The sequence below is a fragment of the Pseudomonas fluorescens genome (genome assembly GCF_902497745.1).
Taxonomy (GTDB): Bacteria; Pseudomonadota; Gammaproteobacteria; order Pseudomonadales; family Pseudomonadaceae; genus Aquipseudomonas; species Aquipseudomonas fluorescens_BM.
Genome location: NZ_CABVHJ010000005.1, coordinates 112,806 through 343,491, shown reverse-complemented (window position 1 = coordinate 343,491; position 230,686 = coordinate 112,806). Strand labels below are relative to the sequence as shown.

General features: G+C 59.5%; 200 protein-coding genes and 1 pseudogene (2 of these 201 only partly in view). 84 read left to right on the top strand and 117 right to left on the bottom strand.

Going from position 1 to position 230,686, the window contains the following annotated elements:
- A protein-coding gene (locus tag F8N44_RS10550; protein ID WP_007908835.1) for an S-(hydroxymethyl)glutathione dehydrogenase/class III alcohol dehydrogenase crosses the window boundary here: on the bottom strand, positions 1-478 show its 5' end (the start). Its footprint begins 635 nt before the window's first position; 478 of the gene's 1,113 nt are visible here — the first part of the coding sequence; the start codon lies at positions 476-478; its stop codon lies off the left edge, out of view.
- A 116-nt stretch (positions 479-594) separates the two neighbouring features.
- On the opposite strand from F8N44_RS10550, the gene F8N44_RS10545 reads away from it, so the two are divergent.
- On the top strand, positions 595-1,491 hold the full coding sequence (locus F8N44_RS10545) for a LysR substrate-binding domain-containing protein (RefSeq protein ID WP_038357927.1): 897 nt from the start codon (positions 595-597) through the stop codon (positions 1,489-1,491).
- 143 nt (positions 1,492-1,634) lie between these two features.
- Here F8N44_RS10545 and ispD read toward each other — a convergent pair whose 3' ends face one another.
- From ispD to rpsB, 23 genes are all read right to left on the bottom strand, one after another.
- Positions 1,635-2,342, bottom strand: a complete 708-nt coding sequence (ispD, locus tag F8N44_RS10540; RefSeq protein ID WP_150650256.1) for a 2-C-methyl-D-erythritol 4-phosphate cytidylyltransferase — start codon at positions 2,340-2,342, stop codon at positions 1,635-1,637.
- Positions 2,339-2,617 (bottom strand): cell division protein FtsB, encoded by a 279-nt coding sequence (gene ftsB / locus F8N44_RS10535; RefSeq protein WP_007908838.1) that lies wholly within the window; start codon positions 2,615-2,617, stop codon positions 2,339-2,341. Before ftsB ends, ispD begins: the two co-directional genes overlap by 4 nt.
- 171 nt (positions 2,618-2,788) lie before the next feature.
- Positions 2,789-4,078, bottom strand: coding sequence for a phosphopyruvate hydratase (gene eno, locus F8N44_RS10530; RefSeq protein WP_007908839.1), 1,290 nt, complete (start codon positions 4,076-4,078; stop codon positions 2,789-2,791).
- A 157-nt stretch (positions 4,079-4,235) separates the two neighbouring features.
- Positions 4,236-5,081, bottom strand: a complete 846-nt coding sequence (kdsA, locus tag F8N44_RS10525) for a 3-deoxy-8-phosphooctulonate synthase (RefSeq protein ID WP_016985082.1) — start codon at positions 5,079-5,081, stop codon at positions 4,236-4,238.
- A gap of 5 nt (positions 5,082-5,086) precedes the next feature.
- Positions 5,087-6,718, bottom strand: coding sequence for a CTP synthase (locus F8N44_RS10520; protein WP_034156321.1), 1,632 nt, complete (start codon positions 6,716-6,718; stop codon positions 5,087-5,089).
- A 274-nt stretch (positions 6,719-6,992) separates the two neighbouring features.
- Positions 6,993-8,321: a tRNA lysidine(34) synthetase TilS gene (gene tilS / locus F8N44_RS10515; RefSeq protein ID WP_150650255.1), complete on the bottom strand. Its 1,329-nt coding sequence runs from the start codon at positions 8,319-8,321 to the stop codon at positions 6,993-6,995.
- 122 nt (positions 8,322-8,443) lie between these two features.
- Positions 8,444-9,391 carry an acetyl-CoA carboxylase carboxyltransferase subunit alpha gene (locus F8N44_RS10510; RefSeq protein ID WP_038357918.1) on the bottom strand — a complete coding sequence of 316 codons (948 nt, stop codon included), beginning with the start codon at positions 9,389-9,391 and terminating at the stop codon, positions 8,444-8,446.
- Positions 9,392-9,530: 139 nt separating this feature from the next.
- Positions 9,531-13,052 carry a DNA polymerase III subunit alpha gene (dnaE, locus tag F8N44_RS10505; protein WP_150650254.1) on the bottom strand — a complete coding sequence of 1,174 codons (3,522 nt, stop codon included), beginning with the start codon at positions 13,050-13,052 and terminating at the stop codon, positions 9,531-9,533.
- A gap of 76 nt (positions 13,053-13,128) precedes the next feature.
- Positions 13,129-13,755 carry a ribonuclease HII gene (gene rnhB, locus F8N44_RS10500; protein ID WP_127930358.1) on the bottom strand — a complete coding sequence of 209 codons (627 nt, stop codon included), beginning with the start codon at positions 13,753-13,755 and terminating at the stop codon, positions 13,129-13,131.
- Positions 13,756-13,766: 11 nt separating this feature from the next.
- Entirely contained in the window at positions 13,767-14,897 is a 1,131-nt protein-coding gene (lpxB, locus tag F8N44_RS10495; protein ID WP_038357912.1) for a lipid-A-disaccharide synthase, read from the bottom strand.
- 2 nt (positions 14,898-14,899) lie between these two features.
- Positions 14,900-15,676: an acyl-ACP--UDP-N-acetylglucosamine O-acyltransferase gene (gene lpxA, locus F8N44_RS10490; RefSeq protein ID WP_038357910.1), complete on the bottom strand. Its 777-nt coding sequence runs from the start codon at positions 15,674-15,676 to the stop codon at positions 14,900-14,902.
- Positions 15,673-16,113, bottom strand: coding sequence for a 3-hydroxyacyl-ACP dehydratase FabZ (gene fabZ, locus F8N44_RS10485; protein WP_003222142.1), 441 nt, complete (start codon positions 16,111-16,113; stop codon positions 15,673-15,675). Before fabZ ends, lpxA begins: the two co-directional genes overlap by 4 nt.
- A 106-nt stretch (positions 16,114-16,219) precedes the next feature.
- The gene (gene lpxD, locus F8N44_RS10480; protein ID WP_150650253.1) at positions 16,220-17,275 is read right to left on the bottom strand and encodes a UDP-3-O-(3-hydroxymyristoyl)glucosamine N-acyltransferase; all 1,056 of its coding nucleotides are present in this window, start codon (positions 17,273-17,275) and stop codon (positions 16,220-16,222) included.
- A gap of 3 nt (positions 17,276-17,278) precedes the next feature.
- On the bottom strand, positions 17,279-17,782 hold the full coding sequence (locus tag F8N44_RS10475; protein ID WP_007908849.1) for an OmpH family outer membrane protein: 504 nt from the start codon (positions 17,780-17,782) through the stop codon (positions 17,279-17,281).
- Between the two features lie 45 nt (positions 17,783-17,827).
- The gene (gene bamA, locus F8N44_RS10470) at positions 17,828-20,203 is read right to left on the bottom strand and encodes an outer membrane protein assembly factor BamA (RefSeq protein ID WP_150650252.1); all 2,376 of its coding nucleotides are present in this window, start codon (positions 20,201-20,203) and stop codon (positions 17,828-17,830) included.
- Between the two features lie 74 nt (positions 20,204-20,277).
- A complete protein-coding gene (gene rseP / locus F8N44_RS10465) occupies positions 20,278-21,630 on the bottom strand; it encodes a sigma E protease regulator RseP (RefSeq protein ID WP_150650251.1) in 1,353 nt (450 codons plus the stop codon).
- A 54-nt stretch (positions 21,631-21,684) separates the two neighbouring features.
- Complete coding sequence (gene ispC, locus F8N44_RS10460) at positions 21,685-22,875, bottom strand: 1-deoxy-D-xylulose-5-phosphate reductoisomerase (protein ID WP_150650250.1); 1,191 nt, start codon at positions 22,873-22,875, stop codon at positions 21,685-21,687.
- Complete coding sequence (locus F8N44_RS10455; protein WP_150650249.1) at positions 22,872-23,678, bottom strand: phosphatidate cytidylyltransferase; 807 nt, start codon at positions 23,676-23,678, stop codon at positions 22,872-22,874. The genes ispC and F8N44_RS10455 overlap by 4 nt, the downstream gene beginning before the upstream one ends.
- Positions 23,678-24,433, bottom strand: a complete 756-nt coding sequence (gene uppS, locus F8N44_RS10450; protein WP_127926008.1) for a polyprenyl diphosphate synthase — start codon at positions 24,431-24,433, stop codon at positions 23,678-23,680. The genes F8N44_RS10455 and uppS overlap by 1 nt, the downstream gene beginning before the upstream one ends.
- A gap of 14 nt (positions 24,434-24,447) precedes the next feature.
- A complete protein-coding gene (gene frr / locus F8N44_RS10445) occupies positions 24,448-25,005 on the bottom strand; it encodes a ribosome recycling factor (RefSeq protein ID WP_007954771.1) in 558 nt (185 codons plus the stop codon).
- The gene (pyrH, locus tag F8N44_RS10440) at positions 25,002-25,745 is read right to left on the bottom strand and encodes a UMP kinase (RefSeq protein WP_003222124.1); all 744 of its coding nucleotides are present in this window, start codon (positions 25,743-25,745) and stop codon (positions 25,002-25,004) included. The genes frr and pyrH overlap by 4 nt, the downstream gene beginning before the upstream one ends.
- A gap of 208 nt (positions 25,746-25,953) precedes the next feature.
- Positions 25,954-26,817: a translation elongation factor Ts gene (gene tsf / locus F8N44_RS10435; protein WP_150650248.1), complete on the bottom strand. Its 864-nt coding sequence runs from the start codon at positions 26,815-26,817 to the stop codon at positions 25,954-25,956.
- Positions 26,818-27,007: 190 nt separating this feature from the next.
- Positions 27,008-27,745 (bottom strand): 30S ribosomal protein S2, encoded by a 738-nt coding sequence (gene rpsB / locus F8N44_RS10430; protein ID WP_003222119.1) that lies wholly within the window; start codon positions 27,743-27,745, stop codon positions 27,008-27,010.
- A 373-nt stretch (positions 27,746-28,118) separates the two neighbouring features.
- Here rpsB and map point away from each other — a divergent pair, with 373 nt between their 5' ends.
- From map to F8N44_RS10410, 4 genes are all read left to right on the top strand, one after another.
- Positions 28,119-28,901, top strand: a complete 783-nt coding sequence (map, locus tag F8N44_RS10425; protein ID WP_150650247.1) for a type I methionyl aminopeptidase — start codon at positions 28,119-28,121, stop codon at positions 28,899-28,901.
- A 41-nt stretch (positions 28,902-28,942) separates the two neighbouring features.
- Positions 28,943-31,645: a [protein-PII] uridylyltransferase gene (locus tag F8N44_RS10420; RefSeq protein WP_116028744.1), complete on the top strand. Its 2,703-nt coding sequence runs from the start codon at positions 28,943-28,945 to the stop codon at positions 31,643-31,645.
- A gap of 43 nt (positions 31,646-31,688) precedes the next feature.
- Positions 31,689-32,888, top strand: a complete 1,200-nt coding sequence (gene dapC, locus F8N44_RS10415) for a succinyldiaminopimelate transaminase (protein ID WP_150650246.1) — start codon at positions 31,689-31,691, stop codon at positions 32,886-32,888.
- A 166-nt stretch (positions 32,889-33,054) separates the two neighbouring features.
- Positions 33,055-33,789, top strand: a complete 735-nt coding sequence (locus tag F8N44_RS10410) for a M12 family metallopeptidase (protein WP_150650245.1) — start codon at positions 33,055-33,057, stop codon at positions 33,787-33,789.
- Positions 33,790-33,797: 8 nt separating this feature from the next.
- Here F8N44_RS10410 and F8N44_RS10405 read toward each other — a convergent pair whose 3' ends face one another.
- Positions 33,798-35,429: a Na+/H+ antiporter gene (locus F8N44_RS10405; RefSeq protein WP_150650244.1), complete on the bottom strand. Its 1,632-nt coding sequence runs from the start codon at positions 35,427-35,429 to the stop codon at positions 33,798-33,800.
- 293 nt (positions 35,430-35,722) lie between these two features.
- Between F8N44_RS10405 and F8N44_RS10400 the strand changes: the two genes are divergently transcribed.
- From F8N44_RS10400 to F8N44_RS10385, 4 genes are all read left to right on the top strand, one after another.
- Entirely contained in the window at positions 35,723-36,085 is a 363-nt protein-coding gene (locus F8N44_RS10400) for an ArsC family reductase (RefSeq protein ID WP_003222107.1), read from the top strand.
- A 33-nt stretch (positions 36,086-36,118) separates the two neighbouring features.
- Positions 36,119-37,153: a 2,3,4,5-tetrahydropyridine-2,6-dicarboxylate N-succinyltransferase gene (dapD, locus tag F8N44_RS10395; protein WP_150650243.1), complete on the top strand. Its 1,035-nt coding sequence runs from the start codon at positions 36,119-36,121 to the stop codon at positions 37,151-37,153.
- A gap of 149 nt (positions 37,154-37,302) precedes the next feature.
- Positions 37,303-38,508 carry an aminotransferase class V-fold PLP-dependent enzyme gene (locus F8N44_RS10390; protein ID WP_150650242.1) on the top strand — a complete coding sequence of 402 codons (1,206 nt, stop codon included), beginning with the start codon at positions 37,303-37,305 and terminating at the stop codon, positions 38,506-38,508.
- Entirely contained in the window at positions 38,505-38,909 is a 405-nt protein-coding gene (locus F8N44_RS10385; RefSeq protein ID WP_150650241.1) for a SufE family protein, read from the top strand. The genes F8N44_RS10390 and F8N44_RS10385 overlap by 4 nt, the downstream gene beginning before the upstream one ends.
- Before the next feature lie 89 nt (positions 38,910-38,998).
- Here F8N44_RS10385 and tcdA read toward each other — a convergent pair whose 3' ends face one another.
- Positions 38,999-39,817 carry a tRNA cyclic N6-threonylcarbamoyladenosine(37) synthase TcdA gene (gene tcdA, locus F8N44_RS10380; RefSeq protein WP_095119300.1) on the bottom strand — a complete coding sequence of 273 codons (819 nt, stop codon included), beginning with the start codon at positions 39,815-39,817 and terminating at the stop codon, positions 38,999-39,001.
- 213 nt (positions 39,818-40,030) lie between these two features.
- Between tcdA and F8N44_RS10375 the strand changes: the two genes are divergently transcribed.
- The 4 genes from F8N44_RS10375 (at position 40,031) to F8N44_RS10360 (ending at position 45,236) form a co-directional block, all read left to right on the top strand.
- Complete coding sequence (locus F8N44_RS10375; protein WP_150650240.1) at positions 40,031-42,619, top strand: glycosyltransferase; 2,589 nt, start codon at positions 40,031-40,033, stop codon at positions 42,617-42,619.
- Positions 42,620-42,822: 203 nt separating this feature from the next.
- A complete protein-coding gene (gene dapE, locus F8N44_RS10370; protein WP_150650239.1) occupies positions 42,823-43,974 on the top strand; it encodes a succinyl-diaminopimelate desuccinylase in 1,152 nt (383 codons plus the stop codon).
- Positions 43,974-44,783, top strand: coding sequence for a putative RNA methyltransferase (locus F8N44_RS10365; protein ID WP_150650238.1), 810 nt, complete (start codon positions 43,974-43,976; stop codon positions 44,781-44,783). The genes dapE and F8N44_RS10365 overlap by 1 nt, the downstream gene beginning before the upstream one ends.
- 75 nt (positions 44,784-44,858) lie before the next feature.
- Positions 44,859-45,236, top strand: a complete 378-nt coding sequence (locus tag F8N44_RS10360) for a hypothetical protein (protein WP_150650237.1) — start codon at positions 44,859-44,861, stop codon at positions 45,234-45,236.
- A gap of 91 nt (positions 45,237-45,327) precedes the next feature.
- Here F8N44_RS10360 and F8N44_RS10355 read toward each other — a convergent pair whose 3' ends face one another.
- Positions 45,328-45,537: a cold-shock protein gene (locus F8N44_RS10355; protein WP_007908870.1), complete on the bottom strand. Its 210-nt coding sequence runs from the start codon at positions 45,535-45,537 to the stop codon at positions 45,328-45,330.
- Positions 45,538-45,775: 238 nt separating this feature from the next.
- Here F8N44_RS10355 and plsB point away from each other — a divergent pair, with 238 nt between their 5' ends.
- The 3 genes from plsB to F8N44_RS10340 all read left to right on the top strand — a co-directional run bounded on the left by plsB (position 45,776) and on the right by F8N44_RS10340 (position 49,538).
- Positions 45,776-48,277, top strand: coding sequence for a glycerol-3-phosphate 1-O-acyltransferase PlsB (gene plsB / locus F8N44_RS10350; RefSeq protein WP_150650236.1), 2,502 nt, complete (start codon positions 45,776-45,778; stop codon positions 48,275-48,277).
- A 132-nt stretch (positions 48,278-48,409) separates the two neighbouring features.
- A complete protein-coding gene (locus tag F8N44_RS10345) occupies positions 48,410-48,808 on the top strand; it encodes a YbaY family lipoprotein (RefSeq protein ID WP_150650235.1) in 399 nt (132 codons plus the stop codon).
- A gap of 40 nt (positions 48,809-48,848) precedes the next feature.
- The gene (locus F8N44_RS10340) at positions 48,849-49,538 is read left to right on the top strand and encodes a DUF4197 domain-containing protein (RefSeq protein WP_116028733.1); all 690 of its coding nucleotides are present in this window, start codon (positions 48,849-48,851) and stop codon (positions 49,536-49,538) included.
- Here the strand turns inward: F8N44_RS10340 and F8N44_RS10335 are convergent.
- From F8N44_RS10335 to F8N44_RS10325, 3 genes are all read right to left on the bottom strand, one after another.
- Complete coding sequence (locus F8N44_RS10335) at positions 49,535-50,926, bottom strand: Fic family protein (RefSeq protein ID WP_150650234.1); 1,392 nt, start codon at positions 50,924-50,926, stop codon at positions 49,535-49,537. The two genes, F8N44_RS10340 and F8N44_RS10335, sit on opposite strands and share 4 nt — an antisense overlap.
- Positions 50,927-51,508: 582 nt before the next feature.
- On the bottom strand, positions 51,509-54,580 hold the full coding sequence (locus tag F8N44_RS10330; protein ID WP_150650233.1) for an efflux RND transporter permease subunit: 3,072 nt from the start codon (positions 54,578-54,580) through the stop codon (positions 51,509-51,511).
- A 6-nt stretch (positions 54,581-54,586) separates the two neighbouring features.
- Positions 54,587-55,687 carry an efflux RND transporter periplasmic adaptor subunit gene (locus F8N44_RS10325; RefSeq protein WP_150650232.1) on the bottom strand — a complete coding sequence of 367 codons (1,101 nt, stop codon included), beginning with the start codon at positions 55,685-55,687 and terminating at the stop codon, positions 54,587-54,589.
- Between the two features lie 94 nt (positions 55,688-55,781).
- On the opposite strand from F8N44_RS10325, the gene F8N44_RS10320 reads away from it, so the two are divergent.
- Positions 55,782-56,417 (top strand): TetR/AcrR family transcriptional regulator, encoded by a 636-nt coding sequence (locus F8N44_RS10320; RefSeq protein WP_095119312.1) that lies wholly within the window; start codon positions 55,782-55,784, stop codon positions 56,415-56,417.
- Positions 56,418-56,523: 106 nt separating this feature from the next.
- Here F8N44_RS10320 and F8N44_RS10315 read toward each other — a convergent pair whose 3' ends face one another.
- Complete coding sequence (locus F8N44_RS10315) at positions 56,524-57,303, bottom strand: class I SAM-dependent methyltransferase (protein ID WP_191630883.1); 780 nt, start codon at positions 57,301-57,303, stop codon at positions 56,524-56,526.
- A 95-nt stretch (positions 57,304-57,398) separates the two neighbouring features.
- Here F8N44_RS10315 and F8N44_RS10310 point away from each other — a divergent pair, with 95 nt between their 5' ends.
- On the top strand, positions 57,399-58,019 hold the full coding sequence (locus tag F8N44_RS10310; RefSeq protein WP_150650230.1) for an energy transducer TonB: 621 nt from the start codon (positions 57,399-57,401) through the stop codon (positions 58,017-58,019).
- Between the two features lie 3 nt (positions 58,020-58,022).
- On the opposite strand, the gene F8N44_RS10305 is transcribed toward F8N44_RS10310, so the two are convergent.
- The 7 genes from F8N44_RS10305 to ppc all read right to left on the bottom strand — a co-directional run bounded on the left by F8N44_RS10305 (position 58,023) and on the right by ppc (position 65,349).
- Positions 58,023-58,715, bottom strand: coding sequence for an extensin family protein (locus F8N44_RS10305; protein WP_150650229.1), 693 nt, complete (start codon positions 58,713-58,715; stop codon positions 58,023-58,025).
- Between the two features lie 2 nt (positions 58,716-58,717).
- A complete protein-coding gene (locus F8N44_RS10300) occupies positions 58,718-59,539 on the bottom strand; it encodes an isocitrate lyase/PEP mutase family protein (RefSeq protein ID WP_150650228.1) in 822 nt (273 codons plus the stop codon).
- A 32-nt stretch (positions 59,540-59,571) separates the two neighbouring features.
- A complete protein-coding gene (locus F8N44_RS10295) occupies positions 59,572-60,432 on the bottom strand; it encodes a DUF72 domain-containing protein (protein ID WP_150650227.1) in 861 nt (286 codons plus the stop codon).
- Positions 60,432-60,743, bottom strand: a complete 312-nt coding sequence (locus tag F8N44_RS10290; RefSeq protein WP_150650226.1) for a hypothetical protein — start codon at positions 60,741-60,743, stop codon at positions 60,432-60,434. Before F8N44_RS10290 ends, F8N44_RS10295 begins: the two co-directional genes overlap by 1 nt.
- A 256-nt stretch (positions 60,744-60,999) precedes the next feature.
- A complete protein-coding gene (tsaB, locus tag F8N44_RS10280; RefSeq protein ID WP_150650225.1) occupies positions 61,000-61,674 on the bottom strand; it encodes a tRNA (adenosine(37)-N6)-threonylcarbamoyltransferase complex dimerization subunit type 1 TsaB in 675 nt (224 codons plus the stop codon).
- A 93-nt stretch (positions 61,675-61,767) separates the two neighbouring features.
- Positions 61,768-62,418, bottom strand: a complete 651-nt coding sequence (gene adk, locus F8N44_RS10275; protein WP_008078383.1) for an adenylate kinase — start codon at positions 62,416-62,418, stop codon at positions 61,768-61,770.
- A gap of 300 nt (positions 62,419-62,718) precedes the next feature.
- Positions 62,719-65,349, bottom strand: coding sequence for a phosphoenolpyruvate carboxylase (ppc, locus tag F8N44_RS10270; protein ID WP_150650224.1), 2,631 nt, complete (start codon positions 65,347-65,349; stop codon positions 62,719-62,721).
- A gap of 213 nt (positions 65,350-65,562) precedes the next feature.
- Between ppc and F8N44_RS10265 the strand changes: the two genes are divergently transcribed.
- The 3 genes from F8N44_RS10265 to F8N44_RS10255 all read left to right on the top strand — a co-directional run bounded on the left by F8N44_RS10265 (position 65,563) and on the right by F8N44_RS10255 (position 67,532).
- On the top strand, positions 65,563-65,907 hold the full coding sequence (locus F8N44_RS10265; protein WP_038357825.1) for a hypothetical protein: 345 nt from the start codon (positions 65,563-65,565) through the stop codon (positions 65,905-65,907).
- A 377-nt stretch (positions 65,908-66,284) separates the two neighbouring features.
- Positions 66,285-66,689 carry a DUF4398 domain-containing protein gene (locus F8N44_RS10260; protein WP_034154861.1) on the top strand — a complete coding sequence of 135 codons (405 nt, stop codon included), beginning with the start codon at positions 66,285-66,287 and terminating at the stop codon, positions 66,687-66,689.
- 54 nt (positions 66,690-66,743) lie between these two features.
- The gene (locus F8N44_RS10255; RefSeq protein WP_016983302.1) at positions 66,744-67,532 is read left to right on the top strand and encodes an OmpA family protein; all 789 of its coding nucleotides are present in this window, start codon (positions 66,744-66,746) and stop codon (positions 67,530-67,532) included.
- 488 nt (positions 67,533-68,020) lie between these two features.
- On the opposite strand, the gene F8N44_RS10250 is transcribed toward F8N44_RS10255, so the two are convergent.
- From F8N44_RS10250 to F8N44_RS10180, 15 genes are all read right to left on the bottom strand, one after another.
- Positions 68,021-68,350, bottom strand: coding sequence for a hypothetical protein (locus F8N44_RS10250; RefSeq protein ID WP_150650223.1), 330 nt, complete (start codon positions 68,348-68,350; stop codon positions 68,021-68,023).
- Entirely contained in the window at positions 68,347-69,252 is a 906-nt protein-coding gene (locus tag F8N44_RS10245) for an alpha/beta hydrolase (RefSeq protein WP_150650222.1), read from the bottom strand. The genes F8N44_RS10250 and F8N44_RS10245 overlap by 4 nt, the downstream gene beginning before the upstream one ends.
- Positions 69,253-69,411: 159 nt before the next feature.
- A complete protein-coding gene (locus tag F8N44_RS10240; RefSeq protein ID WP_150650221.1) occupies positions 69,412-70,689 on the bottom strand; it encodes a flavohemoglobin expression-modulating QEGLA motif protein in 1,278 nt (425 codons plus the stop codon).
- 33 nt (positions 70,690-70,722) lie between these two features.
- Positions 70,723-71,277 (bottom strand): hypothetical protein, encoded by a 555-nt coding sequence (locus tag F8N44_RS10235; protein WP_150650220.1) that lies wholly within the window; start codon positions 71,275-71,277, stop codon positions 70,723-70,725.
- Positions 71,278-71,432: 155 nt separating this feature from the next.
- Entirely contained in the window at positions 71,433-72,146 is a 714-nt protein-coding gene (locus F8N44_RS10230) for a TetR/AcrR family transcriptional regulator (RefSeq protein WP_034154855.1), read from the bottom strand.
- A 105-nt stretch (positions 72,147-72,251) separates the two neighbouring features.
- Positions 72,252-73,754, bottom strand: a complete 1,503-nt coding sequence (lysS, locus tag F8N44_RS10225) for a lysine--tRNA ligase (protein WP_007908910.1) — start codon at positions 73,752-73,754, stop codon at positions 72,252-72,254.
- Between the two features lie 113 nt (positions 73,755-73,867).
- Positions 73,868-74,963 (bottom strand): peptide chain release factor 2 gene (prfB, locus tag F8N44_RS10220; RefSeq protein ID WP_102900567.1). Its coding sequence is split into 2 segments (ribosomal slippage): positions 73,868-74,890 and positions 74,892-74,963, totalling 1,095 coding nucleotides; the frame shifts between segments, so codons are not numbered across the junction.
- A gap of 442 nt (positions 74,964-75,405) precedes the next feature.
- Complete coding sequence (locus tag F8N44_RS10215; RefSeq protein ID WP_150650219.1) at positions 75,406-76,407, bottom strand: response regulator; 1,002 nt, start codon at positions 76,405-76,407, stop codon at positions 75,406-75,408.
- Between the two features lie 48 nt (positions 76,408-76,455).
- A complete protein-coding gene (locus F8N44_RS10210) occupies positions 76,456-77,466 on the bottom strand; it encodes a chemotaxis response regulator protein-glutamate methylesterase (protein WP_150650218.1) in 1,011 nt (336 codons plus the stop codon).
- A complete protein-coding gene (locus tag F8N44_RS10205; protein ID WP_150650217.1) occupies positions 77,463-79,751 on the bottom strand; it encodes a hybrid sensor histidine kinase/response regulator in 2,289 nt (762 codons plus the stop codon). The genes F8N44_RS10210 and F8N44_RS10205 overlap by 4 nt, the downstream gene beginning before the upstream one ends.
- A complete protein-coding gene (locus tag F8N44_RS10200; protein WP_150650216.1) occupies positions 79,748-80,431 on the bottom strand; it encodes a chemotaxis protein CheW in 684 nt (227 codons plus the stop codon). The genes F8N44_RS10205 and F8N44_RS10200 overlap by 4 nt, the downstream gene beginning before the upstream one ends.
- A complete protein-coding gene (locus tag F8N44_RS10195) occupies positions 80,428-81,699 on the bottom strand; it encodes a CheR family methyltransferase (RefSeq protein WP_150650215.1) in 1,272 nt (423 codons plus the stop codon). The genes F8N44_RS10200 and F8N44_RS10195 overlap by 4 nt, the downstream gene beginning before the upstream one ends.
- Positions 81,696-82,232 (bottom strand): chemotaxis protein CheW, encoded by a 537-nt coding sequence (locus F8N44_RS10190; protein WP_150650214.1) that lies wholly within the window; start codon positions 82,230-82,232, stop codon positions 81,696-81,698. Before F8N44_RS10190 ends, F8N44_RS10195 begins: the two co-directional genes overlap by 4 nt.
- Positions 82,232-83,854 (bottom strand): methyl-accepting chemotaxis protein, encoded by a 1,623-nt coding sequence (locus F8N44_RS10185; protein ID WP_150650213.1) that lies wholly within the window; start codon positions 83,852-83,854, stop codon positions 82,232-82,234. Before F8N44_RS10185 ends, F8N44_RS10190 begins: the two co-directional genes overlap by 1 nt.
- Before the next feature lie 292 nt (positions 83,855-84,146).
- A complete protein-coding gene (locus tag F8N44_RS10180) occupies positions 84,147-84,869 on the bottom strand; it encodes a tellurite resistance TerB family protein (protein ID WP_150650212.1) in 723 nt (240 codons plus the stop codon).
- Between the two features lie 178 nt (positions 84,870-85,047).
- Here F8N44_RS10180 and F8N44_RS10175 point away from each other — a divergent pair, with 178 nt between their 5' ends.
- The 7 genes from F8N44_RS10175 (at position 85,048) to F8N44_RS10140 (ending at position 93,424) form a co-directional block, all read left to right on the top strand.
- The gene (locus F8N44_RS10175; RefSeq protein ID WP_150650211.1) at positions 85,048-85,962 is read left to right on the top strand and encodes a LysR family transcriptional regulator; all 915 of its coding nucleotides are present in this window, start codon (positions 85,048-85,050) and stop codon (positions 85,960-85,962) included.
- A gap of 131 nt (positions 85,963-86,093) precedes the next feature.
- Positions 86,094-87,551, top strand: a complete 1,458-nt coding sequence (locus F8N44_RS10170) for a gamma-aminobutyraldehyde dehydrogenase (protein ID WP_150650284.1) — start codon at positions 86,094-86,096, stop codon at positions 87,549-87,551.
- Positions 87,552-87,634: 83 nt separating this feature from the next.
- A complete protein-coding gene (gene ydcS / locus F8N44_RS10165) occupies positions 87,635-88,786 on the top strand; it encodes a putative ABC transporter substrate-binding protein YdcS (protein ID WP_150650210.1) in 1,152 nt (383 codons plus the stop codon).
- A gap of 271 nt (positions 88,787-89,057) precedes the next feature.
- Positions 89,058-90,095, top strand: a complete 1,038-nt coding sequence (locus F8N44_RS10160; protein ID WP_150650209.1) for an ABC transporter ATP-binding protein — start codon at positions 89,058-89,060, stop codon at positions 90,093-90,095.
- Between the two features lie 16 nt (positions 90,096-90,111).
- Positions 90,112-91,032 carry an ABC transporter permease gene (locus tag F8N44_RS10155; RefSeq protein ID WP_412071510.1) on the top strand — a complete coding sequence of 307 codons (921 nt, stop codon included), beginning with the start codon at positions 90,112-90,114 and terminating at the stop codon, positions 91,030-91,032.
- Positions 91,022-91,831, top strand: coding sequence for an ABC transporter permease (locus tag F8N44_RS10150; RefSeq protein ID WP_150650207.1), 810 nt, complete (start codon positions 91,022-91,024; stop codon positions 91,829-91,831). The genes F8N44_RS10155 and F8N44_RS10150 overlap by 11 nt, the downstream gene beginning before the upstream one ends.
- 168 nt (positions 91,832-91,999) lie before the next feature.
- On the top strand, positions 92,000-93,424 hold the full coding sequence (locus F8N44_RS10140; RefSeq protein ID WP_150650206.1) for a gamma-aminobutyraldehyde dehydrogenase: 1,425 nt from the start codon (positions 92,000-92,002) through the stop codon (positions 93,422-93,424).
- A gap of 153 nt (positions 93,425-93,577) precedes the next feature.
- Here F8N44_RS10140 and F8N44_RS10135 read toward each other — a convergent pair whose 3' ends face one another.
- Together F8N44_RS10135 and F8N44_RS10130 are read right to left on the bottom strand one after the other, a co-directional pair.
- A complete protein-coding gene (locus F8N44_RS10135) occupies positions 93,578-94,135 on the bottom strand; it encodes a hypothetical protein (protein ID WP_150650205.1) in 558 nt (185 codons plus the stop codon).
- Positions 94,136-94,140: 5 nt separating this feature from the next.
- Positions 94,141-94,722 (bottom strand): ComF family protein, encoded by a 582-nt coding sequence (locus F8N44_RS10130; RefSeq protein WP_150650204.1) that lies wholly within the window; start codon positions 94,720-94,722, stop codon positions 94,141-94,143.
- Positions 94,723-95,204: 482 nt separating this feature from the next.
- Here F8N44_RS10130 and F8N44_RS10125 point away from each other — a divergent pair, with 482 nt between their 5' ends.
- Both F8N44_RS10125 and F8N44_RS10120 read left to right on the top strand, forming a co-directional pair.
- Positions 95,205-95,720 (top strand): Bro-N domain-containing protein, encoded by a 516-nt coding sequence (locus F8N44_RS10125; RefSeq protein WP_150650203.1) that lies wholly within the window; start codon positions 95,205-95,207, stop codon positions 95,718-95,720.
- A gap of 76 nt (positions 95,721-95,796) precedes the next feature.
- The gene (locus tag F8N44_RS10120; protein ID WP_150650202.1) at positions 95,797-96,003 is read left to right on the top strand and encodes a hypothetical protein; all 207 of its coding nucleotides are present in this window, start codon (positions 95,797-95,799) and stop codon (positions 96,001-96,003) included.
- On the opposite strand, the gene F8N44_RS10115 is transcribed toward F8N44_RS10120, so the two are convergent.
- Positions 96,000-96,185, bottom strand: coding sequence for a hypothetical protein (locus tag F8N44_RS10115; RefSeq protein ID WP_102357616.1), 186 nt, complete (start codon positions 96,183-96,185; stop codon positions 96,000-96,002). The two genes, F8N44_RS10120 and F8N44_RS10115, sit on opposite strands and share 4 nt — an antisense overlap.
- Positions 96,186-96,588: 403 nt before the next feature.
- Between F8N44_RS10115 and F8N44_RS10110 the strand changes: the two genes are divergently transcribed.
- Positions 96,589-98,217 (top strand): glucan biosynthesis protein D, encoded by a 1,629-nt coding sequence (locus F8N44_RS10110; protein WP_150650201.1) that lies wholly within the window; start codon positions 96,589-96,591, stop codon positions 98,215-98,217.
- Positions 98,218-98,423: 206 nt separating this feature from the next.
- Here F8N44_RS10110 and F8N44_RS10105 read toward each other — a convergent pair whose 3' ends face one another.
- The 3 genes from F8N44_RS10105 to F8N44_RS10095 all read right to left on the bottom strand — a co-directional run bounded on the left by F8N44_RS10105 (position 98,424) and on the right by F8N44_RS10095 (position 102,106).
- A complete protein-coding gene (locus F8N44_RS10105; RefSeq protein WP_095119340.1) occupies positions 98,424-99,530 on the bottom strand; it encodes an NADH:flavin oxidoreductase/NADH oxidase in 1,107 nt (368 codons plus the stop codon).
- Between the two features lie 268 nt (positions 99,531-99,798).
- On the bottom strand, positions 99,799-101,508 hold the full coding sequence (gene recJ / locus F8N44_RS10100; protein WP_150650200.1) for a single-stranded-DNA-specific exonuclease RecJ: 1,710 nt from the start codon (positions 101,506-101,508) through the stop codon (positions 99,799-99,801).
- Positions 101,509-101,563: 55 nt separating this feature from the next.
- Complete coding sequence (locus F8N44_RS10095; protein ID WP_007908961.1) at positions 101,564-102,106, bottom strand: YaeQ family protein; 543 nt, start codon at positions 102,104-102,106, stop codon at positions 101,564-101,566.
- Positions 102,107-102,252: 146 nt separating this feature from the next.
- Between F8N44_RS10095 and F8N44_RS10090 the strand changes: the two genes are divergently transcribed.
- On the top strand, positions 102,253-103,452 hold the full coding sequence (locus F8N44_RS10090; RefSeq protein ID WP_150650199.1) for a CaiB/BaiF CoA transferase family protein: 1,200 nt from the start codon (positions 102,253-102,255) through the stop codon (positions 103,450-103,452).
- Positions 103,379-104,359, top strand: a complete 981-nt coding sequence (locus tag F8N44_RS10085) for a TIGR02285 family protein (protein WP_191630882.1) — start codon at positions 103,379-103,381, stop codon at positions 104,357-104,359. The genes F8N44_RS10090 and F8N44_RS10085 overlap by 74 nt, the downstream gene beginning before the upstream one ends.
- A gap of 176 nt (positions 104,360-104,535) precedes the next feature.
- Here the strand turns inward: F8N44_RS10085 and F8N44_RS10080 are convergent, their stop codons facing one another.
- From F8N44_RS10080 to xerD, 7 genes are all read right to left on the bottom strand, one after another.
- On the bottom strand, positions 104,536-104,817 hold the full coding sequence (locus tag F8N44_RS10080) for a DUF3509 domain-containing protein (protein WP_150650198.1): 282 nt from the start codon (positions 104,815-104,817) through the stop codon (positions 104,536-104,538).
- A gap of 166 nt (positions 104,818-104,983) precedes the next feature.
- The gene (locus F8N44_RS10075) at positions 104,984-105,391 is read right to left on the bottom strand and encodes a response regulator (protein ID WP_150650197.1); all 408 of its coding nucleotides are present in this window, start codon (positions 105,389-105,391) and stop codon (positions 104,984-104,986) included.
- Positions 105,392-105,507: 116 nt separating this feature from the next.
- Positions 105,508-106,881 (bottom strand): transporter substrate-binding domain-containing protein, encoded by a 1,374-nt coding sequence (locus tag F8N44_RS10070; protein WP_150650196.1) that lies wholly within the window; start codon positions 106,879-106,881, stop codon positions 105,508-105,510.
- Positions 106,882-107,001: 120 nt separating this feature from the next.
- Entirely contained in the window at positions 107,002-108,411 is a 1,410-nt protein-coding gene (gene thrC / locus F8N44_RS10065) for a threonine synthase (RefSeq protein ID WP_150650195.1), read from the bottom strand.
- A gap of 66 nt (positions 108,412-108,477) precedes the next feature.
- Positions 108,478-109,782: a homoserine dehydrogenase gene (locus F8N44_RS10060; RefSeq protein WP_007908972.1), complete on the bottom strand. Its 1,305-nt coding sequence runs from the start codon at positions 109,780-109,782 to the stop codon at positions 108,478-108,480.
- Between the two features lie 131 nt (positions 109,783-109,913).
- On the bottom strand, positions 109,914-110,645 hold the full coding sequence (gene dsbC, locus F8N44_RS10055; protein WP_102900588.1) for a bifunctional protein-disulfide isomerase/oxidoreductase DsbC: 732 nt from the start codon (positions 110,643-110,645) through the stop codon (positions 109,914-109,916).
- Positions 110,646-110,899: 254 nt separating this feature from the next.
- On the bottom strand, positions 110,900-111,796 hold the full coding sequence (gene xerD / locus F8N44_RS10050) for a site-specific tyrosine recombinase XerD (RefSeq protein ID WP_102900589.1): 897 nt from the start codon (positions 111,794-111,796) through the stop codon (positions 110,900-110,902).
- Between the two features lie 108 nt (positions 111,797-111,904).
- On the opposite strand from xerD, the gene F8N44_RS10045 reads away from it, so the two are divergent.
- Entirely contained in the window at positions 111,905-113,713 is a 1,809-nt protein-coding gene (locus tag F8N44_RS10045) for a cation:proton antiporter (RefSeq protein WP_150650194.1), read from the top strand.
- Between the two features lie 118 nt (positions 113,714-113,831).
- Here the strand turns inward: F8N44_RS10045 and F8N44_RS10040 are convergent, their stop codons facing one another.
- The 6 genes from F8N44_RS10040 to ffh form a co-directional block, all read right to left on the bottom strand.
- On the bottom strand, positions 113,832-114,245 hold the full coding sequence (locus F8N44_RS10040; RefSeq protein ID WP_150650193.1) for an acyl-CoA thioesterase: 414 nt from the start codon (positions 114,243-114,245) through the stop codon (positions 113,832-113,834).
- A gap of 156 nt (positions 114,246-114,401) precedes the next feature.
- Positions 114,402-114,752, bottom strand: a complete 351-nt coding sequence (gene rplS / locus F8N44_RS10035; RefSeq protein WP_003175895.1) for a 50S ribosomal protein L19 — start codon at positions 114,750-114,752, stop codon at positions 114,402-114,404.
- A gap of 45 nt (positions 114,753-114,797) precedes the next feature.
- Complete coding sequence (trmD, locus tag F8N44_RS10030; protein WP_008081628.1) at positions 114,798-115,550, bottom strand: tRNA (guanosine(37)-N1)-methyltransferase TrmD; 753 nt, start codon at positions 115,548-115,550, stop codon at positions 114,798-114,800.
- Between the two features lie 2 nt (positions 115,551-115,552).
- The gene (gene rimM, locus F8N44_RS10025; RefSeq protein ID WP_150650192.1) at positions 115,553-116,089 is read right to left on the bottom strand and encodes a ribosome maturation factor RimM; all 537 of its coding nucleotides are present in this window, start codon (positions 116,087-116,089) and stop codon (positions 115,553-115,555) included.
- Between the two features lie 5 nt (positions 116,090-116,094).
- Positions 116,095-116,346 (bottom strand): 30S ribosomal protein S16, encoded by a 252-nt coding sequence (gene rpsP / locus F8N44_RS10020; RefSeq protein ID WP_016986371.1) that lies wholly within the window; start codon positions 116,344-116,346, stop codon positions 116,095-116,097.
- 311 nt (positions 116,347-116,657) lie between these two features.
- Positions 116,658-118,034: a signal recognition particle protein gene (ffh, locus tag F8N44_RS10015; protein WP_150650191.1), complete on the bottom strand. Its 1,377-nt coding sequence runs from the start codon at positions 118,032-118,034 to the stop codon at positions 116,658-116,660.
- A 210-nt stretch (positions 118,035-118,244) separates the two neighbouring features.
- Between ffh and F8N44_RS10010 the strand changes: the two genes are divergently transcribed.
- From F8N44_RS10010 to F8N44_RS09995, 3 genes are all read left to right on the top strand, one after another.
- Entirely contained in the window at positions 118,245-119,057 is an 813-nt protein-coding gene (locus F8N44_RS10010) for an inner membrane protein YpjD (RefSeq protein ID WP_034154823.1), read from the top strand.
- A 12-nt stretch (positions 119,058-119,069) separates the two neighbouring features.
- Complete coding sequence (locus tag F8N44_RS10005) at positions 119,070-120,311, top strand: transporter associated domain-containing protein (RefSeq protein ID WP_150650190.1); 1,242 nt, start codon at positions 119,070-119,072, stop codon at positions 120,309-120,311.
- A gap of 300 nt (positions 120,312-120,611) precedes the next feature.
- A complete protein-coding gene (locus F8N44_RS09995) occupies positions 120,612-121,928 on the top strand; it encodes an MFS transporter (RefSeq protein WP_150650188.1) in 1,317 nt (438 codons plus the stop codon).
- A 120-nt stretch (positions 121,929-122,048) separates the two neighbouring features.
- Here the strand turns inward: F8N44_RS09995 and purT are convergent, their stop codons facing one another.
- The 5 genes from purT to F8N44_RS09970 all read right to left on the bottom strand — a co-directional run bounded on the left by purT (position 122,049) and on the right by F8N44_RS09970 (position 125,515).
- Positions 122,049-123,230: a formate-dependent phosphoribosylglycinamide formyltransferase gene (gene purT / locus F8N44_RS09990; protein ID WP_007908992.1), complete on the bottom strand. Its 1,182-nt coding sequence runs from the start codon at positions 123,228-123,230 to the stop codon at positions 122,049-122,051.
- Between the two features lie 100 nt (positions 123,231-123,330).
- Positions 123,331-123,798, bottom strand: a complete 468-nt coding sequence (locus F8N44_RS09985) for a preQ0 transporter (RefSeq protein WP_150650187.1) — start codon at positions 123,796-123,798, stop codon at positions 123,331-123,333.
- A gap of 339 nt (positions 123,799-124,137) precedes the next feature.
- A complete protein-coding gene (locus tag F8N44_RS09980; RefSeq protein ID WP_150650186.1) occupies positions 124,138-124,347 on the bottom strand; it encodes a DUF1289 domain-containing protein in 210 nt (69 codons plus the stop codon).
- Positions 124,344-124,868, bottom strand: coding sequence for a gamma carbonic anhydrase family protein (locus tag F8N44_RS09975; protein WP_007954617.1), 525 nt, complete (start codon positions 124,866-124,868; stop codon positions 124,344-124,346). The genes F8N44_RS09980 and F8N44_RS09975 overlap by 4 nt, the downstream gene beginning before the upstream one ends.
- A gap of 47 nt (positions 124,869-124,915) precedes the next feature.
- Positions 124,916-125,515 carry a CoA pyrophosphatase gene (locus F8N44_RS09970; RefSeq protein ID WP_034154815.1) on the bottom strand — a complete coding sequence of 200 codons (600 nt, stop codon included), beginning with the start codon at positions 125,513-125,515 and terminating at the stop codon, positions 124,916-124,918.
- A 147-nt stretch (positions 125,516-125,662) separates the two neighbouring features.
- Here F8N44_RS09970 and F8N44_RS09965 point away from each other — a divergent pair, with 147 nt between their 5' ends.
- The 7 genes from F8N44_RS09965 (at position 125,663) to nagE (ending at position 134,257) form a co-directional block, all read left to right on the top strand.
- Positions 125,663-126,214 carry an NUDIX hydrolase gene (locus tag F8N44_RS09965; RefSeq protein WP_127925948.1) on the top strand — a complete coding sequence of 184 codons (552 nt, stop codon included), beginning with the start codon at positions 125,663-125,665 and terminating at the stop codon, positions 126,212-126,214.
- An 87-nt stretch (positions 126,215-126,301) separates the two neighbouring features.
- Entirely contained in the window at positions 126,302-126,817 is a 516-nt protein-coding gene (locus tag F8N44_RS09960) for a L,D-transpeptidase family protein (RefSeq protein ID WP_150650185.1), read from the top strand.
- Positions 126,818-127,099: 282 nt separating this feature from the next.
- The gene (locus F8N44_RS09955; protein ID WP_129389579.1) at positions 127,100-127,831 is read left to right on the top strand and encodes a GntR family transcriptional regulator; all 732 of its coding nucleotides are present in this window, start codon (positions 127,100-127,102) and stop codon (positions 127,829-127,831) included.
- Between the two features lie 29 nt (positions 127,832-127,860).
- A complete protein-coding gene (gene nagA, locus F8N44_RS09950; protein WP_150650184.1) occupies positions 127,861-128,967 on the top strand; it encodes an N-acetylglucosamine-6-phosphate deacetylase in 1,107 nt (368 codons plus the stop codon).
- Positions 128,948-129,970, top strand: coding sequence for an SIS domain-containing protein (locus F8N44_RS09945; protein WP_150650183.1), 1,023 nt, complete (start codon positions 128,948-128,950; stop codon positions 129,968-129,970). The genes nagA and F8N44_RS09945 overlap by 20 nt, the downstream gene beginning before the upstream one ends.
- A gap of 34 nt (positions 129,971-130,004) precedes the next feature.
- A complete protein-coding gene (gene ptsP / locus F8N44_RS09940) occupies positions 130,005-132,518 on the top strand; it encodes a phosphoenolpyruvate--protein phosphotransferase (protein WP_150650182.1) in 2,514 nt (837 codons plus the stop codon).
- Positions 132,519-132,541: 23 nt separating this feature from the next.
- Positions 132,542-134,257 carry an N-acetylglucosamine-specific PTS transporter subunit IIBC gene (nagE, locus tag F8N44_RS09935; RefSeq protein ID WP_150650181.1) on the top strand — a complete coding sequence of 572 codons (1,716 nt, stop codon included), beginning with the start codon at positions 132,542-132,544 and terminating at the stop codon, positions 134,255-134,257.
- Between the two features lie 357 nt (positions 134,258-134,614).
- Here nagE and F8N44_RS09930 read toward each other — a convergent pair whose 3' ends face one another.
- Positions 134,615-134,974: a DUF6124 family protein gene (locus tag F8N44_RS09930; RefSeq protein ID WP_150650180.1), complete on the bottom strand. Its 360-nt coding sequence runs from the start codon at positions 134,972-134,974 to the stop codon at positions 134,615-134,617.
- Positions 134,975-135,776: 802 nt separating this feature from the next.
- Here F8N44_RS09930 and F8N44_RS09925 point away from each other — a divergent pair.
- Positions 135,777-136,007 carry a hypothetical protein gene (locus tag F8N44_RS09925; RefSeq protein WP_150650179.1) on the top strand — a complete coding sequence of 77 codons (231 nt, stop codon included), beginning with the start codon at positions 135,777-135,779 and terminating at the stop codon, positions 136,005-136,007.
- A 369-nt stretch (positions 136,008-136,376) separates the two neighbouring features.
- Positions 136,377-142,103 (top strand): membrane-targeted effector domain-containing toxin, encoded by a 5,727-nt coding sequence (locus F8N44_RS09920; protein ID WP_150650178.1) that lies wholly within the window; start codon positions 136,377-136,379, stop codon positions 142,101-142,103.
- Between the two features lie 69 nt (positions 142,104-142,172).
- Here F8N44_RS09920 and F8N44_RS09915 read toward each other — a convergent pair whose 3' ends face one another.
- Both F8N44_RS09915 and purL read right to left on the bottom strand, forming a co-directional pair.
- Positions 142,173-142,484 (bottom strand): YqfO family protein, encoded by a 312-nt coding sequence (locus F8N44_RS09915; protein ID WP_150650177.1) that lies wholly within the window; start codon positions 142,482-142,484, stop codon positions 142,173-142,175.
- Between the two features lie 5 nt (positions 142,485-142,489).
- On the bottom strand, positions 142,490-146,386 hold the full coding sequence (purL, locus tag F8N44_RS09910; protein ID WP_150650176.1) for a phosphoribosylformylglycinamidine synthase: 3,897 nt from the start codon (positions 146,384-146,386) through the stop codon (positions 142,490-142,492).
- 285 nt (positions 146,387-146,671) lie between these two features.
- Between purL and mltF the strand changes: the two genes are divergently transcribed.
- Positions 146,672-148,132 (top strand): membrane-bound lytic murein transglycosylase MltF, encoded by a 1,461-nt coding sequence (gene mltF / locus F8N44_RS09905; RefSeq protein ID WP_081498726.1) that lies wholly within the window; start codon positions 146,672-146,674, stop codon positions 148,130-148,132.
- An 84-nt stretch (positions 148,133-148,216) separates the two neighbouring features.
- On the opposite strand, the gene pdxJ is transcribed toward mltF, so the two are convergent.
- From pdxJ to lptF, 8 genes are all read right to left on the bottom strand, one after another.
- Entirely contained in the window at positions 148,217-148,963 is a 747-nt protein-coding gene (pdxJ, locus tag F8N44_RS09900) for a pyridoxine 5'-phosphate synthase (protein WP_150650175.1), read from the bottom strand.
- Between the two features lie 47 nt (positions 148,964-149,010).
- Entirely contained in the window at positions 149,011-149,700 is a 690-nt protein-coding gene (gene recO, locus F8N44_RS09895; RefSeq protein WP_150650174.1) for a DNA repair protein RecO, read from the bottom strand.
- A gap of 167 nt (positions 149,701-149,867) precedes the next feature.
- A complete protein-coding gene (era, locus tag F8N44_RS09885) occupies positions 149,868-150,770 on the bottom strand; it encodes a GTPase Era (protein ID WP_016771562.1) in 903 nt (300 codons plus the stop codon).
- On the bottom strand, positions 150,763-151,452 hold the full coding sequence (rnc, locus tag F8N44_RS09880) for a ribonuclease III (RefSeq protein ID WP_016986099.1): 690 nt from the start codon (positions 151,450-151,452) through the stop codon (positions 150,763-150,765). The genes era and rnc overlap by 8 nt, the downstream gene beginning before the upstream one ends.
- 169 nt (positions 151,453-151,621) lie before the next feature.
- Entirely contained in the window at positions 151,622-152,476 is an 855-nt protein-coding gene (gene lepB / locus F8N44_RS09875; RefSeq protein WP_038357688.1) for a signal peptidase I, read from the bottom strand.
- A 5-nt stretch (positions 152,477-152,481) separates the two neighbouring features.
- On the bottom strand, positions 152,482-154,281 hold the full coding sequence (gene lepA, locus F8N44_RS09870; protein ID WP_038357686.1) for a translation elongation factor 4: 1,800 nt from the start codon (positions 154,279-154,281) through the stop codon (positions 152,482-152,484).
- Between the two features lie 173 nt (positions 154,282-154,454).
- Complete coding sequence (lptG, locus tag F8N44_RS09865) at positions 154,455-155,516, bottom strand: LPS export ABC transporter permease LptG (protein WP_141128896.1); 1,062 nt, start codon at positions 155,514-155,516, stop codon at positions 154,455-154,457.
- Positions 155,509-156,630: an LPS export ABC transporter permease LptF gene (lptF, locus tag F8N44_RS09860; protein ID WP_150650173.1), complete on the bottom strand. Its 1,122-nt coding sequence runs from the start codon at positions 156,628-156,630 to the stop codon at positions 155,509-155,511. Before lptF ends, lptG begins: the two co-directional genes overlap by 8 nt.
- A gap of 575 nt (positions 156,631-157,205) precedes the next feature.
- Between lptF and F8N44_RS09855 the strand changes: the two genes are divergently transcribed.
- From F8N44_RS09855 to rlmF, 5 genes are all read left to right on the top strand, one after another.
- A complete protein-coding gene (locus F8N44_RS09855) occupies positions 157,206-158,696 on the top strand; it encodes a leucyl aminopeptidase (RefSeq protein WP_150650172.1) in 1,491 nt (496 codons plus the stop codon).
- Positions 158,697-158,753: 57 nt separating this feature from the next.
- Positions 158,754-159,182: a DNA polymerase III subunit chi gene (locus F8N44_RS09850; protein ID WP_007909049.1), complete on the top strand. Its 429-nt coding sequence runs from the start codon at positions 158,754-158,756 to the stop codon at positions 159,180-159,182.
- 8 nt (positions 159,183-159,190) lie between these two features.
- Positions 159,191-159,586, top strand: coding sequence for a DNA polymerase III subunit chi (locus F8N44_RS09845; protein ID WP_150650171.1), 396 nt, complete (start codon positions 159,191-159,193; stop codon positions 159,584-159,586).
- 195 nt (positions 159,587-159,781) lie between these two features.
- The gene (locus F8N44_RS09840; RefSeq protein WP_123595006.1) at positions 159,782-162,628 is read left to right on the top strand and encodes a valine--tRNA ligase; all 2,847 of its coding nucleotides are present in this window, start codon (positions 159,782-159,784) and stop codon (positions 162,626-162,628) included.
- A 232-nt stretch (positions 162,629-162,860) separates the two neighbouring features.
- Complete coding sequence (gene rlmF / locus F8N44_RS09835; protein WP_150650170.1) at positions 162,861-163,880, top strand: 23S rRNA (adenine(1618)-N(6))-methyltransferase RlmF; 1,020 nt, start codon at positions 162,861-162,863, stop codon at positions 163,878-163,880.
- A 198-nt stretch (positions 163,881-164,078) separates the two neighbouring features.
- Here rlmF and F8N44_RS09830 read toward each other — a convergent pair whose 3' ends face one another.
- Positions 164,079-164,360, bottom strand: a complete 282-nt coding sequence (locus tag F8N44_RS09830; protein WP_003221909.1) for an HU family DNA-binding protein — start codon at positions 164,358-164,360, stop codon at positions 164,079-164,081.
- 395 nt (positions 164,361-164,755) lie between these two features.
- On the opposite strand from F8N44_RS09830, the gene yejK reads away from it, so the two are divergent.
- Both yejK and F8N44_RS09820 read left to right on the top strand, forming a co-directional pair.
- Complete coding sequence (yejK, locus tag F8N44_RS09825; protein ID WP_007909053.1) at positions 164,756-165,760, top strand: nucleoid-associated protein YejK; 1,005 nt, start codon at positions 164,756-164,758, stop codon at positions 165,758-165,760.
- Positions 165,760-166,110 carry a glutaredoxin family protein gene (locus tag F8N44_RS09820; RefSeq protein WP_128614614.1) on the top strand — a complete coding sequence of 117 codons (351 nt, stop codon included), beginning with the start codon at positions 165,760-165,762 and terminating at the stop codon, positions 166,108-166,110. Before yejK ends, F8N44_RS09820 begins: the two co-directional genes overlap by 1 nt.
- Before the next feature lie 83 nt (positions 166,111-166,193).
- Here F8N44_RS09820 and F8N44_RS09815 read toward each other — a convergent pair whose 3' ends face one another.
- From F8N44_RS09815 to F8N44_RS09795, 5 genes and pseudogenes are all read right to left on the bottom strand, one after another.
- The gene (locus F8N44_RS09815) at positions 166,194-167,129 is read right to left on the bottom strand and encodes a glutathione S-transferase family protein (RefSeq protein WP_150650169.1); all 936 of its coding nucleotides are present in this window, start codon (positions 167,127-167,129) and stop codon (positions 166,194-166,196) included.
- An 84-nt stretch (positions 167,130-167,213) separates the two neighbouring features.
- Positions 167,214-167,516, bottom strand: coding sequence for a GIY-YIG nuclease family protein (locus F8N44_RS09810; RefSeq protein ID WP_064364404.1), 303 nt, complete (start codon positions 167,514-167,516; stop codon positions 167,214-167,216).
- A 39-nt stretch (positions 167,517-167,555) separates the two neighbouring features.
- Positions 167,556-168,026: a nuclear transport factor 2 family protein gene (locus tag F8N44_RS09805; protein WP_077571232.1), complete on the bottom strand. Its 471-nt coding sequence runs from the start codon at positions 168,024-168,026 to the stop codon at positions 167,556-167,558.
- A gap of 238 nt (positions 168,027-168,264) precedes the next feature.
- Positions 168,265-169,569, bottom strand: a pseudogene (locus F8N44_RS09800) (CynX/NimT family MFS transporter).
- Positions 169,559-170,218: a FadR/GntR family transcriptional regulator gene (locus F8N44_RS09795; protein WP_150650168.1), complete on the bottom strand. Its 660-nt coding sequence runs from the start codon at positions 170,216-170,218 to the stop codon at positions 169,559-169,561. Before F8N44_RS09795 ends, F8N44_RS09800 begins: the two are co-directional and overlap by 11 nt.
- A 166-nt stretch (positions 170,219-170,384) precedes the next feature.
- Here F8N44_RS09795 and F8N44_RS09790 point away from each other — a divergent pair, with 166 nt between their 5' ends.
- Together F8N44_RS09790 and F8N44_RS09785 are read left to right on the top strand one after the other, a co-directional pair.
- Positions 170,385-170,696 carry a type II toxin-antitoxin system MqsR family toxin gene (locus F8N44_RS09790; RefSeq protein WP_077571229.1) on the top strand — a complete coding sequence of 104 codons (312 nt, stop codon included), beginning with the start codon at positions 170,385-170,387 and terminating at the stop codon, positions 170,694-170,696.
- The gene (locus tag F8N44_RS09785) at positions 170,693-171,181 is read left to right on the top strand and encodes a type II toxin-antitoxin system MqsA family antitoxin (protein WP_034154577.1); all 489 of its coding nucleotides are present in this window, start codon (positions 170,693-170,695) and stop codon (positions 171,179-171,181) included. Before F8N44_RS09790 ends, F8N44_RS09785 begins: the two co-directional genes overlap by 4 nt.
- A gap of 54 nt (positions 171,182-171,235) precedes the next feature.
- Here the strand turns inward: F8N44_RS09785 and F8N44_RS09780 are convergent, their stop codons facing one another.
- The 4 genes from F8N44_RS09780 to F8N44_RS09765 all read right to left on the bottom strand — a co-directional run bounded on the left by F8N44_RS09780 (position 171,236) and on the right by F8N44_RS09765 (position 175,396).
- Positions 171,236-172,000: an amino acid ABC transporter ATP-binding protein gene (locus tag F8N44_RS09780; protein ID WP_038357653.1), complete on the bottom strand. Its 765-nt coding sequence runs from the start codon at positions 171,998-172,000 to the stop codon at positions 171,236-171,238.
- Positions 172,001-172,011: 11 nt separating this feature from the next.
- The gene (locus tag F8N44_RS09775; protein WP_150650167.1) at positions 172,012-173,106 is read right to left on the bottom strand and encodes an amino acid ABC transporter permease; all 1,095 of its coding nucleotides are present in this window, start codon (positions 173,104-173,106) and stop codon (positions 172,012-172,014) included.
- A 10-nt stretch (positions 173,107-173,116) separates the two neighbouring features.
- Complete coding sequence (locus F8N44_RS09770; protein ID WP_150650166.1) at positions 173,117-174,298, bottom strand: amino acid ABC transporter permease; 1,182 nt, start codon at positions 174,296-174,298, stop codon at positions 173,117-173,119.
- Between the two features lie 66 nt (positions 174,299-174,364).
- Entirely contained in the window at positions 174,365-175,396 is a 1,032-nt protein-coding gene (locus F8N44_RS09765) for an amino acid ABC transporter substrate-binding protein (RefSeq protein WP_007914328.1), read from the bottom strand.
- 468 nt (positions 175,397-175,864) lie between these two features.
- On the opposite strand from F8N44_RS09765, the gene F8N44_RS09760 reads away from it, so the two are divergent.
- From F8N44_RS09760 to F8N44_RS09740, 5 genes are all read left to right on the top strand, one after another.
- The gene (locus tag F8N44_RS09760) at positions 175,865-176,521 is read left to right on the top strand and encodes an alpha/beta hydrolase (protein ID WP_150650165.1); all 657 of its coding nucleotides are present in this window, start codon (positions 175,865-175,867) and stop codon (positions 176,519-176,521) included.
- Between the two features lie 97 nt (positions 176,522-176,618).
- The gene (gene rhlB / locus F8N44_RS09755; protein WP_150650164.1) at positions 176,619-178,097 is read left to right on the top strand and encodes an ATP-dependent RNA helicase RhlB; all 1,479 of its coding nucleotides are present in this window, start codon (positions 176,619-176,621) and stop codon (positions 178,095-178,097) included.
- Between the two features lie 134 nt (positions 178,098-178,231).
- Positions 178,232-179,176: an ornithine cyclodeaminase family protein gene (locus F8N44_RS09750; protein ID WP_150650163.1), complete on the top strand. Its 945-nt coding sequence runs from the start codon at positions 178,232-178,234 to the stop codon at positions 179,174-179,176.
- A gap of 151 nt (positions 179,177-179,327) precedes the next feature.
- Complete coding sequence (locus F8N44_RS09745; protein WP_150650162.1) at positions 179,328-180,455, top strand: NAD(P)/FAD-dependent oxidoreductase; 1,128 nt, start codon at positions 179,328-179,330, stop codon at positions 180,453-180,455.
- A 93-nt stretch (positions 180,456-180,548) separates the two neighbouring features.
- The gene (locus tag F8N44_RS09740) at positions 180,549-181,175 is read left to right on the top strand and encodes a transcriptional regulator (RefSeq protein WP_150650161.1); all 627 of its coding nucleotides are present in this window, start codon (positions 180,549-180,551) and stop codon (positions 181,173-181,175) included.
- A 110-nt stretch (positions 181,176-181,285) separates the two neighbouring features.
- On the opposite strand, the gene F8N44_RS09735 is transcribed toward F8N44_RS09740, so the two are convergent.
- The 6 genes from F8N44_RS09735 to F8N44_RS09705 all read right to left on the bottom strand — a co-directional run bounded on the left by F8N44_RS09735 (position 181,286) and on the right by F8N44_RS09705 (position 186,621).
- A complete protein-coding gene (locus F8N44_RS09735) occupies positions 181,286-182,062 on the bottom strand; it encodes an ABC transporter substrate-binding protein (protein WP_150650160.1) in 777 nt (258 codons plus the stop codon).
- 292 nt (positions 182,063-182,354) lie between these two features.
- A complete protein-coding gene (moaE, locus tag F8N44_RS09730) occupies positions 182,355-182,807 on the bottom strand; it encodes a molybdopterin synthase catalytic subunit MoaE (protein WP_038357637.1) in 453 nt (150 codons plus the stop codon).
- A gap of 3 nt (positions 182,808-182,810) precedes the next feature.
- Positions 182,811-183,053, bottom strand: a complete 243-nt coding sequence (locus F8N44_RS09725; RefSeq protein ID WP_150650159.1) for a MoaD/ThiS family protein — start codon at positions 183,051-183,053, stop codon at positions 182,811-182,813.
- A complete protein-coding gene (gene moaC / locus F8N44_RS09720) occupies positions 183,050-183,523 on the bottom strand; it encodes a cyclic pyranopterin monophosphate synthase MoaC (protein WP_093437022.1) in 474 nt (157 codons plus the stop codon). Before moaC ends, F8N44_RS09725 begins: the two co-directional genes overlap by 4 nt.
- A 227-nt stretch (positions 183,524-183,750) precedes the next feature.
- Positions 183,751-185,145: a PhoH family protein gene (locus tag F8N44_RS09710; RefSeq protein ID WP_007914309.1), complete on the bottom strand. Its 1,395-nt coding sequence runs from the start codon at positions 185,143-185,145 to the stop codon at positions 183,751-183,753.
- Between the two features lie 336 nt (positions 185,146-185,481).
- Positions 185,482-186,621, bottom strand: coding sequence for a polysaccharide deacetylase family protein (locus tag F8N44_RS09705; protein ID WP_412071509.1), 1,140 nt, complete (start codon positions 186,619-186,621; stop codon positions 185,482-185,484).
- A gap of 313 nt (positions 186,622-186,934) precedes the next feature.
- Here F8N44_RS09705 and yaaA point away from each other — a divergent pair, with 313 nt between their 5' ends.
- The 13 genes from yaaA to F8N44_RS09640 all read left to right on the top strand — a co-directional run bounded on the left by yaaA (position 186,935) and on the right by F8N44_RS09640 (position 205,245).
- Positions 186,935-187,714 carry a peroxide stress protein YaaA gene (gene yaaA / locus F8N44_RS09700; RefSeq protein ID WP_150650157.1) on the top strand — a complete coding sequence of 260 codons (780 nt, stop codon included), beginning with the start codon at positions 186,935-186,937 and terminating at the stop codon, positions 187,712-187,714.
- A gap of 810 nt (positions 187,715-188,524) precedes the next feature.
- On the top strand, positions 188,525-189,841 hold the full coding sequence (locus F8N44_RS09695) for a nucleotide sugar dehydrogenase (RefSeq protein ID WP_007914305.1): 1,317 nt from the start codon (positions 188,525-188,527) through the stop codon (positions 189,839-189,841).
- Between the two features lie 87 nt (positions 189,842-189,928).
- Entirely contained in the window at positions 189,929-191,410 is a 1,482-nt protein-coding gene (alg8, locus tag F8N44_RS09690; protein WP_191630881.1) for a mannuronan synthase, read from the top strand.
- 35 nt (positions 191,411-191,445) lie between these two features.
- A complete protein-coding gene (locus F8N44_RS09685) occupies positions 191,446-192,615 on the top strand; it encodes an alginate biosynthesis protein Alg44 (RefSeq protein WP_150650155.1) in 1,170 nt (389 codons plus the stop codon).
- A 9-nt stretch (positions 192,616-192,624) separates the two neighbouring features.
- On the top strand, positions 192,625-194,136 hold the full coding sequence (gene algK, locus F8N44_RS09680; RefSeq protein ID WP_412071508.1) for an alginate biosynthesis TPR repeat lipoprotein AlgK: 1,512 nt from the start codon (positions 192,625-192,627) through the stop codon (positions 194,134-194,136).
- The gene (locus F8N44_RS09675; protein ID WP_150650153.1) at positions 194,133-195,614 is read left to right on the top strand and encodes an alginate export family protein; all 1,482 of its coding nucleotides are present in this window, start codon (positions 194,133-194,135) and stop codon (positions 195,612-195,614) included. Before algK ends, F8N44_RS09675 begins: the two co-directional genes overlap by 4 nt.
- Positions 195,615-195,640: 26 nt before the next feature.
- Entirely contained in the window at positions 195,641-197,212 is a 1,572-nt protein-coding gene (algG, locus tag F8N44_RS09670) for a mannuronan 5-epimerase AlgG (protein ID WP_150650152.1), read from the top strand.
- Between the two features lie 10 nt (positions 197,213-197,222).
- Positions 197,223-198,683, top strand: a complete 1,461-nt coding sequence (locus F8N44_RS09665) for an alginate O-acetyltransferase (protein WP_150650151.1) — start codon at positions 197,223-197,225, stop codon at positions 198,681-198,683.
- Between the two features lie 8 nt (positions 198,684-198,691).
- Positions 198,692-199,816, top strand: coding sequence for a mannuronate-specific alginate lyase (locus F8N44_RS09660; protein WP_150650150.1), 1,125 nt, complete (start codon positions 198,692-198,694; stop codon positions 199,814-199,816).
- A gap of 338 nt (positions 199,817-200,154) precedes the next feature.
- Positions 200,155-201,720: an MBOAT family O-acyltransferase gene (locus F8N44_RS09655; protein WP_064118394.1), complete on the top strand. Its 1,566-nt coding sequence runs from the start codon at positions 200,155-200,157 to the stop codon at positions 201,718-201,720.
- Between the two features lie 10 nt (positions 201,721-201,730).
- Positions 201,731-202,906, top strand: coding sequence for an alginate O-acetyltransferase (locus F8N44_RS09650; protein ID WP_150650149.1), 1,176 nt, complete (start codon positions 201,731-201,733; stop codon positions 202,904-202,906).
- Between the two features lie 14 nt (positions 202,907-202,920).
- Positions 202,921-203,577 carry an alginate O-acetyltransferase AlgF gene (locus F8N44_RS09645; protein ID WP_007914291.1) on the top strand — a complete coding sequence of 219 codons (657 nt, stop codon included), beginning with the start codon at positions 202,921-202,923 and terminating at the stop codon, positions 203,575-203,577.
- A 216-nt stretch (positions 203,578-203,793) separates the two neighbouring features.
- On the top strand, positions 203,794-205,245 hold the full coding sequence (locus F8N44_RS09640; protein WP_007914094.1) for a mannose-1-phosphate guanylyltransferase/mannose-6-phosphate isomerase: 1,452 nt from the start codon (positions 203,794-203,796) through the stop codon (positions 205,243-205,245).
- A 92-nt stretch (positions 205,246-205,337) separates the two neighbouring features.
- On the opposite strand, the gene F8N44_RS09635 is transcribed toward F8N44_RS09640, so the two are convergent.
- Complete coding sequence (locus F8N44_RS09635; protein WP_150650148.1) at positions 205,338-207,815, bottom strand: RHS repeat domain-containing protein; 2,478 nt, start codon at positions 207,813-207,815, stop codon at positions 205,338-205,340.
- Between the two features lie 180 nt (positions 207,816-207,995).
- Between F8N44_RS09635 and F8N44_RS09630 the strand changes: the two genes are divergently transcribed.
- Positions 207,996-208,460 carry a multidrug transporter gene (locus F8N44_RS09630; protein WP_150650147.1) on the top strand — a complete coding sequence of 155 codons (465 nt, stop codon included), beginning with the start codon at positions 207,996-207,998 and terminating at the stop codon, positions 208,458-208,460.
- 36 nt (positions 208,461-208,496) lie between these two features.
- Positions 208,497-209,321 (top strand): SDR family oxidoreductase, encoded by an 825-nt coding sequence (locus F8N44_RS09625; RefSeq protein ID WP_150650146.1) that lies wholly within the window; start codon positions 208,497-208,499, stop codon positions 209,319-209,321.
- A 117-nt stretch (positions 209,322-209,438) separates the two neighbouring features.
- Here F8N44_RS09625 and F8N44_RS09620 read toward each other — a convergent pair whose 3' ends face one another.
- Positions 209,439-210,320 (bottom strand): LysR family transcriptional regulator, encoded by an 882-nt coding sequence (locus F8N44_RS09620; protein ID WP_150650282.1) that lies wholly within the window; start codon positions 210,318-210,320, stop codon positions 209,439-209,441.
- 109 nt (positions 210,321-210,429) lie between these two features.
- Here F8N44_RS09620 and F8N44_RS09615 point away from each other — a divergent pair, with 109 nt between their 5' ends.
- Positions 210,430-211,800 carry an MFS transporter gene (locus F8N44_RS09615; protein WP_150650145.1) on the top strand — a complete coding sequence of 457 codons (1,371 nt, stop codon included), beginning with the start codon at positions 210,430-210,432 and terminating at the stop codon, positions 211,798-211,800.
- The gene (locus tag F8N44_RS09610) at positions 211,797-212,195 is read left to right on the top strand and encodes a DUF4440 domain-containing protein (RefSeq protein WP_150650144.1); all 399 of its coding nucleotides are present in this window, start codon (positions 211,797-211,799) and stop codon (positions 212,193-212,195) included. Before F8N44_RS09615 ends, F8N44_RS09610 begins: the two co-directional genes overlap by 4 nt.
- A 121-nt stretch (positions 212,196-212,316) precedes the next feature.
- Here F8N44_RS09610 and F8N44_RS09605 read toward each other — a convergent pair whose 3' ends face one another.
- The 4 genes from F8N44_RS09605 to F8N44_RS09590 form a co-directional block, all read right to left on the bottom strand.
- Positions 212,317-213,183: an HlyD family secretion protein gene (locus F8N44_RS09605; protein ID WP_134174716.1), complete on the bottom strand. Its 867-nt coding sequence runs from the start codon at positions 213,181-213,183 to the stop codon at positions 212,317-212,319.
- Positions 213,184-213,193: 10 nt separating this feature from the next.
- Entirely contained in the window at positions 213,194-213,394 is a 201-nt protein-coding gene (locus F8N44_RS09600) for a DUF1656 domain-containing protein (protein ID WP_007914106.1), read from the bottom strand.
- Entirely contained in the window at positions 213,384-215,576 is a 2,193-nt protein-coding gene (locus tag F8N44_RS09595) for an FUSC family protein (RefSeq protein ID WP_150650143.1), read from the bottom strand. Before F8N44_RS09595 ends, F8N44_RS09600 begins: the two co-directional genes overlap by 11 nt.
- 142 nt (positions 215,577-215,718) lie before the next feature.
- Positions 215,719-217,218, bottom strand: coding sequence for an efflux transporter outer membrane subunit (locus tag F8N44_RS09590; protein WP_150650142.1), 1,500 nt, complete (start codon positions 217,216-217,218; stop codon positions 215,719-215,721).
- Between the two features lie 294 nt (positions 217,219-217,512).
- On the opposite strand from F8N44_RS09590, the gene F8N44_RS09585 reads away from it, so the two are divergent.
- From F8N44_RS09585 to F8N44_RS09570, 4 genes are all read left to right on the top strand, one after another.
- Complete coding sequence (locus tag F8N44_RS09585) at positions 217,513-218,481, top strand: LysR family transcriptional regulator (protein WP_007914118.1); 969 nt, start codon at positions 217,513-217,515, stop codon at positions 218,479-218,481.
- A 381-nt stretch (positions 218,482-218,862) separates the two neighbouring features.
- The gene (locus F8N44_RS09580; protein ID WP_150650141.1) at positions 218,863-219,237 is read left to right on the top strand and encodes a DUF6124 family protein; all 375 of its coding nucleotides are present in this window, start codon (positions 218,863-218,865) and stop codon (positions 219,235-219,237) included.
- Between the two features lie 853 nt (positions 219,238-220,090).
- Positions 220,091-221,065 (top strand): 2-hydroxyacid dehydrogenase, encoded by a 975-nt coding sequence (locus tag F8N44_RS09575; RefSeq protein WP_150650140.1) that lies wholly within the window; start codon positions 220,091-220,093, stop codon positions 221,063-221,065.
- Between the two features lie 147 nt (positions 221,066-221,212).
- The gene (locus F8N44_RS09570) at positions 221,213-221,722 is read left to right on the top strand and encodes a DUF2165 family protein (RefSeq protein WP_150650139.1); all 510 of its coding nucleotides are present in this window, start codon (positions 221,213-221,215) and stop codon (positions 221,720-221,722) included.
- Between the two features lie 19 nt (positions 221,723-221,741).
- Here the strand turns inward: F8N44_RS09570 and F8N44_RS09565 are convergent, their stop codons facing one another.
- Positions 221,742-222,644, bottom strand: a complete 903-nt coding sequence (locus tag F8N44_RS09565; RefSeq protein WP_150650138.1) for a DMT family transporter — start codon at positions 222,642-222,644, stop codon at positions 221,742-221,744.
- 139 nt (positions 222,645-222,783) lie between these two features.
- Between F8N44_RS09565 and F8N44_RS09560 the strand changes: the two genes are divergently transcribed.
- On the top strand, positions 222,784-223,659 hold the full coding sequence (locus F8N44_RS09560; protein ID WP_150650137.1) for a helix-turn-helix domain-containing protein: 876 nt from the start codon (positions 222,784-222,786) through the stop codon (positions 223,657-223,659).
- A 329-nt stretch (positions 223,660-223,988) separates the two neighbouring features.
- Here the strand turns inward: F8N44_RS09560 and F8N44_RS09550 are convergent, their stop codons facing one another.
- The 6 genes from F8N44_RS09550 to F8N44_RS09525 all read right to left on the bottom strand — a co-directional run bounded on the left by F8N44_RS09550 (position 223,989) and on the right by F8N44_RS09525 (position 230,385).
- Entirely contained in the window at positions 223,989-226,418 is a 2,430-nt protein-coding gene (locus F8N44_RS09550) for a TonB-dependent siderophore receptor (protein WP_150650135.1), read from the bottom strand.
- Between the two features lie 198 nt (positions 226,419-226,616).
- Positions 226,617-227,606, bottom strand: coding sequence for a FecR family protein (locus F8N44_RS09545; RefSeq protein WP_150650134.1), 990 nt, complete (start codon positions 227,604-227,606; stop codon positions 226,617-226,619).
- Positions 227,603-228,169: an RNA polymerase sigma factor gene (locus F8N44_RS09540; RefSeq protein ID WP_150650133.1), complete on the bottom strand. Its 567-nt coding sequence runs from the start codon at positions 228,167-228,169 to the stop codon at positions 227,603-227,605. Before F8N44_RS09540 ends, F8N44_RS09545 begins: the two co-directional genes overlap by 4 nt.
- A gap of 1 nt (position 228,170) precedes the next feature.
- The gene (locus F8N44_RS09535) at positions 228,171-228,497 is read right to left on the bottom strand and encodes a DUF3325 domain-containing protein (protein WP_150650132.1); all 327 of its coding nucleotides are present in this window, start codon (positions 228,495-228,497) and stop codon (positions 228,171-228,173) included.
- Positions 228,497-230,083, bottom strand: a complete 1,587-nt coding sequence (locus F8N44_RS09530) for a PepSY-associated TM helix domain-containing protein (protein ID WP_150650131.1) — start codon at positions 230,081-230,083, stop codon at positions 228,497-228,499. Before F8N44_RS09530 ends, F8N44_RS09535 begins: the two co-directional genes overlap by 1 nt.
- Positions 230,080-230,385, bottom strand: coding sequence for a DUF3649 domain-containing protein (locus F8N44_RS09525; protein WP_016986986.1), 306 nt, complete (start codon positions 230,383-230,385; stop codon positions 230,080-230,082). Before F8N44_RS09525 ends, F8N44_RS09530 begins: the two co-directional genes overlap by 4 nt.
- 188 nt (positions 230,386-230,573) lie before the next feature.
- Between F8N44_RS09525 and F8N44_RS09520 the strand changes: the two genes are divergently transcribed.
- Positions 230,574-230,686 carry the beginning of a sigma-70 family RNA polymerase sigma factor gene (locus tag F8N44_RS09520; protein ID WP_150650130.1) on the top strand. 376 nt of this gene lie beyond the right edge of the window, so only the first 113 of its 489 coding nucleotides appear in the window; it begins with the start codon at positions 230,574-230,576; the stop codon falls past the right edge of the window.

Here is a 230,686-nt window from a genome sequence, read left to right as displayed (position 1 = left end):
CATCTTTGGAGATCTTGGCCACGGAGATTTCCGGCAACACGGTGTATTCCGAGAACGTCGACGTGCCCATGTAGTGGAAAATCGTTTCGCCCTTGTAGGAAAAACGCGAAGTGCCGTCCGGCATCAAACCTTTGCCCTGAGTGGCACGAATCGCCTGACACAGGTTGGTCTTGCCCGATTTACAGAATTTGCACTGGCCGCATTCGGGGGTGTACAGCGGAATCACGTGATCGCCAACGGCAACCGAAGTTACGCCCTCGCCGATCGCTTCAACGATGGCGCCACCTTCGTGGCCAAGGATCGACGGGAAGATGCCTTCCGGGTCAGCGCCGGACAGGGTGTAGGCGTCCGTGTGGCAAACACCGGAAGCGACTACACGCAGCAACACTTCACCGGCCTTGGGCATGGCGACATCGACTTCTACGATTTCCAGCGGCTTCTTGGCCTCGAAGGCAACGGCGGCGCGCGACTTGATCATGCTGACTCTCCAGTGAATGCATTGAATTAAAAACCAGACAAGGAGTGTAATACACAGCTTTACGATGAATAATCCGGGCAAAAGCAAAACATTATTGCCATACAGGGATAATCCCGATGTCCGAAAACCGCTGGGAAGGCATCGACGAGTTCGTTGCCGTTGCTGAATGCAGCCAGTTCACTGCCGCTGCCGAACGTCTTGGGGTTTCGTCCTCGCACATCAGTCGACAAATCGTACGGCTGGAAGAAAGACTTCAGACGCGACTTCTCTATCGCAGCACACGCCGGGTGACGCTGACCGAGGCTGGACAGACATTCCTGCAACATTGCCAACGTTTGCAGGACGGTCGCGAAGAAGCCTTGCGTGCAGTCGGTGATCTGACCAGCGAACCGAAAGGCATGCTGCGCATGACCTGTGCCGTCGCCTACGGCGAGCGGTTTATCGTGCCGTTGGTGACGCGGTTCATGGGGCTGTATCCGCAGCTGCGCATCGATATCGAATTGAGCAATCGCCAACTTGATCTGGTGCATGAAGGGCTAGATCTGGCGATTCGCTTGGGCCGCTTGCAGGACTCGCGATTGGTCGCTACACGCCTGGCGCCACGACGAATGTATCTATGCGCTTCACCGTCCTACGTTGAGCGGTACGGTCGCCCACACAGTCTGTCGGAATTGAGCCGGCATAATTGCCTGATCGGTAGCTCGGATATCTGGCAGCTTGAGCAAAACGGGCGGGAATTTTCCCAGCGGGTGCAGGGAAACTGGCGTTGCAACAGTGGGCAAGCGGTGCTGGATGCGGCGCTTCAAGGGGTCGGGCTGTGCCAGTTGCCGGATTATTACGTGCTGGAGCATCTGCACAGTGGTGCGCTGATTTCCTTGCTGGAGGCGCATCAGCCACCGAATACGGCGGTGTGGGCGCTGTATCCGCAGCAGCGGCATTTGTCGCCGAAGGTGCGCAAGTTGGTGGATTTTTTAAAGGAGGGGTTGGCTGAGCGGCCGGAGTATCGCGGGTAACTCACGCGTTGTCTGAGCAGCCGCTTTCGCGAGCAAGCTCGCTCCCACAGGGGACCCGCAGTGAATGCACATTGGGTTTCAGGCGCAAATCAAATGTGGGAGCGAGCTTGCTCGCGAAGGCTGCGCAATGGGCACTACAGCAATCAGTGGCGGTTAGCCCAACGCTGGCGCAACCACTCGAGGTCTTCAGGCCGGGTCACCTTGAGGTTGTCCGCCCGCCCTTCAATCAGACGCGGCTTCAGCCCCGCCCACTCCATTGCCGAAGCTTCATCGGTAATCACCGCATCCGCGACCAGACTGTCCGCCAACGCCCGATGCAACGCGCCGAGGCGAAACATCTGCGGCGTATATGCCTGCCAGATCACGCTGCGATCAACGGTTTCGAGCACACGACCATGCTTATCGACCCGCTTCAACGTGTCGCGCGCCGGCACCGCGAGCAAACCGCCAACCGGATCATCCGCCAGTTCATCCAGTAACTTGTCGAGATCATCGCGACTCAGATTGGGTCGCGCCGCATCGTGCACCAGCACCCAATCCTCATCATCGGCACCCTGCGCATGCAGATGCAGCAAGGCATTGAGCACCGAACCAGAACGCTCGGCCCCGCCTTCAACCCGCTGAATGCGCGGATCGCTGGCGCAGGCCAGGTTCGGCCAGTAAGGATCATCAACCGCAAGACTGACCACCAGCCCCTTGAGGCTCGGGTGATCGAGAAAACAGCCAAGGCTGTGTTCGAGAATTGTGCGCCCGCCCAGTAGCAGATATTGCTTGGGACGGTCCGCGGCCATTCGGGCACCGACGCCCGCGGCAGGAATCACGGCCCAGAAGGCCGGAAGGGAATTGATCATTGGGCCAACTGGTAAAGGGTTTCGCCGTCCTTGACCATGCCCAGTTCGTGACGAGCCCGTTCTTCAACGGTCTCCATGCCCTTTTTCAACTCGCTGACTTCAGCGTCCATCACTCGGTTGCGCTCCAGCAAACCTTCGTTCTCGGCGTGTTGATCAGCAATCTGCTGATTCAGCTCGGCGACTTGCGCCAGACTGCCATTGCCCACCCACAGGCGGTACTGCAGACCGGCCAGTAGCAAGAGCAAAACGAGAAACAACCAGTAAGGACTGCGCATCGAATATCAGGTATCCAGTGAAAAAAGACAGCCACGCCAAAACTTTGAAGCATCTGATAGCACGAAGCCTGGAAGACCCAGGCTTGTGCTGTTAAGGCATCAGATTAGTGGCAAATCCATCGCTGTCACGACTTTTTCGACACAATCCGGTGTCCTTCCATCGATTCGTACTTAGCCGCGGAACTCGCTGCGACCGTTGTACTTGGCCTTGCCATTCAACTGCTCTTCGATACGCAGCAGTTGGTTGTACTTGGAAACACGGTCGGAACGGCACAGCGAACCGGTCTTGATCTGGCCAGCCGAAGTGCCCACCGCCAGGTCGGCAATGGTCGAATCTTCGGTTTCGCCGGAACGGTGCGAGATCACTGCGGTGTAACCGGCAGCCTTGGCCATCTGGATGGCTTCGAGGGTTTCGGTCAGGGTACCGATCTGGTTGAACTTGATCAGGATCGAGTTGGCGATGTTTTTATCGATGCCTTCTTTCAGGATCTTGGTGTTGGTTACGAACAGGTCGTCACCCACCAGTTGAACCTTCTCGCCGATCTTGTCGGTGAGGATCTTCCAGCCAGCCCAGTCGGACTCGTCCAGACCGTCTTCGATCGAGATGATCGGATAACGTTCAGTCAGGCCCTTGAGGTAGTCAGCGAAACCTTCAGCAGTGAACACCTGGCCTTCGCCGGACAGGTTGTACTTGCCGTCTTCGTAGAATTCGCTGGCCGCGCAGTCCAGAGCCAGAGTCACGTCGGTGCCCAGCTTGTAACCAGCATTGGCCACAGCTTCGGAGATCACTTTCAGCGCGTCTTCGTTGGACGCCAGGTTCGGTGCGAAACCGCCTTCGTCACCAACGGCAGTGCTCAGGCCACGGGCCTTCAGCACAGCTTTCAAGTGATGGAAAATCTCGGTGCCCATGCGCAGACCTTCCGAGAAAGACTTGGCGCCAACCGGCTGCACCATGAATTCCTGGATGTCGACGTTGTTATCGGCGTGCTCGCCACCGTTGATGATGTTCATCATCGGCACCGGCATCGAGTAAACACCCGGGGTGCCGTTGAGGTTGGCGATGTGTGCGTACAGCGGCAGGTCCTGGTCCTGTGCAGCAGCCTTGGCAGCAGCCAGGGACACGGCGAGGATGGCGTTGGCGCCCAGGGTCGCCTTGTTTTCGGTACCGTCGAGCTTGATCATCGCGTGATCCAGGGCTTTCTGGTCGCTTGGGTCGGTGCCCAGCAGCAGATCGCGGATCGGACCGTTGATGTTGGCTACCGCTTTGAGCACGCCCTTGCCCAGATAACGGCTCTTGTCGCCATCACGCAGCTCGAGCGCTTCACGCGAGCCAGTGGATGCACCGGACGGCGCGCAAGCGCTGCCGATGATGCCGTTGTCGAGAAGCACGTCCGCTTCCACGGTGGGATTGCCACGGGAGTCGAGAACTTCACGACCTTTGATGTCGACGATTTTTGCCATTGTTGTAAACACTCCAAAGTTGACGAAAACGACGCAGCTAGAGGAAATCTTTTTACCGTCGGCAAGGGGTGTGCAGCGGGCAGACTTGCAGACGATAACGCTCATGCCCGAGGGCATGAGCGACAAATCGTGCGGTACTTTACCGGAGAATTGAGTCTTACGCGGTTTCTACCGTCGGAAAACTCTTCACCAGTTCGTCCAAAGCTTTGAGCTGGGCCAGAAATGGCTCCAGTTTGTCCAGACGCAAGGCGCAAGGGCCGTCGCATTTGGCGTTGTCCGGATCCGGGTGAGCTTCGAGGAACAGACCCGCCAGCGACTGGCTCATGCCCGCCTTGGCCAGATCCAGAACCTGCGCGCGGCGACCGCCGGCGGAGTCGGCACGACCACCCGGCATTTGCAGCGCGTGGGTCACGTCGAAGAATACCGGGTACTCGAACTGCTTCATGATGCCGAAGCCGAGCATGTCGACCACGAGGTTGTTGTAGCCGAAGCTCGAACCACGCTCGCAGAGGATCAGTTGGTCGTTACCCGCTTCCACGCACTTGTTCAGGATGTGTTTCATTTCCTGAGGCGCGAGGAACTGGGCTTTCTTGATGTTGATCACTGCATTGGTCTTGGCCATCGCGACGACCAGATCGGTCTGGCGCGACAGGAAGGCCGGCAGCTGGATGATGTCGCAGACCTCAGCGACGACCGCGGCCTGATCAGGCTCGTGGACGTCGGTGATGATCGGTACGCCGAAGGCTTGTTTGATGTCCTGGAAGATGCGCATGCCTTCTTCCAGGCCAGGACCACGATAGGAGGTCACAGAAGAACGGTTGGCCTTGTCGAAGCTGGCCTTGAACACGTAAGGGATACCGAGTTTTTCGGTGACCTTCACGTACTCCTCGCAAACCTGCATGGCCATGTCACGGCTTTCCAGCACGTTCATGCCGCCGAACAGCACCATGGGTTTGTCGTTGGCAATCTCGATGTCGCCGACGCGGATGATCTTCTGTGCCATCGGGGTTACGCCTTCTTCTGGTGTTGAGCCAATGCTGCTTTGACAAAACCGCTGAACAGCGGATGGCCATCACGTGGTGTCGAGGTGAACTCTGGGTGGAACTGGCAAGCGACGAACCATGGATGATCCGGAGCTTCGACCACTTCAACCAATGCCGCGTCAGCCGAGCGACCGGAAATCTTCAGGCCGGCTTCGATGATTTGTGGCAACAGGTTGTTGTTCACTTCATAACGGTGACGGTGACGTTCAACAATCACGTCCTTGCCGTAGCAGTCGTGCACCTTGGAGCCGGCTTCAAGCAGGCATTCCTGTGCGCCGAGACGCATGGTGCCGCCCAGGTCGGACGATTCGGTACGCACTTCAACGGCACCGGTCGCGTCTTCCCACTCGGTGATCAGACCGACAACCGGATGGCCGCTGGCGCGGTCGAACTCGGTGGAGTTGGCGTCTTTCCAGCCCATGACGTTACGAGCGAACTCGATGACCGCCACTTGCATACCGAGGCAGATACCCAGGTACGGAACCTTGTTTTCACGAGCGTACTGAACGGCAGTGATCTTGCCTTCCACGCCGCGCAGACCGAAGCCGCCCGGTACGAGGATCGCGTCGACACCTTCGAGCAGCGCAGTGCCCTGGTTTTCGATGTCTTCGGAATCGATGTAACGCAGGTTGACCTTGGTGCGGTTGCTGATGCCAGCATGACTCATCGCTTCGATCAGCGACTTGTAGGCGTCCAGCAGCTCCATGTACTTACCGACCATGGCGATGGTCACTTCGTGTTCCGGGTTCAGCTTGGCGTCAACCACTGCTTCCCACTCGGACAGATCAGCGCTGCCGCATTGCAGGCCGAAACGCTCGACAACGAAATCGTCCAGACCTTGCGAGTGCAGGATGCCCGGGATCTTGTAGATGGTGTCGGCGTCTTCCAGACCGATCACCGCGCGCTCTTCAACGTTGGTGAACTGGGCGATCTTGCGACGCGACGAAATGTCGATCGGGTGATCAGAACGGCATACCAGCACGTCTGGCTGCAGGCCGATCGAACGCAACTCTTTTACCGAGTGCTGAGTTGGTTTGGTTTTGGTTTCGCCGGCAGTGGCGATGTACGGCACCAGCGTCAAGTGCATCAGCATCGCGCGCTTGGCGCCGATTTCGAAACGCAGTTGACGGATGGCCTCGAGGAACGGTTGCGACTCGATGTCACCGACGGTGCCACCGATCTCGACCATTGCCACGTCAGCGTCACCGGCACCCTTGATGATGCGGCGCTTGATTTCGTCGGTGATATGCGGGATCACCTGGATGGTTGCACCCAGGTAGTCACCACGGCGCTCTTTGCGCAGCACGTGCTCGTAGACACGGCCAGTGGTGAAGTTGTTGTTCTGGGTCATGGTCGTGCGGATGAACCGCTCGTAGTGGCCCAGGTCCAGGTCAGTCTCGGCGCCGTCGTGGGTGACGAACACTTCACCGTGCTGGAACGGGCTCATGGTGCCCGGGTCGACGTTGATGTACGGGTCCAGCTTCAGCATGGTGACCTTAAGTCCCCGCGCCTCCAGGATGGCCGCCAATGAAGCCGATGCAATGCCTTTCCCCAATGAAGAAACAACACCGCCCGTGACGAATATGTAGCGCGTCATGAAAAACCCTAGAAGTCTGCGTTAAAGCGGTACGAGCCGCCGGGGAAAGCGAAGGAAGGCCGAAGCCCCCGATCACCTGCATTAATCACAGTGCACCTTTCAAAAAAACCGCCGCGTTGGGACAGACCGGCAGATGAAACACCGGTACGTTGCTCGCTACACATTTTTTGGAATCGCCCAGCAAAGACTGCTTGGTAATCGGCAACTCCTGCAATTCAGGCGAATCCACAGAAGTTGTATCAAGAAGGGAGCGTAGTCTACCGGAATGCTCCTTTCAGCTCAAACCTTGATCTTCGTCTGTTGGCAGCCAATGCAATTTCCAGCCGTGCTGCACATGGCCATCAAGTCCCGGCAGGTTCGCCACCGCGAGCAATTCATCGCCGCGAAACAGCAGCGGCAATCTGCCACGGACGAAGCCCGGCACCGCGCGCTCATTGAGCAGGCGTTTGAGATCGCGGTGGCCGCGATCCGCCAGATGCATGACTTCGCCACCCTGCCGATAGCGAATCTGCAAAGGCCCGACGGGAGTCTGCCCGCTGAACATGACACGTCCGTTATCGACCAAGCGTAGCGCTGACGCGAGGCTCTGCCAGTCGGCGCCGATCATTGGCGTGCGCAACCAGTTACCACTGAGCCACCAGAGGCGACCGGCACTGCGGTGCAACTCGCCATCGGCCAGACGCCAGATCGGTGAGGCATCAGGGGCGGCATCGCACAGATCCGTCCAACCCGACCAGTGGTCGGTGTCGGGTAGTCGGGTCAGTGGTTCCAGCCAGTGGCTGAGGGCGTTTCGCTGGCGGGCGGCAGACAACGCCGCCAGCGGCGCCAACTCCAGAGAGGGTAATCCCAGCCATTCGAAATCATGAGCGGCAGCAGCTTGCGTCAGATCGATCTGCGCCAGCTCATCCAGCAACCCTTGGGCTTCACGCAGATGCGCGGCACTGCGAGCCATGCTTGCCTGCGCTTGCGGCCAGCGCTCACTCAGCGACGGCATGACCTGATGCCGCAAGTAATTGCGCGAGAACTGCCGATCCTGATTCGACGGATCTTCAATCCAGCTCAATTGATGAGCTTGCGCATACGCTTCGAGTTCGGCCCGGGAAACATCGAGCAATGGACGAATCAGCATCCCCTGCCCCACCGGACGCTGTCCCGGCATCGCGGATAATCCGCGCACACCCGCACCGCGCAGCAGCCGGAACAACAGCGTTTCCGCTTGATCATCGCGATGTTGACCGGTCAGCAACACATCATTGGCTTGCGTCAGCGAACTGAACACGGCGTACCGCGCATCCCGGGCCGCCCGCTCCAGACTGGCACCCGACTGCACCTTCACACGTTCGATCAGCAACGGAACACCCAGCGCATCGCACACGGACTGGCAATGTTGCGGCCACGCATCGGCCGCAACCTGGAGGCCGTGATGGATATGAACAGCGCTTAACGGGGGGAGAGATTCGGTTTTTGCGAGATCGGCGAGCAGATGCAGCAGGACGGTGGAATCGAGACCACCAGAGAAGGCAATGCGCCAATGAGCGGCATTGCGCCAAGGCTCAAGGTGCGGCAGAAGCCGTGAAGGCAAATCACTCTTCGATGAATTCATGGAGAGGGCCGCTTCTCAAAGATCCCTGTAGGAGCTGCCGAAGGCTGCGATCTTTTGGTCTTGAAAAACAAAGTCAAAAGATCGCAGCCTTCGGCAGCTCCTACAGGGGTATTGCGCTCGACTTAGAGACCGTAGCTCATCAGTCGATCATAACGGCGCTTCAACAGCGCTTCGTTATCGAACTTCTTCAGCATCGCCAGTTGCGAGCTCAGCTCGGCACGGATCGACGCCGCTGCGGCAGCCGGATCACGGTGTGCGCCGCCCAGAGGCTCGCCAATCACCTTGTCGACGATGCCCAGACCTTTCAGACGCTCGGCGGTAATGCCCATCGCCTCAGCAGCATCCGGCGCTTTTTCCGCGGTTTTCCACAGAATCGAAGCGCAACCTTCCGGCGAGATCACCGCGTAGGTCGAATACTGCAGCATGTTCAGTTGGTCGCAGACGCCGATCGCCAGTGCACCGCCGGAACCACCTTCACCAATCACGGTGGCGATGATCGGGGTTTTCAGGCGCGACATCACACGCAGGTTCCAGGCGATCGCTTCGCTCTGGTTGCGCTCTTCTGCGTCGATACCAGGATAAGCACCCGGGGTGTCGATGAAGGTCAGGATCGGCATTTTGAAACGCTCGGCCATTTCCATCAGTCGGCAAGCCTTGCGGTAGCCTTCCGGACGCGGCATGCCGAAGTTGCGGCGAACCTTCTCGCGCACTTCACGGCCCTTCTGGTGACCGATGATCATCACCGGCTGGTCTTCCAGACGGGCGATACCGCCAACGATGGCCGCGTCGTCAGAGAAGTGACGGTCGCCGTGCAGTTCGTCGAACTCGGTGAAGATGTGCTCGATGTAATCGAGGGTGTACGGGCGTTTCGGGTGACGTGCCAGACGTGCGATCTGCCAGCTGGTCAGCTTGCCGAAGATGTCTTCGGTCAGCGTTTTGCTTTTGTCCTGCAGGCGGGAGATCTCATCGCCGATATTCAGCGAATTGTCATTACCGACCAAGCGCAACTCTTCGATCTTGGCTTGCAGGTCGGCGATCGGCTGTTCGAAATCTAGAAAATTCGGGTTCATAGGCGTCCGTCTTGGGTCGTGTCCCAAATGAGCTTGGGCCGGCCGGTTGTCTATTCGCGCCCTACCTTAAGGGAGAGGCGCGCTGAGGTCGAGATTAAAAATTCAGGTTGCGGGCAAGCGCCATGATGGCACTCGCCGGTCAACGGTATTGGAGGAAGACGTTGTCTCGCCCGAACTGGTCACGCAGAGCCTGAATCAAGGCATCCGCCGGATCAATTCGCCACGTCTCGCCGAACTGCAGCAAGGTCTTCGCATCCGGGCTGGTGTACTCCATGGTGATCGGGCACGCACCGCGATGACGCTTGAGCAAATCACCCAACCAGCGTAGCTGATCGCCTTTCAGGTCCTGGGTTTGCAGTTTCAGGCGCAGGCTTTCGGCGAGGTTGGTGCGCGCATCTTCCATGCTCATCACCCGTTTGACCCGCAGGCGCAGGCCGCCGGAGAAGTCATCGTTGCTGACTTCGCCTTCGACCACCACCATTGCGTCGGTCTGCAACAACGACTGCGCAGAATGGAACGCATCGGCAAACAACGATGCCTCGATCCGACCAGAGCGGTCGTCGAGGGTGATGAAGCCCATCTTGTCGCCTTTTTTGTTCTTCATCACGCGCAGGGCGATGATCATCCCCGCCACGGTTTGTGTATCCCGGGCCGGTTTCAGGTCGATGATGCGCTGACGGGCGAAACGGCGGATTTCGCCTTCGTATTCGTCGATCGGGTGACCGGTCAGGTACAGGCCCAAGGTGTCTTTCTCACCTTTGAGGCGTTCCTTGAGGGTCAGCTCCTTGGCCTTGCGATGGGACGCATAAACGTCGGCGTCTTCCTCGACAAACAGCCCGCCGAACAGGTCGGCATGGCCGCTGTCGTGGGTGCGTGCGGTCTGTTCGGCTGCCTTGATCGCCTCTTCCATCGCCGCCAGCAGCACGGCGCGGTTGCGGTCGATGTTGGCTTGATAAGCCTTTTGCTCGTCGTGGAAATACGGGCCCAGACGATCCAGTGCACCACTGCGAATCAGACCGTCCAGCGTACGTTTGTTGATGCGCTTGAGGTCGACCCGGGCGCAGAAGTCGAACAGATCCTTGAACGGACCGGCCTGACGCGCCTCAGTGATGGCCTCAACAGGGCCTTCACCGACACCTTTGATCGCGCCGAGGCCATAGACGATGCGACCATCGTCGTTCACCGTGAACTTGAACTCCGAGGTGTTCACGTCCGGCGCGTCGAGACGCAGCTTCATCGTGCGCACTTCCTCGATCAAGGTCACGACCTTGTCGGTGTTGTGCATATCCGCCGAAAGTACCGCAGCCATGAATGGTGCTGGGTAGTGGGCTTTCAGCCACGCAGTCTGGTAAGAGACCAGGCCGTAGGCGGCGGAGTGGGATTTGTTGAAGCCGTAACCGGCGAATTTTTCTACCAGGTCGAAGATGTTACCGGCGAGGTCGGCGTCGATATTGTTGGTCGCGCAACCTTCGATGAAACCGCCGCGCTGCTTGGCCATTTCCTCGGGCTTTTTCTTACCCATCGCTCGACGGAGCATGTCCGCACCGCCAAGGGTGTAACCGGCCATGACCTGAGCAATCTGCATCACCTGTTCCTGATACAGGATGATGCCGTAAGTCGGTGCCAATACTGGCTTGAGGCCTTCGTACTGATAGTCCGAGTGCGGGTACGCCAATTCGGCGCGACCGTGCTTACGGTTAATGAAGTCATCCACCATGCCGGACTGCAGCGGGCCCGGACGGAACAGGGCCACCAGTGCGATCAAGTCTTCCAGGCAGTCGGGCTTGAGCTTTTTGATCAGCTCTTTCATGCCGCGCGATTCAAGCTGGAACACCGCGGTGGTTTCAGCTTTCTGCAACAACGAGTAAGTCGGTTTGTCGTCCAGCGGGATAAACGCAATATCCAGCGGCGGCTCGTTGACCTTGGCGCGGTCGCGGTTAATGGTTTTCAGCGCCCAGTCGATGATCGTCAGGGTCCGCAGACCGAGGAAGTCGAACTTAACCAGACCGGCCGCTTCAACGTCGTCCTTGTCGAACTGGGTTACCAGACCGTCACCGGCCTCGTCGCAATAGATCGGCGAGAAGTCGGTCAGCTTGGTCGGGGCGATTACTACACCACCGGCGTGTTTACCGACGTTACGCACGACGCCTTCGAGCTTGCGCGCCATCTCCCAGATTTCTGCCGCTTCTTCATCGACCTTGATGAAGTCACGGAGGATTTCTTCCTGCTCGTAGGCTTTTTCCAGGGTCATGCCGACTTCGAACGGAATCATCTTCGACAAACGATCTGCCAGGCCGTAGGACTTGCCCTGCACCCGCGCCACGTCGCGCACCACCGCTTTTGCGGCCATGGAACCGAACGTGATGATCTGGCTTACCGCGTTGCGGCCGTACTTCTCGGCCACGTAATCGATCACGCGGTCACGACCGTCCATGCAGAAGTCGACGTCGAAGTCGGGCATCGATACCCGTTCCGGATTAAGGAAACGTTCGAACAGCAGGTCGTATTCCAGCGGATCGAGGTCGGTGATCTTCTGTACATAAGCCACCAACGATCCGGCACCCGACCCCCGGCCAGGACCTACCGGTACGCCGTTGTTCTTGGCCCACTGGATAAAGTCCATCACGATCAGGAAGTAACCGGGGAAACCCATCTGGATGATGATATCCAGCTCGAAATTCAGCCGGTCAACGTAAACCTGACGTTTGGCTTCGTAGTCTTCAGTGTTGTCTTTGGGCAGCAGCACCGACAAGCGTTCTTCGAGACCATCGAAGGAGACTTTGCGGAAATATTCGTCGATGGTCATGCCATCGGGAATCGGGAAGTTGGGCAGGAAGTGAGTGCCCAGCTTCACTTCGATGTTGCAGCGCTTGGCGATCTCGACGGTGTTTTCAATCGCGTCGGGAATATCGCTGAACAGCTCGATCATTTCCTCGGCGCTTTTCAGGTATTGCTGATCGCTGTAATTCTTCGAACGCCGCGGATCGTCGAGAGCGCGGCCCTCACCGATGCAGACGCGGGTTTCATGGGCAGCGAAGTCTTCCTGCTTGATGAAGCGCACATCGTTGGTCGCCACCAGCGGCGCGCCGAGCTTGTCAGCGAGGGCCACAGCGCCGTGCAATTGTTCTTCATCGTTGGGACGGTTGGTGCGCTGGATTTCCAGATAGAAACGATCCGGGAACACCGTCATCCACTCGCGTGCCAAGGCTTCGGCTTCGGCCGGGTTACCACCGATCATCGCCATGCCGATCTCGCCTTCTTTGGCGGCGGACAGCATGATCAGGCCTTCGTTGGCCTCAGCGACCCACTCGCGCTCGACGATGATCATGCCGTTGCGCTGGCCTTCGATGAAGCCGCGCGAGATCAACTCGGTGAGGTTGCGATAACCCTTGGCGTTCATCACGAGCAGGCTGAGCCGGCTCAGCGGTGCATCCGGATCCTTGTTCGACAGCCACAGGTCGGCGCCGCAGATCGGCTTGATGCCTGCGCCCATGGTGTTTTTGTAGAATTTGACCAGGGAACACATGTTGTTCTGGTCGGTGACCGCTACGGCAGGCATGTTCATGGCCGTGAGCGCCTTGACCAGCGGCTTGATCCGCACCAGCCCGTCGACCAGCGAGTATTCAGTGTGCAGGCGTAGATGAACGAATGAAGCCGGCATAGTGATCCTGTCCAGTTACATAGAGACAACAAGGCCCGGATTGTACCGGGCCTCGAACAAAACATCAGCCTTGCGACTAAACCTGTGTCAGGCCTTCGAGCGCTTCATAAGCCTGACGAACCGGGGCGAACGAGCGTCGGTGAATCGGCGTCGGGCCGAGCCGTACCAAGGCTTCCAGATGAACGGGCGTCGGGTAGCCTTTGTGGCCGCCGATGCCGTAACCCGGGTAGATCAATTCGAAAGCGGCCATTTCGCGGTCGCGACTGACTTTAGCGAGAATCGACGCGGCAGCGATGGCCGGCACCTTGCCGTCGCCCTGCACCACCGCTTCGGCGCGCATCGGCAATTGCGGGCAGCGGTTGCCGTCGATCATCGCCAGTTTCGGCTGAATGTGCAGACCAGCCACTGCGCGCTGCATGGCCAGCATGGTCGCGTGGAGAATGTTCAGCTCGTCGATTTCTTCGACTTCGGCGCGGGCGATGCACCAGCTCAGGGATTTCTCGATGATTTCGTCGTAGAGCTTTTCGCGCTTGGCTTCGGTGAGCTTCTTCGAATCGTTGAGCCCGAGGATCGGGCGGTTCGGATCGAGGATCACCGCTGCCGTGACCACGGCCCCGCACAACGGGCCACGACCGACTTCATCGACACCGGCGACCAGTTCGTCGACTTCGGCGACCAGGGTGAAATCCAGGCCCATCTGCATGCTTGTCTTGTTCATCGTGTCTGACCGATCAGGTTGAGGACGGCATCCGCCGCCTGATTGGAGGCGTCCAGGCGCAGTGTGCGATGGATCTCGTCGAAGCCGCGCGTCTGTTCTTCGCCACCTTCGATCAATGGCGACAGGGTCTGCGCCAGTGCTTCGACCGTCGCATCATCCTGCAACAATTCTGGCACCAGCAGACGCTGGGCCAGCAGGTTCGGCAAGGACACATACGGGCTCTTGACCATGCGCTTAAGTATCCAGAACGTCAGCGGTGCCAGGCGGTACGCCACCACCATCGGCCGCTTGTACAACAGCGCTTCAAGGGTGGCGGTGCCGGAGGCGATCAACACGGCGTTGCACGCGGCCAGAGCCAGATGAGATTTGCCATCGAGCAGGGTCACCGGCAGATCCCGGCCAGCGAGCAGCTCTTCAAGCTGCGCGCGGCGTTCCGCATTGGCGCACGGAATGACAAAGCGCAAACCCGGGCGCAATGCACGCAGACGTTCAGCAGTATCGAGGAACAGCGCGCCCAGTCGGGACACTTCGCCGCCACGGCTGCCGGGCATCAATGCCACCAGCGGGCCGTCGGGCAAGCCCAGTTCGGCACGGGCCGCCGCGCGATCAGCTTCCAGTGGGATGGTATCGGCCAGCGTGTGGCCGACGAACCGTACCGGTACGCCTTTCTCTTCGTAAAATCTGGCTTCGAATGGCAACAGCGTCAGCATCAGATCGCAACCTTCGCGAATCTTCAGTACACGCTTCTGCCGCCATGCCCACACCGAAGGGCTGACGTAATGCACGGTTTTGATCCCGGCCTGACGCAGCTTGAGTTCGATATTGAGGTTGAAGTCCGGCGCGTCGATGCCGATAAACACGTCCGGCTTCTCGGCGATCAGCGTGGCGATCAGATCCTTGCGGCGCTTGAGCAACTCGCGCAGGCGACCAAGGACTTCCACCAGCCCCATGACCGACAGACGCTCCATGGGAAAGTACGAAGTCAGGCCTTCAGCTTGCATCAACGGCCCGCCGACGCCGATGAACTCGACCGCCGGATGCTGTGCCTTGAGGGCGCGCATGAGACCGGCGCCGAGAATGTCACCGGAAGCTTCACCCGCCACCAGCGCAATACGCAGATTGGCCATGATCAGCGCGTGATGCCGCGAGTCGACGACTGGATGGAGTCGCGGAATATCGCCACTTCCGGGTACTGCGCAGCAGGTTCAGCCAGTTCGGCCAGCGCCTGTTCGACCGTCAGGCCTTGGCGATAGACGGTTTTGTAAGCGCGACGCAGGGTATGAATCGCGTCTTCGCTGAAACCGCGACGGCGCATGCCTTCGAAGTTCATGCTGCGCGCTTCTGCGGGATTGCCGAACACAGTGACGAACGCCGGAACGTCCTTGCCGATCGCGGTGCCCATACCGGAAAAGCTGTGAGCGCCGATGTGGCAATACTGGTGAACCAGGGTGAATCCGGAAAGGATCGCCCAGTCATCCACATGTACATGCCCGGCCAACGCGGTGTTGTTGACCAGAATGCAATGATTGCCGATGACGCTGTCATGCCCGATGTGCGCGTAGGCCATGATCAGGTTGTGATCGCCCAGCGTGGTTTCCGAACGGTCCTGCACGGTGCCACGGTGAATCGTCACGCCTTCGCGGATGACGTTGTGATCACCGATCACCAGACGGGTTTCTTCACCCTTGTACTTCAGATCGGGCGTGTCTTCGCCTACCGAGGAAAACTGGTAGATGCGATTGTGCTTGCCGATGCGGGTCGGGCCTTTGAGGATTACATGCGGCCCGATCACGGTACCCTCGCCGATTTCCACACCTGCGCCGATGATCGACCACGGGCCGACCTCGACGCCATCAGCCAGAACGGCCGACGGATCGATGATTGCGCGAGGGTCAATCAAACTCATAGCTTGCGTTCCGCGCAGATGATTTCAGCCGAGCAGACCGGCTTGCCGTCGACCGAAGCCTGGCATTCGAACTTCCAGATCTGACGCTTGCAGCTGATGAACTTGGCTTCGAGAATCAGCTGATCGCCCGGCAACACAGGCTGGCGGAAGCGCAGCTTGTCGGAACCGACGAAGTAGTAGAGCGTGCCGTCGGCAGGCTTCACATCAAGCATTTTGAAACCGAGGATCCCGGCAGCCTGAGCCATCGCTTCAATGATCAGCACGCCCGGCATGATTGGATGCGCAGGGAAGTGACCATTGAAGAACGGCTCATTGATGCTGACATTCTTGTAGGCGCGAATGCGCTTGCCTTCAGTGTCCAGTTCCACCACCCGATCCACCAGCAGGAACGGGTAACGGTGAGGCAGGTATTCGCGAATCTCGTTGATGTCCATCATTTCGGGGGGAAGCCTATGTAAAGATTGGGAGCGCGACTGACGCGCACTCCTCTAGCAAATCAAGGAGGCAGTCTAGCGGCTGTGCACACTTGATATGGAAATGGTATCAGCCATCTGATGAAGCATTGCCGTCAGGGGTCACTTCCCCTACGCGCTTTTCCAGCTGTTTCAAACGCCGCGCGATGTCATCGAGCTGACGAATGCGGGCCGCGCTTTTGCGCCATTCGGCCGCCGGTTGCATGGCTGTGCCGGAAGAATAGGCACCCGGCTCGGTAATCGAGTGGGTCACCATGGTCATTCCAGTCAGGAAAACGTTGTCGCAAATATCAATGTGGCCAACCAGCCCGACACCGCCGGCGAGCATGCAATGCTTGCCGATTTTGGTGCTGCCGGAGATCCCGACGCACGCCGCCATGGCGGTGTGATCACCGACCTGAACGTTGTGCGCGATCTGGATCTGGTTGTCGAGCTTCACGCCATTACCGATCACCGTATCGGCCAGTGCACCACGGTCGATGGCAGTGTTCACGCCAATCTCGACATCGTCGCCGATGGCCACGCCACCGATCTGGGCGATCTTCTGCCAGATACCCTTTTCGTTGGCGAAGCCGAAGCCTTCACCACCAAGCACGGCACCGGACTGAATCACTACACGCTTGCCGATGCGTACGTCGTGATACAGCGTCACGCGTGGAGCGAGCCAGCCGCCCTCACCGATTTCGCTACGTGCACCGATGACGCAATGCGCGCCCAGTGTCACTTGCGCACCGATCCGCGCGCCGGCCTCGATCACCACGAATGGACCGACGCTGGCGGTTGGATCAACCACTGCATCTGCCGCAATGACCGCCGAGGGATGGATACCTGCAGCGGCTTTTGGCTTGGGATCGAACAAGTGTGAGATGCGTGCGTAAGCCAGATAAGGATCAGGCACCACCAACGCATTACCGGCAAAACCTTCGGCATCGGCCTCTTTGAGCAGCAGTGCTGCTGCCTGCGAGCCTGCCAGGTATTTGCGATATTGAGGGTTTGCCAGAAAGCTCAACTGAGCTGGGCCAGCCTCTTGCAAAGTGGCTAGCCCAGTAATTTGCTTCTCAGGGTCGCCACGCAGGGTGGCGCCGAGGAACTCGGCCAACTGGCCGAGCTTGATAGTCACGGTCATGGGTTACTTCAGCTGATTCATGCGCTCGATAACCTGGCGCGTGATGTCGTACTGTGGTTTGACATCAATCACTGCGCCACGCTCGAACACCAGGTCAAAACCACCTTTCTTGATGACTTCTTCCACTGCGCTATCCAGTTTCGGCTTCAGTTGCTTGAGCATTTCGCGGTCGGCAACAGCTTTGGCTTCGTTCAGTTCCTTGGACTGGAACTGGAAGTCACGGGCCTTTTGCTTGAATTCCAGCTCCAGACGCTCGCGTTCACCTTGCTGCATTTTGTCGCCACCGGCCATCAGACGGTCCTGAATGCCCTTGGCACTGCTTTCCAGCGTTTTCAGTTTGGTCAGTTGCGGACCGAACTTCTTCTCGGCATCCACGGCGTACTTCTTCGCAGCGTCGGATTCGAGCAAGGCCATCTGATAGTTCAGAACGGCAATTTTCATGTCGGCAAACGCCGGGCCTGCCACCATCAAGGAGGCCAGGAGAACCAATTGAGTCAACTTACGCACGATGCACTCCTACAAAATCCATTGTCGTTATCTTGGGTCAGACGCTTAGAACGTCTGGCCGAGGGAGAATTGGAACACTTGAGTTTCAGCCTCATCCGGCTTCTTGATCGGCATGGCCAACGCGAAGCTCAGAGGACCCAGTGCGGTGACCCAGGTCACACCCACACCCACGGAACTGGCCATGTTGCTCAGGCTGATGTCGTTACACTTGGTGTTCGACGACGAGCCATTCGCATTGGTAGTGTCCTTGCACTGCGAGTCAAATACGTTACCCACATCCCAGAATACCGAAGTACGCAGAGAGCGCTGATCTTTCACGAATGGCAGCGGGAACAGAACCTCGACACCACCCTGGATCAGGACGTTACCACCGAACGGCAGCGGATCCTGGTCAGGGTCAGCGAGCGTGCCCGGGTTGGTACCACGGCTCGGCGTACTGCGTGGACCGAGAGTGCTGTCCTTGAAGCCACGAACCGAGTTGAAACCACCAGCATAGTAGTTTTCATAGAACGGCAAGCCATCGGTCCCGCCGTATCCGTCGCCATAACCCAGCTCGGTATGCAGACGCAGGGTGTAGTTCTCGCTGATCGGCTGGAACAACTGACCGCGATAATCAAGCTTGTAGAACGACAGGTCGCTGCCCGGCACGGTGGTTTCCAGGGTCAGGCTCTGGGAACGGCCACGGGTCGGCAGTACGCCTTTGTTCAGGGTCGACTCGGACCAGCCGGCCGACGCCTTGAAGTTCAGGTACTTGTCGCCTTCCTTGTTAACGAAGTCGAAAATTTCGTCAACGGTGTAGGTACCGGTCTTGATCTCGTCCTGCTGAACCGACAGGCCAAAGGTCAGACGCGAAGTTTCGCTGATCGGGTAGCCAACGTTGACGCCGGCACCCAGGCTGTCTACCGCATAGCTTGCTACGTCGACATCGAGGTCTTTGTAGTCAGTGGTGCGATAGAACGCGTTGTAACCCAGGCTCACGCCATCGGCGGTCCAGTACGGGTCAACGTAGCCGAAGTTGTAGCGGCTCTGGTATTCGCTGCGGGTCAGGCCGATGCTGACGCGGTTACCAGTACCGAGGAAGTTGTTCTGGGTGATCGAACCACCGAGGATCAGACCGGCACTCTGGGCGAAACCGACACTGGCGGTAATCGAACCGGAAGCCTGCTCTTCAACGGCGTAGTTCACGTCAACCTGGTCGTCGACACCTGGCACAGCCGGAGTTTCAACGTTGACTTCCTTGAAGAAGCCAAGACGCTCAAGACGAGTCTTGGATTGGTCGATCAGGTAGGTCGAAGCCCAGCCACCTTCCATCTGACGCATTTCACGACGCAGCACTTCGTCCTCGGACTTGGTGTTGCCACGGAAGTTGATGCGGTTGACGTAGGCACGCTTGCCCGGATCAACAGCAAACAGGATGTCGACGGTGTGGTCATCATCATGCGGCTGCGGTACGCCGTTGACGTTGGCGAAGGTGTAACCCTCGTTACCCAGACGGCGGGTGATCAGCTCGGATGTGGTGGTCATCAGCTTGCGCGAGAACACTTGGCCTTTCTGCACCAGCAGCAGGGACTTGACCTGATCTTCAGGAACTTTCAGGTCACCGCTGAGCTTGACGTCACGAACGGTGTATTTCTCGCCTTCGGTGACGTTGACAGTGATGTAGACGTGCTTCTTGTCCGGGGTGATGGACACCTGGGTCGAAGCGATATCCATGTTGATATAGCCACGGTCCAGATAGTAGGAACGCAGACGCTCGAGGTCACCGGAAAGCTTTTCACGGGCGTACTTGTCGTCGTTCTTGAAGAACGACAGCCAGTTGGTGGTTTTCAGTTCGAACAGGTCGGTCAGGTCTTCCTCGGGGAAAACCGTGTTGCCCACCACGTTGATGTGCTGAATGGCCGCAACGGTGCCTTCGTTGATCTTCACTTTCAGACCAACGCGGTTACGCGGTTGCGAGACCACTTCGGTATCGACCGTAGCCGAGTAGCGACCTTGCGCGACGTACTGACGCTGCAGTTCGTTACGCACACCTTCGAGAGTGGCGCGCTGGAAGATCTCGCCTTCGGCCAGACCGGATTGTTTGAGACCTTTCATCAAGTCTTCAGTGGAGATCGCCTTGTTGCCTTCGATCTCGATACTGGCGACCGACGGACGTTCGACGACCGTGATGACCAGAACGTTGCCTTCGCGGCCCAGCTGGATATCTTGAAAGAAACCGGTTTTGAACAACGCACGAGTGGATTCCACCAGGCGACGATCATCCGCCTGCTCACCGACGTTCAACGGCAAGGCACCAAAGACGCTACCCGCGGAGACCCGCTGGAGGCCATTGACGCGAATATCAGAGATAGTGAAGGACTCGGCGTGAACTTCGGCGATCATCAATACGGTGAGAACCGCAGTTAGCAGCAGACGTTTCATGAAGTCCTTTCTTATTCCAACTGGCAATAAACAAACTGCCGCAAAATGCGGCAGATTCGCAATTCAGCGAAGCGTTACAGTCGACCCAGATCGTTGACCAGAGCAAGCAACATCACCCCGACCACCAAACTGATACCGATCTGTATCCCCCAACCTTGCACCCGATCCGACAAGGGACGACCACGCGCCCACTCGATCAGATAAAACAACAAATGCCCCCCATCCAGTACAGGAATGGGCAGCAAATTCAGAACGCCCAGGCTAATACTCAGATAAGCAAGGAAATTCAGGAAATCAGCGACGCCCGACTGGGCAGAAGCGCCCGCCACTTTAGCAATGGTTATCGGTCCACTCAAGTTTTTTACCGAGAGCTCGCCGAACAGCATTTTCTTTAGCGAATCGAGCGTCAGAATGCTCATGGTCCAAGTGCGACGGGCACCCTCGCCAATCGCAGCCAGAGGCCCGTAACTGACCTCGCGAATCATCTCCGGCGGCCAGTCGACAGCTTTTACACCCGCCCCCAGATAACCGCTCGGCGATTTGCTTTCACCGCGCGCCGCCAGCGTCACCGGGACGTCGATTTGAGCACCGTCGCGCTCGATGCGCAGCATGATTTTGGTATCAGGACGCGTACGAACGGTGTCGACCACCTGCTGCCAGTCATTCAGCGCCTGACCATCGAGAGCCAACAGACGGTCACCGGTCTTCAGGCCAGCAGCCTGGGCCGGGCCTTTCGGATCAAGCTCGGCGAGCACCGGCGGCAAAGCCGGGCGCCATGGACGGATACCCAGCGAGCGGATCGGATCCGGCTCATCAGCGCCTTTGAGCCAGTTATCCAGCTTCAGCTCACGCGGCGAATCCGCAGTAGAACCCTGCTCACGCACCAGCAACTGCAGAGAACCGCTTTCGCCGAGGCGTCGGACCAATTGCAGATTGACGGCCGCCCAACCGGAAGTCGGCTCACCATCGACCGCGACAATTTCCTCACCTGCACTCAAACCGGCACTGGCAGCGATACTGCCGGGTTCAACCGCGCCGATGACCGGGCGCACCTGCTCGCTGCCGAGCATGGCCAAGACCCAGAAGAACACCAATGCCAACAGGAAGTTGGCAATCGGGCCGGCCGCAACAATAGCGATACGCTGACGTACGGATTTGCGGTTGAACGACTGATCAAGCTGATCGACCGGCACTTCGCCTTCGCGCTCATCGAGCATTTTGACGTAGCCGCCCAGCGGTATCGCTGCGACCACAAACTCAGTGCCCTGCTTGTCGTGCCAGCGCAGCAGCGGCATGCCGAAGCCTACGGAGAAACGCAGAACCTTGACGCCACAGCGACGCGCGACCCAGAAGTGGCCGAATTCGTGAAAGGTGACCAGCACACCCAAGGCAATCAGGGTGCCGGCAATCATATAGAGCGCGCTCATCTACTTTCTCCGCAATCCTGTTCAGTGTCGCGTGTAGCCATTGTGTTGCAAATTCTATCGATCGTGACGCTTCAACCATTGCTCAGCCAGAGCTCGCGCCTTGGCATCAGCCGTAAACACGGCATCGAGATCTGCCAGTGCAACGATCGGCTCGAGGCTCAAGACCTCCTCGATGATACTCGCGATTTCCAGGTAACGGACCCGTCCGTCGAGAAACGCTGCCACCGCCACTTCGTTGGCCGCATTGAGCATCGCCGGCGCACTGTTGCCAGCCTCTGCAGCTTGCCGTGCCAGACGCAGACAAGGGAAGCGCTCTTCATCCGGCGCTTCGAAGTCCAGACGCGCGACAGCAAACAGATCCAGCGGTGCCACGCCCGAATCAATGCGTTCCGGCCAGGCCAGGGCGTTGGCGATCGGCGTACGCATGTCAGGATTACCCAACTGCGCCAGCACCGAGCCGTCGACATAATCGACCAGCGAGTGAATCACGCTCTGCGGGTGAATCACTACCTCGACTTGCGAGGGCTTGGCATCAAACAACCAACAGGCCTCGATCAGTTCAAGGCCTTTATTCATCATGCTGGCCGAATCGACCGAAATCTTGCGCCCCATGGACCAATTCGGGTGCGCACACGCCTGATCAGGTGAAACATGCGCCAGTTCACTCATCGGCGTCTGTCGGAACGGGCCGCCAGAGGCTGTGAGCAAAATCCGACGAACACCCACCGAGCTCAATCCACGGGCAAAATCCTGTGGCATGCACTGGAAAATCGCGTTGTGTTCGCTGTCGATCGGCAGCAACACCGAACCACTCTTGCGCACCGCCTGCATGAACAAGGCGCCGGACATCACCAGCGCCTCTTTATTGGCCAGGAGAATCTTCTTGCCAGCTTCGACGGCCGCCAGGGTCGGACGCAAACCTGCCGCACCGACGATCGCAGCCATCACCGCATCGACTTCCGGAGCAGCAGCGACCTGGCACAGCCCCTCCTCCCCCACCAGCACACGGGTCGGTAAACCGGCGGCACGCAAATCGTCCTGCAAGCCGCGCGCGGCAGCAGCCTCGGGAACCACGGCAAACTGCGGCACGTGGCGCACGCACAAAGCGAACAGCTCACTGAGGCGCGTGAAACCACTCAACGCGAAAACCTGATAACGCTCAGGATGACGAGCAATGACATCCAGCGTGCTCAGACCGATCGAGCCCGTCGCACCGAGAACGGTAATCTGTTGAGGACGACTCACGGTGCAGCCATCCACAAAAGCACGGCAAACACCGGAATTGCCGCGGTCAGACTGTCGATGCGATCAAGCACGCCGCCATGGCCGGGCAGCAGATTACTGCTGTCCTTGATGCCGGACTGACGCTTGAACATGCTTTCGGTCAGGTCGCCGACGACGGAGATGAAGACGATCAGCGCAGCGCCAATCAAGCCTTTAAGCAGCTCGGCGACGGTCCAGTCACGCACGAGACCGACAATCGCTGTAATCAGCAGACTCAGCGCCAGACCACCGTAGACGCCTTCCCAGCTTTTACCCGGGCTGACTTGCGGGGCCAGCTTGCGCTTGCCGAATTTTCGACCAGAGAAGTAGGCACCGATATCGGCCCCCCAAACCAGCACCATCACCGCCATAATCAGCCAGTTACCCAGCGGGTACTGCTTGATCTGTACCAGACCTTGCCAGGCCGGCAGCAGAATCAGCAGGCCGATCACCAGTTTGGTGGCCGCCGTGGACCAGCGCTCGCTCGAACGCGGATACGTCAGCACCAGGTACGTTGCCACTGCCCACCACAACACCGAAGCACCCAACACCCAAGGGGCGAGGCCCGGCAGCACGTACATGACGAACAACATCAGCGCAACAACAGCGGCATAGCCGACACGGAACGACTGTGCGGCGAAGCCAGCCAGGCGCGCCCACTCCCAAGCACCCAGGCTCACGACCAGACCGATGAACAGCGCAAAACCGGAGCCTTCCAGCAGGAAAAACCCGCACAAGGCAATCGGCAGCAGGATCAGCGCAGTGATGATTCGTTGTTTAAGCATTAAACCCGGGCTCCAGCTTCGATCTGTTCGCTCGTTTTACCGAAGCGACGCTGACGCGAAGCGAAATCGGCCAGCGCAGTACGCATGGCATCGTGTTTGAAGTCCGGCCAGAACAGGTCGGAGAAGTACAACTCGGCGTAGGCCAGTTGCCACAGCAGGAAGTTGCTGATGCGGTGCTCGCCACCGGTGCGGATGCACAAGTCGGGCAATGGCAGATCGCCGGTCGCCAGACAGGTTTGCAGCAGATCCGGGGTGATGTCTTCCGGACGCAGGTGTCCGGCCTGAACTTCACGCGCCAGACGCTGAGCCGCTTGCGCGATATCCCACTGACCGCCGTAATTGGCGGCGATCTGCAGGATGAAGCGGTTGGAGCCGGCGGTCATGGCCTCGGCTTCGCGCATTGCCGCCTGAAGCTCAGGGTGGAAGCGCGAACGATCGCCAATGATGCGCAGGCTGATGTTGTTGTCGTTGAGGCGCTTGGCCTCTCGACGCAATGCCTTGAAGAACAGATCCATCAAGGCACTGACCTCATCGGCCGGGCGCTGCCAGTTCTCACTGGAAAACGCGAACAGGGTGAGCACTTCGACCTTGGCCTCAGCACACACCTCGATCACGGCACGCACAGCATCAACGCCCGCTTTATGCCCGGCGACACCCGGCATAAAGCGTTTTTTCGCCCAGCGATTGTTGCCATCCATGATGATCGCGACATGGCGCGGCACCGCGGACGGCGCAGTCTGCTTGGTCTTGTCCATTTAAAGCTCGACCCTTATACGGCCATCAGGTCTTTTTCTTTCTCGTCCGTGGCCTTGGTGATCTGGGCCTCGGATTCTTTGGTCAGCTTATCGATATCAGCGATGGCACGACGTTCTTCGTCTTCGCTGATTTCCTTGTCCTTGACCAGTTTCTTGAGCTCGCCCAAGGCATCGCGACGAATATTGCGCACGGCAACACGCGCGTCCTCAGCAGCGCTACGCGCCTGCTTGGTGAAACCTTTACGCGTTTCCTCGGTGAGGGCCGGCATAGGGATCAACAGCAACTCACCCAGGTTGGTCGGGTTGAGGTTCAGACCGGCGCTCTGGATTGCCTTGTCGACGGCTGCGAGCATGTTGCGCTCGAACGCCACGACCTGCAGGGTGCGCGAGTCTTTCACGGTGACGTTGGCAACGCCGCTCAGCGGGGTGTCAGTGCCGTAGTAAGGCACCATCACACTGCCGAGGATGCTCGGGTGAGCCTTACCGGTACGAATCTGGCCGAACGCGTGGTTCAGAGACTCCAGGGATTTCTGCATACGCGCTTGGGCGTCTTTCTTGATTTCGTTGATCATTGTTGGCCTTCCTCGATCAAAGTCCCTTCAGCGCCGCCGTGCACAATGTTCAGCAGGGCACCGGGCTTGTTCATGTTGAATACGCGCAGCGGCATCTTGTGGTCGCGGCACAGGCAAATAGCGGTCAGATCCATCACGCCCAACTTGCGATCCAGTACTTCATCATAAGTCAGATGATCGAACTTCTCGGCATGCGGGTCTTTGAACGGGTCAGCGGTGTAGACACCATCGACCTTGGTCGCTTTCAGCACGACGTCGGCATCGATTTCGATTGCGCGCAGGCAGGCTGCCGAATCCGTGGTGAAGAACGGGTTGCCGGTACCGGCAGCGAAGATCACGACGTCTTTGGAGTTCAGGTGACGCATGGCTTTGCGGCGATCGTAGTGATCGGTCACACCCACCATGGAAATGGCCGACATGACGATGGCCGAGATATTGGCACGTTCCAGCGCATCGCGCATGGCCAGGGCGTTCATCACAGTGGCCAGCATGCCCATGTGGTCACCCGTGACCCGATCCATACCGGCTTTGCTCAAAGCTTCGCCGCGGAACAGGTTGCCACCGCCGATCACCAGACCGACCTGTACGCCGATGCCAACCAGTTGGCCGACTTCCAGCGCCATCCGATCCAGCACTTTTGGATCGATCCCGAACTCTTCCGAGCCCATCAGGGCCTCGCCGCTAAGCTTGAGTAGAATGCGTTTATAGCGAGCCTGATAACCACTGCCCTGCTGAGCCATTGCGAATCTCTCCTGCGGCGTATTTAAAATTCTTTGCGAGCTGTTTACAGCTGGCGTTCACTCTAGCTTGACGCTGCTTCAGCGCCATCGGAACATGGCTTTGTAAGTCAGTTCCAAGTGGAAACCAATAAAAATTGGCAACCCCATCTGAAAAGAGGCTGCGCGCGTAAGCGGGCAGCCTCTTTCGGGCGACAGTTGAAAAACCGTCTTATTGCTTGGCGGCAGCCAGCTGGGCAGCAACTTCTTCAGCGAAGTTGTCGACCGGCTTCTCGATGCCTTCGCCTACTTTGAAGTAAGTGAAGGAAACGATTTCTGCGCCGGCTTTCTTGGCCAGCTCGCCAACCTTGACTTCAGGGTTCTTGACGAACGCCTGCTCAACCAGGCTTGCTTCTGCCAGGAACTTGCTGATACGGCCCTTGACCATGTTCTCAACAATGTTTTCTGGCTTGCCTTTGATCTTCTCTTCGTTCAGCTGCAGGAACACAGCTTTTTCACGCTCGATCGCTTCTTCCGAAACTTGCGAAGGCAGCAGGAACTCAGGGTTGCTTGCAGCTACGTGCATCGCGATGTCTTTGGCCAGCTCGACGTCACCGCCTTTCAGGACAACAGCAACACCGATCTTGTTACCGTGCAGGTAGGTGCCGACAACGTCACCCTCTACGCGGACCAGACGACGGATGTTGACGTTTTCACCAACTTTAGCAACCAGAGCTTCACGAGCCGATTCCTGAGCGGCGATCAGCGGAGCTGCGTCGGTCAGGTTCTCGTCGAAGGCTTTTTCTACGCTGGCAGCAACGAAGTTCTTGAAGTCATCTTGCAGGGCCAGGAAGTCGGTCTGCGAGTTGACTTCCAGCAGCACGGCTGCCTTGTCGTTCGATTTGATGGCGATTGCGCCTTCAGCGGCAACGTTGCCCGCTTTCTTGGCAGCCTTGATCGCGCCCGAAGCACGCATGTCATCAATGGCTTTTTCGATGTCGCCGCCAGCCTTTTCCAGGGCTTTCTTGCAGTCCATCATGCCTTCGCCGGTACGCTCGCGCAGTTCTTTAACCAACGCTGCAGTAATTGCTGCCATTTTCAAATTCCTCTTGGATAGGTTTTCAACCATTCCACCCGATCGAACGGGCGTTCAATTCTTCCCGAACCACCCTTGTTAGCTGCCGCACATTACAAACAGTGCCGTGGGCGCCGACAAATGGTTTTCGAGGTGGCAAAAAGGGGGCCAAGCCCCCTTTTTGCTTACTGAGTCAACGCCAGGGCGTTAATTACTCAGCTGCAGCCTGAGTTTCTTCAGCTGCGAATTCTACAGTGCCGCCAGCAACATTGTTGCGACCACGGATCACTGCGTCAGCCATCGAACCCATGTACAGCTGGATAGCGCGGATTGCGTCATCGTTGCCTGGGATGATGTAGTCAACGCCTTCCGGGCTGCTGTTGGTGTCGACAACGCCGATTACCGGGATGCCCAGCTTGTTGGCTTCGGTGATCGCGATGCGCTCGTGGTCAACGTCGATCACGAACAGTGCGTCTGGCAGACCGCCCATGTCCTTGATGCCGCCCAGCGAACGATCCAGCTTTTCCAGGTCACGGGAGCGCATCAGCGCTTCTTTCTTGGTCAGCTTGGCGAAAGTACCGTCTTCGGCTTGAACTTCAAGGTCACGCAGACGCTTGATCGAAGCACGAATGGTTTTGAAGTTGGTCAGCATGCCGCCCAACCAGCGGTGATCGACGTACGGCGAACCGCAACGTGCTGCTTCTTCAGCAACGATCTTGCCAGCGGAACGCTTGGTGCCGACGAACAGAATCTTGTTTTTGCCCTGGGCCAGACGCTCTACGAAAGTCAGAGCTTCGTTGAACATTGGCAGGGTTTTTTCAAGGTTGATGATGTGAATCTTGTTACGCGCGCCGAAAATGTACTTACCCATTTTCGGATTCCAGTAACGGGTTTGGTGACCGAAGTGCACACCGGCCTTCAGCATATCGCGCATATTGACTTGGGACATGATAGTTCCTTAATAAGTCGGGTTTGGCCTCCACGTATCCCAATGACCAACCAGTGGCATAAAGCCAAAAGCACCCAGGTCATCGTGTCGACACGTGTGTGGATTTAAGCTTTTCGGGGTATCCCCGGAAAGCGGCGCATTTTATACCACAGGGTGCGCAGAAACGGAACCCGGAATCTGTATTCGCACCAAGGACATGGGCGCAGCCCCCTTGGAATCGGCCCCGAACGCACCATTGTATAGAGAGAAGCGATGCACGCGGGCGCTGAATTGCGCCGTGCGTCTGTTAGAATCGCGTTTTTCAGGGTCGCAAAACGATCACCTGCCACCCTATTCGTATCAGCAAGCGCCGCCGAGCGCAGAGAGAGCCTGTATGACCGTCAACCTCAAAACCCCCGAGGACATCGCTGGCATGCGTGTCGCCGGCAAACTGGCCGCCGATGTGCTGGAAATGATTGCCGAACATGTCAAACCGGGCGTCACCACCGATGAGCTGAACCAGATCTGCCACGACTACATCGTCAACGTGCAGCACGCCATCCCTGCCCCGCTCAATTACAAGGGTTATCCGAAGTCGATCTGCACTTCGATCAACCACGTGGTCTGCCACGGCATTCCGAATGACAAGCCGCTGAAGAACGGCGACACCTTGAACATCGACGTAACCGTGATCAAAGACGGCTACCACGGCGACACCAGCCGCATGTTCCATGTCGGCGAAGTGCCTGTCTGGGCCGAACGCCTGTCGCAGATCACCCAGGAATGCATGTACAAGGCGATCGAGATCGTCAAACCCGGCTGCCGTCTCGGTGACATCGGCGAAGTGATCCAGAAGCACGCGGAAAAGAACGGCTTCTCGGTGGTTCGCGAGTTCTGTGGTCACGGCATCGGCAAGGTTTTCCACGAAGAGCCGCAGATCCTCCACTACGGCCGCGCCGGCACCGGCATGGAACTGAAGGCCGGCATGACCTTCACCATCGAGCCGATGATCAACCAGGGCAAGGCCGACACCAAAGTATTGGGTGACGGCTGGACCGCGATCACCAAGGATCGCAAGCTGTCAGCACAGTGGGAACACACCCTGCTGGTGACCGACACTGGCTACGAGATCTTCACCCTGCGCGCCGACGACACCATCCCGCGCATCTCGGCCTGATCCACACAACGCTCCCAGCCTTATAGAAGGAATGCCAATCGATGCCGCAGGTGGATCCCGAACTCTTCGACCGCGGCCAGTTCCAGGCTGAACTGGCCCTGAAAGCGAGTCCTATCGCGGCGTTCAAAAAGGCGATCCGCCAGGCTCGCGAGGTACTCGACACGCGTTTTCGCCAGGGTCGCGACATCCGCCGCCTGATCGAAGACCGTGCCTGGTTCGTCGACAATATCCTGCAAAAGGCCTGGGAGCAGTTCAACTGGAGCGAAGACGCCGACATCGCGCTGGTCGCGGTCGGCGGATATGGTCGCGGTGAGCTGCACCCTTATTCCGATATCGATCTGCTGATCCTGCTGGACAGCGCCGATCACGAAGTTTTCCGCGACTCCATCGAGCGTTTTCTGACGCTGCTGTGGGACATCGGCCTGGAAGTCGGTCAGAGCGTGCGCTCGGTCGATGAATGCGCCGAAGAGGCCCGCGCCGACCTGACCGTCGTCACCAACCTGATGGAAAGCCGCACCATCTGCGGTCCCGAACGCCTGCGCCAGCGCATGCTCGACGTCACCAGCACCGCACATATGTGGCCGGCCAAGGAGTTTTTCCTGGCCAAGCGCGCCGAACAAAAGGCCCGCCACCACAAATACAACGACACCGAATACAACCTGGAACCCAACGTCAAAGGCTCGCCCGGCGGACTGCGGGATATTCAGACGATTCTCTGGGTTGCGCGTCGCCAATACGGCACCCTGAACCTGCGCGCACTCGCTGGCGAAGGTTTCCTGGTCGAGAGTGAAAACGCCCTGCTCGCCTCCTCCCAGGAATTTCTCTGGAAGGTTCGCTACGCCCTGCATATGCTCGCCGGCCGCTCCGAGGACCGCTTGCTGTTCGACCACCAGCGCACCATCGCCGGGCTACTGGGTTTTGAAGGCGACGACGCCAAACAGGCCGTCGAAAACTTCATGCAACAGTATTTCCGCGTAGTGATGAGCATCGCCCAGCTGAGCGACCTGATCATCCAGCATTTCGAGGAAGTCATCCTCGCGCCGGAAGACGAAGCGCCGCCGCAGCCCATCAACTCGCGCTTCCAGCTCCACGACGGCTATATCGAGGCACGCAACGACAACGTGTTCCGCCGCACGCCGTTCGCCATGCTGGAGATTTTCGTGCTGATGGCCCAGCAGCCGGAAATCAAAGGCGTGCGCGCCGACACCATTCGTCTGCTGCGCGAGCACCGTCACCTGATCGACGACAACTTCCGCAACGATATTCGCAACACCAGCCTGTTCATCGAGCTGTTCAAGTGCAAGATCGGCATCCACCGCAACCTGCGCCGGATGAACCGTTACGGCATTCTCGGGCGTTACCTGCCGGAGTTCGGTTTTATCGTCGGGCAGATGCAGCACGACCTGTTCCACATTTATACGGTCGATGCGCACACGCTGAACCTGATCAAGCACCTGCGCAAATTGCAGTACACCCAGGTGTCGGAGAAGTTTCCGCTGGCCGCCAAGCTCATGGCAAAGCTGCCCAAGCCTGAACTGATCTACATGGCGGGCCTGTACCACGACATCGGTAAAGGCCGGCATGGCGATCACTCGGAGATCGGTGCGGTCGATGCCGAGGCGTTCTGCCAGCGCCATCAGTTGCCGGTGTGGGACAGCCGCCTGATCGTCTGGCTGGTGCAGAACCATCTGGTGATGTCGACCACCGCTCAGCGTAAGGACTTGTCCGACCCGCAGGTGATTCACGACTTCGCCTTGGCCGTCGGCGATGAAACCCGTCTCGACTACCTCTACGTGCTGACCGTGGCCGACATCAACGCGACCAACCCGACGTTGTGGAACTCGTGGCGCGCCAGCCTGTTGCGCCAGCTCTACACCGAGACCAAACGCGCCTTGCGTCGCGGCCTGGAAAACCCGGTGGATCGCGAAGAGCAGATCCGCCAGACCCAAAGCGCCGCGCTGGATATTCTGGTGCGTGGTGGCACCGACCCGGACGATGTCGAGCAGCTGTGGGCGCAATTGGGCGATGACTATTTCCTGCGCCACACCGCCGGCGACGTGGCCTGGCACAGCGATGCAATCCTGCAGCAGCCGGTCGACGGCGGGCCGCTGGTGCTGATCAAGGAAACCACCCAACGCGAGTTCGAGGGTGGCACGCAGATCTTCATTTATGCACCGGACCAGCATGATTTCTTCGCGGTGACCGTGGCGGCAATGGATCAGCTCAACCTGAACATTCACGACGCGCGGGTTATCACCTCGAGCAGCCAGTTCACCCTCGACACCTACATCGTGCTCGACAACGAAGGCGAGTCCATCGGCGACAACCCGACGCGAGTCAAACAGATTCGTGAAGGCTTGACCGAAGCCCTGCGCAATCCCGACGATTACCCGACGATCATTCAACGCCGCGTGCCGCGCCAGCTCAAGCATTTCGCCTTTGCGCCGCAGGTAACAATTCATAACGACGCGCAACGTCCGGTGACCGTACTGGAACTGACCGCGCCTGATCGCCCGGGACTGCTGGCGCGGATCGGCGGAATTTTCCTCGAGTTCGACCTGTCGCTGCAAAACGCCAAGATTGCGACCCTGGGCGAGCGCGTGGAAGACGTGTTCTTCATCACCGACGCGCACAACCAACCGTTGTCCGACCCGTTGCTGTGCAGCCGTTTGCAGGATGCGATCGTTGAGCAACTGAGCGTCAATCAGGAACCTGATATCAAATTGTCGCGCATCAGTATTTGATGGCGCCCCGGATTCAAATGGCTTTGCGAGAGACCCAGCCCCAATGAACAACGCTCTGAACCAGCTCCAGCCGTACCCGTTCGAAAAGCTCCGCGCCCTGCTCGGTACCGTGACCCCGAACCCGGACAAGCGCCCGATCGCCCTGTCGATCGGCGAGCCGAAACACCGTTCGCCAAGCTTTGTCGCCGAGGCACTGGCCAACAGTCTGGATCAGATGGCGGTGTATCCGACTACCCTCGGCATCCCGGCCCTGCGCGAAGCCATCGCCGGCTGGTGTGAGCGTCGTTTCGGCGTACCAGGCGGCTGGATCGATCCGGCGCGCAACGTGTTGCCGGTCAATGGCACCCGTGAAGCCCTGTTCGCGTTCACCCAGACCGTGGTCAACCGTGGCGACGACGCACTGGTGGTCAGTCCGAATCCGTTCTACCAGATCTACGAAGGCGCGGCGTTCCTCGCCGGCGCCAAGCCGCATTACCTGCCGTGCCTCGACGAAAACGGCTTCAATCCGGATTTCGATGCGGTTTCGCCGGACATCTGGAAACGCTGCCAGATCCTGTTCCTCTGCTCGCCGGGCAATCCGACTGGCGCGCTGATCCCGGTCGACACCCTGAAAAAGCTGATCACCCTGGCCGACGAGTACGATTTCGTGATCGCCGCCGACGAGTGCTACAGCGAGTTGTACTTCAATGAGCAAACGCCGCCGCCGGGACTGCTCACTGCGTGTGTCGAACTGGGCCGCAAAAACTTCAAGCGTTGCGTGGTGTTCCACAGCCTCTCCAAGCGCTCCAACCTCCCCGGTCTGCGTTCCGGGTTCGTGGCGGGCGATGCCGACATCCTCAAAGGCTTCCTGCTGTATCGCACCTATCACGGCTGCGCGATGCCGGTACAAACGCAACTGGCCAGCGTGGCGGCGTGGAATGACGAAGTGCATGTACGCGCCAACCGTGCGCTGTATCGCGAGAAATTCGATGCGGTGCTGGAAATCCTCAGCCCGGTGATGGACGTGCAGCGCCCGGATGGCAGTTTCTATCTGTGGCCGAACGTGCAAGGCGACGATGCTGCGTTCTGTCGCGATCTGTTTGAACAGGAGCACGTGACCGTGGTGCCGGGTTCTTACTTGTCCCGTGACGTCGATGGCGTCAATCCGGGGGCTGGCCGCGTGCGTATGGCACTGGTTGCGCCACTGGCCGAGTGTGTCGAGGCGGCTGAACGGATTCGTGACTTTATCAAGCGTCGTCCGTAAAGCCTGAACGCCTGTGCCGGACAATCCGGTACAGGCGGTTCAAATATCACGTAACAGTTCGCCTCATCTTATACCCCACCTTTCAGCCGGCCAGACGTTAGTCTTGGGTTGCGCTGTTTGCTGCGTATCAAAACGACCGCCCTCCAAACTTCATGGAAGAAGTGAAATGAAAGAACTCCTGGATTGCCAACTGATTCAGTGGCCCGATGATCAAGCGGCTTACACCGCCGCCATCAATGAAAACCCGGCCAATGCCGGCCCCGATGCCACGACAGGCGCGCGTCGCAAACGCTCCGTGGTCAATTATTCAAAACTGTGGGCCAACGGTCGCACCTTGAAAATTGCTTTCATGGATTCGCCCGACGCTGAGCACAAAAGCAGGATTATCGAAGCCGCCAGCCGCTGGTTGCCATACATCAACCTCAAGTTTGAATTCGTCGAAGAACGCAAAGGCGATATCCGGATCGCCACAACGCACAATCTCAACAATTCCATGCTCGGTACCGATGCGCTGCTGATTCATCCAGACCACCCGACCATGAATCTCGGGGTCACGCCCGACCATGCCGACTTCGAGGTCATCGTGACGCATGAGTTCGGCCATGCACTCGGCGCCCTGCATGAACATCAGCACCCTCAGGCCAATATCCCGTGGGATAAACCCAAGGTGTACGAGTTCTATCAGAATCGGCAAATGAACCCGCTGACCCGCGAACAAGTCGACCTCAACCTCTTCGCCTCCTTCGATACGCTCGATGCGATCTACACCGCCTATGACAAGCGATCAATCATGCATCACCCGATTGCAAACACGTTGACGGTGGGCAATTGGGAAGTACCGATCAACCGCAAGATCAGCAAGAAAGACAAACGCCTGATGAAGCTGCTCTATCCCAAGTAATCCGCTGCCTATTTGACCTGCCCCAGGTTGGCCTCGCTCAGATCGAGCTCTCCCAGTACTTCCCGCAGCACATCGTCACCGATCTGGTGCTGGCGGCTAAGACGGTACAACTCAAGGCGTTGCGCGCGCAGCGCCTTCAAACGGAGCCGACGCTCAAGCAAGTCCATCTGGAAGGCCAGCGCCTGGGCTTCGGCAGAATCATTGAAGACATCGAGTTGATGGCGATACTCGGACATGATTCGCGCTTTCAGTTCGGCGGCCAATGCCGCCTGAGCAGCCTCCTGCGGGGCGACTTCCTCGGCTTCCAGCGAGTGAATTGCCGCCTCGGCCGTTTTGCGCCAGGCATCGCGCACTTCCTGGCGACGCTTGTCGTCCGGGCTCTTTTCGATCCCTCGCAACAACAGCGGCAGAGCAATACACGCCGATATCAGTGACAGCAGGATCACCCCGGCAGCGATGAAAATCAGCAGATCACGTTCGGGAAACGCATCCGCGCCCATCAGCATCGGCACCGACATCACACCGGCCAGCGTCACCGCACCGCGCACACCGCCGACGGTCAGCAACCAGCAGGAACGCGCAGTCGGCACTTGCGTCAGCTCGCCCTTGCCGCGCAAACGGCGCAACAGCACCGACAAACGCCAGATGCTCTGCACCCAGATAAACCGCAGCAAGACCAGCGCGAGGAAAATCGCCACGACATCCAGGCAGCGGTAGAACAGCGTCGGCCACAATGTCGGCTCGTGGCTGACCACGGCTTTGATGATGTCCGGCAATTGCAGGCCGAGCAGCAGGAAGATCAGCCCGTTAAAGGCAAACTCCAGCAGCGACCAGACGCTGCGATTAAGCAGTCGGGTGCTGGTCTGTCGTGGCAGTAGATCAAGCCAGCTCTGCATCATGCCCGCCGCCACCGCCGAGAGAATGCCCGAGACGCCGAGGCGTTCGGCCAACACATACGCGGCGAACGGCAACAGCAACATGAACACCACGTGGGTGGCCGGGTCATCCCAGCCACGGGCGATCATCCACGCGCGCAAGCGCCCGACCAGCCAGCTCAACGCCACACCGACCGCCAGCCCGCCGAGGGCGACCACGACGAACGTCAGGCTGGCATTGGCCAGAGAGAACACGCCGGTCACCGCAGCGACCAGAGCGAACTTGAACGTCACCAGACCCGAGGCATCGTTCATCAGCGCCTCGCCTTGCAGGATGTGCATCAACGGCGTCGGCAAGCGGTTCTGCGAAATCGCCGAAACGGCCACGGCGTCGGTTGGCGACAACACGGCCGCCAGAGCGAAGGCCACCGGCAGAGGAATTGACGGTAACAACCAATGAATGAAGTAACCGGCGCCGACCACGGTGAACAACACCAGCCCCACCGCCAGCGTCAGGATCGGCCCGCGCAGATGCCAGAACTCACGCTTGGGCATGCGCCAGCCATCGGAGAACAGCAGCGGCGGCAGGAACAGAAACAGGAACAGTTCGGGATCGAGGGCCACATGCAGACCCAGCGTCGGCCAGGCGAGCAAGGCGCCGGCGGAAATCTGGACCAGTGGCAGAGGCAGCGGGATGACCCGCCCGACCAGACGCGAGACGCTGACCAGCATCAGCAGGATCAGGACGGTATAAGCAGTTTGCATAAAGCGGAAATCTCAGACAATCGACAGCGTTGAACTGCCATATTAGCCGCTTAGGCTGTGTCTGACCGTTGCACCTATGTCGCACTGCCCGATCGCAGTCCCTTGTGGGAGCGAGCCTGCTCGCGAATGCGGTGTGTCATTAGCAGAGATTTTGACTGACACGGCCCCTTCGCGAGCAAGCTCGCTCCCACAGGGTTTTGCATTGCCAAATCGACCTGAGGCGCCGCGAACCGGTTTGGTCATGGCATAATCCGACACCATTTTTCTCCAGCACCTGTAAAGGGGGCAATTCCTTGACCGTTTCAAGTAAAACGTTGCACCTTTTCGGCATCAAAGCCTGCGACACCATGAAGAAGGCGCGCACCTGGCTCGATGAACACGCTGTCAGCTACGACTTTCACGATTACAAAACCGCCGGCATCGACCGTGAACACCTGACCCAATGGTGTGACGAACACGGCTGGCAAACGGTGTTGAACCGCGCAGGCACGACCTTTCGCAAACTCGACGACGAACGCAAAGCCGATCTCGACCAGTCGAAAGCCATCGAACTGATGCTCGCTCAACCCTCGATGATCAAGCGCCCGGTGCTCGATCTCGGTGACCGAACCCTGATTGGCTTCAAGCCAGATATCTACGCGGCCGCTCTGAAGTAAGCAGCCCGTCACTCTTTGTAGAGGTGTATTTACATGTCCAATTCCCTGTTCAGCATCGCCTTTGGTGTCGGCACTCAGAACCGTCAAGGCGCATGGCTGGAAGTGTTCTACGCACAGCCACTGCTCAACCCTTCGGCCGAACTGGTCGCGGCGGTTGCGCCGATTCTCGGTTACACCGAAGGCAACCAGGCCATCACTTTCACCACCGCCCAGGCCGCGCAACTGGCTGAAGCCGTGAAAGGTATCGACGCCGTGCAAGGCAAGCTGCTGACCCGTCTGGCTGAAAGCCACAAGCCGCTGGTCGCCACTTTGCTGGCCGAAGACGCACAGCTGACCTCGACGCCTGAGGCGTATCTGAAGCTGCACCTGCTGTCGCACCGTCTGGTCAAGCCACACGGCGTGAGCCTGGCCGGGATTTTCCCGCTGCTGCCAAACGTAGCGTGGACCAGCCAGGGTGCAATCGACCTGAGCGAACTGGCTGAACTGCAACTGGAAGCGCGTCTGCGTGGCGAATTGCTGGAAGTGTTCTCGGTGGACAAGTTCCCGAAAATGACCGACTACGTGGTTCCGGCCGGCGTGCGTATCGCTGACGCCGCGCGTCTGCGTCTGGGCGCTTACGTCGGTGAAGGCACCACCGTGATGCACGAAGGTTTCATCAACTTCAACGCCGGCACCGAAGGCCCGGGCATGATCGAAGGCCGCGTTTCCGCTGGCGTATTCGTCGGCAAGGGTTCCGATCTGGGCGGCGGTTGCTCGACCATGGGCACCCTGTCGGGCGGCGGCAACATCGTGATCAAGGTCGGCGAAGGCTGCCTGATCGGCGCCAACGCCGGTATCGGTTTCCCGTTGGGTGACCGCAACACCGTTGAGTCGGGCCTGTACGTGACGGCCGGCACCAAGGTGGCGCTGCTGGACGAAAACAACAACCTGGTTAAAGTTGTGAAAGCGCGTGAACTGGCCGGTCAGACTGATCTGCTGTTCCGTCGCAATTCGGAAACCGGTGCTGTGGAATGCAAGACCCACAAATCGGCGATCGAACTGAACGAAGCGCTGCACGCTCACAACTAAGCAGCCATACGATCCCCCTGTGGGAGCGAGCTTGCTCGCGAAGGCGTCCGGTCAGTCAACAACAGTACTGAATGACACGACGCTTTCGCGAGCAAGCTCGCTCCCACAAGGTTCGGTGTATACCCGCCCAAGTTCACAGGGCTGAACAGATGATGATTCCCTCCCCCTGGCGCGCCGATTTCCCGGCCATCGCCGCGCTGCAACGGCAAGACCAGACCTATCTGGACAACGCCGCCACCACGCAAAAACCCCAGGCCCTGCTCGACGCACTGACGCATTACTACGCCAATGGCGCGGCCAATGTGCATCGTGCGCAACACCTTCCCGGTGCTCACGCGACGCAGGCGTTCGAGGACAGTCGGCTCAAGGTCGCCCAGTGGCTGAATGCCGGTGACAGCGGGCAGATCATCTTCACTCACGGCGCCACCAGTGCGCTGAATCTCCTGGCCTATGGCCTGGAACATCTTTTCCACCCGGGCGACGAAATTGTCATCAGCGCCCTGGAGCATCACGCCAACCTGCTGCCATGGCAGCAACTGGCGCAACGTCGCAACCTGAAACTGGTGATCCTGCCGCTGGATGCCGACGGTCTGATCGACCTCGCTGCTGCTGTGCATTTGATTGGCCCGCGCACGCGCTTGCTGGCCGTCAGTCAGTTGTCCAACGTGCTCGGTGCATGGCAGCCATTGCCGGCCTTGCTGGGCATGGCCAAGGCGCAGAACGCGCTGACCGTGGTCGATGGCGCGCAAGGCGTGGTGCATGGTCGGCATGACGTGCAGGCGCTGGGTTGCGACTTCTATGTGTTTTCCAGCCACAAGCTGTATGGCCCCGATGGCCTCGGCGTATTGTTCGGGCGCAATGCGGCGCTTGAGCAACTGAAACCCTGGCAGTTCGGTGGCGAGATGGTGCTGGAAGCCAACTATCACGATTCGCGCTTCCGCCCTGCTCCGCTGGGTTTCGAAGCGGGTACGCCGCCGATTGCCAGTGTCATCGGCCTCGGCGCGACGCTGGATTACCTGGCGGGTCTGGATCAGGACGCGGTGTCGGCACACGAAGCGGCGCTGCATGACTATCTACTGCGCGGCCTCGCGGCGCGCAATGGCATTCGCTTGCTTGGCAAACCGCAACTGGCCCTGGCCAGTTTTGTCGTCGACGGTGTGCATAACTCCGATCTGGCGCACCTGCTGACCGAACAAGGTATCGCCGTTCGCGCTGGACATCACTGCGCCATGCCGCTGTTGAAAAGCTTTGAGCTGGCCGGAGCGATTCGGGTGTCGCTGGCGCTGTACAACGATTCCGAGGATCTGGAGCGGTTCTTTGAAGCGCTGGATCAAGCGCTGGAGTTGCTGCGATGAGCCTGCCGCTCGAGGCTGCCGAGGCGCTGCAAATATTTCAAAACGCAGCCGGCTGGGAACAGCGCGCGCGGTTGCTGATGCAGTTTGGTGATCGTCTGCCGCCGTTGGATGACGCGGACAAGTGCGACGCTAACCGTGTACATGGCTGTGAGAGTCAGGTGTGGCTGGTTGGGGCGTTGCACGATGGTCACTGGCAGTTCAGCGCCAGCAGCGATGCGCGGATGATTCGTGGGTTGGTGGCGTTGTTGCTGTTGCGGGTTAATGGACTGTCTGCCGCTGAGTTGAAGCAGGTGGATTTGCCGGACTGGTTCAACCAGTTGGGCCTTTCGCGCCAGCTATCGCCCTCGCGTAGCAATGGCCTCAATGCCGTGCTCCAGCGGATGAATGAGTTGGCGGGTTAATCGCTTTCGCGAGCAGGCTCGCTCCCACAGGGGAATGCATTTCAATGTGGGAGCGAGCCTGCTCGCGAAGAGGCCATCAGCCTCACCGATCAAACCTCAGGCTTAATGCGATCCGCCGGACGCCGAACCCCCGCGACAATCTTGTCCACAGCCTTGGTCGCCGCGACCATGCCAAACGTCGCCGTGACCATCATCACCGCGCCAAATCCGCCGGCACAGTCGAGCTTCACGCCATCGCCAACAAAACTCTTCTGCAAACAAATACTGCCATCCGGCTTCGGATAGCGCAGTTGTTCGGTGGAAAACACGCACGGCACGCTGTAATGGCGGGTCACGGTGCGCGAAAAACCGTAATCGCGCCGCAACGTCGAGCGCACTTTCGAGGCCAACGGATCGTTGAACGTGCGGTTGAGATCGCACACCTGAATCAGCGTCGGATCAATCTGTCCGCCCGCACCGCCAGTGGTGATGATCTGGATCTTGCGGCGCTTGCACCAGGCGATCAGCGCAGCTTTGGCGTTGACCGCGTCGATGCAGTCGATCACGCAATCAATGTTCGGCGTGATGTATTCGGCCATGGTGTCGCGGGTGACGAAATCCGCCACGGCGTGCACGGTGCAATCCGGGTTGATCCCGCGCAGACGCTCGGCCATCACCTCGACCTTGGGTTTGCCGACTGTGCTGTCCAGCGCGTGCAACTGGCGGTTGGCGTTGCTGACGCAGACGTCATCGAGATCGAACAGCGAAATCTCGCCGACGCCACAGCGGGCCATGGCTTCCGCCGCCCAGGAACCGACGCCACCGACGCCGACAATCGCCACATGGGCCGCGCGCAGGCGCTCCAGGCCTTCAATGCCATACAAACGGGCGATGCCTGCAAACCGCGGATCTTCTGTACTCATGACCATTACCCCAAAAACCGGCGCGCATTATAGGGCTACGCGGCGACAAGTTCTAAACATCAGCTACAAGTGTAAGAACTTAAGTCAAAGTCGGCTGCCCAATGTCGGGCATTTCCCTGTCTGATGTACGACTTGCGAACTGCCGGTGTAGGATGCGCGCCCCTCGGGCGTCTAGCCGACCGATCCTTCGTTCCACAGCCTTTGGAACCCGAAATAGCTATGTCATCGCGTAAATTTGGACTCAACCTGGTGGTGGTTCTGGCAATCGCCGCCCTATTCACCGGTTTCTGGGCGCTGATCAACCGCCCGGTTTCCGCGCCGAACTGGCCGGAGCAGATCTCCGGTTTCTCCTATTCGCCGTTCCAGCAGGGCCAATACCCGCAGAAGGATCAGTATCCGTCTGACGACGAAATGCGCCGCGATCTGGAGATCATGAGCAAGCTGACGGACAACATCCGCATCTACTCGGTCGACGGCACGCTGGGGGACATCCCGAAACTGGCTGAAGAATTCGGCCTTCGAGTCACCCTCGGCATCTGGATCAGTCCGGATCAGGAACGCAACGAACGGGAAATCACCAAAGCCATCGAATTGGCCAATACGTCACGCAGCGTGGTTCGCGTTGTCGTGGGTAATGAAGCGCTATTCCGTGAAGAAATCACCCCAGAGGCATTGATCGTTTTGCTCGATCGCGTGCGTGCAGCCGTGAAAGTCCCGGTAACCACGTCCGAGCAATGGCACATCTGGGAGAAATACCCGCAACTGGCCAAGCACGTTGACCTGATCGCCGCCCACGTTCTGCCGTACTGGGAATTCATCCCGGTCGACAAGGCCGGCCAGTTCGTTTTCGACCGCGCCCGCGACCTGAAAAAGCTGTTCCCGAAAAAACCGCTGCTGCTCTCCGAGGTCGGCTGGCCGAGCAACGGCCGTATGCGCGGTGGTGCCGATGCTTCGCCGGCGGATCAGGCGATCTACCTGCGGACCTTGGTCAACAAGCTCAACCGCCAAGGCTTCAACTACTTCGTGATCGAAGCCTTTGACCAGCCGTGGAAGGCCAGTGACGAAGGTTCGGTCGGCGCCTACTGGGGCGTGTTCAATGCCGCGCGTCAGCAGAAATTCAACTTCGAAGGCCCGGTGGTCGCGATTCCGCAATGGCGCGTGCTGGCGATCGGTTCGGTGGTGCTGGCGCTGTTGTCGCTGACCCTGCTGATGATCGACGGCTCGGCCCTGCGTCAGCGTGGGCGGATCTTCCTGACCTTTATCGCCTTCCTTTGCGGTTCGGTGCTGGTGTGGATCGGCTACGACTACAGCCTGCAATACAGCACGTGGTTCAGTTTGACCGTCGGTTTCCTCTTGGCGCTCGGTGCGCTTGGGGTATTTATCGTCTTGCTGACGGAGGCGCATGAGCTGGCCGAAGCGGTGTGGATTCACAAACGCCGGCGTGAATTCCTGCCGGTGGAGGGCGACTCCAGCTATCGCCCGAAAGTGTCAATCCACGTGCCGTGCTACAACGAGCCGCCGGAGATGGTCAAACAGACCCTCGACGCCCTCGCCGCCCTCGATTACCCGGACTACGAAGTCCTGATCATCGACAACAACACCAAGGATCCGGCGGTGTGGGAACCGGTGCGTGACTACTGCGCAACCCTCGGCCCGCGCTTCAAGTTCTTCCACGTCTCGCCGCTGGCCGGTTTCAAGGGCGGCGCGCTGAACTACCTGATTCCGCACACCGCCAAGGATGCCGAAGTGATCGCCGTGATCGACTCCGATTACTGCGTGCACCCGAACTGGCTCAAGCACATGGTGCCGCACTTCGCCGACCCGAAAATCGCCGTGGTGCAGTCGCCGCAGGATTACCGCGACCAGAACGAAAGCACCTTCAAGAAGCTCTGCTACGCCGAATACAAAGGCTTCTTCCACATCGGCATGGTCACCCGTAACGACCGTGATGCGATCATTCAGCACGGCACCATGACCATGACCCGGCGTTCGGTGCTGGAAGAATTGGGCTGGGCCGACTGGTGCATCTGTGAAGACGCCGAACTCGGTCTGCGCGTATTCGAGAAAGGCCTGTCGGCGGCGTATTACCACGACAGCTACGGCAAGGGTCTGATGCCGGATACGTTTATCGACTTCAAGAAGCAGCGTTTCCGCTGGGCCTACGGTGCAATCCAGATCATCAAACGTCACACCGGCAGCCTGCTGCGCGGCAAGGACACCGAGCTGACGCGCGGCCAGCGTTACCACTTCCTCGCGGGCTGGTTGCCGTGGGTCGCGGACGGCATGAACATCTTCTTCACCGTCGGCGCGCTGTTGTGGTCGGCGGCGATGATCATCGTGCCGCAACGGGTCGATCCGCCGCTGCTGATCTTCGCAATCCCGCCTCTGGCGCTGTTCGTGTTCAAGGTCGGCAAGATCATCTTCCTCTACCGCCGCGCCGTTGGCGTGAACCTGAAAGACGCATTCTGCGCGGCGCTGGCCGGGCTGGCGTTGTCGCACACCATCGCCAAAGCGGTGCTGTACGGCTTCTTCACCAGCAGCATTCCGTTCTTCCGTACGCCAAAAAACGCCGACAACCATGGCTTCTGGGTGGCGATTTCCGAAGCGCGCGAAGAGCTGTTCATCATGCTGTTGTTGTGGGGCGCGGCGCTGGGGATCTATCTGGTCAACGGCATGCCGAGCAACGACATGCGTTTCTGGGTGGTGATGTTGCTGGTGCAATCGCTGCCGTATCTGGCGGCGCTGATCATGGCGTTCCTGTCGTCGCTGCCAAAACCGGCGGCCAAGCCTGAGCCGGCAACAGCATAATCGCTAACGGATAACGTCAAACGGCGGCCTTCGGGCCGCCGTTTTGCTTTAGAATGACCGCCTTTTTCAATGCCAACAAACTCGGTAGGAGCTGCCGAAGGCTGCGATCTTTTGATCTTGCTGTTGATTTTAAAAAACAAAATCAAAAGATCGCAGCCTTCGGCAGCTCCTACAGGTTTACCGTGCGCACCCGGAGTTATTACATGACGGCCCACGCCGACCTTTCGCCGACCCTCCAACTCGCCATCGACCTGATCCGCCGTCCGTCCGTGACGCCGGTCGACGCCGATTGCCAGAAGCAGATGATGCAGCGCCTGGGCGATGCCGGTTTCAGCCTCGAGCCGATGCGCATCGAAGATGTGGATAACTTCTGGGCGACCCACGGCAACAACGACGGCCCGGTGCTGTGCTTCGCCGGTCACACCGACGTGGTGCCGACCGGCCCGGTGACCGCGTGGCAGATCGATCCGTTCAACGCCGTGATCGACGAACATGGCATGCTCTGTGGCCGTGGCGCGGCGGACATGAAAGGCAGCCTGGCGTCGATGACCGTGGCCGCCGAGCGCTTCGTCGCCGACTACCCTAACCACAAGGGCAAGGTCGCATTCCTGATCACCAGCGACGAAGAAGGCCCGGCGCACCACGGCACTAAAGCGGTGGTTGAGCGTCTGGCCGCGCGTAATGAGCGTCTTGACTGGTGCATCGTCGGCGAACCGTCAAGCACCACGCTGGTTGGCGACGTGGTGAAAAACGGTCGTCGCGGCTCGCTGGGCGCCAAGCTCACCGTCAAAGGCATTCAGGGTCACGTCGCTTACCCGCATCTGGCGAAGAACCCGATCCACCTCGCCGCTCCGGCGCTGGCCGAACTGGCCGCCGAGCACTGGGATCACGGCAACGATTTCTTCCCGCCGACCAGCTTCCAGATCTCCAACGTCAACTCCGGCACCGGCGCGACCAACGTGATTCCGGGTGATCTGGTGGCAGTGTTCAACTTCCGTTTCTCCACCGAATCGACCGTCGAAGGCCTGCAGAAACGCGTGGCCGATATTCTCGACAAGCACGATCTGGACTGGCACATCGACTGGGCGCTGTCCGGCCTGCCGTTCCTCACCGAACCGGGTGCGCTGCTCGACGCGGTGTCGGCGAGCATCAAGGACATCACCGGTCGCGAGACCAAGGCGTCGACCAGCGGCGGCACCTCCGATGGCCGCTTTATCGCAACCATGGGCACGCAAGTGGTTGAACTGGGCCCGGTCAACGCGACCATTCACCAGGTCAACGAACGCGTGCTGGCGGCGGATCTCGACGTACTGACCGAGATCTACTACCAGACAATGATCAAGTTGCTCGCCTGATGCTTGCTTGCCCCATCTGTAGTGAACCGCTGAACGCGGTGGATAACGGCGTGGTCTGCCCCGCCGGCCACCGCTTCGACCGTGCGCGTCAGGGTTACCTCAACCTGCTGCCGGTGCAGCACAAGAACAGCCGCGATCCTGGCGACAACCAGGCCATGGTCGAAGCGCGCCGTGACTTTCTGAATGCCGGCCACTACGCGCCGGTGGCCAAGCGTCTGGCCGAACTGGCGGCGGGTTATGCGCCGGATCGCTGGGTCGACATCGGCTGTGGCGAGGGTTATTACACCGCGCAGATCGCCGAGGCCTTGCCGAACGCGGATGGCTACGCGCTGGACATCTCTCGCGAAGCGGTCAAACGCGCCTGCAAACGCAACCCTGCAATCACCTGGTTGATCGCCAGCATGGCCCGCGTGCCGCTGGCGTCGGGCAGTTGCCAGTTTCTCGCCAGTGTTTTCAGTCCTTTGGATTGGGAAGAGGCCAAGCGCTTGCTCAGTGTCGGCGGCGGTCTGATGAAAGTCGGCCCGACCAGCGGCCATCTGATGGAACTGCGCGAGCGCCTGTACGACGAAGTGCGCGAATACACCGACGACAAGCACTTGGCCCTGGTGCCGCGAGGCATGGCGCTGGCGCACAGTGAAACCCTGGAATTCAAGCTGACGCTGGACAAGCCCGAGGATCGCGCCAACCTGTTGGCGATGACACCCCACGGCTGGCGCGCCAGTGCCGAGCGCCGCGCGGCGGTGATCGAACAGGCCGAGCCGTTCGTGACCACCGTGTCGATGCGCTACGATTATTTCGTTCTTCAATAACTTTTGGTCTCGGGCGAGTGCCCGGGGCCGGCTAAATCCGCGAATGGATTTTTCAGACCCGCAGTGAGGACATCCATGCGCCAACCGGATATCGAGATTTACCTGAAAGACGCCGACGTCGACCACAAGGCCGTTTCGGCCTGGCTGGGCGCCGCGCTGGGCCCATGCAGCGACTGGGTACAGAAAGGCCAGACCTACAAATGCAAGGCCGGCAACGTGCCGGTGACCTGGCTGCCGAAAGCCGTGGGCAAGTGGAACAGCCTGTATCTGGAAAGCGACCAGACGCCATGGGACGACGACATCGCCTGCGCCCGCGCCGCATTCGCTGCGCTGAACGTGGAAGTGCGTTGTGCACCGGGGACGTGGGTCGAGGAAGAAGGTGAGGAAACGGCGGATCGCTGGATGCGCATCAGCGAAGACGGTGAAGAAGAAATCACCTGGAAAACCGCATAAAAGCAAAAGAGCGCAGCCTTCGGCAGCTCCTACAGGGTCATGTGTACACCCGTAGGAGCTGCCGAAGGCTGCGATCTTTTGATCTTCAAGGTTACAAGCCTACAACGTCTTCCGCCTGCAAACCCTTCTCGCCAGTAATCACCGCGTATTCAACCTGCTGGCCTTCAGTCAGCGACCGATGCCCTTCGCCACGAATCGCGCGGTAGTGGACGAACACGTCCACCCCGTCTTCGCGCTGGATAAAGCCGTAGCCCTTGGCGTCGTTGAACCACTTCACGTTGCCGGTTTCACGTGTTGCCATCTGTTCATACTCCTTTTTTATTATTGGACAGGCTTTTCGCAGGAAAGCCTTTGCGGAACGTCAGCCTGCATCCGACGTCCATAAAAGGGCCCCGGCGACAGACCGCCGAGTATATGACAGGCGCGAAAACTCTCAACAGGAGATTACTTCGCCGCTTTTTTGCCGATTTTCAGCATATACGGCACACTATCGCCCTCCCGAGCAAACGCTCGGTTTTATTCACTCACGCAGAAGCCGTATGACCCGTTCCCCGTTCCGCCGTCTTGTGTTTGGCACCTTGCGCCGACTGTTGTACCTCTGGGTTCGCTCGGAGACGATCAACCAGTCGTCGTTCACCCTCAACCTCGACCGCAGTCGTCCGGTGTTCTACGTCCTGCAAAACCCTTCGCTGACTGATCTGGCCGTGCTCGACACCGAGTGCACCAAGGCCGGTCTGCCGCGTCCGGTACTGCCGGTGTCGGTGGGTTCGCTGATCGAACCGGCGGCGTTTTTCTACCTGACGCCGGATCCGGACTGGCTCGGTCGCCAGGACAAACGCGGTGCGCCGCCAACCCTGACCCGTCTGGTCAGCGCCCTCACCCAGAACGCTGCCGAAGACGCGCAGATCATTCCCGTCAGCGTGTTCTGGGGCCAATCGCCGGACAGCGAAAACAGTCCGTGGAAGCTGTTGTTCGCCGACAGCTGGGCCGTTACCGGGCGCCTGCGTCGCCTGCTGAGCATCATCGTTCTCGGGCGTAAAACCCGCGTGCAATTCTCCGCGCCGATCCATCTGCGCGAGCTGATCGAGCACAACAAGGGCCACGAACGCACTGTGCGCATGGCCCAACGCATCCTGCGCGTGCACTTCCGCAATCTGAAAGCCGCCGTCATCGGCCCGGACATTTCCCACCGCCGCAATCTGGTCAAAGGTCTGCTCAATCAGCCGCTGGTCAAGCAAGCGATCCTCGAAGAAGCCGAGCGCGAAAACATCTCCCCGGAGAAAGCCAAGGCTCAGGCCCTGCGCTACGGCAACGAGATCGCCTCGGACTACACCTACACCGCGATCCGCTTTCTGGAAGTGGTGCTGAGCTGGTTCTGGAACAAGATCTACGACGGCATCAAGGTCAACCACATCGAAGGCGTGCAGAAAGTCGCCCAGGGTCACGAAGTGATCTATGTGCCGTGCCACCGCAGCCACATCGACTACCTGTTGCTCTCGTACCTGCTGTTCCGCAACGGCCTGACGCCGCCGCACATCGCCGCCGGGATCAACCTCAACATGCCGGTGATCGGCAGCCTGCTGCGCCGTGGCGGTGCATTCTTCATGCGTCGCACGTTCAAGGGCAATCCGCTGTACACCTCGGTGTTCAACGAATACCTGCACACGCTGTTCACCAAAGGCTTCCCGGTCGAGTACTTCGTTGAAGGCGGCCGCTCACGCACCGGACGCATGCTGCAACCTAAAACCGGCATGCTCGCGATTACGATGCGCAGCTTCCTGCGTTCGTCGCGCATGCCGATCGTGTTTGTGCCGGTGTACATCGGTTACGAGCGCGTACTGGAAGGCCGCACTTACCTCGGCGAACTGCGCGGCGCGAGCAAGAAGAAAGAATCGATCTTCGACATCTTCAAAGTCATCGGTGCGCTCAAGCAGCGTTTTGGGCAGGTCGCGGTGAATTTCGGTGAGCCGATCAAACTGGCCGAATTCCTCGACGCCGAGCAACCGGACTGGCGCCAGCAGGAACTCGGCCCGCAGTACAAACCGGCGTGGCTTAACGAAACCACCAATCGCCTTGGCGAAAAAGTTGCGCAGCATCTCAACGAAGCGGCGGCGATCAACCCGGTCAACCTGGTGGCGCTGGCGCTGCTGTCGACCACACGTCTGGCGCTGGACGATCGCGCCATGGCACGGGTGCTGGATCTGTATCTGGCGCTGCTGCGTAAAGTCCCGTACTCGCCACACACCACTCTGCCGGAGGGCGATGGTCGCGCACTGATCGAGCATGTGAAGGACATGGACCTGCTCGCCGAACAGAACGATGCGCTGGGCAAGATTCTCTATCTGGACGAGCAGAATGCCGTCCTGATGACCTACTACCGCAACAACGTACTGCACATCTTCGCGCTGCCGGCGCTGCTGGCGAGCTTCTTCCAGAGTACCTCGCGCATGAGTCGCGAGCAGATCCTGCGCTACACCCGCGCGCTGTATCCGTACCTGCAATCGGAATTGTTCATTCGCTGGACGCTGGACGAACTGGACGGCGTGGTTGACCAGTGGCTGGAAGCGTTCGTCGAGCAAGGTTTGCTGCGTTTCGAGAAGGATGTTTATCTGCGTCCAGCGCCAAGTTCGCGGCATTTCGTGCTGCTGACGCTGCTGTCGAAGAGCATCGCCCAGACCTTGCAGCGCTTCTACATGACCGTGTCCTTGCTGCTCAACAGCGGCCAGAACACCGTCAGCGCCGAAGAGCTGGAAGACCTCTGCACGGTCATGGCCCAGCGCCTGTCGATCCTCCACGGCCTCAACGCCCCGGAGTTTTTCGACAAGAGCCTGTTCCGCCACTTCATCCAGACGATGCTCGACCTCGACGTGCTGCGCCGCGACGAGGCCGGCAAACTGAGTTATCACGAACTGCTCGGCGAACTGGCTGAGGGTGCGGCCAAACGCGTGCTGCCGGCGGAGATTCGTTTGTCGATCCGTCAGGTCGCGCTGCATCGCAGTGAAGATGCTGCAGATCAGGTCGTCGCCCAACCCGAGACCTGATCCAAACCCTGTGGGAGCGACGGTGCGACGATTCGACTTGCTCGCGAAGACGGAGTGTCAGACAACTGAAATGTTGAATGCTAAACCGCTTTCGCGAGCAGGCTCGCTCCCACATTGATAGGAGAATTCCCGATGAAAAAACTCACCCTGCTCGCCGCCGCCACATTGCTGAGCGCCTGCCAATCGACCACTCCTGCCGGCAAGGTCGGCCTCGACGGTGAAGTGTTCTACCTGCAGCGCATCGCCCTGCCACCGAGCGCCACCCTCAGCGTCAGCCTGCAAGACGTCTCGCTAGCCGATGCGCCAGCGGTGGTGCTGGACGAGCAGAAAGGCCCGATCAAAGGCCAGGTGCCACTGCCCTTCCACTTGAACTACGATCCGGCCCAAGTCAAACCGGGCCATCGTTACTCGGTCAGCGCGCGCATTGAAGTCAACGGCGAACTGATGTTCATCACCACCGAAAACCACGCCGTGCAACTCGACGGCAACGACCCGCAGCCGCTGAAAATCCGCGTCGACGCCGTTCGTTAATTCATTTTCCGTAGCCCTTTTCCGCAACAAGGAAGCCGCCATGCTCCGCCCTACCCTTCGCTTCGCCGGCCTGTGTGCAGGCCTGATGATCTCCGCCAGCGCCATGGCCTTGTCGCTCAGTGACCTGTCACAAAAAGACGCCACCGGTGGCCTCAAGGACGCCCTGACCCAAGGCGCACAAATCGCCGTCAAACAACTGGGCACCCCCGGCGGTTTCAGCAACAACCCCGACGTGAAGATCGAACTGCCGGGCAAACTCGGCAAAGCCGCGAGCAAAATGAAAGCCTTCGGCATGGGTGCCCAGGTTGAAGAACTGGAAACCGCCATGAACAAGGCTGCGGAATCCGCCGTGACTCAGGCCCAGCCAATCCTCGTCGACGCCGTGAAGAAAATGAGCGTGGAAGACGCCAAAGGCATCCTCAGCGGCGGCAAGGATTCGGCCACGCAATACCTCGACAAATCCAGCCGCGAACAGATCCGCGCCAAGTTCCTGCCGATCGTCAAACAGGCGACCGACAAGGTTGGCGTAGCACAGAAGTACAACTCGTTCGCTGGTCAGGCTGCTGCGTTTGGCGTGGTGGACGCGAAGAGCGCCAATGTCGAGAACTACGTCACCGAACAAGCGCTGAATGGCCTGTTCGAGATGATCGGCAAACAGGAAGAAACCATCCGCCAGAATCCGGCTGCTGCGGCTACCAGCCTGGCGAAGAAGGTGTTCGGCACGCTCTAAGCAGTCAGAACTCGGGGGCGAATCAATTCGCTCCCGTGCTCCCCTCTACGCAAGGGACTACGTAAAAAGAACACCCACTCCCGTCCCATTTTCTTTTTCTCAAAAACCTGTAATTGCTCCAGGCCCTCCAGGACCGAAGCTGCCTCGCGGTACGAGCAAAAAAAATTGTCCGCCACATTGCCCGCCGTGAAATCCTTTGCCACCCCGCTTTTTGCCGCTTGATAGACCGCGTGCTGTTTTTCTGTCATCAGATCGAAGCAGCCAGAGTTCGTTAGCAAACGCTCAAACGCTTCAGTGTAGGCCACGCTCTTGCGATAAACATCCGTAAACCCCAGCACCGCTCGCTGAATAACCGAACACTGGAATTCGATGAAATAAGTCAGGTCCAGCTCATCCGCCTCGGTGTGCAGATATGAACGTCCATATTTCACCGGTGCATTACGCAGTAACAAACTGATCGCGATGTAGCGAAACGCCGCAAATTCGTTCTTGAACATGAACCAGTAAAACAACGCCCTGGCGACCCGCCCATTGCCGTCGCGGAAGGGATGTTCGTAACCCAAGGCAAAATGCAGCGTGATCGCCTTGATCAGTGGATGCAGATAGTGCTTATCCAGTGGTGAGCCGTCGGGCAGGTTGATCCAGTGCGACAGTCGCCCCAGCCGCGACACCAATCCTGCTGCAGGTGGTGGCCGGTGCACGGTGTTGCCCGCCCCGTCCTGAACGACAACTTCGTCATTGATCCTGAATAATCCGGGAGAGTACTTTTCGTCATCGATGCCCTCGACACCCACCCGATGAATCGCTGCGATCAAATCCACGCTCATGGGTTCGTAACGTCTCTCCCAGGCAAAATTCATCATCCGGTAATTACCCAACACCATGCGTTCATCCGGCGTGCGGGGCTGGCGCTGCTGCTTGAGCATGTCCTTGGCCACACGCGTAGTCGTCGCAGCGCCTTCCAGCTGACTGCTGGCGATGGCTTCATCTTCGATCAAATCGTTAAGCAGATAACTGAAATGTGCCCGTTCACCGATCTGGCTGGTCATGTATTCCAGCGCCGCCGTACTGGCCTGCCGATCGACGATGGAAATGGTTTTCTGTGCCAGCGGCGTCTGCACGTACTTACCCCATTGCACGGGATCACCTAGCGACAGCAGATTGATGTGCTGGGCAGCCCGTGCCTTCTTGACCAAGGCCCAACAGAGTTTGGCATCCAGCCCTGGCGGCCAGCGATAACGCAACGCTTCAAATGGCAGGTAACGACCTTGATCATCGAGCGGCTTGAGCAGCGCAAGATAGTCCGCCAGACGATGCTTGTGGGGCGGGCGCACCAGCAAGTCGAATACCGGATCGGTTCTGCCTGTCAATGCTGGCGGCTTTTTCATCAAGACAAACTCAGGAACGCTGGAAAGCAGAGGCTGGAGTACAGCATCCGAGGCACCAAGGCTCAATATCGGAGGTTTCTGAAAAAGACGTAGGAAGTGGCGGAGGCAGAGGGGGTTATGGATAGTCAGCTAGAGACTGGTCGGCTGTCAGGCCGCCTTCGCGAGCAAGCTCGCTCCCACAGAAGAGCAAGAGCAGATCGCTTCTGCTCCTCACCACTCAACAGGATGAGCGTTAGCTCGGCTGCAGCTTTTGATCTTAGAGCCCGTCGGCAGGCTGAGTGGAGGGATTGATCCGGGGGTGGGAGCGCAGCGACCGTTCGACGAAGTCGAACACATCGAGAGGAGGTGCAGCGAAGCAAACCGTAGGCGATGCCCCCCGGATCGATCCCGGAGCGAAGGAACCCCGAGCCCCAGCGAGCGGGCCGAACGTCAGGGCAAAGCCTTTTGGGTTACCTTTTCGGCGTTTGGAAAAGGTGACTCGCCGTAAGGGCGAAACCGCCAGCGGCAGCACCCGAAGCAACGGATATTCACAAAGAACAACCACAGCATGGTCGGCCCTAAGGCCGCCACGCAAACCACAAATCAAACGGAGTCTTTGCGAACCCTGAACCAAGCCGCATACAACGCCGGCAAAAACAACAGCGTCAACGCGGTCGCAACAATCAACCCCCCCATGATCGCCACCGCCATCGGCCCAAAAAACACACTCCGCGACAACGGAATCATCGCCAGCACCGCCGCCAACGCCGTCAACACAATCGGCCTGAAGCGTCGAACCGTAGCCTCGATAATCGCCCGCCAAGGCTTAAGCCCCGAGGCAATATCCTGCTCAATCTGATCCACCAGAATCACCGAATTGCGCATGATCATCCCGGACAACGCAATCGTCCCCAACATCGCCACAAACCCGAACGGCTGGCGGAACACCATCAAAAACAGCACCACCCCGATCAACCCCAACGGCGCCGTCAAAAACACCATCGCCGTGCGCGAAAAACTGCGCAACTGCACCATCAACAGCGTCAGCACCACGACGATGAACATCGGCACCCCGGCATTCACCGACTTCTGCCCACGCTCGGAATCCTCCACCGTGCCACCGACATCCAACAGATAACCATCGGGCAACTCGGCGCGAATCGAATCCAGCGTCGGCATGATCTGCTTCACCAGCGTCGCCGGCTGCTCCTTGCCATAAATATCGGCCCGCACGGTCACGTTCGGCAGGCGATTGCGGTGCCAGATAATCCCCTCCTCAAAGCCATATTCCAGCGTGGCAATCTGCGACAACGCCACACTGCGGCCGTTATCCGTCGGCACCGCCAGACTCGGCAACAACGACAACTCAGTGCGCTCATGCACCGTTCCCCGCAGCAGAATCTCGATCAACTCATTGTCTTCGCGATACTGACTGACACTCGAACCGGTCAACGAACTCTGCAGAAATTTCGCCAGATTGGCCGTGCTCACACCCAGCGCCCGCGCACGATCCTGATCGATATTCAGGTACACGACCTTGCTCGGCTCCTCCCAATCCAGATGCACATTGACCACATGCGGATTCTCGCGAACCTTGGCTGCCACTTTGCGCGCCAACGCGCGGACTTCTTCGATGTGTTCACCGGTCACGCGAAACTGCACCGGATAACCAACCGGCGGACCGTTCTCCAACCGTGTGACCCGCGAACGCAGCGCCGGGAACTGTTCGTTAAGCGTTTCGATCAACCATCTGCGCAGCGCCTCACGCTCTTCGATGGTTTTCGCCAACACCACAAACTGCGCGAAGCTCGCCGCCGGCAACTGCTGATCCAGCGGCAGATAGAAACGCGGCGAACCCGTACCAACATAGGCGACGTAATTGTCGATGCCCGCATGATCCTTGAGCATCGCCTCAAGCCGTTTCACCTCACCGGTGGTATTGGCCAACGACGCGCCTTCAGCCAGTTTCAGATCGACCATCAACTCCAGTCGATTGGAGGCCGGGAAAAACTGCTGTGGCACAAAACGGAACAACATCACCGAAGCAATAAACAGCCCGACCGTCAGCACGATCACGGTCTTGCGGTGCGCCACACACCACTCCACCAAGCGCCGAACGCGCTGATAAAACGGCGTGCCATACGGATCAGGCTGACCGTCACCCGTGCCATGTTTGGCCGCGTGAATTTTCGCCAGATCCGGCAGGAGTTTTTCCCCCAGATACGGCACGAACATCACCGCTGCCACCCAGGACGCAAGCAACGCGATGGTCACCACCTGAAAGATCGAACGGGTGTATTCGCCGGTGCCGGATTGCGCCGTGGCAATCGGCAGAAACCCGGCGGCGGTGATCAACGTCCCCGTAAGCATCGGGAAAGCGGTGCTGGTCCAGGCATAACTCGCCGCGCGGATACGGTCAAAGCCCTGCTCCATTTTGATCGCCATCATTTCCACGGCGATGATCGCGTCGTCCACCAGCAAGCCCAGCGCCAGCACCAACGCGCCAAGGGAGATCTTGTGCAGGCCGATGCCGAGGTAATACATGCAGGCGAAAGTCATCGCCAACACCAATGGAATGGTCAGCGCCACGACCATGCCGGTGCGCACGCCGAGGGAGAAGAAGCTCACCAGCAAGACAATCGCCAGCGCTTCGACCAGTACCTGAACAAACTCGCCGACCCCGGTTTTCACCGCCGCCGGTTGATCGGAAACCTTGCGCAATTGCATGCCGGCCGGGAGGTTTTTCTGAATGCGTGAGAACTCGACTTCCAGTGCTTTGCCGAGCACCAGAATGTCGCCGCCGTCCTTCATCGCTACCGCCAGACCAATCGCGTCTTCGCCCATAAAGCGCATGCGCGGCGCCGGAGGATCGTTGAAACCGCGACGCACATCGGCGACATCGGAGATACGGAACGTACGATCACCGACGCGGATCGGGAAGTTTTTTATCTCCTCGACCGTCTGAAAGTTCCCTGAGACCCGTAGCTGCAATCGCTCGCTACCGGTTTCAAAAAAACCCGCAGTGGACACCGCGTTCTGTTCTTGCAGCGCTTGTTGCACCGCCGCCAGCGGCAAGCCGAGCGTTGCCAGTTTGACGTTGGACAGCTCGACCCAGATCTTCTCGTCCTGCAAACCGAGCAGGTCGACTTTGCCGACATCCTTGACCCGTTGCAGTTGGATCTGGATGCGATCGGCGTAATCCTTGAGCACCGCGTAATCGAAACCATCCCCCGTTAGCGCATAGATATTGCCGAACGTGGTGCCGAATTCATCGTTGAAGAACGGCCCCTGAATATCCGGCGGCAAGGTCTGGCGAATATCACTGACCTTCTTGCGCACCTGATACCAGAGGTCGGGAATTTCCTTGGAGTGCATCGAGTCGCGGGCAATGAATGTCACCTGGGATTCACCGGGGCGCGAGAACGACACAATGCGTTCGTACTCGCCGGTTTCCATCAGTTTCTTTTCGATGCGTTCGGTGACCTGGCGCGAGACTTCCTGCGCGGTCGCTCCCGGCCAACGGGTTTGAATCACCATGGCTTTGAAAGTGAACGGCGGGTCTTCACTCTGGCCCAGTTTGGTGTAGGACAGCGCACCGACGATGGCCAGCAAAAGCATCAGGAACAGTACGATCTGGCGATTACGCAGCGCCCATTCGGAAAGGTTGAAGCGCATCGGGGCTTACTCCTTGTCCGCCAGATTGACCACACGATTGGAGCGATCCACCGGACGCACCTGCTGCCCTTCGAGCAACACATGCACGCCGGCAGCCACCACCCAGTCGCTGGCGTTCAAACCCTCAAGCACCGGCACGCTTCTCTCACCGAACGGGCCGATGCGCACCGGGGTTTTCTTCAAGGTGTTGTTGCCTTTGACGACCCAGACGTAGGTCGCACCGTTTTCGGCGGTGAGTGCCGAGAGCGGCACAGACAGGGAAACGCTGTCGGCCGACTGCACGAACACACGGGCGCTCTGGCCCAGTTCGGCCGGGACTTTGCCGCCGGTGAAGGAGATGCGCGCGGCGAAGGTGCGCGAGCGTGGATCGGCGGCGGGTGACAGTTCACGAATCTGCCCGGCGAAGCGCTGGTTCTGCTGGGTCCACAACTCAACAGTGACTGGCTGACCGACCTTGAAGCGCCCAAAGCTCTGCTCCGGCAGGCTGATCAGCACTTCGCGCTCGCCGTCGGTGGCAAGGGTAAACACGGTCTGCCCGGCGGCAACCACCTGCCCCACCTCGACCGAACGCTTGGCCACCACGCCATCCTGCGGCGCACGCAGCACCGCGTAACTGGCCTGGTTGGTCGAAACGTTGAATTCAGCTTTGATTTGTTTGAGGCGGGCTTCACCGGAACGGTAAAGGTTTTCGGCGTTGTCGTAAGCCGAGCGGCTGACCATCTGTCGATCCATCAGGGTCTTGTAGCGATCACGCTCGGCGCGGACCAGATTGAGATTGGCTTCGGCAGCGGCGACCTGGGCGCGAGTGGCCTCCAATTGCAAGCGCACGTCCTGCGGATCGAGTTCTGCGAGTGGCTGATCTGCCTTCACGCGCTGACCTTCATCGACCAGTCGTCGGCTGACTTTGCCGCCAATGCGAAAGGCCAGATCGGGTTCATAGCGAGCGCGCACCTCGCCCGGATAACTTTCCATCGCCTGCGCCGAAGGCTCTGGCTGCACCACCATGGCCGGTCGCACGGTGACTTGCGTCGCCTCTTCCTGACCGCATGCTGACAAAAGGAACGCCAGACTCACTGGCAACGCGAGGGACAACGCATGGCGGAACATGGTGACGGACCTTTCGCTAATGGTGCTTGGAATAATTATACTGGCGGGTATGGTATTAATAGCAAACTCACCAGTCCAGTATTAAAAGCGAAGAATGTCGAACAATCTTTCAGCTCCAAACGGTCCGGGCCGCCCCAAGGATCTGGCCAAGCGCCAGGCAATCCTCGACGCGGCGAAAATTCTGTTTCTGAGTCATGGCTATGCCAACACCAGCATGGACGCGGTTGCCAGCGAAGCGGGCGTGTCGAAGCTGACGGTCTACAGCCATTTCAACGACAAGGAGACGCTGTTCTCCGCCGCCGTCGTGGCCAAGTGCGAGGAGCAATTACCGCCGTTGTTCTTCGAATTGCCCGAAGGCATTGCCGTGGAAAATGTGTTGCTGAACATTGCGCGAGGCTTTCATCACCTGATCAACAGCGATGAATCGGTGAACTTGCACCGCTTGATCATGGCCCTCGGCAGTCAGGACCCGAAGCTGTCGCTGATCTTCTTCGAGGCGGGTCCGCAGCGCATGGTGCAAGGGATGGAGCGGTTGTTGACGCGCATCCACGAAACCGGCGCGCTGAGCATCGATCTGCCGCGCAATGCCGCCGAGCATTTCTTTTGCCTGATCAAAGGCGCGGGGAATTTTCGTTTGTTGTATGGCTGTGGGGAGCCGTTGACTGAAGAGGCAGCGGAAAGCCATGTGCAGGAAGTTGTAGCGTTGTTTATGCGTGCTTACAGGCCCTGACTTTTAAGGTGCCTGAGCGGACGCCTTCGCGAGCAGGCTCGCTCCCACAGTTGAAATGCATTCCAAGGTGGGAGCGAGCCTGCTCGCGAATAGCAGCGACTCGGTCTTAGGGTTTTAGAGCTTTCTTCGGATAGATGTCATAGCGGCTCGATTTGCCATCCAGCGCATGACTCGGCTTCGGCCCCTCAATACACGGCGCCTTGCGCGGTCGCTTGACCACCACCCGGTGCGTCGCCAACGCCAGCGCAGCCTGCAACAGCGCCGGCGCATCCGGGTCATCGCCCACCAGCGGCCGGAACAGGCGCATTTCCTTTTTCACCAGAGCAGTCTTCTCACGGTGCGGAAACATCGGGTCGAGATAGATCACCTGCGGCGGCTCACCTTCCCAGTTCTGCATGACCTCAATGGAGTTGCCCTTGAGCAATTTCATCCGCGCCACGATCGGCGCCACGTCGAAATCTTCCGCCGCCCGCGCCAGACCGTCCTCCAGCAGCGCACCAATCAATGGCTGACGCTCGATCAGGCTCATTTCGCAACCCAGACTGGCCAGCACGAACGCATCCTTGCCCAACCCCGCTGTGGCATCCAGCACACGCGGGCGCACGCCTTGGGCGATACCGACAGCCTTGGCGATCATCTGCCCGCTGCCGCCGCCGTATAGCCGACGATGCGCCGCGCCACCCTCAACAAAGTCGACCCGCACCGGCCCCGGTGCGTCCGGGCCGAGCTGTTGCAGCTGCAAACCCTGCTCGCCGACCTGCAAGGCAAACTCGCCGTCCGCCACTTCAAGCGGCAGGCCCAGGCGCTCGGCCCACTGCCCGGCTTGCGCTTCAAACGTCGGGCCGAGGGCCTGAACATGGATGCGGCAGGCCGCAGATTGCTCGATCATGGAAAACACGCTCAAAAATTCAAGGATCAGCAAAAACCGCCGATAATTCATTCAACGCGCATTTTGCCAGAGCTGAGCGTCAACCGAAAAAAATGTCAGGCATTCTTCCCACATCGATTGGCTACATCTCGCCCCATGGCGACTTTAGCCGTCACAACACTCAAGCACTGAGCGGCGTCAGTCACCTGTGGCAGGATTTCTTTGCCCAGGCGATGGCCGAACAGACGAGTGAAGTGGTGCCTGCCTGCGGCACGTTCCCTCCGGTTGACCTGAACAGCCCTGAAGAACCGACCATCGGCAGCGAGCTGCACGCGCACATCGTCAGTCAGCGTGAGTGCGATGTGGTCGAAACTGAAGTGCGTCCGCCGGAGCCATTGTTCCTGCCGATCGCCGAGTTCGAAATGGACTTGCTGGACAAGCCATTCCCGCCGTTCCCGCCAGAAGAACTGAAAGCTCAGCAAGAGCAACAGGATTTCGACAGCAGCTGGGTGCGTCCGGTGGTGATCAACAATGGTCAGCCGACACCAGAGCCAGGCCCAGCGCCGCAGAAGAAGCCGCTGTACCTGCCGATTGCCGAATTCGACCTGGACCTGCTGCAGAAGCCTTACCCGCCGTTCCCGCCGGAAGAAATCGTCGAGCAACAGAAGGCACTGGACTTCGATAACGGCTGGGCACGTCCGATCGTTCTGCAAAACCTGCGCCTCGCCGCTTAACGCTCAGCGACACACGCTCCAGCGCCCGACATCGACATGAAAGTGATTGCGATGGGCGGCGTTGTAATCCGGGCTCAACACCACACTGAACGCCTCGCAGGCGCCATCACGCACCTGACGCAGAAACTGCGCGTCCTGATTTTGCTTCGGCCAGTCCTTGAGCACGCTGATGCTGCGGCCGTCGGCCAGACGAAATCCGGCAATGTCCAGCGCATCGGCACTGGCATGGCGGCTGAGCGCGCCGCTTTCGCGATTGTAGATATTGCGACAGGCGAAGCTGCCGAGGTGATCGACACGCGCAACTTTCTGCCCGTAAACGGATTGCGCGATGGGTTGCAGCGAATGGTGTTCGAACATCGCGTAGGCCACCGCCAGCGGACAACTGGCGAGGAAACTGCTGCTCAGCGCCACTTCACCGCCCTGTACGCGCAATGCGCCGATCAGCGGACACTTGGCGTCGGGGCTGTCGGATTGCCGCGTGACGCGCAAGTCAGAGCTGCTTAACGCTTGCGCACAGAGTTGTGGGTCGCTGCGCAAACGCATCAGCTTGTATCCGGTCAGCCAGTTGGGCGTGGCCTTCACGTCCAGCGGCGCCCACGGATTCCATTGCGGCGGCACGTCCAGCCAACCGCGCCAGACACTCACCGCAGTGCCGCCAATCATCAGCAGCACCAGCCAGAATATCCACCGCCCCATGCTCAGCCTTTGAAAAACTGATTGGCCTTGGCATACGGCATCGACTGCGAAGTAAAGCCGAAGGTGCCGGACTGCTGGATCTCCTCAGCGGCGCGGAAGAACTCGCCGAACGCCGCCAACGCCAAGGCCGAACCGGTACTGATCCGCCGCACACCCATTTCTTGGAGCTCCTGCACGGTCAGTTTCAAACCGCCGGACATCAGCACATTGACCGGTTTCGGTGCCACCGCGCGTACCACCGCCAGTACTTCTTCGGCGTTGCGCAAACCTGGCGCGTATAACACGTCGGCGCCCGCTTCGGCGAAGGCCTGCAAGCGGCGGATGGTGTCGTTGATATCAGGATTGCCGTGCAGGTAGTTTTCCGCGCGCGCCGTCAGGATGAACGGGAATGGCAGCGTGCGCACAGCGGCGACGGCCGCTTCGATGCGCGCCACAGCGTGTTCGAAGCAAGAGATCGGCGCATCCGCGCGGCCCGTGGCGTCTTCGATCGAACCACCGACCGCACCCGCCTCCGCTGCGCGAAGCAGGCTTTTCGCGGCCTCGGCCGGGTCATCGGAAAAACCGTTTTCCAGATCCACCGCCACCGGCAAATCGGTGGCCGCGACAATCGCGCGGACATTGGCCAGGGTCTCGTCGAGGCTCAACGCACCATCGGCCTTGCCCTGGGAAAACGCGTAACCGGCGCTGGTGGTTGCCAAGGCCTGATAGCCGAGACTCGCGAGCATTTTCGCCGACCCCGCATCCCACGGATTGGGAATGACGAAAATCCCTGGTTGTTCATGCAGGGCTTTGAAGGTGTGAGCTTTACGGGTTTGGGCATCCATCGGCAGGCTCCTGGGCAAGACAAAAATCCGTTTCAGAGCAGGTCAAGTTGCTCCGCGGCGGGCTCTCTGTATAGCTCAGGCAGCGATGGCAGGCCAGGCAAACGTTGCATCAGTTGTGCATGAAAACGTTGCGCCAGTTTTGCCGCCAACAGGTTGTCGGCGGTGTGCAGGAAGATGTACGGCGTACGCCCCTCTTCGATCCACTCGGCGATTTTCGCCACCCACGGCACGAGGAACGTGTCGTTGGCCTCGAGCTCTGGATGACCAATGAAGCGCACTTGCGGAAACTGCGTAAATGCCGCCGGGCGTGTCGGTACTCGCGGCTTTTTCGATTGCGCGTGGATCACCGAAGATTCGGTCGACAGGCAGCTGAACAGCGCACGCGGATCAAGGCAAATGCGCTCGACACCACGATCCAGCAGCAGGCGATTCAGCAGGCGTTCGCTCTCACCCTTGGCGAAGAACTGTTCATGCCGCACTTCCACCGCCAACGGGCAATCCAGCGCATCGATGAACGCCGCCAGTTCCGGCAGGCGATGCGGCGTGAAGCTTTTCGACAGTTGCAGCCACAACGGCGAGACACGCTGACCGAGTGGCTTGAGTAATTGCAGAAAGGTCTCGGCGGCGGTCAGTTGCTCGCGCAGATCACCGCTGTGGCTGATGTCACCGGGGAATTTGGCGGTGAAGCGAAAGTGTTCGGGCATCACCTCGGCCCAACGCTGCACGGTGGCCGGCGACGGGCTGGCGTAGAAGGTCGTGTTGCCTTCAACGGCGTTGAACACTTGCGAATAGAGACTGAGGAAGTCAGAAGTTCTGGCGTCTACCGGGTACAGATACTCGCGCCAGGCGTTTTCGCTCCAGGACGGGCAACCGAGGTAGTAAGGCAGATCCATCAGATGTACAGATCGAGGCCCAGCACGTCTGCATCCCAATCGACAAACCCGGCGGTGCTCAGGTAGCTGGCCAGGGCCATGGCTACGCTCTTTTTCATCGCACGGTGGTAAATCATGTCTTGTTGACGGGCGGGCAGATTGCTCAGGCGTTGCGCGGCGGCTTTGGCAGCAGCGCGGGCAGCCATTTGCTCTTCAGTCGGAAATTCCAGCTCGCCGTCGATATCGTCGACGGATTCATCCAGCGCCACATTACCTTTGCGAGGCTTGCGCTTGATGGGGTAGGACTGAGAGGAAAGGCCGTCTATACGCATAATTTCATGCTCGGTATCGATGATGGCAATTTAGCGGCACCTGACCGACTTAGCAAATCGCCGAGTGATAACTAGAACACATAAAGCGCAAAAGGTTTAAAACGAGGGGTTAGAAACTGACGATTGGCCAATTTGGAGGAAGCACAATTCCCTGTGGGAGTGAGCTTGCTCACGAAGAGTCCAGCACATTCAACATTGATATTGACTGGCCGGACGCCTTCGCGAGCAAGCTCGCTCCCACAGGGTTCGTGGTGAGTCAGCGAGCTTTCGGGGTGGCGACTTTGTCGCGCAGGTAAACCGGTTGCGCATCGTCAGCGGGGATCGACTCACCGCGTTCCCAGGCAAAACGCGCCAGCGTCAGCAGGTCTTCGGCGTGGGGCAACATGCTGGCGTCGGAACCCGTCAGATTGACAGCGATACGCTCGCCATAACCCCAACCCGTGCCAGCCCCAAACCAGTCGCCACTGGCATCGGCCGGCAGCGCCGCGACTTCCGGTGGCAACACCGCTTCGGCACCGACCAGGCGCATTTCCCCCGCCGTCTCACGGTAGCAGCCCCAATACACTTCATCCATCCGCGCATCGATGGCCGCCGCGACCTGGCTCACGCCATGTTCACGCAACGCACGCTGCGCCAGCACCGCGAGGTTGGACACCGGCAACACCGGACGATCCAGCGCAAACGCCAAACCTTGCACCACACCAATGGCAATCCGCACACCGGTAAACGCACCCGGCCCGCGACCGAAGGCAATCGCATCGACTGCCTGCAACGTGGTGCCGGCGTCAGCCAACAGTTGCTGGATCATCGGCAGCAGCTTCTGCGCGTGCAGGCGCGGGATCACCTCGTAATGGCTCGTGACCTTGCCGTCATGCAGCAAGGCAACGGAGCAAGCTTCAGTCGCGGTGTCCAGGGCCAGCAAGGTGCTCATCGATGTTTCCAAAACAGGGGTGGGAAAAAGTGCGTCAGTATAAACAACTACGGCCCGCAAGCGGGCCGTGGATGATGCTGCGGTTCAGACTTTTCAGCTCAGCGCGGCCAGCACCTTGGCGGTGATCGCATCGACCGAACCAACGCCCGGGATGTGGCTGTACTTCGGCTTGCCAGCGTTTTTCGCGGACAGGCTCTGATAGAACTCCACCAGCGGCTTGGTCTGCGAATGGTAGACCGACAGGCGATGACGCACGGTTTCTTCGGTGTCGTCCTTGCGCTGTACCAGTTCTTCGCCAGTGATGTCGTCTTTGCCAGCGATTTTCGGCGGGTTGTAGACGATGTGGTAAACGCGGCCGCTGGCTTCGTGAACACGACGGCCGGCGATGCGTTGCACGATTTCTTCGTCTTCAACAGCGATTTCAACCACGGCATCCAGCTCAACGCCGGCAGTGACCAGGGCTTCAGCCTGCGGAATGGTGCGCGGGAAGCCGTCGAACAGGAAACCATTGGCGCAGTCTGGCTGAGCGATACGGTCCTGAACCAGTGCGATGATCAGGTCATCCGACACCAGGCCGCCGGCATCCATGATGCTCTTGGCTTGAACGCCCAGTGGAGTGCCAGCCTTGACCGCGGCACGCAGCATGTCGCCGGTGGAGATTTGCGGAATGCCGAATTTTTCGGTGATGAACTTAGCCTGAGTACCTTTACCGGCCCCGGGAGCTCCCAGCAGAATGACGCGCATTAGATGTGCTCCTCAATTTTTTTATAAAAAGCTTTTACAAAACAAAGGATTCGCCTCTTGGGACGAATCCTGAAAATACGGGTCGTGGCCGCACAAACGGCCAAAGGCTGATCAAGATACACAGCAGGCTGCGCCCACACAAGACGCCAAAAGTCGGAGAAACCGAAGCCTCCTGCGACCTTGCGACGCGGTAACCCAAGTCGCAACCCCATCATTAACTGTCGCCTGGCGGCACTTTGCGCCGTGAGGCAAAGCGGCATCCGGCGTTTGCTGCCAGTGCCGCATGCCACGACAAAAACGTTAGCCGGTATTTCGCAAACCGGCGGCAATCCCCGCCACAGACACCAGCAACGCCTGTTCCACCGGGCTGCCCTGCTCGACATCCTGCTGCCGCGAGCGGGCCAGCAGTTCGGCCTGCAATAGATGCAGCGGGTCGAGGTAAGTGTTGCGCAGACGGATGAATTCGAGGGTGTCAGGGCTATGTGCCAGCAGCTGCGACTGCCCGGTCAGGCCGAGCACCACCGCACACGCCTGCGACAATAGGTCGCGTAACTGCGCGCCCAACGGCAGCAGATCCGGCTCGACCAGACGCTGATCGTAGGACAATGCGATATCCGCATCAGCCTTGGCCAGCACCATTTCGAGCATATCGATACGGGTGCGGAAGAACGGCCACTGCTCGCGCATCTGCCCGAGCAACTCGCCTTCGCCGCGCTCCAGCGCCTTGCTCAACGCCGATTCCCAACCGAGCCACGCCGGCAGCATCAACCGCGTTTGCGTCCAGCCAAAGATCCACGGAATCGCCCGCAGACTTTCGATGCCGCCCGCACGACGCTTGGCCGGGCGACTACCGAGCGGTAAACGCCCCAACTCCTGCTCCGGCGTGGACTGACGGAAGTACTCGACGAACTGCGGATTTTCCCGCACAACCTGGCGATAAGCGCTGACACCGTCCGCCGCCAATTCATCCATCAGATGGCGCCACTCAGGCGTTGGCGGTGGCGGCGGCAACAGCGTTGCTTCAAGCACCGCCGCCAGATACAGATTGAGGTTTTGCTCGGCGATGTCCGGCAGGCCGAATTTGAATCGAATCATTTCGCCCTGCTCGGTGGTGCGGAACCGCCCCGCCACCGATCCCGGCGGCTGCGACAGAATCGCCGCGTGCGCCGGGCCACCGCCACGGCCCACGGTGCCGCCGCGACCGTGAAACAGCAGCAGCTCGACTTGTTGTTCGCGGCAGATTTCCACCAGGCGTTCCTGCGCACGATATTGCGCCCAAGCCGCCGCCGTGGTGCCAGCGTCCTTGGCCGAGTCGGAATAGCCGATCATCACTTCCTGCGGGCCTTGCAGCCGTGCGCGGTAACCCGGCAGCAGCAACAGCCGCTCCATCACCGGCCCGGCGTTGTCGAGGTCAGCGAGGGTCTCGAACAACGGCACCACGCGCATCGGCCGCAACACGCCGGACTCTTTGAGCAGCAGTTGCACGGCGAGCACATCGGACGCGGCGCCGGCCATGGAAATCACGTAAGAGCCAAGCGAAGCGCCCGGTGCCGCAGCGATTTCCTTGCAGGTGTTGAGCACTTCTGCGGTGTCGGCCGACGGTTTGAAATGCGCCGGCAGCAGTGGCCGTCGGTTGCTTAGCTCGCGGGTCAGGAAGGTGATGCGTTGCTCTTCGTCCCAGTCTTCATAGCGACCAAGGCCCAGGTAATCGGTAATTTCGGTCATCGCCGAGCTGTGTCGCGACGAGTCCTGCCGCACATCCAGACGCACAAGGAACAGGCCGAAGGTCACCGCCCTACGCAGACAATCAAGCAGCGGGCCATCGGCGATCACACCCATGCCGCATTCGTGCAGCGAGTTGAAGCACAGCTCCAGCGGATCGAGCAGATCACGGTTGTTGCTCAGCACATCAGACGGCGCTGGCGTCGGTGCGGTCAGCGCGGCATGCGCCCAGTTGCGCGTCGCACGCAGGCGTTCGCGCAGTTGCTTGAGCACCGCGCGATACGGCTCGGCGCTGTCACCGGCCTTGGCTTTGAGGGCATCGCTGGCCTGCTGCATCGACAGTTCGGCAGCGAGGTGATCGACATCACGCAGGTACAAATCGGCGGCCATCCAGCGCGCCAGCAGCAATACTTCGCGGGTCACGGCAGCAGTGACGTTGGGGTTGCCGTCACGGTCGCCGCCCATCCACGACGCGAAGCGAATCGGCGCCGCTTCCAAGGGCAGACGCAGACCGGTCGCTTCATGCAACGCCTTGTCGGCCTTGCGCATATGGTTGGGAATCGCCTGCCACAGCGAGTGTTCGATTACCGCGAAACCCCACTTGGCTTCATCAACCGGCGTTGGGCGCGTGCGGCGGATTTCTTCGGTGTGCCAGGCTTCGGCGATCAATCGTTGCAGGGTGTTTTGAATCTGTTCACGTTCGGCGCTGGTCAGGTCGCGATGATCCTGCGCGGCGAGTTGCCCGGCGATCGCGTCGTACTTCTGGATCAGCGTGCGCCGCGCCACTTCGGTCGGGTGCGCGGTCAGCACCAGTTCGATTTCCAGTCGCGACAGCTGACGTGCCAGCGATTCGGCGCTGTGACCTTCATTGCGTAAACGGGCGAGCAACTCGGGCAATACGCGGGATTCGAACGGCGCCGGCTGCGACTCTTCGCGGCGATGGATCAGCTGATACTGCTCGGCGATGTTCGCCAGGTTGAGAAACTGGTTGAACGCCCGCGCCACCGGGAGCAATTCGTCCTCGGTCAATTGATTGAGGCTGGCGCTCAGTTCAGCGTCCATCGAGCCACGGCGGTCGGCCTTGGCGCCCTTGCGAATCTGCTCGATCTTGTCGAGGAACGCCTCGCCGTACTGGTCTCGAATCGTATTGCCCAACAGCTCTCCGAGCAGGTGAACGTCTTCGCGCAAGCGTGCATCAATATCGGTCATCAGCAATTCCCCAGCAGTAATCCGGACGGCTTAGAAACGAGTGCATGACCTAGAGAGTGCCGCTCTACGGCGCTTCTTACAAGCATCCGACCAAGGGACTTTAAACCTTGCGGGCGAAAGCTAGTCTCAACAGTAAGCCGTACAACGGCTTGCCGCCGGCGCTGCCGGACACTCACCCAGGCCTGCCATGAGCAGGCGCGAAATGAGGTCATCATGAAAATTCGTGAACTCGCCCAGCATTGGGAAGAAAACGCCAAAGGTCGCCTGACCGACACTGGCTACACGATTCACCTGGACGTCGAGGCCGCTGCGCGCTTGGCGGCGATTGCCGAGATGTACCCGAAACGGCATGCCGAAGAACTGCTCGGCGAATTGATTGGCGCGGCGCTTGAAGAGTTCGAAGCGAGCCTGCCGTATGTGAAAGGCTCGACGGTGGTGGCGACGGATGAGGAAGGTGATCCGTTGTATGAGGATGTTGGGCCGACGCCGCGGTTTCTGGCGTTGTCGCGCAGGCATTTGCATGACCTCTCGGCCACTGCCGGCAAGCAAAAACATTAACTTCTAACGCCTCAAAACCTGTGGGAGCGAGCTTGCTCGCGAAGGCGTCCGCACATTAGAAATGACTGTGCCTGAACCACCGCTTTCGCGAGCAAGCTCGCTCCCACCGGGATCTACGACTTGCTGAAAAACCGCATGAAATTCATCTTAAATACTCCCGCGCGTACCGCTCCATCTCGCCAAAGTTCCCGCTCTAGAGCCTTGTCCATTCGGTCAAAGTTTTTTTTGGCGATTAGCCATCTTTTCTGAACTTTTGAAAAATCCCGCCGGTCGGAACCTGTAACCACGCCTGGAACGAGCGTTTCAAAAACGCGCTTTCACACGTCGCTTGCGGCTCCTCGACCAGGATGGATTCAGATGTTTTCAGGAGATGCCTAATGGAGTTGAAGACCATGAAAAACCAAACCTCGTTTACCCACCTGCGCGGTCTGAAACTGGCGGCTCTGGCCATCGGCACCAGCTTCGTACTGGCCGGTTGCGCCGGTAACCCACCGACCGAGCAATACGCCGTGACCCAATCGGCCGTGAATAGCGCTGTCAGCGCCGGCGGTACCGAGTTTGCTGCGGTTGAGATGAAGCAGGCGCAGGACAAACTGAAACAAGCCGAAATCGCCATGCACGACAAGAAGTATGACGAAGCGCGCACTCTGTCCGAGCAAGCTGAGTGGGACGCTCGCGTCGCCGAACGCAAGGCTCAGGCCGCGAAAGCCGAACAGGCTGTGAAGGATTCCCAGAAAGGTGTTCAGGAACTGCGTCAGGAAAGTCAGCGCACCGTGCAGTAAGCGCGCATCCCGACCGCAAAGCTGAATCTCTTACCGATAGAAAGGACGAAAATTATGCGTAAGCAACTGATGATCCCCGCTCTCCTCGCCGCAAGCGTTGCTCTGGCTGCCTGCTCTACCCCGCCTAACCCGAACCTGGAACAGGCACGCACCAACTACGCCGGCCTGCAAGCCAACCCGCAAGCGAGCAAAGTCGCGGCACTGGAAACCAAAGACGCCAGCGATTACCTGGACAAGGCCGACAAGGCTTATCTGGACAAGCAAGACGCGGCCAAGGTCGACCAACTGGCCTACCTGACCAACCAGCGCGTGGAAGTGGCCAAGCAGACCATCGCCCTGCGCACCGCTGAAAACAACCTGAAGAACGCTGCAGCCCAACGTGCTCAAGCGCGTCTGGATGCGCGCGATCAGCAGATCAAACAGCTGCAGGACAGCCTGAACGCCAAGCAGACCGATCGCGGTACGCTGGTGACCTTCGGTGATGTGCTGTTCGCCACCGACCGTGCCGACCTGAAATCCAGCGGTCTGGTGAACATCAACAAACTGGCGCAATTCCTCCAGGAAAACCCGGATCGTAAAGTGATTGTCGAGGGTTACACCGACAGCACCGGTACCGCCAGCCACAACCAGTCGCTGTCCGAGCGTCGCGCCAACTCCGTGCGCACCGCACTGGTGAAAATGGGCGTTGATCCAGCGCGTATCGTCACCCAAGGCTACGGCAAGGAATATCCGGTTGCCGAGAACGGCAGCGCATCTGGCCGTGCGATGAACCGTCGTGTGGAAGTGACCATTTCCAACGACAACCAGCCGGTGATGCCACGTTCGGCTGTTAGCTCGAACTAAGCGCACTGCTGTAACGCGAAAGCCCCGCCTGGTGATCAGGCGGGGCTTTTTTGTGGGGGCTGGAATCGCGGCCCCTCACCCCAGCCCTCTCCCGAGGGAGAGGGAGCCGATTTGTGCTGCTCTCAGAATTTGCGTTCAACACGATGGATCAGGCGGGGCTTTTTTGTGCTGGCTGAGATCGCGGCCCTCACCCCAGCCCTCTCCCGAGGGAGAGGGGGCCGATTTGTGCTGCTCTCAGAATTTGCGTTCAACACGATGGATCAGGCAGGGCTTTTTTGTGCGGGCTGAAATCGCGGCCCCTCACCCCAGCCCTCTCCCGAGGGAGAGGGGGCCGATTGGGGGGATGCTCAATAGCTGCGTCGATTTGGGAGTGCTTTGCCGAATCCATAATCGACACAATCTTTCAGGTCGGCGTAACTCGAAAGAACACCTCGGTCAGTCCCCTCTCCCCCTGGGAGAGGGTTAGGGTGAGGGCTGAACCTGCAGAATCACTGTTCCAGCTTCTGCGGGTTTTCTTCGCCCATGCAGCGCACGGCTTTCTTCTGCGCGTTGATCAGTACACCGGTCAACCCTTTCTGCTCGGTATCAAACAACACCAGCACGCCATCGATGCACTGCGCGACTTGCGGTGCAGGCTGAAGCGAAATCTTGTAATCCTCACCCGGCACAGTCTTGAGCATGGTGAATTCGTTGAGCAGCAACGCATCCTCAGGTTTGGCGAAATGCAGGTAGCCGTAGTACCACAGCGCCCCGACGGTGCCGAGGATGCTGCAGATACCGGTGATGATCAGTGGGATGGCGTTACGTTCTTCAGTCATTGCGGACTCTCATCTTCAGAATTCGGGGGTGTCGGGTAATTGGGGATTTCGCCGAGACGGCGCAGGCCGTTGAAGTGTTCGGGATCGTCGAGGTAGCGCAGCATGACCTGACGCCAGACCGGGTCGCCGAAGGTCTGCACATGACCGCCACGGGTCAGTTGCAGCACGCGCGGTGGCGGCGCAGCCTGATACAGACGGATGCCGTTGGAAAGCGGCACCAGCGGATCATCGATGCTGTGGAAGATCAGCTTTGGCACACCGTTGAGCTGCGGCATCGAGTTGATTGCACTGTCACCATCCGGCACCAGCCACGACAGCGGCACCTGAAATGGCCAGGTCAGCCACGAGGTACTCAGCGCATATTGGCCGACGCTGCGATAGCTCGCGGGCACGCCGTCGAGCACCAAAGCCTTGAGCTGCTTTTGTCTTTCGGGATGTTGTACCAGCCAATGCACCGCCATCGAGCCGCCAAGGCTCTGACCGAGCAGCACCAGCGGTTTGCCTTTGACTTTCGGCGCCTTGTCGAGCCAGGCGAACGCAGCGTCGATGTCCTGATAGATCGCCGGCAAACTCGGCTCGCCCTCGGACAAGCCATAGCCGCGATAGTCGACCAACAACACTTGATAGCCGTTTTTCGGCAGCCACCAACTGCCGCCGAGGTGCATCGGCAGATTGCCGCCGTTGCCGTGCAGATGCAGCACGGTGCCTTTGACCTCGACGCCGGGTTTGGCCGGCAGCCACCACGCGTTGAGCTTCAACCCGTCAGCCGTGACCAGCGTGACGGTGCGGTATTCGAGTCTGGCTTTTTCCGGGGTGAAAATCTGGCCCGGTTCGGGGTAGAACAACAGGGAGCTGCAACCGCCCAGGGTCAGGAGCAGGCAAAAAATGCCGAGGATTCTCATCCGGTGAAACCTCGCAGAATTTGGCAATACGATTCGGAGAAACACATATAACCCTGTGGGAGTGAGCTTGCTCACGAAGGCGGAGTGTCAGTCGACATATGCGATGCGTTTCAAACCGCTTTCGCGAGCAAGCTCGCTCCCACAGGTTAAGGGATTGGGTTAGAGGATATTGGAGTAATCCGCTTCGATCCGGTCCAGGCTCAAATGGTTGAGGAAGTTGGAGAAGCACATCCACGCCGACAACGCATTCAAATCGCGGAACTGATCCGGCAGGTACTTCGGCGGCACCACCAATCCTTCATCCACCAACTGGCGCAAGGTACGCATGTCCTCCAGTGTGGTCTTGCCGCAGAACAACAACGGAATCTGCTCAAGTTTGCCCTTACGCACGGCCAACTGAATGTAGTTGTAAACCATGATAAAGCCCTTGAGGTAGGACAAGTCTTTGGTGAATGGCAGCCCCGTCGGCGTCGAGCCACGGAAAACCCGACTGGCATTGCCGTAGCTTTCGGACATCTCGAAACCCTGTTCGCGGAAGAACTCGAAGATCTGCAAGAAGTCCGCGCCCTCCTCGACCATATGAATGGCACGGGTGCGGTTGGTCAGTTTGCGCAGACGACTCGGGTAGGAGGCGAACGTGATGATTTCCATCAGGATCGCCAGACCTTCCTGGGTCACCGTCGACGACGGCGGGCCTTTGGACAGGAAGGTGCAGATCGGCTGGTTCAAACCGTTGAGCGTGGTGCCAACGTGGACCAGACCCTCGTGAACTTCCAGCGCGCGCACGTCGCGATCGTTGAACATCGCATCGGTGCGGATCTTGATGTAATCCGCACCGGCCGCTGCGTCGGCGACAATGCCGTCGGACTCGAACACGCGAATGGTTTCCTCGGCCTCGCCGAAAACCTTGTTCAGACGGGTTTGCAGCAAGTGCACAGCGTCCTTGGCAGTGAGGGTTTTCGGCTCATCCTTCAGGTCGCCACGACCATCGATGTTGTTCAGATAGTCGGACATCATCAGGCCGAGGTCGGCCAGCGTCGGGTCGCCGGCGTGGAACGCATCCGACGCAGCGCCGTACAGCTCTTGCGAGATCAGGCCGAAATCCTCGGTGCCGCGCGCTTCGAGCATGCGCACCACCATGCGGTATTCCTTGCACATGCGCCGCATGATCTGCCCGACCGGATTGAACTGGCCGAGCTGACGGGTGATGTCACGCTCGATGTTCTGAAATTCCAGTTTGACCTTGCTCGAATCGAAACTCAGCGGCCGGTTGAGGTAATAGTCACGATCCACCGCCGGCATTTCCTTGCCTTTGGCCTTGAGGAACCCCTTGCGGATGTTCTCGTCCCACTTGACCGCGTCGAGCACACGGATCGGTGTCTGCGCCAGCACAATGCGGTCGGACAATATGCGTATCGACTGCTGGTAATCGTCCACCCGAAACTCCTGTAGAAAACCTGCCGTAGTGAATTATTGGGCGCGGGCCTGGCGCTGGTAGCGCACGGCTTCGACAAAGACATCGGAATTGGCCGGATCGTCGAGGTAAGCAAAGACCTTGTCGAGGTTGCTGTCGACATGCACGCCGTCGCCATCGTCGGTCTGGAAGGCCTGACCGTCGAGGGCTTTCTGTTTGATCGCCTGGTTGATCTGCTCGAGATCGAGGTTATAGACCACCAGCTCATGTTTGTCGGTGAGTTCGAAACCGGCGATGGTGAAATGGCCACCGTACTGCGCGGGGACTTTCGCCGACAGATACCAGCGGTTGCCATGGCGCGACACGGTGAACGGATAGGCTTCGCGTTCGCGGGGCTTAGCCTTGAACCAGGTGACGGCCTGATAGCGGTCGTTGCCCAGCCGCGTCAGTTCAAGGTTCATCGGCTCGCCCCAGGCGTTGGTGCTCGACCATTTGCCGAGCAGGCCCTTGGGCGCCGGGTCACTGGCGGTCAGCGGCTCCTTGAAAGTCACCAGACAGCCACTGATCAGCAGGAACGACAAGGCGATCAGCACGCCACGCCAGGCTTTCATTCAATACTCCCTATGAACACACGGCCCTGAACATCGCCACATTACCCTGTGGGAGCGAGCCTGCTCGCGAAAACGGTGTGTCAGGCAACAGAGATGTTGAATGTCAGACCGCATTCGCGAGCAGGCTCGCTCCCACAGGGTGAAGCAACAACCGATTACACCGACGCAAGCACCAGGTGCATGTAGCGCGTCAGAATGCCAAGCATGTCCTCTTCGGCCAAAGGCTCGGCGTCGTTGAGCAGGCCCTGATATTCCATCCGTCCGATAATCGCCGTCAACACCTTGGCATCCTGTTGCGGTTCACGCGAGCCCAATACCTGAAACAACTGACAGGTGCCCTGCAGCAGAATCTGCTGATGTGAACGCACAAGAATCGCCAGGCGCGGGTTGAGCAGCGCTTCCTGACGGAACGCCTGTTCGGCCATCAAATGCTCGCGACGGTTAACCAACTGACGATGCACGTAGTCGGCCATCAACCGCGCAATGTCGTCGGCCAGTTGCGAGCGCGATTCGGGGCTGCCGTCGCCGCTGACCACCATCTCACGCAACAAGCCTTCATTGTTGACCCACAACTTGGCCATGTACGCCGCACTGCGCTCGACATATTGGGCGAAGGTATCGGTGAGCAGGTCGTCGATGTCCTTGAAGTAATAGGTGGTCGCCGACAACGGCACACCAGCCTCGGCGGCCACGGCACGGTGACGCACGGCACGCACACCGTCACGCACGACAATCCTCATCGCCGCGTCGAGAATGTCCTGTCGACGCTGCTCACTGCCCTGTCGGCTGGCCTTGCGACCCTGGTACTGAACACTTTCAGCGACCGCAGTGGCGATACCCGCTGCACCCTCTTGAGCTATTGCACCCATCACGACAGAACTTCCTCTGCTATTGCAAAATTAACCAATTGATACATTTGTACCAGACAGGCAATAAAAAGCCGCCTGTTTTAGGCGGCTTTTTAACTGAAACGTTTACGCTTGCGGTCGCATGTGCGGGAACAGGATCACATCGCGGATCGACGGCGAGTTGGTCAACAACATCACCAGACGATCGATGCCGATACCTTCACCGGCCGTCGGCGGCATGCCGTACTCCAGCGCGCGAACGAAGTCGGCGTCGTAGTGCATGGCTTCGTCGTCGCCGGCGTCCTTGTCGGCCACCTGCGCCATGAAGCGCTCGGCCTGGTCTTCCGCGTCGTTCAACTCGGAGTAGGCGTTGGCGATTTCACGGCCACCGATGAACAGCTCGAAGCGGTCAGTGACGTTCGGATTATCGTCGTTGCGACGCGCCAGTGGCGACACTTCGAACGGGTACTGAGTGATGAAGTGCGGCTGTTCCAGCTTGTGCTCGACCAGCTCTTCAAAAATCATCACCTGCAGCTTGCCCAGACCTTCGAAGCCCAGCACCTTGGCGCCGGCCTTCTTGGCGATGGCGCGCGCCTTGTCGATGTCGTTCAGATCATCGGCAGTCAGCTCAGGGTTGTACTTGAGGATCGAATCGAACACCGACAAGCGCACGAACGGCTCTCCGAAGTGGAATACCTTGTCGCCGTACGGCACGTCGGTGCTACCCAGCACCAGCTGCGCCAGTTCACGGAACAGTTCTTCGGTCAGGTCCATGTTGTCTTCGTAGTCGGCGTAAGCCTGGTAGAACTCCAACATGGTGAATTCCGGGTTGTGACGAGTCGAAACGCCTTCGTTACGGAAGTTGCGGTTGATCTCGAAAACCTTTTCAAAACCACCGACCACCAGACGCTTCAGATACAGCTCTGGCGCGATACGCAGGAACATTTCCATGTCCAGCGCGTTGTGGTGGGTTTCGAACGGCTTGGCCGCAGCGCCGCCCGGAATGGTCTGCAGCATCGGCGTTTCGACTTCGAGGAAGTCGCGCTTCATCAGGAAGCTGCGAATGTGCGCGATCACTTGCGAACGTACGCGGAAGGTCTGGCGCACGTCTTCGTTGACGATCAGGTCAACATAGCGCTGACGGTAGCGCTGTTCGGTATCGGTCAGGCCGTGGTGCTTGTCCGGCAGCGGGCGCAGCGATTTGGTCAGCAGACGTACGCTGGTCATTTCAACGTACAGGTCGCCCTTGCCGGAACGCGCCAGGGTGCCTTCGGCGGCGATGATGTCGCCCATGTCCCAGGTTTTCACCGCGGCCAGGGTGTCTTCCGACAGGGTTTTACGGTTGACGTAGACCTGGATGCGACCGGTCATGTCCTGGATCACCATGAACGAGCCACGGTTGAGCATGATGCGACCGGCAACCTTGACCGGAATTGCAGCCTCGGCCAGCTCTTCCTTGGTCTTGTCCGCGTATTTCTTCTGCAGATCTTCGCAGTAGTTTTCGCGGCGGAAGTCGTTCGGAAAGGCGTTGCCCTTGGCGCGCTCGGCAGCCAGCTTTTCCTTGCGCAGGGCGATCAGGGAGTTTTCTTCCTGTTGCAGGGCTTGCGGGTCGAGTTGTTGGTCGCTCATGTCTTTAGATATTCCATCAGGTTCGTTGCCCCCGGGCCTTGCAGCCCGGGAATCGCCAGCAGGCTGGCTCCTACAGGGATCGGGTTGAATCAGCCGATCCTGTATTGCGTCTTTTACAGCCCGGACTTCAGACTGGCATACAGGTATTCGTCGATGTCGCCGTCGAGTACCTTGTCGCAGTCGCTGCGTTCGATGTTGGTGCGCAGATCCTTGATCCGCGAGGCATCGAGCACGTACGAGCGAATCTGGTGACCCCAGCCGATGTCGGACTTGGTGTCTTCCAGCGCTTGCGACGCGGCGTTGCGTTTCTGCATTTCCTGCTCGTACAACTTGGCCCGCAGCATTTTCATGGCGGTGTCCTTGTTGGCGTGCTGGGAACGTTCGTTCTGGCAGCTGACCACGGTGTTGGTCGGTACGTGAGTGATACGTACGGCCGAGTCGGTGGTGTTTACGTGCTGACCACCGGCACCGGAGGAACGATAGGTGTCGATCCGCAGGTCTGCCGGATTGATTTCGATTTCCACCTTGTCGTCGATCTCTGGCGAAACGAAAACTGCGGAGAACGAAGTGTGGCGGCGGTTGCCGGAGTCGAACGGGCTCTTGCGCACCAGACGGTGTACGCCGATTTCGGTACGCAGCCAGCCAAAGGCGTATTCGCCCTTGATGTGCACGGTCGCACCTTTGATACCGGCGACTTCACCGGCGGACAGTTCCATGATCGTCGCGTCGAAACCGCGTTTGTCCGCCCAGCGCAAGTACATGCGCAGGAGGATGTTGGCCCAGTCCTGGGCTTCGGTGCCGCCGGAACCGGCCTGGATGTCCAGGTAGGCGTTGTTCGGGTCCATTTCATGGCTGAACATGCGGCGGAATTCCAGCTTGGCCAGATTTTCCTCGAGACGGGCCAGCTCGGCGACGACATCGCCCACTGCGCCTTCGTCGTTTTCTTCGACGGCCATGTCCAGCAGGTCGCGGCAATCGGCCAGACCGCCGTTCAGTTCGTCGAGGGTATCGACGATCTGTGCCAGCGCGGCGCGCTCGCGGCCCAGTTCCTGGGCGTATTCAGGTTTGTTCCAGACGCTCGGATCTTCAAGCTCGCGATTGACTTCAGTCAGACGCTCATGCTTTTGATCGTAGTCAAAGATACCCCCGAATAGTTTCGGAGCGCTCGGACAGGTCCTTGATGGTGTTCAGGATCGGGTTGATTTCCATGACGGGCAGCACTCGTTGGCGAACTTTTGAAAGCCGGCGAGTATAACGTAATCAGGCTGTGACGGCAGCCCGTCTGGCGGGTGTGGGGATCATTAAAGCCTTTGCCCTCACCCTAACCCTCTCCCAGAGGTAGAGGGGACCGATTGGGGGATATTCGGGAGGTACGCCGACGTGAAAGGGCTTTGCCGAATCCATGATAGCCAAGGTTTTCAGGCGGAAATTGGCGTGTGGGCCTGCCCTCACCCTAGCCCTCTCCCAGAGGTAGAGGGGACCGATTGGGGGATATTCGGGAGGTACGCCGACGTGAAAGGGCTTTGCCGAATCCGGAACCGTCAGGCTTGAAGATCCATAACCGACTCGGTCGATCAGGTCGATGTACAGCGCCAGACACCTCGGTCGGCCCCCTCTCCCCTTGGGAGAGGGCTGGGGTGAGGGTAAGCGTTTACTCGATTCCGACCTGATTACGGCCATTGTTCTTCGCCAGGTACAAGCCACGATCCGCCGCCGAAATCAGCAACCGACAATCGCTACCCGCCTGCGGCACCATGGTCGCCAAGCCAATACTGATGGTCAGGCTCGCGCCGTCCGCCGGGGTATTGTGCGGAATCTTCAGCGACGCAACGGTCTGCCGTAGCTTCTCGGCCACCAGCCGCGCGCCGCCCGGCGAAGTGTTCGGCAGCACCAGCACAAACTCCTCACCACCATAACGCGCCGGCAGATCCGACGGTCGGGCGCTGGCCTCGCGGATCGCCGTGGCGACCTTGCGCAACGCCTCATCACCTTCAACATGGCCAAAGCTGTCGTTGTAGGACTTGAAGTAATCGACGTCGATCATCAGCAGCGACAACTGGCTCTGATCCCGCAGCGAACGCCGCCATTCCAGCTCCAGGTACTCGTCGAAATGGCGGCGATTGGACAGTCCGGTCAGGCCATCGGAGTTCATCAGCCGTTGCAGCACCAGATTGGTGTCGAGCAATTGCTGCTGGCTGACCCGCAGCGCGCGGTACGCCGCGTCGCGCTGCAACAACGTCATGTACGAGCGCGAGTGATAGCGGATGCGCGCCACCAGCTCGATGGTGTCCGGCAGTTTCACCAGATAATCGTTGGCGCCGGCGGAGAACGCCGCGCTCTTGATCAGCGGGTCTTCCTTGGTCGACAGGACGATGATCGGGATGTCCTTGGTCGCCGGGTGATTGCGGTATTCGCGCACCAGGCTCAGGCCATCGAGGCCGGGCATCACCAGGTCCTGGAGAATCACCGTTGGCTTGATCCGCACCGCCTGGGCAATAGCCTGCTGCGGGTCGGAGCAGAAGTGAAAGTCGATGTTTTCTTGATTCGACAGCCCACGGCGCACCGCTTCGCCGATCATCGCCTGATCATCCACCAACAACACCATGGCGGCGTTTTCGTCGGTTTTAATGTCGTCGATCTGTAAGTCATTCATGGGCGGTCACCTGAGTACTGCGGGGGCCAGGATTGCGGATTGACCTGATCATTTGGGGAAAATCTCCTGCAATCGTGGCGCTATTCTTTCCAGTGGACGTATTTCTACGGCGGCATCAATGGCCGCAGCGGCCTTGGGCATGCCGTACACCGCACTGCTTTGCTGATCCTGCGCGATGGTCAGATAACCCTGTTGGCGCATGAGCTTAAGCCCTTGCGCCCCATCGCGCCCCATCCCGGTCAATAAAACCCCGACCGCATCACCATTCCAGTAACTGGCAACGCTTTCGAAAAACACGTCGATCGAGGGTCGGTAGATCTCGTTGACCGGCTCGGCGGTGTAGGCCAGCGTGCCGTTCTTGAGTAAACGAATATGGTGATTGGTGCCGGCCAGCAGCACCGCGCCGGCCTGTGGCGGTTCGCCTTCGCGGGCGAGCCTTACATCGAGGCCGCTGGCGCTGGCCAGCCACTCCGCCATGCCGGCGGCAAAGACCTGATCGACGTGCTGCACCAGCACGATGGCCGCCGAGAAATCCTTCGGCAAGCCTTTGAGCAGCACTTCCAGTGCCGCCGGCCCGCCTGCGGACGAGCCGATCGCCACCAGCCGCTGGCACGAAGCGGAACTGCGCTGGGCCGTCGGCACCGGCCGCGAACGCGTGGGTTTCTCGCCGATCAGCCAGCCAATATTGAGGATCTTGCGCAACAACGGCGCCGCGGCTTCCTGGGCATTGCCGGCGCCGAGGGCTGGAGTGTCGACCACGTCCAGTGCGCCGTGGCCCATCGCTTCGAAGACCCGGTGCACGTTCTGCTGCCGGTCGACGGTTACGATGACGATCGCGCAAGGGGTTTCGGCCATGATCCGGCGGGTGGCTTCGACGCCATCCATCACCGGCATGATCAGGTCCATCAGGATCAGGTCCGGGGTATTTTCGGCGCACAGTTGCACCGCCTCGGCGCCATTGCGGGCGACCCAGACCACTTGATGCGCCGGCTCGAAGGCCAGCGCCCGGCGCAACGCCTCCACCGCCATGGGCATGTCGTTGACGATTGCGATCCTCATGCCCGCGCTCCTCCGATAAGCTCGACCACTGCGTCGAGCAGGGCGTCGTCATGAAAACTGGCTTTGGCTAAATAATAGTCCGCCCCGGCATCGAGTCCACGGCGGCGATCCTCTTCGCGATCCTTGTACGACACGACCATCACCGGCAGCGATTGCAGACGGTTGTCGCGACGCAGCAATGTGACCAGCTCGATGCCGTCCATGCGCGGCATATCGATGTCGGTGATCAGCAAATCGAAGTCCTCTGAACGCAGCGCGTTCCAGCCGTCCATACCGTCCACTGCCACTGCGACGTCGTAGCCGCGATTGAGCAGCAGTTTGCGTTGCAGCTCGCGCACGGTCAGCGAATCGTCGACCACCAGCACCCGTTTGCGCGCCGCCTCGGCAGCCTGATTGCCGTGGCGGGCGATACGCTCAAGGCGCCCGGTGTTGAGCAGTTTATCCACCGACCGCAGCATGTCTTCGACATCGACAATCAGCACCACCGAGCCGTCGTCGAGCAACGCCCCCGCGGAGATGTCCTGCACTTTGCCCAGACGCTCGTCGAGTGGCAACACCACCAGGGTGCGCTCGCCAATGAAGCGCTCCACAGCAACGCCATAAATCGCATCGCGCTCGCGGATCACCACGACTTTAAGGGTTTCGCCGCTGTTCTGGCTGGCTGGGCGGTTGAGCAACTGGCTGGCCGCGACCAGTCCGACGTGCTGGCCTTCGTGCCAGAAATGCTGACGGCCCTCGACCTGCACGATGTCTTCCGGGGCCAGATCGCACATGCGTTCGATGTGCGCCAGCGGGAAGGCATACGCCTCTTCGCCGACTTCGACGACCAGGCTGCGAACCACCGACAAGGTCAGCGGCACTTCCAGATGAAAGCGACTGCCCTCGCCCGCCGTCTGTTCCAGCACCACCGCACCGCGCAACTGGCGAACCATGTGTTGAACAGCATCGAGGCCGACGCCCCGCCCGGACACTTCGGTGACTGTGTCGCGCAGGCTGAAACCCGGGAGAAACAGGAATGTCAGCAGTTCTTCTTCGCTTAGCTGCGCAGCGGTTTCGGCTGGGGACAACTGCCGTTCGACGATGCTGCGGCGGACTTTTTCCAGATCGACGCCATTGCCGTCATCGCTCAGTTCCAGCACCAGCAGGCCGGCCTGATGCGAGGCGCGCAGACGGATCAAGCCTTCCTCGGGTTTGCCCTTGAGCAAACGCTGCTCCGGGGTCTCGATGCCGTGATCGACGGCGTTGCGCAGCAAATGCGTCAGCGGTGCCTCAAGCTTTTCCAGCACGTCGCGGTCGACCTGGGTTTTCTCGCCTTCGATCTCCAGCCGCACCTGTTTACCGAGGCTGCGGCCCAGATCACGGACCATGCGTACCTGACCGGTGAGCACGTCCGCGAAGGGCCGCATGCGGCAAGCCAACGCGGTGTCGTAGAGCACTTGCGCGCGTTGGCTGGCCTGCCAGGCGAATTCGTCGAGCTCGGCGTTTTTCTCGCTCAGTAGCTGCTGGGATTCGGCGAGCAAACGGCGCGCGTCTTCCAGGGCTTCCAGCGCTTCAAGGCTCAGCGAGTGTTCCTTGAGGTGGACGTTGAGGTTTTCCAACGCACGCAGGCCGTTGTTCTGCATGCGCTTGAGGCGCTGCATGGTCGCCAGATGCGGCTTGAGCCGCTGGGTTTCCACCAGCGATTTGCTCGACAGATCGAGCAGACTGTTCAGGCGTTCGGCGGTGACACGCAAAACGCGCTCACCACCTTCGGTGGTGCGTTTATTTTTGCGGGGCGCCGGTTCGGAGGAGTCGAGCGGGGCTTCGATGATAAGCGCTGGCGCGGATTCAAACACCGGCGGCGCGTCAAGTTGCAACTCGGCCATCGGCGACACAGCAAGTGCTGCTGGCGGCGTCGCTGGATCGAGCAAACCGGCCATCAACGCCACGTAAGCGTCGATGTCACTCGGCTGCGGCGCATTCGTCGGCGTAGCAACGCGCATCAGCAAATCGGTGCCCTGCAACAACGCATCGATGTGTTCGGGACGCAGCAGCAAACGCCCTTCCTGCGCGCTGACCAGGCAATCTTCCATCACATGAGCAACGCTGACGCCGCTGTCGATGCCGACGATTCGCGCCGCACCTTTGAGCGAGTGCGCCGCGCGCATGCACGATTCCAGCTGATCGGCCTGGGTCGGGTTGCGCTCCAGCGCGAGCAGCCCGGCGCTGAGTACTTGGGTCTGCGCTTCGGCTTCGAGGCTGAACAGCTCCAGCAAGGAGGCGTCGCGCATTTGCTCGGGGGTCATGTGAGGCTCCGGGTCACGGCGGACAACAGCTGTTCTTCATCCAGCCAGCGCAGGCTGCGACCGCGATATTGCAGAACGCCACGGGTGTATCTGGCACTGCTTTGCGCGCCGGACTGCGATGCTGCGTCGAGGATTCGCTCGTCGATGGCATGAATACCGTCGACCTCATCCACCGGCACCACGACTGGCCCGCCATGGGCGGCGATGATCAACATGCGCGGCATGATTCGCCCGCTGGTGGTCGGCGTAACGCTGCCATCCAGATCAAGCAGTTCGACCAGCGACAGGCACGCCACCAGCGCGCCGCGCACATTCGCCACGCCGAGCAAGGCTCGCGAGCGCTGGTGCGGCAACGAGTGAATCGCCTGCAACGGCGCAACTTCAACGAGGCTGCGTGTCGCCAGACCCAGCCATTCTTCGCCGAGACGGAACATCAACAGCGAACGGGTTTTCACGTCCGTTTCAACGGCCGTGGCCACCGGATCGCGCTCGTCCTGCTGCAAGGCATAGCGATCGAGCAGGCGCGTGGCGGCGGCGGAATACACCGAGCAATTGCGGCAATGAATGTGCTCGTCCAGCAGCGGACAGGACTTGTCGCCATGGATGCCGATGCGGTTCCAGCAATCGTCGATGGCCCGGGCGTCTTCGTGGGTGACGTTCAAGGTGTCGGACGGGATCATCGGTTACGCTCACTGTCAGCGGTGCGGCCACTGCGGGCGGCGCGCTCCTGCAATCGTCTGGCACCGACGCTGTCGCCCTGTGCCTGCAGCAGCGCGGCCAGGTGCATCAATGCTTCGGGGTGTTGCGGTTCGAGGTACAACGCTTTGCGATAGAAACCCTGCGCTTCGAGGGTCAGGCCAGCGACATCGCTGAGCAAGCCGAGCCAGTAAAACACCTGAGCCACCGGTTCGTGGCTGCGCAAATACTGTTCGCACGCCGTCCGGGCTTCGGCACTTTTGCCCTCGTTGGCCAGCGCGGCGATGTTGGCCAGCAGGGTCGCCGCGTCCGGGTTCGCGCTTTTACTGGCGGTCGGCAGTGGCGTCACGGCGGCAAACGGTCGATTGCGCACCGGCGCTGGCGGCGTGCTGCGCGGCGGTTGGCTGATCGTCACCGCGACCGGTTTGGGTGTCGGCAGCGGTTCGGGGTGCGGATCGCTGTGGCGGCTGAAGGCAAAGGATTGCGGGATGCCGATCGAACGCATGCCCAAACGCCCGAGCAGACTGCCCTCGGCCGGGCCGATAAACAGCACGCCGTCGAAATGAGTCAGGCGCTTGAGCACCTCGAACACCAGCTTCTGCGTCGGCTGATCGAAATAGATCAGCAGGTTACGGCAGAAGACAAAATCAAAGGCTGGCTCACTGGCCAAAAGCGTTGGATCGAGCACATTGCCGACCTGCAAGCGCACTTGTTCACGCACGCTCTCGTTAACCCGATGGCCGTCCTGTTCAGGGGTGAAATGCCGTTCGCGAAAATCCAGATCCTGGCCGCGAAACGAGTTTTTGCCATACAGCGCGCGCCGGGCCTTTTCCACCGACAGTGGGCTGACATCCATGCCATCGACCTTGAACTGATGCGGTTTAAGCCCGGCATCGAGCAAAGCCATGGCAATCGAATAGGGTTCTTCGCCGGTGGAGCACGGCAGGCTGAGGATACGCAGCGCGCGCATATTGTTCAGCTCGGCGAGGCGATTGCGCGCCAGCTTGCCCAGCGTGGCGAAGGATTCCGGGTAACGGAAAAACCACGTTTCCGGGACGATTACCGCTTCGATCAGCGCTTGTTGTTCGTCGCGCGAGCCTTGCAGCAATTGCCAATATTCATCGGCATGCGCCGCTTGCGAGAGCGTTGTGCGCTGGCGCACGGCGCGCTCGATAATCGCCGGCCCCACCGACGTCACATCGAGGCCGATGCGTTCCTTGAGGAAGTCGAAAAAACGCTGATCGCTGCTCATGCCTGCGCCTCAAACTGCGCCGGACTCAGCGGCGGATCGGGGAACAGCAAAGTACGCACGGCGTCATCGAGCAAGTCATTGACCCGGACCCATTGCACCAATCCCTGAGCATCTTGACGCACCGGGCCGAGGTAAGGCGCCTCGCGGTTGTCGAGGCCGTAAGGCTGAAACTCCTGCGGATGGCAACGCAGGGTGTCGGTGGCCTGTTCGAGAATCAGCCCGAGCCATTGCGCGGGCTGAGCTTCATCCGGCCGATAATTGACCAATACCAGACGGGTGCTGGTGCGCGCTTCGGCGGGATGGCCGAAGGTCAATGCGCTGAGGTCAATCACCGGAACTACCGCGCCGCGATAGGCGAACACGCCGGCCACCCACTGTGGCGCCCGCGCGATCGGTTTCAACGGCAGACGCGGCAGCACCTCCGCCACTTCGGTGGCGCGCAGGGCGTAACGCTCGCTGCCGATGCGAAACAGCAGGAACAACGCCGGCTTCGCCACCTGCGCAGCGCTGCGTTTGGCGATGATGTCGCTCATCAGACTTTGAATCGCGAAACGCCGCTGCGCAGCCCGACGGCCACCTGGCTCAGTTCGTCGATGGCGAAACTGGCCTGACGCAGCGACTCGACGGTCTGGCTGCTGGCGTCGCCCAACTGCACCAGCGCGTGGTTAATCTGCTCGGCGCCGGTGGCCTGGGCCTGCATGCCTTCATTGACCATCAACACCCGCGGCGCCAGTGCCTGTACCTGATGGATGATCTGCGACAACTGCTCGCCGACCTGCTGCACTTCGGACATGCCACGGCGTACTTCTTCGGAGAACTTGTCCATGCCCATTACCCCGGCAGACACCGCCGACTGGATCTCGCGAACCATTTGTTCGATGTCGTAAGTGGCAACAGCGGTCTGATCCGCCAAACGCCGCACTTCGGTAGCGACCACGGCAAAACCGCGACCGTATTCACCAGCCTTTTCAGCTTCAATGGCGGCGTTGAGCGACAACAGGTTGGTCTGGTCGGCGACCTTGACGATGGTCACCACCACCTGGTTGATGTTGCCGGCCTTCTCATTGAGGATCGCCAGTTTGGCGTTGACCAGATCGGCCGCGCCCATCACCGAGTGCATGGTGTCTTCCATCCGTGCCAGGCCTTGCTGACCGGAGCCGGCGAGCACCGAGGCCTGATCGGCGGCGGTGGAGACTTCGGTCATGGTGCGCACCAGATCGCGTGAAGTGGCCGCAATCTCGCGGGACGTAGCGCCGATTTCGGTGGTGGTCGCTGCGGTTTCGGTGGCGGTGGCTTGCTGTTGCTTGGAGGTGGCGGCGATCTCGGTCACCGAGGTGGTCACCTGCACCGACGAGCGCTGCGCCTGGGACACCAACGCAGTCAGCTCGGTCATCATGTCGTTGAAGCCGGTTTCCACTGCGCCGAATTCGTCCTTGCGCTCAAGGTTCAAACGCGAGCTGAGGTCGCCGGTGCGCATGGTTTCAAGGATCTGCACGATGCGGTTCATCGGCGCCATGATTGCGCGCATCAACAACAAACCGCACAGACCGGCGGCCAGGACGGCGACCAACAGGGAAATGAACATGCTGACTTTCGCCGCGGCCACCGCGTCGTCAATATTGTTCATGGCCTGATCGGCGACTTTCTTGTTCTCGCCAATGATGTCGTTGAGCTTCATGCGCCCGGAATACCAGGCAGGCGTGAGCTTGTCGTGGAACATCTTGACCGCGTCGGCTTCCAGATTGCGCTTGTGCAGATCCAGCACGGCATCCTGAATCTGGATGTAGGCGTCGTGGTATTTCTCGAACGCGGCGAACTCGGTACGGTCCTCGTCGGTGGCCATGGTCTTGCGGTAGTTGGCCATCTGCTCCTGCAGACGCGCCTCGAACGCCTTGTAGTCGGCCGCGTCCTCGCTGGAAACACCTTGACCTTCCTTGAGTCCGAGCAGTTCTTGCGTCTGCAGATAACTGTCGACCCACGCACCGCGAATCATCGAGCTGTAATAGACGCCGGGAATCGCATCATCACGCACGCTGTTTTCACTGGTTTCAATCTTCAACAGTCGCGAATAAGAGACGACGACCATCAGCAACATGATGGCGATAATCACCGCAAAGCTCGCCAAAATGCGTTGGCGCAACGTCCAGTTCTTCACAGTGATTCCTCGTGCCTGATCGAAATGCGGGGAGTATAGCCGAGGGCGGTGTTTCATTTATAAGACGCTTTTGACCCTCGGGCCTGTCCGCAGTGGTTTGAGGGAAGGCTCTGGGGTGGGAATGTCCGACAATTGCGGGTGGGCGTGCCAGTGCGGTAATGGCAAAAAGGGGCGATGGAATGGTCATTGCCGTCGCTGTGCGGCGGAAAATGCCTTCGCGAGCAAGCTCGCTCCCACACCGGAAGGCAATACCCGGTGGGAGCGAGCTTGCTCGCGAAGGGGCCAACCAGGTTTACACCGATGCGATGCGCACTTGCTTTTCCAGCTCCACCTTCAAACCTGGCTCGAGCTTCAACTGGCGCGCCAGTTCATCCAGATAGCTCTTCTCCATGAAGTTCTCCTCATCCACCAGCATCACGCTGGCGATGTACATCTCAGCCGCCATCTCCGGCGTACTCGCGGCGCGGGCCACGTCAGTCGGGTCGAGAGGTTTGTTGAGTTCCGCGTGCAGCCAGTGCTGTAGCTCCTGATCGTTGTCGAGCTTGGTGAATTCGCCTTCGATCAGTTGGCGCTCGCGATCATCGATATGGCCGTCGGCTTTGGCAGCAGCGACCAGCGCTTTGAGAATGGCCTGACTGTGCTGCTCGGCTTGCGCCGGCGGTAAGCGATCGAGGGTTTGCGGTTCGCTTTGTGGAGCGGTGCCTTTCTGGGCGTTGTAGTTGCCATAGGCCTTGTAAGCCAGCACGCCCAGCGCAGCGAGGCCACCGTAGATCGCGACTTTACCGCCGACCTTGCGCACTTTCTTGTTACCGAGCAGCAGACCCATCGCGCCAGCCGCCAACGCACCACCGCCCGCACCTGACAGCAGACCGCCGAGGCCACCGGAGCCTGAAGCGCCGCCGAGCAAACCGCCCAGGCCTCCGGCAGCCGGTTTGTTCTGCGCTCCGCCAGTCTTGTTCTGCAACAGATCCTGGCCGGATTTGAGTAGTTGATCGAGCAATCCACGGGTGTTCATGTTCCGCCTCCAAAACAGGGGTTATCCGGATCTATAAGGCCTCCAGCCTAGTTCGAAAGTGCCCCTGTCCGACCTGCGAGTGTGCTTCCAGATGTTGCTTGCCCTGCCGCAGCCCTTCGTGAAAATAGATATACACTCAGGCCAATCTATAAAAACCGCCCACTGGGTAGCTCTTCTCATGATGACCCTGCGTCAGATCCGTCACTTCATCGCCGTGGCCGAGACCGGCTCGATCTCCGCCGCCGCGCAAACTGCATTCATTTCCCAATCGACTCTGACCCTGGCGATCCAGCAACTGGAAGAGGAAATCGGCGTCAGCCTGTTCAGCCGCCATGCCAAGGGCATGACCCTTACGCATCAGGGCCATCAATTCCTACGCCAAGCGCACCTGATTCTGGCGACCGTGGATAACGCCAAGCGCACCCTGCAACAGAGCACCGATCAGGTTGCCGGGCAGTTGATCGTCGGCGTGACCAGTCTGGTGGCCGGGTATTACCTGGCAGATTTGCTTACCCGGTTTCAACGTGCCTACCCCAACGTCGAAATCCGCGTGATGGAAGACGAGCGCCCTTACATCGAACATTTGCTGGTCAGCGGCGAGATCGATGTCGGCGTATTGATCCTCTCCAACCTCGAAGACCGCCACGCGTTGCAGACTGAAGTACTGACCCATTCACCGCACCGTTTGTGGCTGCCGGCCCAACATCCCCTGCTGGAACACGACAGCATCAACCTCGCTGACGTCGCTCGCGAGCCGCTGATTCAGCTCAACGTCGATGAAATGGATCGCAATGCCCAACGCCTGTGGCGGGGCGCTAGTCTGCAACCGAAGATTACCCTCAGAACCGCCTCCACCGAAGCCGTGCGAAGTCTGGTCGCCGCCGGATTGGGCGTATCGATCCAACCCGACATGACTTATCGCCCATGGTCACTGGAGGGCGACATCATCGAAGCGCGGCCCATCGCCGACCTCAACCAGACTCTCGACGTTGGCCTGGCCTGGCGCCGCGGCACCGCGCGCCCCGCATTGGTCGACCCCTTCCTGACCGTGGCCCGCGAACAACCTCACGGCGGGCGCAAGCCATCTATTTAATCGAATGCTGCCTTCAGTATTTAGAATTTGTCGACCTCGGAGCCGCGCACTAGTCTTGCTGCATCTATAAGACGGTCGGCTCCCGATATCAGGGAGCAACAATGGCCACACAAGAAAAGAGATCGCGGAAAATGGCTGGCGCGCAGACCCCGATGTGTACCGCGTTGTTGATCGATGGCGAACTGGTCGCTGGGGAAGGTTTTGTCGAGCCGATTCTCAACCCGGCGACCGGTGAAATTCTTACGCACATCGCCGAGGCGAGCACCGAGCAAGTCGAAGCCGCCATACTCGCCGCCCACCGCGCCTTCGCCGAGTGGTCGCGCACCACGCCGCAGCAACGTTCCAACCTGCTGCTCGACATCGCCAACGCCGTCGAAAAACACGCCGACCACCTCGCCCGCCTCGAATCGCTGAACTGCGGCAAGCCTTTGCACCTGGCGCGTCAGGACGATCTGACGGCGACTGTCGATGTGTTCCGTTTCTTCGCCGGCGCCGTGCGTTGCCAGACCGGTCAGCTCAGCGGCGAGTACCTGCCGGGCTACACCAGCATGGTCCGTCGCGATCCGATTGGCGTGGTCGCCTCGATCGCACCGTGGAATTACCCGATCATGATGGCCGCGTGGAAAATCGCCCCGGCCCTCGCCGCCTGCAACACGCTGGTGTTCAAACCGTCCGAACACACACCGCTGTCGATCCTCGCCCTGGCGCCAGCGCTGGCCGAAATCCTCCCGCGCGGGGTGATCAACATCATCTGCGGTGGCGGCGAAGGCGTTGGCAGTCATTTGGTCGGCCACGGGAAAGTGCGCATGGTCTCGCTGACCGGCGATATCGTCACCGGCCAGAAAATCCTGCAAGCCGCGGCGAAAACCCTGAAACGCACGCACCTCGAACTCGGTGGCAAAGCCCCGGTGATCGTCTGCAATGACGCCGACATCCAGGCTGTGGTCGAGGGCGTGCGCACTTACGGTTACTACAACGCCGGGCAGGACTGCACCGCCGCGTGCCGGATCTACGCGCAGGCCGGGATTCACGACAAGCTGGTCGCCGAACTCGGCGCCGCCGTCAGCAGCCTGCGCTTCGCCGGCAAACGCGACGCTGACAACGAGATCGGCCCGCTGATCAGCACCCGCCAGCGTGACCGCGTGGCCAGTTTCGTCGAGCGCGCCCTCGGTCAGCCGCACATTGAACGCGTGACCGGTGCGGCGGTGCATTCCGGCGCCGGTTTCTACTATCAACCGACGTTGCTCGCCGGTTGCAAACAGAGCGACGAAATCGTTCAGCGCGAAGTGTTCGGCCCGGTGGTCACCGTGACCCGTTTTGACGAACTCGCGCAAGCCGTCGACTGGGCCAACGACTCCGAATACGGCCTCGCCTCATCTGTTTGGACACAGAACCTGGACAAGGCGATGCAAGTCGCCGCGCGCTTGCAGTACGGCTGCACGTGGATCAACAGTCATTTCATGCTGGTCAGCGAAATGCCCCACGGCGGTCTGAAACGTTCGGGTTACGGCAAAGACTTATCCAGTGATTCGCTGCAGGACTACAGCGTGGTGCGGCACATCATGGCCCGCCACGGCCAGCATCTCTGACTACGCTAATAACAAGCCGTCAACGGCATGCTTCACCGCGTTCACAACTGCCCCGACCATAATTTAAAGAAGAGGGTTCAACCATGTTCGTGCACAAGACCGCTTTGCTCAGTGCAATCACCACGGCCCTGCTGGCCAGCGCCAGCCTGCAAGCTGCCGAGCCGCTTAAGGCTGTCGGCGCTGGCGAAGGTCAGCTGGATATCGTTGCGTGGCCGGGTTACATCGAACGTGGCGAGAGCGACAAGGCTTACGACTGGGTCACCGGTTTCGAAAAGGAAACCGGCTGCAAGGTCAATGTGAAGACCGCTGCAACCTCCGACGAAATGGTCAGCCTGATGGCCAAGGGCGGTTATGACCTGGTCACCGCGTCGGGCGATGCGTCGCTGCGGTTGATCGTCGGCAAGCGTGTGCAACCGATCAACACCGCGTTGATCCCGAACTGGAACACCCTCGACCCGCGCCTCAAAGATGCGCCGTGGTACGTGGTCAACCAGCAGACTTACGGCACCCCGTACCAGTGGGGCCCGAACGTGCTGATGTACAACACCAACGTATTCAAGACCGCACCGAGCAGTTGGAGCGTGGTGTTCGCCGCGCAGGATCTGCCCGACGGCAAGCCGAACAAGGGCCGCGTGCAAGCGTATGACGGCCCGATCTACATCGCCGATGCGGCGCTGTATTTGAAATCGACAAAGCCTGAACTGGGCATCAAGGATCCGTACCAACTCACCGAAGATCAGTACAAAGCCGTGCTCGACCTGCTGCGCGCGCAGCAGCCGCTGATCCACCGCTACTGGCACGACACCACGGTGCAGATGAGCGACTTCAAAAACGAAGGCGTGGTGGCGTCGAGCGCATGGCCGTATCAGGTCAACGGTTTGATGAACGAGAAGCAGCCGATTGCTTCGACCATTCCGAAAGAAGGCGCTACGGGCTGGGCCGACACCACCATGTTGCACGCCGAGGCCAAGCACCCGAACTGCGCGTACAAGTGGATGGACTGGTCGCTGAAGCCGAAAGTACAGGGTGATGTGGCGGCTTGGTTTGGTTCGTTGCCAGCCGTTCCTGCGGCGTGCAAGGAGAGTGAGTTGCTTGGCGCTGAAGGTTGCAAGACTAATGGCTTCGATCAGTTCGACAAGATCGCCTTCTGGAAAACCCCGCAGGCTGAAGGCGGCAAGTTCGTGCCGTATAGCCGCTGGACTCAGGACTACATTGCGATCATGGGTGGCCGCTAAGCCCGGGAGCACCTCGGTCTAGCTCCCTTTCCCCCTCGCTCCCCTGGGGGAGAGGGCTGGGGTGAGGGGGTAGCTTTTGACTTTGCTCTTGATCTCAGAGTAACGGCCAATAAAGCCGCCCTCACCCCCGCCCTCTCCCGGAGGGAGAGGGAGAGGGAGCTAAAAGCAATTTCAGCGCCCTGCACACCTACTGTAGGAGCTGCCGCAGGCTGCGATCTTTTCGACGCATACACGACTTTTTTGAAAGCCCGTTTTACCGGAGCACCGCACCATGACGCTTGCAGTCCAGTTCACCAACGTTTCCCGGCAGTTCGGCGAAGTGAAGGCCGTTGACCGGGTTTCCATCGATATCGAGGACGGCGAGTTCTTTTCCATGCTCGGCCCATCCGGCTCGGGCAAAACCACCTGCCTGCGCCTGATCGCCGGGTTCGAACAACCGAGCGCCGGCTCGATCCGTATCCACGGCGCCGAAGCGGCCGGTTTGCCGCCGTATCAACGTGACGTCAACACGGTGTTTCAGGATTACGCACTGTTCCCGCACATGAACGTCCTCGACAACGTCGCCTACGGTTTGAAGGTCAAAGGCGTCGGCAAAACCGAACGTCACAAGCGCGCCGAAGAAGCCTTGGACATGGTCGCCCTCGGCGGTTACGGCGCACGCAAATCGGTGCAATTGTCCGGAGGTCAGCGCCAGCGTGTCGCCCTCGCCCGCGCCTTGGTCAATCGCCCGCGCGTGCTGTTGCTCGATGAGCCTTTGGGTGCGCTCGATCTGAAACTTCGCGAGCAAATGCAAAGTGAATTGAAGAAGTTGCAACGCCAGCTCGGCATCACTTTCATCTTCGTCACTCACGATCAAACCGAAGCGCTGTCGATGTCCGATCGCGTCGCCGTATTCAACAAGGGCCGCATCGAACAAGTCGACACACCACGCAATCTGTACATGAAACCGACCACCACGTTTGTCGCTGAATTCGTCGGCACCTCGAACGTGATTCGCGGCGATCTGGCCCGTGAAATCAGCGGCCATCCGCAGCCGTTTTCAATCCGCCCGGAACACGTGCGGTTTGCCGAAGGCCCGCTGGCCAGCCACGAGATCGAAGTCAGCGGATTGCTCCACGAAATCCAGTACCAGGGCAGCGCCACACGCTATGAATTGAGGCTGGAAAACGGCCAGCCCCTCAACATCAGCCATGCCAACAATCAATGGATCGACAGCAGCGCGCAGCATCAGACCGGCCAGCGTCTGAGCGCGCGTTGGGCGCGGGAAGCGATGATTCCGTTGCACGACACCGTGGCGAGCGGGGTGTGACATGAGCACACTCGCGATGACTGCATCGCCGCCATTGCGCCGGTTTTCCAACCTGCTCTACCGCAAGCCGAACCTGTATCTGTCGATGCTGCTGGTTCCACCACTGCTGTGGTTTGGCGCGATTTATCTCGGCTCGCTGCTGGTGCTGTTGTGGCAGGGTTTCTACACCTTTGACGACTTCACCATGGCGGTCACGCCTGACCTGACCCTGGCGAATTTTGCCGCACTGCTTCAGCCGTCGAACTTCGACACCATCCTGCGCACACTGAGCATGGCCATCGTTGTGTCGATTGCCAGCGCCATCGTCGCGTTCCCGATTGCCTACTACATGGCTCGCTACACCACGGGCAAGACCAAGGCGTTTTTCTACATCGCGGTGATGATGCCGATGTGGGCCAGTTACATCGTCAAGGCGTATGCGTGGACGTTGCTGCTGGCCAAGGGCGGCGTGGCGCAGTGGTTCGTGCAGCACCTGGGATTGGAACCGGTGTTGCAGTTCATTCTGGGGATTCCCGGCGTCGGTGGCAGCACCTTGTCGACCTCGCATCTGGGGCGGTTCATGGTGTTCGTTTATATCTGGTTACCGTTCATGATCCTGCCGATTCAGGCGTCGCTGGAACGTCTGCCGCCGTCACTGTTGCAGGCCTCCGCTGACCTTGGTGCGAAGCCGCGTCAGACTTTTATGCAGGTGATTTTGCCGCTGTCGATTCCGGGCATTGCCGCCGGTTCGATCTTCACGTTTTCGCTGACCTTGGGCGACTTCATCGTGCCGCAACTGGTCGGGCCGCCGGGCTACTTTGTCGGCAGCATGGTCTACGCACAGCAAGGTGCGATCGGCAATATGCCGATGGCGGCGGCGTTTACGTTGGTGCCGATAGTGTTGATCGCGGTTTACCTGTCCATCGTCAAACGACTGGGGGCTTTCGATGCGCTCTGAGAAAGCATCACTGGGTCTGAAGATCGCAGCTTGGGGCGGGTTGGTGTTTTTGCACTTTCCGATCCTGATCATCTTCCTTTACGCCTTCAACACCGAGGAAGCCGCGTTCAGTTTTCCGCCGAAGGGCTTCACGTTGCACTGGTTCAGCGTGGCGTTTTCGCGGCCGGATGTTCTGGAGTCGATCAAGCTGTCGCTACAAATCGCCGCCATTGCCACGTTGATTGCGATGGTGCTCGGCACCTTGGCTTCAGCAGCGTTGTACCGCCGCGATTTCTTCGGCAAACAAGGCATTTCGCTGATGCTGATCTTGCCGATTGCGTTGCCGGGGATCATCACCGGGATCGCGCTGCTGGCGACGTTCAAGACACTGGGAATCGAGCCGGGGATGTTCACCATCATCGTCGGCCACGCGACCTTCTGCGTGGTGATCGTCTACAACAACGTCATCGCCCGCCTGCGCCGCACTTCGCACAGTTTGATCGAAGCCTCGATGGATCTCGGCGCCGATGGCTGGCAGACCTTTTGCTACATCATCCTGCCGAACCTTGGCTCGGCATTGCTCGCTGGCGGCATGTTGGCGTTTGCGCTGTCGTTCGACGAAATCATCGTCACCACGTTTACCGCCGGGCATGAGCGCACGTTGCCGTTGTGGCTGCTCAATCAACTGAGCCGGCCAAGGGATGTGCCGGTGACCAACGTCGTCGCGATGCTGGTGATGATGGTGACGATGCTGCCGATCCTCGGCGCGTATTACCTGACACGCGGTGGCGAAAGCGTCGCCGGCAGTGGCGGTAAATAAATATCTAACAGACACCAAAAATCCCCCTGTGGGAGCGAGCCTGCTCGCGAAGAGGCCGCCACATCCGACATTGATGTCGACTGATACACCGCTTTCGCGAGCAGGCTCGCTCCCACAGTTTCAATCCGGTTTCGGCAGAAAAATAATAGATTCAAAGAGGACAAAAGCATGCAAACCAAACTCTTGATCAACGGCCAACTGGTCAACGGCGAAGGCCCGGCGCAACCGGTGCTCAATCCCTCGCTCGGCGAAGTCCTGGTTGAAATCAACGAAGCCAGCGAAGCTCAGGTCGATGCCGCCGTGCGCGCCGCCGACAACGCCTTCGCCGACTGGTCGCAAACCGCGCCGAAAGACCGCTCGCTGCTGTTGCTCAAACTCGCCGACGCCATCGAAGCCCACGGCGAAGAACTGGCCAAACTGGAATCCGACAACTGCGGAAAACCCTACAGCGCCGCGCTCAACGACGAGATCCCGGCGATTGCAGACGTGTTCCGCTTCTTCGCCGGCGCCAGCCGTTGCATGAGCGGCTCGGCCGGTGGCGAATACCTGCCCGGCCACACCTCGATGATCCGCCGCGATCCGGTGGGTGTGATCGCCTCGATCGCGCCATGGAACTACCCGCTGATGATGGTCGCCTGGAAAATCGCCCCGGCGCTGGCTGCCGGTAATACCGTGGTGCTCAAGCCGTCGGAACAAACGCCGCTGACCGCGTTGCGTCTGGTCGAACTGGCGTCGGAAATCTTCCCGGCTGGTGTACTCAATCTGGTATTTGGTCGCGGTCCTACCGTTGGCAGTCCGTTGGTTACCCATCCGAAAGTGCGCATGGTTTCGCTGACCGGCTCCATCGCCACGGGTGCCAACATCATTTCCAGCACCGCCGACAGCATCAAACGTATGCACATGGAGTTGGGCGGCAAAGCGCCGGTAATCATCTTCGATGACGCCGATATCGATGCGGCGGTTGAAGGTATTCGCACCTTCGGTTTCTACAACGCCGGGCAGGATTGCACCGCCGCGTGCCGGATCTATGCGCAGGAGGGCATCTACGACAAGTTTGTCGAGAAACTCGGCGCGGCAGTCAGCAGTATCAAGTATGGCTTGCAGGATGATCCGTCGACTGAACTGGGGCCGTTGATCACCGCGCAACATCGCAACCGCGTTGCCGGGTTTGTCGAGCGTGCTGTGGCGCAGTCGCACATTCGTTTGATCACTGGCGGCAAGGCTGTTGATGGTAACGGCTTCTTCTTCGAGCCGACCGTGCTGGCCGATGCGCAGCAGGACGATGAAATCGTTCGCCGCGAAGTGTTTGGGCCGGTGGTTTCCGTGACCAAATTCACCGATGAAGCGCAGGCGCTGGAATGGGCCAACGATTCGGACTACGGCCTCGCCTCCTCGGTGTGGACGGCGGACGTCGGACGCGCGCACCGCATGTCAGCGCGTTTGCAGTACGGCTGCACATGGGTGAACACGCACTTCATGCTCGTCAGCGAAATGCCCCATGGCGGTCAGAAATTGTCCGGTTACGGGAAAGACATGTCCATGTATGGGCTGGAGGACTACACCATCGTTCGGCATGTGATGTTCAAGCACTAAAAGCATCGCCAGCAGGCCTGGTTTATATGTGGATTGGCAAGCCGTATGACCATGGCAAGGCGCCGGCTGGGAATGCCTGGAAGGTGAGTCGCTAAGAGTTTTTGACCTCGGCACCGACAAGGTGCCGGGGTTCAGGAAAGCCGAGAAAAACCATCAAAAAGAAAGCTCTGCCTGATCGTGCTTCAGCAAGGAAATACGATCGAACAGTTTGATTTTTTCGTTGGCTTTTTGCTTGGCGTGATCGGACATGAATGCAATCAACTCTTCGAGCTGACTGACGTCTCCGACCACTTTGAATTCCTTTTCCTTGTTGACGAAAACAAGCGTCTTCTTCTTTCTCGACAACAACTCAATGACGTTGCTGAGCGTGCCGGTGCTCTTTGCGTCCCAGATCATCAAACCGTAGTCGGCTGCTTCGGCCATGACGACGTCCTTCTCGGTGAAGAAGGCTCTCGACCCTTTCGAATGCTTGGAGTCGACTGTTCTGGCGGGCCAGTGCCCAAGGTTGTTCCTCGGCGCCGAACCGCTGCAGAACACCGTGGTTCTGGATCGTTCGAGACTAAGCAGGTACTCCTGAATGGAGGTATCGGCGCCACCTGCATCCCCAACCACCACCTCAAAATCTGACGCGACGATATTATTGATGCGCTCTTTAACCTTCGGATCAAGGTTCTTGATGTTGATAGAGCCAGCAATAAATACAGTGGTCATTGAATTCACTTCCAAGTTAGCGCTGCGACGTAAATTTTCCCTACTTTCGGATATTTACGCAGAACAGCGCAGGCCGCGTCCATGGACGCCCCGCTATCAAATAAATCATCTACAACCAAAACATTCCAGCGCCCATCAGTGGTAATTTCATCATTGACGCTGAAACTGTCTCCAATCGCAGCAACCTTGTCTGCTTTCGAATGTAAATCCTTGAGCGACTTTCCCGTGGTCGCTTTTCGAAGCAAATCCGTGAAAACCGGCCGCCCGATAATTCTTCCCAACGCTTGGGCAACCTCAGTTACCGGTTGTCGCTGACGAATATTTGAAGCGGGCATAGGCACTACAAACCCGACCTGATTCAATTTTGGGAACACATTTGTCGCTACTGCCTGGGCAAGTGGACTGACCTGAGTCCAATCCTTCTGGTATTTGAGCTGGTAGGTCGCCTCGCCAATCTCTGTGCGCTGATTATCGAAGCATGGGTGTCCGCGATCATCGTTGCCAAGAAAGGTACTACTTACCATGTGTTTGTCCAGCACCCAGCCCTGATCCCAAGGGCCGTTGATCTGCTTGAGAGACACCTTCATTGAATTCTCCTTTATTCATAGCAATCCTTTGAGCCCTGAAACCAGGGGCCAGGCATCTGCAGCGATGCGCAAGATTCAAACAAATAACGGAAAAAACACTGGTTAGGGGCGGTCTCGCTAGCTCCTATGCAAAAACAGGCATTTCCTACAGACGCAGCCTTCCTGAAAAAGCCCCATTTCCTACGCTGTGCGGCGAAAGAGTAGACTTGTCGCCGCAAGCGCCTGACCGATAGGCTCTATCCCGTCGCTGTTAATTCAGCGATCCGGGGTCGAAGCCGGGACACCATCAACATGACGCTCTGCGCCCACCATAGAAACCCAGGCATTTCTGTCTGTCAGTTTCGCTTTATGGCGGGCCGTGTGGCGCGGGCCTCTCGGCTTACATGTTGATCGAGAATGTTCCGACTTCGAACGCCGCACGGTTCGCCACCCAAATCTTTCGAAGGATTCGTGGCGACTCTCATTTCAACATGGAGTCAGAAATGCACACGTCAAATTCATCTGAAACACACTCGCACTTCCCCCCCCCCGTGTTCACCCGCCACAACCGCTTCCTCCACGCCTTCATGCAAGATCACGAAGCCTGGTTCTGTGTTCAAGATCTCGGTCGCTTGATGGGCTATCCGCTAAACGAACGCCTCACCCTGAAACTCGATCCCGACCAGCGTCGCCATGTCCTCCTACGTCGGGACGGCGAAATCATCGATTGCGCGATGGTCAGCGAGTCCGGCCTGTTCGCCCTGCTCGTCCATCACTTCGTCCCGGAAAACCGACACCTGCGCCAATGGCTGAGCCATGAAGTCATCCCGATGCTGCGCGAAACCCAATCAAGCCCTGTGGAAAACCACCCGAGCTTAAGCTCAATGCATTGGGCAGGCGTTACCGTGCCGCTGCTGCACTGGCAACAGCAGGCGTGGGTCAAATGGCGGGATGTGCCGGAGTTGATGCACGGCCAGCGGCCGTATCCGGTTCTGGGCATTTGCAGCCAAGGCTCATAAACAAAAAACCTGTGGCGAGGAAGCTAGCTCCCTCGCCACAGGTTTAGCATGTCCACCTCTAGCGAATTGAATTCAGATGAGTAGAACTGTTCTCAAATCTCCTCAGATTGAGGAAATCATTCCCTGTGATGAAAGCTTTGCGATCTCTTACCTGAAACTAAACGACTGTGCCGATCTTCAGAAAGCCATTGCCGTCGGCATCGACGATGCCGACGCAGGCAATTTGATTGATCTGGCCACCGTAAAAGCCAAATGGCTTTCACGGTGCCTACCCCAGCGTTAAAACCGCGAAACACTCCTCATCGCATCCACCAGATACCGCATCGCGATCCGGTCACTCTCCGAAAGCTCTCGATAGCGCTCCACCAGTTTCAGTTCGTCAGAGCTGAGCCGACGCCTTCTGCGCCCGCTGCCCAGGCAGGGAAAGATGCCCAACATGTCGGTGATGCCTTGGATTTTTGCCATGGACGATGTCCTTCTCTAATACTGCAAAGAATTGCTTAAACACCACATCGCCCTGCCCCTTACTGCAGCGCCGTGTGCCCTACCGGTCAGATGAGTCGCACCGGTCATGCCCATAGAATAGAAATTAAATCGGCGCTGAAAAGCGGTTTTTAGAGTAATTAGTCGAAAAAAGCAGATATGCCGTGTAAATCAGAACGCCCTGTCAGATTTTTAACCGACATGTCTTGTTTCATTGACACACTCGCGCAGTGAATCAACGAATTTTGCATTGCGAGCGAACCGTTTAAGCTAGCGGGCATCTGTTAATAGTCCGTTGCGTTTGGCCGAAGGCTTGTCCGAACCGTTATTTCTGATCCAGCACGTGCCAGGAACGGCGCGGGATTGCACACGACAGGTTGTATTTATGCACCGCAGGAATTTGCTCAAAGCGTCCATGGCCATTGCGGCTTACACCGGTCTTTCAGCCACTGGCCTGCTGGCCAGCCGTGCGTGGGCGGCCAATGGAGGCGCCGCCGATGGCGAGGCTCAGGCCTTCGACTTCGAAGCGCTGAAGCGCCAGGCCAAGCAACTGGCCGGCAGCGCCTATCAGGACACCAAACAGGTGCTGCCGCCAACCCTGGCGACCATGACCCCGCAGAACTTCAACGCGATCCGTTACGACGGCGAGCATTCGCTGTGGAAGGAAAACAAGGGCCAGCTGGACGTGCAGTTCTTCCACGTCGGCATGGGCTTCCGTCAGCCGGTGCGCATGTACAGCGTCGACGCCAAGACGCGCACTGCCCGCGAAGTGCATTTCCGCCCGGCACTGTTCAACTATGAAAACACTTCAGTCGACACCCAGCAGCTCAAGGGTGACCTCGGTTTTGCCGGCTTCAAGCTGTTCAAAGCGCCGGAGCTGGATCGTCACGATGTGTTGTCGTTCCTCGGCGCCAGCTATTTCCGTGCGGTAGACGCCACTGGCCAATATGGCCTCTCGGCGCGCGGTCTGGCGATCGACACGTACGCGAAAAAACGCGAAGAATTCCCTGACTTCACCAAGTTCTGGTTCGAGACCCCGGACAAGAACGCCACGCGTTTTGTGGTCTATGCCTTGCTCGACTCGCCGAGCGCGACCGGCGCTTACCGCTTCGACATCGATTGCCAGGCCGAGCGCGTGGTGATGGAGATCGATGCGCACATCAACGCGCGCACCGCGATCGAGCAATTGGGCATCTCGCCGATGACCAGCATGTTCAGCTGTGGCAACCACGAACGCCGCATGTGCGACACCATTCACCCGCAAATCCACGACTCCGATCGCCTGGCGATGTGGCGCGGCAACGGCGAGTGGATCTGCCGTCCGCTGAACAACCCGGCGACCCTGCAATTCAATGCGTTTGCCGATACCAATCCGAAGGGCTTCGGTCTGGTACAGACCGACCATGAGTTCGCCAACTATCAGGACACTGTCGACTGGTACAGCAAACGCCCAAGCCTGTGGGTAGAACCGACCACCGCGTGGGGCGAAGGCTCTATCGATCTGCTGGAAATTCCTACTACCGGCGAGACCCTCGATAACATCGTGGCGTTCTGGACACCGAAAAAACCGGTGGCTGCCGGCGATTCGCTGAACTACGGCTACAAGCTTTACTGGAGCGCACTGCCGCCGGTGAGCACGCCGTTGGCACGGGTGCAGGCAACCCGTTCGGGCATGGGTGGTTTCGTAGAAGGCTGGGCACCGGGCGAGCATTACCCACCGGTGTGGGCACGTCGTTTTGCCGTGGACTTCACCGGCGGCGGGCTGGATCGCCTGCCACAAGGCACCGGGATCGAGCCGGTGGTGACATGCTCGAACGGTAAGGTGCAGGACTTCAGCGTGCTGGTGCTGGATGACATCAAGGGTTACCGGATTCTGTTCGATTGGTACCCGACCAATGACAGCGTGGAGCCGGTGGAGCTGCGGTTGTTTATTCGCACCAATGACCGCACGTTGAGCGAGACCTGGTTGTACCAGTACTTCCCGCCGGCGCCGGATAAGCGTAAGTACCCTTGATGATTCTCTAGCGTTTGGGCGGGCCTCTTCGCGAGCAAGCTCGCTCCCACAGTTGATCTCGGCCGATTACAAAAATCATGACCGACATCGATCCAATGTGGGAGCGAGCTTGCTCGCGAAGGCTGCACAGGCAAAACACATTCAGCAGATAAAAAACAAAGCCCCGGCCATCACTGACCGGGGCTTTTTGCTTTACCGCTACCAACTCAATCGCGCAGATCAGACTCATGAATCGGCTGATCCCGATGGGTCGCACGCTGATACTGCGCCGGCCACACCGCTTTGCGTCCACCCAGATCATCATCGGCATGCAGCGGCCAGTACGGATCCCGCAGCAGCTCGCGGGCGAGGAAGATGATGTCGGCCTGACAGGTGCGCAGAATGTGCTCGGCCTGTGCCGGCTCGGTAATCATTCCCACGGTGCCGGTGGCGATGCCTGACTCTTTGCGTACGCGTTCGGCGAAACGCGTCTGATAACCCGGCCCGACGGGGATTTCAGCGTTGGCCGCCGTCCCGCCCGACGATACGTCGATAAGATCGGCGCCCAGAGTGTGCAGACGTCGCGCCAGCTCCACGGTTTCGTCCGGATTCCAGCCGTCTTCCACCCAGTCAGTCGCCGACACGCGAACAAACACCGGCAACTCCTCAGGCCAGACCGCCCTCACCGCTTCAGTCACTTGCAGCACCAGACGAATACGGTTCTCAAACGAACCACCGTATTGATCGCGGCGCTGATTGCTCAGCGGCGAGAGAAATTGATGCAGCAGATAACCATGCGCGGCGTGTACTTCAACCACGCTGAAACCCGCCTTAAGCGCGCGCTTTGCGGCATCGACAAATGCCTGAATGACGTCAGCAATCTGCCCTTCGTCGAGCTGTTTCGGTTGAGTGTGTTGCGGGTCAAAGGCAATCGGCGACGGCCCGACCGGTGTCCAGCCGCCATCATCGGGTTTGACGCTGCCATGTTTGCCGATCCACGGCCGGTGGGTGCTGGCCTTACGCCCGGCGTGGGCCAGTTGAATGCCGGCGACTGCGCCTTGCGACGTGATGAATCGGGTAATGCGCTGCAGCGGTTCGATCTGTTCGTCGTTCCACAGGCCAAGGTCTTCGGCGGTAATCCGCCCGTCGGCGGTAACCGCCGTGGCTTCGGTGAATACCAGGCCGGCGCCGCCCACCGCACGGCTGCCGAGATGCACCAGATGCCAGTCGTTGGCCAAGCCATCGACGCTCGAGTATTGGCACATCGGTGACACGGCGATGCGGTTGGGCAGGGTCAGTTGGCGCAGGGTGAAGGGTTCAAGCAGCAGACTCATGGGGCACCTCTCAAATCGGTGGGCAGGCTCCAGGGTTCTGTTTGAATAGTCGACGAGTGACAGGAAAAAGGTGCAGCACCCGCCCCCGCGGGCAAAAAATTCGACAAGACGTCACAAGGCCAATCAAGCAGTGCTTAGAGCCTAGTCGACAACCGCGGATGAGGGAGGGTTCAGAGTGATTCTGTGTGTGAAAGTCCGCCTTCGCGAGCAGGCTCGCTCCCACAAGGACAACACCGCACCTGTGGGAGCGAGCCTGCTCGCGAAGGCGTCAGCGCGGTTCGATGTGGGCAATCATCAGTTGTACAGTCTCATTCCCGCGAAACTCATTAACGTCGAGCTTGTAAGCCAGTTCAACCCACTGAATCGTCGGGTTGGGCCAGATATCGCGATCAACGCCAAACGCAATACCGTCCAGCTTCACCGAGCCACACTCGCTCTTCAGCACCACTTTCAGGTGCCGCTCACCGACCACTCGCTGCTCAACCAACTGAAACACACCATGAAACAGCGGCTCAGGAAAGTGCTGCCCCCAAGGCCCGGCATGGCGCAGGGCACGGGCCAGTTCAAGGTGGAACTCTTCAACCGCCAGCGTGCCATCGGTCAACATGCGCCCGGTCAGGTCTTCCTCGCGAAGTTGCCTACGCACTTCAGCGTCGAATGCCTCGGCGAACAGCGGAAAATTCTCTTGCGGCAAGGTCAGACCGGCGGCCATCGCGTGGCCACCGTATTTGGCGATCAGGTTCGGATGCTGCGCCGCGACAACGCTCAGTGCGTCACGGATGTGGAAGCCCTGAACAGAGCGCCCCGAGCCCTTGAGCAAACCATCGCCCGCATCAGCAAAGGCAATGGTCGGACGGAAATAACGTTCTTTCATGCGCGACGCGAGAATCCCGATCACGCCTTGGTGCCATTCCGGATCGAACAGGCACAGACCAAACGGCATCGACTCCACCGGCAAGTCCTTGAGCTGCGCCAGCGCCTCACGCTGCATGCCCTGCTCGATGGATTTGCGATCCTGGTTCATGCCGTCCAGTTGCGCAGCCATTTCCCGGGCCAGGTTGGCGTCGGCGGTGAGCAGGCATTCGATGCCCAGGCTCATGTCATCCAGCCGTCCAGCGGCATTCAGGCGCGGGCCGACGATAAACCCGAGGTCGGTGGAGGTAATGCGTGCAGCGTCACGCTTGGCCACTTCAAGGATCGCTTTGATCCCCGGCCGTGCGCGACCGGCGCGAATTCGCTCAAGCCCCTGATGCACCAGAATCCGGTTGTTAGCGTCCAGCGGCACCACGTCGGCGACGCTGCCCAGCGCCACCAGATCCAGCAGTTCACCGATGTTCGGCTGCGGCTTGTTCTCGTACCAACCGAGGCTGCGCAAACGCGCGCGCAACGCCATCAACACATAAAAAATCACCCCGACGCCGGCCAGTGCCTTGCTCGGAAACTCGCAACCGGGCTGATTCGGATTGACCAGCGCATCGGCCTGTGGCAGTTCATCGCCCGGCAAGTGGTGGTCGGTGATCAGCACTTTGAGGCCATGGCGTTTGGCGGCGGCCACGCCTTCAACGCTGGAGATGCCGTTATCCACGGTGACCAGCAAATGCGGCTCGCGGGTCATCGCCACTTCGACGATTTCCGGGGTCAGGCCATAGCCATATTCGAAACGGTTCGGCACCAGATAATCGACGTGCGCCGCACCGAGCAGACGCAAACCAAGCATGCCAACCGTGCTGGCCGTCGCGCCGTCCGCATCGAAGTCGCCGACGATGAGAATGCGCTGGCGTTGTTCCAGCGCTGTCACCAGCAAGTCCACCGCCGCGTCGATGCCCTTGAGCTGCTGAAACGGGATCAACCGCGCCAGACTCTTGTCCAGCTCCGCCTCGGACTGCACGCCCCGCGCCGCGTACAGGCGGGTCAGCAGCGGCGGAATATCACCCAGAAAGGGCAGCGTGGCAGGCAGTTGACGAGGTTCGATACGCATGGGGTGACAGAGACTTCTCTTTAATACGTGGGATTAATCAGTTGAGGGCGCTGGATCAGCCGCGCTCACCTTGCAGCCATTGCAACTGGACCTCGTGCTGACCACGGTCGTCGGTAACGAAGATCGTCCCTTCGCTGATCATTACGTCCCACTTGATGACGCGGGGCATGTCCTTGGCCAGCGTCTCCAGCACTTCCTGCGGGACGGCGGCGATGTTGACGTTCTTCAGGTTCTTGATCGCCGGGATCACTTTGGTTTCCCAAACGCGCAGGCTGCCGTAAGCCAACAGGCTGGTACGCTCGGTGCGACGCGAGCACCAGGTCAGGCGATCGGCGTCAGGCTGGCCCACTTCGATCCAGTGCAGGACGCGATCATCCAGGCTCTTTTCCCACAGCGCAGGTTCATCCACGTCTGACAGACCACGGCCAAACGACAACTGCTCGTTGTACCAGAGCGCATAGGCCAGCAGTCGCACGGTCATGCGCTCTTCGGTTTCCGAAGGGTGACGGGCGATGGTCTGCTTGACGCTCTCGTAGACACTGCGGTCGAGGTCGGTGAGGTTCAGTTCAAACTTGTAGGTAGTGGACGGCTGGGCCATGAACGGGCTTCTTGATACGAGGAAAGTCGGCAAGTCTAACCGATGCGGTAGGCAATCATCGAATTGATGGCGATCAACCTGCGGCGTCTGACAGCCGGCTATGTTAAAACGCTGTATCTGCTTAGCCTTGTCCTACAGGATTCAGTATGCCGTTCGCCAACAAACCGCTCAGCGGTGTGAAAGTCATTGAATTGGGTACATTGATTGCCGGGCCGTTTGCCTCGCGTATTTGCGGCGAGTTCGGCGCCGAAGTGATCAAGATCGAGTCACCGGACGGCGGTGATCCGCTGCGCAAATGGCGCAAATTGTACGAAGGCACATCCTTGTGGTGGTTCGTCCAGGCACGCAATAAAAAGTCGCTGACGCTGAACCTCAAACACCCTGACGGCTTGGCGATCCTGAAAAAACTGCTCAGTGAAGCGGACATCCTGATCGAGAACTTTCGCCCCGGCGTGCTGGAAAAACTTGGCCTGAGTTGGGAAACCCTGCACGCGCTGAACCCGAAACTGGTAATGGTGCGCCTGTCCGGTTTCGGTCAGACCGGACCGATGAAAGATCAGCCAGGCTTCGGCGCGGTTGGCGAGTCCATGGGCGGTCTGCGCTACATCACCGGTTTCGAAGACCGGCCGCCGGTGCGCACCGGCATTTCCATCGGCGATTCGATAGCCGCGCTGTGGGGCGTGATCGGCGCGTTAATGGCGCTGCGTCATCGCGAAGTCAACGGCGGCACAGGCCAGGTTGTCGATGTGGCGTTGTACGAAGCGATTTTCGCGATGATGGAAAGCATGGTGCCGGAATTCGACGTGTTCGGTTTTATCCGCGAGCGCACCGGCAACATCATGCCGGGCATTACACCCTCTTCGATTCATACCAGCGCTGACGGCAAACATGTGCAGATCGGCGCCAACGGTGACGCGATCTTCAAACGCTTCATGCTGATCATCGGCCGCGAAGATCTGGCCAACGATCCGACGCTGGCCAGCAACGATGGCCGTGACAATCGCCGCGACGAGTTGTACGGCGTGATCGATCGCTGGGTCAATTCGCTGCCATTGCAAACCGTGCTCGACCTGCTCAATCAGGCCGAGGTGCCGGTCAGCCGGATCTTCAGCGCCGAGGACATGTTTAACGATCCGCAGTATCTGGCCCGGGAGATGTTCCTGCACGCGAAACTGCCCGACGGCAAAGATTTCAAGATGCCGGGCATTGTGCCGAAACTCTCTGAGACACCGGGCAGTTCAGAATGGGTCGGGCCGCAACTGGGTGAACACAATGCGCAGGTACTTCACGACCTTGGCTACGACGAGCAACAGATCGCCAAGCTGCGCGAAGTCGGAGCCATTTAAGCTGAAACGCCGGTCGCCATCGCACACCAACCGCGCCCACCATTGGTGGACGTGGCGGCTGTTCGGCCTGTTGTTTTTGCTCATCCTGTCGACCGGAGCGCAGGCGAAACCGACGCTGATATGGCTGCTGCGCGACTTGCCGCCACTGACCATTTTCGAAGGCCCGAAAAAGGGTCAGGGCGTGATCGACCAACTGATGCCGTTGCTGATCGCCGGCATGCCGCAATACGAACACACGCTGATGCGGGTCAATCGCGCCCGTGGTCTGCAGATGCTTCATGAAAACCCGTTTGCCTGCGATCCCGCACTGCTGTGGAACAAGGAGCGCGCGCAGTGGGTCGCGTATTCGATTCCGGCGATCCGCGCCGTGAGCAATGGTCTGGTGGTGCGCCAGCAAGATCGCTCGGTTCTTGAACCTTATCTGGTGGACGGCGAAGTCGACCTGTCGGCGTTGCTGACCGCCATCGACAGAAAAGTCGGCGTGGTCGCTGAGCGCAGTTATGGCGAATTCATCGACAACATTCTGCATCAGGCACCCAGCGGCGCACTGACGCCCCATTACGGTAACGATGCGCTGACCAATCTGCTGTCGATGCAGCGTCTGGGCCGGTTGCAGGTGGTGCTGGGTTACTGGCCGGAAATCCGCTATCAGGCCAGGCAGGCGCAGATCGCCGAGGATGAACTGGAGTTTTATCCGATTCGCGGCACGGGAAAATATCTCTCAGGCTACGTGGCGTGTTCCGACACCACCCAAGGACGTCAGGCCATCAGCGAGATCAACCAACTGCTGCGCACCCTGCCTCACGAGCATCTCAATCAGCTCTACGCCGCGTGGCTGGACCCCGAGCGACAAGCGGATTATCTGGATCAGGCCCGCGCGTTCTTCGAACGCCAGGCCGCGCAGTAGGCAAATCGCAGACAAAAGAAACCCCGAGAAGTGGGGAGACGACTCGGGGTTAAACGTGGCCTACATAAGGACCCGTAGCAGCAAGCGACAAGCACCGGAGCACAATGCTTGATCCTGCTGTTACGGGGTCTGACTGACAGGGATGCAGGAAGGTTCCCACAAAAAATATTTCATCTTTACAGCGTCGGACGTTTGTCCAGGGCTGCATTGCGCAAAGCCGCGATCACACAGGGCTCCAGCCGTCCTTCAGCGATCAGCACGTCACGGTGCAAGCCGTCGACGACGTCGGTCAGCTGCCGCTTGTCGCTGAGTTGTGCGTGATTGAATTCGCGTTCCACCACAATGGCGCCGCTGCTGTTCTTCAAGGTCAACAGGCATTCGCCGTGGCAACCGCTTGGAGACAACGAAACCTGATACGGGCTCAGAGCCTCACCGAGCAATAGACTGATACTTTCCATCTCGATCTCCACTCAATAGTCCGAAAACTGTGTGCCTGGGGCGTGTTCACAATAAATGACCACCGGCCCGAGAAGAAAGTTCTGCATACCGATCGCCCCCACCCTGGAGCGTCACCGGTCTGCCAGAGCATGCACGGCGAAGATGACAGTAAAATAACGGCCCTCGTCAATTCCCGAGCGATGGCGAAGCAGCGATCAGGTAACTGTCGAGCAAACCGCGCATGAGCACCGCCGACACCGGCGTTTGCAGACGCCCCAGCAGCCGCAGGTGGTGCTCGCACAGCAAGGGTTCGAGATCGTTCAGCAGGCTCGAAGCGACCGTTCCGAGCAGGATCAGCGCACGCGCCTCACGCCGAACCGCCAGATGATGAATCAACGCCAGGCCATCGCCGCCCTTGAGTTGCGGGTCGCAAATCGCTATGTCGACCACGCCACGATGGCTCAGCGAAGACCGGGCCGATGCCAGCGACGGCGCTGTCAGTACGTCATAGATGCCAATGGCATTGAGCATTTGATGCAATGCCATCAGCTGGAACGGATTGGGTTCAAGTATCAGGACTTTAAGCGAGCGCATAAGCGACCTCTGGAGCGACAATCGCGGACTCTCACCGCAGTTGTTGTCACTCTAGGGCAGCCGTCCTAAGCCTCCCATCGGAAAAGTAGCCGCGTCGTATAGGACATTTCCCATCTTCAATGCGGACATCGACACCCGCTCTCTGTGCGACGCTGGGTGATGTCCGTCCAGCCCCCCAAAAGCCCGCGCAGTTGACCATCGGCACTGTAGAACGGCACCGTCCACTGATACACCTCACGGGGACCGCTATTGAATTGCAATCGCCGTTTGCTGAAACGTGATTTGCGCGTGCGCAATTGCACCATGAACTCGTCGTGCAGCATCAGCGCCGTCGTCTCGGGCAACGCATCGACTTCGATCAGCAACCGGCCCAGCACCTGATCCAGTCGCACCGACAACGCCTCCTCATAGCTGCGATTGCACATGATCAGCCGCCCTTGCAGATCACGGACGAATACTGGGTCCGGCATGGAGTCGATCAATGCATGCTGGAATGCGAGTTGATCGCCCAGATCCTTTTCCGCCGCACGCCGCAGTTTGATCACCGCTGTCAGTCGCCGATTCCACACCAGCGACAGCAGACCGAACACGCCAAGTCCGCCCATGCCCCAGCAACCCCATTCGAGCAGCTGCTGCCAGACCGACGGCACCGGCGCCGGCGCAATACCTTCCAGCCACTTCAAGCGGATCGCCCGCAATTCCGCCGCAGGAAATGCCTCAAGGGCCTTGTTGAGAATACTCAGCAGCACTGGCATGCCTTTGCGCACAGCGAGGTTATCGGCCTCCCATTTGCCTTCGACCAGCCCGCCTACCTTGAGCAGGCCCAAGGGGTAAAGCTGCGCACCGATTTCGTTTTCGATGGTGGCGTAGGCCTCACCGCTTTCGACCAGCGCCCGCGCCTCGGCATAAGTCTTGACCGAGCGGATCTCGATCGAGGGAAAGTCACGTCTGATCATGTCTTCCAGCGCATGCCGGGCCGGCAACACCAGCACTCGTTTGCTCAACTGCTCGAACGATTCCAGCCGGGGTGCGTCAGCACGACCGACGAACACCCAGCCCGCGCCACCGAATGCGTGACTGTAATCGAGAAACGTCTTGCGCTCTTCGCTCATGGCCAGGGTCGTACTGATATCCGCCGCCCCACTCTCGAGGCGTTCGAGCATGTGATCGGTGGAAAACGACTCCTGATGCACGAACTGCAGCCCGGTCATTGCCGTCACACGCTTGAGCACATCGTTGTTCAAACCGCTCCACTGCCCATGCTCATCCTGAAACAGATACAACGGGTACTGCACCGACGTCACCGTTACCTTGGGATTGTCGCGAATCCATTGACGCTCGTGCGCGGCCAACTCGATCGGCTGGACCTTGAACGCCACGGCATCGTCGTGCAACGCCAATTGCGCCGCCACACTGCTGCGCGTCAAAGCCAGCAATCCGAACAAGAACAGCCCACTCAGTGCCGGTTTCAAACCTCTATAAAACAGCATTGCCACTTCCTTCGTGATCGACTCACCCGTCCTTCGTGGGTGAAAACCCGAGCAGTGTGGCAGCAGAAACAAAAAAGCCCGTCAGGAGACGGGCTTCAAAATGTGACAGATTTTACGGGCTTAAAGCGGCTTGCCGCGGTTGCCATGCTGGCTGACAAAGGCTTGCACGACTTTCAGCTCGTTTGGCAGAACGGTGCAGCGCTCGTTTCGCTCAAACAAATCAGAAAGATGTGCAGGTAGTTCGAGCGCTTTTCCTACACCGGCTTTCTCCACTGCATCCGGGAATTTTACCGGGTGGGCGGTGCCGAGGATCACCATCGGAATGTCCAGGCTGCGTCGGCATTCGCGCGCAGCTTTGACGCCAATGGCGGTGTGCGGATCCAGCACTTCGCCAGTCTGCTCGTAGACTTCGGCGATGGTTTCGCAAGTCTGCGCATCGTCTACGGCCAGCGAGTCGAACAGTTTGCGCGCTTCAGTCCAGCGCTCTTGCTCGACGCTGAAACCACCGCCCTGCTTGAACGTGTCCATCAGGCCGGCGATCGCTGCACCGTTGCGACCGTGCAGGTCGAACAGCAGGCGTTCGAAGTTCGACGAGACCATGATGTCCATCGACGGCGACAGCGTGGCGTGCAGGGTTTCCTTGACGTACTGATTGCCGCTCATGAAGCGGTGCAGGATGTCGTTGCGGTTGGTGGCGACGATCAACTGGTTGATCGGCAGCCCCATGTTGCGGGCCAGGTAGCCGGCGAAGATGTCGCCGAAGTTGCCGGTCGGCACCGAGAACGACACCGAACGTGCCGGGCCGCCCAACTGCAGGGACGCATGGAAGTAGTAGACGATCTGGGCCATGATCCGCGCCCAGTTGATCGAGTTCACCGCGACCAGACGCGTGCCTTTGAGGAAGCTCTGGTCGGCGAAGCTGTTCTTGACCATTTCCTGGCAGTCATCGAAGTTGCCTTCGATGGCGATGTTGTGGATGTTCTCGCCGAAAATCGTGGTCATCTGGCGACGCTGCACTTCGGACACCCGGTTGTGCGGGTGCAGAATGAAGATGTCGACGTTTTCGCAGTGCTTGCAGCCTTCGATGGCAGCCGAACCGGTATCACCTGAAGTAGCGCCGACGATCACTACGCGCTCGCCGCGTTTCTCCAGAACATAGTCGAGCAGACGACCGAGCAATTGCAGGGCGAAGTCCTTGAACGCCAGGGTCGGGCCATGGAACAGCTCCAGCACCCATTCGTTGCCGTTCAGCTGACGCAGCGGCGCCACGGCGCTGTGGGCAAACACACCGTAGGTTTCTTCGAGAATCTTTTTGAAATCCGCATCGGGGATGCTGCCGGTGACGAACGGGCGCATGACGCGGAAAGCCAGCTCGTGATACGGCAGGCCGGCCCAGGAAGCGATTTCTTCCTGGGTGAAACGTGGCAGGTTTTCTGGAACGTACAGACCGCCGTCGGTGGCGAGACCGGCCAGCAGGACGTCTTCGAAATTCAAGGCCGGTGCCTGGCCGCGGGTACTGATGTAACGCATGACGGACTCCAATGGAGAGTGTTCACAACAGCGGCCCCACTGACGGGGCCACTGCAGGACAACGACTTAGTTCAGGTGCTCGACGCGGATCCGTACAACCGGACCATTGACGCCGGCCAGCGCTTCGAGAGCGGCGATGGCATCGTTGATGCGCTGCTCGACCACGCGGTGGGTCAGCAGGATCATCGGCACCAGACCGTCGTGCTCTTCGACTTCCTTCTGCATGATCGACTCGATGTTGATGCCGCGCTCCGAGAGGATGCTCGCCACCTGAGCCAACACGCCCGGATGGTCCTTGGCCTGAATGCGCAGGTAGTACGCGCTTTCGCAGGCTTCGATCGGCAGGATCGGATGGGCCGACAGCGAATCCGGCTGGAAGGCCAGATGCGGCACGCGGTTTTCCGGGTCGGAAGTCATGGCGCGCACCACATCGACCAGGTCAGCGATCACCGACGAAGCGGTTGGCTCCATGCCAGCGCCCGCGCCGTAGAACAGTGTCGAACCGGCAGCGTCACCGTTGACCATCACCGCGTTCATCACGCCGTTGACGTTGGCGATCAGACGATCGGCCGGGATCAACGTCGGGTGCACGCGCAACTCGATGCCGGCGGCAGTGCTGCGAGCGACACCGAGGTGCTTGATGCGGTAACCCAGCGCTTCGGCGTAGTTGACGTCAGCAGTGGTCAGTTTGGTGATGCCTTCGGTGTAAGCCTTGTCGAATTGCAACGGAATGCCGAACGCGATCGAGGCCAGAATCGTCAGCTTGTGCGCCGCGTCGATGCCTTCAACGTCGAAGGTCGGATCGGCTTCGGCGTAACCCAGTGCCTGGGCTTCGGCCAGCACGTCTTCGAAGGTACGGCCCTTCTCGCGCATTTCGGTGAGGATGAAGTTACCGGTGCCGTTGATGATCCCGGCGACCCAGTTGATGCGGTTGGCGGACAGTCCTTCACGGATCGCCTTGATCACCGGAATGCCACCGGCCACGGCCGCTTCGAATGCGACGATCACGCCTTTCTCGCGAGCCTTGGCGAAAATTTCATTACCGTGAACGGCAATCAGAGCCTTGTTCGCGGTGACCACATGCTTGCCATTCTCGATGGCCTTGAGTACCAGCTCGCGGGCAACGGTGTAGCCGCCCATCAGCTCTATGACGATGTCGATCTCAGGGTTCGTGGCCACTTCGAAGACATCGTTGGTAATCGCAATACCGGTCGTCTGGAACTGAGGCTTTGGCGTGCGCATGGCAATTTGTGCCACTTCGATTCCACGCCCGGCACGACGAGCAATTTCCTCGGCGTTGCGCTGAAGTACGTTGAAGGTACCGCCACCGACGGTCCCTAACCCACAGATGCCTACTTTGACCGGATTCACTGTGAACTCCCCATAAAACGGCCGACGCGGGGTCGGCCGGAAAACAACCGCGTGCTCGCGGCTCTCTATTAATGGCCCGGCGATGTGGCTGCCTGACCATGATCGTCACGGCTGACCGTGACGATGCGAATTTACTTCGCGCCCAGCGCCAGTTTGGCGACTTGTGGCGCAGGCTGGTAGCCCGGAATCACTTGTCCGTCAGCCAAAACGATGGCCGGTGTACCGTTCACGCCGATCGACTGACCAAGGGCGAACTGCTTGGAAACCGGGTTATCGCATTTGGCGGCCTTGATTTCCTTGCCATCGACCATTTTGTCCATGGCAGCTTTCTTGTCTTTCGAGCACCACACGGCTTGCAGTTGCTCGTCACCCGGCGAGTTCAGACCCTGGCGCGGGAACGCTACGTAACGCACCTCGATGCCGCGCTTGTTCAGCTCAGGCACTTCGGCGTGCAGCTTGTGGCAGTACGGGCAGGTGGTGTCGGTGAACACGGTGATGTGCGATTTGGTTTCGCCCACGGCCGGGTAGACCACGGTTTCGGCAACCGGGATGGCATTGACCAGTTTGGAGATGCCCAGGCGTTCGGTCTTCTCGGTCAGGTTGACCGGTTTGCCGTCCTTGAGCTGGAACAGGTAGCCCTGAACGATGTACTGGCCATCCGCGCTGGCGTAGAGCACGCGGCTGCCTTTGAGTTTGACTTCGTACATGCCTGGCAACGGGCTGGCATTGATGCTTTCTACTGGAACCTCGAGCTCGAGTTTTTCCAGGCTTTGACGAATGGCTTTGTCGGCCGCGTCATCGGCGACGGCAAAGGTGCTGACCAACGCAATGGCTGCGGCGGCGAAAATCTGGGTCAGACGCATGAGAACTCCTGAAGGCGGACAAATGGAACGATCAGAACGCCCGTGCCGGAACACCGGGTCATAACCGTCCATCGTGCAAACCGGCAAAGCCTAACACATAAGGCCACGGTGGCCGAATGCGCCTGTCGCCATAGATCACACCGCTTTATGTACGAGCTGCCGAAGGCTGCGATCTTTTGATCTTGCTTTTGATTTCAAGAAAAACAACATCAAAAGATCGCAGCCTTCGGCAGCTCCTACAGACAATCGTGTTTTCAGCCGCGCGGGTGGTGTTTGGCGTGCAGGTCCTGCAAGCGGGCGCGGGCGACGTGGGTGTAGATCTGCGTGGTGGAAAGGTCGCTGTGGCCGAGCAGCATCTGCACCACGCGCAAATCCGCGCCGTGATTGAGCAGGTGCGTGGCAAACGCGTGACGCAAGGTGTGCGGCGACAGCGATTTGCCGATCCCGGCAACCTTGGCCTGGTGCTTGATCCGGTGCCAAAAGGTCTGGCGAGTCATCTGCTCGCCGCGCTGACTGGGGAACAGTACATCGCTGGGCCGACCACCAAGCAGTTCACCTCGACCGTCACGCATGTAACGTTCGACCCAGACAATCGCCTCCTCGCCCATCGGCACCAGCCGCTCCTTGCTGCCCTTGCCCATCACCCGCAACACACCCTGACGCAGGTTGACCTGTTCCAGTGTCAGGCTGACCAGTTCGGTCACGCGCAGGCCACAGGCATACAGCACCTCAAGCATGGCGCGATCACGCTGACCGATGGCTTCGCTCAGATCCGGCGCTTTGAGCAGCGCCTCGACATCGGCTTCCGACAGGGATTTTGGCAGTGGCCTACCGAGTTGTGGCATGTCGACGCGCAAGGTCGGGTCGACGCTGATCAGCTTTTCCCGCAGCAGATAGCGATAAAAGCCACGCACCCCGGAGAGGAATCTGGCAGTGGAGCGTGGTTTGTAGTTCTGCTCCAAACGCCAGGACAAGTGATCAAGGATCAACTCGCGGCCAGCATTGATCAGCTCCAGGTTTTTCTCCTGCAACCAGCCGTTGAACAGCGCCAGATCGCTGCGATAAGCGCCGCGGGTGTTATCGGACAGGCCTTTCTCCAGCCATAGAGCGTCAAGGAATTGGTCAATCAGCGGATGGTCGATGGCAGGCATGGGCGCTCAAGTCACACAGCCTCAAAGACCGTGCGCAAATGTGGAGTGAACTGTAGGAATGGGCGCTAGTCTTTCATAGCCCGCTAATTCAAGGAACAGGGAGCATCAATGAACGAGCAGCAAATTCTCTTGGCGTTTGGCGGGATTGGCGCGGCGGCACTGGGTTGCCAATGGCTGGCCTGGCGCCTGAAGTTGCCAGCGATCCTGTTTCTGTTGCTGACCGGCATTCTGGTCGGCCCGGTGCTGGGCTGGCTGGATCCGCAGGAAATGTTTGGCCCACTGCTGATGCCGCTGGTGTCACTGGCGGTGGCGCTGATTCTGTTCGAAGGCAGCCTCACGCTGCACCTCTCGGAGTGGAAGGAGATCGGCAGCGTCGTCCATCGCCTGGTAACCATCGGTGCGATCTCGACCTGGATCGTCATCGCGGTCGCCACGCATTTCCTGCTCGGCTTCGACTGGATGCTGGCCATTCTGTTCGGCAGCCTGACGCTGGTCACCGGTCCGACGGTGATCGTGCCGATGCTGCGTGTGGTGCGACCGAAAGCCTCGATCGCCAACATTCTGCGCTGGGAAGGCATCGTCATCGACCCGATCGGTGCCCTGCTCGCCGTGGTGGTTTACAGCTTCATCATTGCCAGCGCCGAAGGCCATGGTCTCAAGCAGAGCTTGTTCACCTTTGGCGGCGTGATTCTCTGCGGCGCTGTGTTCGGCATTCTCGGTGGCTGGCTGCTCGGCACGGTGATCCGCCGGCAGTGGTTGCCGGAGTATCTGCACAACCTAGCCTCGCTGGCGGCGGTGCTGGGGATTTTCATTGCCTCCAACGAGGTGATGCACGAGTCCGGCCTGCTGGCGGTGACGCTGATGGGCATGTGGCTGGCCAACATGAAGGGCGTGGATGTGCGGCATATCCTGCACTTCAAGGAAAACCTCAGCGTGCTGCTGATTTCCGGGCTGTTCATTTTGCTGGCGGCGCGGCTGGATGTGTACGCGCTGATCGGTCTGGGGCCGCTGGTTTTGATTCTGCTGCTGGTGATTCAGTTGATCGCCCGGCCGCTGAACGTGTTGCTCAGCACTGCCGGTTCGAGCCTGAGCTGGCGTGAGCGTGCGCTGCTGTGCTGGATCGCTCCACGCGGGATCGTCGCAGCGGCGGTCTCGGCAATTTTTGCGATTCGCCTGCATGAGGCCGGACACGAGGGCGCATTGCTGCTGGTGCCGCTGACGTTTGCGGTGATCATCGGCACTGTTGTGCTGCAAAGCGCCACGGCACGCCCGTTGGCGCGACTGCTGAAGGTCGCGGAGCCCGCGCCGAGCGGATTCCTGATCGTCGGCGCCAACGGCCCGGCACGGGAGCTGGGCAAGTCGCTGCAGCAACTGGGCAGCCGCGTGCTGCTGACCGATTCGAGCTGGGAGAATATTCGTGCGGCGCGGATGGAAGGTTTGCCGACATACTTCGGCAATCCGGCCTCGCAGCATGCGGATGCGCATCTGGATCTGGTCGGGCTGGGGCATTTGCTGGCGCTGTCGCCGTCGGGTGAACTCAATACCTTGGCGGCGATGCGGTTCCGTCATGACTTTGGGCATCAGCGTTTGTTTGGCTTGGCGAGTGGTCAGGAAAGCCGTCGCAGCGACAAGCACCGGGCGAGTCTTGAGCATCGTGGCAATCAGTTGGGCAGCGAGGCGTTTACCTACGCGAAACTGGCCAGCCAGATGGGCCAGGGTGCAGAGTTGTACAGCACGACGCTGACAGATGGATTTGGCTGGGAGGATTACCGCGCACTGCATGGCAATCGCGCCACGTTGTTGTTTATGCGCGATGACAGTGGCTGGGTGCATGTGGTGACGCCGGAGACGGCGGTGAAACCGGGATCCGGGTGGACGTTGTTGGCACTGGTTCAGCCTGAGGCCAGCGGCGCCTGAGCTGACGCCTTCGCGAGCAGGCTCGCTCCCACAGGTTCTGTGCCGGACACAAATGTTGTGTTCACCCCGATCACTGTGGGAGCGAGCCTGCTCGCGAATGGCGCGACTGGGTATCAGATCAAGCCGCAAAGCTTGGCAGCACTGGCACCGGCCGCTTGTCATCATCAATGGCAACAAAGCTGAACTGCCCATGAATCGCCTTCTCGCGGCCATCGCAGCTCATGCTCTCGACAAACACTTCCACCTCGACCTTGAGGCTGGTGTTGCCGACTTTGATTACCTTTCCGACCAGTTCAACGATGGAGCCGGCCGGGATCGCATGATTGAAGTCGATGCGGTCGGTGGACACGGTCACCAGCGGCAACCGGCAGAAGCGCGTGGCGGTGATGAACGACACTTCGTCCATCCATGCCAGCGCAGTGCCGCCGAACAGGGTGTTGTGGTGGTTGGTGGTCGGCGGAAAGACGGCTTTGGTCACGCGGGTTACCGAGAGTTCGGTGCGGCGTTGGATTTCCTGGTCGCGGGGGGTCATGTCGGACAGCTCGTAAACAGTGGATCGCGGATCGAAAGCAAGGTCAAAAGATCGTCTGATCGCAGCCCGAGCCTTCGGCAGCTCCTACAAAGGGGGGAATTTCGGGCAACAAAAAAGCAGCCCGTAGGCTGCTTTTTTCTGCATCGGAAGCTGGACTTAAGCCAGTTTTTCCTTGATGCGAGCTGCTTTACCCGACAGGTCGCGCAGGTAGTACAGCTTGGCTTTACGTACGTCACCGCGACGTTTAACAGCCATGCTGTCGATCTGCGGGGAGTAGGTCTGGAAAGTACGTTCTACGCCAACACCGTTGGAGATTTTACGAACGGTGAACGCACTGTTCACGCCGCGGTTACGCTTGGCGATTACAACGCCTTCGAACGCTTGCAGACGGGAACGATCGCCTTCCTTCACTTTCACCTGAACGACAATAGTGTCGCCTGGGGCGAAGGTAGGGATTTCTTTGGTCATCTGCTCTGCTTCGAGTGCAAGGATGATTTTGTTGGTCATGCTGTGCTCCTAAGGTAAATCGTTCGATCTACCATCGATACGTTGTTAACTATCGTCCCGCTCGCGGATGTATTCCTCGAGCAGCTTCTTCTCTTCTCCAGAAAGCGAGCGGCTTTCCAGAAGATCGGCGCGTCGTTCAAAGGTCCTACCAAGGGACTGCTGTAAACGCCAACGCCGGATATGCGCGTGATTGCCACTCAGCAACACGTCGGGAACACGCTGATCCGCATACACCTCAGGTCGGGTGTAGTGCGGGCAATCCAGCAGACCATCCGTAAAGGAATCTTCCTCGGCGGAATCCGCATGCCCTAAAGCTCCAGGCAGCAGTCGTGTAACCGCATCGATCAGGACCATGGCCGGCAGCTCGCCGCCAGACAGTACATAGTCGCCAATCGACCACTCTTCATCGACATGAGCTTCAATAAAACGCTCGTCAATGCCTTCATAGCGGCCGGCAATCAGGATCAATGCATCCGATTGTGCCAGTTCGCGTACCGCCGACTGAGTCAGTTGACGGCCTTGGGGGGACAGGTAAATCACCTTCGCCGCCTCCCCGGCTGCTGCCTTGGCCTGAACCAGAGCATCTTCCAGGGGCTTGATCTTCATCACCATGCCCGGACCACCGCCAAACGGGCGATCGTCCACAGTGTGATGCCGATCCGTCGTGTAATCTCGCGGATTCCAACAGGTCAGCTGCAACAGCCCCTGTTTGACCGCACGACTGGTGATGCCGTAGTCGCCGATGGCGGAAAACATCTCGGGAAACAAACTGATCACTTCTACGCGCAAATTAGCCACGTTTAGAAGTCCGCGTCCCAATCCACCTTCATCTCGCCCGCTGCCAGGTCGATGGCCAACACGCATTGCTCCGTATAGGGCAACAGGCGTTCGCGATCATCCAGGCTGCCAGCGCAAGGCTTGACGACCATTACATCATTGGCGCCGGTTTCCAGAAGATGATCGATTTTCCCGAGCAATTGCCCAAGGGTGTCGATGACCTTCAGACCTTCCAGCTGGTACCAGTAGTACTCGCCTTCGGTCAATTCAGCGAACAGATTGCGCGGCACGCAGATCTCGTAACCGGCCAGAAGACGAGCTTCTTCACGATCATCAAGACCCTTGAGCTTTGCGACCAGGAACTTGTCGCTCCCGCGTCCACTGACCAGCTCGACCTGTTTGACATTGCCTTCGCGCTTGAGCGTCCAGGTTTTGTACTGCAACAGGTTTTCAGTCGGATCAGTAAAGGAATAAACCTTCACTTCGCCGCGAACGCCATGAACAGAATAAATTTTGCCAATAACGATCAAATCATCGGCAACAGCAGGCGTCGCGTTCATATTGCTCAGGCCGCAGCCTTTGCAGATTCCTTCAGCAACTGAGCAACACGCTCAGAAGGCTGTGCACCAACGCTCAGCCAGTAGGCTACGCGCTCTTGGTTCACGGACAGACGGGTTTCCTGACCACGGGCAACAGGGTTGAAGAAGCCAACCTGTTCTTTGTGGGAGCCGTCACGCGGGTTACGCGAGTCGGTTACGGTCAGGTGGTAAAACGGGCGCTTTTTGGAGCCGCCAAGGGCAAGACGGATTGTTAGCATGTGAACATCGTTCCTGTAGTCGGTGCTGCAAATCTAAATGCACAGCGGGCATGGGTGCCCGAAAGGCCGCATATTCTAAGGAATATCCGGACTTTTGCAAATGACTTTTTCCGGCGCCTATGGCATGCCGTGCAGATCTGCATATAGAGCCGTCGATGAAAACGGCCGGTCAGCTCCCGCCGAGTGCGGGTTTGCTGTTGATCCTGCGTCCTTGCAGGGTCTGCGCCGGTGCGACGACCGGCGAAGTCTTAGTGTCCTGCCTCACCCGTTTCGCTCGCTTTTGGCGAGCAGAATGGGTGAGACGGGACACCTTACATTTTCGGCATGCCGCCGCCGGGCAACATTCCGCCCATGCCGCGCATCATTTTCGCCATTCCACCTTTGGCGGTGAATTTCTTCATCATCTTCTGCATCTGCTTGTGTTGCTTGATCAAGCGACCAATGTCCTGCACTTGAGTGCCGGAACCCATGGCGATACGACGTTTGCGCGAACCGCTGATCAGCTCAGGGTCACGGCGCTCGGCCGGGGTCATGGAATTGATGATGGCTTCCATCTGTTTGAATTGTTTCTCTGCGGCGTTCTGGGCGTTGCCCATTTGCGACAGATTGACGCCGCCGATGCTCGGCAGTTTGTCCATGAGCCCGCCGAGGCCGCCCATGTTCTTCATCTGTTGCAGCTGATCGCGGAAGTCTTCGAGGTCGAAGCCCTTGCCCTTCTTCAGCTTCTTGGCCAGTTTGTCGGCCTTGTCTTTATCGAGGGTCGCTTCAGCCTGTTCGATCAGGCTGAGCACGTCGCCCATGCCGAGAATGCGCGAGGCGATACGCTCAGGGTGGAACGGATCGAGCGCTTCGCTCTTCTCACCCATACCGATGAACTTGATCGGCTTGCCGGTGATCGCGCGAACCGACAGCGCGGCACCGCCACGGGCGTCGCCGTCGACCTTGGTCAGGATCACACCGGTCAGCGGCAGCGCATCACCGAAGGCCTTGGCCGTGTTGGCAGCGTCCTGGCCGGTCATGGCATCGACCACGAACAGGGTTTCGACCGGGTTGATCGCGGCGTGCAGCGCCTTGATCTCGCCCATCATCTCTTCGTCGATGTGCAGACGACCGGCGGTGTCGACGATGACCACGTCGATGAACTTCAGTTTTGCTTCTTTAATAGCTGCGGTGGCGATGTCGACCGGCTTCTGGTTCAGGTCGGACGGGAAGAACGTCACGCCGATGTCGTTGGCCAGGGTTTCCAGCTGTTTAATAGCAGCCGGACGATAAACGTCCGCCGACACAACCATGACCGACTTTTTCTTGCGCTCTTTAAGGAAGCGCGCAAGTTTGCCGGCGGTAGTGGTTTTACCGGCGCCCTGCAGACCGGCCATCAGAATCACGGCTGGCGGTACGGCGCTCAGATTCAAATCTTCGTTGGCCGCGCCCATCAGGCTTTCGAGTTCAGCCTGGACGATCTTCACGAATGCCTGGCCCGGCGTCAGGCTGCGCGACACCTCGGTGCCGACAGCGCGCTCCTTGACCGAATTGACGAAGTCCTTGACCACCGGCAGGGCGACGTCGGCTTCGAGCAACGCCATGCGCACTTCACGCAGGGTGTCTTTGATGTTGTCCTCGGTCAGCTTCGCCTTGCCGGTGACATGGCGCAGCGTCTGCGAGAGACGGTCGGTTAAGTTTTCAAACATTGCGCGATCCTTTCAGGCCCTGTGTAGACCGGGATAATGGCGGCCCAGACCGGAATCAACATGTGCTCGGCGAGCCTGCGGCGTGGGCAGGTCGCGGATTATAGCGAAGACTGCGGCTGGCGGACACCTCGCTGTCAGCTTCCTGAGTCTTTCGTGCAATGGCGGTTCTATGCCAAACTCAGCCCCTTTCGGGCTTGCCTAACAGGATTTATGCTCCCCTTGTCACCGAGTTTGCTGACCACCCTCGCCGCCGCCCTTCTATATGCCGCTGCGACCCTTTATCAGAGCACCCGTCTGGCCACCGGCGCCAAGGCGAACAAGCGCCTGCTGGTTAGCCTCGGCGCTCTCGCCGTGGTGGCCCACGCCGCCAGCCTGCTCACCCACTTGCTGACACCCATCGGTCTGGGCCTGGACTTCTTCAGCGCATCCAGCCTGATCGCGGCGGCGGTGATCGCCCTGACCCTGATCGCCTGCTCGCGCATTCCGGTGGAAAACCTGCTGGTGCTGCTGTTCCCGCTGGGCGCAATCACCGTGCTGCTGGCGCAGTTCGCGCCCACCGGCACCGTGCAGATCATTGATGAAGAGCCGGGCATCCTTGCGCACATTCTGTTGTCGATCCTCGCCTACGGCATGTTCACCATCGCGGTGTTCCAGGCCCTGCTGCTATTGGTGCAAGACCACCAGCTCAAGCACAAGCACCCGTCCGGGCTGATCAAGAACTTCCCGCCGCTGCAAACCATGGAAAGCCTGCTGTTCGGTTTCCTCTGGGCCGGCTGGACGCTGCTGTCGCTGTCGCTGATTTCCGGCTGGCTGTTCGTCGAGAACCTGTTCGCCCAGCATCTGGTACACAAGACCCTGCTGGCCTGCTTGGCCTGGATCGTGTTCAGCGTGCTGCTGTGGGGCCGTAATCGTCTCGGCTGGCGCGGTCACAAGGCTATTCGCTGGACCCTCGCCGGTTTCTGCCTGCTGATGTTGGCGTATTTCGGCAGCAAACTGGTTCGTGAATACATCCTGCACATCTGACGGGCGGCATAAATGGACGGTTTGCCCATAGGGCCGATGCTCGCGGTATTTGTCCTGCTGATTTTATGGTCAGGGCTGTTTACCGCCGTCGAAATCGCGCAGCAGCACCTGCTCGCGCAACGCACTGCCTCGCGCGCCAGCGATAAACCACTGGCAAAGCTGAGCTTTCCGCTCGACAGCCTGATTCTCTGCAATACCCTTTGCCGTGCCCTCGCCGTGATCATCGCGACGCTGCTGGCGATCTTCCTCTGCGAGGAAAATGGCCCATGGGCTGCGTGCCTCGGTGCCGGCGCAATTCTGCTGGTGTTTGCTGATTACTTCCCGCGTACCGTCGCCCAGCGTTATCCCGATGCCGTGCTGGCGTTCGGCAATACATTGCTGGCGGTGCCGCTGAAGATTGTTTATCCGTTTGCCTGGTTGCTCAGCCGCATCAGTGGCCTGCTGATGCACCCGTTTGTGCGCAAGGCTCAAGTCGTACAGCAAAGCGAAGATGACTCACCTGCTGACCGTTACGACGATCCGGAGCACCCGGTTCACGCGCACCCGGTTTCGGGTATTCATGCGCTGGACAACATCACGGTCAATGACATTCTGGTGCCGCGCAGTGACGTCGACGGCATCAACCTCGACGACTCGATCGAAGAAATCATCGAACAACTGCGCCATAACAAACGCACACGCCTGCCGGTGTTCCATAGCGACATCAATCAGGTTGAAGCGGTACTCAATACCCGGCAGATCCGACATTTGCTGAACAATGGCGATCTGACCCGCGAAGCGCTCCTGGCGGCGAGTTACGAGCCTTACTTCGTGCCGGAAAGCACACCACTGCAACTGCAGTTGCTGAATTTTCACAAGCAGCAGCGCCGACTGGGCATGGTGGTCGACGAGTACGGCGAAGTGCTCGGCATCGTGACGCTGGAAGACATTCTCGAAGAAATTGTCGGCGAGTTTGAAAGCGAGCACAGCCTGGATAATCCGCATATTCATCCGCAGGGCGATGGCCGCATGGTCATTGACGGTGCCGCGTCGATCCGCGAATTGAACAAGTGTTTGGGCTGGCATTTGCCGAGCGATGGTCCGAAAACGCTGAATGGTCTGGTGACTGAAGCGTTGGAGACGATTCCGGAAAGTGCCGTTTGCTTGAAGATCGGGCGTTATCGGCTGGAGATTCTCGAGACCGAGGAGAACCGGGTGAGCAAGGTGCTGATTTGGCATACCTCTTCAGTGCCAGCCTTGGTGCCTGCCCGATAAATCAAAAGATCGCAGCCTGCGGCAGCTCCTACAGGGGAACGCATTTCAAATGTAGGAGCTGCCGCAGGCTGCGATCTTTTTGCTCTTGTTTGATTGTTAGCCTCCTTCCTATAATCGAAACGCTTACCCAAGCCCCGCCGAACCTTGTGCTTACCCCGCACCCAACAGGTTTCGGCCATTTCTGTTGTACTCCGGCGACTGTTCCTACCTGAAACAGCGACCGCACCTCATCCCACATCCCTGGGTGTTCGACCATAATAATTCGCTCCAACGGAGCTCATGACTGTCAGGGATCACCGCATGACGACCAGTACCGCTTATAGCGACACCGCGCCTGCCCAACCGACGAATTCCGCCACCCGCGTGGCGACGGCGAGTTTTATCGGCACCGCGATCGAGTTCTACGACTTCTATGTTTACGCCACTGCGGCTGCTCTGGTGATCGGGCCGGTGTTCTTTCCGCAGACGTCGGGCACGGCGCAGATGCTATCGGCGTTTCTTACCTTTGGTATCGCATTTCTGGCGCGACCGCTGGGCTCGGCGTTGTTCGGCCATTTTGGTGACCGTATCGGGCGCAAATCGACGCTGGTCGCATCCTTACTGTTGATGGGCGTGTGCACGACACTGATTGGCGTGCTGCCGGGTTACGCCACCATCGGGGCCTGGGCGCCGATTCTGTTATGTGTGCTGCGCTTCGGTCAGGGCTTGGGATTGGGTGGCGAATGGGGCGGTGCCGCCCTGCTCGCCACGGAAAACGCGCCGAAAGGCAAACGTGCCTGGTTTGGCATGTTCCCGCAGCTCGGCCCTTCGATTGGTTTTCTTGCGGCCAATGGTTTATTCCTGACGCTGGCCATGACCCTCGATGACGAGCAGTTTCGCAGTTGGGGCTGGCGGATTCCGTTTCTGCTCAGTGCCGCGCTGGTGATGGTTGGCCTGTACGTGCGCCTTAAACTTCACGAAACCCCGGTGTTCGCCAACGCCATCGCCCGTCAGGAGCGGGTGAAAGTGCCGCTGGTCGAGCTGTTCAGCCAGTATTGGGCGCCAACCCTGCTGGGCGCGGCGGCCATGGTGGTGTGTTATGCGCTGTTCTATATCTCGACGGTGTTTTCCCTGAGCTACGGGGTTTCCACGCTCGGCTACAGCCGCGAAACGTTCCTTGGCCTGCTGTGTTTTGCCGTGCTGTTCATGGCCGCCGCCACGCCGCTGTCGGCTTGGGCGAGCGACCGTTATGGGCGCAAACCGGTGCTGATCATCGGTGGGGTGCTGGCGGTTCTTTCCGGTTTTCTGATGGAGCCGTTGCTGACTCAGGGTTCGACCTGGGGCGTGGCACTGTTCTTGTGCATCGAATTGTTCTTGATGGGCGTGACGTTTGCGCCGATGGGAGCGCTGTTGCCTGAGCTGTTTCCGACCCATGTGCGTTATACCGGCGCTTCGGCGGCGTATAACCTGGGCGGCATTGTCGGAGCCTCGGCGGCGCCGTTCTTTGCGCAGAAACTGGTGGCGATGGGTGGTTTGAGTTATGTCGGCGGGTATGTGTCAGCGGCGGCGGTGCTGAGTTTGATTGCGGTGCTGTGTCTGAAGGAAACGCGTGGAAACGATCTGAATCAGGTTGCCTGACAGAAAATCAAAAGCTTCGCGAGCAAGCTCGCTCCCACAGGGTTTTGGGGTTGGTCACAGATTCTGTGTTCACCCAATCCCATGTGGGAGCGAGCTTGCTCGCGAATGTCGCGACTCGGTTTACAGCTCTACAACAACAGCCTGAGCAGCACGGGTCGCCTTGGCACGCGCAGCCTCGATCGACTCATCCCGCGCCAGCGCCACGCCCATGCGGCGCTGACCATTCACTTCCGGCTTGCCAAACAGACGCAGCGCCGTGTCCGGCTCGCTCAACGCAGCACCCAGATTGGCGAAAGCGGTCTGAGTCGACTGCCCTTCCACCAGAATCACCGCCGAAGCCGATGGCCCAAACTGACGGATAAGCGGTACCGGCAGGCCCAGAATTGCGCGAGCGTGCAAGGCGAACTGCGACAGATCCTGCGAAATCAGCGTCACCAGACCGGTGTCATGCGGGCGCGGCGAGACTTCGCTGAACCACACCTGATCACCTTTGATGAACAGCTCAACGCCGAACAGACCACGGCCACCCAACGCTTCAGTCACCGCTTTGGCAACGCGCTCGGATTCAGCCAGAGCAATCGGGCTCATGGCCTGAGGCTGCCAGGATTCCTGATAATCGCCCTTCTCCTGACGGTGACCGACCGGCGCGCAGAACGTGGTGCCGCCAATGTGGCGCACGGTCAGCAGGGTGATTTCGTAGTCGAAATCGATGAAGCCTTCGATGATCACCCGCCCCTTGCCGGCGCGACCGCCCTCTTGGGCGTAATCCCAGGCTTTCTGCACGTCATCAGTGCTGCGCAGCAGGCTCTGGCCTTTGCCCGACGAGCTCATCACCGGTTTGACGACGCATGGGAAACCCAGGTCCTCAACGGCTTTGCTGTAGTCCTCGAAGGTGTCGGCGAAGTGGTACGGCGAGGTCGGCAGATCCAGCTCTTCAGCGGCCAGACGACGGATGCCTTCACGGTTCATGGTCAGTTGCGCTGCGCGTGCGGTCGGGATCACAGTGAAGCCTTCGGCTTCCAGTTCGACCAGGGTAGCAGTGGCGATCGCTTCGATTTCCGGCACGATGAAGTGCGGCTTTTCAGCTTCGATCACCGCACGCAGGGCCGCGCCGTCGAGCATGTTGATCACGTGGCTGCGATGGGCGACTTGCATGGCCGGCGCGTTGGCGTAGCGGTCGACGGCAATCACTTCAACGCCCAAGCGTTGCAGCTCGATCACCACTTCCTTGCCCAACTCACCACAGCCACACAGCAATACGCGGGTCGCGGTTGGCGACAATGGAGTTCCGATACGGGTCATCTCAGGTCCTCAAAGAAGCGGATCATCGAGGAAAGCAGCGCCTGACGCGCTTTCCATGGGGAGAAAGCGCGGCATTTTACATGAACCTGAGGCTTTGGCTTCAGCCGGCGACGGCCTGTTTGCGATCGCGCCAGGCCATGATCAGCCACACAGCCGTCACGCCAGCGAACTTGGAGGCCAGCGCGGTGATGATCACCGGCGGCGTCAGCAAGTCGATCATGCCGAAGAAGATGAAGGTATCGAGAGGAATGCTCAGCGCCGAACTGATCCACAAGCGGTCGCGCAATGGGCGCTTGGTGATGCTGAACACCAGCCAGTCGATGCACTCGGAGACCGCGAACGCCGTGGCACTGGCCAGCGCGATGGAGGGATCAGAGGTGACGTAGGACAGCACCAGCGCCGCCAGCATCGCGACAATCGCGCCGTGGCCGAAGCGGGTTTGCACCATATCGCGCAGCACGAACACCAGGCCGCCCCAAGCCGACCAGATGATGTCCAGGTGTGGCGCGCTGGAGAAGGCGAAGTTGATCAGCACGACGCTGCTGATGTAGGCGATGAGGAAAATCATGGCGGGCGACCTGGCAGATTGGCGCACAGGTTACTGGACCCGCAGATCAAGAGCCACCCCCTCACCCCAGCCCTCTCCTCCAAGGGGGGCGAGGGGGAAGGGAGCAGATCTTCGTTGAATCGAATCCCGAGTTCGACTCGAGAACGCAGGCCGGTATGGACCGAACAATCAACCCGGTCAGTCCCTTCCCCTTCGGACGAGGGGAAAGGGAGCAGATCGGGGGCTTTTCAAATCCTGAGTTCGACGCGGTATTTTCAGGTCGGCGTGACTCGTCCAAACAGCCCGGTCAGTCCCCTCTCCCCCTGGGAGAGGGTTAGGGTGAGGGCTCTTTCAAGTTGATCACGACTTCGAAGGGATCATCCACACCAACCCACTCGCCTTAGCCCGCTCATGACACAACCCCAACACCACCCGGCGCTCGTCATTGCTCATGCGGCCCCACCGCGTGATCTCCTCGACCGTACGTTGACAGCCCGTGCAGATGTCGTCCTCATCCAGCGCACAAATATTCACGCATGGCGAGGCTACAGGTCTTTCGGACGTGTTCATTCTTCCTGCTCAACCAGATCGCGCGCATAACGCTGCGAGTTATGCACATAGTGGGCGGCGCTGGCTTCAAGCATCTTCTTCTGCGGCTCCGTCAGCTCACGCACAACCTTGCCCGGCGAGCCCATTACCAGCGAACCATCCGGAATCTCTTTGCCTTCACCGATCAGAGAATTGGCGCCGATGATGCAGTTCTTGCCGATCTTCGCGCCGTTGAGAATCACCGCGTTGATGCCGATCAGGCTGTAATCGCCGACGGTGCAGCCATGCAGCATCGCATTGTGGCCGATGGTCACGCCGGTGCCGATGGTCAGTGGATAGCCCATGTCGGTGTGCATCACCGTGCCGTCCTGGACGTTGCTGTTTTTGCCGATCAGGATCAGTTCGTTATCGCCACGCAGCACGGCGTTGAACCAGACGTTGGCGCCCTCTTCCAGTTTGACCTTGCCCACCAGCACGGCATTGGGGGCGACCCAGCTCTGTGGATGGGTCTCGACACGGGCGTCGCCCAGGCGGTATTTCATCTTGTTTTCCTCAGGGCTCACGGTGAATGGCCGCTCGAACGACGGCTTCAGGTGTTGATAAAGCTTTTCGGCGGCTCATGCAGACTGATTTTCGCGTCATAGAGCAGGTTGATCAACTCGACGATCATGATCGCCGTAAGGCCCCAGATCTTGTATTCACCAAATCGATAACTCGGCACGTACCAACTGCGTCCCTGATAGTCGATGCGATGGGTATGCTCGCGAGGGTCTTTGCGGAAGAATTCCAACGGAACGCTGAAGACGGCAGCGATCTCGGCATCGTTGGCGCGGTATTCGACAAAATCGGGGATGACGCCCACATAAGGCGTGACCTTGATGCCGTGCAGGGAAATCAGTGGGCTGAGCGGGCCGATGACTTCGACCAGTCCGGGCGGCAAACCGATTTCTTCTTCCGCTTCGCGCAGCGCCGTGAAGATCAGATCCGGATCTTCCGGATCGCGGCGACCACCGGGGAACGCCACTTCACCGCCGTGGGTCGAGAGCCCGCTGGCGCGCAGGGTCAGCACCAGTTCCGGCTCATCACTGCGGGTGATCGGCACCAAAACGGCGGCCTCGGGGAAACGTGTGTCGGTCTCCAGCGTGCGCGGTGTGTGGTTGCTTACCCTATGCAGTAGCTCGTCCAGCATGAGTGTTCTCGATCTGTGCCTTACCCTGCATCATGCACCAATCAATGCAGCCGCCCAAGCCCCCGAATCTCGCCATGTCGCGAAACGACAACTTGCCGACCGACACCGCTGCACGCCAAGATAGGCGCAGCATTCAGGAAGCCCAGCATGAAATTTTGCAGCCACTGCGGTAACCCGGTCACCCAGCGCATTCCCGAAGGCGATTCGCGGCTGCGATTTGTCTGTGACAGCTGTCAGACCATTCACTATCAGAATCCCAATATCGTCGCCGGCTGCGTGCCGACCTGGGGCACCAAAGTGTTGCTCTGCCGTCGCGCCATCGAGCCTCGCCTCGGTTACTGGACGTTGCCCGCCGGTTTCATGGAGAACGGCGAGACCATCGAGCAGGCCGCCGTGCGCGAGACTGCCGAGGAAGCCTGCGCCCGGGTGCGCAATTTGAGCATCTATACATTGATCGACGTGCCGCACATCAGTCAGGTGCACGTGTTCTTTCGTGCCGAGCTGGTCGATCTGGATTTTGCCGCCGGCCCCGAGAGCCTCGAAGTGCAACTATTCGACGAAGCCGACATTCCGTGGGACGAGCTGGCTTTCCGCACGGTGGGGCGTACCTTAGAATGCTTCTTTGCTGATCGGCGCGTCGAGACGTATCCAGTGCGTTCGGAATCGATTCCGCCGCTTGCGCAGCCTGCCATCACTTGATTTCGTCGCCGGCCAGCCGATAACCCGAGCACGTCTGCACAACACCTATAAATCATGTATCTGCGTCATTCCTGGGGAATCGTTTCAATGCGCTGGTTGCTTGCCCTGTTCTGCCTGTCGTTCGTTACCGTCTCCCAAGCGTCATTCGTGACCACCGTGGGGCCTGCGAATACCCCGCTCATCGAAAAAGTCCTGGTGCTCAAGTCAGCGCATCAATTGCAACTGATCGCCGATGGCAAGCCGCTGAAAACCTATCGTATCTCTTTGGGCAAAGGCGCGAAAAAAGGTCCGAAACTGATCGAAGGCGACAAACGCACACCGGAAGGTTTCTATTGGATCGACTGGCGCAAGACCAGCGACAAATTCAATCTGTCGATGCACATTTCCTACCCGAACATCAGCGATTCGGCCCGCGCCCGGCGTGAAGGCGTTGAGCCCGGCGGCATGATCATGATCCACGGCACGCCGGATTCGGAAGAAACCCCGGAAGACCTGTTCCACACCCTGGACTGGACTGATGGCTGCGTCGCCATGCGCAACGTTGATATGCGCGAAGTGTGGAATCTGGTGCCGGACGGCACGATGGTCGAAATCCGCCCTTAATCCCTGACCATTGGTCACCTGCAAAAAATAAATTAAAAGATCGCAGCCTGCGGCAGCTCCTACAGAGGTGATACCACTCTCAACTGTAGGAGCTGCCGCAGGCTGCGATCTTTTGCTTTTTATAGGCCGACACTAATACCACTTGAAACCACACCCCCTTAAACCCGCCATCCTACTGGGCCAAAGCCCATTTCAGCGCGTTGACATGGTATTCAAGTGGTATTAATTTCCGCCCCACAAGCGAGCCACAACAATCCTATACTCGCGTCGGAAATGACCTACATGAACGACCTCCACGCCCTACGTCCCGATGACTCCCAGCCGACGCCGCTGTATCTGCAACTGGCGCGGAATCTGGAAGCGGCGATTCATGCCGGGCAGTGGAAGTCCGAGCAGGCCATGCCGTCCGAGCGCAATCTCAGTGAAATGCTCGGTATCTCCCGGGTCACCGCACGCAAGGCGCTGGAAGTTCTCCTCGATCAAGGCCTGATCCGCCGTTTGCAAGGTTCCGGCACCTTCATCACCCCACGCCTCGAACAGCCGCTGTCGCGCCTCTCCGGTTTCAGCGAAATGCTCCGCCTTAAGGGCTTTGTACCCAGCTCGCAATGGCTGGAACGTGAAATCACTCTACCGACTCACGAAGAACTGATTCGCCTGAGCCTGTCGCCGAACGACAAGGTCGCGCGCATGAAGCGTCTGCGCAAAGCCGATGACACCGTTATGGCCATCGAAATGAGCACCCTGCCCGCCTCGATCATGCCCAAGCCTCAGCTGGTCGGTGATTCGCTCTACGAATACCTCGACGGCATCGGCAAACCGATCGTCCGCGCCTTGCAGCACATCCAGGCAATCAACGCCTCGGACGAGTTCGCCGCGCTGGTCGGTATCGCCCCCGGCACCGCCATGTTGCTGATGACCCGGGTCGGCTATCTGGAAGACAACACGCCGATCGAAGTCACCGACACCTATTGCCGCAACGACTACTACGACTTTGTTGCAGAGCTTCGCCGCTGATCAGCAGCAAGCCAAACGAGAGAAGCGAAATGTCCGAAGACAACATCCTCACCGCCAGCGGCTGGGTTCGCGGCCGGCTGATCCACGAACACGGCAAAATCGTATCGATCGAAGGCGTGCCTTGCGATCCGACGAGCAATGAACTGCCGTATCTGCTGCCCGGTTTCATCGATCTGCACGTTCATGGCGGCGGTGGCAAAGACATCATGGAAGGTGCCAGCGCCTTCGAGACCATCACCAAAACCCACGTGCGGTTCGGCACCACCTCGCTGCTGGCCACCACCATGACCGCGCCGAGTGCCGAGATCTCCAGCGTCTTGAAGGAAGTCGGAGCATTCTGCGAACAGCGTCCGCAAGGTGCCGCACGAGTGCTCGGTGTGCACCTCGAAGGCCCGTACATCAACCCCGGCAAACTGGGCGCGCAACCGAACTTCGCCCACACCGCGTTGATGGCCGAAGTCGAAGAATATCTGGCACTGGCGCCGATCCGGGTGATCACCATCGCCCCGGAAATTGCCGGTCATGACGGTTTGATCCGTGAGCTGAGCAGCCGTGGCGTGCGCATGCAGATCGGCCACACCCTCGGCAGTTACGAAGAAGGCGTCGCCGCACTCGATGCCGGCGCGACCAGTTTCACCCACCTCTACAACGCCATGAGCCCGTTGCATCACCGTGAACCGGGCATCGTCGGCGCCGCACTGGCCCACGCCAAATTCGCCGAGCTGATTCCCGACTTGCTGCATGTGCATCCCGGCGCCATTCGCGTGGCCCTGCGCTCGATCCCGTGCCTGTATTGCGTGACCGATTCGACCGCTGCCGCCGGCATGCCCGACGGTGAATACAAGCTCGGCAGCCACACCGTGACCAAATGCCTGGGCGGCGTGCGCCTGCCCGATGGCACCTTGGCCGGCAGCACCCTGACCATGGATCAGGCCCTGCGCAACCTGGTGAAGATCGGTTTGCCGATCGCCGAGGCCTCGCAACGTCTGTCGCAATTTCCCGCCGACTACCTCGGCATCAACGAACGCGGGCGCCTGCAGCCGGGTGCCTGGGCCGACTGCGTGCGGCTCGATCGCTCACTCACACTGACCGCCGTCATGGTCGAAGGAGAAGACATTGACTTCAAAAATGCTTGAGGAGGCGCTGTCCTCGTTCGAGGCCGTGCAAGCCCAACTGCAACAGCTCGACCCGCAAATGATCGAGATCGCCGGGCGCCTGCGCCGTCAGCCACCGCAAGTGGCGATGACCGTCGCGCGCGGCAGCTCCGATCATGCGGCGAGCTACTTCGCCTACCTGACCATGCAGCAACTCGGTGTGCCGGTGGCGTCGTTGCCGATGTCGGTGGTGACCATGCAACAGGCGCCGTTGAAGGTCAGCGGTCAGGTCGCGTTCGCGTTTTCGCAATCGGGGCAGAGCCCGGATCTGGTCAACAGCCTGCGTCTGCTGCGCAAGCGTGGCGCGCTGAGTGTGTCGATGGTCAACGCCGCCGACTCGCCGCTGGAAGCTGCCTGTGAATTCAGCGTGCCGCTGCTCGCCGGGACTGAAAGCAGCGTTGCTGCAACCAAAAGTTTTATCGCCACCCTCAGCGCCAGCGCTCGTTTGATCGCGCATTGGAAAGAGGACAGCGAATTGCTCGAAGCCGGCAATGCCCTGCCCGAAGGCCTGCGCGAAGCGGCGAAACAGGACTGGAGCGTGGCCATCGAAGTGCTGCGCGATTGCGAGCGTTTGATGGTTATTGGACGTGGCGCCGGTTTTGCCATCGCCCAGGAGGCCGCGCTGAAATTCAAGGAAACCTCGGCGATTCAGGCCGAAGCATTCAGCAGCGCGGAAGTCCGTCACGGCCCGATGGCGCTGATCGATGAACATTATCCGTTGCTGGTTTTCGCACCGCGCGGAGCTGAACAGGCTGGCCTGTTGAGTCTGGCAGCAGAGATGCGTCAACGCGGCGCCCGTGTGTTGCTCGCCGCGCCGGACGATGTGAGCGAACGCGACCTGACGCTGACCCGCGCCGAACATCCAGCGCTCGATCCGATTCTGGCGATTCAGAGCTTCTACGTGATGGCCGCAGGTTTGGCCGTGGCCCGTGGCATGGACCCGGATCAGCCGCGCCACCTGAGCAAAGTGACCCGCACGCACTAAGTCCGAATGACTGCACACCTGATGAGACCGAGCCATGCACAACAACAATAAAGAGCTGACCCTCAGCGCCCCGCTCAGCGGCCCGGTGCTCACGCTCGCCAAAGTCCCGGACGCGGTGTTCGCCAGCGGCGCGATGGGCGATGGCATTGCCATCGACCCGATCAACGACACGCTTTATGCGCCGTGCGCCGGGGTGATCATTCATGTCGCACGCACCGGCCACGCACTCACTTTGCGTGCCGATAACGGTGCGGAGATTCTTCTGCACCTGGGCCTGGATACCGTTGAACTGAACGGCGAAGGCTTCTCGATGCTGGTCAAGGATGGCACGCGTGTCAGCAAAGGCCAGCCGTTGTTGCGCTATGACCTCGACAAGGTCGGTCAGCAGTGCAAAAGCCTCGTCAGTTTGTTGATCCTGACCAACAGCCAGGATTTTCAGGTGCGTCCGATCACGCTCAAAGCGGTGAAAGTCGGCGAGCCGTTACTGCACATTGTTGCGCGCAACAGTTCGGCGGCGAATGTTGCAGACGTGGGCGGGCCAGAGGTTCATGGCCATGTTCTGGTGGCGCATCGCGGCGGATTGCATGCGCGCCCTGCGGCGCTGATTCGGCAGACCGCGCAAGGTTTCAAAAGCCATTCGCAACTGCACTTCGCCGGCAAATCGGCGCCGTGCAACAGTCTGATCGGTCTGATGGGGCTGGCGGTTGGCGAGCAGGATGAAGTGCAGGTCAGCTGTCAGGGGCCGGATGCCGAAGCGGCGCTGCAAGCGTTGCTCACCGCGTTGGCCACGGCGCTGCCGAATGATTGTCACGCTGCGGCGCCGGTGAGTGTCGCATCGGTTAAACGCCCGGCCGAGTCTGGCGTGTTGCACGGTGTGTGCGCTGCGCCGGGACTGGTCGGTGGGCCGCTGTTTCGCTTGAACGCGATCAGTTTGCCGGTGGATACGGGCAATCATGATCCGTTGCAACAACTGCAGGCGCTCGACACTGCACTGAATCAGGTGCGCAGTGAAATCGACGGCACCCTCGCCCAAGCGAAAACACACAAGAACGCCGACGAAGAAGCAATCTTCGCCGCGCATTTGGCATTGCTGGAAGATCCGGCACTGCTCGACGCCGCACAGCAATCCATCGAACAAGGCACTGCGGCGACTCATGCCTGGAGCCAGTCGATCGATGTGCAGTGCGAAGTCCTGCAACACACCGGCAGCGCGCTGCTGGCCGAACGCGCCAATGACCTGCGCGACCTCAAGCAACGTGTGTTACTTGCATTGCTCGGCGAGGCCTGGCACTACGAAGTGCCGACCGGCGCCATCGTCGCGGCGCATGAACTGACGCCGTCGGATCTGCTGCAACTCAGCGCGCAAGGTGTCGCCGGGTTGTGCATGGCCGAGGGTGGCGCGACTTCGCACGTGGCGATTCTGGCGCGCGGCAAAGGTCTGCCGTGCATGGTGGCGTTGGGTTCAGCATTGCTCGATCAGCCGCAAGGTCAATCGGTGGTGCTCGATGCCGATGGCGGTCGTCTGGAACTGACGCCCAACGCTGAACGTCTGGCCGAAGTGCAACAAGCGCAAATCGAACGCCAACAGCGCCGTGACGCGCAACAAGCCAAAGCTCATCTGCCCGCCGAAACCCGTAATGGCGTGCACATCGAAGTCGTCGCCAACGTTGCCTCCAGCGATGACGCGGCGGACGCATTTGCCAACGGCGCCGATGGCGTGGGTCTGCTGCGCACTGAGTTTTTGTTCGTCGATCGCCAGACTGCTCCGGACGTCGAAGAGCAGCGCAGTGCTTACCAGGCGGTGATCGATGCCATGGGCGATAAATCCGTGATCATCCGCACCATCGACGTCGGCGGCGACAAGCAACTTGATTACCTGCCGCTGCCGATCGAAGCCAACCCGGTACTCGGCCTGCGCGGCATTCGCCTGGCTCAGGCGCGTCCGGAAATCCTCGATCAGCAACTGCGTGCGCTGCTGCAAGTCAGCCCGTTGCGTCGTTGCCGGATCCTGTTGCCGATGGTCACCGAAGTCGATGAGCTGCTGCAGATTCGCCAACGCGTCGATGCATTGTGCGTCGAACTGGGCGTGAGCCAGCGCCCGGAAATCGGCGTGATGATCGAAGTCCCTGCCGCCGCGCTGCAAGCCGAACAACTGGCCGAACACGCCGATTTCCTCTCGATCGGTACTAACGATCTCTCGCAATACACCTTGGCCATGGATCGCGACCACGCTGGTTTGGCCGCTCGCGTCGACGCTCTGCATCCGGCGCTGTTGCGCCTGATCGCCATGACCTGCGAAGGCGCGGCGGTGCACAAACGTTGGGTCGGTGTCTGCGGCGCCCTCGCCTCTGATCCGCTGGCCACACCGGTGTTGATCGGTCTGGGCGTCACCGAACTGTCGGTCAGCCCGGTGCAGATCGGCGAAATCAAGGATCGCGTGCGCCAGGTGCACGAAGCCGAATGCCAGCGCATCAGTCGCGACCTGCTCAAGCTGAGCAGCGCCGCCGCCGTGCGCCACGCCTGTCATCAACATTGGCCACTGCGCTAACAAAAACAACAAGGACAAACGCCATGTACCAACTCTTTATCGAAGGCCTGCAACGCCTCGGCCGCGCGCTGATGCTGCCGATCGCGATCCTGCCGATTGCCGGCCTGTTGCTGCGTCTGGGTGACACTGACCTTTTGAACATCGCGATCATCCACGACGCCGGCCAAGTGATCTTCGCCAACCTGGCGATGATCTTCGCCATCGGTATCGCCGTCGGTTTCGCCAAGGACAACAACGGCACCGCCGGCCTGGCCGGAGTGATCGGTTATCTGGTGATGATCTCCACGCTCAAGGTGCTCGATGCGAGCATCAACATGGGCATGCTCGCCGGTATCGTCAGCGGCCTGATGGCCGGCGCGCTGTACAACCGCTTCAAGGACATCAAGTTGCCGGAGTACCTGGCGTTCTTCGGCGGCCGGCGGTTTGTGCCGATTGTCACCGGATTCGCGGCGGTGGGTCTGGGCGTGGTGTTCGGCTACATCTGGCCGCCGATCCAGCACGGCATCAACGCTTTTGGCGCCTTGATGATGGAAAGCGGCAGCATCGGTGCGTTCGTGTTTGGCGTGTTCAACCGCCTGCTGATCGTGACTGGCCTGCACCACATCCTCAACAACATGGCGTGGTTCGTGTTCGGCAACTTCACCGACCCAACCACCGGAGCTCTGGTTACGGGTGACCTGTCGCGTTATTTCGCTGGCGATCCGAAGGGTGGCCAGTTCATGACCGGCATGTTCCCGATGATGATCTTCGGCCTGCCGGCGGCATGTCTGGCGATGTATCGCAATGCCTTGCCAGAACGCCGCAAGGTGATGGGCGGGATATTCCTGTCGATGGCGTTGACCTCGTTTCTGACCGGGGTGACCGAGCCGATCGAGTTCGCCTTTATGTTTTTGGCGCCGCTGTTGTATCTGCTGCATGCGTTGCTGACCGGGTTGTCGATGGCGATTACCAATGCGCTGAACATTCACCTCGGCTTCACCTTCTCCGGCGGCTTTATCGACATGGTCCTGGGTTGGGGGCGTTCGACCAATGGCTGGCTGGTGATTCCGGTCGGGCTGGCGTACGCCGTGGTGTATTACGCGGTGTTTGATTTCTGTATTCGTCGCTTCAATCTGAAGACGCCGGGGCGTGAGGATGTGGCTGCTGCAGAAAAGACGGTGCTGACAGAGAATGAGCGCGCTTCGGCGTACATCAAGGCACTCGGTGGAGCGGAGAATCTGCTGACTGTGGGCGCCTGCACTACCCGTCTGCGCCTGGAGATGGTCGATCGCAACAAGGCATCCGATGCTGAACTGAAAGCGCTGGGCGCGATGGCGGTTGTGCGTCCGGGTAAAGGAGGGAGTTTGCAGGTGGTTGTGGGGCCGATGGCGGACAGTATTGCTGATGAGATTCGCTTGGCGATGCCATCTCTCGGACGTGCAGTTCTGGTTGAAACGGCTGTTGTTGCGCAAGAGCCGAAAGCGGTTGCGGTCGCCGGTTCCGAGGCCGAGCAATGGCTGACCGCGCTGGGCGGTGGCGACAATGTGCTGCAACTGGACTGCATCGCGATGACGCGGATTCGCCTGCAATTGGCGGATGGCAAGGCGTTGTCTGAGACACAGTTGAAAGAGCTCGGGTGTCAGGGCGTTAGCCAGTTGGATGGTGGGATCTGGCATTTGCTGGTGGGGGATAAAGCGGCGAGTTTGAGTGGAGCGTTGGAAAGCCTGGTCAATCGTAGTGAGGTTAGTGCCAAGGTTTAATCGAAACAAAAAAACCGGCTCAGGCCGGTTTTTTATTGCCGATAAATCGGCTCAGGATGAATGCTGCTGCGCTTGATAATGGCAGGTCTGATATGGAGGGCTTCTGACGAGAGTGTCTAACGCGGATGAGAGGACGTGAGCGTCATTCAGCTTCGTCATCTGCTTTCTCCAGATAGTCTTGCAGCTTAGATAGAAGAGCTTCGCGAGCAGGCTCGCTCCCACAGTTTTGACTATGTTGAGGCCTTGAGAAACTGGTTGCCTGTCAGGCCGCCATCGCTGGCAAGCCAGGCTCCCACAGGTTGCGCATTGTTCTCCTTGTGGGAACCAGCCTGCTGGCGATGAACGATGACGCGATCGTCAGGTTTGTGGATCGACTCGATCCAGCGCCCGGTTTACCGCGAGTTCGGCGAGCATGATGATTTGCTGGATGCCTAATACGGTGCTGCGCTGAGAACCGTTTAGCTCATTGGCGAAGTTGCTGGCGGCGGTACTTGCCGAGGCTAATGACTCGCAAGCGTGTGCGAGAAGGCTTTCGGTGTCGACTTGGGGGCAGACCATGAACATGGTGCTCGGTCGACGGGGCTTTGCGGGTTCGGGGCACAGGTAGAAGTCGAGGGCGCGTTTGATGGCTTCGCGATTGCGGGCCTGGTCTTCGGCGCGGAGGGTTTCTTCGAGTGGGGTGATGGTTTCGGGTGGATCGGGTACGGGCTTAGTCATTGCAATGATCTCTAATCAATGATTGAGCCATCACTGGTCGTTTCTCACGCGACGAAGAGGTGGCAGCTATGTGCGGAGTGAGAAACCGGTAAGAGATCAACCCGGCCGAACCGAAGTCCGCCCGCACACAGCCGCCATAGAACATCACCGGCAGCAAATGAGCTGGCGGCGATTATGGTGCTACTGACGTTTGATTAAAACCTCTTACCGGGTTCTCACACCCGATCACCGATTTGCGGTGACAGCCAAAGACTAGAGACCCGACGTCCGACGGACAACCTGAAAACCTTGTGGGAAGGTTCTGGCTATTCGACACATCATTAAACAGCCAAAAGCAAACCCTCACCCTAGCCCTCTCCCAGAGGGAGAGGGGACTGACCGAGGTGTTCGGGCGAGATACACCGACGTGATATACCGAGCCGAACTCAGGTTTTGAAAAGCCCATAAATCCGTCCTCTGCCTCCCCTAGCCGAACTCAGTTTCGCCCCCACAAATCGGCGCCCTCTCTCCGAACCAAACTCAGGCTTGAATAGCACACAAATCGGCGCCCTCTCCCTCGGGAGAAGGCTGGGCGGGCGGCGTTCCGATGAGGGGCGTATCCAGCACAAAACCCAAGTCGATCACACACCACTCAAACAGGATGAGCGCCAGCTCGCCTGCCCCCCCACATTACCGGCACTGTCAACTGTCAGGTCTGACAGTTGACCGCCTCGATCTACCTTATTACGTTGACTGAATCAGGCAGTTTTCATGTCGTAGCCTTGATAACCCGAAGCTCAACTCAAAAAAGGATGGCTGCGACATGGCAAAGAAAATGACGGACGCAGAACAACTGGAGCATCTGAAAAAAACCTTCAGAGATCTTGATGAAAATACAGACGGAATTCTTACTTTCGAAGAGTTCGCCAACGGTGCCAAAGGCTTTGAAAAAACCATGAGAACTTGGGTGTGGGATGAATACAACAAGGACCGGAACAGCGAACTAACCCTGGAAGAGTACCTGGCCAGCCAAAAAACGAAGCCCGCCGAATAGTTTCGTCACCTCCAGGCCGCCATCGCTGGCAAGCCAGCTCCCACAGAGCAAAGCACCACCACCCCGCTCCTCACCACTCAACAGGATGAGCGTTAGCTCGGCTGCGGCTTTTGCTTTTGATCCACCGGCCCCGTCGGCAGGCTGAGTGGAGGGATTTATCCGGGGGTGGGAGCGCAGCGACCGTTTGGCGCAGCCAAATGCATCGAGAGGAGGTGCAGCGAAGCAAACCGTAGGCGATGCGCCCGGATGAATTCCGGAGCGACACACAACACCAGGCGCGCTGGCGTTCTTCAATACATATGTACCACCCTCAACACCGTCACCCTCGCCATGCTGAAGACTCTTCCCACCAGCATGGAGGCTGTGCCGATGAGCACTTCCACTGCACCCTCGTTCGAAGAGATCAGCAACGATCTCAATGAGATCGGTCATCATCTTTTCAAGATCGAGACTCCGCTGATTTCTGAGCAACCGCCGACGGCCGAGCAGGTCTACCTGAAACGCCTGAACGAACAGTTGAAAACCTACCGCGAACACTTCCTGCAGCGCAGCCGTGCGCTTTATCAGGCGCTGGAAACCACTGACCTGCACAGCGACGAAGGAAAGAAGCTGATCGCAACGCTCAAGATCAGACTCGACACGCAATTGATCAACATGGATCTTCGCGATCTGATCGATGGCAAACCCGCCAAGACCTTCTTGAAATACGACGCCGGCTTCACCGCCATCGGCCACGAGGCACGACAGGCCGTCAAGGATCGCCTGCTACCGCCGGAAGCCGGCGTGCTTGTGGAAAAAACGGCACTGGGGCCGATGCTGCGTCCGGCCATGTACGCGCTGCAGTTCCACTACCAGGGAATCACCGTCGAGCTGGCCGGCGCTTTTGTCGTCACTGAAAAGGACAGCCACCGGGTCAGCGACCTGCTGACCGATCAGAGCGTCGGCTATGTTGTGTTGTTTACACCGGCGAGAGGTGTCGAGTACTTCGACTCGCTGGCAGATCTCGATACGCGACTGCTTGAAGACTTCAAACACGCCACCGACCATGACGGATTCATGCGAATGCTGCCGACGCGTTATCACAACGTCGGCGCAGCCGGGATCTGGCCGCTGCAACTGTCGCCGATCGACAGCAAGCCCTTGTTTGAACATATCTACGATGCATTGATCGATAAACGCACGCAGGATATCGAGCGTGCATTGAGCTTCGACGACAATCCGCGACAGGACGCTTCCCGGTTGCTCACGGCCATCGACCGGGCCATTGACGGAGCACTGCCGGATCTCACACAGCGCCTGGAATTGAAGGCGCAAATTTTGTTCGAACGCCATCTGCGCAACAGTGCTCCGGATTGGTATCGCAGCGCCAGCGCAACGAAGCAGACCGAGCTGGCGCAGTTGACAGGCAACTATCATCAGGCACGGCAAAAGCTCCTCGAGCTGATGGGGCCGGCGGCCAGCCTGATGGCGCTGGCCCGGCAGCAGTGGCTTGAGCGCCTCAGTGATGACCTGGAAATCGATGATCTGGAACCACAAAACCTGCAGATCAGCACGCGACGCCGGGTCGCCGGGTACGGTGTCTTTGAGCACCAGCGCAACCTGCTCGATCTGTCCTTGCGCGGTCCGCATACCGGCGATGAACTGGCGGGTTCGGAGTTTCTCAGCCATACCACGCTGACCTACAACGATGCGCCCCTGCCGGAGGCGTACTCGGAGGTGACGCCGGCCTGGCTGGTCGAGCAAGCGCTGAGCCTGCAACCTCGCGTCGACTTCAATCACTTGCAAAAAGAGATGCACGCACGGCCTGCCATCAGACCTGCCATCGAGCACGTGCTGGATCAACGGATCCTCGCGCTGGCGCATACGGCGGTGCTGCAAGGCCATCTGCTCGACGGTGACCTGCAACTGATCCGCAATCTGCACAGCGGCAGCGACTCACGCCTGCGTGCCGCAACAGTGTGCCTGCACGGCGCACAACTTCAGGATCTGTGGGTACTGCGTCAAAGCAACAGCTCGGGCACCATCACACGCATATTGCTCTGCACGCCACAAGCACCGGGAGAACGGCAGTTCCAGGCGTTCACCAGCGAGCGGGAATGCCAAAGCCACATCCTGGGTTGGGCCAGCCACAGCGATGACGCCGACAGTATGGCCGGGTATCTGGTCAGCCTTGCACCGATGCGTTTTCGCCAGAGCCTGCACAAAGTGCTCTCCGGCCTCAGTCTCAAACCTGAGGACCAGGAGCATAAAAAGGTTACCTTCGAAAACACCGGCAATCATCTCGCCTGCCTGCGGGCGATGGCGGATCACGTCTTGGCCACGCGGGTCGACGACTATGACTTCAGCACACCAACGTGGTATCGCTCGACCACGGCCGCCAATCGCAGAAAGCTGTCGACACTGAGCGAAGAGGCCGAAGGCGCGTTGCAGGCATTCGCCAGACACAAGCTAGCGGATAGCCGCTTTCCGACGTTTGAAGCGTTCCTGCATGAGCAAGCAAAAAAAAGCCTGAACCGACTGCTCAAACGCCCGGCCAACGATGTTGACCCCGATACTGTGTGGGCCTACTCGCCCCTCTCTATCGTACGTTCATCGACACCGGCGCCTTTGAGTTATACCCGGCTGTACCGCGATGGGTACGCCGACGGGGTCGGCTTTCTCGATGAAAAATTTTCCCGCTCGGCGCGCTTCAAAGGCCCGCCGGGGATCGATATCAGCAACCTGACTGCGCAGAATGTTGCACGGTCAGTCACCGGGGTCTGGATCGGTGAACGCTACGCCGCCAAGGTCAAAAGCGACCTGCAAAGCTCTGCCAGTGAGGGCTACGATTTCAGGCGCAACACTACGCTCGCCATTACCCAGCGCCAGATGAAAAGCGCGGCGCTGGAATGCCGTCTGCAAGGCCATATTGCCAGTAGCGATCTGGCATGGCTCGAGCAAAGCATCGATAGCATGGGCGACACATCGCAGCAGAGGCAAAAAAAATATCCGATCCACCGACTGATGATCGACGGTGAATGGGTGCTCGACAACTGGCTGTTCAGCCATGAAAAAAATCCAGTGCTGCTCTATACACCCGGCGCCCCCGATGGCGTCGGCTTTCGCGATGCCAGACTGTTCAATTACCTGCTGAAACAGCAGGACGGCATGGTCGAATATTTCACCCGGCGCGTGGGGGTCGCATCCCGGACCAGGATTCGAGCATTCCTCGAAGACGCCAGAAAAAGCCTGCCCAAGCACCTCGACAAGACCACGCCCAGCCCCGCACGTTATGACTCGACCCACGCGGTAGTGCCCGTCAGCGACCTGCGCCAGGGTTTATACAACATGAAATTGCAGCGCAAAATCGACGACGTTCAGGCCACCACGACAAGCCGCCTCGAGATGATCTCCGGCCTGGCGTGGATGTGCGTCGAATGGTTCACCGCCATCGCCACTGCGCCGTTTCCACTACTAAGCGTGAGCACCGGCCTGTTGCTGGCATTCAAGGACGCCATGCTCGCTCTGCACGCCTATCGACAAGGTGAAAACAGCGAAGCGTTCAAACATTTTCTCGGTTACCTGTTCAACAGTGCCGGCGCGTTGTTGACTGATCTGCGTCCTGCCCTGCGCTCACTCAAACTCTTCAACCGCCCTTTACGCCTGACCGGCGGCAACGCTGGCAAAGAGCAAGCACGCGTCATGACGCTGGTCGAGCAACTTGCGCCCAACCCGCTGTCGTCGGACATGCGACCGGTGGTCTACAGAGGCCAGACCCTGTGGGCATCGAATGAGACCGATGCCATTGGTCGTTATTTACTGCATCGCCTCGACCCGCAAACCGGCAGATTTCTATCGACCTCCATTCTGGCTGCACCCAACTCCGATGGCGTGATGGTGCGCAGTGGCGTTTCCGGCGGTGCGCCGAAATACGAGTCCGTGCAAGAGACACCCGGCCCACACAAGGACTACGGCATACCACCCAAATACCGGGACCGGATCGAGACGGTGATGAACCCGCAAACCAGAGAAGAAATTCTCATGCGCGGCGAGGACTCCCTGGGTACAGCGCCGCAATTGACCATCGTCGGCGTGATCGAAGACCTCGCCTCCACTCGCAAGGCCTATCTGGAGAAGGTCGAACAACTGACCCGCGACGCCGGGCTTCATTTTATCGGCAGGCGTTTTCCCGCCCGTTCCAGCGTACCGCCAGTGCAACCCGGCACGACCTTTCCACAGTTGATCGCCAGCGATGCGTTGGCCGGTAAAAATCTGATCATCGGCGCCCTGCCGGAATCAATCGCCAGCAAACAGACACTGATCACCTATATGGATGCGCTGGTCGACAGCGGTTTCAAGCGCATCTATGTGGAATATCTGCCGGCGGATGTCTTCCATCTCAAACTGGAAAAATTCAACAAAGGTAAATCCTGGCGCCACATCAAACGCCATCTGAAAGCCGTCGATAAGGCCTTGGGCCACGAACCCGACGCGCCATTCTCTTACCTGACGCTGGTGCGCACAGCTCGGGAGAAGGGTCTGAAAGTCAACGCTCTGGATGCGTCTACCAGTTATAAAGTCGAAGATGCCTTGTTGATGGCCGACGTCTCGCCATTGACTCCCCGTGGCAACGACATCAGAAATTTCTACTCGCACAAGACCATTGCCGCCGACATTGCCGATGCGCCTGAAGAGCACTGGATTGTCCTGACCGACCAGACGCGTATGACCACGTTTGAAAGTACGCCGGGGCTGGCCGACCTGCACGACGCTGTTGCTATACGCATCGAGGATGTCGCACCGGGTCAGCCAGCACGCATCGACGTGGATTCACCCGGTCACATCGCCGGCGATGTAGCGGCCAAGGGCGACTATCATGTGGCACTGCCGACGTCATACAAGGTTCGTCAGCCGCTGCCTCAGCCAACGGAGACTGCCGGCCCCAGCGCAGTGCACTTCAGCGACTTCGACCTACCGACGTCAATGCGTGACGACATTGTTCAACTGCGCAGCGAGCGCTACTCACTGGATCCCCGCTACCGTCCGCCAGGACAAACGCAGGGGGAGGCCTACGATGCCTTTATCGCCAGCCGCGCACGTCTGGAGAAGGCAGCGAGAGATGCCTTCACCGACTTCACGCCACCACCCGCCGTCACGTTGCCAGCGATTGTCGATGGCAGCGATTTCAACACGTTTTTAAAACAAATGGCCGACGATGGCTTGAACCTGTTGATCGGTGAGGGGCACGCCCATGTATCAAGCAAGGCACTGCTCAAAGCCTACATGAAGGCGCTGAAGAAGGCCGGGTACGAAACGCTGTACATGGAGCACCTGATGACCGATCTGCACCAGATCGACCTGGATCTTTTTTATCGCACCCAGCGTATGCCCGAGCGACTCAAAACCTTCCTGAGGGAACAGGACAGCGGCCACATGCCTTTCTACATCGGTAACGATACCTATACCGAGGTGGTTCAGGCCGCCGCCAAATACAAAGTGCGTATCAGGGCGCTCGATTGCACCGCCAGCTACCATCTCAAAGGTTTGAATGACCCGGCCCTGTCACGAAACGAGATGTTCAGCTATTTCGCTACCCAAGTGATCGAGGCCGATCAACTGGCACACGGGCCACACAAATGGATCGCCTTGATTGGCAGTGCGCACACCAATTACAACCTTGGCGTGCCTGGCCTGGCCGAGACGCTCGGGGCCGTAGGCGTCCATGTCCGTGATACCGCACCTGAACTGGCCGGCGGTATCCGTCGCGGGGTATGGGAGGTCACGGAGCCTGCCTCCAGTCCTGCTACCCGGGCTTTACGCGCCGATTTCACGATGGAAGTCGCTGTTCCCGGAACGAGCAGGCCCCGGCCGATTGTATCTCCTGATCGGAGCAAGTTGACCCAGTCCGGACACTTCCTGATTGAACGTCCCGGCACGACCGAAACCCGACTGGTGCACAAGTCAGAAAGCGGCGACATCGTCACCACGCCGATCCAGGTGGATGACAAAGGCTTGTTTTACATTGATCGTTGGGGCAAGAGAGACTCACGCTTTAAATATTTAAAGACGCTGATCGATATGCTTAAAGAAGAGAAGAATTTGACGGCCGTCGGATAAAAATCAACCGCAACAAAAAACCCGCTGAGATCACTCTCAGCGGGTTTCCTGTTTCAGCAGCAAGGAAGATCAGAAATCTTCCAGCCGCCACACCTCATAAGCCGGCGTCTCGTAGGGATGACTCAGTTTCAACGCCGCCACAACAGCGACGATCAACTCATCCGCCACCACAAGCTCAACCTTCCATTCCTCAACCCGCTCAACCTGCCCGGTCTCACCCATAAACGGCTGACTGCCGTCCAACGGTCGAAACTGGCCCAGACCCAGCACCTGCCATGCACAGTGATCATAGTCACCGATCCGCCCACCACCGGCAGCGAACACAGCGCCTTTGACCACTTCGACATGACTGTCGGGAACAAAAAACGCGAGCTTGTACACAGGCCTCAGTTAACCCAGACGCGCGCGTTACGGAACATACGCATCCAGGGTGCATCTTCGTTCCAGTCTTCCGAACGCCACGAGTTTTGCACCGCACGGAACACACGCTCCGGGTGCGGCATCATGATCGTCACACGGCCATCACGGCTGGTGAGACCGGTAATCCCGCGTGGCGAGCCGTTCGGGTTGGCCGGATAACGCTCGGTGACCTTGCCATGGTTGTCGACGAAACGCATCGCCACGCAACCCGACAGATCGGCTTCCAGCAGTGCTTCTTCGCTGGAGAACTCGGCGTGACCTTCGCCGTGAGCAATGGCGATCGGCATACGCGAACCGGCCATGCCCTGCAGGAAGATCGAGTTCGATTCCTGGATCTGCACCATCGCCACGCGCGCTTCGAACTGCTCGGAGCGGTTACGCACGAAGTGCGGCCAGAACTCGCTGCCCGGGATCAGCTCGTGCAGGTTGGACATCATCTGGCAACCGTTGCACACGCCGAGGGTGAAGCTGTCGTTGCGCTCGAAGAAGCCCTGGAACGCATCGCGAGCGCGGCTGTTGAACAGCGCCGACTTGGCCCAGCCCTCACCGGCGCCGAGCACGTCGCCGTAGGAGAAACCACCGCACGCTACCAGACCTTTGAACTCGTTCAGGTCGACACGGCCGGCGAGAATGTCGCTCATGTGCACATCGATCGCGTTGAAACCGGCGCGGTCGAACGCCGCCGCCATTTCCACCTGACCGTTGACGCCCTGCTCACGCAGCACGGCAACCTGTGGGCGGATGCCTTTCTTGATGTAAGGCGCGGCGATGTCCTGGTTGACGTCGTAGCTGAGTTTGACGCTCAAACCCGGATTGTCTTCTTCCAGCAGCACGTCGAATTCTTGTTCGGCGCAGTCGGCGTTGTCGCGCAGGCGCTGGATCTGGTAGCTGGTTTCAGCCCAGGTACGTTGCAGCAGACGACGCTGGCCTTCGAACACGGTGTCACCGTTGAAGGTGATGTTGATCTGGCCATTGTTGATCGGTTGACCGATCACCGACACGCAGTCGCCCAGACCGGCCGCGCTGAATTGCGCGAGGATGTCCGGCGTGGCGTCCTGACGGACCTGGATCACCGCACCCAGTTCTTCGTTGAACAGGATCGCAGCGATTTCCGCCGAGGACTCGGCAACGCTGTCGAGGTTCAGGCTCAGACCGCAATGACCGGCGAAGGCCATTTCCACCACGGAGGTCAGCAGACCACCGTCGGAACGGTCGTGGTAAGCCAGCAGGTGACCGTCAGCGTTGAGGCCCTGGATCACCGCGAAGAAAGCTTTGAGGTCTTCGGCGTCATCGACGTCCGGCGCGTGTTTGCCGAGCTTGCCGTGAACCTGCGCGAGGATCGAAGCACCCATACGGTTCTGACCGCGACCGAGGTCGATCAGGATCAGGTCGGTGGTGCCCTTGTCCATGCGCAGTTCCGGGGTCAGGGTCTGACGGATGTCAGCCACTGGCGCGAAACCGGTCACGATCAGCGACATCGGCGAGGTCACGGTTTTTTCTTCGCCGTTATCGTTCCAGCGAGTGGCCATGGACATCGAGTCCTTGCCCACCGGAATGGTGATTCCCAGCTCAGGGCACAGTTCCATACCGACCGCTTTCACGGTGTCGTACAGACGCGCGTCTTCGCCCGGGTGGCCGGCCGCCGACATCCAGTTCGCCGACAGTTTGATGTCGGAGATCTTGTTGATACGCGATGCGGCGATGTTGGTCAGGGTTTCGCCGATGGCCATGCGGCCCGACGCCGGAGCGTCCAGCAATGCCAGCGGAGTACGCTCGCCCATCGCCATCGCTTCACCGGTGTAGACGTCGAAGCTGGTGGCGGTGACGGCAACGTCGGCCACCGGAACCTGCCACGGGCCGACCATTTGGTCACGGGCCACGAGGCCGGTGATGGTACGGTCGCCGATGGTGATCAGGAAGCTCTTGCTCGCCACGGCCGGGTGATGCAGAACGCGCTCGATGGATTCGGTGATGTCGAGGTTCGACGGATCGAAGTCATCGCCCAGTTCAGCTTCACGAACCACCGAACGGTGCATGCGTGGGGCTTTGCCCAGCAACACTTCCAGTGGCATGTCCACCGGGTTGTTGCCGAAATGGCTGTCGGTCACGGTCAGTTGCGGCTCGGCGGTGGCTTCACCGACAACAGCAAACGGGCAACGCTCGCGCTCGCAGATCGCCTGGAAGCGCTCGAAGTCTTCCGGGCCGACCGCCAGAACGTAACGTTCCTGGGATTCGTTGGACCAGATTTCGTGCGGGGCCATGCCCGGCTCGTCGTTGGGAATGTTGCGCAGTTCGAAACGGCCACCGCGGTCGCCGTCGTTGACCAGTTCCGGGAAGGCGTTGGACAGACCGCCCGCACCCACGTCGTGGATGAAGCTGATCGGGTTCTTGTCACCCAGTTGCCAGCAACGGTCGATGACTTCCTGGCAGCGACGCTCCATTTCAGGGTTTTCACGCTGCACGGAAGCGAAGTCGAGATCCGCCGAGCTGGTGCCGGTGGCCATCGAGGAAGCCGCGCCGCCACCCAGACCGATGAGCATCGCCGGGCCGCCGAGGACGATCAGCTTGGAGCCGACCACGATCTCGCCTTTCTTGACGTGTTCTTCACGGATGTTGCCCATGCCGCCAGCGAGCATGATCGGCTTGTGGTAACCGCGAACTTCGTCACCGTGCGGAGTGGTGATCGATTGTTCGAAGGTACGGAAGTAGCCGGTCAGGGCCGGACGGCCGAATTCGTTGTTGAACGCGGCGCCGCCGAGCGGGCCTTCGATCATGATGTCCAGCGCGGTAACGATGCGCTCAGGCTTACCGTACGGCACTTCCCACGGCTGTTCGAAGCCCGGGATCTGCAGGTTGGATACAGTGAAACCGGTCAGGCCAGCCTTAGGCTTGGCGCCACGGCCGGTTGCACCTTCGTCACGGATCTCGCCGCCGGAACCGGTCGATGCGCCCGGGAACGGGGCGATCGCGGTCGGGTGGTTGTGGGTTTCAACCTTCATCAGGATGTGCACCGGCTCCTGCACCGCGCCGTACTGGCGGGTCTCAGGATTCGGGAAGAAACGGCCGGCAACGTTGCCGACGATCACCGAGGCGTTGTCCTTATAAGCCGACAGAACGCCTTCGCTGTGCATCACGTAGGTGTTCTTGATCATGCCGAACAGGCTTTTTTCCTGGTTCTCACCATCAATATCCCAACTGGCGTTGAAGATCTTGTGACGGCAGTGCTCGGAGTTGGCCTGGGCGAACATCATCAGTTCGATGTCGTGCGGGTTACGCTTCAAGCCGTTGAAGGCGTCGACCAGATAGTCGATTTCGTCTTCGGCCAGGGCCAGGCCCAGCTCGGTATTGGCTTTTTCCAGCGCAGCGCGACCGCCACCAAGGATGTCGATTGCAGTCAGCGGCTTCGGTTCGGCGTGGCTGAACAGACCGGCGGCCTGTTCGAGGTTGGCCAGAACGATCTGGGTCATGCGGTCATGCAATACATCGGCAATCTGCTGGGCTTCGGCTTCGCTGAACTGACCGGCGACGTAGAAGGCGATACCGCGCTCCAGACGCTGGATCTTGCTCAGACCGCAGTTGCGGGCGATATCGCTGGCCTTGCTCGACCATGGCGAGATGGTGCCGAAACGCGGCAACACCAGAAACAGACGCCCGGTCGGCTCTTGAACCGGAACACTTGGACCGTACTTCAGAAGGCGCGCTAGCACCTGCTGTTCGTCGCCGGTCAGGACGCCGGTGACTTCGGCGAAGTGAGCGAATTCAGCATACAGGCCACTGACAGCTGGAACCTTCTGGCTCAGTTGCTCAAGGAGTTTGCTGTGGCGAAAGGCAGAAAGGGCAGGAGCGCCGCGCAGGATCAACATCTTCGGGACAGCCTCGGGAAGGGGTGTGCTTTGAGGCCGTGCATTCTAGCCTAAACCGCCCTCAACATCACCCGAAACGCTACGCACGGTTGCACTCGAGTATCAATCTGTGTTTCCGACTTCAGAGTCAGGTAAATCAGCTATTCAGAGGCCGCTTATTTTTACTGTAACAAAAAGCCGTAAAGGCCCGTTTCTGCGGGGTTTCGCTTGGTTTTGTGATCGCTAGCAGACTCGTCCTGCACTGTCGAGATATGGCGCCCGTGGCCGTTTGCGTATACTGCGCAGATGTTTTTCCCAACGGCTTTGCGTCCGCGGTACGCCAAATGGCTGATCGCAACCGGACTCTTCCTGATGCTCGGTGGCTGTGTTGATAAACCCAACACACTCGAGCGCGTAAAGGAGGATGGTGTGCTGCGGGTGATTACCCGTAACAGCCCCGCCACCTACTTTCAGGATCGCAGCGGTGAAACCGGCTTCGAATACGAGCTGGTGAAGCGCTTCGCCGACGATTTGGGTGTCGAGCTGAAGATCGAGACCGCCGACAACCTCGACGACCTGTTCGACCAGATCGGCAAGCCGAACGGCCCGGTGCTGGCCGCCGCCGGTCTGGTCAGCAGCGAACAGCGCAAGAAGCAGGTGCGCTTCTCGCACTCCTATCTCGAAGTCACCCCACAGATCATTTACCGCAACGGTCAGTCACGGCCGACCGATCCCGGCGATCTGGTCGGCAAAAAGATCATGGTGCTCAAGGGCAGCACCCACGCCGAGCAATTGGCCGAGCTGAAAAAGAAATTTCCCGGCATCGAATACGAAGAGTCCGACGCGGTTGAAGTGGTCGATCTGCTGCGCATGGTCGATGAAGGCCAGATTGACCTGACCCTGGTCGACTCCAACGAAGTGGCGATGAATCAGGTGTACTTCACCAACATTCGTGTGGCCTTCGACCTCGGCGATGCGCGCAGCCAGAGCTGGGCGGTTGGCCCGGGCGAGGACAACAGCCTGCTCAACGAAATCAACGCGTATCTGGACAAGGTGCAGAAGAACGGCACCCTGCAACGCTTGAAGGATCGCTACTACGGCCACGTCGATGTCCTCGGTTACATGGGTGCCACGACCTTCGCCCAGCACTTGCAGCAGCGCCTGCCGAAGTACGAACAGCACTTCAAGAATTACGCGAAGAAAGAGAAAGTCGACTGGCGCCTTCTGGCAGCGATCGGCTATCAGGAATCGCTGTGGCAACCGACTGTTACCTCGAAAACCGGCGTGCGCGGCCTGATGATGCTCACGCAGAACACCGCACAGGCAATGGGCGTTTCCAACCGCCTCGATCCGAAGCAGAGCATCATGGGCGGCGCCAAATACCTGGCTTATATGAAGGATCAGCTCGACGATTCGATCAAGGAACCGGATCGCACCTGGTTTGCCCTGGCGGCGTACAACGTCGGCAGCGGTCATCTGGATGACGCGCGCAAACTGACGGCCAAGGAAGGGTTGAACCCGGACAAATGGCTGGATGTGAAGAAGATCCTGCCGCGCCTGTCGCAAAAGCAGTGGTACAGCAAGACACGTTACGGCTACGCCCGAGGCGGCGAGCCGGTGCATTTTGTGGCGAACATTCGTCGTTATTACGACATTTTGACTTGGGTGACGCAGCCGCAGCTTGAGGGCGATCAAGTCGCTGAGGGCAATCTGCATGTGCCTGGTATCGACAAGTCAAAACCGGCGCAAGAACCTGCCCCCCTTTAAAAGCAAGAGATCGCAGCCTTCGGCAGTTCCTACAGGGTTATGCATACACCTGTAGGAGCTGCCGAAGGCTGCGATCTTTTGATCTTAGCCCTTGAGAGCGGCCGCCAGAATCAGCGCCTTCATTTCCGATACGGCAGACTTGAAGCCGACGAACAACGCATGCGCCACCAGCGCGTGGCCGATGTTCAGCTCGTTGATGCCTTTGATCGCCGCGACGGCTTCAACGTTGTGGTAATGCAAGCCGTGACCCGCGTTAACGATCAAGCCCTGCGCCAGACCAAACGCCACACCATCGGCGACGCGTTTTAGCTCTTCAGCCACTTCAGTCGGGGTTTCGGCATCGGCATAACGCCCGGTGTGCAGTTCGATGGCCGGCGCACCGACGCGCTTCGACGCGGCAATCTGACGCTCGTCGGCATCGATGAACAACGACACTTCGCTGCCGAATTTCGACAGACGCTCGACCGCTGCCTTGATCCGCTCCTCCTGCCCCGCTACATCCAGACCGCCTTCGGTGGTCAGTTCCTGACGGGTTTCCGGTACCAGGCAGATGTGCGCCGGACGGATGCGTTCGGCGAACGCCATCATTTCTTCGGTGACGCCCATTTCGAAGTTCATGCGGGTTTGCAGCACATCCTTGAGCAGCAGTACGTCGCGTTCCTGAATGTGCCGACGGTCTTCGCGCAGGTGCACGGTGATGCCGTCGGCACCCGCCTCTTCCGCGTCCAGCGCAGCCTTGACCGGATCCGGGTAGCGCGTGCCACGGGCCTGACGCAGGGTGGCGACGTGGTCGATGTTCACGCCAAGAAGAATGCGATTGCTGGTGGTCACGAGTGCGCTCCTGAATTGAGAGATTCGGCGCACAGCATACGGGGTGATCAGGGCTTGCGAAACAGTTCGCGACTGACGAGGGGACGACCGCCCAGGTGAACGGCCAATGCCTGACGCATCAAGCGCTTGGCAGCAGAGAGAGCGCCGGGGGCGGTCCAGTCGGCTTCGGCCATGGCCAGTAGTTCAACGCCGTTGAACAGGCCGGGTTGCAGCAGGAAGACGCGCTCCAGGCCGGCATCCACTTGCAGTCGATAGAGACCGTCCTCGGCAATCGGCTCGCCGTGGATATCGGTATTCAGCGAGAAACCGTAACCGAGATCGTCCAGCAGTCGCCATTCGAACGAACGTAGCAACGGCTCCAGCGGACGGCCTTCAGCCAGTGCCAGCAAGGTCGCGGCGTAGTGATCGAATACACCCGGGTGCGGATCTTCAGCGGGCAGCAGACGGATCAGCAGCTCATTCAGATAGAGACCACTGAACAGCGCCTCGCCATTGAGCCACGCAGAGGTGCCAGAGCTTTCCATGCGCCCGACATTCTTCAGCTCGCCCTTGCCACGGAACTCGACTTCCAGCGACACGAAAGGCCGCGCCAATGTCCCGGCTTTGCCCCGCGCACTGCGCAACACCGCCCGCAGCCGACCTTGCGGCGTGAGGAAATCCACCAAGGCGCTGGTTTCGCGGTAGGCGCGACTGTGCAGGACGTAGGCAGGTTGGGCGGGAGGCGGGTTTGAGGACATGGAACTCTCATGGAAAAAGCGCGGTTTTATATTCACCCCAAAACCACTGTGGGAGCGAGCTTGCTCGCGAATTCGGTGTGACAGTCAACATCAATGCTGAATGTTACATCCTCTTCGCGAGCAAGCTCGCTCCCACAGGTTTCTTCGGTGTTGCGACAACCGCGTATTTACAGGTCGCCGTAACCCAGCGAACGCAGCGCACGCTCATCGTCGGACCAGCCGCCCTTCACCTTGACCCACAGGTTGAGCATGATCTTGGAGTCGAACAGCAGCTCCATGTCCTTGCGCGCTTCGGTGCCGATGCGTTTGATGCGCTCGCCCTTGTCGCCAATGATGATCTTCTTCTGGCCGTCACGTTCAACGAGGATCAAAGCATGAATGTGCAGGGTCTTGCCCTGCTGCTTGAACTCTTCGATTTCGACGGTGATCTGGTACGGCAGCTCGGCGCCCATCTGGCGCATGATTTTCTCGCGCACCAGTTCAGCGGCGAGGAAGCGGCTGCTGCGGTCGGTGATCTGGTCTTCCGGGAAGAAGTGATCGTTCTCCGGCAGATGATCGGCAATCACTTTTTCCAGCGCTTCGAGGTTGTGCCCGTGCTGCGCGGAAATCGGAATGATCTGCGCGTTCGGCAGTTGTTCCTGCAACCAGCTGAGGTGCGGCATCAGCTCGGCTTTATCTTCGATGCGGTCGGTCTTGTTCAGCGCGACGATCAGCGGGCCGGTCACGTACTGCACGCGCTCCAGGACCATCTGGTCTTCGTCTGTCCACTTGGTGCGGTCAACGACGAAAATCACCACATCGACGTCTTTCAACGCCGCCGAAGCGGTCTTGTTCATGTAACGGTTCAGGGCCTTTTCGCCACCCTTGTGCATGCCGGGGGTGTCGACATAGATCGCCTGCACGTCACCTTCGGTTTTGATCCCGAGCATGTTGTGGCGAGTGGTCTGCGGCTTACGCGAAGTGATCGCGAGTTTCTGGCCGAGGATGTGATTCAGCAGCGTCGACTTACCGACGTTGGGACGGCCGACGATGGCAACATAGCCACAGCGAGTTGCGTTTGTATCAGTCATTGCCATTCTCCACGCCCAGGGCAATCAGTGCTGCAGCGGCCGCTACCTGTTCGGCAATACGACGGCTCACACCCTGACCTCGGCTTTTTTCATTCAGTAAGACAACTTCGCACTCGACGAAGAAGGTTCGGCAGTGCGGCTCGCCCTGGATATCCACCACTTCATAGCGTGGCAGATCGCAACCGCGCGATTGCAGGTGTTCCTGCAGGCGGGTTTTCGGATCCTTGTTGGTGTCGACCAGCGTCAGGCCTTCGAACTCACCGGCAAGCCAGGCCAGTACGCGCTCACGCGCCATGTCCATGCCGGCATCGAGATAGATCGCACCGATCAACGCTTCGAGGGCGTCGGCCAGAATCGATTCGCGACGAAAACCACCGCTCTTCAGTTCACCGGAACCCAGTCGCAGGTAATCGCCAAGGTCAAAACCACGCGCCAGTACGGCCAGCGTCTCACCTTTTACCAGGCGTGCGCGCAAACGCGACAACTGGCCTTCGCGGGCCAGCGGGAAGCGGTCGAACAGCGCCTCGCCGGCAACGAAATTGAGGATGGCATCGCCGAGGAATTCCAGGCGTTCGTTGTTGCGCCCGGCAAAACTGCGGTGCGTTAGGGCCAGCAGCATCAGCTCCTGATCCTTGAAGGTGTAACCGAGCTGACGCTCGAGACGGCTTAGAGAAACGCTCACGGTTTACCCACGCTGAGTTCGTGGCTGGATTCCACTGCCATCGCCGGGATGCGGCGCAGGCCTGGGACAATTAACGCTGTGTTCAAAAATTAAATCCTGGCGATTGCGAAGCCGATTGTGCCGGCTCCAGAAATGCATTCGGCGCTGTGGTCAACAGCGCCGTGTGTGATTACTTGATCAGGCCAACCCGCGAGAAATTCGGCAGGTGACTGAGTTTCGGTTCCGGCCAGCTCATCCAGACCGCGAAGGCCTTGCCGACGATATTCTGGTCGGGAACCATGCCCAGCAGATCCTTGGGAATGTTCGGATCATCCCAATAGCGACTGTCGTTCGAGTTGTCGCGGTTGTCGCCCATCATGAAGTAGTGCCCGGCAGGCACTGTCCACGAGCGGTCCGGCGTGGCGCGGTAGCGGCTCATTTCCTTACGGATCAGATGCTCGGCGGCGCCCAGCTTCTCTTTGTACAGTTCGGCGCTGCCCAGTGTGCCCGGCTCGGCGCCGACCATCTGCTCGGCAATCGACTCGCCATTGACGAACAGACGCTTGTCGGCGGTGTAACGCACCGTGTCACCCGGCAGACCGACTACACGCTTGATGTAGTTGACGTTCGGATCGCTCGGATAGCGGAACACCATCACATCGCCACGCTGAGGGTCACCGACTTCGATGATTTTCTTGTCGATCACCGGCAGGCGGATCCCGTAAGAAAACTTGTTCACCAGAATGAAGTCGCCGACGTCCAGGGTCGGCTTCATCGAGCCCGACGGGATCTGGAACGGCTCCACGAGGAACGAACGCAGCACCAGCACGATGAACAACACCGGGAAGAACGACTTGCCGTATTCAACCAGCAGCGGCTCTTTGTTCAGCTTCTCGACCACCACGACATCTGGCTGGCTGACACTGCCTTGATAGGAGGCAATGGCAGCGCGCCGACGCGGTGCCAGGATCAACAGATCAAGCAACGCCAACAGGCCGCAGACGAACACGGCGATAACCAGCAACAGCGGGAAATTTAGTGACATAGGACCTAACTATCCAACCTGAGCACGGCAAGGAAGGCTTCTTGTGGAATTTCCACGTTGCCGACCTGCTTCATGCGTTTCTTACCGGCCTTTTGCTTCTCGAGCAGTTTCTTCTTACGGCTGACGTCACCACCGTAGCATTTGGCCAATACGTTCTTTCTGAGTGCCTTGACGGTTGTCCGGGCAACGATCTGACCACCAATGGCAGCTTGAATCGCCACGTCGAACATCTGACGAGGAATCAGTTCTTTCATCTTCTCGGTCAACTGGCGACCTTTGTAGTGCGAGTTGTCACGGTGCACGATCAATGCGAGGGCATCGACCTTGTCGCCGTTGATCAACACGTCCAGTTTCACCAGATTAGCCGATTGGTAACGGTCGAAATGGTAATCCAGCGAAGCATAGCCGCGACTGGTGGATTTGAGACGGTCGAAGAAGTCCAGCACCACTTCGTTCATCGGCAGGTCGTAAGTGACTTGCACCTGATTGCCGAGGAACAGCATGTCGACTTGAACGCCGCGCTTCTCGATGCACAGGGTGATAACGTTGCCCAGGTGTTCCTGCGGCACCAGAATATTGGCGCGCACGATCGGCTCGCGCATGTCTTCGATCGACGACACATCCGGTAGCTTGGATGGGTTGTCGACGTAAATCGTTTCACCGGTTTTCAGCACCAGCTCGAAAATTACCGTTGGCGCCGTGGTGATCAGGTCCAGATCGTACTCGCGCTCGAGACGCTCCTGAATGATCTCCATGTGCAGCATGCCAAGGAAGCCGCAACGGAAGCCGAAGCCCAGTGCGTCGGAGCTTTCCGGGGTGTACTGCAGCGACGAGTCGTTGAGGGTCAGCTTCTGCAGCGCTTCGCGGAAATCCTCGAAGTCGTCGGAGCTGACCGGGAACAGACCGGCGTAAACCTGTGGCTGGATGCGTTTGAAGCCGGGCAGCACTTCAACGTCCGGGGTCGAGCTCAGGGTCAGGGTGTCACCGACCGGTGCACCGTGAATGTCCTTGATGCTGGCGATGATGAAGCCCACTTCGCCGGCCTTGAGGTCAGACGTGGCGGTGTGTTTCGGGTTGAATACACCAACGCTGTCGACCAGATGGATCTTGCCGGTGGACTTGACGAGGATCTTGTCGCCCTTCTTCACGCGGCCATGACGTACACGCACCAGGGAGACAACGCCCAGGTAGTTGTCGAACCAGGAGTCGATGATCAACGCTTGCAGCGGATCTTCGATGTTGCCGGTCGGCGCAGGAATGGTGTGCACCAGACGCTCGAGCACTTCGTCGACACCCAGGCCGGTCTTGGCGCTGCAGGTGACGGCGTCGGTGGCGTCGATGCCGATGATCTTCTCGATTTCGTCTTTGACGCGATCAGGATCAGCCTGCGGCAGGTCGATCTTGTTCAGCACCGGCATGACCTCGAGGCCTTGCTCGATGGCGGTGTAGCAGTTGGCCACGGACTGGGCTTCAACGCCTTGACCGGCGTCGACCACCAGCAGTGCACCTTCACACGCGGCCAGGGAACGGCTGACTTCATAGGTGAAGTCGACGTGGCCCGGGGTGTCAATGAAGTTCAGCTGGTACTTGATGCCATCTTTGGCCGTGTAATAAAGGGTGACGCTGTGGGCCTTGATGGTGATCCCGCGTTCACGCTCCAGATCCATGGAATCCAGTACCTGGGCCTCCATTTCACGCTCGGCCAGGCCGCCGCACATCTGGATGAAGCGATCGGCCAGCGTCGACTTGCCATGGTCAATGTGGGCGATGATGGAGAAATTGCGGATATGACTCAAATCACTCACGGATCAACACTCAAAAAGGCTGCAGGCATAGCCCGCCGAAAAATAGCCGGGAATTGTACCTGATACACGGCGCAAGCGTCACGTTCGCCTGTCACCCGGATTGCATGCAAAAACGCCCCGATCTGTCGACCGAGGCGTTTTCGAGGTTTAAAGCACAGGTCAATCGCCTGTCATCAACCGGCTCTTCGCAGCAGCCAGACACCTGCCAGTGCACAGACACCGGCCGGCACCAGCACCGCGAACAGCGGCGAGAAACCGAACACCAGGCTCGACGGGCCAAGCAAATCCTGAACGATACGGAAGGTGAAGCCCACCAGCACGCCGGTAAACACGCGCTGGCCGAGGGTCACCGAGCGTAGCGGGCCGAAGATGAAGGAAATCGCCATCAGCACCAGTGCAGCGGTCACCAGCGGCTGCAACACCTTGACCCAAAATGCCAGCCAGTAACGACCGTTGCTCAGGCCTTGCTCGGACAGATAGTGGATGTAACCCCACAGACCGCTGATCGACAGCGATTCAGGGGCCATGACCACGGTGCTGAGCAGTTGCGGGCTCAACGCCACATCCCATTGCTCGCTCGGGGCATTGACGACTTCAGTGCTGCGCTCATGGAACAGCGTGGTGGCAACGTCGGTGAGCTGCCACTTGGTGCCGTCAAACTCGGCCTTCTTGGCGAAGCTTGAACTCAGCAGATGGCGCTCCTTGTCGAAGTGATAGCGAGTCACGCCATACAACAGACCGTTCGGTTGCACGGCGTTGATGTGGATGAACTCCTCACCCTGACGGTGCCACATACCGTGCTTGGCGCTTTGCGCGTCGCCGCTGCCTTGCGCCAGCGAACGGTTGGCCTGCGCCATGCTTTCGGTCGCCGGAGCAACGTATTCGCCGATCAGCACGCCAGCCAGCATCAGCACCAGCATTGGCTTCATCACCGCCCAGACGATCCGGCCGATGGACACGCCAGCGGCGCGCATGACGGTCAGCTCACTGCTGCTGGCCAGACTGCCGAGGCCGATCAGGCAACCGATCAACGCGGCCATCGGCAACATTTCATAGAGACGGCGTGGCGCAGTCAGCAGCACGAAGCTGAGGACATCAACGAGGGTGTAGGTGTCGCTGACATCACCCATCTCATCGATGAATGCGAAAAGCGTTGCCAGACCAAGGATGATTGCGAGCACGGCGATGATCGCCATGAACACGCTGCTGCCGATGTAGCGGTCGAGTTTAACCACGGGCCACCTCCAGCGCTGCGGAGCGACGGCTGGCCATCTTCAGGCGTAGCGGCTCCCAATAGAGCAGGCCAAGGCCGATGAACAAGAAGATCGCATGCACCCACCACAGACCAAGGGCCGGCGGGATCTTGCCCTTCTCGAGGGCGCCGCGCGCGGCAATCAGGATGGTCAGGTAAGCCATATAAAGAAGAATCGCCGGCAGCAGCTTGAGGAAACGCCCTTGGCGCGGATTGACTCGCGACAGCGGCACCGCCATCAGGGTCACGATAAACACCAGCAACGGCAGGGACAAACGCCATTGCAGTTCGGTTTTGGAGCGGATGTCATCGCTGCCCAGCAGAGACGAGGTCGGCATGGCGTCACGGTCGGTGACTTCTTCGCTGACGTCCGGTTTGGGCAGCAACACACCGTAGGTTTCGTAGTGAATGGCACGGTAATCGGCCTGACCCGGGCTGCCGTCGTAGCGGTAGCCGTTATCGAGGATCAGATAGCGATTGCCGTCGGGGCGCACTTCCTGGCGACCGCTTTCGGCCACCAGCACGGAAATCCCGCGATCCTTTTGATCGGCACCGAGGTTCTTCTGCGAAATGAATACGCTACCCAGATTGACGCGATCGTCGCTCAGGGTCTCGGTGTATGTCACCCGAGTGCCATCACGCAAGGCCTGGAAACGCCCCGGTTCAAGGGTATCGAATTCAGTCAGCGCGTCCTGCTTGTTCAGCAGCAACTGAAACTGGTTGGCGCCTTGCGGGGCCAGACCCAGGCTCAGCCATGCCACGACCAGTGCGACCAGGGTCGCCGGGAACAGGGTCATGCGAAACAGCTTCTGCTGGCTCATGCCGGTGGCCGACAGCACGGTCATTTCGCTTTCAAGATACAGGCGACCGTACGCCAGCAGGATCCCGAGGAACAGGCCCAGCGGCAGAATCAGTTGCAGGAACCCCGGCAGACGATAGCCCATGATCAGGAACAGCGAGCCCGGATCGAGCTGGCCGGCAGCGGCCTGAGCAAGATATTTGATGAAGCGACCGCTCATGATGATGACCAGCAGCACGGCACTCACGGCGCTGAGGGTCAGCAGGACTTCGCGGGACAGATAACGGAAGACGATCAAACCAGACACTCCAGGGTTGTCAGGCTAAGGCGGCCAAACAAGCAAACACATCGACCGGCCCGCAACGCAGAGCCGTCGAAAAAAGATGCGGCATTATCCTGTGATTGGGGGCGCCTGTCACTGCGCACACTCATCCATGTCTGTAATCCTTTGCAGATCGTACAACCTAGGGGGCGTTCTCAATAGTTTTTACACCGCGCCGGGTCTGCTGTTGTGCAGGGCAAGGCGCGAGAAGCGTGGTTTGGTCATTCCAAATAAGCTTCGAGCAACGCAGCCCTGCACAACAGCAGGCCCGGCCCTTCGGGTTGTGCCTTAAAGCCGGCCAGTCTGCGTTGCAGGCCTTGGAAAGGGAACAACCATTCCCAGCGGCCTGCGCCTTGCCTGGCTGGCTTTAAGGCGACAACGCGGTGTGAAAACTAATTGAGAACGCCCCCTAGGGTTGTCAGGCGCGGGGAGCGAGGTTCAAACTGCGGCCCTTGTCGCAGGCTTTGGCCTGCGCCTCTTCTATTTATAAGCAGGCGACTGCGGACACCGTCGAACGCCTGCGTTCTGACCATTCATTCAGGGATCCGGACATGGAACTGGTTGTAAAAAGCGTTAGCCCAGAAACGTTGAAAACCGCCACCCTGGTGGTTGCTGTCGGCGAAGGCCGCAAACTCGGTGTCGCGGCCAGACAGGTCGACGAACTGAGCGGTGGCGCGATCAGCGCCGTCCTCAAGCGTGGCGATCTGGCCGGCAAAGTCGGCCAGAGCCTGTTGCTGCACAGCCTGCCAAACCTCAAAGCCGAGCGCGTGCTGCTGGTCGGCGTGGGCAAGGATGAAGAACTGGGTGACCGCCCGTTCCGCAAAATCGTTGCCGGCATCCTCAACACCCTGAAGGGCCTGGGCGGCAGCGACGCCGTACTGGCGCTGGATGAAATCATTGTCAAAAACCGTGACAGCTACGGCAAAACCCGTCTGCTGGCGGAAACTCTGGTGGACGGCGAATACACCTTCGACCAGTTCAAGAGCCAGAAAGCCGAACCGCGCGCGCTGAAGAAAATCACCCTGCTGACCATCAAGGCCGCGCAAGCCGAAGTGCAGCGCGCCGTGAACCACGCGACCGCGATCGCCAATGGCATGGCCTTCACCCGCGACCTGGGCAACCTGCCGCCGAACATCTGCCACCCGACCTTCCTCGGCGAACAAGCCAAGAATCTGGGCAAAGAGTTCAAGGATCTGAAAGTCGAAGTCCTCGACGAGAAGAAGATCAAATCCCTCGGTATGGGCTCGTTCTACGCCGTCGGCCAGGGCAGCGAGCAACCGCCGCGCCTGATCGTCATGCAATACAACGGCGGCAAGAAATCCGAGAAGCCGTACGCCCTGGTCGGTAAAGGCATCACCTTCGACACCGGCGGCATCAGCCTGAAACCAGGCGCCGGCATGGACGAAATGAAGTACGACATGGGCGGCGCGGCCTCCGTGTTCGGTACCCTGCGTGCCGTGCTTGAACTGAAACTGCCGATCAACCTGGTGTGCATCCTCGCCTGCGCCGAGAACATGCCGAGCGGCAACGCTTCGCGCCCGGGCGACATCGTCACCACCATGAGCGGCCAGACCGTGGAAATCCTCAACACCGACGCCGAAGGCCGTCTGGTGCTGTGCGATGCGCTGACCTACTCCGAGCGTTTCAAGCCACAAGCCGTCATCGACATCGCCACCCTGACCGGCGCTTGCGTCGTTGCCTTGGGCGCCCACACTTCGGGCCTGCTGGGCAACAACGACGAACTGATCGATCAACTGCTCAGCGCCGGCAAGGCTGCAGACGACCGTGCCTGGCAGTTGCCGCTGTTCGACGAATACCAGGAACAACTGGACAGCCCGTTCGCCGACATCGCCAACATCGGTGGGCCGAAAGCCGGCACCATCACCGCTGCGTGCTTCCTGTCGCGGTTCACCAAGAATCTCAACTGGGCGCACCTGGACATCGCCGGCACCGCGTGGACCAGCGGCGGCAAGGACAAGGGCGCTACTGGTCGTCCAGTACCCCTGCTGACCCAGTACCTGCTGGATCGCGCCAAAGCCTGAACCCGCTGACGAGCGGCGTCACTTTCGGGTGACGCCGCTTGCTGCTCTGGAACCGCAATGACCAAAGTCGACTTTTATATCCTGCCCAGCGCCGATCCTTCGGCTCGCCTGGACTTTGCCTGCAAGCTCACCGAGAAAGCCTGGCGCATGGGCCATCGCATCTACCTGCATTGCAGCGACGCGGCTCAGCGCGACGATCTCGATGCGCGTCTGTGGGCATTCAAGGGCGAAACGTTCGTGCCGCATGGCCCGGCCGACAGCGAACCGGACGGCTTGATTGTGTTGGGATTGGGTGATGACTGCGGTCAGCATCAGGATTTACTGGTCAATCTCGACCTGAAAGTCCCGGCCTTCGCCAGCAAATTCGCCCGGGTGGCGGAAGTGGTGGTAGAAGATCCGACGATTCGGGCGGCCGCGCGGGAGAGTTTCCGTTTCTACCGCGAACAGGGCTATCCTCTGCAAGACCACCGTTTACAGCGACTCTGAGCATTCCAATGGACACTCCGAAACCGCAGCAAAAGCCCACTCACCTGCTGGACGATCTCGAATCGATCCGCCAGTTGCTCGGCGATGACAACCTGCAACCACCGCTGCTGACCGACACTGTCGACGATGGCGAACAGGAACAGATTCCGATGTTGTTTGACTCGGTAGGCAACGAGCCGGCCGCTGTCGAACCACCACCCGCGCCAGCCCCGACACCTGCAGCGCAACCAGCGGCGCCGGTGAACAAGGGCCCGGATGCCCTGCTCCACCTCGACAGCGAACTGCGCGCCGCCGCGCAATTGATCATGCAGGACGTGATAGACGACTTCGCGCCGCACATCGAAACTGAAATCAAACGCCGTCTCGATGCACGTATGGAACGGCTGCTCAGCCAGTACGAATAACCCGCCCCATGTAGGAGCTGCCGCAGGCTGCGATCTTTTGACCTTTGTTTTTTAAAGACAAGATCAAAAAGATCGCAGCCTTCGGCAGCTCCTACATTTAGATCTCCATCCAGCCTGCCCCGCTCGCCCTCGGCCCCATGCCCCGCTATACTCGTCGGCTTTTCCTGAATTAATGCCAATAGGGTCCCGCCGCGCATGGATAAGACCTACCAGCCGCACGCCATTGAAACTTCCTGGTACAACACCTGGGAGTCCGAGAACTACTTCGCCCCGCAAGGCGCGGGCGACTCCTACACCATCATGATCCCGCCGCCGAACGTCACCGGCAGCCTGCACATGGGTCACGGTTTCAACAACGCGATCATGGACGCCCTGATCCGTTTCCGCCGCATGCAGGGTCGCAACACCCTGTGGCAGCCGGGCACCGACCACGCCGGTATCGCCACGCAGATGCTGGTGGAGCGTCAACTCGAAGCCCAGGGCCAGAATCGCCACGATCTGGGCCGCGAAAAATTCCTCGAGAAAGTCTGGGAATGGAAGGATCAGTCCGGCGGCAACATCAGCCGTCAGATCCGCCGCCTCGGCTCGTCCGTGGACTGGAGCCGCGAGCGCTTCACCATGGACGATGGCCTCTCGGAAGCGGTTAAAGAAGCGTTCGTGCGCCTGCACGAAGACGGTCTGATCTACCGCGGCAAGCGTCTGGTCAACTGGGACACCAAGCTGCACACGGCGATTTCCGACCTCGAAGTGGAAAACCACGACGAGAAAGGTTTCCTGTGGAACCTGAAATACCCGCTGGCCGACGGCGCGAAAACCGCTGACGGCAACGACTTCCTGATCGTCGCGACCACCCGTCCGGAAACCATGCTCGGCGACTCCGCCGTTGCGGTGAACCCGAACGACGAGCGCTACCAAGCCCTGATCGGAAAATTCGTCGAGCTGCCTCTGGTTGGCCGCCGCATCCCGATCATCGCCGACGATTACTGCGATCCTGAGTTCGGCACCGGCTGCGTGAAAATCACCCCGGCCCACGATTTCAACGACTACGAAGTCGGCAAGCGCCACAACCTGCCGCTGCTGAACATCTTCGACAAGAACGCCAACGTGCTGCCAGCGGCGCAGGTGTTCAACCTCGACGGTACGCTGAACGACAGCATCGACGGCGCGATTCCGGCCGAATACGCCGGTCTTGAGCGTTTCGAAGCACGCAAGCAAATCGTTGCTGCGTTCGACGCCGCCGGCCTGTTGGTCAGTGTCAACGACCACGGCCTGAAAGTACCGAAAGGCGACCGTTCCGGCACTATCATCGAGCCGTGGCTGACTGACCAGTGGTACGTGTCGACCAAGCCGCTGGCCGAACCTGCGATTGCCGCTGTTGAAGACGGCCGTATCCAGTTCGTGCCGAAGCAGTACGAAAACATGTACTTCTCGTGGATGCGCGACATCCAGGACTGGTGCATCAGCCGTCAGCTGTGGTGGGGCCACCGGATTCCGGCCTGGTACGACGAGTCGGGCAAGGTCTACGTCGGTCGCGACGAAGCCGAAGTGCGTGCCAAGCACAACCTCGGTCCGGACGTTGCGCTGCAACAGGACAATGACGTACTCGACACCTGGTTCAGTTCAGGCCTGTGGACCTTCTCCACTCTCGGCTGGCCTGAGCAGACCGAGTTCCTGAAGAAATTTCACTCCACCGACGTACTGGTGACGGGCTTCGACATCATTTTCTTCTGGGTTGCCCGGATGATCATGCTGACCATGCACCTGATCAAGAACGAGGACGGCACCCCACAGGTTCCGTTCAAGACCGTTTATGTGCACGGTCTGGTGCGTGATGGCCAGGGCCAGAAGATGTCCAAGTCCAAGGGCAACGTCCTTGACCCGCTGGACATCATCGACGGTATCGAGCTGGAAGAACTGGTGCAGAAGCGCACCTCCGGCATGATGCAGCCGAAACTGGCGAAGAAAATCGAGAAGCAGACCCGCGACGAATTCGCCGACGGTATTGCCAGCTACGGCACCGACGCCTTGCGTTTCACTTTCTGCTCGCTGGCTTCGACCGGTCGCGACATCAAGTTCGACATGGGCCGCGTTGAAGGTTATCGCAACTTCTGCAACAAGATCTGGAACGCCGCGCGTTACGTTCTGGACAAGGGCGAAGACTGCGGCCAGAACGGCGAAGCCTACGAGCTGTCGCTGGCGGATCGCTGGATCATCTCGCAGCTGCAACGCACCGAAGCCGAAGTGACCCGTCAACTCGATCAGTTCCGTTTCGACCTCGCCGCGCAAGCACTGTACGAGTTCATCTGGAACCAGTACTGCGACTGGTACCTGGAACTGTCCAAGCCTGTGCTGTGGGACGAGAACGCTCCGGTTGAGCGTCAGCGCGGCACTCGCCGTACGCTGGTTCGCGTACTGGAAGTGGCGTTGCGTCTGGCGCATCCGTTCATGCCGTTCATCACTGAAGAAATCTGGCAGCGCATCGCGCCGCTGGCCGGCATTCAGGGCAAGACGATCATGCTGCAAGCGTGGCCAGTGGCCAACGAAGAGCGCATTGATCCGGCGGCCGAAGACGACATCGAATGGCTCAAGGAACTGATGCTCGGCACGCGCAACATCCGTGGCGAAATGAACATCGGCCCGGGCAAGCCACTGCCGATCTACCTGAAGAATGTCAGCGCTGAAGACCAGCGCCGCCTGACCGAGAACGAAGCGCTGCTGAAGAAACTGGCGCGTCTGGAATCGATCACCGTTCTGCAGGCTGGCGAAGAAGCCCCGCTGTCCGCCACCGCACTGGTTGGCGAGATGGAAGTGCTGGTGCCGATGGCCGGCCTGATCGACAAGGGTGCCGAACTGGCACGTCTGGACAAGGAAATCCTGCGTCTGCAGGGTGAAGTCCAGCGCGTTGGCGGCAAACTGTCCAACGCCGGTTTCGTCGACAAGGCCCCGGCCGAAGTCATCGAGAAGGAACGCGCCAAACTGGCCGAGGCGGAACAAGCCTTGGGCAAACTGGCCGAGCAGCATGCGCGGATTGCCAGCCTGTAACGGTAAATCGCAATAAAAAAGGGAGGCCCTGGTGGCCTCCCTTTTTTATTCCTGATCACCACAAATCCCCTGTGGGAGCGAGCCTGCTCGCGAAAGCGGTATGTCAGTCGACACATCCGCTGGATGTGAAACCGCCTTCGCGAGCAGGCTCGCTCCCACAGTTTGAACGGTGTTGCCTTGAGATGTGGGACAATACCCGCCACTTTCAGCCATACCCGAATCGACCACGCCCATGAACGCCCCCCGCACACCCAAACCTGCGCGCAAGAAGCCTGACTCCGCGACCCCGGCCAAGACCGTCGAGCCGCGTGAAAAGGCCAGCCTGCACCCGCGCAATCGCCATCAGGGTCGTTACGACTTCCCGGCGCTGATCAAGACCACGCCGGAACTGGCGAAGTTTGTGATCACCAACCCGTACGGCAAGGAAAGCATCGACTTCGCCAGCCCCGATGCGGTGCGCGTGTTCAACCGGGCGCTGCTCAAGTCGTTTTATGGCATCCAGCATTGGGACATTCCGGCGGATTACCTCTGCCCACCGGTGCCGGGCCGTGCCGATTACGTGCATTTCCTCGCCGATTTGCTGGCGAGCATGAATGACGGCAAGGTCCCGCGTGGCGCGATCGTCAACGTGCTGGACATCGGCATGGGCGCCAACTGCGTGTATCCGCTGATCGGCAACAGCGAATACCGCTGGCACTTCCTTGGCTCGGAGATCGATCCGACCGCCGTGGCTGCCGCCCGTGCCATCGTCCAGTCCAACGATCTGAGCAAGGTCATCCAGCTGCGCCAGCAGGAAAACCGCAAGCACATCCTGATCGGCTTGCTGGAACCGGGCGAGCGCTTTGACCTGACCATGTGCAATCCGCCGTTCCACGCTTCGATGGATGAAGCGACCAAGGGCAGCGAGCGCAAATGGCGTGCGCTGGGCAAGGCCGACCCGAAACGTAAACTGCCAGTGCTGAACTTCGGCGGTCAGTCGGCTGAGCTGTGGTGTGAAGGCGGTGAAGCGCGCTTCGTGACGCAATTGATCGCCGAGAGTGCGAACTTCCAGCATAAGGTGCTGTGGTTCAGCACCTTAGTGTCGAAAGCGTCAAACCTGCCGGCTATCGAAACCGCGCTGAAAAAGGCCGGCGTGCTGGAAAGCCAGGTCGTGGAGATGTCTCAAGGGCAGAAGCAGAGCCGCTTTGTGGCCTGGACCTTCCAGACCAAGTCCGAGCAGCAGATCTGGCGCCGCGAGCGCTGGGTTCGCTGATAGCTGCGCAGATGCCCCTGTAGGAGCTGCGGCACGCTGCGATCTTTTGATCTTGATCCTGTGAAGAACAAGATCAAAAGATCGCAGCCTCGTTTCACTCGACAGCTCCTACAAGGCGGTGTTATTCCTCGCCAAATCGCAGACACAAAAAAACCGTGCCCGGATCACTCCGGAGCACGGTTTTTTTATCGCTGCGTCTTACTTGTTCACAGCGTCGGTCAGGCCTTTGGCCACAACCAGCTTGATCACTTTCTTTGCAGGGATTTCGATGGCAGCGCCAGTCGAAGGGTTACGGCCAGTGCGGGCAGGACGCTCGGTCACTTTCAGCTTGCCGATACCTGGCAAGGTGATTTCGCCGCCGTTTTCCAGCTGATCGGCAACGATTTGGCCCAGTTGGTCCAGAGCGTTACGCGCGGTGGTTTTCGGCGCGTCGATAGCTTCAGCGATGTCGGCGATCAGTTGGTCTTTAGTAAGAGCCATGTAGTGTTCCTTCCCTATCAAATTCATATGGATTGCAGAGTGCAGTGTCAGCCATCGAGCCCGATCTTCTGGATCTGGCACCCTCGGCGATAACCACGACGAGTCGGGTTATAGATACCGAAATCAGGGTTTGGTTCGACCTGACAAATGCTGATTGCACGCTTAACGCAGTGACTTCGCGTAAGACCGGGCAAAACTAGCACAGAGCCGGGGAAATATCCGCCTCTAGCTACCCATTTGGTCAGCTTTATTGCGCTAAATCGGTAAAAAACTGCATAAGCGCCAGGGCACGCCCCGGTTTTGCCCTACAACCCGCGCCAAAACCAGTGGTTGCGGTACACTGGGCGCTTTTTCGGGGGAGCCCGCCCTCCTCCCTTCCAACAGCCGAGAAGCCCATGCCGATCCGTCATTGCATCGTCCACCTGATCGACAAAAAACCCGACGGCACGCCCGCAGTTCTGCACGCCCGTGACACGGAACTGGCCGAGTCTGCAGCCATCGAGAACATGCTCGCCGACCTCAACGAGAGCTACAACGCCAAACAGGGCAAAGCCTGGGGTCTGTTCCATCCGGAGTCCGGCGCGTTCCCGTTCAGCGGCTGGCTGAAGGAATACATGGAGGGCGGCAAGGACTTCACCGCGTTCAGCAAGGTCGCGGTCGAGCACTTGCAAAAGCTGATGGAAGAATCGAACCTGTCGGTCGGCGGCCATGTGCTGTTCGCCCACTATCAGCAAGGCATGACCGATTACCTGGCCATCGCCCTGCTGCACCACAGCGAAGGCGTGGCAGTGACCGATGAACTGGACGTGACCCCGTCGCGCCACCTCGACCTCGGTCAGTTGCACCTGGCGGCGCGGATCAACGTCTCAGAGTGGCAGAACAACAAGCAATCCAAGCAGTACATCTCGTTCATCAAAGGCAAGAACGGCAAAAAGGTTTCGGAGTACTTCCGCGACTTCATCGGTTGCCAGGAAGGCGTCGACGGCCCGGGCGAGACCCGCACACTGCTCAAGGCCTTCAGTGACTTCGTCGAGAGCGAAGACCTGCCGGAAGAATCCGCCCGCGAGAAAACCAAGACCCTGGTCGATTACGCCAGCAGCCAGGCCAAGCTCGGCGAACCGATGGGTCTGGAAGAACTGTCCGAGCTGATCGACGAAGAGCGCCCGAAAGCCTTTTACGATCACATCCGCAACAAGGATTACGGCCTGTCGCCGGAGATTCCGGCGGACAAACGCACCCTGAATCAATTCCGTCGATTCACCGGCCGCGCCGAAGGCCTGTCGATCAGCTTTGAAGCGCATTTGCTGGGCTCGAAGATCGAATACGACGAAGAAGCTGGCACTCTGGTAATCAAGGGCCTGCCAACCTCGCTCACCGATCAGCTGAAGCGGCGTAACTGATGCTCGGCAATGTGCTGAAGAAGGTCGCGCTGGTTCTGCTGGTGGTCGTGGTCTATCAGAACTGGGGCAAGATCGAGCGGGTGTTCAATCCGTCGCAAATGGTCTCGGAGCAGACGCGGGCCCAAGCCAACGTCGTGCTCTACGCCACCGACTGGTGCGGCTACTGCAAGCAGACCAAACGCTTTCTCGACAGCAAGGGCATTCCCTTCAAGGAGTTCGACATCGAGAAGGATGCCGAGGCGCGCAAGGCGTACGAGGCATTAGGTGGGCGCGGGATTCCGTTGATCGACGTCAACGGCACGTTGATTCGCGGATTTGACCCGGACGAGATTCTCGCCGCCCTTAAGTAAAGAAAAGATCAAAAGATCGCAGCCTGCGGCGGCTCCTACATGAGATTTGTGTAGGAGCTGCCGCAGGCTGCGATCTTTTGCTTTTAGCGGGCTTCGATGCGGAAACCAAAACGCGGGAAGTGCACATGCACCACACCGCCACGCTCGTCTTCGCGCCGAATGATCAACTCTTCGCTGCCGGCAAACAGCAACTCACCCACCACCGGATCAACCCCGTAATCCGTCGCGGCAATCGCCACTTGCTGGCCAGCCTTGAATCCATTCGGATCAATAAACTGCTCATCCGGCAATGCCGCCGGTGTCGCGTTGCGTGCAACCTCCAGCGCCTCCTCCGAGGTCATCGCACTCGCCGCGCCATGGCCAAAGCCCAGGACTCGGCCCAACCAGGCTGCAACCGCCGGATACTCATCCACCAGTAGAGCCGTGACGTGAGTCGCTTTCAGGAACCACATGGGATGCGCCAATGCAAAGTCGGCAATCGACGGGTCGCCGAACAGGAAGTCGCCTTGCTCGCGCTGCAACTGCTGCTCCAGCCGCGCCATGATGGTCGGCCACTGATGCTTGGCTTGTTCGGCAGACAAACGCGTGGCGCTGCCACCACTGAACAGACCGGCGCGGTCGGCGATAAAAGCTTTGATCGCTTCCGGCGGCAGCTTGGCGAAACGCACGGCGACCGATTCCGGCTGGAACACCAGACTCACCGCATGCTGAAACACCACCGAATCAGCCCAAGTGGCAAAACTGGCAGCGGTAAATTCCTGACCTTCGGGAAAGAACGCCGGCAAGGCCTTTTCCTGCTCCAGGCGACGGGCGATCAGCGAAGTGTCGCAATAGATGTCAGCGCCAATCTGCAGCACCGGTGTCTTGCGGTAGCCACCCGTCAGCGCGGTCAGATCCGGTTTCGGCATCACCGGCGAGATGTGCACCGAGCGCCACGACAAGCCTTTGAAGCCCAGTAGCAGACGGGCCTTCTCGGCAAATGGAGAGGTCGGGTAATGGTGGAGAATCAACTCGGACATGCTCGGCTCCGCCGCTCAGATAGTGAGCCGGCAGCTTAGCGCGCATTTGCTTAGCAGCCTACAGATCTGCCTGATGGGAACCAATCAGTCAGATTGATAAGACGCGACCAGACATTCCTTGGCGCTCTTTCTGAGTTTTTTGATCAAGCGTTCCTGGCGCAGTGCATCGCTCTTGTCGCGGCACAGTTCGGTATAAACCAGCGCCATCGCCGGGCTGGAGAGGAAGAACCGTGCGCCTTTGCCGCTTTGATGCTTGGCGAAACGACGCACCGGGTCGTCGCTGATCCCGCAGTACAACGAACCATTGGCGGCGCGAACGAGGTAGACGAACCAGGACTTGCTCACGGGTTCGGCCACATCGACAGTTTTTTCGCTAAGGCTGGTCACTTCGGGATCAAGACGTGTAGGAAACAGGCGGCGATCTTATCAGCGACCGGCCTGAAATGCCTTCAGTCCCTTCAACGCCTGCGCACGTACAGCGTTGCGCACCAACGGCGTCCAGCCCAGCAGCAGGCCTTTGAAACCCAGCGCCTGACGTGACCAGCGCCACAGATCGAAGTGGTCGTGGTGCTCGCAGATCTTGCCGTCACGAAACACGAAACGGGCCTGGATATCGTTGATGACGATGTTGCCGGTCTGGCTGAACAGGTAGGTCGCGACCCAATGCGCGCCGCCGCTGCGCTCATCGGCGCGGACGTTGTCGAAGGTCAGCGAGAAATCCTTGGCCCGAGTGGTGAGCATGCGCCACATGTCGCCGGCATCGCGCCCACGCAGTTCGCCGAAGGCCGGGTCGCTGAACACTACATCGTCGGTGTAGCACGCGGCCATGGCTTCGGCATCGAGGCGCTGGAAGGCCTGGTAGAAGCGGGTGATCAACGCGGCGTGGGCTTCACTCATGGGCAAACTCCAAAATAGGTACAGAGTGCCAGCACCATAATCTGCAATGCGTAGAAACACTATCGGCATTCGCACACCGAATACCACGCAAGATATTAAAGGCGCCCCAAAAACTGTGGGAGCGAGCTTGCTCGCGAAGAGGCCGGCACATGCAACACGATCTGTGCCTGAACCACCGCCTTCGCGAGCAAGCTCGCTCCCACATTGGATATCACTGCCCCCAAAAAAGGGTTAAGTGTCAGATCTTCTCGCTTTGCACTTGCACGTACAACGCACGCCCGGCACCGAGGCCAGCAATGATCGCGCCGGTGCCAATGATGCCGAAGATCCATCCCACGGCATTCCAGCCACCGGTCCAGTCATGCACCACGCCGACCGCGAACGGCCCCATCGACGCCAGCGTGTAACCGAAGCCCTGAGACATGCTCGACAGGTTCGCCGCAACGTGCGAGTCCCGCGAGCGCAGCACAATCAGCGTCAACGCCAGACTGAACGTACCGCCCTGCCCCAGACCCAGCAGAATCGCCCAGCCCCACAGCCCTTCGATCGGTGCATACAGGCAACCGAACAGACCGCCGAGGGTCAGCGCCATCACCACCACAATCGCCAGACGCTGATCCTTGCCACGCGTCGCCAGCCAAGGCGCGGCCAACGAACTGGCAAGCTGGATGATCACCGAACCGGACAACACCAGTCCGGCCTGGGTTGGCGTCAGTCCACGACCAATCAGGATCGACGGCAACCAGCCGAACACGATGTACGCCAGCGACGATTGCAGGCCCATGTACAAGGTCACCTACCAGGCCAGCGGATCACGCAGCAGACCGCGCACACGATAAGCGACGTTGTGCGCGCCATGTTTTTGCCCGACTTGCGGCAGCCAGAACACCGCTGCAACCAGCGCCGGAATCACCCAGAAACCCAGGCCCATCGCCCAGCTGTGACCGAAGTGTTCACTCAGCGGCACGCTGGAACCGGCCGCCATCGCTGCGCCCAGACACAGCGCCATGGTGTACACGCCGGTCATGGTGCCGGCGTGTTTGGCGAAGTCGCGCTTGACGATCCCCGGCAGCAGAACACCGATGATGCCGATGCTCGCGCCGCCCAATACGCTGCCGGCGAACAGGCCGATCTCACCGAAGTTACTGCGCAAAATGATCCCGCCGGCCAGTGTCAGCAGAATACCCAACACCACCCGTTCAGCGCCAAAACGCCGCGCCAGAATCGGCGCCAGCGGGGCGAACAACCCCAGGCAGAGCACCGGCAACGTAGTCAGCAAACCGGCCTGAGCTGCCGATAATCCAAGGCTTTTGGAAACGTCGCTGAGCAGCGGCGCCATGCTCGACAGCGCCGGACGCAGGTTCAGCGCCACCAGAATCAGACCCAGCAGCAACAGCCACGGCCGACGCACCAGCGGATGGCTTTGCTGCACTTGTTCGTCATCGGCCTCGGCGTCGATCAGCAGTTCTTCAAGTTCTGCCGTGCGCTTGGGGGTTGTGGATATCTCGTTGCGGGACATGGATTTCTCGGTTTCAAGGTTCATTGATCAATTGCCTCGACAAAGCTTTGGCCCGTTCCGGGTCGCGTTGCTCGACCGCATCGAGCAACTCGATGTGCAGGTCGAACACTTCCTGACGGCGCGGGACGATGTTCAGGGTCTGGCGCAGTTGCGCGCCGACGATGCTGGAGAAATAGCGATACAACTCGCTGAGGGTCGGGTTGTGCGCGGCGTCGACCAAGCGACGGTGGAACACCAGATCGCAAGCGATGTAGGTGTCGAGATCGCCGTGGTAGTGACTGCCGCTGGTGCCAAGAGCTTCGCGCAATGCGACGAGGTCTTCGTCAGTGCGGCGCAATGCTGCCAACCCGATCGCTTCGACTTCGAGGATATGGCGGGTTTCCCGCGCCTGATCGAGCGAGCAGCGCGACAAGGCTTTCAGCGTGTCGAGCGGATCGACCACCGCGCGCAAGTAACTGCCATCGCCCTGGCGAATCTCGATCAATCCGGAAAACGCCAGCACGCGCATGGCTTCGCGCACGGTGTTGCGACTGATGCCCAACTCGGCACAGAGCTCGGGTTCGGTCGGCAACCGCTCGCCAACCTGCCAGGCACCACTGTTGATGCGCTGACGGAGTTGATCCAAGGCCTGGTCGACCAGGGATCGTTTGATGAGTGGAGAAATGTCTGACATAGGATTCGCCCTTTCATCCAATCATAGGATGAATTTTCTGACATGTTAGTCAGACCCGTGTAGGACGGCAACCACCTAGGGTCAATTGGAGACACATGGAGCGGCATTTTCGATTGGTGAAAATTACCCTTTAAGGGTAATTTCAGGGACAGGGTTTTGGTTTCTTATGGAAAAGAACACACCCCATTATGAGCTGGCGGTGATCAAGGCTGAGGTGAGGCGGTTAGGTCAAAAAGCTTTCACCAAAGCTTCGGTCAAATCAGCGGAGAAGCTCGGCTTCAACCTCAGCGAAATGCTAGAGATCGTTTTCGAGCTACAAACCAGGATGTTGTACAAATCGATGACTACTTATGACGATCATCGAATCTGGCAAGACGTGTATCACATCAATTCACGAGATCAGGAGATTTACATCAAGGTGACCTACCGCCCCGGCGGCAGCCCACCGGTAATCTCCTTCAAGGAGAAAAACCCATGAAAACCCAGCAATGTGTCAGCTGCGGTGCACGTGAGGGAATGAGGCATTTCCAGGGTCGCGGAGAAACCCTGAGTGTCAAAGGCATGGAGCGCCGAGTAGACGATTTATCTGGTTGGGAGTGCCAGAAGTGCGGTGAAGTGGAATGGGATTTCGACACCGATAGTGCTGAGCGTTATTGTGATGCCGGTGACGAGCTGGTTCTCGCTGGCAGACAAATGATCGGCGCCGAGATGAAACGTATTCGACGCAAATTGCACCTGACGCAGAAAGAGACGGTGCAACTGCTCTCTGGTGGCGGGCATAACGCATTCTCTCGCTACGAACGCGGCGAGTTACTTCCACCCAAAGCATTGGTGCTGCTGATGCGTCTATTGGATCGTCATCCCTACATGCTCGTCGATATCCAGACCTTGGCTGAAGGCGCAGACCTGCGAGGTTTCACGCACACCGTACACAAGGAACACGAAACCCTCACCGTTTCCTGACCCACAAAAAAACAAACCCGGCACAAGGCCGGGTTCGTTTTTACACACAAACCATCAATGCAAAATCTGACTCAAGAACAACTTCGTCCGCTCATTCTGCGGATTATCGAAGAAGTCATTCGGCGCCGCCTGCTCAACGATTTCACCCTTGTCCATGAAGATCACGCGGTTGGCCACGGTGCGGGCAAAACCCATTTCGTGAGTCACGCAAAGCATGGTCATGCCGTCTTCAGCCAGACCGATCATGGTGTCGAGTACTTCCTTCACCATCTCTGGATCGAGCGCTGAAGTCGGCTCATCGAACAGCATGATTTTCGGCTTCATGCACAGGGCGCGGGCGATTGCCACACGCTGCTGCTGACCACCGGACAGTTGTCCCGGAAACTTGTGCGCCTGCTCTGGAATGCGTACGCGTTCCAGGTAATGCATGGCGATTTCCTCGGCCTTGCGCTTGGGCATCTTGCGTACCCACATCGGCGCCAGGGTGCAGTTCTGCAGAATGGTCAGGTGCGGGAACAGGTTGAAGTGCTGGAACACCATGCCGACTTCGCGGCGGATCGCTTCGATCTGCTTGAGGTCGTTGGTCAGTTCCACGCCGTCGACGACGATGCGGCCCTGCTGGTGCTCTTCCAGTCGATTGAGGCAACGAATCGTCGTGGACTTGCCGGAACCCGACGGGCCGCACAGAACGATACGCTCGCCCTGTTTGACGTTGAGGTTGATGTCTTTGAGCACGTGGAACTGGCCGTACCACTTGTTGACGCCCTGCATCTGAATAATGCCTTCAGGACCTGCAGGCTTTTTGATTGCTTCACTCATTTACACAACTCCTAACGCTTGTGGCCAGTGTCGAGCTTGCGTTCCAGATGCATGGAATAGCGCGACATACCAAAACAGAAAATCCAGAACACCAGGGCGGCGAACACGTAGCCTTCGGTGGCCATGCCCAGCCATTTCGGATCGGCAGCGGCTTGCTTGACGCTGTTGAGCAGGTCAAACAGGCCGATGATGATCACCAGACTGGTGTCCTTGAACAGCGCAATGAAGGTGTTGACGATGCCGGGGATCACCAGCTTCAGGGCTTGCGGCAGGATCACCAGGCCCATCGAACGCCAGTAACCGAGGCCCATCGCTGCAGCCGCTTCGTACTGACCTTTGGGGATCGCTTGCAGACCGCCGCGCACCACCTCAGCCACGTACGCCGACTGGAACAGGATCACGCCGATCAGCGCCCGCAGCAGCTTGTCGAAGTTCATGCCTTCAGGCAGGAACAGCGGCAGCATCACCGAGGACATGAACAGCACGGTGATCAACGGCACGCCGCGCCAGAATTCGATGAAGGTCACGCAGACCACACGAATCGCCGGCATGTTCGAACGTCGACCCAGCGCCAGCACAATCCCCAGCGGCAACGCACCGGCGATACCGACAGTGGCGATCACCAGAGTCAGCATCAGGCCGCCCCACTGGCTGGTCGCCACGTTGGTCAAACCGAAACCACCGTGCAGCAGGATGAAGGCAATGATCGGGTACAGCACCAGGAAGCTCAGCCCGTAGATCGCTTTATGCGGTACACGGGAGATGAACAAAGGCGCCGCGCCGATGACTGCCAGCCACACGGTCAGGTCCACGCGCCAGCGCAGTTCCGTCGGGTAGTAGCCGTACATGAACTGGCCGAAACGCTGCTGAATGAACACCCAGCAGGCGCCTTCCTTGGTGCAATCGGCGCGCGTGGTGCCGACCCAGTTGGCATCGACAATCGCCCAACTGAGAATCGGTGGCACCACGAGGTAGATCAGGTAGAACGCAAACAGCGTCAGCAAGGTGTTGAGCCAGCTGGAGAACATGTTCGCGCGCATCCACGCCACCACGCCGATGCTGCTGTTCGGTGGGGGCATGTCGGGTTTGAAAGTATGAGTACTCATGCGCTTTTCCTTACCGCTCGATCAGCGCAATGCGCTTGTTGTACCAGTTCATCAGCAGGGAAATGCTGATACTGATCGCCAGGTACACGCTCATGGTGATGGCAATCACCTCGATCGCCTGACCGGTCTGGTTGAGCACGGTGCCGGCGAACAAAGAAACCATTTCCGGGTAACCGATACCGGCCGCCAGCGAAGAGTTTTTCGCCAGGTTGAGGTATTGGCTGGTCAGCGGCGGAATGATCACGCGCAGGGCCTGCGGAATGATCACCTTGCGCAGGGTCGGACCGTTGCGCAGGCCGAGCGAACGCGCCGCTTCGGTCTGGCCATGGCTAACCGACTTGATCCCGGAACGCACGATCTCGGCGATGAACGCCGCGGTGTACACGGTCAGGGCCAGGGTCAAGGCGAGCAGTTCCGGGATCAGCACCCAACCGCCAACAAAGTTGAAGCCTTTGAGCTCGGGCATTTCCCAGTGCAGCGGAGCGCCGAAGATCAGTGCGCACAAGGTCGGGATCACCAGCAGAATCGCCAGGCCTACCCAGAACTTGTGGAACGGCACGCCGGTTTCTTCAAAGCGCTTGTTGGCCCAGCGCGTCATCAGCACGATGCCGACGATGGCCACCACGATGCTGATCACGAACGCCCAGAAACCGTCAGCAGCCAATGCAGCCGGCATGTTCAGGCCACGGCTGCTGACGAAGAAAGTGTCGCCGAAGTTGTGGCTGTTGCGCGGTCCCGGCATGGTCAGGAATACCGCGAAGTACCAGAAAAGAATCTGCAGCAGCGGCGGAATGTTGCGGAACACTTCCACATACACGGTCGCCAGTTTGCTGATGATCCAGTTCTGCGACAGCCGCGCTACACCGATGATGAAACCGAGGATCGTCGCCAGAATCACGCCAATCACAGTCACCAACAGGGTGTTGAGCAGACCGATGACAAACACGCGGGCATAGCTGTCCGCTTCCGTGTAGTCGATCAGGTGTTGAGCGATGCCGAACCCGGCACTGCGCTCCAGAAAGCCGAAACCGGAGGTAATGCCCCGGTGCTGAAGGTTGGTTTGCGTGTTGTCGAACAGGTACCAACCCAGCGAGACCACCGCCACAACGGTGATGATCTGGAATAGCCACGCACGCACTCGTGGATCGCTGAGGCTGAGCCTCTGCTTTGGTGCGCCGATTGAATTTTGCATGAAGTGCCCCGGAAAAAATGGAACAAGAACATCACCCGGCGGTTGGCCCGCCGGGCGATAGAACCATTAGCGCACTGGTGGTGCGTACTGAATGCCGCCGTTGTTCCACAGGGCGTTCAAGCCGCGGTCGATTTCCAGCGGTGTGCTCTTGCCGAGGTTTTTCTCGAAGATTTCACCGTAGTTGCCGACTTGTTTAACGATCTGCACCACCCAGTCTTTCGGCAGTTTCAGGTCTTTGCCGTACTCGCCGTCAGCGCCGAGCATACGGGCGACGTCCGGGTTCTTGGTCGACTTGGCTTCAGCTTCGACGTTCTTCGAAGTGATGCCGGCTTCTTCGGTGTTGAGCAGCGCGTAGCCAACCCAACGCACGATGGCCAGCCACTCGTCGTCGCCGTTACGCACGACCGGGCCCAGCGGTTCTTTGGAAATGGTTTCCGGCAGAACCACGTAGTCCTTCGGCGATGCCAGCTTGGAGCGCTGGGCGAACAGCTGGGACTTGTCCGAGGTCAGAACGTCGCAACGACCGGATTCCAGCGACTTGGCGCTTTCATCGGAGGTGTCGAAAGTGATCGGGGTGTATTTCAGACCGTTGCCACGGAAGTAGTCGGAAACGTTCAGCTCGGTGGTGGTACCGGCCTGGATGCAGATGGTTGCACCGTCCAGCTCTTTGGCACTTTTCACGCCCAGCTTGTTGTTCACCAGGAAGCCGATGCCGTCGTAGTAAGTAATGAAGCCCGGGAATTTCAGGCCCATGCCCGCGTCACGGGAGCTGGTCATGGTGGTGTTGCGCGACAGAATGTCGATCTCGCCCGATTGCAGCGCGGTGAAGCGCTCTTTGGCGTTCAACTGACTGAATTTGACTTTGGTCGCATCGCCGAAGACGGCAGCGGCCACAGCGCGGCAGACGTCAGCGTCGATCCCGAGGATCTTGCCGGTCGCGTCCGGTACCGAGAAGCCCGGCAGGCCGTCGCTCACGCCACACTGCACGAAACCTTTCTTTTGCACTGCATCCAGGGTTGCACCCGCCTGAGCGAACCCGCTGACACCGAGAACTGTTGCTGCAGTCACGATCGCCAGAGTGGATTTCAACATCTTCATTCAAACCTCCAGTTTTGCTCTTGTTGTGTCGGAGCTTGAGTCCAGTCGCACCCTTTTGAGGCATTGTTGACCCGTGTTGGCTTTTTTTGGGGTCAACCGACGTCAGGACCTTCGCTATGAGTCTTTCAGGAGAAAATCCACATCATGGACAACTCACTTCTCACCAATCGGCCGAACGGGCTGTAGCCCTTTCACGTTCGCTGCGCCCGTTGCGGCCATTGGCGAACATCCATCACCGGATTCTTTGCAATCCCGTCGCGGGTCGTACACTGATAGTGTTACCGCCCACGCAAGATCGGTTGCACGGTTCAAGCCATAGCAAAGCCCGTACCACACCGCTCACCGAATCGATTCGGCGACAGGTCAATAGCAAAACTTGTAACCTTGCGACATCTTCTTAACGGATCCACCGGACGCGCACTCGAATCACGCACTCAATGAGAGCGCCCGCACATTTTTGGAGCAGACATGACCGAGCCCTTGATTCTTCAGCCTGTTAAGCCCGCAGATGCCTGCGTGATCTGGCTGCACGGCCTCGGCGCCGATCGCTACGACTTCTTGCCGGTGGCCGAAGCGTTGCAGGAAAGCCTGCTGAGCACACGCTTCGTGCTGCCGCAGGCACCGACCCGTCCAGTGACGATAAATGGCGGATATGCCATGCCGAGCTGGTACGACATTAAAGCCATGAGCCCGGCCCGCGCGATCGATCGTGATGAGCTGGAAGCATCGGCGGATCGCATCATCGAATTGATCGAAAACGAGCGCACCAGCGGAATAGACGCCTCGCGGATTTTCCTCGCCGGGTTTTCCCAGGGCGGTGCAGTGGTGTTGCACAGCGCATTTGTCAAATGGCAGGGGCCACTGGGCGGCGTGCTGGCGCTATCGACGTATGCGCCAACCTTCACTGACGAGATGGAGCTTTGCGCCAGCCAGCAGCGAATTCCCGCACTGTGCCTGCACGGCCAGTTCGATGGCGTGGTGCAGAACTCGATGGGCCGCAGCGCCTACGAGCATTTGAAGAAGCATGGTGTCACCGTGACATGGCAGGAATACCCAATGGAGCACGAAGTGTTACCCGAAGAAATTCGCGACATCGGTGTCTGGTTGAGCGAGCGCCTGCGCTAAGCGTCGAGATTAAAATCGCCCTTTGATCCCTCCCCCTACGCCGCGCCCGTTTCTTGCATTACACTGGCCGGCGTACATTCCTTAACCAATTGATGAGATGACCGTGCTCAAAGCACTCAAGAAGATGTTCGGTAAAAGCGAGGCTGAGCAGCTCGCGCCAGTTCCCAGTGCGCCGTCGCACGCCCCCGGTCATCGCAACGATGCGCCACAGGCCGACCGCCCTGCTCCCGTAGCGGCACCGAAGCAAGCACCGCAACCGGCACCGGCCGCGCCCATCGCCGCCGAACCTGCCCGCAGCGAAGCGCCGAAACCGGTTAAGCCACGCCGCGAACCGAAGCCCAAGGCGCCGGTTATTCCGTGGAAACTCGAAGACTTCGTCGTCGAGCCACAGGAAGGCAAAACCCGCTTCCACGATTTCAATCTGTCTCCAGAACTGATGCACGCCATTCAGGATCTGGGCTTCCCGTATTGCACGCCGATCCAGGCGCAGGTGCTGGGCTTCACCCTCGCCGGCAAAGACGCCATTGGCCGCGCGCAGACCGGCACCGGTAAAACCGCCGCGTTCCTGATCTCGATCATCACTCAGTTGCTGCAAACGCCACCGCCGAAAGAACGCTACATGGGTGAACCCCGTGCGCTGATCATCGCGCCGACCCGTGAGCTGGTGGTGCAAATCGCCAAGGACGCTGCCGACCTGACCAAGTACACCGGCCTCAACGTCATGACGTTTGTTGGCGGTATGGATTTCGACAAGCAGCTCAAGCACCTCGAAGCGCGCCATTGCGACATCCTCGTTGCCACACCGGGCCGTCTGCTCGACTTCAACCAGCGTGGCGATGTGCACCTGGACATGGTCGAAGTGATGGTGCTGGACGAAGCCGACCGCATGCTCGACATGGGCTTCATCCCGCAAGTACGGCAGATCATTCGCCAGACGCCGCCGAAGTCCGAGCGCCAGACCCTGCTGTTCTCCGCGACCTTCACCGAAGACGTGATGAACCTCGCCAAGCAGTGGACCACCGATCCGTCCATCGTCGAAATCGAAGTCACCAACGTCGCCAGCGAAAACGTCGAGCAACACATCTATGCGGTGGCCGGTGCCGACAAGTACAAATTGCTCTACAACCTGGTCAATGATAATGGCTGGGAGCGGGTGATGGTCTTCGCCAACCGCAAAGACGAAGTCCGTCGCATCGAAGAGCGTCTGGTGCGCGACGGTGTGAATGCTGCGCAGTTGTCCGGCGATGTGCCGCAACACAAACGCATCAAGACCCTGGAAGGTTTCCGCGAAGGCAAGATTCGCGTGCTGGTCGCCACCGACGTGGCCGGTCGCGGCATCCACATCGACGGCATCAGCCACGTGATCAACTTCACCCTGCCGGAAGTCCCGGACGACTACGTGCACCGCATCGGCCGGACCGGTCGTGCCGGCGCCGATGGCGTGTCAATCAGCTTCGCCGGTGAGGACGACTCCTACCAGTTGCCGTCCATCGAAGAGAAACTCGGTCGCAAGATCAGCTGTGAAACGCCGCCGACGCATCTGTTGCGTGCGGTTGAGCGCAAGCGTCCGCAGTAAGCGACGTTTAAAAGAAAAGCGCAGCCGGCAACGGACTGCGCTTTTTTTTCGCCCGGATTTTCATCAGGTGCTTGCCCGATAAAACTAAAAGTCCATAATGGACAAATTAGTTTATTCAGACTGCGGAGCCTGACATGTCCACTACGCCCTACGTGATCGACCAACATCAGGCCCGCGAGCTGCTGGCGCGCATCGATGTGCCGCAGATCCTGCGCGAGCTGTTTCGCGACCTTGCAGCGGGTAATGCCGTGCAACCGGCGCAACAAATGGTGGAATTTCCTCAAGGTGCCGGCGACTTCATCAACTATTTGGGTGTGCTGGCTGAGGACGGCGTGTACGGCGTGAAGACTTCGCCGTACATCGTTCGCGAGCAAGGTGCGCTGGTAACGGCGTGGACACTGCTGATGTCGATGAAAACCGGTCAGCCGCTGCTGCTCTGCGATGCCGGTGAACTGACCACCGCGCGCACCGCTGCGACCACCGCCGTGGCGGTCGACGCCCTCGCGCCGCTGAATGCCACGCGACTGGCGATCATCGGCAGCGGCAAGGTTGCCCAGGCGCATCTGCACTATGTGAAATCACTGCGTGACTGGCAGAGCATCAGCCTGTATTCGCCAAGTTTGTCCGCCGACGTGCAAACTCAATCACTGTTGAAAGCCATGACGCCCAATCTGAAGATCGCTGACAGCCGTGAAGCGGCCATCGCCGAGGCCGATGTGATCATGCTGTGCACCTCGTCAGCCGGGCCGGTGATCGATCCGGCCGCGTTGAGCAAACCGGCGCTGATCACCTCGATCAGCACCAACGCCCCACGTGCCCACGAAGTGCCGCCGCAGAGCCTCAACGACATGCAGGTGTTCTGTGACTATCGTCTGACCACGCCGCGCTCGGCGGGTGAGATGTTGATTGCCAGTGAACAATATGGCTGGAGCAAGGATTCGATTGTTGGCGACCTGGCGGATCTGCTCAGCGAAAAAGTCCAGCGCCCCGCTTACGATCGTCACGTGTTCTTCCGTTCAATCGGCTTGGGCCTGGAAGACATCGCCCTCGCCAATGCGATTTACCACTTAACCCACTAACGCCAAAAATCCCATTGTGGGAGCGAGCCTGCTCGCGAATGCGGTCTGACATTCACCGAAGATGTCGACTGATACACCGCTTTCGCGAGCAGGCTCGCTCCCACAGGGGACTAGCGAACGCCTTGATATTGCGTACTCACCGGAGACCTTCATGAGCCAGGCAGACTTCATCATCATCGGCGGCGGGATTGCCGGCGCTTCCACTGGTTTCTGGCTGTCGCCCCACGCCAAAGTCATCGTGCTCGAGCGCGAATCCCATCCGGCCTATCACTCCACCGGCCGCTCCGCTGCGCTGTTCACCGCCGCCTACGGCACGCCGCAAGTGCGCGCACTGACCCAGGCCAGCCGAGCGTTCTTCGACAACCCGCCAAGTGGTTTCTGTGAACATCCATTGCTGACCCCGCGCGGCGAAATGACCGTGGACTTCACCGGTGACGCTGCCGAACTGAACAACCAATACCTCAGCGCCAAAGCCACCGTGCCGGAGATGCAATTGCTCAGCGCCGACGAAGCCTGTGCGCGCCTGCCGATCCTGCGTCGGGAAAAAGTCCACGGCGCGATCTACGACCCGAGCGCCAGCGACATCGACACCGATGCCCTGCATCAGGGCTACCTGCGCTGCATCCGTCGCAATAACGGTGAAGTGCACACCGATTGCGAAGTGCTCAGCCTGAGCCGCGACGCCGACGGCCTCTGGCACGTGCAAACCAACGACCAGACCTTCAGCGCACCGGTGATCATCAACGCCGCCGGCGCCTGGGCTGATAAAATCGGCGCACTGGCGGGTGCCAAGCCGTTGGGCCTGCAACCGAAACGCCGCGCCGCATTCATCTTCGCCGGCCCCGAAGGCGTCGATATTCATCACTGGCCGATGCTGGTCAGCCTCGACGAATCCTTCTATATGAAGCCTGATGCCGGCATGTTTCTCGGCTCGCCGGCCAACGCCGACCCGGTCGAACCCCATGACGTGCAGCCGGAAGAACTGGACATCGCCATGGGCATCTATCAGATCGAAGAAGCCACGACGCTGACTATCCGCCGCCCGACCCGCACCTGGGCCGGTCTGCGCAGTTTCGTCGGCGACGGTGATCTGCTCAGCGGTTTCGATCCGCAGGTGCCGGGGTTGTTCTGGGTCGCCGCGCAAGGTGGCTACGGCATTCAGACTTCGCCGGCGATGGGCCAGGCTAGCGCGGCGTTGGTGCGTGGCGAGCCACTGCCCGAGCACTTACACAACTTCGGCCTGAGCAGCGCCATGCTCTCGCCCGCACGCCTCGCCTGATCGTCCATCCGGATGACGCGCCCAACGGATTGCGGCACACTCGCAGCGCCTCCTGATCACGGAGGCGTTGACGCTGCCTGGAGCTCCACTGTCATGACCGCCCCTGAATTCGACCCGGCGCTGGATAACTACCGTGCCATCGCCGATGCCATCGCCACACTGTTCTTTCCCCACGCCGAAGTGGTGCTGCACGACCTGCGCACGCAGAAGGTCGACTACATTGCCAACAACCTGTCCAAGCGTGAAATCGGTGACGATTCGTCATTGGAAGACATGCTCAGCGAGGATGTCGCCGAGCGGAACATCGGCCCGTACGAAAAGCTCAATTGGGACGGCCAGAAGATTCGCAGCCTGAGCAGCGTCCTGCGCGACGGCGAAGGTCTGCCACTGGCAGTGCTGTGCATCAATCTGAATATTTCGCTGTTCGAAAATGCCAAGGCAGCGCTGGACCTGTTCCTCTCACCGAGCAAACTGATCCCGCAACCGGATTCACTGTTTCGCGATGACTGGCAGGAACGCATCAACACCTTCCTCCACGCCTGGCTGCGCGAACGGCAACTGAGCCTGAATCTGCTGACCCGCGATCACAAACGTGAACTGGTGCTGGCGCTGCACGCCGAAGGCGCGTTCAAGGGCAAGAGTGCGTCGAACTATGTGGCCAATGTGCTGAACATGGGGCGGGCGACGGTGTACAAACATTTGAAGGAAATGAAGGGCTAGAGATCTTCATCGATAGTTCCGGCCTCTTCGCGAGCAAGCTCGCTCCCACAATGGATTTCTGAACACCACAGATCCAATGTGGGAGCGAGCTTGCTCGCGAATGCGATTGATCAGTCGCCGTAAATGTCGGACTTGAAATACTTCTCGGAAATCTTCTGGTACTCGCCACTCGCGCGAATGCCATCAATGGCGCCATTCAACTGGCTGACCAGTTCAGCATTGCCCTTGCGCACTGCAATCCCCGCACCCTCGCCCACGTACTTCGGATCCTTCAACTCAGGCCCGACAAACGCATAGCCCTTGCCACGCGGCATCGACAAAAAGTCATTCAACGGAATGGTGTCGGCAAAAATCGCATCCAGCCGCCCTGCCGCCAGGTCCATGTAGATCTCTTCGTTGTTGCTGTAGCGCTTGACGTTGATGCCCTTCGGCTCGAACACCTCGGTGGCGTAACGATCGGTCGTGGTCGCACGCTGCACGCCGACGTTCTTGCCCTTCAGGCTGGCGTATTGATCGTCAACGCTGGCGCCTTCCTTCATCACCAGCCGCGACGAGGTGAAATAGTATTTGTGGGTGAAATCCACCGACTTCTTGCGGTCTTCGTTAATGGTCATCGATGACAGCGCCATGTCGATCTTCTTCACTTTCAGCGAAGGAATCAGACCGTCGAACTCACCTTCGACCCACACACACTTGACCTTCATCTGCGCGCACAGGGCGTTGCCGATGTCGTAGTCGAAACCGACTATTTCACCTTTGTCGGTTTTTGAGGCGAAGGGTGGGTAAGCGGCTTCGATACCGATGCGCAGGGTTTGCTCAGCGGCGAACACGCTGGCGCAGGACAACAGGCTGAAGGCCAGACCGGTGATGAGGGGGAGTTTCTTCATGTTCGTTCTCTCGCGGGTTGTTGTTGGTTTGGCAAGATGAAGAAGAGCGGCTGGAAGCGGGTAGCTACGAGCGGCAAGATTGAAGCTTTTTGTACTTGGAAATCCATATTGGACTTATACGTACAAGCCGTCAATCGGGCCAGAGAGGCAAGATTGTGGTGACACAGATGACGCCTTCGCGAGCAGGCTCGCTCCCACAGGGGATCTGTAGCGAACACAATATCTGCGTTCATGAAGATCCAATGTGGGAGCGAGCCTGCTCGCGAAGGCTTACTGAAGGGCGCTAGAGGACTTACTTTTTCCAGCGATCGGCGGCAGCATGATCACTGTCCCGCCCCTCAACCCATCGCGGCCCGTCGCTGGTGTTCTCTTTCTTCCAGAACGGTGCACGGGTTTTCAGGTAGTCCATGACGAAGGCGCAGGCATCGAAGGCAGCCTGGCGATGGGCGCTGGCGGCGCCGACAAACACGATCGGTTCGCCCGGTTCCAGTGCGCCGATGCGGTGCAGCACTTCCAGTTTCAGCAACGGCCAGCGCTGTTCGGCTTCGATGGCGATTTTGCCGAGGGCCTTTTCGGTCATGCCCGGATAGTGTTCGAGGAACATCCCCGCCACATCCAGCCCGTCGTTGAAGTCGCGCACGTAGCCGACAAAACTCACCACTGCGCCGACGCCGACGTTGGCTGCGTGCATCGCGTTGACTTCAGCGCCCGGATCGAACGGCGTGGCCTGCACGCGAATCGCCATGGCTCAGCCTCCGGTCACGGTAGGAAAAAATGCCACTTCATCGCCATCGACCACCGGCTCGTCAAGTTGGCAGAGGTCTTCGTTGCGCGCGCACATCAGGTTCTGCTCGCTTAGCACCTCGGCGCCATCACGTTGCGCGAGCAATGCACGCACGTCGTCGACGGTAGCGAAATCGCCTGCAACCTTCAGCGAATCCACGCCCAGCGCTTCACGGTAACGGGCAAAAAACTTCACGGTCAGGTTCATGGCTGCTCCGCCTGAAAGTGCCCGCTCTTGCCGCCCACTTTCTCCAGCAGGCGCACGCTTTCGATGGTCATGCCACGATCCACGGCTTTGCACATGTCGTAGATGGTCAGGGCGGCGACGCTGGCGGCAGTCAACGCTTCCATCTCGACGCCGGTCTGCCCGGACAGTTTGCAACGGGCGACGATGCGCACGGTGTCGTCGCCATCCGCGCTGAGCTCGACTTTTACGCCAGTGAGCATCAGCGGATGGCACAGGGGAATCAGATCGCTGGTTTTCTTCGCCGCCTGAATGCCGGCAATGCGCGCCACAGCAAACACGTCGCCCTTGGGATGGCCGCCGCTGACGATCATCTGCAGCGTTTCGGGGAGCATGCGCACCAGCGCTTGGGCCGTCGCTTCACGGAACGTCACGGCTTTTTCGGTGACGTCGACCATGTTGGCGCGACCTTGGGAATCGAGATGAGTCAGCACGGGATTACTCCTGATCAGGAGCGTGGATTGTAAACCTGCGGGTCAAATTTCCGCACGCACGAATATGGTGTTCTTCGTGTAGGAGCTGCCGAAGGCTGCGATCTTTTGACTTTGATTTTTAAAAACAAGATCAAAAGATCGCAGCCTTCGGCAGCTCCTACATTGGGATTTGTGCAGGGGCATAAAAAACCGGGCGGCTTTTGAGCCGCCCGGTTTTGCGTGAAGGGTTACAAATGCGATTCGGCGTATTCAGCCAGAATCGAGCGAGGCACCCCTTGCAGGGTGATGTGCACACCGTTAGGGAAATCCTTGAAGCGTTCGGTCAGGTAAGTCAGCCCGGAGCTGGTCGCGGACAGGTAAGGGGTGTCGATCTGTGCGAGGTTGCCCAGGCACACCACTTTCGAACCGGCGCCGGCACGGGTGATGATGGTTTTCATCTGGTGCGGCGTGAGGTTCTGGCATTCGTCGATCAGGATCAGGCTCTGCTGGAAGCTGCGACCACGAATGTAGTTGAGCGATTTGAACTGCAACGGCACTTTGCTGAGGATGTAGTCGACGCTGCCATGGGTGTTTTCGTCATCCATGTGCAAGGCTTCGAGGTTGTCGGTGATGGCGCCCAGCCAAGGCTCCATTTTTTCCGCTTCGGTGCCGGGCAGGAAACCGATCTCCTGATCCAGGCCCTGCACGCTACGGGTGGCGATGATGCGGCGATAACGCTTGCTGACCATGGTCTGCTCGATCGCAGCGGCCAGTGCCAGAATGGTTTTACCGGAACCGGCGGCACCCGACAGATTGACCAGATGAATGTCCGGATCGAGCAGCGCGTACAGCGCCAGGCTTTGATAAATGTCGCGTGGCTTGAGACCCCAGGCCTCTTGATGCAGCAGCGGTTCCTGATGCAGGTCGAGGATCAGCAGCTTGGCCTCGTCAATCTCCTTGATCCAGCCGACAAAGCCCTGTTCATCAATGATGAACTCGTTGATATGCACCGCCGGCAGGTTGTCGATCAGTTGCACTTGATGCCAGGTGCGGCCGTGATCCTGACGGGTATCGACCTTGCTCACGCGGTCCCAGAAGGAGCCGGTCATGTTGTGGTAGCCGTTGGGCAGCAGGGACACGTCGTCGACCAGTTGGTCGGTGCTGTAATCCTCGGCATCGATGCCACAGGCGCGCGCCTTGAGGCGCATGTTGATGTCTTTGGTGACCAGCACCACAGGCTTTTTCGGGTCGCGAGTGTGCAGGTCGATCAGTTGGTTGATGATTTTGTTGTCGTTCAGATGCTCGGGCAGAATCAGGTTCGATTCGGCCTGTTTGCTCATCAGAATCGACAGCAAGCCCTTCGGCCCGCCCTTGCCACGCTGGATCGGCACACCCAGTTCGACATCTTCCGGGGACGCATCGCCCAGGGTCTTGTCGATCAGCCGGATGGCCTGACGGCATTCAGCGGCCACGCTGTGATGCCCGCTCTTGAGCTTGTCGAGCTCTTCAAGCACGGTCATCGGGATCGCGACGTGGTGTTCTTCGAAATTCAGCAGGGCGTTTGGATCGTGAATCAATACGTTGGTATCGAGTACATACAGGATTGGCTGGTTGGAGGAAGGGCTACGTCCGTGATCATCCATACTCGGTCACCTTTGTCAGAGCCAGTAGACGCAATACCTGGGCGGTGCTGCGCCTCGAAGTGACTGCCGAATCTCACCTGCGGAGATTCAAGTGACTGCAAACAAACGGGTCTTGGAAGACGCCACCTGTGTTGCAGGTTTCGGCGGTCTGTCTTCGTAATACTCCAAAACCGATGACATAAAAAAGTACTTTGACGGTTTTTTTAAGTTTATTTTGCAGAGTGACGAAAAGCCCTTGGCGGACTGTCCAGACCCCGCTAAAGTCGGAAGTCCGCCTGCACCGAAATCCCGCAAAAAAACGCCCAAAGCCTAATGTTTCCGGGCTTTTAGCGTTTCTCAGCGAAACGCGTCCTGACAGTCTTCCCAACCGATGCCGCTCTGCGCGGTTTGCGTGATCAGCCACGGCAACGAGGTCTTCACCGCGTCCTGTTTCATGTTGAAATTGATCACCCCGTGTCGCCACAACAGCATCAGGGTCAGCACGCGTTGCGCACTCGGCGCGCCCTTGAGTTTGCCCGCGCCGTCCTGGGCATCGATGTCCCACAGCGCCACTTGCAGGCCTTGGGTATTGAAAAAACCTTGCGCATCGCTGCGACGCTGCCCTTCCGGTGGACGGAACAGCGGCACGTAGTTTTCCGGCATCTTGTTCTTCACCAGGTCAGCGCTGCGTCGCACCGAATCCTGCCAGTCCTGCCAGTGGCTGTGGGAACGGAACTCCCAACCCTGCACGCCGACGCACTGTTTCGAGAACCCGGCTTGCAGGCTGCTCACGGAACGATCGGCCAGCCGCGCCTGAATATCCTTGCCCAACACGAAGAAGGTACCGCTCAGGTTCGACTTGCGCAGGTATTCGGTGAGCCAGTCAGTGTTGTCCGGTTGCAGGTTGGCGGCGCTGTCGAAGGTCAGCAAAAACAGCCGGTCATGCATCTCGTCGCCGCTACGCTCGTAGTCACCGAAACGATCGATTTCGCTGCTGGTCTGCGGTGACAGCGCCGCCTTGCGCATCAGTTCGTCCAGATACTGCAGGTGGAAGATCCGGCTCGGTTCGGCCCACTTGGTGTAATAGCTGTCGTCGCTGACCACGAACTTGGCCGCTTGCTCACGCAAGGTCGGCAGGTCTTCGACGAGGAAACAGAACGAGGCGTCCTGATCGCAGCTTTGCTGGGCGTAGTTGTAGTTGGCCAACAGGCGCTGCCAAAGACGCTGGCGCAGGCTGTTGACCGCGTCGATGTTGATCGTGCGCAGGCCGAGCCGCTGAGCCAACGCGGCCTCGTCCATCGATTCGGTGCCCAGCAGACCACGGGCGAACATGAGGATTTCCGCCCGGGACGCCACATCAAACAGCGTCGGGTTGCTGAGTTGCTCTGGCCAGGTGCTGCGATCCAGCGTCGCCACATCGCCCGGCGCCGCCACGGCACCAAAGCTCAACAGCCACGCGGTGAATAAAAGAACAATGCGCAAAAGGGATGTCTCCATAACAAAACCCGCGCGGCACTATAGCTGATGTGCAAGGCTGAAGGACGCCGCCCTCACCCCAGCCCTCTCCCGGGGGGAGAGGGAGCCGATCTTCATTGATTTCAAAATTTGAGTTCAACTCGATAGATCATGTCGGCGTAAATCGACAGTACAACTCGGTCAGCCCCCTCTCCCTCCGGGAGAGGGCTGGGGTGAGGGAGCGATCCACCAGCCGTCGCAAATGCCGGTACTTACACCTGCCTATAACCCCCATAGCTGGAGTCAACACCGACAACCCCCTAGAATCGCCCCCACGATTAAAGGAGACGACTTCATGCTGATGGTGATTTCCCCCGCCAAGACCCTCGATTACGAAACACCGCCGGCGACCCAGCGCTTCACTCAGCCACAATACCTCGACCATTCCCAGGAGCTGATACAGCAACTGCGCGAGCTGACCCCGGCGCAGATCAGCGAACTGATGCACGTGTCCGACAAGATCGGCGGGCTCAACGCCGCGCGCTTCGGCAGCTGGACGCCCGCGTTCACCCCGGAGAACGCCAAGCAGGCGCTGCTCGCGTTCAAGGGTGACGTCTATACCGGCCTCGACGCACAGTCCTTCAGCGAAGCCAACTTCGACTACGCGCAAAAACACCTGCGCATGCTCTCCGGCCTGTATGGCTTGCTGCGCCCGCTCGACCTGATGCAACCGTATCGCCTGGAAATGGGCACCAAACTGGCCAACGCCCGTGGCAAAGATCTGTACGCCTTCTGGGGCACGCGCATCAGCGAGTGGTTGAACGAAGCACTGGCCGATCAGGGCGATGACGTGCTGCTCAACCTCGCTTCCAACGAGTACTTCTCGGCGGTCAAGCGCACAGCTCTGAACGCGCGGATCATCAATACCGAGTTCAAGGATCAGAAGAACGGCCAGTACAAGATCATCAGTTTCTACGCGAAAAAGGCCCGAGGCCTGATGAGCCGCTTCGTCATCCAGGAAAAAATCAACGATCCGGCCCTGCTCAAGCAGTTCGACGTACAGGGTTATCGCTACAGCGCCGAACAGTCGAAACCCGACAATCTGGTGTTTTTGCGCGACCACGCCCCGGAATAAAGCATGCCCAATGCACGACTCTTTCTATATAGAGTCGTGCAGCTCGCACGATGTCAAAAATCCCCCGCCCGTTTTCGCCATTTTTATGGCGCCAAAAAATACTCCCTGTCTTTTCTAAGATTAGTTTCACTCGACACTGATCAGTTTTTTCAGTAGTGGCACCTAAATTTTTTTTCAGTAGTGGCACAAAACTATCTAACGTGATTATTCGCCTGTTATTAAAGGTCGGAAAGGAAAGTGCTATCAAATTGATACTGGTGCCATCTCTGACAATATTTCAAGAAATTTCAGTTTTCGCGATGAGTGGACTGGAACTTCGTCCGAATGCATAGCTCATACCACCGGTAACGATTCTCGCCGAGTTTGTACGAGATAACTTACGCAGAGCAGATAGCCATGTAACCAAGTTGTCACAGCAACTTGCCTAGATGACTAACAAGTCTCAAAACAGACGAAGGACAGGAGATACGCACCATTTATATCCCCTACAAAGGCCATGGCCGCGCCCCTATAAACGTGCTCGCCTGAGCACCCAACCGCTTGATTTACAGGACTTTCATCCTGACTTCGAGCGCATAAGACGATTGCACAAGAGTCTTCTACGAAGAAGATCGGCTGCATAACAGGGCAAGTCATAACAACAAGGCCTGGTTGCGCACATCTTGAGTGCACTTATTTAGACACTCGAAACTTAGTATGCCTGCACACGGCATTGTGGCGCCTGTAAGCCGCACTTTCGAGTGCACTAATGAACGCTGAACACCATTAACTCCGGCCCTCTAAGGCCTGATATATACAGAGGTAATTGCGATGCGCATCAGCATATTTGGTTTGGGTTACGTTGGCGCAGTATGTGCCGGTTGCCTGTCTGCACGGGGCCATGACGTGGTTGGCGTCGATGTTGCCAAAGACAAGATCGACATGATCAACGCCGGCAAGTCGCCGATTGTTGAACCGGGCCTGGGCGAACTTCTGCAACAGGGTATCCAGACCGGTCGTCTGCGTGGCACGACCAACTTCGCCGAGGCGATTCGTGACACCGACCTGTCGATGATCTGCGTTGGCACGCCGAGCAAAAAGAACGGCGACCTCGAACTGAACTACATCGAAGCGGTATGCCGCGAGATCGGTTTTGTTCTGCGTGAAAAAACCACTCGCCACACCATCGTCGTGCGCAGCACCGTACTGCCGGGCACCGTGGCCAACGTGGTGATCCCGATTCTCGAAGATTGCTCGGGCAAGAAAGCCGGCGTCGACTTCGGCGTTGCGGTCAACCCTGAGTTCCTGCGTGAATCCACCGCCATTGCCGACTACGACCTGCCACCGATGACCGTTATCGGCGAGTTCGACAAGGCCTCGGGCGACGTCCTGCAATCGCTGTACGAAGAACTCGACGCTCCGATCATCCGCAAGGACATCGCCGTTGCCGAGATGATCAAGTACACCTGCAACGTCTGGCACGCGACCAAAGTGACCTTCGCCAACGAGATCGGCAACATCGCCAAAGCTGTCGGCGTCGATGGCCGTGAAGTGATGGAAGTGGTCTGCCAGGACAAGACCCTCAACCTGTCCCAGTACTACATGCGCCCGGGCTTCGCCTTCGGCGGTTCGTGCCTGCCAAAAGACGTGCGTGCGTTGACCTACCGCGCCGGTTCCCTGGACGTCGAAGCGCCGCTGCTCAACTCGCTGATGCGCAGCAACGAATCGCAAGTGCAGAACGCCTTCGACATCGTTGAAAGCCACGACAAACGCAAAGTCGCCCTGCTTGGCCTGAGCTTCAAGGCCGGCACTGACGATCTGCGCGAAAGCCCGCTGGTGGAACTGGCCGAGATGCTGATCGGCAAGGGTTACGACCTGAGCATCTACGACAGCAACGTCGAGTACGCCCGTGTTCACGGCGCGAACAAGGACTACATCGAGTCGAAAATCCCGCACGTATCGTCCCTGCTCAACGCGGACTTCGATTCGGTGATCGACAACTCCGACGTGATCATCCTCGGCAACCGCGACGAGAAGTTCCGCCCGTTGGCACAGCAAGCGCCGCACGGCAAGCAGGTCATCGACCTGGTCGGCTTCATGGCCAAAGCCACCGACGCTGGTACGCGCACCGAGGGTATCTGCTGGTAATGCAGACCTAAGCGACAAGCTTCGAGCTGCAGGACCTGCAGCTCGAAGCTTGCAGCTTGAAGCCTCCCTTACCTTCGGATGACGCTGATGAGCAAGCTCAAACATTTTTTTCTGCAATCAGCCGGCTGGCTTTTTTATCTCAGTCTGCTGATGGGCCTGGCCTTGATGCTGCCCACGTCCACATTCGACTCCGAGTCGAAGGACTTCATTTTCCTGATTGGCGCCGTGGGTATCTGGCGCTACTCGATGGGTGCAACGCACTTTGTGCGCGGCATGATTTTTCTTTACATCGTTTACCCGCACCTGCGCCGCAAAGTGCGCAAGCTGGGTAAGGCGGCGGATCCGTCGCATGTGTTTCTGATGGTCACCAGTTTCCGTATCGACGCGCTCACCACCGCGCAGGTCTACAGCTCGGTGATCCGTGAAGCCATCGACTGCGAACTGCCGACCACCGTGGTCTGCTCGATCGTGGAAATGTCCGATGAGCTGCTGGTCAAGGCACTGTGGACCCGGATGAATCCGCCCGACCGCGTCAAGCTCGACTTCGTGCGCATTCCCGGCACCGGCAAACGCGATGGCCTGGCCTATGGTTTCCGCGCGATCTCCCGTCACCTGCCGGACGACCGCGCAGTGGTGGCCGTGATCGATGGCGACACCGTGCTCGGCGAAGGCACCGTGCGCAAGACCGTGCCGTGGTTCCAGCTGTTCGGCAACGTCGGCGGCCTGACCACCAACGAGTTCTGCGAAGTGCGCGGCGGCTACATCATGAGCGAATGGCACAAGCTGCGTTTCGCCCAGCGCCACATCAACATGTGCTCGATGGCTTTGTCCAAACGCGTATTGACCATGACCGGCCGGATGTCGGTATTCCGCGCCACCGTGGTGACCAACCCGGAATTTATCGCCGACGTGGAAAGCGACTCGCTGCAACACTGGCGTCTGGGCCGCTTCAAGTTCTTGACCGGCGACGACAAGTCGAGCTGGTTCAGCCTGATGCGCCTCGGTTACGACACCTTTTACGTGCCTGACGCGGCGATCAACACCGTTGAACACCCGCCGGAAAAGAGCTTTATCAAGGCCAGCCGCAAGCTGATGTTCCGCTGGTACGGCAACAACCTGCGCCAGAACTCGCGAGCACTGGGCCTGGGTGTGAAACGCCTTGGCGCCTTCACTTCGGTGGTACTGTTCGACCAGCGCGTGTCGATGTGGACATCCCTGCTCGGTCTGACCGTGGCGATGATCGCCAGCTTCAAGTACGGCACCGCGTTCATCCTGGTTTACCTGCTGTGGATCGGCATCACCCGCCTGATCCTGACGTTGCTGTTGTCGTGTTCCGGTCACCGCATCGGCCCGGCTTACCCGGCGATTCTCTATTACAACCAGATCGTCGGTGCACTGGTGAAGATCTATGTGTTCTTCCGCCTCGACCAACAATCCTGGACTCGCCAACCCACATCCCTGACCCGTGATCTCGCCAGCTTTCAACGTTGGTTCAACACCTGGTCGTCTCGGACCATGACCTTCTCCGCCGGCAGCATTTTCGTCGCCGTGCTGCTGATGATGGTCTGACCCGCCCCTATTGAATTAACAAGGAAATCGCCCCTATGAATACCGCCGTCAACGCCAACGTAGTGCATGAATCCGAAGCCCAGCGCCAACACGCCCGCGTGAAAATCCCGGCCAAACTGCGCTTCTTCGGTCCCGACCGGACGCCGGTCGAAGCGCGGGTCATCGACCTGTCTGCCGGTGGTCTGGCGTTCAACGCCGGGCAAATGCCACTGACCATCGGCGAGGTGTACAAGGCGCGTCTGCAATTCGTCATCGACAACCTCGGCCTGGCCATGGACGTTGAACTGCAAGTGCGCTCCTACGACCGCCAGACCGGTCGCGTCGGCTGCCAGTTCCAGAACCTCGAGCAGCAGGACATTTCCACCCTGCGCCACCTGATCACTTCGCACCTGGCCGGCGACATCGTCAGCATCGGCGAAGTGCTGGCTACCCTGCAGCGCGACAATTTCACCAAAGCGCGCAAGGTCAAGGACGGCGGCTCTGGCATGACCCCGTTCGGCCGACTGAAAGCAGTGACCTTTAGCGCCGGTATCTTCGCGGTCGGTCTGGTCGCGGCGGGTTTCATTTTCAAATCGGTGTATGGCATGTACTTCGTCAGTCACGCGCAAGCCGGTCTGGTCAGCGTGCCGGGGATGAACATCACCATGCCGCGCGACGGCACCGTGCAGAGCCTGGTCAAGTCCGATGGCGTCGCGGCCAAAGGCGCGCCACTGGCGACCTTCAGCACCAGCATGCTTGATGTGCTCAAGGGCCATCTGGAAGAAGATCAACTGTCGCCGGCCAAGGTTGAAGAACTGTTCGGCAAGCAAATGACCGGCACCCTGACTTCGCCATGCGATTGCACCGTGGCCCAGCAACTGGTCGCCGACGGTCAATACGCGAGCAAGGGCGATGTGATCTTCCAACTGGTGCCGCGCAATACCCAGGCCACCGTTGATGCGCGCTTCTCTTATCGCCAGTTCGGCGACGTGCGTCCGGGCACTCCGGTGAGCTTCCAGATCGCCGGCGAAGACAAGACCCGCACCGGCAAGATCGTCAGCAGCACCAGCCTGAAAAGCGCCGACCTGTCCTCCGACATCCGCGTGCAGATCCAGCCTGACGAGCCGCTCGACAGCAGCCTGGCCGGCCGCCCGGTGGAAGTGAACAGCGACCGTGGCCCGAACCTGAACTGGCTGATCGACAAAGCCATGGCTGCCGGTCTTTAAGTCGAGGACATGCCTGTGACTACTCCACCCATCCTCAGAACACCACAATCCCTGTGGGAGCGAGCTTGCTCGCGAATGCATTCTGACATTCAGCCTCAGTGCCGACTGACACACCGCTTTCGCGAGCAAGCTCGCTCCCACATGGGATCGGTGTGTGCCTTGGCATTGGCGGTGAGTCTGGCCGGTTGCGCCGGCCTGCCCGATCAGCGTCTGGCCAACGAAGCGCTCAAGCGTGGCGACACCGCCACCGCCGCGCAGAACTATCAGCAACTGGCCGATCTGGGTTACAGCGAAGCGCAAGTCGGCCTCGCCGACATCCAGGTCGACAGCCGCGATCCTGAGCAAATGAAACAGGCTGAAGCGACTTACCGCGCCGCCGCCAGTGTTTCGCCGCGTGCCCAGGCACGCTTGGGTCGCCTGCTGGTGGCCAAACCGGGTTCCACCGAAGCCGAGCACCACGAAGCCGAAAGCCTGCTGAAAAAAGCCGCCGCCAATGGCGAAGGCAACACGTTGATCCCGCTGGCGATGCTCTACCTGCAATACCCGCACAGCTTCCCGAATATCAACGCGCAGCAGCAGATCGATCAGTGGCGCAAATCCGGCTACCCGGAAGCGGGTCTGGCGCAGGTGCTGCTGTATCGCACTCAAGGCACCTACGACCAGCACCTGGATGACGTGGAAAAGATCTGCAAAGCCGCGCTCAACACCACCGACATCTGCTACGTCGAACTGGCCACGGTCTATCAGAAACGTGCCCAGCCAGAACAGCAAGCCGAACTGATCAAGCAGATGCAGGCCAGTTACAGCCGTGGCACCGTCACCGCACAACGCGTCGATTCCGTGGCCCGTGTACTGGCCGATTCGACCCTGGGCAAGCCTGACGAAAAAACCGCGCAGTCGCTGCTTGAACCAATCGCTCCGGGCTACCCGGCGTCGTGGGTGACCCTCGCGCAACTGCTCTACGACTACCCGGAACTGGGTGACGTCGACCAGATGATGAAGTACCTCGACAACGGCCGCGCCGCCGACCAGCCGCGCGCCGAACTGTTGCTGGGCAAGCTCTACTACGAAGGCAAAATGGTTCCGGCCGACGCCAAAGTCGCCGAAGAACATTTCCAGAAAGCCGTTGGCCGCGAAGTCGCCGCCGACTACTACCTCGGCCAGATCTATCGTCGTGGTTACCTGGGCAAGGTCTACCCGCAGAAGGCTCTCGACCACCTGCTGACCGCTGCACGCAACGGCCAGAACAGCGCCGATTTCGCCATCGCCCAACTGTTCTCCCAAGGCAAGGGCACCAAGCCCGACCCGCTCAACGCCTACGTGTTCAGCCAATTGGCCAAGGCGCAAAACACCCCGCAAGCCGATGAGCTGGCGACTACCCTCGCCGCGCAATTGCCGCCCGAGCGTCTCGCCGAAGCGCAACGTCTGCTGCAACAAGAGCAAGCCAGCCGTGGCGCTCTGAACCCGAACACGCTGCAACTGCACGCCCTGCAAGAAGAAGACGGCGAGGAAAAATTATGAAGTTGAATCCATTCGTGAAGGCCGGTATTGGCCTCTCGTTCGCGCTGATCTGGTCTTGCCCGACACTGGCCGCGATGACTGAAACCAAGAACTTTGGCCTCGAAGTGAAAGTCACCGGCCAGTCCGAAGACGACCGTGACCTCGGCACCGCCAGCGGCGGCGACGTCAACGGCGTCGGCCTCGACCTGCGTCCGTGGATCTACGGCGAAAGCGGCGCGTGGAGCGCCTACGCCATGGGCCAGGCTGTAACCTCGACCGACATCATCGAAACCGACACCCTGCAACAATCCGACGGTGAGCAAGCCACCGACAACGGTGATCGCAAAACCAAGAAAAACTATTTGGCGATGCGCGAGTTCTGGGTCGGCTACAGCGGCCTCACGCCGTACCCGGGCGAAATGCTCAAGTTCGGTCGCCAGCGTCTGCGTAATGACGATGGCCAGTGGCGCGACACCAACATCGAAGCGCTGAACTGGACCTTCGACACCACCCTGTTGCGTGCCAACGCCGGTGTTGCCGAACGCTTCAGCGAATACCGCACCGACCTCAAAGAGCTGGCGCCGAAAGACAAGGATCGCCTGCACGCCTACGCCGATGCGGCCTATCAGTGGACGCCGGGCAACTGGGTCGGCATTCGTGGTCACCACACCCATGATGACGGCAAACTCGATTACGCCGAACCGGGTGTTCCGCGCGACTCGCTGGACAAGACCGAGAATGGCGACATCAGCTGGATCGGCCTGACCGCCGACAGCGACGCCTACAACTGGCGCAACACCAACACCGTCAACTACTGGGGCAGCATCACCGGCATGAGCGGCGACCGCGACACGGTCAACGCGCTGAACGCCGATGGTTCGCGCCCGGCGCAAGCCAAGCGCAGCGATGACGTCAACGGTTGGGCCACCGACATCGGTGTGCGTCTGCGCCTCGATCCGCAATGGCAAGTCGGCGGTGCCTATGCCCGCGCCAGCGCTGATTACGAGCAGAACGGTCTGGAGAGCAACCGCTCCAACTACACCGGTACGCGCTCGCGTGTTCATCGTTTCGGCGAAGCCTTCCGTGGCGAAATGAACAACATGCAGACCGCGACGTTGTTCGGTTCGTGGATGGTCAACGACGAGTACGACGCCAGCCTGATCTACCACAAGTTCTGGCGTGTCGACGGCAACAAGCCGGTCGGCAGCAACGGTATCAACGCCGTGGAAAACAACACCGACGACGCCACCGGCGCGATCCTCTCCAGCACCTCGCTGCCGCTTGAAGACGGCAACAAGGATCTCGGTCAGGAGATGGACCTGGTCGTCACCAAGTACTTCAAGCAGGGCCTGTTGCCGGCGGCGTTGAGCCAGTCGATCGACGAGCCTTCGGCCCTGGTGCGCTTCCGTGGCGGTGTGTTCAAACCGGGCGATGCCTACGGCAAGCAGGTTGATTCGTACATGCACCGCGCGTTCATCGACGTGATCTGGCGCTTCTGATGCAAACCGCCAAGGGAGTGCCCGACATGATCAGCACCAGGATAGGCTCACTCAGCCTGCTGGCAGGCGCGATGCTGCTGGCCAGCGCTGGCGCCTTCGCCAACGTGGAGCCGGCAAAGCCTGCGACCACGGCCAAGGAGCTGCAACAAGCCAAGACCTACACCGTCAGCAGCGCACCCACCGAAGCGCTGAATCTGGCCGCGCCAAAACTGCCCGACCTTTCCGGCTTCACCGCCGAGGCCGCCGCCGCGAAGATCAACCGCAGCAAAGCGGGCAAGATCAGCGTGCGCCGGATGATGCAGGAAGACGCGCTGAAGGACTTCATCGGCGGCGACAACAAGATGGCCGAATGGGTGGTGCGTCAGCACGGTATCCCGCAGGCGATCTTCGTCGACGACGGTTACATGAACCTCAAAGATCTGGCGAAGAAGCTGCCCAAGCAGTACTTCAGCGAGACCTCGCCGGGCGTGTACCTGTCGAAGCTGCCGATCGTCGTGGGCCGTAAAGGCATCCTCGAAATCGACGGCCAGACCCAGGAACTGCGCCTGTCGCAAGAGGCCGGTGCGTTCATGGTCAACGACGGTCAACTATTCGTGCGTGACACCAAAGTCACCGGCTGGCGCGAAAAGGAAAACGGCCCGGCGACTTTCCGTTCGCCGAAGGAGTTCCGCCCGTTCCTGCTCGCTTGGGGTGGCACCGAGACCTACATCGTCAACAGCAAGATGGCCAGCTTCGGCTACGCCAACAGTAAGTCGTACGGGGTGAGTATTTCCCAGTACACGCCAAACATGGCCAAGGTGCTCAAGCGTCCTGAACCGACTGGCTGGATCGTCGGCTCCGAGTTCTCTGACATGTGGTACGGCTTCTACTGCTACGAGACCCGCGACTTCGTGGTCAAGGGCAACACCTACAAAGACAACATCGTCTACGGCATCGACCCGCACGACCGTTCCCACGGCCTGATCATTGCCGAGAACACCGTGCACGGCACGAAGAAGAAGCACGGGATCATTATTTCCCGTGAGGTCAACGACAGCTTCATCTTCAACAACAAGAGCTTCGACAACCACCTCTCGGGCCTGGTGATCGACCGTAACAGCGTCAACAACATCATTGCCTACAACGAGATCTACAAGAACCACACCGACGGCATCACCCTCTACGAGTCCGCCGACAATTTGCTGTGGGGCAACAAGGTCATCAGCAACAAGCGCCACGGCATTCGCATTCGTAACAGCGTGAACATCCGCCTCTACGAAAACGTCGCCATGGCCAACGGCCTGACCGGCGTCTACGGCCACATCAAAGACCTCACCGACACCGACCGTGACATCAAGCTCGACCCGTTCGATGCGCAGGTGTCGCTGATCGTCGTTGGCGGTGAACTGGCGGCCAATGGCAGCGGCCCGCTGTCGATCGATTCACCGTTGAGTGTCGAGCTGTATCGCGTGTCGATGCTGGCGCCGACCAAATCCAGCGGCATCAGCTTCAACGGCATCCTCGGCGAGCGCCAGGATGAAATTCTCGACCTGCTGGTGCGCCAGCAGAAAGCCGTGCTGATCGACCCTGTCGAACGCCAGACCGAAATGCAGGACTGAGGATAATTTTATGCACCCACACTTGATCAGATTACTCAGCCTGTCGGCCCTGACCGTGGGCATTCTCGCGGCCAGCAACGGTGCCCGCGCCGATGAAGGCGCCGCTGCCACGCCGCCAAAATTCAGCGCCGAACCGTGCTGCAACCTGTGCCCGGCGGCGCATGACGCGAAGAACTACACCACGCGTTATCAGCAGAACTTCACCACGCTGGTGCAGGCGCAAGGCGACTGGTTGTTCCGGACTCAGGAAGATTTGCGCACCGAGTTCAACACCACCCCGGCCGGCTACAAACGCCTGCAACAGCTGCACGATGCGTTCAAGGCCAAAGGCGTTGAACTGGTGATCGTTTATCAGCCGACCCGTGGTCTGGTGAACCGCAACAAGCTCAACCCGCAGGAAAAAGCCGCGTTCGATTACGAGAAAGCGCTGGGCAACTACAAGACCATGCTCGGCCGTTTCGCCAAGATGGGTTACGTGGTGCCGGACCTGTCGCCGCTGACCAACGAATCGCTGCCGGACACCCTGCCCGCCCACGATTTCTACTTCCGTGGCGACCAGCACTGGACGCCATACGGTGCACAGCGCACGGCGAAAATCGTCGCCGAGAAGGTCAAGCAGATTCCGGCCTTCGCCGACATTCCCAAGCGTGAATTCGAAACCAAGCGCTCCGGGCGCATGGGCAAGACCGGCACCCTGCACAACATGGCCGGGCAATTGTGCGGCACCAGTTACGCCATCCAGTACATGGATCAATTCACCACCGAGCCTAAGGGCGAAGCGGGTGACGGCGACCTGTTCGGCGATTCCGGCAATCCGCAAATCACCCTCGTCGGTACTTCGCACAGCGGCAAGAACTACAACTTCGCCGGCTTCCTCGAAGAAGCCATCGGCGCTGACATTCTCAACGTCGCCTTCCCCGGCGGTGGCCTGGAAGGTTCGATGTTGCAGTACCTGGGCAGCGACGAATTCCAGAAGACTCCGCCGAAAATTCTCATCTGGGAATTCTCGCCGCTGTACCGCCTCGACCAGGAAACCATCTATCGCCAGATGATGTCTCTTCTCGACAACGGCTGCGAAGGCAAAGACGCACAGATGACCGCGAGCACCACGCTCAAGCCGGGCAGCAAACAAGAACTGCTGGTCAACAGCAAGAACCTGAACCTGCAGAACAGCAGCCATCAGGTCGACATCCGCTTCGCCGACCCTTCGGTGAAAACCCTGCAAGCCACCCTCTGGTACATGAACGGTCGCCACGAGGACATCAAGATCGAGAAACCGGAAACCTCCGACACCGACGGTCGTTTCGCCTTTGAGCTGCGCACGGACGAAGACTGGGCCTCGCAAAACCTGCTGGCGGTCGAAGTCCAGGGCCCGGAAGCGGGCACCGCGCCGCAGAAAGTCGAAGCGAAAATCTGCAAACGCAACGTATTCCCGGGCGCTGGGCAACAAACCGCTCAGGTCGGGCAATGAGGTCTGCTATGCGAAACTCGAAACTGAAAACTCTTTTAGCGCCGACGCTGCTCGGGCTGGCGATCTTCGCCGGCACCGCGCAGGCCGCCGCGCCACTGCGTCCACCTCAGGGCTATTTTGCGCCTGTGGATAAATTCAAGACTGGTGACAAAAGTGAAGGCTGCGACGCGATGCCGACGCCGTATACCGGGGCGCTGCAATTTCGCAGCAAATACGAAGGTTCGGACAAGGCCCGCGCAACGCTGAACGTGCAGTCGGAAAAAGCCTTTCGCGACACCACCAAAGACATCACCACGCTGGAACGCGGCACTGCCAAACGGGTGATGCAGTTCATGCGCGACGGTCGCCCGGAGCAGCTCGACTGCACGCTGAACTGGCTGACCGCGTGGGCCAAGGCCGATGCATTGATGTCGAAAGACTTCAACCACACCGGCAAGTCGATGCGCAAATGGGCGCTGGGCAGCATGGCCTCTTCGTACATTCGCCTGAAATTCTCCGACTCGCATCCACTGGCCCAGCATCAGCAGGAAGCGCAGTTGATCGAGGCGTGGTTCAGCAAAATGGCCGATCAGGTCGTCAGCGATTGGGACAACTTGCCGCTGGAAAAAACCAACAATCACTCGTACTGGGCTGCATGGTCGGTGATGGCGACGTCGGTCGCGACCAACCGCCGCGACCTGTTTGACTGGGCGGTGAAGGAATACAAGGTTGGCGTCAATCAAGTCGATGCCGACGGCTTCCTGCCGAACGAACTCAAGCGCCAGCAACGCGCCCTCGCCTATCACAACTACGCCCTGCCGCCGCTGGCGATGATCGCCAGTTTTGCCCAGGTCAACGGTGTTGATTTGCGCCAGGAAAACAACGGTGCACTGAAGCGTCTGGGTGATCGGGTGTTGGCGGGGGTGAAAGACCCGGATGAATTCGAGAAGAAGAACGGCAAAGAGCAGGACATGACCGACTTGAAAGAGGACATGAAATTCGCCTGGCTCGAACCGTTCTGCACGCTCTACACCTGCCCGGCGGATGTAATCGAGAAGAAGCGCGGCATGCAGCCGTTCAAGACTTTCCGCCTCGGTGGCGACCTGACCAAGGTCTACGACCCGTCGCATGAGAAGGGCAACAAAGGCTCTTGAAAGGCGAAAAGCAAAAGCCCCTCACCCTAACCCTCTCCCAAAGGGAGAGGGGACTGACCGAGGTGTTTTTGAGAAATCCGCCGAAATGAAATACCGAGTCGATCTCAGGCGTTGAAAAACAATCGAGATCAGGCGGCACAGAAATACCGGGTCGATCTCCTTTTCTGAAAACCATGGAGATCAGGCTCCCTCTCCCTCCGGGAGAGGGCGGGGGGTGAGGGAAAGATTTCAAGGCCCGGCACACCCCTGACAGAAACACCGTTTCACCCCTCCACTACCACGGGGGGTTTGGGGGGGCTTTGGCCCTTGACTGTTGGTTCAAACATGGAGAGATCGGGATGGTATTTTCATCCAACGTGTTCCTGTTTCTGTTCTTGCCGATCTTTCTCGGCTTGTACTACTTGAGCGGGCAACGCTATCGCAACCTGCTGCTGCTGATCGCCAGCTACGTGTTCTACGCCTGGTGGCGTGTGGACTTCCTCGCGCTGTTCGCAGCGGTCACGTTGTGGAACTACTGGATCGGCCTCAAAGTCGGTGCTGCCGGCGTGCGGACCAAACCGGCACAGCGCTGGCTGTTGCTTGGTGTCGCAGTCGACCTGTGCATCCTCGGCTACTTCAAGTACGCCAACTTCGGCGTCGACAGCATCAACGCGATGATGACGTCGGTCGGTCTTGAGCCGTTCATCCTCACCCACGTGCTGCTGCCGATCGGGATCTCGTTCTACATCTTCGAGTCGATCAGCTACATCATCGACGTGTATCGCGGCGATACCCCGGCGACGCGCAACCTGATCGACTTCGCGGCATTCGTAGCGATCTTCCCGCACTTGATTGCCGGCCCGGTCCTGCGTTTCCGCGACCTCGCCGATCAGTTCAACAACCGCACGCACACCCTCGACAAGTTCTCCGAGGGCTGCACGCGGTTCATGCAGGGTTTCATCAAGAAGGTCTTTATTGCCGACACCCTCGCGGTGGTCGCCGACCATTGCTTCGCCCTGCAGAACCCGACCACAGGTGATGCCTGGCTCGGCGCACTGGCCTACACCGCGCAGCTGTATTTCGACTTCTCCGGTTACAGCGACATGGCCATCGGTCTGGGCTTGATGATGGGTTTCCGTTTCATGGAAAACTTCAAACAGCCGTACATCAGCCAGTCGATCACCGAGTTCTGGCGTCGCTGGCACATCAGCCTTTCCACCTGGCTGCGTGACTACCTGTACATCACCCTCGGCGGTAACCGTAAAGGCACGCTGATGACCTATCGCAACCTGTTCCTGACCATGCTCCTCGGTGGTCTGTGGCACGGCGCGAACATCACTTACATCGTCTGGGGCGCCTGGCACGGCATGTGGCTGGCGATTGAAAAAGCGCTGGGCCTGAACACCTCTCCACGCAGCCTCAACCCGATCCGCTGGGCGCTGACCTTCCTGCTCGTGGTCATGGGCTGGGTGATCTTCCGCGCCGAGAACCTGCACGTTGCCGGTCGTATGTACGGCGCGATGTTCAGCTTCGGCGACTGGTCGCTGTCGGAACTCAATCAGGCCAGCCTCACCGGTCTGCAAGTGGCGACTCTGGTGGTGGCGTACGTGACGCTGGCCTTCTTCGGCCTGCGCGATCTGTACACCAACCAGCCGCCAGCCAAGACCAAGCCTGAAGTCAACGTCGAGGCCAACGGCCCTGCCACCGCGACCCCGGGGATGATCAAAGCAGCGCCAGGCGAAAACCCGGCGAGCATCCATGAGCCTGGCTACACCGTCGGCGTCGAAGCCCAAGTGCAACCGGCCTACTGGAGCGCGGATTGGTCGCGCTACGTGATGCGCGGCCTGATCCTGCTGCTGTTCATCGCTTCGATTCTCAAACTTTCGGCGCAAAGCTTCTCGCCGTTCCTTTACTTCCAGTTCTGAGGGATCTGACATGACCCGCTCATTACGCATCTTCTACATCGCCCTGTTCCTGGTGACGCTGTTGGTCCTCGGTCTGTGGTCGGTTCGCAGCTTCTTCGGCTTCAGCACCAACGCCGATGCGACGGTGCTCAACGGCCGTTGGACCAAGGCTGTGGAAACGCACTACGACGATGAATTCCCGATCAAGCGTCTGGGTACCAATCTCTGGGCCGCGCTGGATTTCAAACTGTTCAACGAGGGTCGTCCGGGCGTGGTGCTCGGTCGCGATCAGTGGTTGTACAGCGATGAGGAATTCAACCCGATCGTCAACGAAGAGCTGAACCTGCAAGGCAACTATGCGCTGGTCGAAGGCGTGCGCCAGACCCTCAAAGAGAAAGGCGTGAAACTGGTAATGGCGATCGTGCCGGCCAAGGTTCGTCTGTACCCGGAGCATCTGGGTGAAGTGAAACCGGCGAGCATCCACGAAAACCTCTATCAGGATTTCCATGCTCGTGTAGCCGCCGACAAGATCCTCGCCCCTGACTTGCTCAAGCCGTTCCAGCAAGCCAAGCAGAACGGTCAGCAAGTGTTCCTGCGCACCGACACCCACTGGACGCCGGAAGGCGCCGAGATTGCAGCCAACACCCTGGCGAAAACCATCGCCGACAAGTTCCCGCTCAGCGGCGAGCCACAACGCTTTGTTACCACGCCAGCGGAGAAGGTCACGCACAAGGGCGATCTGCGCTTGTTCCTGCCGCTCGATCCGCTGTTTGAAAACCTGATGCCGGCGCAAGAGCCGCTGCAAAAGCGCAACACCGTCGCGGCCGGCGATCAGCCTGCCGGCGACGACGCGCTGTTCGCCAGCAATGAAGTGCCGGTGGCACTGGTCGGCACCAGCTACAGCGCCAACCCTAACTGGAACTTCGTCGGTGCGCTGAAACAAGCGCTGCACAGCGACGTGGTGAGCTACGCCGAAGACGGCCACGGCCCGATCCTGCCGATGCTCAGCTACCTGAAAAGCGATGACTTCAAGAACAGCCCGCCACAGGTGCTGATCTGGGAGTTTCCTGAACGTTATCTGCCTGTGAACAACGAAATCGGCGACGCCGACCCGCAGTGGGTCGCAGAGCTTAAACAAGCCGGCGCGCGCCAGCAAAACGTAGCAATCAACACTAAATCCGAGACGCCCGATCGGGCGCAAAACTGAAAGAGAGGTACACCATGACTTTCACTACTACTCCTCGTCGTCTCGCTAAAAGCTTCGCTCTGGTTGCTGGCCTCAGCGTGCTTTCCGTGCCTGCCTTCGCCGGTGGCGATGCCGCGCTGTACGGCCCGACTGCACCGAAAGGCTCGACCTTCGTGCGTGTCTACAACGCCAGCAACGCAGAAGTCAGCGCCACCGTTGGCAGCACCAATCTGAGCGACGTTGCGCCACTGGCCAGCAGCGACTTCAGCTTCATGCCGGGCGGCGATTACAGCGCCAAGGTCGGCAGCCAGACCCTGCCGGTGAAACTCGCCGGTGACCACTACTACACCCTGGTCAACAACGCTTCCGGCGCGCCGCAACTGATCGAAGAGCCGCCGTTCAAGAACAAGCAGAAATCCCTGGTGCGCGTGCAGAACCTCAGCGACAAGCCGCTGACCCTGAAGACCGCCGACGGCAAGACCGACGTGGTGCCGAACGTGGCCGCCAAGGGCCGTGGCGAACGTGAAATCAACCCGGTGAAAGTCAGCCTGGCGCTGTACGAAGGTGACAAGAAAGTCGGCGACGTGAAACCGGTTGCCCTGGAGCGCGGTGAAGCGGCGGTGCTGTACGTCACCGGCAGCGGCAGCAGCCTGTCGCCAGTCTGGGTGAAACGCCCGGTATCGACCCGCTAACAAATTTTCCGACCTGACGCAGTCCCCCCATGTGGGAGCGAGCCTGCTCGCGAATACGGTCTGACATCCAACATCAATGTCGACTGATACGCCGCTTTCGCGAGCAGGCTCGCTCCCACCCTTGACCGGGTTGTCAGTTCGGGTACGAGACAAAAACAAGAGTGAAACGACACAGCGTTCGTGCCTCTAACCAATCGATTTTATGGAGTAAACAATATGATTCCGGTGATCTTGTCAGGTGGTAGCGGTTCGCGTCTCTGGCCGCTTTCGCGTAAGCAGTTCCCTAAGCAATTCCTCGCCCTGACCGGCGAACATACCCTGTTCCAGCAGACCCTCGAGCGCTTGGTGTTCGAAGGCATGGACACCCCGATCGTGGTCTGCAACAAGGATCACCGCTTCATCGTCAACGAGCAGTTGGCCAATCGCAAACTGGAATGCCAGCGCATCCTCATGGAACCGTTCGGCCGCAACACCGCGCCGGCCGTGGCGCTGACCGCAATGATGCTGGTCAACGAAGGTCGCGATGAACTGATGCTGGTGCTGCCGGCCGACCACGTGCTGGAAGACCAGAAAGCCCTGCAACGCGCTCTGGCCCTGGCCACCGTCGCCGCTGAAAATGGCGAAATGGTGCTGTTCGGCGTACCGGCGACCAAACCGGAAACCGGTTATGGCTACATCAAATCCACCGGCGATTCGCTGCTGCCCGAAGGCGTCAGCCGCGTTTCGCACTTCGTCGAAAAACCTGACGTCAAACGTGCCACCGAGTACGTTGAATCCGGCGGTTACTACTGGAACAGCGGCATGTTCCTGTTCCGCGCCAGCCGCTTCCTCGAAGAGCTGAAAAAGCACGATCCGGACATCTACGACACCTGCCTGCTGACCCTCGAGCGCAGCCAGCAGGATGCCGACACCATCACCTTCGACGAAGCCACCTTCGCCTGCTGCCCGGACAATTCCATCGACTACTCCGTCATGGAAAAAACCCAGCGCGCCTGCGTGGTGCCGTTGACCGCTGGCTGGAGCGATGTCGGTTGCTGGTCGTCGCTGTGGGAAGTCAACGAGAAAGACGCCAACGGCAACGTCACCAAGGGCGATGTGGTCATCCAGGACAGCAAGAACTGCATGATCCACGGCAACGGCAAACTGGTGTCGGTGATCGGCCTGGAAAACATCGTCGTGGTCGAAACCAAAGACGCCATGATGATCGCCCACAAAGACAAGGTTCAGGGCGTCAAGCAGATGGTCAACACCCTCAACGAGCAGGGCCGCAGCGAAACCCAGAACCACTGCGAAGTCTATCGTCCGTGGGGCTCGTACGACTCGGTAGACATGGGCGGACGTTTCCAGGTCAAGCACATCTCGGTGAAACCGGGCGCGTGCCTGTCGCTGCAGATGCACCACCACCGCGCCGAACACTGGATCGTAGTCAGCGGCACCGCCGAAGTGACCTGCGACGAGAACGTGTTCCTGCTCTGCGAAAACCAGTCGACCTACATCCCGATCGCCTCGGTGCATCGCCTGCGCAACCCGGGCAAGATCCCGCTGGAAATCATCGAAGTTCAGTCGGGTTCGTACTTGGGTGAAGACGATATCGAGCGCTTCGAAGATATCTACGGCCGCTCCACCCCGATCGAACGTGGCGTGTCGGTGAAGACCATCGCGCAGTAAACCGATCAGCAAGACAAGAAGCCCTCGTCCAGCCCACTGCGTCCCCATCCGCAGCGGGTTGGGCGGGGGCTTTTTTCGCGATGTTCATTTATCTATTGCTGAGCACTCAACCCAGGCAAGCCACGCTTGTTGCGTCTATTTGCGGTGGCGAGAGGATCCTCGGCAATCACCGCCATCGAAGTTGATTCAGGTGCCGCCGAACCGAATCCCGCCTGCAACATTTGCAGCGCCAACGGGCTGAGAGAGCTACTCGATAACTCAAGGGTATTGCCCCATGGATTGTCAAAACGTGCAGCGCCAACGGGGTCCGTGCGCAGACCGATCAATCCCGCGGGGCCTGCGGAAAAAGGCATACGCGATAGCTGAGGATTGATATGACTGCCTTGCCGGGAACTCATCTGTGCTTGAGCATCACGAATTTCCACCAGTCGGGCTCCAGTCTCCAAAGCGCTGCCGAGTGCGCCAACCAACGGGTTCTTGGCATATGACAGGGTCTTGCCAAGTACCTGGGCTCCTTCGATAACTTTTCCTCTGGTTTCTACCGACATTGCAGGCAGCGCGCCAGACCGACCGGAAATAGGCCTGCTGTCACGCCCGGCTTGGTGGCCTGGCTCGGTCACCAAGCCATCCCGATCAAGATAAAACACCGGATTGTTGCGCATCGCCCAGTATCGATTGAGGCCATCAACATGCTCTGCCGGGTCTGGATTGATCCAGCGCTGCAACCCTGCGGAGTAATAGCGAAAGCCGAAATAATAAAACCCGGTGGCATCCAGTTCCTTGCCCAGATAACCAAAGTTTTTGTAACTGATATCGCCGTCGATCAAGGCCGTTCCACCGAAGGGATAAAACACTTCAAGGCTGAGCAGCAGCCCTGCGTCATCGAGCCTCAGGCTGATGGAGCCCAGGTGATCGGTGAAGTCATAGCTAAAGCGGTCGTTGATGCCCGACGGCGGCGGACTGTCCCAATGCACAATCCGTACAGTGTTCAGCGCACCTTTTACGGTGATGAGCTGTCGTCGCTCGTCACGGCCTGCATGCGCGTGCAGTTCCAGCCCAGGCAGGTAGCGGGTTTCAGCGATGATCGTGCGGGCATTGGTCTGCCATTGGTGAACCTTGCGCACGCGCAGGCCGGCACCGTCGTAATGGTATGACTCGCAGTCATCGAGCCCACTCTGACGCTGTACCGGTGTCACGCTAACGAGCTGGTTGCGCAGATCCCAATGCAGCCTTCTGCCTCGATCGGGTTCCAGCAGGTTGCCTCTGGCATCGAAGGCCGCAGCGATTTCCGCTTCGGTAGGCGGAGCGCCGTCGCGCCAGGACAGGCAACGGTTACTGTAGCGTGCGGCTTCAAGCTGATGCCCGGGGCTCTGGCCTCCGACATGGATGAGCTGCAACAGATTGCCCCCATCGTCGTAGCGGTACGCCTGTCGGTAGTTGACGACGGCTGCCGGAACGCTGTGTCGAATCGCGTCCGGGCCGCCGCCCTCCCAACCGGTAGCGTCACTCAATCGGTATTGGCTGTCGTAGTTGAAGCGGCTGATCGGGTCGATGCGCTGATTGGCGAAATAGCGAACGGGAATCGCCTTGTCCTCGATGCTCAGCACATTACCCATCGGGTCATAGTCGTAGATCAGCTGCTGCAATAACTCGCTGCCGGTTTTCCCGGCCCGACGCTCCTTCAAACGTCCGTCCTCGGGTCGATAGGTCAGGGTTGTCCGCACGCCATTGCCCGCCACCTCCTGCGTGACTTGCCCCTCGGCGTTGTATTGGATATCGCTGATCAGCGTTTGTGCTGCGGGGTCATCCTTCAACTGCAAGTGACGGGCCCGCAAGCGTCCATCGAGCGTCAACTCACAACCGTGACGGTTGCCCCGCGCATCGGTCTGTTCAAGCACCTGACCGAGCGGCCCGAAACGCCAGTGGCTGATTGCGCCCTCGCCCGGTTCCAGCAGGCGCTGGCGATCATCAATGGGTTCAGGCCAATCCGGGGTATTGAGCTCAACGGTGTAGTGGCGGCTGTTTTCGAGGCATTGTGCGCTGATCGCAAAGGCATGGAACAGCACACTGCCCGCCGGATCATCGTGACGAATCACCTGGCCGAGCTGGTTTTGCAGCGGATCCCCCATACCCGGCTGACCATACACAAAGCGCTCGACACAACGTCGCGACTGCGACTCTCCTTCTTCGAACACGGCTACCGGTCGCAGCAACGAATCATGCGTGATGTCGCGACGGGTTCCACGACTGTCCCAATCAAACAGCACTTGAGCGCCGAGTCCGGGCAATGCGAGACGCGTTCCGGCGTCGACACTGTCTGAGCGCAGCACTTGCCCACTCAGTGAATAAACCGTGAGCACATTGGCCGGTGCCCGTGGATCGATCATTTGCAGCGCCCACAAACGTGGGTCCCACTGCTCGACAGCACGCCCGGCAGCGTCATGCGCGACGCGATGGATGCGGGCCTGAGCAGGGCACAGCTCCTCGACACGCCAATAGTCCACTGTGCGGGTCGGCAGTCCACGCGGATCGTAACCTTCAAGCGTCGGCGTTTTTCGATAAATGCCCATGGGTTTTCCTCAGCACATGACCTCATTCTTTCTGCCTGCTGCATCAGAGCAGCGGTGGTCAGGACTGCCTACTGTCAGAAATTACAGTTCCGACCGACGGTGCATTGGCTTGACGTGTGAATGTCTATTGCGCTGCCCCTTCGGTAGGATGGTGTGCACGAGTCCAAGGAGCGTACCCACATGTTCATCGGCGTTTTGCTGGTCATCACCTGGCTGATCCTGTTGCTGCGCTATCCGGCCAAGGCCTTGCCGGTCTCCGTTGCAGCCGCCATCGGCCTCGGTCTGGTGGCCGTCTGGGTGGTATGGCTGGACAATCGCGAGATCAAGCAACTGGCGCGCCTTGAGATGCGTATCGCCTACGCTCACGAACAATGCCCGGCCGATCGTCCGCTGCAACTGAAAATGAAAAATGGCAACGACGTTCCCCTGACCGAACTGCGCTGGCGCATCGCCGCCTATGCGCCGGGCGACACGGTCAATCTGGCCGACAACCAATACACCGCCCCGCGCTATCGCGGCCCCGGCGAATTGCAGGCCGGCGGCGAATGGGAAGACTGCCTGCCGATGCCGCCGCTGCGCCCCGGTTATCGCCCGCAAACCCTGGAGTTTCGCGCCGAGCGATTGCAAGGTAGTTTCTCCGACTGATCTGCTCCCTCAACTTTTCTGCACAAGGAATGCGCCATGCCCGTTGCGTTGATTACCGGTTGTTCCAGTGGCATCGGCCGCGCCCTCGCCGATGCGTTCAAAGCCGCCGGCTTCGAAGTCTGGGCCAGTGCGCGCAAGGCTGAAGATGTCGCGTTGCTGGCATCAGCCGGGTTCACCGCCGTGCAACTCGACGTCAACGACAATACGGCGCTGGAGCAACTCGGCGAGCGGATTAACCAGCAACACGGCGGCCTCGACGTGCTGATCAACAACGCCGGTTACGGCGCCATGGGGCCGCTGCTCGACGGCGGCGTGCCGGCCATGCAGCGCCAGTTCGAAACCAATGTGTTTTCGATAGTCGGCGTCACCCGCGCGCTGTTTCCGGTGCTGCGCCGGACTAAAGGTCTGGTGGTGAACATCGGCAGTGTGTCCGGCGTTCTGGTCACGCCGTTTGCCGGTGCTTACTGCGCTTCGAAAGCGGCGGTGCATGCGTTAAGCGATGCCTTGCGCATGGAGCTGGCGCCCTTCGGCATTCGCGTGATGGAAGTGCAGCCGGGGGCGATTCAATCGAGTTTCGCCAAGAACGCCGGGCATGAAGCCGAGCAGTTGATCAATGAACAATCACCGTGGTTTCCACTGCGTGAAGGCATCCGGGCACGGGCCAAGGCGTCGCAGGACAAGCCGACGCCGGCCAATGAGTTTGCGGCGGTGTTGCTGAAGGCTGTGCAACAGAGCAAACCGCCGCGGTTGATCCGCATTGGTAACGGCAGCCGGGCGTTGCCGTTGCTGGCGACGTTGTTGCCCAAGGGCTTGCTCGAATCGACATTGATGAAGCGGTTCGGGTTGCGCGCAAAGCTCTGAACTAGAGTCGACACCTTCGCGAGCAAGCTCGCTCCCACATTGGCTATCTGTCATACCGAAGATCTCCTGTGGGAGCGAGCTTGCTCGCGAAGAGGCCAGAAAATACACCTCAAACACTCAGCCCCAACCCTTCATGAAATCAATGAACGCCCGCACTTTCAGCGGCAAATGCCGGGTGTCCGGGTACAGCGCATACACCCCTTGCGGCGCAAACCGGTAATCCACCAGCAAACGCTGTAACCGCCCGGCATCGAGATCGTCCTGAATCAACCACTGCGGCAGAATCGCCACGCCTTGCCCGGTCAGAGCAAACGCCCGCAGCGTCGCCGAGTTGTCCGCAACGATCGTGGTAGTCCCAGGCTTTGGCTGATAAAAATGCTCTTTACCGGCCGGATCGGTCACGGTCATTTCCGGCACCCGCCCATGCCCCAAAGTCGGCATCGACTCCAGCGTTGCCAGCGTGGCCACCGGCGCAAAGCGTTCGACCAACCCCGGCGCCGCCACTGCCAATACCTCGAACGTCGACAACTGCACCGCACGCAGATTGGAGTCGTGCATGCGCCCCAGCCGAATCGCCATGTCAAAGCGCTCGGAAATCAGATCGGCATGGGTCGAAGACGTCGACAAATGGATGTTCAGCTGCGGTTGCTGCTGGCGAAACACCTCCAGCGCCGGCACCACCTGAGCCAAGGCAAACTCGACAGTCGTGGTAATGCGCAAGGTGCCTTTGAGCTGTGCGTGCTCGGAACGCGCCTCTTCGATCGCCAGCCGCGCCTCATCCAGCGTGCGCAGGCAGCGTCGATAAAAGCGTTCACCGGCATCGGTAAGCGCCAGTTGCCGGGTATTGCGCGTTAGCAAGGTCACGCCCAGTTCTTCCTCCAGGCGCTTGAGGTTGAAGCTGACCACCGCCCGCGTTTGCCCTAGCGTATCGGCGGCAGCCGTGAGTGATCCCGCCTCGACCACGGCTTTGAAGGTGTCAAACCGATCCAGGCTGACCATATCCACGGCACTCCTTGTCAAAATAATTTTGACAAACTAGCAGCCAAACCAGCGTTTTCCTATGACCAGAAGCGCCCTACCCTGCACGTCTCACTACAGGGAAGCTGCCATGGCTTATCGCTCGAAAGTCGCGCTGGTGTATTTGTTGGGCTTCGCACTCGACCTGCTGAACATGTTCGTCGCCAGCATCGCTTACCCCGACATCGCTCAACAACTGCACGCCTCGGTGACGCAACTGGCGTGGATCAGCAACGCCTACATGCTTGGCCTGACGCTGATCATTCCACTGAGCGTATGGCTCGCAACACGGGTTGGCGAACGGCGGCTGATCCTCGCGTCGCTGCTGTTGTTCGGGATTGGCTCGGCACTGGTGGCGCAGGCGGGATCGATTGAAAGCCTGATTGCCTGGCGACTGCTGCAAGGGCTCGGTGGCGGACTGCTGTTGCCGGTGGGCCAAGCCTTGGCGTATCGACAGTTTCCGGCGACGCAACGCGCGCACTTCACCGGTGTGGTGTTGCTCGTGGCGCTGCTGGTGCCGGCACTGTCGCCGGCGGCCGGCGGGTTGATCGTTCAGGCGTTGTCGTGGCGCTGGATTTTTTACCTGAATCTGCCGCTGACACTGCTCGCATTCGGGCTTGGCCTGCTCTGGTTGAAAGCCGATCAGTCTTTACCTGAGCGCCCGACGCTGGACGTCCGTGGCCTGTTGCTGGCGGCGTCGGCACTGAGTTTGTTGTTGATCGCCGTCAGCCTGGCAAGCGACGCCAGCACCCGAGCACTCGGCATCATTGTTCTGATACTCAGCCTTCTGATCCTGTGCCTTTACCTGCGCGATGGCTGGCGTAAACCCGGCGCTATCCTCGATCTGCAACTGATCAAACACCCGTCGCTGCGTCTGGCGATGCTGATCTACTTGTGTGTGCCCGGGGTTTTCACCGGCACCCACATGATTGCCGTGTTGTACCTGCACAACCTCGGTGTCGGCGCGGCGCAGACCGGCGCATTGATGCTGCCGTGGGCCGTCGGTTCGGGCGTGGCGATCATGCTTGGCAAACGCAGTTTCAACCGCATCGGCCCCAAGCCATTGCTCAGCGCCGGCATGCTCCTGCAATGCATCGGCATCGTTGTGTTGATGCGCATCGAACAACCGGCGAGCACACCGCTGATCATCGCCTACGCCCTGATGGGGCTGGGCGGCAGCCTGTGCAGCGTGACCGCGCAAAGCTTGGCGTTCGTCGGCATTACGCCAGAAAAAATGGGCCACTCCAGCGCCCTGTGGAACATCAATCGCCAACTCGGTTTCTGCCTCGCGGCGGCGCTGCTCAGCTCACTGCTGGGCGCGTTGGGTGGTGACGGTTTCAGTGCCTGCTTTATCGCCGCCGCGCTGCTGACCCTGTTGCCAATGGTCGCCGTCCTGCGTTTCGACTCGAGCCACGTGCTCGCGCTATTGAACCCACCTGCCCTTGAGGAAAAAACTGCATGAACGACGCCACGCCCTACCTGGACGAAGTGATCAAGGCGCACGAAGCCATCGAACGATGGTTTGCCGTAGAAGAAGATGACGCCGCGCTGCAGCGATTGCTGGCGCGTTTTTCACCGCGTTTTTCCATGGTGACGCCGTTGGGCCGAGCGCTGGATGTCGATGCCTTGCGCCTGCTGTTCCAAACCGCAGGGGGGCAGAAGAAAGGTTTCAGAATCCAGCTCAGTGAGTTACGCGTGATTGCCCTGCATCAGCGTGGCGCGACCGTGAGTTACCGCGAGCAGCAGAGCGACGCGAGCGGTGTGCACACGGATCGGCGCTCGACGGTGGTGTTTGAAAAACTCGAATCCGGGCGGGTGTTCTGGCTGCATTTGCAGGAGACGTTTTGCGCTGAGTGATTGCTCGTTATCAGTCTGGAAATACCGAGTCGCCCCCATTCGCGAGCAGGCTCGCTCCCACATTTGAAATGCATGACCTCTGTGGGAGCGAGCCTGCTCGCGAAAGGAGCGACACGGTCTGTCAGTTATCCACCGTGCTCTGATTCACCACCACCGTGCAGGTAATCCCCGCCGCCAGCAACACGCCTTCAGGCACTTCATCAATATGAATCCGCACCGGCACCCGCTGCGCCAACCGCACCCAGTTGAACGTCGGATTCACATCGGCGATCAGTTCGCGGCTTTCCGGGTTGTCGCGGTCATAGATGCCGCGGGAAATGCTTTCCACGTGGCCCTTCAAGACTTCGCCGCTCATCAACTGCATGTCGGCCTTGTCGCCCACTTTGACGTGGGGCAGTTTGGTCTCTTCGAAAAAGCCATAAACCCAGAACGAGTTCATGTCGACCACGGCCATTTTCGCCTCGCCGATGCGCGCATAGTCACCGCGATGAACGTTGAGGTTGGTCACGTAACCGTCGACCGCCGCGCGCACTTCGGTGCGTTTGAGGTTGAGTTCGGCCGCTTCCAGTTGCGCTTGCGCATGTTGGTAATCGGCCAGGGCGGCGTCGGCGATGTTGCTGGCGTCGTCGCGGTTTTCCTTGGAGATCACCAGGTTGTCGAGGTCGGCGCGGCGGTGGGCGTTGACCTTGCGCATCTCCCACGTCGACTTGCGCGAAGCGACCAGCGACTGCGCCTGTTTCACCGCAATGCGGTAGTGCTCGGGGTCGATCTGCATAAGCAAATCACCCTTCTTCACCAGTTGGTTGTCGCGCACCGGCACGTCGATCACTTCACCGGTGACGTCGGCGGCGACGTTGATGATATCGGCACGCACGCGGCCGTCGCGGGTCCACGGCGTGTTCATGTAGTGCTCCCACAACGTGCGGCCGATCCACAGCGCCAGGGCCAGCACCAGCAGGGTTGCGAGCAGGCTGAAAAACTTTTTCATCAGATCGTTCTCAACGGTAGACAGTCAGCGCCATGGCGCCGAACAGACAGGTAAACAGACTCAGACGCAGCAGCGCCGGGTGCCAGAAGAAGCGGTACAGATCGAACCCGGACAAAAAACGATCCACCGCCCAGGCCAGCGCCGCAGCAATGAAAAACATCAGGGTCATGGTCGGCATGTACACGCCGTGGAAGGCGATTTCACGAGGCATGGGCAATTCCTTCGGGCTTGGCGATGGCGTAGGCAGCGAGCGGTGATTGCGGATCGAGCAACGAGGTGCGGATGAAGTGCAGATAACTCTTCACCCGCCGCAACGCCGAGGTATCGAAGTGCGGCGCGAACGGTTCATCGGTGGCCGCAACACGGCTGATCGCATGGTCGACCGCGACCAGTGCGCGCTCGAGATTGCTGGAGTTCGGTTGCAGGAACAGTCGCACCAGCGCACGGCCCATCACGCGGATCGCCTGGCGCCACGGCTGCGATTCGGCATAGGCCGGGTGCACTGGCAAGATCGCCTGTTCCTTGCGCAACTCGATGATCGCGTGGCCGACTTCGAGCACCACAAACATCCAGCGCAACAGGTTCTTCTGCACTTTCGGCTGCCCGGCCGCCAGACCGTAGGCCTGATGCAGCAGATCGCGGGTTCGACTCTCGAAACTCGAGGCCAAGCCTTTGAGTTTGCCGCTGATCGCGTAGACCACTTGCCCGCGCAGATCCTGTTCCAGGCGCTTCCATAACCAGCGACTGTTCGGCGGCAGAATAATCGCCCCCGCCGCCGCGCAGACCAACATGCCCATGACCATGGCAATGTAGTCGTTGATAAAGGTGTAAGGGTTGTAGATGGTCAGGTTGTCGGGCACTGAACCGGTGCTGAAGAAGATCAGCAAACCGAGGCCGACACCGGCATATTGCGGGCGCGAGGTGAGGAACGAGCCGAGCACGATCACTGGCGCGAGCATCACGCACAGCAATGGAAAACCGTCGATCCACGGGAAGATGAAAAACATCTCGACGAAGCCGATCAGGGCACCGAGGAAGGTGCCGCAGGCCATTTGGAACGCCATGCGTTTCGGGTTTGGTGTGGCCGCCGAAAGGCCCACGGTCGCGGCGGCGATCAGGGTCATCGTCGCGCCGCTTGGCCACGCGGTGGCGACCCAGTAGCTGCCGAGCACCACCAGAATGAACGAGGCGCGTATGCCTGATGCCGCAGCGGCCCACCAGTTGGTTTGCGGGGTGAACGGTTCATCCCAGCGCTCGCGTTCGTGGCGGTGATCGGCTAGCGAAGCGTGAGTCTGTGCATAACTGTGCAAATCATCGACGAAGCGATAGAGCAACTCGTACGCGGTGTGGAAATCCAGTTGTTCGGCTTCGCTTGGCTCGGTGTCCTGGAAGATTGCGCGCAGGCTGCGCACGCGAGCCGGCAGGCCTTCCTTGTAGCTCGCCAGCGCTGTCGCCAAGCGCGCGGCATCCGGGCTGGTCAGGGCGCGACCACTGAAGCCGTCGAGCACTTCGGCGAGATCCTGCAGACCCGGTCTGATCGCGGCGACAACGTGCTCTTCGCCGTTGCCGCGCAGGCGTTCGAGCAATTGATGCAGGGCGTTGAAGCGCGTGGTGATGCCCATGAACTCGCTGTTCAAACGACTCAATCGACCATTGCGCCGACGCATGTGCGGGTCTTCGAATACGGTCACGCTGCGCAGCCCTTCCAGCCCCACGGCTTCGGCGATAAAACGCACGTTGCTCGCTTCGAAAGACTCGGCTTTGCTGCGCCCGCGCAGGCCATCGGTAACGAACAGCGCGAACACGCCGAAGCGCTGATACAAGGCGTTGCGCATGGCGGCGCTGGCGGTTTGCGGCAGGATCGCGGCGCTGACCAGGGTCGAGCAGAGAATCCCCAGCGAGATTTCCAGCACTCGCCACACCGCCGCCATGAATGCGCCGTCCGGGTGCGCCAGCGCCGGCAGCCCGACCATCGCCGCGGTATAGCCAGCGAGGACAAAACCGTACGCTCGGAAGTTGCGGCAACGTGCAGCACCGGCCGAGCAGATGCCGACCCAGATCGCCAGCGAGCCAAGGAACAGTTCGGTGTTCTGCGCAAACAACGCGATCAGCGTGACCATCATCGCCGACCCGGCCAGCGTGCCGAGGAAGCGATAGAAACTCTTGGCGAACACCTGGCCGCTCTGCGGCTGCATGACGATGAACACGGTGATCATCGCAGTACGCGGTTGCGGCAGTTCCAGGCGCATGGCCAGCCACAGCGTGAGGAATGCGGCGATCAACACCTTGAAGATGTAAACCCAGGTCACGCCATCGCTGCGCGCCCAGTCGAAGAAACCGCGGCGCCATTCCAGGGAGTAGAGCCAGCGCAGAGGTGCGGGCAAGGGAGTCATTCAAATGTGCTCAATGAGATTCGGTCTGGTCGCAGAACCTGTGGGAGCGAGCCTGCTCGCGAATGCGCTTTCATATTCAACATTGATGTCGACTGATAAACCGCTTTCGCGAGCAGGCTCGCTCCCACATTGGGTTGTGTGTTCAATGCAGGAGTGCCGGGGTTTTCGGCGCTTGGGTTTTCTCGGCCGTCGGTACGTCGTTGCCGGCCCCGAGGCCACCGCCCAGCGCAGTCACCAACTCCGCATGCGCACTCAACCGCGCCGCCTGCACCTGCTGCTGCACTTGCTGCTGTTTGAACAGCAACGTCTGCGCATTGAGCACGTTGAGGTAATCGGTGAGGCCGCGCTGATAAGCGATCATCGCGATGTCGTAGGTCTTCTGCGCCGTGGCCACCGACTCGGCGGCAAAACCTTGCTGCTTGTCCATCGACTCGCGGCGGATCAACTGGTCGGAGATGTTCTTCAGCGCATTCACCAGCGTCTGGTTGTAATGCGCCACGGCGATGTCGTAACCGGCGGAGGCTTCACCGAGTTCGGCACGCAAACGCCCACCGTCGAAGATCGGTAGCGAGATCGCCGGGCCGACGTTGTAGTTGAGTTTCTTGCCGGTCAAAAACTCCAGCGCGCCACCGCCGGTGGCCATGTAACCGAGACTGCCAACCAGATCGACGTTGGGGTAAAACCCGGCATGCGCCACGTCGATACCGCGCGCCTGCGCCGCCACTTGCCAGCGACTGGCAACCACATCGGGACGTTGGCCGAGCAGTTCGGCGGGCAATGCCGACGGCAGTTTCAGCGCAGCACCGAGGGACAGTGTCGGACGCTGCAATTGCGCACCCGCCCCCGGCCCTTTGCCGGCGAGTGCGGCGATCTGGTTGCGGCTGAGGGCGATTTCTTCGTCCAGCGCATCGAGCTGGCGATGGGTTTCCGGCAGCGGCGTTTCGGCTTGGCTGACTTCGAAGTGCGTGCCGATCCCGCCGTTCAAGCGCTTCTGCGCCAGATCGAGAATCTGTTGCTGCTGCTTGAGCGTCGCCGCGACGATGTCGCGCTGCGCGTAATGCAGCGACAGTTCGATGTAGGCGCGCACGATGTTGTTCTGCAATTCGAGCTGCGCCAATCGCGCCTCGGCCGCGCTCATGTGCGCCAGATCCACCGCCCGCTCACTGGCATTGCTTTCACGGCCCCAGAGGTCGAGGGCGTAGCTGAAGCCGAGCGCCGCGTTGTTATCCCAAGTCGTGGTGTTGGCCAGCTCGCCGGGGCCGTAGAACTGATCGGTCGGCCAGTTGTGGCGTTTGAGGGTCGACTCGCCATTGATCTGCAACGACTCGGCGGCTTCGGCGACACCGGCCATGGCTTTGGCTTGACGTACTCGCGCGGCGGCCATGGCCATTGTTGGGCTGCCCTGCACGGCGAGGTCGATCCAGCGATTGAGTTGCGGGTCACCGTAGGCTTGCCACCACTGCGCGGTGGGCCAGTTGGCGTCACGGGCGGCGTGGGCAATGGCGTCGTCGGTGGCCAGTGTATTGGCCTCCAATGCGTTGCCCTGCGGGGCAATTCCGTCCGTTGAGATGCAGCCGCCAAGACCCAGGGTAAAAGCCAGAACACTGAGCGGCAAAAGCGCTCTGTTGATGCGACGCGGCACAGCTGCGAATTCCTGAGAAGAGGATAAGGCGGGGCTTGTTTCCGGTAGGAGCTGCCGGAGGCTCGTGCCGCGTTCGGACGATCTGTTGATCTTGATTCCCTTAAAACAAAATCAAAAGATCGCAGCCTGCGGCAGCTCCTACATTGGATCGGCGCAATTCTAGGGGGCGCCTCGAACGGCGATAAGCTGGGATTTCTGTGAATCTTTGTTACGGTTAACGAGATAATCCCTAAGTCGGGGGTCTCGCCCCCGAAACTTCGTGTCACAATTTGCCATCTCCCTTGAGAGCACCCCATGGACACTTTGCAAAACATGCGCGCCTTCAGTTGTGTCGCCGAAGCCGGCAGCTTCACCGCCGCTGCCGTGCAACTCGATACCACCACCGCCAACGTCTCGCGCGCGGTCTCCAACCTGGAAGCCCACCTGCAAACCCGCTTGCTCAACCGCACCACGCGGCGCATCGCACTGACCGAGGCGGGCAAGCGCTACCTGCTGCGCTGCGAACAGATCCTGGCCTACGTCGAAGAGGCCGAAGCCGAAGCCAGCGACGCCCACGCGCGCCCGGCCGGGCAATTGAAAGTGCACACCATGACCGGCATCGGTCAGCACTTCGTCATCGACGCCATCGCCCGCTACCGCAAGACCCACCCGGACGTCACCTTCGACCTGACCCTGGCCAACCGCGTACCGGACCTGCTCGACGAGGGCTACGACGTGTCCATCGTGCTCGCCAGCGAGTTGCCGGATTCGGGTTTTGTTTCGCAACGGCTGGGCATCACCTACAGCATCGTCTGCGCCTCGCCGGCCTACGTGAAAGCCAACGGTGCCGCGCAAAAACCCAGCGACCTGCTCAACCACGCCTGCCTGCGCCTGGTCAGCCCGGTGATCCCCCTGGAAAAATGGGCCTTCGACGGCCCGGAAGGCCAGGAAATGGTCACCATCAACAGCTCACCGTTTCTGGTGAACTCCGCCGATGCGATGAAAACCGCGATCACCAGCGGCATGGGCGTGGGCGTGTTGCCGGTGTATGCGGCGATCGAAGGTTTGCGTAACGGCACACTGGTGCGGGTCATGCCGAACTACCGCTCGCAAGAGCTGAACCTGTATGCGATCTACCCGTCGCGGCAATATCTGGATGCCAAGATCAAGACGTGGGTCGAGTATTTGCGTGGGTCGTTGCCGGAGATATTGGCGGCGCATCAGGCCGAATTGGCCGCTTACGAATTAAGCGGCAGCCTCGCCGGCGCGCGTGTCGCCAACTGATTTTCAACACACCACGAAACTTGTAGGAGCCGCCGCAGGCTGCGATCTTTTGATCTTGATGTTTAAAAACCAATAGATCACGGCCTACGGCAGAGCCTACAGAAACGGCGATTTCGCGGATGTTTCCGACAGGTTTTGACGGTTGTCCGTCGGAAGTGCGGTGGCTAGGATTTGGGTGTCGCTGACGAATCAGCGACCGGACTTGGTCGTCCGGGTTTAGAATGGCGCACTTTTTCAGCTTGCTTAATGGCGAACTGTGCGTGGGAGGGCTTTGGCCCTGCCGGGTTTCCATTCCCTGGTCGACCAACCCGCGTACAGTTCGCCACCCTACTGCTTGGTCGCAGTGTGTGACGAACTCCACATCCCGAATGGAGTTTCACCATGATCAAACCAACGCCTAATCCACCCGAAACCGACGACACCACCCCCTACGAATTCCCCGGCTCGAAGAAATTCCACGAAGCCGCCGAACGCGCCCTCGATCACTACCTCAAACCCAACGCGTTAACCCTGCGCTTCCACAAACCCAGCACCATGTTCCAGGTCGCCCCGGAACAGGACAGCGAAAGCCTGCTGGTTCACGCCTGCGAATCACTGGCCCAGGCCAGCCTCATGACCAGCGATATCGCCGCCTACATCGACCTGCCGCAACGACGGACGATTCTGGCGATTCAGCAGATCATCATGCTGGCTGAACTGGCGGTGAATCGAGTGCTGGATAACCACGAAATCCCGCAACCTCCGCCACACAGCTAACAGCCCCTCACCCTAACCCTCTCCCAAAGGGAGAGGGGACTGATCGAGGTGCTTGGGAGAACTACGCCGACGTGAAATACCGAGTCGAACTCAAATTCAGAAATAAATCAAAAGCCCCTCACCCTAACCCTCTCCCGGAGGGAGAGGGGACTGATCGAGGTGTTTGGCAGGACTACGCCGACGTGCGATACCGTGTTGAACTCAAATTCTGAAACAGATCAAAAGCCCCTCACCCTAGCCCTCCCGAAACGTCAGACCGCCCGTAGGGAGAGGGGACTGATCGAGGGGTTTGGAAGAGCTAGGCCGACGTGCGATACCGAGTCGAACTCAGACTTTGAAAAGCCCAAAAATCGACTCCCTCTCCCTCGGGAGAGGGCTGGGGTGAGGGGCAAACCCACCACAACCCCAAAGCCGAACACCCGCTCTTCACCACTCAACAGGATGAGCGTTAGCTCGGCTGCAGCTCTTGATCTGTAGGGCGACGTCGGAAGGCTGAGTGGAGGGATTGATCCGGGCGTGGGAGCGCAGCGACCGTTTGGCGAAGCCAAACACAGCGAGAGGAGGTGCAGCGAAGCAAACCGTAGGCGCTGCGCCCGGATCGATCCCGGAGCGAAGGAACCCCGAGCCCCAGCGAGCGGGCCGCACGTAGGAGCAAGCGTTTTTTTGCTTACTTTTTTGAGGCGTTTGTCAAAAAAGTGAGTCGCCGTAAGGGCGAAACCCTAAGCCGCCGTTACCGAAGAAACGGATATACACCCCGAACAACCACAACATGGTCGGCCCAAAGGCCGCCAAGACACCCCAAAACAAAAATGTTAGCTTGCTAGGTATCAAGCCCGAACAAGAGCCAAAAACGATGAAAAAAACTGTCCTGGCCTTCAGCCGCATCACCCCGCCCATGATCGAACGCCTGCAACAAGAGTTCGACGTCATCGTCCCCAACCCAAAAGCCGGCGACATCAACGCCCAATTCAACGAAGCCCTGCCCCACGCCCACGGCCTCATCGGCGTCGGCCGCAAACTCGGCCAGGCGCAACTCGAAACCGCCACAAAACTCGAAGTGGTCTCCAGCGTCTCCGTCGGCTACGACAACTACGACCTCGACTACTTCAACCAACGCGGGATCATGCTCACCAACACCCCGGATGTGCTCACCGAAAGCACCGCCGACCTCGCCTTCGCCCTGATCATGAGCAGCGCCCGCCGCGTCGCCGAACTCGACGCCTGGACCAAGGCCGGCCAATGGCAAGCCAGCGTCGGCGCGCCACTGTTCGGTTGTGACGTCCACGGCAAAACCCTCGGCATTGTCGGCATGGGCAACATCGGCGCCGCCGTCGCCCGCCGTGGCCGCTTCGGTTTCAACATGCCGATCATCTACAGCGGCAACAGCCGCAAGACCGACCTGGAACAAGAACTCGGCGCGCAATTTCGCAGCCTCGATCAACTGCTCGCCGAAGCCGATTTCGTCTGCCTGGTCGTGCCACTCAGCGACAAGACCCGCCACCTGATCAGCCACCGCGAACTGGCCCTGATGAAGCCAAATGCAATCCTCGTCAACATCTCTCGCGGTCCGGTAGTCGATGAACCGGCCCTGATCGAAGCCCTGCAAAACAAGCGCATTCGTGGCGCCGGCCTTGATGTGTACGAAAAAGAACCGCTGGCCGAGTCGCCGCTGTTCCAATTGAGTAACGCCGTAACCCTGCCGCACATCGGCTCCGCGACGAATGAAACCCGAGAAGCCATGGCCAATCGTGCACTGGCCAATCTGCGCAGCGCCCTGCTCGGCGAACGCCCGCAGGATCTGGTGAACCCGCAAGTCTGGCGCGGATAAAAAAACACGGGCAAGTGAGCTATCGCACTTGCCCGTTAGTTATGCCTTACACAACTTGAAATTGAACAATAAAGCCAATCAAACAACAGCATTATAAGCTCTGCCCGCCTGTCGAATAATCGACAAACGCTATGGAGAGCCAATACCTTGAACACCCTGACAACCGACAAACTCATTCGTTACAGCAAAGTCATATTGATGGCTTACATCAGCTTCTTTGGCGTACTGGTGATGATCCACAACTTTACCGACTACAATTCAAACTACACTTACGTGGCGCACATCCTGAGCATGGACACCACCACCGCCAGTGAATCCATCAAGTATCGGGCCATTGAATCACCGATGATCCATCACCGGATCTACTGGTTCATCATCACGCTGGAAGTCACGTATACCGTGCTGTGCCTGATAGGCACCTATCAGTTATATCGCCACATCGATGCTTCCGCCGAGTTATTCCACGAAGCAAAAAAGTTCTCGATCATGGGCATATTGGCAGCCATTTTCATTTACTACGTGTGCCTGCAAACCGTGGGTGTGGAATGGTTTGATATGGACACTTCGCAATCATGGAATGCCAAAGATTGGGCGCGACATATCGTTGATTTCATCTTCCCGGTGATGATTTACATCACATTGAAAGTCGAGCGCTGAAGTTCAGCGCTCGTTTATTTCAAGCCAACTTTCCCTGTGCCGGCGCCACCATCGTTTTCGGCTTACGAAACACCAGTACATTGCCCAGCATCACTAACACCAGTCCGACCAGTGCCGGCGCTGTCCACTGATAACCTTCAGCAAATGCCGAGACGTTCAGCGCCACCACCGGAAACAGCACGGTGCAGTAAGCCGCGCGCTCCGGGCCCATGCGCCCGACCAGCGTCAGATACGCAGTGAAACCGATCACCGAACCAGGGATAACCAAATACAGCAACGCACCGACATAATGCGGGCTCCAATCCATGTCGAACGGAATGCCCTTGACCAGGCACCACACCGACAGCATCGCCGCGCCATAGGCCATGCCCCAGGCGTTGGTGGTCAGCGGCTTGAGACCGGCCTTCTGCTGCAGACTCGAGAGCATGTTGCCCGCCGAGAAACACAACGTGCCGCACAACGCCAGGCCGAGACCGAGCAATGTTTGCGGGCTGGCCTGATGCCCGGCCAGTTCCGGCCAGAACAGCATGCCCAGGCCAAACAGGCCCAATGCACCACCCATCAGCACATTGCGCGCGATGCGCTGGCCGAAGAACACCCGCGCATTCAGCGCGTTCCACAGCGTTGCGGTCGAAAATACTACCGCGACCAGTCCACTGGGGATCCATTGACTGGCGGTCAGGAAGCACATGAAGTTGACGCAGAACAGACACAAACCCTGAGCCACGCAGATCAGATGCCCACGGCGGTTCATCGGTTGCAGGCGCCGGCTGAGCAGCAACAGCGCAAACAGCAGCAGCGCGGCGAGGCCGAAGCGGTAGACGATCGATACGGGAATCGCCACCACACCCAGTTGCCATTTCAGGGCAATCCACGTCGTGCCCCAGATCAGCACGGTCAGCAAATACAACGACAGGTTCATGGCACACACTCCTCGATAGGCCTTGAGTGTCTGCCCGGGCGGGCGTTGCGCGCTTGCAGATTCTTGCGCTTTTGTCGGGTGGCAGGCTGGCAGCTCGACGTCTACGGAGTAGGATGCAAGGCGTTGAAGAGAACCGCTCATGGCCGCCATCGATACCCTGCAAGTCTTTCAAGCGTTGAACAGCTCGCCGAACGCACGCCTTGTGCACAGCGCCGAGCTCGGTGACGGCTTGTCTGCGGCTTTGTGGACCAACCACCACGATGCGCAGGAATACGCAGCGCCGAGCCACCACACGTTGTCCTGTTACATCGCCGGTGGCACCGGCACCTTTCGGCGCGGGCAACCCGGACAAAAAGGCGGGCCAGACAAGCTGTGCATCCTGCCCGCCGATCATGAGTCGGGCTGGGTGATCAACGGCGATATCCGTCTCGCACACTTGTATTTCAGCGCTGAACAATTCGCCCTCGGTTGCGTCACGCTGCTGGATCGCGAACCGCGGGAAATGCAGCTGCGCGAGCAAACCTTTCTCGAAGACCCGCAACAGGCGCAGCGCTTTCGGCAGCTGCTGAGCCTGAACTGGGACGAACCCGCCGAACGCTTGCTGACCAGCAGCCTCGCCCATGAATTGATCAGCCACACCTTGCTCAGCCAGGTCGGCGCGCGTCAGGGTTTGCGTTTGAAGGGTGGATTGGCGCCACACCAGCGGCGGCAATTGGTGGAGTTCATCGACACTCAATTGGCCGAGCCGATAAGCCTCGGTCAACTGGCCAGATTGTGTGCGTTATCGGAATACCACTTTGCGCGGATGTTCCGTACGAGCTTCGGTCTGCCGCCGCATCAATACCTGCTGGCGCGACGCTTGAGCCGGGCGCGGGAGTTGCTGCGCGGGACGGCGTTGCCGTTGGGTGAGATTGCGCTGGCGTGCGGGTTTGCCAGCGCGAGTCATTTCACTAATCGGTTCAAGCAGGTTTTGGGGGGGACGCCGGGGGAGTATCGGCAGGCGTTTTTGCGTTGAGCCTTTCCCCTCACCCCAGCCCTCTCCCGGAGGGAGAGGGGGCCGACCGAGGTGTCTGGCGCTTTACGTCGACCTGAAACACCGAATCGATTATGGATTCAAAGCATCACGTTCAAGTCGGTGTACCTCTGGAATATCCCACGGTCAGTCCCCTCTCCCCCAAAGAGAGGGAGCCGACCGAGGTGTCTGGCGTTGTACATCGACCTGAATGACCGAGTCGATTATGGATTCGGTAAAGATCGATCACGTCGGCGGAGCTCTCCAATATCCCCCGGTCAGTCCCCTCTCCCTCGGGGAGAGGGTTAGGGTGAGGGGCTTTTGATCTTGCCCTAGAACTCCAAAGTGCTCGACAGCGAAACCTGCCGCGAATCGCCCATCGACACAAAGAACCGGCTCGCCGCCGAGGTGTAATACGTGCGATCAAACAGGTTCTTCACATTGAGCTGAAACTTGACCTTCTGCCCTTCGACCCGAGTGTCGTAAGTGGCAAACGCATCGGCGACGGTATAGCTCGGCAGATCGAAATCATTCACCGCGTTACCCGCCCGTTCACCGACATAACGCGCTCCGGCACCCACGCGCAACTGGTCGCCGCCGATCACGCTGCCAAAGTCATACACCGCCGACAACGAGCCGGAATTCTTCGCCACGTTTTGCAGGCGCTTGCCTTTGTACTCCGGGTCTTCAGTCACTTCGGCATCGGTGTAGGCGTAGCTGCCGATCATGCTCCAGTGGTCCGTCAGTTGACCCGTGAGGTCCATTTCCAGACCGCGCGAACGCACCTCACCGGCCGCGCTGTAAATCGTCGTCGGGCCTTCAGAGTTGGCCACCAGCACGTTGCGCTTCTTGATGTCGAACAACGCGATGTTGCCGGTCACACGCCCCGGCATATCCAGCCGTGCGCCAAGTTCCCATGACTTGGCTTCTTCCGGCGCGATGCTGCCGTCGAGCACCGTGCTGCTACCGCTCAGCGGGGCGATGGTCGAGTTGGGTTTGAACGATTCGGTGTAGCTGCCGTAAAACGACAGGGTATCGGTGTAGCGATACACCAGACCGGCGCGCGGTACCCATTTCTGCCCGTTGCTGTCGGTGTTGGCCTTGAACGGCACGCCTTTGCCGGCGTACTGGTCGTACTCCTGCAAACGCCCGCCTGCGACCAGAATCCACTGGTCGTTGAGGTGAATCGAGTCCTGCATGAACACCGAATCACTGCGCAGTTCATCGGTCTGCGCGCTGTCGGGGGCGCTGACGGTGGTGCCGGCGACTTCGCGGCCATACACCGGATTGAGGTAGCTGAAGGTGGTCAGGCTTTTCTGCCGGATCAAATCCTCGCGGTAGATCTTGCGGTACTCGTCATCAACGCCGAACACCAGATCATGCTGCATGCCCAGCACCTTGACCTTGCCTTCAAGACTGGCGGTGGTGAAACGGTCGGTGCTGATCGCGTTCTGTGTGCCGTCCATGCTGCGGGTCAGCGTGCCCTTGTTGGTGTCGATAGCCGTCACACGGACCTGGCTGGCGTCGTAGGTTTCGCGGTTCCAGCTGTAGCCGAAGTGCGCTTTCCAGTCGTCGTTGAGGTCGTGGTCGGCTTCAAAGTGATAAAGATCCGAGCGGCCTTCCATGTTGTTGAACGGCTCGTCGAGGCGTTCCTTGCGCGAGATGTCCAACGGGTGATTGGTGCGCGGATCGATCAGCGTGCCACGGTCGAACGGGGTGAGAAATTCGCGGTGCTCGTAGGCGAACAACAGCTTGGTGCTTTCGCCGAACCAGGCCAGCGACGGCGCAATCAGGGTTTCGCGGTGGGTGCCGAAGTTGCGCCAGTAATCTTCGTCTTCGTGGTCGAGCACCATGCGATAGGCCAGCCCGGAATCGCCCAGCGGGCCGGTGCTGTCGAAGGTGCCGCCGCTGCCATTTTTGCCGTCACCGTAAGTCGAGCCACGCAGGGTCAACGCATTGTATTGCGTCAGCTCAGGCTTCTTGCTGACCAGGTTGACCACGCCACCCGGGTCTTGAATGCCGTACAGCAACGAGGCCGGGCCTTTGAGCACTTCAACACGATCGACGGTGGCGTTCATGCCGCGCCCCTGCACGATCGGCATGCCGTCGCGCATGATCGAGCCGTTGCGGTTGTCACCGAAACCGCGCGTCATCATCGAATCCTGAGTGCTGCCCAAGGTATTGCCCTGGGTGATGCCGCTGACATTGGCCAGTGCATCATCCAGATTGCGCGGCGCCTGATCGCGGATGACCTGCGCCGGGATGACGTTGACGGTCTGCGGGACTTCCTGCAGCGAAGCTGAGGAACGCATCACCGAACTGGTTTCCGGCGGCTGGTAGCTCATCGATTCATCGCGCAGCGAGGTGATGGTCGTGGCGCCGAGGTTCAGTGCGCCTTCGGTGGGTTTGGGCTCCAGCGCCAGCGTGTGGCTATCGGTGCGGCGGAAGTTGAGGCCAGAGCCACTGAGCAAGCGTTGCAGTGCCTGTTCGGCACTCATCTGGCCATTGACTGCCGGCGCGGTGAGGCCGTAAGACGCTTCGTCGGTGTAGACCACGCTCTGCCCGGTGACGCGGCTGAAGTCGCTCAAGGCTTGCGGCAGCGGTTTGGCGGCCAGGGAAAAGTTGAACTGCTTTTGCGCCTGGTTGCTGACGGTTTCAGCGGCGAGCGCGACGCTCATCGGCAACAACGCCAATGCCGAAAAGCTCAGTGCCGACACGCCTAACCATTGTTTGACCGAACCCGATATTGCCCTGGACTTCATTGCTCAATGACCTGTGTAGAACCGCAACGGATACGAATGACTCGCAGTTTCAGTCACTACACGGATGGGGCTCGGGTTTACCTCACCACAAATCTGAAAATATTTTTGCAGATCAAAAGATCGCAGCCTTCGGCAGCTCCTACATTGGAATGCGATCCCTGTAGGAGCTGCCGAAGGCTGCGATCTTTTGACTTTGCCTCAACGCAAAATTATCAGATGCCCCAACACCTGATGTTGCTCAAACCCCATCACCCCTTGCAGGGAGCTGAGCACCGCCTGCGGATCCCTGCTCGGAAAACTGCCACTGACCTTGCGCGCCGCCAGCTCATCGTTGAGCAATACAATCCGCCCCGGGTAATAACGCCGCAAATCCTCCACCACATCCGCCAGTGTCGACTTGTAATAAGTCAGCCAGCCCTGACGCCAGGCCAACTGCGCTTCGCTGTCCACCGCGTGAAGCTTTTGCGCCGAACCTTCGCCGTAAGCGACTTGCTGACCGGCCGTGAGAATCTGCTGCTCACCCTCGCGATCCGCCGTCACGCCAACGCGCCCGGACAACACCGTGACCTGCGCACCGTGAGGCTGCAGTCGCACTTCGAACTGTGTGCCGAGCACCCGCGCCTCGCCCTGCTCCGCCGCGACCACAAACGGATCCCCGGTATGGGTGACGCTGAAGAAACCGGCACCTCGGCGCAACTGCACATGTCGCTCGCCACGACTGAAATCCACGGCAATCGCACTGTCGGCATCCAGTGTCACTTGCGACTGATCGGCCAGCGTCACCGTACGGATCTCGCCGGGCGCCGAGACATAATCGGCGCCCAGATCATCGATCCAGCGCTGCGGCTGCCAGCCGGTGCCGAGGCTGACCATCAACAACAGACACGCCGCCATTGCCAGCGCCCCCGACCAACGTAAAACCTGCGGACGGCGCGGGCGATCCATCGCATCGAGATAGCCCTGCAACGCCACAGCTTCTTCATCGGCCAGCGTTCGCGCCGGGCTTTCGCTCAACTCCCAGAGCACTTGTGCCTGCGCATACGCTTCGGCATGCGCCGGATCGGCGCGCAGCCATTGACTGAAGGTCAGTTGATCGCCGGCGCTGGGCCGATCGTGCAACAGGCTCAGCCAGGCAAGCGCAGCCTGCTCTTGCGCGGGCGTCGGGGTGGTGGAATCGGATGGCTTCACGGTGCTTTCCCTGGCAGGCGTGGCGCGGGTTCGCGCAGGCAGGCCTTGCAGGCCTCGAGGGCGCGCATCATATGTTTTTCCACGGCACTTTGGGACAGGCCCATGGCCTTGGCGATTTCCGCGTACTTGCGACCGTGAATGCGATTGAGCAAAAAGATCTGCCGGGTGCGTTCGGGCAACGCACGCAACGCCGCTTCGACATGGCGCAGATCATTGCCCGCTTCCAGCGCCGCTTGCGGTTCGCTGCCGTGGCTGTCCGGTGCGTCCGGTTGCCAGCCCTCGTTGACGCGCGTGCGCGTGCCTTCGCTGCGCAGATGATCGATGGCAATGTTGCCGGCGCAGCGCAGCAGATAGGTGCTGAGCTCTTCGACCTGCACCAGCGGCCGCCGCCAGAAACGCAAGAATAAATCCTGAACCAGATCCGCCGCCGTCGCCCGGCAACCGACGCGCCGGCTCACCAGCGCTTCCATTTGCGAACGCTGGGACAGAAAAACCTGGAGAAAATGCGCACGCGCCCCGCGCGGCTCGTCGTCGCGGGATTCCGGCGGCAGACCGATCAGCACTTCAGCACTGCGCCCATGCGGCGACCGGGCTGGCCAATAGACTGACGCCAGCCAGTGCCAATGCCAGACGCGGGCGATACGGCAGCAGCAATACCAAAGCCAGGGCGCTGAGCATCAGCACGGCGAACCAGTCGACCAGGCCGAAGCTCCAGCCGTTCGCCGAAACGGCAGCCCACAGCGACAGGCACAGCAAGAGCGAGCCACCGATTTTCAGTCCCTGTCGACGCGAGGTTGAAAGTTTTTCGCCGAGCAATTCATCGTGGTGCCGAGGCATCGACAGGCACAACGCCGTGAATCCTGCGTAGGTGAGCAACAGTGCCAACAGCATCAGTTCGCCCCTTGCTCAAGGGTGATCGGCCGAGCCTTTTCGCGTGGTGCTTTTTTCACGCCGACCATGCTGTCGGCGCGCTGCATTTTCCACGCGGCCCAAGCCAGAAACAGACCAGTTGCCAGGCAAGTCAGATCAAATCCGGCCAATGCCCAATCGCCGTGCTTGAGCGTGACGCCCAGATTCCAGGGAGTGGTCAGCGCATTGATCAGCGGCACCGCGACATACAGCGCCGCGCCGAGCACAAGCTGTTCAACCCAGGCCTTGCGCCCCGGCCGTAACATCGCGTGCAGCACACTCAATCCCCAGGCCAGGAAGAACGCGTTCACTTCCCAATCTGCGCGCCCGGCGAGGCTCACCGGCAATAGACGATTGGCCAGAAAGAACACCGCGACCGCCGACACCAGCCCGGCCATGCTGGCGATATTCAGCACTTCCACCAGCCGCAATTCGAACGGCATCACACCGCTCTTGGCATGTTTGAGCTGACGCTTACCGAGCCAGATCACCAGCCCGGTGCCGATCATTGCCGTACCCGCCAGCCCGCAGATGAAGTACAGCCAGCGCAACACCGGGCCAGCAAAGTTGCCCATGTGCAAACCATAGAACGCGCCACCTACCGCCATTGCTACCGGCTGCTCCGGTGTGCTGCCGAGCATTACTCCGGTCACACCATTGAAGGTCACGGCCCTACCGAAATCATGCACGACACTGTCGCCGGCACGGGCCAGCACCACCGTGGCGTTGGCATCCCCCGGATTGCTCACGGACAGACGCGCGGTGTGGCCGCCCGACCATTGCTCGCTGGCCTTGCTCAACAGCGGCGCCATCGCCGCCAGCGGCGCAGCGATATCAGCGCGTTCCGGGGTTTTCGACGCCGGGAAAACCTCGTCATAGAACTTGCGCACGTCACTGCCGTAAGACGCGACGATGCTCGCTGGCATGACCATCGACATGAAAATCACCAGGCTGCTGTAGGTGATCATCAAGTGAAACGGCAACACCAGCACGCCCACCGCGTTATGCCCATCGAGCCAGGAGCGCTGGCCCTTGCGCGGGCGGAAGGTGAAGAAGTCCTTGAAGATTTTCTTGTGGGTGATGATCCCGGTGATCAGCGCAACGAACATCACCATGGCCGCAATGGTCGCCAGCCAACGGCCCCACGGATAAGGCATTTGCAGCTGGAAGTGGAAACGGTAGAAAAATTCACCGCCCATGCTTTCGCGCCCCTGCACTTCAGCACCGGTTTGCGCATCGAGGGTTTTCGCTTCGAAACGCCCGCGCTCGCCTGGCTTCGCCGGCGCAGGCTGCCAACGCACGGTCATGCCGGGATCACGGGCATCGGGCAGATCGATCAGCCAGCGCGAAGCGCCCGCCGCGTGTTGTTGCAGATAATCCTGGGCCAGCGTCAGGCTGGTCTCGGCACTCACCGATCGAGCAGGGATTTCCGGCTGCATCCAGTGGCTGATTTCATCTTTGAAATAGGCCAGCGTGCCGGTCAGAAAAATCGCGAACAGCAACCAGCCGAACAGCAGTCCGGTCCAGGTGTGCAGCCAGGCCATCGCCTGACGAAAGCCCTCTTTCATGCCAGCCCCAGCCCACGCGCCGCACCGGAGATGGTCGCCAGAATCACGCTCGGCACCAGCAAGCCAACCCAGGCCGACCACGCCGTGCGGCAGGCAAAACACCAGAGCACCGCCACCAGGTAGACCAGAAAGGAAATGGTCATGCCGGTCACCACCGCTTCGGCGCGGCTCAACGGCAGCCACAGCGTCAGGGTGACACTGGCCAGCGCCGCGACGAGATAGCCGCCGAACACCGCCGCCAGCACCCGAGAAGTGACGGCCAGACGATAGGACATGGGAAGTGTGGCGAGTTTGCCTTTCATGTTTCGACCCTGAAACGAAAAACGTCCGGCCGATCAGCCGAACCTACAGACGAGCAATATTAATGATAAATATTCTCATACGCAAAAGCATCTGATTGCCGGTGACGTATCTCGACCACTACAATGCGAACAGTTCTTGTTCTCTAACGTACTCTCTACCGCGTCAAGAAAGCGCCCGGAGTCCACCGTTGTCGTCCGCCCATCCCGTCGAATCGCTCTATCAGGCCCACCACAGCTGGCTGACCAGCTGGCTGCGGCGCAAGCTCGGCTGCCCGGACAACGCGGCGGATCTGGCGCAGGA

Coding starts and splice junctions, on each gene's coding strand:
- F8N44_RS10180 (WP_150650212.1), bottom strand. CDS start 84,869: ATGAACACCCGTGGATTGCTCGATCAACTACTCAAATCCGGCCAGGAT.
- F8N44_RS09765 (WP_007914328.1), bottom strand. CDS start 175,396: ATGAAGATGTTGAAATCCACTCTGGCGATCGTGACTGCAGCAACAGTT.
- F8N44_RS10510 (WP_038357918.1), bottom strand. CDS start 9,391: ATGAACCCGAATTTTCTAGATTTCGAACAGCCGATCGCCGACCTGCAA.
- tsf (WP_150650248.1), bottom strand. CDS start 26,817: ATGGCAGCAATTACTGCAGCGTTGGTTAAAGAACTGCGCGAGCGTACC.
- frr (WP_007954771.1), bottom strand. CDS start 25,005: ATGATCAACGAAATCAAGAAAGACGCCCAAGCGCGTATGCAGAAATCC.
- F8N44_RS09985 (WP_150650187.1), bottom strand. CDS start 123,798: ATGATTTTCCTCATCGCCTACATCAGCAGCGTCGTGCTGATCAACTTC.
- eno (WP_007908839.1), bottom strand. CDS start 4,078: ATGGCAAAAATCGTCGACATCAAAGGTCGTGAAGTTCTCGACTCCCGT.
- rplS (WP_003175895.1), bottom strand. CDS start 114,752: ATGACCAACAAAATCATCCTTGCACTCGAAGCAGAGCAGATGACCAAA.
- rnhB (WP_127930358.1), bottom strand. CDS start 13,755: ATGCAGATGGGCCTGGATTTCACCCTGGTCGCCGAAGTCGACGAACTG.
- F8N44_RS10085 (WP_191630882.1), top strand. CDS start 103,379: ATGCGCAGGTACTTCACGACCTTGGCTACGACGAGCAACAGATCGCCA.
- thrC (WP_150650195.1), bottom strand. CDS start 108,411: ATGCGTTACATCAGTACCCGCGGCCAGGCACCGGCCTTGAATTTCGAA.
- algK (WP_412071508.1), top strand. CDS start 192,625: ATGCCTGTGACTACTCCACCCATCCTCAGAACACCACAATCCCTGTGG.
- F8N44_RS10310 (WP_150650230.1), top strand. CDS start 57,399: ATGTCAGGCATTCTTCCCACATCGATTGGCTACATCTCGCCCCATGGC.
- rpsP (WP_016986371.1), bottom strand. CDS start 116,346: ATGCTAACAATCCGTCTTGCCCTTGGCGGCTCCAAAAAGCGCCCGTTT.
- F8N44_RS09815 (WP_150650169.1), bottom strand. CDS start 167,129: ATGTCCGAGTTGATTCTCCACCATTACCCGACCTCTCCATTTGCCGAG.
- F8N44_RS09685 (WP_150650155.1), top strand. CDS start 191,446: ATGAATACCGCCGTCAACGCCAACGTAGTGCATGAATCCGAAGCCCAG.
- F8N44_RS09735 (WP_150650160.1), bottom strand. CDS start 182,062: ATGAAGAAACTCCCCCTCATCACCGGTCTGGCCTTCAGCCTGTTGTCC.
- F8N44_RS09660 (WP_150650150.1), top strand. CDS start 198,692: ATGCGAAACTCGAAACTGAAAACTCTTTTAGCGCCGACGCTGCTCGGG.
- F8N44_RS10120 (WP_150650202.1), top strand. CDS start 95,797: ATGAGTAGAACTGTTCTCAAATCTCCTCAGATTGAGGAAATCATTCCC.
- F8N44_RS09525 (WP_016986986.1), bottom strand. CDS start 230,385: ATGAAAGGCAAACTCGCCACACTTCCCATGTCCTATCGTCTGGCCGTC.
- F8N44_RS10410 (WP_150650245.1), top strand. CDS start 33,055: ATGAAAGAACTCCTGGATTGCCAACTGATTCAGTGGCCCGATGATCAA.
- nagE (WP_150650181.1), top strand. CDS start 132,542: ATGTACCAACTCTTTATCGAAGGCCTGCAACGCCTCGGCCGCGCGCTG.
- F8N44_RS10230 (WP_034154855.1), bottom strand. CDS start 72,146: ATGGGTGCAATAGCTCAAGAGGGTGCAGCGGGTATCGCCACTGCGGTC.
- F8N44_RS10330 (WP_150650233.1), bottom strand. CDS start 54,580: ATGCGCTTCAACCTTTCCGAATGGGCGCTGCGTAATCGCCAGATCGTA.
- rpsB (WP_003222119.1), bottom strand. CDS start 27,745: ATGTCCCAAGTCAATATGCGCGATATGCTGAAGGCCGGTGTGCACTTC.
- moaE (WP_038357637.1), bottom strand. CDS start 182,807: ATGGCGATTCGCGTGCAGGCCACGCCGTTCGATCCGGGCGCTGAAGTC.
- rseP (WP_150650251.1), bottom strand. CDS start 21,630: ATGAGCGCGCTCTATATGATTGCCGGCACCCTGATTGCCTTGGGTGTG.
- recJ (WP_150650200.1), bottom strand. CDS start 101,508: ATGCGTATCGAACCTCGTCAACTGCCTGCCACGCTGCCCTTTCTGGGT.
- F8N44_RS10260 (WP_034154861.1), top strand. CDS start 66,285: ATGGAGTTGAAGACCATGAAAAACCAAACCTCGTTTACCCACCTGCGC.
- F8N44_RS09745 (WP_150650162.1), top strand. CDS start 179,328: ATGAGCCAGGCAGACTTCATCATCATCGGCGGCGGGATTGCCGGCGCT.
- F8N44_RS10320 (WP_095119312.1), top strand. CDS start 55,782: ATGTCGAACAATCTTTCAGCTCCAAACGGTCCGGGCCGCCCCAAGGAT.
- F8N44_RS09625 (WP_150650146.1), top strand. CDS start 208,497: ATGCCCGTTGCGTTGATTACCGGTTGTTCCAGTGGCATCGGCCGCGCC.
- F8N44_RS10295 (WP_150650227.1), bottom strand. CDS start 60,432: ATGGATCTGCCTTACTACCTCGGTTGCCCGTCCTGGAGCGAAAACGCC.
- F8N44_RS10115 (WP_102357616.1), bottom strand. CDS start 96,185: ATGGCAAAAATCCAAGGCATCACCGACATGTTGGGCATCTTTCCCTGC.
- F8N44_RS09675 (WP_150650153.1), top strand. CDS start 194,133: ATGAAGTTGAATCCATTCGTGAAGGCCGGTATTGGCCTCTCGTTCGCG.
- F8N44_RS09820 (WP_128614614.1), top strand. CDS start 165,760: ATGCTCGGCAATGTGCTGAAGAAGGTCGCGCTGGTTCTGCTGGTGGTC.
- F8N44_RS09750 (WP_150650163.1), top strand. CDS start 178,232: ATGTCCACTACGCCCTACGTGATCGACCAACATCAGGCCCGCGAGCTG.
- F8N44_RS10080 (WP_150650198.1), bottom strand. CDS start 104,817: ATGGAAAGTATCAGTCTATTGCTCGGTGAGGCTCTGAGCCCGTATCAG.
- yaaA (WP_150650157.1), top strand. CDS start 186,935: ATGCTGATGGTGATTTCCCCCGCCAAGACCCTCGATTACGAAACACCG.
- F8N44_RS10385 (WP_150650241.1), top strand. CDS start 38,505: ATGAGCCTGCCGCTCGAGGCTGCCGAGGCGCTGCAAATATTTCAAAAC.
- rhlB (WP_150650164.1), top strand. CDS start 176,619: ATGACCGTGCTCAAAGCACTCAAGAAGATGTTCGGTAAAAGCGAGGCT.
- yejK (WP_007909053.1), top strand. CDS start 164,756: ATGCCGATCCGTCATTGCATCGTCCACCTGATCGACAAAAAACCCGAC.
- uppS (WP_127926008.1), bottom strand. CDS start 24,433: ATGGACAAGACCAAGCAGACTGCGCCGTCCGCGGTGCCGCGCCATGTC.
- F8N44_RS09530 (WP_150650131.1), bottom strand. CDS start 230,083: ATGAAAGAGGGCTTTCGTCAGGCGATGGCCTGGCTGCACACCTGGACC.
- F8N44_RS10090 (WP_150650199.1), top strand. CDS start 102,253: ATGCCGTTCGCCAACAAACCGCTCAGCGGTGTGAAAGTCATTGAATTG.
- lepB (WP_038357688.1), bottom strand. CDS start 152,476: ATGTCACTAAATTTCCCGCTGTTGCTGGTTATCGCCGTGTTCGTCTGC.
- F8N44_RS10135 (WP_150650205.1), bottom strand. CDS start 94,135: ATGACCACTGTATTTATTGCTGGCTCTATCAACATCAAGAACCTTGAT.
- F8N44_RS10005 (WP_150650190.1), top strand. CDS start 119,070: ATGGACGGTTTGCCCATAGGGCCGATGCTCGCGGTATTTGTCCTGCTG.
- F8N44_RS09560 (WP_150650137.1), top strand. CDS start 222,784: ATGGCCGCCATCGATACCCTGCAAGTCTTTCAAGCGTTGAACAGCTCG.
- dsbC (WP_102900588.1), bottom strand. CDS start 110,645: ATGCGTCTGACCCAGATTTTCGCCGCCGCAGCCATTGCGTTGGTCAGC.
- F8N44_RS09850 (WP_007909049.1), top strand. CDS start 158,754: ATGACCAAAGTCGACTTTTATATCCTGCCCAGCGCCGATCCTTCGGCT.
- F8N44_RS10105 (WP_095119340.1), bottom strand. CDS start 99,530: ATGAGTCTGCTGCTTGAACCCTTCACCCTGCGCCAACTGACCCTGCCC.
- F8N44_RS10390 (WP_150650242.1), top strand. CDS start 37,303: ATGATGATTCCCTCCCCCTGGCGCGCCGATTTCCCGGCCATCGCCGCG.
- F8N44_RS10205 (WP_150650217.1), bottom strand. CDS start 79,751: ATGACCCCCGAGCAAATGCGCGACGCCTCCTTGCTGGAGCTGTTCAGC.
- F8N44_RS09995 (WP_150650188.1), top strand. CDS start 120,612: ATGACGACCAGTACCGCTTATAGCGACACCGCGCCTGCCCAACCGACG.
- F8N44_RS10140 (WP_150650206.1), top strand. CDS start 92,000: ATGCAAACCAAACTCTTGATCAACGGCCAACTGGTCAACGGCGAAGGC.
- lpxB (WP_038357912.1), bottom strand. CDS start 14,897: ATGGCCAATCTGCGTATTGCGCTGGTGGCGGGTGAAGCTTCCGGTGAC.
- F8N44_RS10170 (WP_150650284.1), top strand. CDS start 86,094: ATGGCTGGCGCGCAGACCCCGATGTGTACCGCGTTGTTGATCGATGGC.
- F8N44_RS09695 (WP_007914305.1), top strand. CDS start 188,525: ATGCGCATCAGCATATTTGGTTTGGGTTACGTTGGCGCAGTATGTGCC.
- F8N44_RS09770 (WP_150650166.1), bottom strand. CDS start 174,298: ATGCAAAATTCAATCGGCGCACCAAAGCAGAGGCTCAGCCTCAGCGAT.
- F8N44_RS09805 (WP_077571232.1), bottom strand. CDS start 168,026: ATGAGTGAAGCCCACGCCGCGTTGATCACCCGCTTCTACCAGGCCTTC.
- F8N44_RS10305 (WP_150650229.1), bottom strand. CDS start 58,715: ATGGGGCGGTGGATATTCTGGCTGGTGCTGCTGATGATTGGCGGCACT.
- ydcS (WP_150650210.1), top strand. CDS start 87,635: ATGTTCGTGCACAAGACCGCTTTGCTCAGTGCAATCACCACGGCCCTG.
- F8N44_RS09925 (WP_150650179.1), top strand. CDS start 135,777: ATGGCAAAGAAAATGACGGACGCAGAACAACTGGAGCATCTGAAAAAA.
- F8N44_RS09610 (WP_150650144.1), top strand. CDS start 211,797: ATGAACGACGCCACGCCCTACCTGGACGAAGTGATCAAGGCGCACGAA.
- ptsP (WP_150650182.1), top strand. CDS start 130,005: ATGCACAACAACAATAAAGAGCTGACCCTCAGCGCCCCGCTCAGCGGC.
- F8N44_RS09665 (WP_150650151.1), top strand. CDS start 197,223: ATGCACCCACACTTGATCAGATTACTCAGCCTGTCGGCCCTGACCGTG.
- F8N44_RS10175 (WP_150650211.1), top strand. CDS start 85,048: ATGATGACCCTGCGTCAGATCCGTCACTTCATCGCCGTGGCCGAGACC.
- F8N44_RS09760 (WP_150650165.1), top strand. CDS start 175,865: ATGACCGAGCCCTTGATTCTTCAGCCTGTTAAGCCCGCAGATGCCTGC.
- F8N44_RS10420 (WP_116028744.1), top strand. CDS start 28,943: ATGCCGCAGGTGGATCCCGAACTCTTCGACCGCGGCCAGTTCCAGGCT.
- F8N44_RS09635 (WP_150650148.1), bottom strand. CDS start 207,815: ATGGGCATTTATCGAAAAACGCCGACGCTTGAAGGTTACGATCCGCGT.
- pyrH (WP_003222124.1), bottom strand. CDS start 25,745: ATGGCTCAGCAGGGCAGTGGTTATCAGGCTCGCTATAAACGCATTCTA.
- dnaE (WP_150650254.1), bottom strand. CDS start 13,052: ATGCCGGCTTCATTCGTTCATCTACGCCTGCACACTGAATACTCGCTG.
- F8N44_RS10095 (WP_007908961.1), bottom strand. CDS start 102,106: ATGGCCCAGCCGTCCACTACCTACAAGTTTGAACTGAACCTCACCGAC.
- F8N44_RS09615 (WP_150650145.1), top strand. CDS start 210,430: ATGGCTTATCGCTCGAAAGTCGCGCTGGTGTATTTGTTGGGCTTCGCA.
- F8N44_RS10215 (WP_150650219.1), bottom strand. CDS start 76,407: ATGAATGACTTACAGATCGACGACATTAAAACCGACGAAAACGCCGCC.
- ppc (WP_150650224.1), bottom strand. CDS start 65,349: ATGACCGATATTGATGCACGCTTGCGCGAAGACGTTCACCTGCTCGGA.
- F8N44_RS10150 (WP_150650207.1), top strand. CDS start 91,022: ATGCGCTCTGAGAAAGCATCACTGGGTCTGAAGATCGCAGCTTGGGGC.
- F8N44_RS10195 (WP_150650215.1), bottom strand. CDS start 81,699: ATGAGCAGCGATCAGCGTTTTTTCGACTTCCTCAAGGAACGCATCGGC.
- F8N44_RS09970 (WP_034154815.1), bottom strand. CDS start 125,515: ATGCTGGACGAGCTACTGCATAGGGTAAGCAACCACACACCGCGCACG.
- dapE (WP_150650239.1), top strand. CDS start 42,823: ATGACGGCCCACGCCGACCTTTCGCCGACCCTCCAACTCGCCATCGAC.
- F8N44_RS09830 (WP_003221909.1), bottom strand. CDS start 164,360: ATGGCTCTTACTAAAGACCAACTGATCGCCGACATCGCTGAAGCTATC.
- F8N44_RS10250 (WP_150650223.1), bottom strand. CDS start 68,350: ATGACTGAAGAACGTAACGCCATCCCACTGATCATCACCGGTATCTGC.
- F8N44_RS10190 (WP_150650214.1), bottom strand. CDS start 82,232: ATGAGCGACATCATCGCCAAACGCAGCGCTGCGCAGGTGGCGAAGCCG.
- mltF (WP_081498726.1), top strand. CDS start 146,672: ATGTTTTTCCCAACGGCTTTGCGTCCGCGGTACGCCAAATGGCTGATC.
- kdsA (WP_016985082.1), bottom strand. CDS start 5,081: ATGGCACAGAAGATCATCCGCGTCGGCGACATCGAGATTGCCAACGAC.
- F8N44_RS10110 (WP_150650201.1), top strand. CDS start 96,589: ATGCACCGCAGGAATTTGCTCAAAGCGTCCATGGCCATTGCGGCTTAC.
- era (WP_016771562.1), bottom strand. CDS start 150,770: ATGACTGATACAAACGCAACTCGCTGTGGCTATGTTGCCATCGTCGGC.
- F8N44_RS10345 (WP_150650235.1), top strand. CDS start 48,410: ATGAAAAAACTCACCCTGCTCGCCGCCGCCACATTGCTGAGCGCCTGC.
- F8N44_RS09655 (WP_064118394.1), top strand. CDS start 200,155: ATGGTATTTTCATCCAACGTGTTCCTGTTTCTGTTCTTGCCGATCTTT.
- F8N44_RS10265 (WP_038357825.1), top strand. CDS start 65,563: ATGAAAATTCGTGAACTCGCCCAGCATTGGGAAGAAAACGCCAAAGGT.
- F8N44_RS10075 (WP_150650197.1), bottom strand. CDS start 105,391: ATGCGCTCGCTTAAAGTCCTGATACTTGAACCCAATCCGTTCCAGCTG.
- F8N44_RS09630 (WP_150650147.1), top strand. CDS start 207,996: ATGTTCATCGGCGTTTTGCTGGTCATCACCTGGCTGATCCTGTTGCTG.
- F8N44_RS10245 (WP_150650222.1), bottom strand. CDS start 69,252: ATGAGAATCCTCGGCATTTTTTGCCTGCTCCTGACCCTGGGCGGTTGC.
- F8N44_RS09565 (WP_150650138.1), bottom strand. CDS start 222,644: ATGAACCTGTCGTTGTATTTGCTGACCGTGCTGATCTGGGGCACGACG.
- fabZ (WP_003222142.1), bottom strand. CDS start 16,113: ATGATGGACATCAACGAGATTCGCGAATACCTGCCTCACCGTTACCCG.
- rlmF (WP_150650170.1), top strand. CDS start 162,861: ATGAACGCCCCCCGCACACCCAAACCTGCGCGCAAGAAGCCTGACTCC.
- algG (WP_150650152.1), top strand. CDS start 195,641: ATGATCAGCACCAGGATAGGCTCACTCAGCCTGCTGGCAGGCGCGATG.
- F8N44_RS10365 (WP_150650238.1), top strand. CDS start 43,974: ATGCTTGCTTGCCCCATCTGTAGTGAACCGCTGAACGCGGTGGATAAC.
- F8N44_RS09645 (WP_007914291.1), top strand. CDS start 202,921: ATGACTTTCACTACTACTCCTCGTCGTCTCGCTAAAAGCTTCGCTCTG.
- F8N44_RS09595 (WP_150650143.1), bottom strand. CDS start 215,576: ATGACTCCCTTGCCCGCACCTCTGCGCTGGCTCTACTCCCTGGAATGG.
- plsB (WP_150650236.1), top strand. CDS start 45,776: ATGACCCGTTCCCCGTTCCGCCGTCTTGTGTTTGGCACCTTGCGCCGA.
- F8N44_RS10545 (WP_038357927.1), top strand. CDS start 595: ATGTCCGAAAACCGCTGGGAAGGCATCGACGAGTTCGTTGCCGTTGCT.
- F8N44_RS10155 (WP_412071510.1), top strand. CDS start 90,112: ATGACTGCATCGCCGCCATTGCGCCGGTTTTCCAACCTGCTCTACCGC.
- F8N44_RS09965 (WP_127925948.1), top strand. CDS start 125,663: ATGAAATTTTGCAGCCACTGCGGTAACCCGGTCACCCAGCGCATTCCC.
- F8N44_RS09930 (WP_150650180.1), bottom strand. CDS start 134,974: ATGACTAAGCCCGTACCCGATCCACCCGAAACCATCACCCCACTCGAA.
- dapC (WP_150650246.1), top strand. CDS start 31,689: ATGAACAACGCTCTGAACCAGCTCCAGCCGTACCCGTTCGAAAAGCTC.
- F8N44_RS09975 (WP_007954617.1), bottom strand. CDS start 124,868: ATGAAATACCGCCTGGGCGACGCCCGTGTCGAGACCCATCCACAGAGC.
- xerD (WP_102900589.1), bottom strand. CDS start 111,796: ATGCCTGCCATCGACCATCCGCTGATTGACCAATTCCTTGACGCTCTA.
- F8N44_RS10360 (WP_150650237.1), top strand. CDS start 44,859: ATGCGCCAACCGGATATCGAGATTTACCTGAAAGACGCCGACGTCGAC.
- F8N44_RS09845 (WP_150650171.1), top strand. CDS start 159,191: ATGGACACTCCGAAACCGCAGCAAAAGCCCACTCACCTGCTGGACGAT.
- F8N44_RS09710 (WP_007914309.1), bottom strand. CDS start 185,145: ATGGATGATCACGGACGTAGCCCTTCCTCCAACCAGCCAATCCTGTAT.
- F8N44_RS09775 (WP_150650167.1), bottom strand. CDS start 173,106: ATGAGTACTCATACTTTCAAACCCGACATGCCCCCACCGAACAGCAGC.
- rimM (WP_150650192.1), bottom strand. CDS start 116,089: ATGAACGCGACGCCTGCTGTTGCCGATGATTTGATCGTTATTGGCAAA.
- F8N44_RS09840 (WP_123595006.1), top strand. CDS start 159,782: ATGGATAAGACCTACCAGCCGCACGCCATTGAAACTTCCTGGTACAAC.
- ffh (WP_150650191.1), bottom strand. CDS start 118,034: ATGTTTGAAAACTTAACCGACCGTCTCTCGCAGACGCTGCGCCATGTC.
- tilS (WP_150650255.1), bottom strand. CDS start 8,321: ATGAATTCATCGAAGAGTGATTTGCCTTCACGGCTTCTGCCGCACCTT.
- F8N44_RS09600 (WP_007914106.1), bottom strand. CDS start 213,394: ATGCCTCGTGAAATCGCCTTCCACGGCGTGTACATGCCGACCATGACC.
- F8N44_RS10340 (WP_116028733.1), top strand. CDS start 48,849: ATGCTCCGCCCTACCCTTCGCTTCGCCGGCCTGTGTGCAGGCCTGATG.
- dapD (WP_150650243.1), top strand. CDS start 36,119: ATGTCCAATTCCCTGTTCAGCATCGCCTTTGGTGTCGGCACTCAGAAC.
- F8N44_RS10325 (WP_150650232.1), bottom strand. CDS start 55,687: ATGTTCCGCCATGCGTTGTCCCTCGCGTTGCCAGTGAGTCTGGCGTTC.
- F8N44_RS10010 (WP_034154823.1), top strand. CDS start 118,245: ATGCTCCCCTTGTCACCGAGTTTGCTGACCACCCTCGCCGCCGCCCTT.
- F8N44_RS10200 (WP_150650216.1), bottom strand. CDS start 80,431: ATGATCCCGTCCGACACCTTGAACGTCACCCACGAAGACGCCCGGGCC.
- nagA (WP_150650184.1), top strand. CDS start 127,861: ATGTCCGAAGACAACATCCTCACCGCCAGCGGCTGGGTTCGCGGCCGG.
- F8N44_RS09920 (WP_150650178.1), top strand. CDS start 136,377: ATGAGCACTTCCACTGCACCCTCGTTCGAAGAGATCAGCAACGATCTC.
- F8N44_RS10375 (WP_150650240.1), top strand. CDS start 40,031: ATGTCATCGCGTAAATTTGGACTCAACCTGGTGGTGGTTCTGGCAATC.
- F8N44_RS10070 (WP_150650196.1), bottom strand. CDS start 106,881: ATGCTGTTTTATAGAGGTTTGAAACCGGCACTGAGTGGGCTGTTCTTG.
- F8N44_RS10045 (WP_150650194.1), top strand. CDS start 111,905: ATGAACGAGCAGCAAATTCTCTTGGCGTTTGGCGGGATTGGCGCGGCG.
- F8N44_RS10520 (WP_034156321.1), bottom strand. CDS start 6,718: ATGACGCGCTACATATTCGTCACGGGCGGTGTTGTTTCTTCATTGGGG.
- F8N44_RS10160 (WP_150650209.1), top strand. CDS start 89,058: ATGACGCTTGCAGTCCAGTTCACCAACGTTTCCCGGCAGTTCGGCGAA.
- F8N44_RS09790 (WP_077571229.1), top strand. CDS start 170,385: ATGGAAAAGAACACACCCCATTATGAGCTGGCGGTGATCAAGGCTGAG.
- F8N44_RS09780 (WP_038357653.1), bottom strand. CDS start 172,000: ATGAGTGAAGCAATCAAAAAGCCTGCAGGTCCTGAAGGCATTATTCAG.
- map (WP_150650247.1), top strand. CDS start 28,119: ATGACCGTCAACCTCAAAACCCCCGAGGACATCGCTGGCATGCGTGTC.
- F8N44_RS10455 (WP_150650249.1), bottom strand. CDS start 23,678: ATGCTTAAACAACGAATCATCACTGCGCTGATCCTGCTGCCGATTGCC.
- purL (WP_150650176.1), bottom strand. CDS start 146,386: ATGTTGATCCTGCGCGGCGCTCCTGCCCTTTCTGCCTTTCGCCACAGC.
- F8N44_RS10235 (WP_150650220.1), bottom strand. CDS start 71,277: ATGAAAGCCTGGCGTGGCGTGCTGATCGCCTTGTCGTTCCTGCTGATC.
- F8N44_RS09855 (WP_150650172.1), top strand. CDS start 157,206: ATGGAACTGGTTGTAAAAAGCGTTAGCCCAGAAACGTTGAAAACCGCC.
- F8N44_RS09575 (WP_150650140.1), top strand. CDS start 220,091: ATGAAAAAAACTGTCCTGGCCTTCAGCCGCATCACCCCGCCCATGATC.
- F8N44_RS10355 (WP_007908870.1), bottom strand. CDS start 45,537: ATGGCAACACGTGAAACCGGCAACGTGAAGTGGTTCAACGACGCCAAG.
- F8N44_RS10130 (WP_150650204.1), bottom strand. CDS start 94,722: ATGAAGGTGTCTCTCAAGCAGATCAACGGCCCTTGGGATCAGGGCTGG.
- F8N44_RS09705 (WP_412071509.1), bottom strand. CDS start 186,621: ATGGAGACATCCCTTTTGCGCATTGTTCTTTTATTCACCGCGTGGCTG.
- F8N44_RS10290 (WP_150650226.1), bottom strand. CDS start 60,743: ATGCGTATAGACGGCCTTTCCTCTCAGTCCTACCCCATCAAGCGCAAG.
- recO (WP_150650174.1), bottom strand. CDS start 149,700: ATGTCCTCAAACCCGCCTCCCGCCCAACCTGCCTACGTCCTGCACAGT.
- adk (WP_008078383.1), bottom strand. CDS start 62,418: ATGCGCGTCATTCTGCTGGGAGCTCCCGGGGCCGGTAAAGGTACTCAG.
- F8N44_RS10300 (WP_150650228.1), bottom strand. CDS start 59,539: ATGGATGCCCAAACCCGTAAAGCTCACACCTTCAAAGCCCTGCATGAA.
- alg8 (WP_191630881.1), top strand. CDS start 189,929: ATGAGCAAGCTCAAACATTTTTTTCTGCAATCAGCCGGCTGGCTTTTT.
- F8N44_RS09640 (WP_007914094.1), top strand. CDS start 203,794: ATGATTCCGGTGATCTTGTCAGGTGGTAGCGGTTCGCGTCTCTGGCCG.
- F8N44_RS10210 (WP_150650218.1), bottom strand. CDS start 77,466: ATGAGGATCGCAATCGTCAACGACATGCCCATGGCGGTGGAGGCGTTG.
- F8N44_RS10405 (WP_150650244.1), bottom strand. CDS start 35,429: ATGCAAACTGCTTATACCGTCCTGATCCTGCTGATGCTGGTCAGCGTC.
- F8N44_RS09620 (WP_150650282.1), bottom strand. CDS start 210,320: ATGGTCAGCCTGGATCGGTTTGACACCTTCAAAGCCGTGGTCGAGGCG.
- F8N44_RS09955 (WP_129389579.1), top strand. CDS start 127,100: ATGAACGACCTCCACGCCCTACGTCCCGATGACTCCCAGCCGACGCCG.
- F8N44_RS09650 (WP_150650149.1), top strand. CDS start 201,731: ATGACCCGCTCATTACGCATCTTCTACATCGCCCTGTTCCTGGTGACG.
- purT (WP_007908992.1), bottom strand. CDS start 123,230: ATGACCCGTATCGGAACTCCATTGTCGCCAACCGCGACCCGCGTATTG.
- F8N44_RS09740 (WP_150650161.1), top strand. CDS start 180,549: ATGACCGCCCCTGAATTCGACCCGGCGCTGGATAACTACCGTGCCATC.
- F8N44_RS09980 (WP_150650186.1), bottom strand. CDS start 124,347: ATGAACACGTCCGAAAGACCTGTAGCCTCGCCATGCGTGAATATTTGT.
- lpxD (WP_150650253.1), bottom strand. CDS start 17,275: ATGACCGTGACTATCAAGCTCGGCCAGTTGGCCGAGTTCCTCGGCGCC.
- lpxA (WP_038357910.1), bottom strand. CDS start 15,676: ATGAGTTTGATTGACCCTCGCGCAATCATCGATCCGTCGGCCGTTCTG.
- F8N44_RS10335 (WP_150650234.1), bottom strand. CDS start 50,926: ATGAAAAAGCCGCCAGCATTGACAGGCAGAACCGATCCGGTATTCGAC.
- ispD (WP_150650256.1), bottom strand. CDS start 2,342: ATGATCAATTCCCTTCCGGCCTTCTGGGCCGTGATTCCTGCCGCGGGC.
- ftsB (WP_007908838.1), bottom strand. CDS start 2,617: ATGCGCAGTCCTTACTGGTTGTTTCTCGTTTTGCTCTTGCTACTGGCC.
- F8N44_RS09535 (WP_150650132.1), bottom strand. CDS start 228,497: ATGCTGTTGGCACTGTTGCTCACCTACGCAGGATTCACGGCGTTGTGC.
- F8N44_RS09585 (WP_007914118.1), top strand. CDS start 217,513: ATGGACACTTTGCAAAACATGCGCGCCTTCAGTTGTGTCGCCGAAGCC.
- F8N44_RS10255 (WP_016983302.1), top strand. CDS start 66,744: ATGCGTAAGCAACTGATGATCCCCGCTCTCCTCGCCGCAAGCGTTGCT.
- lysS (WP_007908910.1), bottom strand. CDS start 73,754: ATGAGCGACCAACAACTCGACCCGCAAGCCCTGCAACAGGAAGAAAAC.
- tsaB (WP_150650225.1), bottom strand. CDS start 61,674: ATGAGCACCTTGCTGGCCCTGGACACCGCGACTGAAGCTTGCTCCGTT.
- F8N44_RS09795 (WP_150650168.1), bottom strand. CDS start 170,218: ATGTCAGACATTTCTCCACTCATCAAACGATCCCTGGTCGACCAGGCC.
- F8N44_RS09960 (WP_150650185.1), top strand. CDS start 126,302: ATGCGCTGGTTGCTTGCCCTGTTCTGCCTGTCGTTCGTTACCGTCTCC.
- F8N44_RS09785 (WP_034154577.1), top strand. CDS start 170,693: ATGAAAACCCAGCAATGTGTCAGCTGCGGTGCACGTGAGGGAATGAGG.
- F8N44_RS09725 (WP_150650159.1), bottom strand. CDS start 183,053: ATGAACCTGACCGTGAAGTTTTTTGCCCGTTACCGTGAAGCGCTGGGC.
- F8N44_RS09550 (WP_150650135.1), bottom strand. CDS start 226,418: ATGAAGTCCAGGGCAATATCGGGTTCGGTCAAACAATGGTTAGGCGTG.
- bamA (WP_150650252.1), bottom strand. CDS start 20,203: ATGAAACGTCTGCTGCTAACTGCGGTTCTCACCGTATTGATGATCGCC.
- F8N44_RS10040 (WP_150650193.1), bottom strand. CDS start 114,245: ATGACCCCCCGCGACCAGGAAATCCAACGCCGCACCGAACTCTCGGTA.
- F8N44_RS10125 (WP_150650203.1), top strand. CDS start 95,205: ATGCACACGTCAAATTCATCTGAAACACACTCGCACTTCCCCCCCCCC.
- F8N44_RS09605 (WP_134174716.1), bottom strand. CDS start 213,183: ATGAAAAAGTTTTTCAGCCTGCTCGCAACCCTGCTGGTGCTGGCCCTG.
- tcdA (WP_095119300.1), bottom strand. CDS start 39,817: ATGGTCATGAGTACAGAAGATCCGCGGTTTGCAGGCATCGCCCGTTTG.
- F8N44_RS09580 (WP_150650141.1), top strand. CDS start 218,863: ATGATCAAACCAACGCCTAATCCACCCGAAACCGACGACACCACCCCC.